The sequence below is a fragment of the Jejudonia soesokkakensis genome, assembly GCF_042664795.1.
Taxonomy (GTDB): domain Bacteria; phylum Bacteroidota; class Bacteroidia; order Flavobacteriales; family Flavobacteriaceae; genus Jejudonia; species Jejudonia soesokkakensis.
Window position 1 is genome coordinate 230,686 of record NZ_JBHTBN010000002.1, and the last position, 215,340, is coordinate 446,025.

At 35.8% G+C, this 215,340-nt stretch carries 213 protein-coding genes and 2 other RNA genes (1 of these 215 only partly in view); 116 read left to right on the top strand and 99 right to left on the bottom strand.

Translation table 11 applies throughout. The features are described from left to right. The 11 genes from ACFQO1_RS05670 to ACFQO1_RS05720 all read left to right on the top strand — a co-directional run. Positions 1 to 60: the end of a DUF1328 family protein gene (locus tag ACFQO1_RS05670; RefSeq protein WP_116693629.1), read on the top strand. 102 nt of this gene lie to the left of the window's left edge; 60 of the gene's 162 nt are visible here — the last part of the coding sequence; its start codon lies beyond the left edge, outside the window; its stop codon occupies positions 58 to 60. A gap of 39 nt (positions 61 to 99) precedes the next feature. Further along, positions 100 to 579: a lipocalin family protein gene (locus tag ACFQO1_RS05675; RefSeq protein WP_380217013.1), complete on the top strand. Its 480-nt coding sequence runs from the start codon at positions 100 to 102 to the stop codon at positions 577 to 579. Then, a complete protein-coding gene (locus ACFQO1_RS05680) occupies positions 579 to 1,292 on the top strand; it encodes a YiaD family glycine zipper/OmpA-like lipoprotein (protein ID WP_380217014.1) in 714 nt (237 codons plus the stop codon). The genes ACFQO1_RS05675 and ACFQO1_RS05680 overlap by 1 nt, the downstream gene beginning before the upstream one ends. Positions 1,293 to 1,375: 83 nt before the next feature. Then, positions 1,376 to 2,497, top strand: a complete 1,122-nt coding sequence (locus tag ACFQO1_RS05685; protein WP_380217015.1) for an NAD(P)/FAD-dependent oxidoreductase — start codon at positions 1,376 to 1,378, stop codon at positions 2,495 to 2,497. A 44-nt stretch (positions 2,498 to 2,541) separates the two neighbouring features. Then, positions 2,542 to 3,216, top strand: a complete 675-nt coding sequence (locus ACFQO1_RS05690; protein ID WP_380217016.1) for a methyltransferase domain-containing protein — start codon at positions 2,542 to 2,544, stop codon at positions 3,214 to 3,216. 18 nt (positions 3,217 to 3,234) lie between these two features. Next, positions 3,235 to 4,287, top strand: coding sequence for a type III polyketide synthase (locus tag ACFQO1_RS05695; RefSeq protein WP_380217017.1), 1,053 nt, complete (start codon positions 3,235 to 3,237; stop codon positions 4,285 to 4,287). Positions 4,288 to 4,356: 69 nt separating this feature from the next. Further along, entirely contained in the window at positions 4,357 to 5,118 is a 762-nt protein-coding gene (locus ACFQO1_RS05700) for an SDR family oxidoreductase (protein ID WP_380217018.1), read from the top strand. A gap of 20 nt (positions 5,119 to 5,138) precedes the next feature. Further along, complete coding sequence (locus ACFQO1_RS05705) at positions 5,139 to 5,591, top strand: 3-hydroxyacyl-ACP dehydratase FabZ family protein (protein ID WP_380217019.1); 453 nt, start codon at positions 5,139 to 5,141, stop codon at positions 5,589 to 5,591. Further along, the gene (locus ACFQO1_RS05710; RefSeq protein WP_380217020.1) at positions 5,578 to 6,858 is read left to right on the top strand and encodes a beta-ketoacyl-[acyl-carrier-protein] synthase family protein; all 1,281 of its coding nucleotides are present in this window, start codon (positions 5,578 to 5,580) and stop codon (positions 6,856 to 6,858) included. The genes ACFQO1_RS05705 and ACFQO1_RS05710 overlap by 14 nt, the downstream gene beginning before the upstream one ends. After that, complete coding sequence (locus tag ACFQO1_RS05715; RefSeq protein WP_380217021.1) at positions 6,855 to 7,103, top strand: acyl carrier protein; 249 nt, start codon at positions 6,855 to 6,857, stop codon at positions 7,101 to 7,103. Before ACFQO1_RS05710 ends, ACFQO1_RS05715 begins: the two co-directional genes overlap by 4 nt. 3 nt (positions 7,104 to 7,106) lie before the next feature. Then, on the top strand, positions 7,107 to 8,336 hold the full coding sequence (locus ACFQO1_RS05720; RefSeq protein ID WP_380217022.1) for a class I SAM-dependent rRNA methyltransferase: 1,230 nt from the start codon (positions 7,107 to 7,109) through the stop codon (positions 8,334 to 8,336). Positions 8,337 to 8,382: 46 nt separating this feature from the next. Here ACFQO1_RS05720 and ACFQO1_RS05725 read toward each other — a convergent pair whose 3' ends face one another. The 3 genes from ACFQO1_RS05725 to ACFQO1_RS05735 all read right to left on the bottom strand — a co-directional run bounded on the left by ACFQO1_RS05725 (position 8,383) and on the right by ACFQO1_RS05735 (position 10,161). After that, complete coding sequence (locus ACFQO1_RS05725) at positions 8,383 to 8,811, bottom strand: arsenate reductase family protein (RefSeq protein ID WP_380217023.1); 429 nt, start codon at positions 8,809 to 8,811, stop codon at positions 8,383 to 8,385. 12 nt (positions 8,812 to 8,823) lie between these two features. Then, complete coding sequence (gene hpf / locus ACFQO1_RS05730) at positions 8,824 to 9,126, bottom strand: ribosome hibernation-promoting factor, HPF/YfiA family (RefSeq protein ID WP_380217024.1); 303 nt, start codon at positions 9,124 to 9,126, stop codon at positions 8,824 to 8,826. A 78-nt stretch (positions 9,127 to 9,204) separates the two neighbouring features. Further along, entirely contained in the window at positions 9,205 to 10,161 is a 957-nt protein-coding gene (locus ACFQO1_RS05735) for a TerC family protein (protein ID WP_380217221.1), read from the bottom strand. A 138-nt stretch (positions 10,162 to 10,299) separates the two neighbouring features. Here ACFQO1_RS05735 and ACFQO1_RS05740 point away from each other — a divergent pair, with 138 nt between their 5' ends. The 6 genes from ACFQO1_RS05740 to ACFQO1_RS05765 all read left to right on the top strand — a co-directional run bounded on the left by ACFQO1_RS05740 (position 10,300) and on the right by ACFQO1_RS05765 (position 14,458). Continuing rightward, positions 10,300 to 10,899: a nitroreductase family protein gene (locus ACFQO1_RS05740; protein WP_380217025.1), complete on the top strand. Its 600-nt coding sequence runs from the start codon at positions 10,300 to 10,302 to the stop codon at positions 10,897 to 10,899. Between the two features lie 4 nt (positions 10,900 to 10,903). Further along, the gene (locus ACFQO1_RS05745; protein ID WP_380217026.1) at positions 10,904 to 11,146 is read left to right on the top strand and encodes a hypothetical protein; all 243 of its coding nucleotides are present in this window, start codon (positions 10,904 to 10,906) and stop codon (positions 11,144 to 11,146) included. Positions 11,147 to 11,164: 18 nt separating this feature from the next. Beyond that, the gene (locus tag ACFQO1_RS05750; protein WP_380217027.1) at positions 11,165 to 12,283 is read left to right on the top strand and encodes an alkene reductase; all 1,119 of its coding nucleotides are present in this window, start codon (positions 11,165 to 11,167) and stop codon (positions 12,281 to 12,283) included. A gap of 41 nt (positions 12,284 to 12,324) precedes the next feature. Continuing rightward, on the top strand, positions 12,325 to 13,722 hold the full coding sequence (locus tag ACFQO1_RS05755) for an NAD-dependent succinate-semialdehyde dehydrogenase (protein ID WP_380217028.1): 1,398 nt from the start codon (positions 12,325 to 12,327) through the stop codon (positions 13,720 to 13,722). A 3-nt stretch (positions 13,723 to 13,725) separates the two neighbouring features. After that, positions 13,726 to 13,887 (top strand): Lacal_2735 family protein, encoded by a 162-nt coding sequence (locus tag ACFQO1_RS05760; protein ID WP_380217029.1) that lies wholly within the window; start codon positions 13,726 to 13,728, stop codon positions 13,885 to 13,887. 67 nt (positions 13,888 to 13,954) lie between these two features. Then, a complete protein-coding gene (locus ACFQO1_RS05765; RefSeq protein WP_380217030.1) occupies positions 13,955 to 14,458 on the top strand; it encodes a DUF4251 domain-containing protein in 504 nt (167 codons plus the stop codon). A 51-nt stretch (positions 14,459 to 14,509) separates the two neighbouring features. Here the strand turns inward: ACFQO1_RS05765 and ACFQO1_RS05770 are convergent, their stop codons facing one another. Continuing rightward, positions 14,510 to 15,712 carry a multidrug effflux MFS transporter gene (locus ACFQO1_RS05770; RefSeq protein WP_380217031.1) on the bottom strand — a complete coding sequence of 401 codons (1,203 nt, stop codon included), beginning with the start codon at positions 15,710 to 15,712 and terminating at the stop codon, positions 14,510 to 14,512. Between the two features lie 78 nt (positions 15,713 to 15,790). Between ACFQO1_RS05770 and ACFQO1_RS05775 the strand changes: the two genes are divergently transcribed. The 3 genes from ACFQO1_RS05775 to ACFQO1_RS05785 all read left to right on the top strand — a co-directional run bounded on the left by ACFQO1_RS05775 (position 15,791) and on the right by ACFQO1_RS05785 (position 19,133). Next, the gene (locus ACFQO1_RS05775; RefSeq protein WP_380217032.1) at positions 15,791 to 17,104 is read left to right on the top strand and encodes a DEAD/DEAH box helicase; all 1,314 of its coding nucleotides are present in this window, start codon (positions 15,791 to 15,793) and stop codon (positions 17,102 to 17,104) included. A 44-nt stretch (positions 17,105 to 17,148) separates the two neighbouring features. Then, positions 17,149 to 17,718: a hypothetical protein gene (locus ACFQO1_RS05780; RefSeq protein ID WP_380217033.1), complete on the top strand. Its 570-nt coding sequence runs from the start codon at positions 17,149 to 17,151 to the stop codon at positions 17,716 to 17,718. Positions 17,719 to 17,780: 62 nt separating this feature from the next. Continuing rightward, positions 17,781 to 19,133 (top strand): DEAD/DEAH box helicase, encoded by a 1,353-nt coding sequence (locus tag ACFQO1_RS05785; protein ID WP_380217034.1) that lies wholly within the window; start codon positions 17,781 to 17,783, stop codon positions 19,131 to 19,133. 3 nt (positions 19,134 to 19,136) lie between these two features. On the opposite strand, the gene ACFQO1_RS05790 is transcribed toward ACFQO1_RS05785, so the two are convergent. After that, complete coding sequence (locus tag ACFQO1_RS05790) at positions 19,137 to 19,703, bottom strand: YceI family protein (protein WP_380217035.1); 567 nt, start codon at positions 19,701 to 19,703, stop codon at positions 19,137 to 19,139. Positions 19,704 to 19,760: 57 nt separating this feature from the next. Here ACFQO1_RS05790 and ACFQO1_RS05795 point away from each other — a divergent pair, with 57 nt between their 5' ends. From ACFQO1_RS05795 to ACFQO1_RS05815, 5 genes are all read left to right on the top strand, one after another. Beyond that, a complete protein-coding gene (locus ACFQO1_RS05795) occupies positions 19,761 to 20,696 on the top strand; it encodes a winged helix-turn-helix domain-containing protein (protein ID WP_380217036.1) in 936 nt (311 codons plus the stop codon). Positions 20,697 to 20,793: 97 nt separating this feature from the next. Beyond that, the gene (locus ACFQO1_RS05800; RefSeq protein WP_380217037.1) at positions 20,794 to 21,330 is read left to right on the top strand and encodes a CIA30 family protein; all 537 of its coding nucleotides are present in this window, start codon (positions 20,794 to 20,796) and stop codon (positions 21,328 to 21,330) included. Positions 21,331 to 21,356: 26 nt separating this feature from the next. Further along, the gene (locus ACFQO1_RS05805; RefSeq protein WP_380217038.1) at positions 21,357 to 21,608 is read left to right on the top strand and encodes a YgjV family protein; all 252 of its coding nucleotides are present in this window, start codon (positions 21,357 to 21,359) and stop codon (positions 21,606 to 21,608) included. 81 nt (positions 21,609 to 21,689) lie between these two features. Beyond that, complete coding sequence (locus tag ACFQO1_RS05810) at positions 21,690 to 22,151, top strand: cold shock domain-containing protein (protein WP_380217039.1); 462 nt, start codon at positions 21,690 to 21,692, stop codon at positions 22,149 to 22,151. A 153-nt stretch (positions 22,152 to 22,304) separates the two neighbouring features. Next, positions 22,305 to 24,752: a DUF5916 domain-containing protein gene (locus ACFQO1_RS05815; RefSeq protein WP_380217040.1), complete on the top strand. Its 2,448-nt coding sequence runs from the start codon at positions 22,305 to 22,307 to the stop codon at positions 24,750 to 24,752. A gap of 76 nt (positions 24,753 to 24,828) precedes the next feature. On the opposite strand, the gene ACFQO1_RS05820 is transcribed toward ACFQO1_RS05815, so the two are convergent. Continuing rightward, the gene (locus tag ACFQO1_RS05820; protein WP_380217041.1) at positions 24,829 to 25,062 is read right to left on the bottom strand and encodes a YtxH domain-containing protein; all 234 of its coding nucleotides are present in this window, start codon (positions 25,060 to 25,062) and stop codon (positions 24,829 to 24,831) included. Positions 25,063 to 25,529: 467 nt separating this feature from the next. Here ACFQO1_RS05820 and ACFQO1_RS05825 point away from each other — a divergent pair, with 467 nt between their 5' ends. The 6 genes from ACFQO1_RS05825 to ACFQO1_RS05850 all read left to right on the top strand — a co-directional run bounded on the left by ACFQO1_RS05825 (position 25,530) and on the right by ACFQO1_RS05850 (position 32,762). Continuing rightward, positions 25,530 to 27,494: a tetratricopeptide repeat protein gene (locus tag ACFQO1_RS05825; protein ID WP_380217042.1), complete on the top strand. Its 1,965-nt coding sequence runs from the start codon at positions 25,530 to 25,532 to the stop codon at positions 27,492 to 27,494. Positions 27,495 to 27,508: 14 nt separating this feature from the next. Next, entirely contained in the window at positions 27,509 to 28,045 is a 537-nt protein-coding gene (locus ACFQO1_RS05830; RefSeq protein ID WP_380217043.1) for a hypothetical protein, read from the top strand. 4 nt (positions 28,046 to 28,049) lie between these two features. Continuing rightward, positions 28,050 to 30,296 (top strand): caspase family protein, encoded by a 2,247-nt coding sequence (locus ACFQO1_RS05835; protein WP_380217044.1) that lies wholly within the window; start codon positions 28,050 to 28,052, stop codon positions 30,294 to 30,296. Positions 30,297 to 30,315: 19 nt separating this feature from the next. Beyond that, entirely contained in the window at positions 30,316 to 30,543 is a 228-nt protein-coding gene (locus ACFQO1_RS05840) for a hypothetical protein (protein WP_380217045.1), read from the top strand. A 26-nt stretch (positions 30,544 to 30,569) separates the two neighbouring features. Continuing rightward, entirely contained in the window at positions 30,570 to 31,526 is a 957-nt protein-coding gene (locus ACFQO1_RS05845) for a toll/interleukin-1 receptor domain-containing protein (protein WP_380217046.1), read from the top strand. Between the two features lie 78 nt (positions 31,527 to 31,604). Then, the gene (locus ACFQO1_RS05850; protein WP_380217047.1) at positions 31,605 to 32,762 is read left to right on the top strand and encodes a toll/interleukin-1 receptor domain-containing protein; all 1,158 of its coding nucleotides are present in this window, start codon (positions 31,605 to 31,607) and stop codon (positions 32,760 to 32,762) included. Positions 32,763 to 33,198: 436 nt separating this feature from the next. On the opposite strand, the gene ACFQO1_RS05855 is transcribed toward ACFQO1_RS05850, so the two are convergent. Beyond that, positions 33,199 to 35,640 (bottom strand): eIF2A-related protein, encoded by a 2,442-nt coding sequence (locus ACFQO1_RS05855; protein ID WP_380217048.1) that lies wholly within the window; start codon positions 35,638 to 35,640, stop codon positions 33,199 to 33,201. A gap of 354 nt (positions 35,641 to 35,994) precedes the next feature. Between ACFQO1_RS05855 and ACFQO1_RS05860 the strand changes: the two genes are divergently transcribed. Beyond that, a complete protein-coding gene (locus ACFQO1_RS05860; RefSeq protein WP_380217049.1) occupies positions 35,995 to 36,606 on the top strand; it encodes a DEAD/DEAH box helicase in 612 nt (203 codons plus the stop codon). Between the two features lie 66 nt (positions 36,607 to 36,672). On the opposite strand, the gene ACFQO1_RS05865 is transcribed toward ACFQO1_RS05860, so the two are convergent. From ACFQO1_RS05865 to ACFQO1_RS05880, 4 genes are all read right to left on the bottom strand, one after another. Further along, positions 36,673 to 38,040 (bottom strand): vanadium-dependent haloperoxidase, encoded by a 1,368-nt coding sequence (locus ACFQO1_RS05865; RefSeq protein ID WP_380217050.1) that lies wholly within the window; start codon positions 38,038 to 38,040, stop codon positions 36,673 to 36,675. Positions 38,041 to 38,186: 146 nt separating this feature from the next. Then, on the bottom strand, positions 38,187 to 40,211 hold the full coding sequence (locus ACFQO1_RS05870) for a M13 family metallopeptidase (protein WP_380217051.1): 2,025 nt from the start codon (positions 40,209 to 40,211) through the stop codon (positions 38,187 to 38,189). Between the two features lie 91 nt (positions 40,212 to 40,302). Next, positions 40,303 to 41,214: an EamA family transporter gene (locus ACFQO1_RS05875; protein WP_380217052.1), complete on the bottom strand. Its 912-nt coding sequence runs from the start codon at positions 41,212 to 41,214 to the stop codon at positions 40,303 to 40,305. 75 nt (positions 41,215 to 41,289) lie between these two features. Further along, positions 41,290 to 41,751 carry a PepSY-like domain-containing protein gene (locus ACFQO1_RS05880; RefSeq protein ID WP_380217053.1) on the bottom strand — a complete coding sequence of 154 codons (462 nt, stop codon included), beginning with the start codon at positions 41,749 to 41,751 and terminating at the stop codon, positions 41,290 to 41,292. 100 nt (positions 41,752 to 41,851) lie between these two features. Here ACFQO1_RS05880 and rlmF point away from each other — a divergent pair, with 100 nt between their 5' ends. Further along, entirely contained in the window at positions 41,852 to 42,724 is an 873-nt protein-coding gene (gene rlmF / locus ACFQO1_RS05885) for a 23S rRNA (adenine(1618)-N(6))-methyltransferase RlmF (protein WP_380217054.1), read from the top strand. Here the strand turns inward: rlmF and tamL are convergent. Then, positions 42,721 to 45,018: a translocation and assembly module lipoprotein TamL gene (tamL, locus tag ACFQO1_RS05890; RefSeq protein ID WP_380217055.1), complete on the bottom strand. Its 2,298-nt coding sequence runs from the start codon at positions 45,016 to 45,018 to the stop codon at positions 42,721 to 42,723. The genes rlmF and tamL overlap by 4 nt on opposite strands. A 5-nt stretch (positions 45,019 to 45,023) precedes the next feature. Further along, the gene (locus ACFQO1_RS05895) at positions 45,024 to 50,108 is read right to left on the bottom strand and encodes a translocation/assembly module TamB domain-containing protein (RefSeq protein WP_380217056.1); all 5,085 of its coding nucleotides are present in this window, start codon (positions 50,106 to 50,108) and stop codon (positions 45,024 to 45,026) included. Positions 50,109 to 50,266: 158 nt separating this feature from the next. Between ACFQO1_RS05895 and ACFQO1_RS05900 the strand changes: the two genes are divergently transcribed. Further along, a complete protein-coding gene (locus ACFQO1_RS05900) occupies positions 50,267 to 50,971 on the top strand; it encodes a hypothetical protein (protein WP_380217057.1) in 705 nt (234 codons plus the stop codon). Here the strand turns inward: ACFQO1_RS05900 and ACFQO1_RS05905 are convergent. Further along, positions 50,966 to 51,478, bottom strand: coding sequence for a peptide-methionine (S)-S-oxide reductase (locus ACFQO1_RS05905; protein WP_380217058.1), 513 nt, complete (start codon positions 51,476 to 51,478; stop codon positions 50,966 to 50,968). The two genes, ACFQO1_RS05900 and ACFQO1_RS05905, sit on opposite strands and share 6 nt — an antisense overlap. Positions 51,479 to 52,266: 788 nt before the next feature. On the opposite strand from ACFQO1_RS05905, the gene ACFQO1_RS05910 reads away from it, so the two are divergent. Together ACFQO1_RS05910 and ACFQO1_RS05915 are read left to right on the top strand one after the other, a co-directional pair. After that, a complete protein-coding gene (locus tag ACFQO1_RS05910) occupies positions 52,267 to 53,619 on the top strand; it encodes a T9SS type A sorting domain-containing protein (RefSeq protein ID WP_380217059.1) in 1,353 nt (450 codons plus the stop codon). 129 nt (positions 53,620 to 53,748) lie between these two features. Further along, entirely contained in the window at positions 53,749 to 54,351 is a 603-nt protein-coding gene (locus ACFQO1_RS05915; RefSeq protein ID WP_380217060.1) for a glutaredoxin domain-containing protein, read from the top strand. A 124-nt stretch (positions 54,352 to 54,475) separates the two neighbouring features. Here the strand turns inward: ACFQO1_RS05915 and ACFQO1_RS05920 are convergent, their stop codons facing one another. Together ACFQO1_RS05920 and ACFQO1_RS05925 are read right to left on the bottom strand one after the other, a co-directional pair. Continuing rightward, on the bottom strand, positions 54,476 to 56,041 hold the full coding sequence (locus ACFQO1_RS05920) for a DEAD/DEAH box helicase (RefSeq protein ID WP_380217061.1): 1,566 nt from the start codon (positions 56,039 to 56,041) through the stop codon (positions 54,476 to 54,478). Positions 56,042 to 56,129: 88 nt separating this feature from the next. After that, complete coding sequence (locus ACFQO1_RS05925; protein ID WP_380217062.1) at positions 56,130 to 56,744, bottom strand: VTT domain-containing protein; 615 nt, start codon at positions 56,742 to 56,744, stop codon at positions 56,130 to 56,132. A 181-nt stretch (positions 56,745 to 56,925) separates the two neighbouring features. On the opposite strand from ACFQO1_RS05925, the gene ACFQO1_RS05930 reads away from it, so the two are divergent. Then, positions 56,926 to 58,233: a dipeptidase gene (locus tag ACFQO1_RS05930; protein ID WP_380217063.1), complete on the top strand. Its 1,308-nt coding sequence runs from the start codon at positions 56,926 to 56,928 to the stop codon at positions 58,231 to 58,233. A 95-nt stretch (positions 58,234 to 58,328) separates the two neighbouring features. Here ACFQO1_RS05930 and ACFQO1_RS05935 read toward each other — a convergent pair whose 3' ends face one another. After that, positions 58,329 to 58,583: a DUF1456 family protein gene (locus ACFQO1_RS05935; protein ID WP_380217064.1), complete on the bottom strand. Its 255-nt coding sequence runs from the start codon at positions 58,581 to 58,583 to the stop codon at positions 58,329 to 58,331. A gap of 64 nt (positions 58,584 to 58,647) precedes the next feature. On the opposite strand from ACFQO1_RS05935, the gene ACFQO1_RS05940 reads away from it, so the two are divergent. Further along, the gene (locus ACFQO1_RS05940) at positions 58,648 to 59,229 is read left to right on the top strand and encodes a pseudouridine synthase (RefSeq protein ID WP_380217065.1); all 582 of its coding nucleotides are present in this window, start codon (positions 58,648 to 58,650) and stop codon (positions 59,227 to 59,229) included. Here ACFQO1_RS05940 and ACFQO1_RS05945 read toward each other — a convergent pair. Beyond that, positions 59,216 to 59,866, bottom strand: a complete 651-nt coding sequence (locus tag ACFQO1_RS05945; protein WP_380217066.1) for a hypothetical protein — start codon at positions 59,864 to 59,866, stop codon at positions 59,216 to 59,218. The genes ACFQO1_RS05940 and ACFQO1_RS05945 overlap by 14 nt on opposite strands. A 391-nt stretch (positions 59,867 to 60,257) precedes the next feature. Here ACFQO1_RS05945 and ACFQO1_RS05950 point away from each other — a divergent pair, with 391 nt between their 5' ends. The 4 genes from ACFQO1_RS05950 (at position 60,258) to ACFQO1_RS05965 (ending at position 63,701) form a co-directional block, all read left to right on the top strand. After that, complete coding sequence (locus tag ACFQO1_RS05950) at positions 60,258 to 61,124, top strand: sigma-70 family RNA polymerase sigma factor (RefSeq protein ID WP_380217067.1); 867 nt, start codon at positions 60,258 to 60,260, stop codon at positions 61,122 to 61,124. A gap of 115 nt (positions 61,125 to 61,239) precedes the next feature. After that, positions 61,240 to 62,205: a mechanosensitive ion channel family protein gene (locus tag ACFQO1_RS05955; RefSeq protein ID WP_380217068.1), complete on the top strand. Its 966-nt coding sequence runs from the start codon at positions 61,240 to 61,242 to the stop codon at positions 62,203 to 62,205. Positions 62,206 to 62,347: 142 nt separating this feature from the next. Further along, on the top strand, positions 62,348 to 63,202 hold the full coding sequence (locus ACFQO1_RS05960) for an OmpA/MotB family protein (RefSeq protein ID WP_380217069.1): 855 nt from the start codon (positions 62,348 to 62,350) through the stop codon (positions 63,200 to 63,202). 130 nt (positions 63,203 to 63,332) lie between these two features. Then, entirely contained in the window at positions 63,333 to 63,701 is a 369-nt protein-coding gene (locus tag ACFQO1_RS05965) for a hypothetical protein (RefSeq protein WP_380217070.1), read from the top strand. On the opposite strand, the gene ACFQO1_RS05970 is transcribed toward ACFQO1_RS05965, so the two are convergent. Further along, positions 63,698 to 64,429, bottom strand: coding sequence for an SDR family oxidoreductase (locus ACFQO1_RS05970; protein ID WP_380217071.1), 732 nt, complete (start codon positions 64,427 to 64,429; stop codon positions 63,698 to 63,700). The genes ACFQO1_RS05965 and ACFQO1_RS05970 overlap by 4 nt on opposite strands. 106 nt (positions 64,430 to 64,535) lie before the next feature. On the opposite strand from ACFQO1_RS05970, the gene ACFQO1_RS05975 reads away from it, so the two are divergent. Continuing rightward, positions 64,536 to 65,153: a M15 family metallopeptidase gene (locus tag ACFQO1_RS05975; RefSeq protein ID WP_380217072.1), complete on the top strand. Its 618-nt coding sequence runs from the start codon at positions 64,536 to 64,538 to the stop codon at positions 65,151 to 65,153. Between the two features lie 8 nt (positions 65,154 to 65,161). On the opposite strand, the gene ACFQO1_RS05980 is transcribed toward ACFQO1_RS05975, so the two are convergent. Then, the gene (locus ACFQO1_RS05980) at positions 65,162 to 66,109 is read right to left on the bottom strand and encodes a mechanosensitive ion channel family protein (RefSeq protein WP_380217073.1); all 948 of its coding nucleotides are present in this window, start codon (positions 66,107 to 66,109) and stop codon (positions 65,162 to 65,164) included. A 119-nt stretch (positions 66,110 to 66,228) separates the two neighbouring features. On the opposite strand from ACFQO1_RS05980, the gene ACFQO1_RS05985 reads away from it, so the two are divergent. Beyond that, on the top strand, positions 66,229 to 66,507 hold the full coding sequence (locus ACFQO1_RS05985) for a DUF3817 domain-containing protein (protein ID WP_380217074.1): 279 nt from the start codon (positions 66,229 to 66,231) through the stop codon (positions 66,505 to 66,507). 86 nt (positions 66,508 to 66,593) lie between these two features. On the opposite strand, the gene ACFQO1_RS05990 is transcribed toward ACFQO1_RS05985, so the two are convergent. After that, positions 66,594 to 66,758, bottom strand: coding sequence for a hypothetical protein (locus tag ACFQO1_RS05990; protein ID WP_380217075.1), 165 nt, complete (start codon positions 66,756 to 66,758; stop codon positions 66,594 to 66,596). Positions 66,759 to 66,818: 60 nt separating this feature from the next. Here ACFQO1_RS05990 and ACFQO1_RS05995 point away from each other — a divergent pair, with 60 nt between their 5' ends. Both ACFQO1_RS05995 and ACFQO1_RS06000 read left to right on the top strand, forming a co-directional pair. Then, complete coding sequence (locus ACFQO1_RS05995) at positions 66,819 to 67,793, top strand: mechanosensitive ion channel family protein (protein ID WP_380217076.1); 975 nt, start codon at positions 66,819 to 66,821, stop codon at positions 67,791 to 67,793. 35 nt (positions 67,794 to 67,828) lie between these two features. Beyond that, positions 67,829 to 68,911, top strand: coding sequence for an endonuclease/exonuclease/phosphatase family protein (locus tag ACFQO1_RS06000; RefSeq protein WP_380217077.1), 1,083 nt, complete (start codon positions 67,829 to 67,831; stop codon positions 68,909 to 68,911). On the opposite strand, the gene ACFQO1_RS06005 is transcribed toward ACFQO1_RS06000, so the two are convergent. Next, positions 68,908 to 69,795: a DUF72 domain-containing protein gene (locus ACFQO1_RS06005; RefSeq protein ID WP_380217078.1), complete on the bottom strand. Its 888-nt coding sequence runs from the start codon at positions 69,793 to 69,795 to the stop codon at positions 68,908 to 68,910. The genes ACFQO1_RS06000 and ACFQO1_RS06005 overlap by 4 nt on opposite strands. A 3-nt stretch (positions 69,796 to 69,798) precedes the next feature. Further along, positions 69,799 to 71,160 (bottom strand): NAD-dependent succinate-semialdehyde dehydrogenase, encoded by a 1,362-nt coding sequence (locus ACFQO1_RS06010; RefSeq protein ID WP_380217079.1) that lies wholly within the window; start codon positions 71,158 to 71,160, stop codon positions 69,799 to 69,801. A 155-nt stretch (positions 71,161 to 71,315) separates the two neighbouring features. On the opposite strand from ACFQO1_RS06010, the gene ACFQO1_RS06015 reads away from it, so the two are divergent. After that, positions 71,316 to 71,717: a glyoxalase gene (locus ACFQO1_RS06015; RefSeq protein ID WP_380217080.1), complete on the top strand. Its 402-nt coding sequence runs from the start codon at positions 71,316 to 71,318 to the stop codon at positions 71,715 to 71,717. Here the strand turns inward: ACFQO1_RS06015 and ACFQO1_RS06020 are convergent. Further along, entirely contained in the window at positions 71,714 to 72,394 is a 681-nt protein-coding gene (locus ACFQO1_RS06020) for a DUF2461 domain-containing protein (RefSeq protein WP_380217081.1), read from the bottom strand. The genes ACFQO1_RS06015 and ACFQO1_RS06020 overlap by 4 nt on opposite strands. 73 nt (positions 72,395 to 72,467) lie before the next feature. Between ACFQO1_RS06020 and ACFQO1_RS06025 the strand changes: the two genes are divergently transcribed. Continuing rightward, positions 72,468 to 72,902: a hypothetical protein gene (locus ACFQO1_RS06025; protein WP_380217082.1), complete on the top strand. Its 435-nt coding sequence runs from the start codon at positions 72,468 to 72,470 to the stop codon at positions 72,900 to 72,902. Positions 72,903 to 73,001: 99 nt separating this feature from the next. Here the strand turns inward: ACFQO1_RS06025 and corA are convergent, their stop codons facing one another. Next, positions 73,002 to 74,093 carry a magnesium/cobalt transporter CorA gene (corA, locus tag ACFQO1_RS06030; protein WP_380217083.1) on the bottom strand — a complete coding sequence of 364 codons (1,092 nt, stop codon included), beginning with the start codon at positions 74,091 to 74,093 and terminating at the stop codon, positions 73,002 to 73,004. Between the two features lie 80 nt (positions 74,094 to 74,173). On the opposite strand from corA, the gene ACFQO1_RS06035 reads away from it, so the two are divergent. Together ACFQO1_RS06035 and ACFQO1_RS06040 are read left to right on the top strand one after the other, a co-directional pair. After that, positions 74,174 to 74,965: a LytTR family DNA-binding domain-containing protein gene (locus ACFQO1_RS06035; protein ID WP_380217084.1), complete on the top strand. Its 792-nt coding sequence runs from the start codon at positions 74,174 to 74,176 to the stop codon at positions 74,963 to 74,965. 181 nt (positions 74,966 to 75,146) lie between these two features. After that, positions 75,147 to 76,262, top strand: coding sequence for a serine hydrolase domain-containing protein (locus ACFQO1_RS06040; protein ID WP_380217085.1), 1,116 nt, complete (start codon positions 75,147 to 75,149; stop codon positions 76,260 to 76,262). 51 nt (positions 76,263 to 76,313) lie between these two features. On the opposite strand, the gene hisIE is transcribed toward ACFQO1_RS06040, so the two are convergent. From hisIE to hisG, 8 genes are read right to left on the bottom strand one after another with little or no spacing between them, the layout of a single operon-like run. Continuing rightward, positions 76,314 to 76,928, bottom strand: a complete 615-nt coding sequence (hisIE, locus tag ACFQO1_RS06045; RefSeq protein WP_380217086.1) for a bifunctional phosphoribosyl-AMP cyclohydrolase/phosphoribosyl-ATP diphosphatase HisIE — start codon at positions 76,926 to 76,928, stop codon at positions 76,314 to 76,316. A 26-nt stretch (positions 76,929 to 76,954) separates the two neighbouring features. Beyond that, entirely contained in the window at positions 76,955 to 77,710 is a 756-nt protein-coding gene (gene hisF, locus ACFQO1_RS06050; RefSeq protein ID WP_380217087.1) for an imidazole glycerol phosphate synthase subunit HisF, read from the bottom strand. Further along, positions 77,704 to 78,438, bottom strand: a complete 735-nt coding sequence (gene hisA, locus ACFQO1_RS06055; protein ID WP_380217088.1) for a 1-(5-phosphoribosyl)-5-[(5-phosphoribosylamino)methylideneamino]imidazole-4-carboxamide isomerase — start codon at positions 78,436 to 78,438, stop codon at positions 77,704 to 77,706. The genes hisF and hisA overlap by 7 nt, the downstream gene beginning before the upstream one ends. Before the next feature lie 3 nt (positions 78,439 to 78,441). Continuing rightward, positions 78,442 to 79,056, bottom strand: coding sequence for an imidazole glycerol phosphate synthase subunit HisH (gene hisH, locus ACFQO1_RS06060; protein ID WP_380217089.1), 615 nt, complete (start codon positions 79,054 to 79,056; stop codon positions 78,442 to 78,444). A 16-nt stretch (positions 79,057 to 79,072) separates the two neighbouring features. Next, a complete protein-coding gene (gene hisB / locus ACFQO1_RS06065; RefSeq protein ID WP_380217090.1) occupies positions 79,073 to 80,206 on the bottom strand; it encodes a bifunctional histidinol-phosphatase/imidazoleglycerol-phosphate dehydratase HisB in 1,134 nt (377 codons plus the stop codon). 4 nt (positions 80,207 to 80,210) lie between these two features. Then, positions 80,211 to 81,257, bottom strand: a complete 1,047-nt coding sequence (gene hisC, locus ACFQO1_RS06070) for a histidinol-phosphate transaminase (protein ID WP_380217091.1) — start codon at positions 81,255 to 81,257, stop codon at positions 80,211 to 80,213. 35 nt (positions 81,258 to 81,292) lie between these two features. Further along, a complete protein-coding gene (gene hisD / locus ACFQO1_RS06075) occupies positions 81,293 to 82,570 on the bottom strand; it encodes a histidinol dehydrogenase (protein ID WP_380217092.1) in 1,278 nt (425 codons plus the stop codon). 15 nt (positions 82,571 to 82,585) lie between these two features. Beyond that, positions 82,586 to 83,440 (bottom strand): ATP phosphoribosyltransferase, encoded by an 855-nt coding sequence (hisG, locus tag ACFQO1_RS06080; RefSeq protein ID WP_380217093.1) that lies wholly within the window; start codon positions 83,438 to 83,440, stop codon positions 82,586 to 82,588. 332 nt (positions 83,441 to 83,772) lie between these two features. Between hisG and ACFQO1_RS06085 the strand changes: the two genes are divergently transcribed. Genes ACFQO1_RS06085 through ACFQO1_RS06095 form a run of 3 tightly spaced genes read left to right on the top strand, consistent with a single transcriptional unit; the run spans position 83,773 to position 87,135 of the window. Beyond that, entirely contained in the window at positions 83,773 to 84,750 is a 978-nt protein-coding gene (locus tag ACFQO1_RS06085; protein WP_380217094.1) for an OmpA family protein, read from the top strand. Continuing rightward, positions 84,751 to 85,365: a hypothetical protein gene (locus tag ACFQO1_RS06090; RefSeq protein ID WP_380217095.1), complete on the top strand. Its 615-nt coding sequence runs from the start codon at positions 84,751 to 84,753 to the stop codon at positions 85,363 to 85,365. A 12-nt stretch (positions 85,366 to 85,377) separates the two neighbouring features. Then, entirely contained in the window at positions 85,378 to 87,135 is a 1,758-nt protein-coding gene (locus ACFQO1_RS06095; protein ID WP_380217096.1) for a sodium:solute symporter family protein, read from the top strand. A gap of 53 nt (positions 87,136 to 87,188) precedes the next feature. Here ACFQO1_RS06095 and ACFQO1_RS06100 read toward each other — a convergent pair whose 3' ends face one another. The 12 genes from ACFQO1_RS06100 to ACFQO1_RS06155 all read right to left on the bottom strand — a co-directional run bounded on the left by ACFQO1_RS06100 (position 87,189) and on the right by ACFQO1_RS06155 (position 99,183). Then, a complete protein-coding gene (locus ACFQO1_RS06100) occupies positions 87,189 to 88,004 on the bottom strand; it encodes a prohibitin family protein (protein ID WP_380217097.1) in 816 nt (271 codons plus the stop codon). Positions 88,005 to 88,021: 17 nt separating this feature from the next. Continuing rightward, the gene (locus ACFQO1_RS06105; RefSeq protein WP_380217098.1) at positions 88,022 to 90,055 is read right to left on the bottom strand and encodes a VWA domain-containing protein; all 2,034 of its coding nucleotides are present in this window, start codon (positions 90,053 to 90,055) and stop codon (positions 88,022 to 88,024) included. Between the two features lie 34 nt (positions 90,056 to 90,089). Then, entirely contained in the window at positions 90,090 to 90,836 is a 747-nt protein-coding gene (gene fabG / locus ACFQO1_RS06110; protein WP_380217099.1) for a 3-oxoacyl-[acyl-carrier-protein] reductase, read from the bottom strand. Positions 90,837 to 90,972: 136 nt separating this feature from the next. Continuing rightward, positions 90,973 to 91,845: a succinate--CoA ligase subunit alpha gene (sucD, locus tag ACFQO1_RS06115; protein ID WP_380217100.1), complete on the bottom strand. Its 873-nt coding sequence runs from the start codon at positions 91,843 to 91,845 to the stop codon at positions 90,973 to 90,975. Between the two features lie 83 nt (positions 91,846 to 91,928). Further along, positions 91,929 to 92,342 carry a nuclear transport factor 2 family protein gene (locus tag ACFQO1_RS06120; protein ID WP_380217101.1) on the bottom strand — a complete coding sequence of 138 codons (414 nt, stop codon included), beginning with the start codon at positions 92,340 to 92,342 and terminating at the stop codon, positions 91,929 to 91,931. Next, on the bottom strand, positions 92,342 to 93,277 hold the full coding sequence (locus ACFQO1_RS06125; RefSeq protein WP_380217102.1) for a UDP-3-O-(3-hydroxymyristoyl)glucosamine N-acyltransferase: 936 nt from the start codon (positions 93,275 to 93,277) through the stop codon (positions 92,342 to 92,344). The genes ACFQO1_RS06120 and ACFQO1_RS06125 overlap by 1 nt, the downstream gene beginning before the upstream one ends. Positions 93,278 to 93,286: 9 nt before the next feature. Further along, positions 93,287 to 94,051, bottom strand: a complete 765-nt coding sequence (locus ACFQO1_RS06130; RefSeq protein ID WP_380217103.1) for a class I SAM-dependent methyltransferase — start codon at positions 94,049 to 94,051, stop codon at positions 93,287 to 93,289. Between the two features lie 9 nt (positions 94,052 to 94,060). Further along, positions 94,061 to 94,627, bottom strand: coding sequence for an elongation factor P (gene efp, locus ACFQO1_RS06135; RefSeq protein ID WP_380217104.1), 567 nt, complete (start codon positions 94,625 to 94,627; stop codon positions 94,061 to 94,063). A 40-nt stretch (positions 94,628 to 94,667) separates the two neighbouring features. Next, positions 94,668 to 95,453 carry an acyl-ACP--UDP-N-acetylglucosamine O-acyltransferase gene (gene lpxA, locus ACFQO1_RS06140; RefSeq protein ID WP_380217105.1) on the bottom strand — a complete coding sequence of 262 codons (786 nt, stop codon included), beginning with the start codon at positions 95,451 to 95,453 and terminating at the stop codon, positions 94,668 to 94,670. Continuing rightward, positions 95,454 to 96,860 (bottom strand): bifunctional UDP-3-O-[3-hydroxymyristoyl] N-acetylglucosamine deacetylase/3-hydroxyacyl-ACP dehydratase, encoded by a 1,407-nt coding sequence (locus ACFQO1_RS06145; RefSeq protein WP_380217106.1) that lies wholly within the window; start codon positions 96,858 to 96,860, stop codon positions 95,454 to 95,456. Further along, positions 96,853 to 97,878, bottom strand: a complete 1,026-nt coding sequence (gene lpxD / locus ACFQO1_RS06150) for a UDP-3-O-(3-hydroxymyristoyl)glucosamine N-acyltransferase (RefSeq protein WP_380217107.1) — start codon at positions 97,876 to 97,878, stop codon at positions 96,853 to 96,855. Before lpxD ends, ACFQO1_RS06145 begins: the two co-directional genes overlap by 8 nt. 78 nt (positions 97,879 to 97,956) lie before the next feature. Then, the gene (locus ACFQO1_RS06155; RefSeq protein ID WP_380217108.1) at positions 97,957 to 99,183 is read right to left on the bottom strand and encodes an HD domain-containing protein; all 1,227 of its coding nucleotides are present in this window, start codon (positions 99,181 to 99,183) and stop codon (positions 97,957 to 97,959) included. A 105-nt stretch (positions 99,184 to 99,288) separates the two neighbouring features. Here ACFQO1_RS06155 and porX point away from each other — a divergent pair, with 105 nt between their 5' ends. From porX to ACFQO1_RS06170, 3 genes are all read left to right on the top strand, one after another. Beyond that, positions 99,289 to 100,836, top strand: coding sequence for a T9SS response regulator signal transducer PorX (gene porX, locus ACFQO1_RS06160; RefSeq protein ID WP_380217109.1), 1,548 nt, complete (start codon positions 99,289 to 99,291; stop codon positions 100,834 to 100,836). A gap of 96 nt (positions 100,837 to 100,932) precedes the next feature. Further along, complete coding sequence (tsaE, locus tag ACFQO1_RS06165) at positions 100,933 to 101,346, top strand: tRNA (adenosine(37)-N6)-threonylcarbamoyltransferase complex ATPase subunit type 1 TsaE (protein ID WP_380217110.1); 414 nt, start codon at positions 100,933 to 100,935, stop codon at positions 101,344 to 101,346. 261 nt (positions 101,347 to 101,607) lie between these two features. Continuing rightward, positions 101,608 to 102,135: a hypothetical protein gene (locus tag ACFQO1_RS06170; RefSeq protein ID WP_380217111.1), complete on the top strand. Its 528-nt coding sequence runs from the start codon at positions 101,608 to 101,610 to the stop codon at positions 102,133 to 102,135. A 137-nt stretch (positions 102,136 to 102,272) separates the two neighbouring features. On the opposite strand, the gene ACFQO1_RS06175 is transcribed toward ACFQO1_RS06170, so the two are convergent. Then, complete coding sequence (locus tag ACFQO1_RS06175; RefSeq protein WP_380217112.1) at positions 102,273 to 104,018, bottom strand: helix-turn-helix domain-containing protein; 1,746 nt, start codon at positions 104,016 to 104,018, stop codon at positions 102,273 to 102,275. A 547-nt stretch (positions 104,019 to 104,565) separates the two neighbouring features. Here ACFQO1_RS06175 and ACFQO1_RS06180 point away from each other — a divergent pair. The 6 genes from ACFQO1_RS06180 (at position 104,566) to ACFQO1_RS06205 (ending at position 109,277) form a co-directional block, all read left to right on the top strand. Further along, positions 104,566 to 105,162 carry a hypothetical protein gene (locus tag ACFQO1_RS06180; RefSeq protein WP_380217113.1) on the top strand — a complete coding sequence of 199 codons (597 nt, stop codon included), beginning with the start codon at positions 104,566 to 104,568 and terminating at the stop codon, positions 105,160 to 105,162. 66 nt (positions 105,163 to 105,228) lie between these two features. Next, positions 105,229 to 105,984 (top strand): hypothetical protein, encoded by a 756-nt coding sequence (locus ACFQO1_RS06185; protein WP_380217114.1) that lies wholly within the window; start codon positions 105,229 to 105,231, stop codon positions 105,982 to 105,984. Positions 105,985 to 106,003: 19 nt separating this feature from the next. Beyond that, positions 106,004 to 106,450, top strand: coding sequence for a hypothetical protein (locus ACFQO1_RS06190; protein WP_380217115.1), 447 nt, complete (start codon positions 106,004 to 106,006; stop codon positions 106,448 to 106,450). Between the two features lies 1 nt (position 106,451). Next, positions 106,452 to 107,615 (top strand): hypothetical protein, encoded by a 1,164-nt coding sequence (locus tag ACFQO1_RS06195; protein ID WP_380217116.1) that lies wholly within the window; start codon positions 106,452 to 106,454, stop codon positions 107,613 to 107,615. A 67-nt stretch (positions 107,616 to 107,682) separates the two neighbouring features. Then, the gene (locus ACFQO1_RS06200; protein WP_380217117.1) at positions 107,683 to 108,882 is read left to right on the top strand and encodes an alanine dehydrogenase; all 1,200 of its coding nucleotides are present in this window, start codon (positions 107,683 to 107,685) and stop codon (positions 108,880 to 108,882) included. A gap of 17 nt (positions 108,883 to 108,899) precedes the next feature. Continuing rightward, complete coding sequence (locus ACFQO1_RS06205) at positions 108,900 to 109,277, top strand: hypothetical protein (protein ID WP_380217118.1); 378 nt, start codon at positions 108,900 to 108,902, stop codon at positions 109,275 to 109,277. Here ACFQO1_RS06205 and ACFQO1_RS06210 read toward each other — a convergent pair whose 3' ends face one another. Then, complete coding sequence (locus ACFQO1_RS06210) at positions 109,278 to 110,450, bottom strand: proline dehydrogenase family protein (protein WP_380217119.1); 1,173 nt, start codon at positions 110,448 to 110,450, stop codon at positions 109,278 to 109,280. A gap of 69 nt (positions 110,451 to 110,519) precedes the next feature. On the opposite strand from ACFQO1_RS06210, the gene aroB reads away from it, so the two are divergent. Next, a complete protein-coding gene (aroB, locus tag ACFQO1_RS06215; RefSeq protein WP_380217120.1) occupies positions 110,520 to 111,587 on the top strand; it encodes a 3-dehydroquinate synthase in 1,068 nt (355 codons plus the stop codon). 63 nt (positions 111,588 to 111,650) lie between these two features. After that, entirely contained in the window at positions 111,651 to 111,944 is a 294-nt protein-coding gene (locus ACFQO1_RS06220) for a hypothetical protein (RefSeq protein WP_380217121.1), read from the top strand. Positions 111,945 to 111,992: 48 nt separating this feature from the next. On the opposite strand, the gene ACFQO1_RS06225 is transcribed toward ACFQO1_RS06220, so the two are convergent. The 5 genes from ACFQO1_RS06225 to ACFQO1_RS06245 form a co-directional block, all read right to left on the bottom strand. Beyond that, positions 111,993 to 112,541 carry a type 1 glutamine amidotransferase domain-containing protein gene (locus ACFQO1_RS06225; RefSeq protein ID WP_380217122.1) on the bottom strand — a complete coding sequence of 183 codons (549 nt, stop codon included), beginning with the start codon at positions 112,539 to 112,541 and terminating at the stop codon, positions 111,993 to 111,995. A gap of 113 nt (positions 112,542 to 112,654) precedes the next feature. Continuing rightward, positions 112,655 to 113,611, bottom strand: coding sequence for a YihY/virulence factor BrkB family protein (locus ACFQO1_RS06230; protein ID WP_380217123.1), 957 nt, complete (start codon positions 113,609 to 113,611; stop codon positions 112,655 to 112,657). Continuing rightward, positions 113,611 to 114,123 carry a DinB family protein gene (locus tag ACFQO1_RS06235; protein WP_380217124.1) on the bottom strand — a complete coding sequence of 171 codons (513 nt, stop codon included), beginning with the start codon at positions 114,121 to 114,123 and terminating at the stop codon, positions 113,611 to 113,613. Before ACFQO1_RS06235 ends, ACFQO1_RS06230 begins: the two co-directional genes overlap by 1 nt. Positions 114,124 to 114,201: 78 nt before the next feature. After that, positions 114,202 to 114,684: an Lrp/AsnC family transcriptional regulator gene (locus tag ACFQO1_RS06240; protein ID WP_380217125.1), complete on the bottom strand. Its 483-nt coding sequence runs from the start codon at positions 114,682 to 114,684 to the stop codon at positions 114,202 to 114,204. A 48-nt stretch (positions 114,685 to 114,732) separates the two neighbouring features. Continuing rightward, positions 114,733 to 115,884 carry a M14 family zinc carboxypeptidase gene (locus ACFQO1_RS06245; protein WP_380217126.1) on the bottom strand — a complete coding sequence of 384 codons (1,152 nt, stop codon included), beginning with the start codon at positions 115,882 to 115,884 and terminating at the stop codon, positions 114,733 to 114,735. Between the two features lie 291 nt (positions 115,885 to 116,175). On the opposite strand from ACFQO1_RS06245, the gene ACFQO1_RS06250 reads away from it, so the two are divergent. The 4 genes from ACFQO1_RS06250 (at position 116,176) to ACFQO1_RS06265 (ending at position 118,608) form a co-directional block, all read left to right on the top strand. After that, positions 116,176 to 116,568: a helix-turn-helix domain-containing protein gene (locus ACFQO1_RS06250; RefSeq protein WP_380217127.1), complete on the top strand. Its 393-nt coding sequence runs from the start codon at positions 116,176 to 116,178 to the stop codon at positions 116,566 to 116,568. Positions 116,569 to 116,651: 83 nt separating this feature from the next. Further along, on the top strand, positions 116,652 to 116,993 hold the full coding sequence (locus ACFQO1_RS06255; RefSeq protein WP_380217128.1) for a DNA topoisomerase IV: 342 nt from the start codon (positions 116,652 to 116,654) through the stop codon (positions 116,991 to 116,993). Between the two features lie 49 nt (positions 116,994 to 117,042). Next, complete coding sequence (locus tag ACFQO1_RS06260; protein WP_380217129.1) at positions 117,043 to 117,870, top strand: TerC family protein; 828 nt, start codon at positions 117,043 to 117,045, stop codon at positions 117,868 to 117,870. A gap of 15 nt (positions 117,871 to 117,885) precedes the next feature. Next, complete coding sequence (locus tag ACFQO1_RS06265; protein WP_380217130.1) at positions 117,886 to 118,608, top strand: DUF4328 domain-containing protein; 723 nt, start codon at positions 117,886 to 117,888, stop codon at positions 118,606 to 118,608. 30 nt (positions 118,609 to 118,638) lie between these two features. Here the strand turns inward: ACFQO1_RS06265 and ACFQO1_RS06270 are convergent, their stop codons facing one another. The 4 genes from ACFQO1_RS06270 to ACFQO1_RS06285 all read right to left on the bottom strand — a co-directional run bounded on the left by ACFQO1_RS06270 (position 118,639) and on the right by ACFQO1_RS06285 (position 125,952). Beyond that, a complete protein-coding gene (locus tag ACFQO1_RS06270) occupies positions 118,639 to 120,705 on the bottom strand; it encodes a hybrid sensor histidine kinase/response regulator (RefSeq protein WP_380217131.1) in 2,067 nt (688 codons plus the stop codon). 70 nt (positions 120,706 to 120,775) lie between these two features. Then, positions 120,776 to 121,213: a large-conductance mechanosensitive channel protein MscL gene (mscL, locus tag ACFQO1_RS06275; protein ID WP_380217132.1), complete on the bottom strand. Its 438-nt coding sequence runs from the start codon at positions 121,211 to 121,213 to the stop codon at positions 120,776 to 120,778. A gap of 43 nt (positions 121,214 to 121,256) precedes the next feature. Then, positions 121,257 to 123,998, bottom strand: a complete 2,742-nt coding sequence (locus ACFQO1_RS06280) for a DNA gyrase/topoisomerase IV subunit A (RefSeq protein WP_380217133.1) — start codon at positions 123,996 to 123,998, stop codon at positions 121,257 to 121,259. 103 nt (positions 123,999 to 124,101) lie between these two features. Continuing rightward, positions 124,102 to 125,952: a DNA topoisomerase IV subunit B gene (locus tag ACFQO1_RS06285; protein WP_380217134.1), complete on the bottom strand. Its 1,851-nt coding sequence runs from the start codon at positions 125,950 to 125,952 to the stop codon at positions 124,102 to 124,104. A gap of 198 nt (positions 125,953 to 126,150) precedes the next feature. Here ACFQO1_RS06285 and ACFQO1_RS06290 point away from each other — a divergent pair, with 198 nt between their 5' ends. Then, entirely contained in the window at positions 126,151 to 126,978 is an 828-nt protein-coding gene (locus tag ACFQO1_RS06290) for a phosphatase PAP2 family protein (RefSeq protein WP_380217135.1), read from the top strand. A gap of 83 nt (positions 126,979 to 127,061) precedes the next feature. Here ACFQO1_RS06290 and ychF read toward each other — a convergent pair whose 3' ends face one another. Next, positions 127,062 to 128,156: a redox-regulated ATPase YchF gene (gene ychF / locus ACFQO1_RS06295; RefSeq protein WP_380217136.1), complete on the bottom strand. Its 1,095-nt coding sequence runs from the start codon at positions 128,154 to 128,156 to the stop codon at positions 127,062 to 127,064. 187 nt (positions 128,157 to 128,343) lie between these two features. Between ychF and ACFQO1_RS06300 the strand changes: the two genes are divergently transcribed. After that, entirely contained in the window at positions 128,344 to 128,835 is a 492-nt protein-coding gene (locus tag ACFQO1_RS06300; protein ID WP_380217137.1) for a hypothetical protein, read from the top strand. Positions 128,836 to 128,891: 56 nt separating this feature from the next. Here ACFQO1_RS06300 and ACFQO1_RS06305 read toward each other — a convergent pair whose 3' ends face one another. Next, positions 128,892 to 129,692 (bottom strand): alpha/beta hydrolase, encoded by an 801-nt coding sequence (locus ACFQO1_RS06305; protein WP_380217138.1) that lies wholly within the window; start codon positions 129,690 to 129,692, stop codon positions 128,892 to 128,894. Beyond that, positions 129,689 to 130,549: an alpha/beta hydrolase gene (locus ACFQO1_RS06310; protein ID WP_380217139.1), complete on the bottom strand. Its 861-nt coding sequence runs from the start codon at positions 130,547 to 130,549 to the stop codon at positions 129,689 to 129,691. The genes ACFQO1_RS06305 and ACFQO1_RS06310 overlap by 4 nt, the downstream gene beginning before the upstream one ends. 186 nt (positions 130,550 to 130,735) lie before the next feature. Between ACFQO1_RS06310 and ACFQO1_RS06315 the strand changes: the two genes are divergently transcribed. Then, positions 130,736 to 131,284: a hypothetical protein gene (locus tag ACFQO1_RS06315; protein ID WP_380217140.1), complete on the top strand. Its 549-nt coding sequence runs from the start codon at positions 130,736 to 130,738 to the stop codon at positions 131,282 to 131,284. Positions 131,285 to 131,414: 130 nt separating this feature from the next. Here ACFQO1_RS06315 and ACFQO1_RS06320 read toward each other — a convergent pair whose 3' ends face one another. Then, positions 131,415 to 131,765 carry a 4Fe-4S dicluster domain-containing protein gene (locus ACFQO1_RS06320; protein WP_380217141.1) on the bottom strand — a complete coding sequence of 117 codons (351 nt, stop codon included), beginning with the start codon at positions 131,763 to 131,765 and terminating at the stop codon, positions 131,415 to 131,417. Positions 131,766 to 131,827: 62 nt separating this feature from the next. Here ACFQO1_RS06320 and ACFQO1_RS06325 point away from each other — a divergent pair, with 62 nt between their 5' ends. The 8 genes from ACFQO1_RS06325 (at position 131,828) to ACFQO1_RS06360 (ending at position 139,229) form a co-directional block, all read left to right on the top strand. Further along, entirely contained in the window at positions 131,828 to 132,874 is a 1,047-nt protein-coding gene (locus ACFQO1_RS06325; RefSeq protein ID WP_380217142.1) for an acyl-CoA reductase, read from the top strand. A 132-nt stretch (positions 132,875 to 133,006) separates the two neighbouring features. Then, the gene (serC, locus tag ACFQO1_RS06330) at positions 133,007 to 134,074 is read left to right on the top strand and encodes a 3-phosphoserine/phosphohydroxythreonine transaminase (protein WP_380217143.1); all 1,068 of its coding nucleotides are present in this window, start codon (positions 133,007 to 133,009) and stop codon (positions 134,072 to 134,074) included. 45 nt (positions 134,075 to 134,119) lie between these two features. Beyond that, positions 134,120 to 135,076 (top strand): D-2-hydroxyacid dehydrogenase, encoded by a 957-nt coding sequence (locus tag ACFQO1_RS06335; RefSeq protein WP_380217144.1) that lies wholly within the window; start codon positions 134,120 to 134,122, stop codon positions 135,074 to 135,076. A 41-nt stretch (positions 135,077 to 135,117) separates the two neighbouring features. After that, positions 135,118 to 135,765 (top strand): DUF937 domain-containing protein, encoded by a 648-nt coding sequence (locus ACFQO1_RS06340; RefSeq protein ID WP_380217145.1) that lies wholly within the window; start codon positions 135,118 to 135,120, stop codon positions 135,763 to 135,765. 117 nt (positions 135,766 to 135,882) lie between these two features. Continuing rightward, a complete protein-coding gene (locus ACFQO1_RS06345; RefSeq protein WP_380217146.1) occupies positions 135,883 to 136,302 on the top strand; it encodes a DUF6146 family protein in 420 nt (139 codons plus the stop codon). Next, positions 136,302 to 136,604 carry a DUF6787 family protein gene (locus ACFQO1_RS06350; protein WP_380217147.1) on the top strand — a complete coding sequence of 101 codons (303 nt, stop codon included), beginning with the start codon at positions 136,302 to 136,304 and terminating at the stop codon, positions 136,602 to 136,604. Before ACFQO1_RS06345 ends, ACFQO1_RS06350 begins: the two co-directional genes overlap by 1 nt. 1 nt (position 136,605) lies before the next feature. Further along, a complete protein-coding gene (locus ACFQO1_RS06355; protein ID WP_380217148.1) occupies positions 136,606 to 136,932 on the top strand; it encodes a hypothetical protein in 327 nt (108 codons plus the stop codon). Positions 136,933 to 136,970: 38 nt separating this feature from the next. Next, positions 136,971 to 139,229 (top strand): TonB-dependent receptor, encoded by a 2,259-nt coding sequence (locus ACFQO1_RS06360; RefSeq protein WP_380217149.1) that lies wholly within the window; start codon positions 136,971 to 136,973, stop codon positions 139,227 to 139,229. An 83-nt stretch (positions 139,230 to 139,312) separates the two neighbouring features. Here the strand turns inward: ACFQO1_RS06360 and ACFQO1_RS06365 are convergent, their stop codons facing one another. Beyond that, positions 139,313 to 140,848 carry an NAD(P)H-hydrate dehydratase gene (locus ACFQO1_RS06365; protein WP_380217150.1) on the bottom strand — a complete coding sequence of 512 codons (1,536 nt, stop codon included), beginning with the start codon at positions 140,846 to 140,848 and terminating at the stop codon, positions 139,313 to 139,315. Positions 140,849 to 141,137: 289 nt separating this feature from the next. On the opposite strand from ACFQO1_RS06365, the gene thrA reads away from it, so the two are divergent. The 8 genes from thrA (at position 141,138) to ACFQO1_RS06405 (ending at position 149,879) form a co-directional block, all read left to right on the top strand. Next, complete coding sequence (gene thrA, locus ACFQO1_RS06370) at positions 141,138 to 143,579, top strand: bifunctional aspartate kinase/homoserine dehydrogenase I (protein WP_380217151.1); 2,442 nt, start codon at positions 141,138 to 141,140, stop codon at positions 143,577 to 143,579. A 35-nt stretch (positions 143,580 to 143,614) separates the two neighbouring features. Next, on the top strand, positions 143,615 to 144,535 hold the full coding sequence (locus ACFQO1_RS06375) for a homoserine kinase (protein WP_380217152.1): 921 nt from the start codon (positions 143,615 to 143,617) through the stop codon (positions 144,533 to 144,535). A 28-nt stretch (positions 144,536 to 144,563) separates the two neighbouring features. Then, positions 144,564 to 145,868, top strand: a complete 1,305-nt coding sequence (gene thrC / locus ACFQO1_RS06380) for a threonine synthase (protein ID WP_380217153.1) — start codon at positions 144,564 to 144,566, stop codon at positions 145,866 to 145,868. Between the two features lie 51 nt (positions 145,869 to 145,919). Next, the gene (gene gcvT, locus ACFQO1_RS06385; RefSeq protein ID WP_380217154.1) at positions 145,920 to 147,002 is read left to right on the top strand and encodes a glycine cleavage system aminomethyltransferase GcvT; all 1,083 of its coding nucleotides are present in this window, start codon (positions 145,920 to 145,922) and stop codon (positions 147,000 to 147,002) included. 1 nt (position 147,003) lies between these two features. Beyond that, a complete protein-coding gene (locus ACFQO1_RS06390) occupies positions 147,004 to 147,918 on the top strand; it encodes a glutaminase (protein WP_380217155.1) in 915 nt (304 codons plus the stop codon). A gap of 15 nt (positions 147,919 to 147,933) precedes the next feature. Next, entirely contained in the window at positions 147,934 to 148,788 is an 855-nt protein-coding gene (locus tag ACFQO1_RS06395; protein WP_380217156.1) for a sugar nucleotide-binding protein, read from the top strand. A 3-nt stretch (positions 148,789 to 148,791) separates the two neighbouring features. Next, complete coding sequence (locus ACFQO1_RS06400; protein WP_380217157.1) at positions 148,792 to 149,073, top strand: 4a-hydroxytetrahydrobiopterin dehydratase; 282 nt, start codon at positions 148,792 to 148,794, stop codon at positions 149,071 to 149,073. An 83-nt stretch (positions 149,074 to 149,156) separates the two neighbouring features. Further along, positions 149,157 to 149,879, top strand: coding sequence for a YebC/PmpR family DNA-binding transcriptional regulator (locus tag ACFQO1_RS06405; RefSeq protein ID WP_380217158.1), 723 nt, complete (start codon positions 149,157 to 149,159; stop codon positions 149,877 to 149,879). A 75-nt stretch (positions 149,880 to 149,954) separates the two neighbouring features. Here ACFQO1_RS06405 and ACFQO1_RS06410 read toward each other — a convergent pair whose 3' ends face one another. The 6 genes from ACFQO1_RS06410 to ACFQO1_RS06435 form a co-directional block, all read right to left on the bottom strand. Then, positions 149,955 to 150,986: a hypothetical protein gene (locus tag ACFQO1_RS06410; protein ID WP_380217159.1), complete on the bottom strand. Its 1,032-nt coding sequence runs from the start codon at positions 150,984 to 150,986 to the stop codon at positions 149,955 to 149,957. 92 nt (positions 150,987 to 151,078) lie between these two features. Continuing rightward, positions 151,079 to 152,104, bottom strand: coding sequence for a hypothetical protein (locus ACFQO1_RS06415; protein ID WP_380217160.1), 1,026 nt, complete (start codon positions 152,102 to 152,104; stop codon positions 151,079 to 151,081). A 188-nt stretch (positions 152,105 to 152,292) separates the two neighbouring features. Then, positions 152,293 to 152,829: a 1-acyl-sn-glycerol-3-phosphate acyltransferase gene (locus ACFQO1_RS06420; RefSeq protein WP_380217161.1), complete on the bottom strand. Its 537-nt coding sequence runs from the start codon at positions 152,827 to 152,829 to the stop codon at positions 152,293 to 152,295. 24 nt (positions 152,830 to 152,853) lie between these two features. Further along, positions 152,854 to 154,668 (bottom strand): 3-deoxy-manno-octulosonate cytidylyltransferase, encoded by a 1,815-nt coding sequence (gene kdsB, locus ACFQO1_RS06425; protein ID WP_380217222.1) that lies wholly within the window; start codon positions 154,666 to 154,668, stop codon positions 152,854 to 152,856. 56 nt (positions 154,669 to 154,724) lie between these two features. Then, the gene (locus ACFQO1_RS06430; protein ID WP_380217162.1) at positions 154,725 to 155,303 is read right to left on the bottom strand and encodes a DUF4126 domain-containing protein; all 579 of its coding nucleotides are present in this window, start codon (positions 155,301 to 155,303) and stop codon (positions 154,725 to 154,727) included. Positions 155,304 to 155,306: 3 nt separating this feature from the next. Further along, positions 155,307 to 156,731, bottom strand: a complete 1,425-nt coding sequence (locus ACFQO1_RS06435) for an ATP-dependent DNA helicase (RefSeq protein ID WP_380217223.1) — start codon at positions 156,729 to 156,731, stop codon at positions 155,307 to 155,309. 126 nt (positions 156,732 to 156,857) lie between these two features. On the opposite strand from ACFQO1_RS06435, the gene ACFQO1_RS06440 reads away from it, so the two are divergent. From ACFQO1_RS06440 to ACFQO1_RS06455, 4 genes are read left to right on the top strand one after another with little or no spacing between them, the layout of a single operon-like run. After that, complete coding sequence (locus tag ACFQO1_RS06440) at positions 156,858 to 157,589, top strand: hypothetical protein (RefSeq protein ID WP_380217163.1); 732 nt, start codon at positions 156,858 to 156,860, stop codon at positions 157,587 to 157,589. Beyond that, positions 157,567 to 158,394, top strand: coding sequence for a DUF3822 family protein (locus tag ACFQO1_RS06445; RefSeq protein ID WP_380217164.1), 828 nt, complete (start codon positions 157,567 to 157,569; stop codon positions 158,392 to 158,394). Before ACFQO1_RS06440 ends, ACFQO1_RS06445 begins: the two co-directional genes overlap by 23 nt. Then, complete coding sequence (locus tag ACFQO1_RS06450; RefSeq protein ID WP_380217165.1) at positions 158,385 to 158,918, top strand: RsmD family RNA methyltransferase; 534 nt, start codon at positions 158,385 to 158,387, stop codon at positions 158,916 to 158,918. The genes ACFQO1_RS06445 and ACFQO1_RS06450 overlap by 10 nt, the downstream gene beginning before the upstream one ends. 11 nt (positions 158,919 to 158,929) lie before the next feature. Continuing rightward, positions 158,930 to 159,319 carry a hypothetical protein gene (locus ACFQO1_RS06455; RefSeq protein ID WP_380217166.1) on the top strand — a complete coding sequence of 130 codons (390 nt, stop codon included), beginning with the start codon at positions 158,930 to 158,932 and terminating at the stop codon, positions 159,317 to 159,319. Here ACFQO1_RS06455 and rnpB read toward each other — a convergent pair. Continuing rightward, an RNA gene (gene rnpB, locus ACFQO1_RS06460) (RNase P RNA component class A) lies at positions 159,312 to 159,644 on the bottom strand. The genes ACFQO1_RS06455 and rnpB overlap by 8 nt on opposite strands. A 93-nt stretch (positions 159,645 to 159,737) precedes the next feature. Here rnpB and ACFQO1_RS06465 point away from each other — a divergent pair. The 3 genes from ACFQO1_RS06465 (at position 159,738) to ACFQO1_RS06475 (ending at position 163,045) form a co-directional block, all read left to right on the top strand. Further along, a complete protein-coding gene (locus tag ACFQO1_RS06465; RefSeq protein WP_380217167.1) occupies positions 159,738 to 161,513 on the top strand; it encodes a DNA polymerase III subunit gamma/tau in 1,776 nt (591 codons plus the stop codon). Between the two features lie 23 nt (positions 161,514 to 161,536). Beyond that, positions 161,537 to 162,118, top strand: coding sequence for a MiaE family protein (locus ACFQO1_RS06470; RefSeq protein WP_380217224.1), 582 nt, complete (start codon positions 161,537 to 161,539; stop codon positions 162,116 to 162,118). 192 nt (positions 162,119 to 162,310) lie between these two features. Beyond that, a complete protein-coding gene (locus ACFQO1_RS06475; protein ID WP_380217168.1) occupies positions 162,311 to 163,045 on the top strand; it encodes an RluA family pseudouridine synthase in 735 nt (244 codons plus the stop codon). Here the strand turns inward: ACFQO1_RS06475 and ACFQO1_RS06480 are convergent. The 13 genes from ACFQO1_RS06480 to lon all read right to left on the bottom strand — a co-directional run bounded on the left by ACFQO1_RS06480 (position 163,031) and on the right by lon (position 178,238). Then, on the bottom strand, positions 163,031 to 163,942 hold the full coding sequence (locus ACFQO1_RS06480; protein ID WP_380217169.1) for a Ppx/GppA phosphatase family protein: 912 nt from the start codon (positions 163,940 to 163,942) through the stop codon (positions 163,031 to 163,033). The genes ACFQO1_RS06475 and ACFQO1_RS06480 overlap by 15 nt on opposite strands. A 1-nt stretch (position 163,943) precedes the next feature. Next, a complete protein-coding gene (gene ppk1 / locus ACFQO1_RS06485; protein ID WP_380217170.1) occupies positions 163,944 to 166,037 on the bottom strand; it encodes a polyphosphate kinase 1 in 2,094 nt (697 codons plus the stop codon). After that, a complete protein-coding gene (locus ACFQO1_RS06490) occupies positions 166,037 to 166,522 on the bottom strand; it encodes a SixA phosphatase family protein (RefSeq protein WP_380217171.1) in 486 nt (161 codons plus the stop codon). Before ACFQO1_RS06490 ends, ppk1 begins: the two co-directional genes overlap by 1 nt. 110 nt (positions 166,523 to 166,632) lie before the next feature. Next, on the bottom strand, positions 166,633 to 167,277 hold the full coding sequence (gene pdxH, locus ACFQO1_RS06495) for a pyridoxamine 5'-phosphate oxidase (RefSeq protein ID WP_380217172.1): 645 nt from the start codon (positions 167,275 to 167,277) through the stop codon (positions 166,633 to 166,635). A 77-nt stretch (positions 167,278 to 167,354) separates the two neighbouring features. Beyond that, the gene (locus ACFQO1_RS06500) at positions 167,355 to 168,260 is read right to left on the bottom strand and encodes a ribonuclease Z (RefSeq protein WP_380217173.1); all 906 of its coding nucleotides are present in this window, start codon (positions 168,258 to 168,260) and stop codon (positions 167,355 to 167,357) included. Positions 168,261 to 168,353: 93 nt separating this feature from the next. Then, positions 168,354 to 168,689 (bottom strand): ribonuclease Z, encoded by a 336-nt coding sequence (locus tag ACFQO1_RS06505; RefSeq protein WP_380217174.1) that lies wholly within the window; start codon positions 168,687 to 168,689, stop codon positions 168,354 to 168,356. 32 nt (positions 168,690 to 168,721) lie between these two features. Beyond that, complete coding sequence (locus ACFQO1_RS06510; protein WP_380217175.1) at positions 168,722 to 169,660, bottom strand: aspartate carbamoyltransferase catalytic subunit; 939 nt, start codon at positions 169,658 to 169,660, stop codon at positions 168,722 to 168,724. A 65-nt stretch (positions 169,661 to 169,725) separates the two neighbouring features. Next, the gene (pyrR, locus tag ACFQO1_RS06515) at positions 169,726 to 170,265 is read right to left on the bottom strand and encodes a bifunctional pyr operon transcriptional regulator/uracil phosphoribosyltransferase PyrR (protein ID WP_380217176.1); all 540 of its coding nucleotides are present in this window, start codon (positions 170,263 to 170,265) and stop codon (positions 169,726 to 169,728) included. Between the two features lie 193 nt (positions 170,266 to 170,458). After that, positions 170,459 to 171,511 carry a T9SS type A sorting domain-containing protein gene (locus tag ACFQO1_RS06520; RefSeq protein ID WP_380217177.1) on the bottom strand — a complete coding sequence of 351 codons (1,053 nt, stop codon included), beginning with the start codon at positions 171,509 to 171,511 and terminating at the stop codon, positions 170,459 to 170,461. A gap of 113 nt (positions 171,512 to 171,624) precedes the next feature. Next, positions 171,625 to 173,592: a 30S ribosomal protein S1 gene (rpsA, locus tag ACFQO1_RS06525; protein ID WP_380217178.1), complete on the bottom strand. Its 1,968-nt coding sequence runs from the start codon at positions 173,590 to 173,592 to the stop codon at positions 171,625 to 171,627. 335 nt (positions 173,593 to 173,927) lie between these two features. Next, positions 173,928 to 174,623: a (d)CMP kinase gene (gene cmk / locus ACFQO1_RS06530; RefSeq protein WP_380217225.1), complete on the bottom strand. Its 696-nt coding sequence runs from the start codon at positions 174,621 to 174,623 to the stop codon at positions 173,928 to 173,930. Next, on the bottom strand, positions 174,623 to 175,642 hold the full coding sequence (gene porQ / locus ACFQO1_RS06535; RefSeq protein ID WP_380217179.1) for a type IX secretion system protein PorQ: 1,020 nt from the start codon (positions 175,640 to 175,642) through the stop codon (positions 174,623 to 174,625). The genes cmk and porQ overlap by 1 nt, the downstream gene beginning before the upstream one ends. 145 nt (positions 175,643 to 175,787) lie before the next feature. Next, entirely contained in the window at positions 175,788 to 178,238 is a 2,451-nt protein-coding gene (gene lon, locus ACFQO1_RS06540) for an endopeptidase La (protein ID WP_380217180.1), read from the bottom strand. 263 nt (positions 178,239 to 178,501) lie between these two features. Between lon and ACFQO1_RS06545 the strand changes: the two genes are divergently transcribed. Genes ACFQO1_RS06545 through ACFQO1_RS06560 form a run of 4 tightly spaced genes read left to right on the top strand, consistent with a single transcriptional unit; the run spans position 178,502 to position 181,405 of the window. Continuing rightward, positions 178,502 to 179,053, top strand: coding sequence for an RNA polymerase sigma factor (locus ACFQO1_RS06545; RefSeq protein ID WP_380217181.1), 552 nt, complete (start codon positions 178,502 to 178,504; stop codon positions 179,051 to 179,053). Beyond that, entirely contained in the window at positions 179,050 to 179,592 is a 543-nt protein-coding gene (locus ACFQO1_RS06550) for a hypothetical protein (protein WP_380217182.1), read from the top strand. The genes ACFQO1_RS06545 and ACFQO1_RS06550 overlap by 4 nt, the downstream gene beginning before the upstream one ends. Then, on the top strand, positions 179,576 to 180,661 hold the full coding sequence (locus tag ACFQO1_RS06555; RefSeq protein ID WP_380217183.1) for a DUF4097 family beta strand repeat-containing protein: 1,086 nt from the start codon (positions 179,576 to 179,578) through the stop codon (positions 180,659 to 180,661). Before ACFQO1_RS06550 ends, ACFQO1_RS06555 begins: the two co-directional genes overlap by 17 nt. Positions 180,662 to 180,673: 12 nt before the next feature. Further along, on the top strand, positions 180,674 to 181,405 hold the full coding sequence (locus ACFQO1_RS06560) for a head GIN domain-containing protein (protein ID WP_380217184.1): 732 nt from the start codon (positions 180,674 to 180,676) through the stop codon (positions 181,403 to 181,405). Between the two features lie 75 nt (positions 181,406 to 181,480). On the opposite strand, the gene ACFQO1_RS06565 is transcribed toward ACFQO1_RS06560, so the two are convergent. The 3 genes from ACFQO1_RS06565 to ACFQO1_RS06575 form a co-directional block, all read right to left on the bottom strand. Continuing rightward, the gene (locus ACFQO1_RS06565) at positions 181,481 to 182,467 is read right to left on the bottom strand and encodes a DUF6252 domain-containing protein (RefSeq protein ID WP_380217185.1); all 987 of its coding nucleotides are present in this window, start codon (positions 182,465 to 182,467) and stop codon (positions 181,481 to 181,483) included. A gap of 48 nt (positions 182,468 to 182,515) precedes the next feature. After that, positions 182,516 to 183,901: an MFS transporter gene (locus ACFQO1_RS06570; protein WP_380217186.1), complete on the bottom strand. Its 1,386-nt coding sequence runs from the start codon at positions 183,899 to 183,901 to the stop codon at positions 182,516 to 182,518. A gap of 78 nt (positions 183,902 to 183,979) precedes the next feature. Further along, positions 183,980 to 184,801 (bottom strand): M48 family metallopeptidase, encoded by an 822-nt coding sequence (locus ACFQO1_RS06575; RefSeq protein WP_380217187.1) that lies wholly within the window; start codon positions 184,799 to 184,801, stop codon positions 183,980 to 183,982. Positions 184,802 to 184,934: 133 nt separating this feature from the next. Here ACFQO1_RS06575 and ACFQO1_RS06580 point away from each other — a divergent pair, with 133 nt between their 5' ends. From ACFQO1_RS06580 to lpdA, 4 genes are all read left to right on the top strand, one after another. Continuing rightward, a complete protein-coding gene (locus ACFQO1_RS06580; RefSeq protein WP_380217188.1) occupies positions 184,935 to 185,414 on the top strand; it encodes a collagen-like protein in 480 nt (159 codons plus the stop codon). A 122-nt stretch (positions 185,415 to 185,536) separates the two neighbouring features. Next, a complete protein-coding gene (gene msrB / locus ACFQO1_RS06585) occupies positions 185,537 to 186,016 on the top strand; it encodes a peptide-methionine (R)-S-oxide reductase MsrB (protein WP_380217189.1) in 480 nt (159 codons plus the stop codon). Further along, positions 186,013 to 186,414: a peptide-methionine (R)-S-oxide reductase MsrB gene (gene msrB / locus ACFQO1_RS06590; RefSeq protein ID WP_380217190.1), complete on the top strand. Its 402-nt coding sequence runs from the start codon at positions 186,013 to 186,015 to the stop codon at positions 186,412 to 186,414. Before msrB (ACFQO1_RS06585) ends, msrB (ACFQO1_RS06590) begins: the two co-directional genes overlap by 4 nt. A 122-nt stretch (positions 186,415 to 186,536) precedes the next feature. Then, positions 186,537 to 187,913: a dihydrolipoyl dehydrogenase gene (lpdA, locus tag ACFQO1_RS06595; RefSeq protein ID WP_380217191.1), complete on the top strand. Its 1,377-nt coding sequence runs from the start codon at positions 186,537 to 186,539 to the stop codon at positions 187,911 to 187,913. A gap of 114 nt (positions 187,914 to 188,027) precedes the next feature. On the opposite strand, the gene aroQ is transcribed toward lpdA, so the two are convergent. The 6 genes from aroQ to ACFQO1_RS06625 form a co-directional block, all read right to left on the bottom strand. Continuing rightward, complete coding sequence (aroQ, locus tag ACFQO1_RS06600) at positions 188,028 to 188,444, bottom strand: type II 3-dehydroquinate dehydratase (RefSeq protein ID WP_380217192.1); 417 nt, start codon at positions 188,442 to 188,444, stop codon at positions 188,028 to 188,030. A gap of 65 nt (positions 188,445 to 188,509) precedes the next feature. Continuing rightward, complete coding sequence (locus tag ACFQO1_RS06605) at positions 188,510 to 189,163, bottom strand: porin family protein (RefSeq protein WP_380217193.1); 654 nt, start codon at positions 189,161 to 189,163, stop codon at positions 188,510 to 188,512. 140 nt (positions 189,164 to 189,303) lie between these two features. After that, positions 189,304 to 189,876, bottom strand: coding sequence for a porin family protein (locus ACFQO1_RS06610; RefSeq protein WP_380217194.1), 573 nt, complete (start codon positions 189,874 to 189,876; stop codon positions 189,304 to 189,306). A gap of 135 nt (positions 189,877 to 190,011) precedes the next feature. Further along, the gene (locus ACFQO1_RS06615) at positions 190,012 to 190,509 is read right to left on the bottom strand and encodes an outer membrane beta-barrel protein (RefSeq protein WP_380217195.1); all 498 of its coding nucleotides are present in this window, start codon (positions 190,507 to 190,509) and stop codon (positions 190,012 to 190,014) included. A 162-nt stretch (positions 190,510 to 190,671) separates the two neighbouring features. Continuing rightward, positions 190,672 to 191,238: a porin family protein gene (locus ACFQO1_RS06620; protein ID WP_380217196.1), complete on the bottom strand. Its 567-nt coding sequence runs from the start codon at positions 191,236 to 191,238 to the stop codon at positions 190,672 to 190,674. 163 nt (positions 191,239 to 191,401) lie between these two features. Continuing rightward, positions 191,402 to 192,025 (bottom strand): porin family protein, encoded by a 624-nt coding sequence (locus ACFQO1_RS06625; protein WP_380217197.1) that lies wholly within the window; start codon positions 192,023 to 192,025, stop codon positions 191,402 to 191,404. A 122-nt stretch (positions 192,026 to 192,147) separates the two neighbouring features. Between ACFQO1_RS06625 and xerD the strand changes: the two genes are divergently transcribed. Together xerD and ACFQO1_RS06635 are read left to right on the top strand one after the other, a co-directional pair. Then, positions 192,148 to 193,047: a site-specific tyrosine recombinase XerD gene (gene xerD / locus ACFQO1_RS06630; RefSeq protein WP_380217198.1), complete on the top strand. Its 900-nt coding sequence runs from the start codon at positions 192,148 to 192,150 to the stop codon at positions 193,045 to 193,047. A 107-nt stretch (positions 193,048 to 193,154) separates the two neighbouring features. Beyond that, positions 193,155 to 194,174: an aldo/keto reductase gene (locus tag ACFQO1_RS06635; protein ID WP_380217199.1), complete on the top strand. Its 1,020-nt coding sequence runs from the start codon at positions 193,155 to 193,157 to the stop codon at positions 194,172 to 194,174. 73 nt (positions 194,175 to 194,247) lie between these two features. Here the strand turns inward: ACFQO1_RS06635 and rny are convergent, their stop codons facing one another. The 4 genes from rny to ACFQO1_RS06655 form a co-directional block, all read right to left on the bottom strand. Continuing rightward, the gene (gene rny, locus ACFQO1_RS06640) at positions 194,248 to 195,813 is read right to left on the bottom strand and encodes a ribonuclease Y (protein ID WP_380217200.1); all 1,566 of its coding nucleotides are present in this window, start codon (positions 195,811 to 195,813) and stop codon (positions 194,248 to 194,250) included. A gap of 99 nt (positions 195,814 to 195,912) precedes the next feature. Beyond that, positions 195,913 to 196,020: non-coding RNA, 6S RNA (ssrS, locus tag ACFQO1_RS06645), on the bottom strand. Between the two features lie 53 nt (positions 196,021 to 196,073). Continuing rightward, on the bottom strand, positions 196,074 to 196,364 hold the full coding sequence (locus ACFQO1_RS06650) for a cell division protein ZapA (protein ID WP_380217201.1): 291 nt from the start codon (positions 196,362 to 196,364) through the stop codon (positions 196,074 to 196,076). Between the two features lie 7 nt (positions 196,365 to 196,371). Further along, entirely contained in the window at positions 196,372 to 196,662 is a 291-nt protein-coding gene (locus ACFQO1_RS06655) for a hypothetical protein (protein WP_380217202.1), read from the bottom strand. A 142-nt stretch (positions 196,663 to 196,804) separates the two neighbouring features. Between ACFQO1_RS06655 and ACFQO1_RS06660 the strand changes: the two genes are divergently transcribed. Genes ACFQO1_RS06660 through ACFQO1_RS06670 form a run of 3 tightly spaced genes read left to right on the top strand, consistent with a single transcriptional unit; the run spans position 196,805 to position 201,862 of the window. Then, entirely contained in the window at positions 196,805 to 198,496 is a 1,692-nt protein-coding gene (locus ACFQO1_RS06660) for a M23 family metallopeptidase (protein WP_380217203.1), read from the top strand. 15 nt (positions 198,497 to 198,511) lie between these two features. Then, positions 198,512 to 200,974: a TonB-dependent receptor gene (locus ACFQO1_RS06665; RefSeq protein WP_380217204.1), complete on the top strand. Its 2,463-nt coding sequence runs from the start codon at positions 198,512 to 198,514 to the stop codon at positions 200,972 to 200,974. Between the two features lie 48 nt (positions 200,975 to 201,022). Next, complete coding sequence (locus tag ACFQO1_RS06670) at positions 201,023 to 201,862, top strand: peptidylprolyl isomerase (protein ID WP_380217205.1); 840 nt, start codon at positions 201,023 to 201,025, stop codon at positions 201,860 to 201,862. A 6-nt stretch (positions 201,863 to 201,868) separates the two neighbouring features. On the opposite strand, the gene ACFQO1_RS06675 is transcribed toward ACFQO1_RS06670, so the two are convergent. Continuing rightward, complete coding sequence (locus tag ACFQO1_RS06675) at positions 201,869 to 203,017, bottom strand: cysteine desulfurase family protein (protein WP_380217206.1); 1,149 nt, start codon at positions 203,015 to 203,017, stop codon at positions 201,869 to 201,871. An 85-nt stretch (positions 203,018 to 203,102) separates the two neighbouring features. Here ACFQO1_RS06675 and ACFQO1_RS06680 point away from each other — a divergent pair, with 85 nt between their 5' ends. Continuing rightward, a complete protein-coding gene (locus tag ACFQO1_RS06680) occupies positions 203,103 to 203,969 on the top strand; it encodes a hypothetical protein (protein WP_380217207.1) in 867 nt (288 codons plus the stop codon). Between the two features lie 4 nt (positions 203,970 to 203,973). On the opposite strand, the gene ACFQO1_RS06685 is transcribed toward ACFQO1_RS06680, so the two are convergent. Next, positions 203,974 to 204,522, bottom strand: coding sequence for a Smr/MutS family protein (locus ACFQO1_RS06685; protein WP_380217208.1), 549 nt, complete (start codon positions 204,520 to 204,522; stop codon positions 203,974 to 203,976). Positions 204,523 to 204,699: 177 nt separating this feature from the next. On the opposite strand from ACFQO1_RS06685, the gene ACFQO1_RS06690 reads away from it, so the two are divergent. The 3 genes from ACFQO1_RS06690 to ACFQO1_RS06700 are packed head-to-tail and all read left to right on the top strand — an operon-like array spanning position 204,700 to position 207,279. Continuing rightward, positions 204,700 to 206,613 carry a T9SS type A sorting domain-containing protein gene (locus tag ACFQO1_RS06690; protein ID WP_380217209.1) on the top strand — a complete coding sequence of 638 codons (1,914 nt, stop codon included), beginning with the start codon at positions 204,700 to 204,702 and terminating at the stop codon, positions 206,611 to 206,613. A gap of 47 nt (positions 206,614 to 206,660) precedes the next feature. Further along, positions 206,661 to 206,918: a DUF2752 domain-containing protein gene (locus ACFQO1_RS06695; protein ID WP_380217226.1), complete on the top strand. Its 258-nt coding sequence runs from the start codon at positions 206,661 to 206,663 to the stop codon at positions 206,916 to 206,918. Between the two features lie 40 nt (positions 206,919 to 206,958). Further along, entirely contained in the window at positions 206,959 to 207,279 is a 321-nt protein-coding gene (locus ACFQO1_RS06700) for a CCC motif membrane protein (RefSeq protein ID WP_380217210.1), read from the top strand. Positions 207,280 to 207,345: 66 nt separating this feature from the next. On the opposite strand, the gene rocD is transcribed toward ACFQO1_RS06700, so the two are convergent. Continuing rightward, entirely contained in the window at positions 207,346 to 208,623 is a 1,278-nt protein-coding gene (rocD, locus tag ACFQO1_RS06705) for an ornithine--oxo-acid transaminase (RefSeq protein ID WP_380217211.1), read from the bottom strand. Positions 208,624 to 208,764: 141 nt separating this feature from the next. On the opposite strand from rocD, the gene rlmD reads away from it, so the two are divergent. Genes rlmD through ACFQO1_RS06720 form a run of 3 tightly spaced genes read left to right on the top strand, consistent with a single transcriptional unit; the run spans position 208,765 to position 211,339 of the window. Then, positions 208,765 to 210,177: a 23S rRNA (uracil(1939)-C(5))-methyltransferase RlmD gene (gene rlmD, locus ACFQO1_RS06710; protein WP_380217212.1), complete on the top strand. Its 1,413-nt coding sequence runs from the start codon at positions 208,765 to 208,767 to the stop codon at positions 210,175 to 210,177. A gap of 15 nt (positions 210,178 to 210,192) precedes the next feature. Beyond that, a complete protein-coding gene (locus ACFQO1_RS06715; protein WP_380217213.1) occupies positions 210,193 to 210,678 on the top strand; it encodes a DUF6452 family protein in 486 nt (161 codons plus the stop codon). Further along, positions 210,644 to 211,339, top strand: coding sequence for a DUF6048 family protein (locus ACFQO1_RS06720; RefSeq protein WP_380217214.1), 696 nt, complete (start codon positions 210,644 to 210,646; stop codon positions 211,337 to 211,339). Before ACFQO1_RS06715 ends, ACFQO1_RS06720 begins: the two co-directional genes overlap by 35 nt. A 35-nt stretch (positions 211,340 to 211,374) precedes the next feature. Here ACFQO1_RS06720 and ACFQO1_RS06725 read toward each other — a convergent pair whose 3' ends face one another. Continuing rightward, entirely contained in the window at positions 211,375 to 212,532 is a 1,158-nt protein-coding gene (locus ACFQO1_RS06725) for a THUMP domain-containing class I SAM-dependent RNA methyltransferase (protein WP_380217215.1), read from the bottom strand. 91 nt (positions 212,533 to 212,623) lie between these two features. On the opposite strand from ACFQO1_RS06725, the gene ACFQO1_RS06730 reads away from it, so the two are divergent. Then, entirely contained in the window at positions 212,624 to 213,355 is a 732-nt protein-coding gene (locus tag ACFQO1_RS06730) for a class I SAM-dependent methyltransferase (RefSeq protein WP_380217216.1), read from the top strand. 80 nt (positions 213,356 to 213,435) lie between these two features. Next, positions 213,436 to 214,023, top strand: a complete 588-nt coding sequence (locus ACFQO1_RS06735) for a ZIP family metal transporter (RefSeq protein WP_380217217.1) — start codon at positions 213,436 to 213,438, stop codon at positions 214,021 to 214,023. Here ACFQO1_RS06735 and trhA read toward each other — a convergent pair. Beyond that, positions 214,020 to 214,646 (bottom strand): PAQR family membrane homeostasis protein TrhA, encoded by a 627-nt coding sequence (gene trhA, locus ACFQO1_RS06740; protein ID WP_380217218.1) that lies wholly within the window; start codon positions 214,644 to 214,646, stop codon positions 214,020 to 214,022. The two genes, ACFQO1_RS06735 and trhA, sit on opposite strands and share 4 nt — an antisense overlap. Positions 214,647 to 215,340: the final 694 nt, after the last annotated feature.

A 215,340-nucleotide genomic window follows, 5' to 3' on the forward strand; every position in this document is an offset into this window, starting at 1 on the left:
TTTTGGATCTTTTTAGTCTTATTAGTACTCTCATTACTTTCAAGACTTTTCAGAAGATAATTTATAATAAACCTAACTTTTTTTAAAAACGTAAACAACATGAAGAAAATACTTCTATTAACAGTGGTGGCTGCACTCGCTTTTGCGTGCGGAACACCTAAGACTGTACAGGAATCGCGAAAGGTAATCAAGGGAAATTGGATGTTAGACAACATCACTTATAACCAATCAGGTACATTTAACGTAAAGCTATTAGATGATACTAGTAAAGAATGCTTTGAAGGTACAACATGGAGATTTATTCCTAATAACAATACGGGAGTTTATACTGTGAACAATAGTGATTGTCCAACAGGAGATCGGTACTTTATTTTTGCAATTCAAGAAATAAATCAGACAACTGGTCTTTATGACTTTTTATTAAAGCCTACCGATTCTAAAGGTAAATCTGAAGAAAAATTAGGCTTTAGAATGCGTCTATCTCAACTGAATGAAAATTCAATGCAATGGGAACAGACCGTAACTCTTGAAGGAAAACCTTTCAAAATTAAAATGAACTTTTCTAAATTAACTGAATAATGAAAAATATAATAAAACAAATATCGATAGTAGCTTTTGCTGCAGTATTAGCCATTAGTTTCACAAGTTGTGAAGCCACACGTAACGCCAATAATAAACAAAAAGGTGCCGTAATAGGTGCTGCCAGTGGTGCCATTCTTGGTGCTGTAATTGGTAATAATGTTGGTAAAGGTGGAAATGGAGAACTTGGAGCTGTAATTGGTGGTGTCGTAGGTGGTACTGCTGGAGTCCTTATTGGTAACAAAATGGACAAGCAAGCTCAAAAAATTGAAACTGAAATTCCAGGAGCTCAGGTAGAACGTGTGGATGACGGAATTGTAGTTACATTTGATGAAAATAGTGGTGTGTATTTTGACACTGCAAAATATAACCTTAATGCAGCTTCTATGGCTACATTAGATAAACTCACAGGTGTACTACGCGAATATCCAGACACCAATGTGCTAGTAGTAGGACATACCGACAGTGTTGGTTCAGACGAATCGAATATGTTATTGTCACAACGTAGAGCTCAATCTGTAACTACCTATTTTACAACAACAAAAGGGTTAAATAGTGGTCGTTTTACGACCAACTGGTACGGAGAATCTGCTCCTGTAGGAGATAATTCAACTGCCGAAGGTAGAGCGCAAAATAGACGTGTGAATGTGGTAATCGTTCCAAATGAAAAAATGATATCTGATGCTGAAAAAGAAGCAAACGGAGGTCAATAATTTAGAATACCAATAAATTTAAAATCCCGAAGCAATTTTGTTTCGGGATTTTTTTTATTCTGAAGATTTAATCCGTTCTTTAAATGGTGAGTGAAATTGCAGAATTTGATATACTAATTATAGGGGGCGGACTCGCAGGTCTCACCTGCGCATTACATCTTTCCAAGTCTACTAACAAAAGGATTGCTCTTATTGAAAAGTATTCGTATCCGCATCATAAGGTTTGTGGCGAATATATTTCTAATGAAGTTATTTTATATTTAAATAATCTTGGTATTGATCCTATAGCAGAAGGCGCAAAGAACATTACCAATTTTGAACTTAGTACGGTAAATGGAAAAAAATTAAAAACAAAGTTACCGTTGGGAGGCTTCGGAATGAGCAGATATGCCATAGATGATTTGCTGTACCGTGAAGTAAGGAAAACAACACATATGATTTTTGATACAGTCACAACTGTTGAATTTTCTTCGGAAAGATTTACCGTTCACACACAATTAAAATCTGTATATAAAGCTACCTATATTGTAGGAGCTTTCGGCAAACGATCTAATTTGGATGTTTTTTTAAACCGAAAATTTATACAGAAAAAAACTCCTTGGATGGCTGTCAAAGCACATTATGAATATAATTTCCCTGAAGATACTGTAGCACTCCATAACTTTAAAGGAGGGTATTGCGGGCTTTCTAAAATCGAAAGTGGTTGGGTCAATGCATGTTACTTAGCTACAGTTTCATCATTTAAAAAATATAAATCTATTGAAACTTTTCAGAAGAAAAGACTTTCAGAAAATAAACACTTAAAGCATTTTTTTGAAACCGCCATATTGAAGTTTGAAAAACCACTTACCATTAGTCAAATTAGTTTTGAAGAAAAAGAACCTGTAGAAAACCATATTTTTATGGTAGGCGATAGTGCCGGTTTAATTCATCCCCTTTGTGGCAATGGTATGGCTATGGCAATCCATAGTGCCAAGTTATTTTCAGAATTATTTATTCAAAATAAGCAGGGTCGAGCCACTCTCGAAGAAACCTATGCAAACGCATGGAACAATACATTTTCAGGTCGGCTAAAAGCGGGAAGGCGAATTCAAAAATTATTATTAAATCCATATTCGAGTGCGATTAGTTATAGAGTAATACGTCTATTCCCATCACTTATTCCTTGGATCATTCAAAAAACACACGGGAGCCCCATACAATGAAGGTAAAATTTACTAATAGATTTCGTTCAACACAACCTGAGATTATGGATAATTTTATGTTGTCTGGTAACGAGTTAGACTTGCTTCTCAATGATTTGAAAACAGTAAACAGCTATTTAGGCGGACGGGCATTAACTCTTAATGCTCTTAAAAAATTATTAACCCAATGCAATCGTAAAACAGAGATTACTATTATGGATATTGGCTGTGGAGATGGAGAAATGTTGCGATTGTGTGCAGAATATGGCCAGCAAAAAGGATTTATATTTAAGCTAATTGGAGTAGATGCAAATCAAAATATTATTACCATTGCCCAAGAAAAATCCAGTGCGTATAAAAATATTGAGTATTACTGTTGTGAAGTTTCTTCAAAACAATTTGAGAATTTAGAATTTGATATTGCTCTTTGTACCTTATTTCTGCATCACATCCCAGAATCTCAAATACCTCTATTATTAAAGAAAATTTGCAGTCAGTCGAAAGTAGGTGTTATTATTAACGACTTACATCGCTCGTGGTTTGCATTTCAATTGTTTAAGGTGTTTAGCTTCTTTTTTATTAGAACAAAGATCGCCAAACATGATGGACTTGTATCTGTTGCTAGAGCTTTTAAAAGAAAAGATTTAGAAGATCAGCAAGACCGTATAAAAGGTGTAACTTCAACAATGCAATGGAAATGGGCCTTTAGATGGCAATGGATCCTTCAGAAAACTAACTAGTACACGTAAAATAGCTTTATGAGCGTAAGAATAAAAACAGTAGCAAAACAACTTCCAAAATATACTAGACATATTAATGAAATCATGCCTTTTGTGGAAGCATGGCTCGAAGGACAAGAAGATAGATTTAAACGTAAAGTGCTAAAGATCTTTGAGGGAGCAGGAGTGGATAGGCGCTATTCTATCATGGATGCGCATGAAGTTTTTATGGACTATTCATTAGAAGAGCGTAACGAAATTTATCGAAAAGAAGTCATTAAACTTGGTAAGCAAAGTCTGGAAAAAGCAGTAGCTAAAACCCAATGGAAGCCTACAGATCTCGATTTTATTATTACCGTAAGTTGTACCGGCATCATGATTCCTTCAGTAGATGCCTACCTTATTAATGAGCTTGGGTTACGACAAGATATAGTTCGATTACCTGTAACCGAAATGGGTTGCGCTGCAGGTGTTTCAGGAATTATTTATGCCTATAATTTTTTAAAAGCGAACCCTGGAAAACGAGCTGCAGTTATTGCGCTCGAATCTCCAACGGCAACGTTTCAGTTACACGACTATAGTATGGTTAACATTGTAAGTGCTGCGATTTTTGGAGATGGTGCCGCTTGTACACTTCTTTCATCGCATGAAGAAGACGATGGCCCTAAGATAGTAGACGAAGCCATGTATCACTTTTACGATGCAACGCATATGATGGGTTTTAAACTGGTTAATACTGGACTTCAAATGATTTTAGATAAAAGTGTGCCTGAGAAGATTGCAGCGCATTTTCCAGAAATTGTTAATCCGTTTCTGGAGCGAAATGGAAAAACAATCGACGATATTGATCATCTTATTTTTCACCCCGGTGGAAAAAAAATAGTGCAAACGGTGGAGCAACTCTTTGGCAGTAAAGGGAAGAATATTGACGATACTAAAGAAGTATTGCGATTGTATGGCAACATGAGTAGTGCTACAGTGTTGTATGTTTTAGAGCGATTTATGGATAAAAAACCTAAGAAAGGTGACTTAGGTTTAATGCTGAGCTTCGGACCTGGATTTTCAGCACAGCGTATCTTATTAGAATGGTAATTAATACGCTTAAATAGCCGTTGTTTTCTTCGGAAATGTCTAATTTTATCAAAAATCTTTTACAGTAATTTGAAACCATACGCATTAATTTTAGGAGGAAGTAGCGGACTAGGACTAGCAACAGCTCACAAACTGGCAGCCCATAATTTTAATATTTGTATCGTTCACCGTGACCGAAAGAGCAGTCTACCGAAATTGGCCGAAGAAGTAAAAAAAATGAAAGCTCATGGAGTTGAAGTATATACATTTAACAAAGATGCAATGTCTTCGGAAACTTATGCCGAAGTAGTAGCTTCGTTACCCGATCAAAGTGTTTCTGTATTAATTCATAGTGTTGCCAAAGGGAGTTTAAAACCCATGCATACACAGCAAGGTCCCGAACTCTCAAAACAGGATTTTGATTTGACCATTCATAGTATGGCAACCAGTTGGTACGAATGGACAAAACTCTTACTGAAGCAAAACAAATTTAGTCAAGATGTAAGAAATATCGCGTTTACCAGTGAGGGGAATACAAAAGTATGGCCGGGTTATGGAGCAGTTTCCGCAGCAAAAGTAACTTTGGAAGCTTTAATGAGAAACATGGCGGTAGAACTTGCTTCTGTTGGAATTAAAAGTAACTGCATACAAGCTGGAACAACACAGACGGCTTCGTTTGCTATGATTCCAGGAAGTGATCAACTTGCAGATGCCGCAGCTCAAAGAAATCCGTTTCAGCGTATGACAACGCCCCAAGATGTTGCTAATGTTGTATATTTATTAACTCGTGAAGAAGCAAAATGGATCAACGGGGTGATCTTAAAAGTAGATGGAGGCGAGAGCCTTAGATAAAAAAAATTAAGAATTATTAAGTGAGCGATTACAGTCACATACTTTCAAAATTACCGTATACCAAACCCTTCCTCTTTGTGGATCATATTGATTCCCTTTCCGAAGCAGGAATCACGGGAAGGTATCAATTTAAGAAAGACGAATTTTTTTACGAAGGACATTTTAAAGATAACCCAATTACACCTGGTGTGATAATTACCGAGTGTATGGCTCAAATCGGACTCGTGTGTTTGGGAATGTCCCTACTAAAAGAAGACGAGTTGCAAGGTGCTCAGGTAGCACTCACGACTACCAACATGGAGTTTCTGGCACCTGTATTCCCAAATGAAAAAGTAACCGTTGTTTCAGAAAAGGTGTACTTTCGATTTCATAAATTAAAATGCAACGTGAAAATGATCAATGAGAAAGGTATTGTTGTTTGTAAAGGAATCATCACCGGAATGTTAGTACCCGCAACATATGAAAAGAAATAGAGTAGTAGTAACAGGTCTTGGAGTGGTAGCACCTAATGGTGTTTCAGTTTCAGAATTTAACGAAGCCATTCAACAAGGAAAGTCTGGAATCGAATACTTTCCACACCTTAAAGAACTAAATTTTTCCTGTTGCATAGGTGGAATCCCAAAAATTTCCGAAGAAAAAAAACGAGACTATTTTACAGAATTACAACTTCGTAATTTTAACAGTTCTGGGATATTGTATGGCGTCATTGCAGCCATGGACGCCATATATGATGCTGGGATCACAATTGATGAAACAAATCCAGAACCCAACTGGGATCTAGGAATTGTATTTGGCACCGGAAGCAGTGGAGTTGATAAATTCAAAGAAGCTATTTATAAACTGGATGCCGGAAAAGTAAGACGTTTGGGAAGTACAGCCGTGGTGCAGACCATGATGAGCGGTGTCACAGCCTACCTAACAGGAATGACAGGGGCTGGCAATATGGTTACTACAAATTCGACTGCATGTGCAACAGGAACCGAAGCTATTTTAATAGGCCATGAGCGTATTGCCAGTGGAAAAGCGACTCAAATGCTTTGCGGAAGCACGAATGACTCTGGAGAGCTTATCTGGGGTGGATTTGATGCATTAAAAGTTATTACTTACAAACATAACGATTCACCTACTGAAGGCTCACGACCTATGAGTGAAACAGCTAGCGGATTTGTTCCAGGGAGTGGGGCAGGAGCTTTGTTTTTAGAATCACTGGAAAGCGCTCAAAAAAGAGGGGCAAAAATATATGCCGAAGTGTTAGGAGGCTCGGTCAATAGTGGGGGACAACGTGGCGAGGGAAGTATGACCGCCCCCAATAGTATTGCCGTGCAGCGCTGTATTACAGATGCATTGAAAGATTCTGGTGTTGAAGGAAAAGATATTGACTATATAAATGGGCATTTAACCGCGACACTTAAAGATCCGCTTGAAATTAAAAACTGGTGTGACGCCTTAGGGAGAACTGGTTCAGATTTTCCTTATATTAATTCTTTAAAATCGATGATAGGTCATAGTCTGGCTGCCAGCGGAAGTATTGAAGCCGTTTCAACCATATTACAACTACATCATGGCTATGTGTTTCCAAGTATTAACAGTGAGGATTTACATCCTGAGATTGCACAAATGATTGCTCCTGAAAAAATTCCGCAGAAAAAGATAGCTGCGAACTTAAATATTGTCGCAAAAGCGAGTTTTGGTTTTGGTGATGTCAATGCGTGTGTTATCTTTGGCAAAAACATAAGATGACAACCGAAGCCATATACGCAAAATTGCTACCTATTGTAAAGACGTATCTTCCCGAAGATGTAGTTGTAGAAGACATTAAACCTGAAAGTGACCTTACCGAAGATCTTAACATCAATTCAGTGAATTTGGTGGATATCGTATTGGATGTAGAAGATGCTTTTGATATCGAATTGGAAAATGATGATATTGAAACTCTCCGTACGGTTAATGATGCCATTGCCATTATTAAAACAAAAGTATCCTAAGTTGTGTTTCACACTGCTTTTCCTGAGATCCAACCACAAATTCTTGCTGTAAAAGTAACTGCCAATGGCGAACGTTTGGTACGTCAACACCATCCCTGGATTTTTTCTGAAAGTATTACTAAAATCAATAAGGACGGACATGCGGGAGATATCGCTATCATCTTCAGCCATTCAAAAAATAGACCTATAGGTGTTGGTTTGTACGATCCACAAAGTGACATTCGAATTAAGATGCTTCATTTTGGTAGCGGCGCAACCCTTAATGCTGAATTCTTTTCTGAAAAAATAACGCATGCCTACAAGCTTCGGTTAAAATTATTAGAAACTGAAACAAATAGTTACCGCCTGCTTTTTGGTGAGAACGATGGATTTCCAGGCTTTATAGTTGATGTCTATGCACAGGTGATGGTGGTAAAATTGTATTCTGAAATATGGTTGCCCTATTTTGAAACTATCCTGAAGGAATTACTAGCTACTACTAAAGCCGAAACAGTAGTATTACGTCTTAGCAGAAAGTTACAGGAATCAAAAAAAGTAAGCGCTCTACAATTACATGACGGACAAATACTCTTTGGTATTTTAAAGGATGAAAATGTATTATTTGTTGAACACGGGATCAATTTTGCTGCTAATGTCATTCAGGGTCATAAAACTGGCTATTTTCTGGATCATCGTGAAAACAGAAGAAGAGTTGGTATACTATCAAGAAATAAAACTGTTTTAGATGTATTTAGCTATGCGGGTGGGTTTTCGGTGCATGCGTTAGCGAATGGAGCTACAGAAGTGACTAGTGTCGATATAAGCAAGCAAGCGTTGGAAGTAGCTTCAGAAAATGCGACATTAAATATTAACTCAGGGAAGCATCTTACACTTTGTGGTGATGCATTTGTTATTTTACAGGAATTGATTTCAGAAGGAAAACAATACGATGTGGTTGTTATTGATCCTCCCAGTTTTGCAAAAAACAAGAAAGAAATAAAAATAGCATTAAAAAAATATGCGCAACTTGCTAGGTTGGGGATTGACTTAACAAAAAAAAGAGGAAAGTTGATCCTTGCTTCTTGTAGTTCTAGAGTGGTTGCTGAAGATTTTTTTAAGATCAATAGCGAGGCATTAAAAAGTCAGAAGCGACGATTTGAAGTTCAATTAAAAACCCAACATGATATTGACCATCCTGTTACGTTCCCTGAAGGAGCCTATCTTAAAACAGCTTATTATAAACTCCTAGACTAAAAAAGCCGATGTAAAAAATCGGCTTCCAATTTCTAAAGTATATAGTTTATTTACCTTCAGGTTTAATCACAGGTTTTTCTGTATGCACTGTTTTTTCTAGCCCTGCAGAATCGACACCAAAAAAGGCGATAACATCTGTAGGATTTTGAATCTGCATCGTTTTGGTACCATTGATAGCGATGGGATTGGACAATACTTCATTGTCATTCTGAAGAATTTTTAACCAGTCATCTGTGCTAAACTCGCTAGTATCATCTGCTTTAACCATTCGTTTGTCAACCAAATCACCTACTTTCTTACCCAAAGCTTCTGCCAATTCTGCCCAAACCGTATCTGCAACTTTAGTTTCTGCAATATTAATTGCTAGCAGATTATTTCTAACAGGTGTTAAGTAGGAAAGCGTATGCTTTCCCAAGCGGGTATTACTACTATAAATTAAAGTATATTGTTTATCGTCTCTGGCAAGTACGCTCATTGGTTTCATCTATTAGTACGTTTGCATTTTACTTTTTTTCTTCTGAAGCTGTCTTTCAACTTCACCAGCAGCCTCGGCTAATGCAGATTCTAAGGACCCATTATTAGCTTCTGCGAATATAGTGCTCTTAGGAATGTTTATTCTAATTTCACAGATCATTCCTGTTTCTGGAGAACTTGTATTTTCTTTTTTAAAATATACATCTGAGTTCACAATAAAATCAAACTTATTTTCAAGTTTATTTAATTTTTCGGTTGCTAAAGCTTCTAATCTAGGGCTTGCAGAAATGTCTTTGTATTCGAAGTTAATATTCATAATTATCGTATTTGGAATTGAATCTTAAATATACGCAGCTTAGCTTGGCTTACCAAAAATTTAATACATCTTTATGACCTACACGATGGTTTCCTCTTTATCTGTCACTGGAATATAAATAGAAGCAAGAACTCCACCTGCCAAAGCGATAAAAATAACACTTAGCGAAAGCCATTCAGGGATTTCTACGTGATGCGAAATAAGCATCTTAACACCAACAAAACTTAGAATAATTACTAAGCTATAATTAATGTATCTAAATTTCTTCAGCATTCTGGAAATTAAAAAATACATGGAGCGTAACCCTAAAATAGCCAATATATTAGAAGTGAAAACTATAAAGGGATCTGCAGTAATTGCCAAGATGGCGGGAATACTATCTAATGCAAAAAGGATATCCGTAAGTTCGATAATCAATAATGCAAGAAATAATGGAGTCGCTGCACGAATTCCCATTCTACGTATAAAAAATTTGTCCCCTTCGATTTTATGAGTGACAGGAAAAAGTTTCCGAAGCCATTTATATACTTTAGATTTTTTTGGATCGAAATCGGTATCGGAAGAAGTCAGCATTTTATAGGCTGTATATAACAAGAAAACCCCAAAAACATAAATAATCCAATCAAACTTATTAATTAGGGTTACCCCAAATAAAATCATTAAAGCTCTAAAGATAATTGCCCCTAAAATTCCCCAAAACAGAACTCTATGTTGGTACTTATCTGGAATATTAAAAGATGAAAAGATTACCGCTATGACAAAGACATTGTCAATACTTAAGGATAATTCAATTAAATATCCAGTAATGTATTTTAAAACAGCAGATTGTGCAGTAAGATTTGTAGGATTTTCTACTAACCCTTGGCTAAATAACCAATAAACTACACCTGAAAAACTAAGTGCTACACTCACCCAAACTGCTGTCCAGATGGATGCTTCTTTTGTCTTTATTACATGTGCTTTCTTATTAAATACCCCTAAGTCTAACGCCAAGAATAAAATGATAACCGCTATAAAAATTCCCCAGACCCACATAGTTTTTTGAGCAAATGTACTCGACAGCATACAAATTATTCTAAGTAAAAAGTTAAATCCTTCAAATTCCGTTAATTCTTTTATAAAGATTATTAAACAGAATGGTTTTGACCGTACCTTTAAGAAAAAGCTATAATTATGATTACTGAAAAAATAAAAAAACAGACTCCAACCGAATATGAAATTCATCCTCTTGTAAAAGAGCGCTGGAGCCCGAGAGCATTCTCTTCTAAGATAATAACCGATACAGACATCCATCAATTATTGGAAGCTGGAAGATGGGCCCCAAGCTCAAATAATCTTCAGCCATGGCGAATTATTTGGGGATTGGAAGGAACAGAAACATATAATAGAATATTTGATTGTCTCGTAGAATTTAATCAAGGCTGGGCAAAAGGTGCTCCTGCGTTAATGCTCGGTGCGATTAAAAAAGATATGAAAGATGGAAAAGAGAATTTCCATGCCTTACACGATTTAGGATTATTTATGGGTAATGTGTTGACACAAGCACAATCCATGAATATTGCTCTCCATCAAATGGCGGGAATTGATTACGAAAAAGCAGCGAAAGAGTTTGGGTTTCCAGATAATTACCATGTTGCGACTGCTACTGCTATAGGATACTATGGCGGAAATCCCGCGAGTCTCCCTTCAGATCTGCAAGAACAAGAAACAAAAGAAAAAAGAGAACGCAAATCTCAAAACGAATTTGCTTTTAATGGAAACTTTAAAAAATAAAATCATGAGCACAGAACAAAACAAAAAAGACCATGCCGATTTTCAATCGGATTACAATCAGTCTAAAAATTTTACAAAAACAGCAAAAGCTGAAGACCTTAAGCCTACAGGCAAAGGAAAAGTTAAATTATCTTCAGATGCTTCTTTAAATGAAAGTGACAAAAAGAAGATTTCAGATGCCATGGATAAAATGCGTCGCGGATTGGAAAACACAGACGAAAGAATTTCACAAAAAGAAGAAGAGTAAACCAACAATTTAAAAACTATGAAAGAGCAACCATTATTACAACCCTTACAATTAGGAGAACTTGAATTACCTAACCGTGTCGTCATGGCACCAATGACCAGAAGTAGAGCAAAAAATAAAGATTCAGCCCCTACCGAAGATCTTCACGTACCCTACTATACGCAAAGAGCAACGGCCGGACTTATTATTACAGAAGGTTCACAAGTTTCAAAAAGAGCCGTTGGATATGTATATACTGCAGGAATCCATTCAAAAGCACAGATAGAAGGCTGGAAAAAAGTGACAAAATCGGTGCATGATGCCGGAGGTAGAATTTTTATTCAGTTATGGCACGTAGGTCGAATTTCACATCCCGATTTCCACGATGGGGAATTGCCTTGGGCACCTTCAGCAATTAATCCTGAAGAAAAAGTATTTACCCCAGACGGTCAAAAAGAGACTGTGACTCCAAAAGAAATGACTCAAGAGGATATCGAAATTACTAAACAGGAGTTTGTCCAGGCGACCAAGAATGCGGTCGAAGCGGGGTTTGATGGTGTTGAGATTCATTCTTCTAATGGCTATTTATTTCACCAATTCTTTAGTTCTTTCAGCAATAAAAGAAAAGATTCGTATGGTGGAAGCGAAGAAAACAGAGCACGTTTCTTTTTTGAAACACTTGATGCTATGAAAGAAGTTATCCCAGAACATAAGATTGGTGCAAGATTTAATCCTTCCCTTCATGGTACCTTCGGAATGGAAGTAGTAAAGGATACCATCCCAACATTCGACTATATAATTAAAAAATTAAGTGACGACTATAATCTAGCGTATATACATTTATCTGAACCCTTTACAGATGTAAGTAACGTCCCGTATGCAGTTTGCGACATTGCAAAGCGATACCGACCTATGTGCAAAGGAAATCTTATGATCAACACTGGTTTTACTCAATCTACAGGTAATAAAGTAATTCGCGACGGTGATGCCGATTTGGTAGCGTTTGCAAAATTATATGTTTCCAATCCAGATCTTGTAGGTCGTTTTAGAGAAGAAGCAGACACGAGTGGGTGGGATAAAGATACTTTCTATACCCAAGGTAAAGAAGGCTATATCGATTATGAAGCCGAAACACGGGATTTAATTCCTTCGGAATAATTAAAACTAATTTAAAAATCATCCGCATAGCGGACAAACATATGAAAAATAGAACAATAATGGGCGGATTTAGAACCATCAATCCAGCTACCGAAAAAGTAATTAAAGAATATACATATATGACAGATGACGAGGCTTCTGAAGCTATCGAAAAATGTCATAAAGCGTTTATAAAATGGAAAACAAAATCGCTTACTCAACGTGGAAAAGTGATTAAGGCCATTGGGGAAAAATTAATGGAACGCCGCGAAGAGTTTGCAAAACTGATGACTCAGGAAATGGGAAAAGTGATCAAACACGGCTTTCAAGAAGTCAAATTGTGCGCTGGCTTATGTGAGTATACCGCAGAACAAGGTGCTAAAGAGTTAGAGGATGAAGAACGTGAGTTGCCAGAAGGAGGGAAGGGTATCATTACCTATGCTCCAATAGGGGTAGTCTATGGAATCCAACCCTGGAATTTTCCCTGTTACCAAGCAATTCGATATGCGATTGCTAATTTAATGGCAGGTAATGGAGTGTTATTAAAACATGCCGAAAATTGTACGGGTTCTGGTCTATTTCTGAAAGAGGTATTTGAAGAAGCAGGATTGCCCAAAGATTTGTTTACAGTGTTAATCATCGACCACGAACAATCGAATACTGTCATAGAAAATGAATTCGTGAGAGGCGTAACCCTAACAGGAAGTGCTGAAGCCGGTAAAGTAGTCGCTCAAAAAGCAGCGAGTGTTTTAAAGAAAACGGTTCTCGAATTAGGAAGTAACGATGCTTATTTAGTCTTAGATGATGCAGATATAGCGTTAGCTGCAGAAACCTGTGTGCAGGGTCGAATTTACAATAATGGTGAAACCTGTGTGGCTGCAAAACGTTTTGTGGTGGTGGAAAGTGTGTACGATAAATTTAAAAAGGCTTTTGTGAAGGGAATGAAAGGTGTTGAAACAGGAGATCCAACAAAAAGAGAAACTGGATTAGGACCCATGGCAAGAGAAGACTTGCGTGAAAAGTTACACAATCAAGTTGAGAAAAGTGTAGAAAATGGAGCTGAAATTTTAACAGGAGGGAAACTACCTAAAGGAAAAGGATTTTTCTACCCAGCCACTGTCTTAGCTAATGTAAAACCTGGTCAGCCAGCTTACGATGAAGAATTGTTTGGACCAGTAGCTTCACTAATTAAAGCAAAAGATAATACCGATGCCATGCGCATAGCCAATGATAGCCGATTTGGATTGGGTGGCGGGATTTTCAGTAAAAATGAAAAGAAAGCGATAGAATTGGCACAGCAGCACTTTGATACTGGAATGGTCTTTATCAATAGCTTTGGACTTGCACAGCCTAATATGCCCTTTGGAGGCGTTAAAGATAGTGGCTACGGAAGAGAACATGGAGGTTTTGGTATTAAGGAATTTGTTAATGTAAAAGCAGTCATGTCATTAAATTCATAAGTTATGTTTGGACTATTTAAAAAGAAAACAGAAAAGGAAAAACTTCAGGAACAATATGAGGCATTGATGAAAGAGTCTTTCAAATTATCCTCTGTTAATCGATCCAAAAGCGATGCGAAATTAGCGGAAGCAGATAATATTATGAAAAAAATAGAGCAGCTTTAAAACAGTGACACCTGTTGGTTACTATATTGGAATGAATTTTGGTAATTCATTTTACAAAAATGGAATCATGAAAAATTTATTGACACTTCTAATACTCGTGTTATCATTGGTAAGTTGCACGAGTATTTCTACTACAACAACTGAAACTACCCTAGAGAGTTTTGAAGACTTGCAGCAATTTGTTCAAACTAAAAACTTTGAATTTGAAGCAGACTGGGCGTTACCTTTAGGTGGTAATCGTATAAATTTAATAAGCAACCCCAATTACTTAAGACTTAGAGGTGACAGCATAAGTACCTATCTACCGTACTTCGGTGTAAGAAGAAGTGGTTTTTCAAATACGTCGAATACTGGAATTCAAATCGAAGGTGTATATACAGATCTTAAGATAAAAGATGAGCCCAGCAAAAATAAAATTGAGCTTAATTTTGATGTTAAAGATGAAAGCGAATTCTATTCTGTTCACATGATAATTTATGGAAATGGTAGAACTTCTGTTTCTTTTAATAGTATCCATCGGGATTATATTCAGTATGAAGGTAATATTGAAAGATATCTAGACAATAAATAATCTAAAGAGCCTTTCTTATTAAAATTAGTCATACAGCCTAGGCTAGTTGTTTTATGCTGAAACTTCAGATTTTCTAATATATATAAGTATAAATAGTGAGATCCCTGCGCACACCGAAAAACCAATAAATAGCGGCAAGGTGCTTTTTTCAACAAATCTTCCAATTAAGGTACTAATAGGAACTGCCATTAATGTAGATACCAAGCCCGTGATCGCAGCTGCAATTCCAGCAATATGTCCTACAGGTTGCATTGCCAGAGCACGTAAGTTTCCGAAGAGAAAACCAATACAGAAAAACTGAAGCGCAAAAAATCCTAATAAAATTTCTACGGGCGGATGAGGAGTATTGTGAAATAATACAAGATAGACCAGCGAAACTAAAAAGAATCCAATAAGGGCAATAGTAACCATTTTTTTCATTCCGAATCGAACCACCAAACTTCCATTGAGAAATATAGCGATCCCAATAGCAATCGCTAAGCCCGCGAATATAAAAGGGAATTCTTCTTCAAGATTATACATGTTCTCAAAGATTTGCTGGGAAGCACTCAGATACACTAAAAATGAACCTACTACAAATCCGGAGATTACCGTATAGCCAACAGTTTCTTTATAGCGAACTGTTTCACGAAAGCCATGTAAAATTCGGTTGATTGAAAATGGAATTTTATTTGCTTCGGAAAGAGTTTCCCGCTGTCGCAACCAAAACCAGGCTGCAACCGCCAAACTAATTACGATTTGCACATAAAAAATACCTTCCCAATTGTAGGCATCCAGAATAAACTTTCCCATAGCAGGTGCTACGATAGGAATAAGGAGAAATACTACGGTAACAAAGGATATGATACGTGCCATATAATCGCCTTCATAGAGGTCCCGAATAATCGCAATGCAAATAGTACGTGGCGCAGAAAGTCCGATACCTTGTAATATGCGCCCTGCAATCATTACTTCTAAGCTTTCAGCAGAAATACATATAAAACTGGCGATTATAAACACAACAAAACCAATATACACAGAAGGCTTCCTTCCGGTAGCGTCAGAAAGGGGTCCAAACAGTAATGGGCCAATACCTAACCCTAAAAAGATCATGGTGATAAGTAACTGATTGTCGGCTGGAGTCGCTGTTTGAATGTGTAAGCCTATTACATCCAAAGCAGGTAATAATGCGTCGATAGAAAGCGCTGTAACTGACATTAATGCTGCCATAAGCGCAATGAACTCTAACTGTGATGTGCTATTATTTATTTTCACGAGGCAAAAGTACTTCTTTAAAAAGCGTAGAAGCAATAAAAGTGTCTTTACCTTTGTATAAAAGTATAGCGAATAGTTATGAGTGAGGTTAAGAATAGAAAAGAGTTATTAGATAAGCTTGGTATATCACAGCTTAACGAAATGCAAGCCAAAGTAATTCCAATACTAGAAAAAAATGCAAATACGATTCTAATTTCTCCCACAGGCTCTGGAAAAACAGTGGCATTTTTATTACCACTACTAGAATCATTGGATGCAGAATTAGACGAAGTACAGGCATTGATTTTAGTTCCTTCCCGAGAACTTGCCATACAAGTAGAAACCGTAGCGAGAACAATGGGCTCAGGTTTAAAAATAAATGCTGTGTATGGTGGGAGATCCATTCAGAAGGATAAAAATGAATTACAACATCTGCCAGCCATTCTTATAGGAACCCCTGGACGAATAGGCGATCATTTGCGTCATGAAAGAGTACATACAGAAACAATTCATACGATTGTTTTTGATGAATTTGATAAGTCTCTAGAGGTAGGTTTTGAGAAACAAATGCGTGAAATACTCTCTTATTTACCTGCTTTAGATAAAAGAGTGTTAACTTCTGCAACTCAAGGTATTGACATTCCAAAATTTGTAGGAGTCGAAGATGCCAAAACGCTGGATTTTACATCTTCTGAAAACAAAGACCGACTTAGTCTTTTTAAGGTGACTTCGGCTCAAAAAGATAAATTAGATAAATTAGTACAATTGATTCATCATGTGGGCAATGCACCCGGAATTATTTTTTGCAACTATAAAGACAGTATTAGTTTTGTAAGTGATCATTTGTATGAAAATGGTATTGACCACGGAATGTTTCACGGAGATATGGAACAGCGTGATAGGGAAGAGGCATTAATTATGTTTAGAAATGGCACCATTGACCTGCTGCTTGCTACAGATCTCGCTGCCCGCGGAATTGACATTCCGGAGATACAATTCATTATTCACTACCAGTTGCCACACTCATTGGAAGAATTTACCCATCGTAATGGACGCACGGCTCGTGTGAACAAAAAGGGGAGTGCCTATGTACTTCAATGGAAAGAAGAAACGCTTCGTGACTTTATGCCAACTTTAGCAGAAGCAGAAATTGAAGAAGCAACCTATCGGCAGAAAGCTGCCTGGGAAACTATCTTTATTACTGGTGGCAGAAAGGATAAAATATCCAAGGGGGATATTGCCGGACTTTTCTTTAAAGAAGGCGGACTTAACAAAGGGGATCTTGGACTTATCGAATTGAAACAAAATTGTGCGTATGTAGGAGTAAAAGCTTCAGTAGCACAAGCGACAGCCGCTAAATTAAATAATAGCAGACTAAAAAAATCCAAGGTACGAATCTATCTGTTAGAATAAATGTTTGAGTAATAGATGTATCTTTCCGTAAAAAAAGTGTTACTATGGCTTCAAAATTTACTTTCGTGTGTATTCTGTTGTTTGTAATTACAAATGGTTTTTCTCAAGAAGAAAGTCCTTCCCAATTATTCTGGCAGGCACTTCAAAATCATTGTGGTGTAGCTTATGAAGGTACTTTAATTACTCCCAAAGAGGATGATGCGTTTGGTGGAAAGAAATTAGTAATGCATGTTCGATCGTGTAGTGATACTGAAATTAAAATTCCTTTTTTTGTTGGAGAAGATAAGTCACGAACCTGGATATTAACCTACAAAGAGGATCATATCACCTTAAAACATGATCACAGACATACCGATGGCTCCGAAGATGATATAACGTATTATGGCGGAACATCTACAAATGTTGGGAAAGCTGGGATACAGTTTTTTCCAGCAGATGCACATACCCAACAAATGCTACCTGCAGCAGCGACCAATGTTTGGTGGATTACTATAGATGAAACCACATTTACCTACAACCTTAAAAGATTAGGCACAGATCGGCTTTTCACAGTTTCTATGGATCTAACTATGCCTATCGAAACGCCAGCTGCTCCTTGGGGCTGGAAAGATTAATTGTAAGCAGCTGGTTTTTTTGCACTGTTTTATTGGCGTACTTTTGCAGCAAAACTATTTTCATGTCCTCTTTTGATGATTTTAAAATTTCTAAGCAACTCCGTTACGGAATTGATGATTTAGGATACAGCAATCCTACTCCTATTCAGGAACAGGCATTTCCTGTGGTGATGTCTGGGAAAGATGTGATTGGTATCGCACAGACAGGTACAGGAAAAACGTTTGCCTACATGTTACCTATTCTTCAGGATCTTACATTTTCGAAACAAAAGCATCCGCGGGTGTTGTTACTGGTACCAACACGTGAACTGGTAGTACAGGTTGTGGAGGAAATTGAAAAATTCAGTAAATACCTATCCAATAGAGTCGTGGGTGTGTATGGGGGAACAAACATTAATAACCAAAAATCTCAGCTAGCATTGGGGCAGGATATAGTTGTGGCTACGCCGGGACGGCTCTACGATCTGGTGTTATGTAGAGCCATGCAATTAAAATCAATTAAGAAATTGGTTATTGATGAAGTAGATGTGATGTTGGATCTGGGCTTCAGATTTCAACTGACCAACATATTTGATTTGCTTCCAAAGAATCGACAGAATATTATGTTCTCGGCAACTATGACCGATGCTATTGAGGAATTGATCGTTCAGTTTTTTACAGGTGTTGAAAAGATTTCTGTGGCGGTTAGCGGAACACCTTTAGAAAATATTTCGCAGACCAGTTATGCGGTACCTAATTTTTTTACCAAAGTCAACGTAGTGGTTGAGCTTTTAAAAGATGCTGAAGAATTTAAGAAAGTTCTCATCTTTGTAGGTAATAAGAAACGTGCTGATCTATTATTTTCTGAATTGGAGGAGTTTTTTTCCGAAGAGATTTGCGTGATCCATTCTAATAAAACGCAGAATTACAGACTGCGTTCCATTAGGCAATTTGATGAAGGTAAAAACCGTATTTTGGTTACAACTGACGTAATGGCAAGAGGTCTGGATCTCGATAAGATTTCTCATGTTATCAATTTTGACACTCCTACATTTCCCGAAAACTACATGCATCGTATTGGTAGAACGGGTCGTGCTGAAGAAAAAGGGAAAAGCATCTTGTTGTATACTGAAGATGAAAATGTCCACAAGCTTTCTATTGAAAAACTTATGGACATGCAGATTGATGAACGACCTTTACCTGAAAGCGTTGCAATTGCGACAAAACTCTCTCCCGAAGAACAGCCTTTTGTAGCCGAACCTAACAATCCGCATAAGCAGATTTCCGAAGAACGAGGTGATAGCTTTCATGAAAAATCTAAAAAAAACAGTAAAATCAACCAGGGTGGTTCTTATAAGCGCATCATTAAAAAGAAATACAAAAAACCAAAAACCAAGGGTGATAAGAATTACAACAAACGAAATAAGCGCAAATAGTTTTTATTTTAAAGTAAGTGTTACTTCAAATCCGATACCGTCACTTATAGCTCCATCTTGTAAGCTACTGCTGTGATTTACTCCCCAACGTTTTCTGTCTATTTTAAATCGCGTTGTCATTTGCTCTTTTTTATAATCTACTTCTGCCTGAAAAGAGATCGGATTTGTAATCCCTTTTATAGTTAAATCTGCATATACTTTCATGTGAGTTTCATCGTGGTAATCGACAGCTGTTATGACCAATGCAGATTCAGGAAACATAGCTACCTGAAAAAAGTCAGCATTTTTTAAATGAGTATCAAGTCCGTCCCGCCCTTTTTTATCTTCTATATCCAAACTCCGTAGCGAGTTCATATCAATGATAAAGACACCTCCAGAAATCACATCCCCTGATTTTACAAAGTACCCTTCTTTAAAATCAACTATGCCATGATGCCCTCCAAAATGAAAGGTATACTCTCCAGACCATTTTATTGTACTTTTGTTTAAATCAATTGGTAATTGTTGTTGTGCATGACTATACAGTATTGTCATTAATGCCACTCCCAGAAATACGATTCTTTTTTTCATGTGTGTAGTAGTTTAAATTAAATTATAATTCAAAACTAGTGGGAGCATATCTGGAAAGTGTCAAAAGAATGTAAAAGAAGTGTCAACGGTTGTGAAAAGTCACCAAATTGCCAGTTATTTGTAGGTATGTTTCAGAAAAAAAAGTACTATTATTTTTTAGTTCTCTTCGGAATTATCTTTTCCTTATGCACCGCTTGCGGGAAAAATAAAGAGAAAGAGGAATTTTCGCAACGAGTAAAAGTTGCTTTACGAAGTGTAGGCAATGATGTATTGTTATCTCAGGAAGATTCAACCTCTCTGGTGATGCCAGTTCTAAAAACTTCTGAAAATACTTATGAATTATCTTTTGAAAAGCCGCTCTCCTTTGATCCGGGAAATTTAAATGCCTCTGTAGCTACTAATTTTGAAAAGGCAGGACTTCCAAAAAATTATCTGGTAGAAGTAATTCAGTGTAATGATAAGGAAATTGGGTATAGCTTTGAAATGCAGTATGATGTTAGAAACAGTCTGGTGCCTTGTGGCGGACGATTATTACCAGAGCGCTGCTATACTATAGAAGTGAAGTTTACAGCACTACGGCAAGACGCTTCAGAGAATACGATGTTTTTTTATGTATTGGTATTTATGGTAATTGCATTTCTAGTATTTGTGTTTTACAGTAGATACTATGCTTACAAACATTCAGATGAAAGAACTGTGGCTACAGCATTGGGAAGCTTTCGATTTTATCCTGAGCAACACAAACTTGTTATAGAAGCGCAGGAAATTCCGTTATCAAGTAAAGAATGTGAATTATTGACCATTCTTTCAGCAAAAACCAATCAGGTTGTAACGCGGGAAGAGCTTACCAAGAAAATTTGGGAAGATAATGGTGTGGTAGTAGGCAGAAGCCTGGATACGTATATTTCTAAACTTCGGAAAAAACTTCAGAAAGATTCCACCATAAAGCTTACCAATGTACATGGAGTAGGGTATAAGCTAGAAATTTTATAGGCTGTTCATTATATTTCTAACCGCTTTTTAAAAACATAAGCTTACATTAATTCGACTATTTGTTTAAGGCAAAACATTTATCTTTAAACAAAAAGGGATGATTTCTTACATTTTAATTTTTTACAGTTTATTTATGATTCAAGACAATTCTAATCTAATTTTTGAAGCTTCCAATAAAGAAGATATTTCAAAATGGTACGTTGTTGACGATGGTGTTATGGGTGGTGTATCTGAAGGAACCATTACTATGAATACTTCTAAAAATCTCTTATTTACAGGGCAGGTTCGTTTGGAAAACAATGGCGGATTTTCATCTATACGGTATAATTTTGAAACAAAGCAGGTAAAACAATATCAATACGTTGTTCTTAGGCTAAAGGGAGATGGTAAAGAATATCAATTTAGAATCAAAGAAGACAGGCAGCAACGTTATTCTTATATCCAATCTTTTAAAACTTCTGGTGAATGGCAAACCATTAAATTGCCTTTGGATGAGTTTTATGCTGGCTTTAGAGGGAATAAATTAAAAATCCCTAATTACGCTGGTTTAGAAATGGATGAGATTGCTATTCTAATCGGGAATAAAAGAAAAGAATCATTTAGCTTAGAAATAGATAAAATCTACTTAGAATAAATATCTTCGCAGCTTAATATTATTGTATGGAATTTGATACTACCGAATTAATTGGATACGTCGCTAGTGGCGTTGTCCTTCTTTCCTTTTTTATGAAAGATATACGAGTTCTTCGTATGGTAAACTCTGTAGGATGTAGCTTTTTTGTATTATATGGAGTGTTGCTAGGGAGTATTCCTATTATTATTACAAACGTTGCCATTCTACTCGTAAACTTTTACTATTTGTTTCTCAAAAAAAATGAGGTGCAAATCGTTGATGAAAAGATTACAAAATAGTGGCAATTTTAATACATAAGTCATTACCTTAATTAAAAGTTTTAATGTATATTATAAAAAAAATTAATAGTAAATAAATAGATGGCAAAATCACAGCAGAGCTTCAGTAAAAATGAAAAAGAAAAAAAGCGCTTACAGAAGCGTGAGGAAAAGCGTAAAAAGATGGAAGAACGCAAAGCTCGCAAAAAAGAATTAGATAGTAGTGGGATAGATCTAGTATATGTTGACCATATGGGGAATCTGGTAGATGAACCACCAGACCCTTCAGATAAGATTGAAATTGACGCCGAAGATATCGTACTTGGAATCCCTAAAAAAGAGGATACAGACGAAGATCCATTTAATCCTGTACGAGAAGGAACTGTAAACTTTTACGACTCTTCAAAAGGCTTCGGATTTATCATTGACGCAGAAAATAATGAGAAATACTTTACCCATGTAAGTGGTATCATAGATGATATCGTTGAAGGTAATCGCGTATCTTTTGAACTTGAAAAGGGACAACGTGGAATGAATGCCGTTAAAGTAAAATTGGTTAAATAACTCCTGACCGATCCTTTTATAGATTTTTTATTTAGTGAAATTTTCAGAGTGAAAATATGATTTTGATATTTTTTTCGTTTGAATAGAAAGACATACTGTAACAATAGCCTCATCAGCTAGTCTTTACAATAACAATCAAACCAATCAATCAAAATGAAACAATCACTTCTAGCTATCTGTATGGTAGCATTTTGCTTTATTTCCAAAGCACAAGAAAAAAAACAACTTCACATTCAACGCACAGATAATGCTCCAAAGATCGATGGTATCTTAGATGATTCGGTTTGGAGCACTGCTGAAAAAGCTCAGGATTTTATACAATTTCGCCCTACACCGGGAGTAAAAGATTCCGAAGAAAATAAGACAGTGGTTCAAATGACGTATGATGATACTGCATTATATATTGCTGCTTATCTATACGACGATCCGTCAAAAATTGCAAAACAACTTTCTAGTAGGGATAATTTTGGGAACGCAGATTTTTTCGGAATTATCCTTAACCCAAATAATGATGCCCAAAACGACACCGAATTTTTTTTATTTGCTTCAGGAACACAAGCAGATGCCATTGCTAATCCAACAGTAGGAGAGGACTTTGGGTGGAATTCGGTTTGGGATAGTGCGGTGAGTATTAACGAGGACGGTTGGTCATTGGAGATGAAAATTCCGTATCGCTGTTTGCGTTTTGATAATACCAATCTGGAAACCTGGGGCGTACAGTTCCACAGACGTTTCCGAAGAGATGAATCGCAATATGTATGGAATGAAATTGATATTTCTAAAGGGCTTATTGGCCAATATCACGGGGAACTAAAAGGGCTTACTAACCTAGAGCCTCCTACACGATTGGCTTTTTATCCGTTTGTTTCGACCGTACAGAATAACTTTGAAGGGGTGTACGAATCAAATTTTAATGCTGGACTGGATGTAAAGTTTGGTATTACTGAAAACTTTACGCTGGATGCTACCCTAATTCCAGATTTCTCACAGGCGGGATTTGACAACGTTTCTTTAAATCTAGGCCCCTTCGAGCAAACCTTTTCTGAAAGACGTCAATTTTTTACCGAAGGAGTTGACCTTTTTAATAAAGCCAATTTATTTTTTAGCAGGAGGGTAGGGAGTGCTCCAATTACAGATCCGGTAACCTCTGCCAATGAAGAAGTAGTAGATTTTCCCGAATCTGTAAAAGTGCTTAATGCAATTAAAGTATCTGGTAGAACGCAAAATGGCCTCGGGTTAGGGTTCTTTAATTCTTTTACCGAAAAAGCTGAAGCAATTATAGAACAGATCGATACTGGCGAGCGTAGGAGGGAAGTGGTAGAGCCATTTACCAATTATAATATCGTGGTAGTAGACCAACAGTTTAATGGAAATTCTTCTATTGGATTGATCAATACCAACGTGACACGGGAAGGTCATTTTAGAGATGCCAATGTGACGGCATTGTCTGCCAATATTATGAATAAGCGTAACACTTATGCGATACGGAGTGATGTTAAAATGAGCAATCTCAACCTTATGACTGGAAACGAAACTGGCTTCAGTACGTTCTTTGCAGCCCGAAAAGCACACGGAAATTTCAGGTATAGTTTTGATCATAGCTATGCAGATACCGAGTTTGATCCCAATGATCTTGGGTTACAATTTAGAAATAATTATAATAACTTCGGAATAGATATCAATTACAGAACTTTTGAGCCTTCTGGAAAATGGAATCGATACTTTGCTAACTTTTATGTGAATTATACACGTTTAGCAGATCCAAGTACTTTTACGGGCTTCGGACTAGGAGTGAGTGCAAACGGACAAACAACCAAGCTAAGCAATATGGGATTTAATCTCAATTTAAATCCTGGCCGGCAGTTTGATTATTTTGAGCCCAGAAGAGCAGGAAGTTTCTTTATTACTGAAAACCGAGCCAATATAAACGGCTGGTGGAATTCTAATGATAATAAAAAACTTGCTTTAAGTGCCAATGCAGGCGTTGAAACCTTATTTGAAGAAGGTCGGGATTATGTTAATTACTGGCTTGGCTTTGGGCCTAGATATCGATTTAATGATAAATTTATTGTTTCTTATTTTGTATATAGAGAATATTATACTGGAGATCGCGGATATGTGACACAAGTTGAAGATGATGTTATTTTTGGAGATCGACATAGAGAGGAGATTGAGCAAACAATGAGTGCGAGTTATAATTTTAATCCCAGAAATACATTGTCATTAACCCTTCGTAATTACTGGGCTGTGGTTGAGTATGACAGGCAACTTTTTAGTTTGCAAGAAAACGGTAGAGTAACAAATACTACTGGATACACGACTTCAAACATAGGCTATGATCCCAATGTAAATTTTACCACTTGGAATTTTGATCTAAGTTATTCTTGGCAGTTTGCTCCCGGAAGTTTTTTAACAGCTTTGTATCGAAATCAGTTATTTAATTTTGATTCAGCAGCCAGAGACTCATACGCTGAAAGTTTAGGAACATTATTTGACCAGCCAATTAATCATACACTCTCTGTAAAATTACAGTATTTTCTGGATTACAACCAGATACCAGCATTATTACAAGGAAATAAAAAAGGGAAGAATAAAGTGTAAAATAGGATCGTTTAAAGATATAGAAAATATAAAACCCACCAATTGGTGGGTTTTATCATTAAATAGCATAGGGGGACTATGCTACTCTGTCAGCCTTTTTAGAAGCCATTTCTTTAACACGATTGTATTTTTCGGTCAATGTTTCTTCCACATCTGTAACACCTTCTTTAATTTTTTTACCTGCGTCGTTGATTTTTGCATGTAATTTATCTTTGTCTTCCTGTGGCATTGTTTTGTATTTCCAGAATGCGAATGCACCTGCTGCAACACCTAATAATGCTAATATTCCGCCTGCTTGTTTAGTTTTCATATTTTTTTGTTTTTAGATTAATAATTAACTCTAATGATAATATCAATTTATGAACCAATTCACAAGCTGTCAGCTAACTTTAATAAAAGTTTGTGACTATAGCCTAGTCTTTGTTATAGAAAATAAAAAATGATTCCTTATAATAGCAATTAGAACGATAATTTATAATGTAAAACCCCCTCACGAAATATAACATGAGGGGGTTTTTGTTTGTCAATTTTTTAAACGTACATCACTAGGGTTTAATTTTATTCCCTGGTTTTGTGATTGGAACTTTTTTAGCAGGTGCTTTTTTTTGTTCCTCTTTCTTTTTTGGTTCTTGTTTTTTGTCAGCCATGTTGATTTGTTTTAAGTTAGAATTATCTTTAAAGATAGGAAAAAAAATAATTCAAAAGATTAAAATCTATCGATTAAATAAAATATAATCTATTTTATTTGAGTAACTTAGTCGTATCTAACCAAGTCTCATGCAGATTAAAACTTTCATTAAACAGTGTCGTGAACACGATTTGTTTAAAATGCTTTCCATTTACATTGTTTCTGCTTGGGTAATTCTTCAGGTGTTGTCTGTAACTTGGCAACCTTTGGGTTTACCTCAAAAATCTGTCACGTTTCTTATCATTATATTATTAGTTGGTCTTCCAATCTATTTGTTTGTTTTATGGAAATATAAAATTGTGCCTTTAGAAAAGGAGCGACTTGAAATTGAAGCTAATGATGATACCAATGAGAAGCCCCAAATAAAAAGAAGTTTTAAGAAATACTATATGATAGCTTCTGTTTTTATAACGACGCTTTGTGCCTTTGCTATTTTCTTTATTGTCGATATTAACTTTCTAAACAATACTGTACAAATAAAATATTCGGAAACAGATAGAATTGCGGTTTTAAAGTTTGGAAACAATACAGGAGACCTAAAGTATGACGATGTGGGGAAAATGGCTTCAGATTGGATCATGCATGGAATTACCGAAAATAATTTAGGCCAGGTGATATCTCCAGATGTCATTACTCAGTATAATACCATGTTTAGCGATGAAACAAATTCCAATTCCGAAGGAAATTTTATCAAGCAATACTTGAAACCAGCAAAGATCATTACAGGAAATTACTACCTTAAAAATGATAAATTGGTTTTTCAAGCAACATTGATTAATGGAAAAACAGATAAAACCATATATTCCTTCAAACCAGAAAATTGCTCAGATAATAATCCACTAGAGTGTATTGAGAAATTAGAGGCTGCTATTTCTGGATTCTTCGCCACCGAAGGAAAAAAGAAATTGATGCTTCAAGAGAGTCCGCCTAACTATGAAGCATATCGATTAGTGCTTGAATCAAATTATGTTGAATACGATGAAAACTATTTACATCTACTCGAAAAGGCCATTACCATAGATCCAAATTATTTTGAACCCAAAGTACTGCGTGTCGCCTACCACTATAATATGGGTAATTACTTTGTAGCAGATAGCTTACTAAAAGATTTAAAGCCAGCCAGCAATCGTAATAACCGACAAATTAATTTATTAAACATGTATGAGGCGCTCTTAAGGGGGGATAATAAAAAAGTATATCAAGCCAATTTTAATGAGTTTGAGTATGCACCCTATGATCTTGCTAGTAATGCCACTACTATGATTGTGGCCTTGCAATTTGTAAATAAAGTAAATGAGATCGATAGTATTTATAATATTGTACGAAGTGACAGTCTTAATCTTCAGAATTGTTATGATTGTATTGACAGAATTTACACAAAATCGTATGCAGATATAGCGCTCAAAAAATACAAGGAAACCATTCAAAGACTACAGTTGGCTATGGATGTAAATAATTCGGTTCTGCTGAAAAAAGCTTATATACCTGCATTAATAAGAAGTGGAGATAATGATTTAGTAAAAAATTTTCTAGCAAAAATAGCCCTTACCGAAGATGAAATATTGTACAGCGAACTTTTGATGGGTACTGGTTTAGAATACCTTCTATTAAACAAACCTGAGATGGCTACACTTTATTTTAAAGAAATACTCCATTTTGAAAATAATGAACAAACTGCATTTGCTGAATTATATATGGGAAATTATAGTGCTTCGGAAATTGCACTCGACACCCTTCTTAATCGTGATCCTACTAATCCCAAGATACATGCCTCTTTGGCTATTTCAAAGTTTAAAAATGAGAAGCAATCTGAAGCCACCGCTATAATTCAAAATCTTGAAAAACTGAAAGAACCTTATCAATTTGGAGCTGTAGACTATGCACTTGCTCAATATTATGCTGTCATTGAAGATGAGAAAAAAATGTATTATCACTTGTTAAAAGCAGTCGCGGCTGGGCACAGATACAAACCACACACATTTCAGAATGATGTTTTTTTTAAAAAATATAAAGACACTAAAAAGTTCAATCAAATTATGACCTTCTGGCATTAATAATTTAAAAATTTATGAAAGCAATACTCATAGAAGTAGACACCTTAGAACTACTTATTAAATTAATAGATTCGTTAATATGGCCAATAACATTGTTTGGTATTATCTTTCTTTTTAGAAAAAATTTCAGAGATGCTTTTAGCCGTTTAGGAAGCCTTAAAGCAGATGCTTCTGGTTTTGCCATTACATTTGACAAACAGATTGAGAAAACAAAAGAATTGTTTGACAAGCTAAAGCCAGGGCCTACTACAAAAAGCTCCACTAATATTAAAACGTATGTAAATCAAACAGACTCTCCTTACAAGCAAATTTTGGAGATTAGAAGTAATATTATCAATTATTTAAAATTAAAATCTGATGAAGCAGGCATCGTAACCGATTCGTATGCACCCATGGCACTCACAAATCGCTTGCAGGAAGTAGGAGCTATTTCATCATCACAGTCAACTATGATTCAGGCCATGTTAAAGATCACAAACGAAGCCGATGCCAGCGCAACAGTTTCTCAGGCAAATGAGATTAATTCCCTCTTTCAGAAAATAGAAATCTAATAGCATGGAAAACGGAAAATTAGATAATGCCTTTGCTTTAATTATTGGAGTTGGTAAAGATTTGCCCTCTACTATTCTGGATGCCACAGACATTAAAGAATTACTTGTAAGTCCAGATCATGCGGGATATACCCCCAAAAACATTAGGTTGTTAACAGATAAAAAAGCAACCCGACAAAACATCTTAAAAGCTTTTGACTGGTTGATTGAAAAAACGAATGAAGATTCTTCGGTATTCTTGTATTATTCGGGTCATGGGGGGAATTATTCTGATAATGATTTTCTAAAAAAAGAAAATTGGAAACCCGAAGAAGAAAATCGGCAGTACTTTCACTTATGTCCCTATGATTATGATGAGGAAAATTATGAAGCTACTTGGATCAAAGCCGAAGAAGTAAAAGCTAAAATTAGCGAATTAAAATCGCGCAGATTGATCTTCTTCTTGGATTGTTGCCATGCGGCCGGAATTACTCAGAATGTAGCCTCCCAATCCTCTACAAGGAAATTTGGACAGGAAATTGAAGCAGATGGACTCGCACAACATTTGGATAATGGTCGCGGCATGTCTATTGTTTCTTCCTGCAGAGAAGATCAGCTTTCGGTTATTTTCCCAGATGACAGAAACAGTCTGTATACAAAATGCATGCTCGAGGTATTAAAAGGGAATGGGAAAACGGATACTGAAGATCCTTTTATTCGTATTTCAGAAGTTGTACGCTATATTTTTAAAAAGGTACCAGAACACTGGCCTGAACAAAATCCATATGCGAACTTACAGATCTATGATGATTTTGCAGTAAGTAAAATAGCAAAAAATCTATTTGAAAAGCAAACAGAAAAAGTTGAAAGTAATACTTCCGAAGAAACAAAACAAAGTATTAAAAAGGAGGTAGTTATAAATTTTAGAAAGACAGACAATGCAAATAATATTGTGTTGTTTGTACACGGATTCTCAGGACAAGCGGCATCAACTTTTGGGAACATTCCAAACCTCCTTATGGAAGTAGAAAAGATGGATGGGTGGGATATGTTACCCGTAGGGTTTTCAGAAAATGTAAATCCCGAGATGGGACATAACGTCTGGGCATCGTTAACAGATCTTTCAATCAATGCGAGCTATTTGGCTACTTCGATTAAACATAACTTTGCTCAGTACAAACGCATAGCCATTGTTGCTCACAGTTTGGGTGGTTTAGTAGCACAACAGGCGCTTTTAAAATTAAAAGATGCAGAGTTAAAAAAAATTAGCCATGTTATGTTCTTTGCGACACCAAGCGCAGGTATTTCTGAAAGAGGGCTGAAAGAGTTAAATCAGGTTGGATTACATGAACTTTCTCAAAACAGTTTTTATATCACGAACCTTCGTAAACAATGGAATGACAAATTTAAGGATCACTATCCGTTTTCATTTCAGACTATCGCCGCTACCAAAGATAGCTTTGTTCCCATTATTTCCAGTCTTGGTCCATTTTCAGAAAAATACCATGCAGTCATCGAAGGAGACCATTTTGGGATCGTTTCAACAGACGACAAGGACAGCGATACATTTAAGTTAATACTTAATAGACTTACGTACAATAAGTTCTATTCGCAGTTTTCTTCTTCCGAAGAAATAAATATAGCGCTCGGAAATTATGATGAAGTAATAAAAACGTTGTTGCCAAATATTCATACAATTGATGCGAAGGGGTTAGAGCAATTAATCTTTGCTTTGGAAGGAGCAGATAGGGCAGAGGAGGCACTTGAAATTATAAAAAATAATCCATTAGCTCAAGATAACTCAAACCTAATGGGAATTATTGGTGGCCGATTTAAACGTAATTACCTCACCACATTTGCTTCGGAAGACGGAGCGCATGCATTTGATTATTATTCCATGGGATTAACCATCGCAGAAAGCAAAAACGATAGCCGGCAAATTTATTATCTCGCAATTAATTTGGCATTTCTAAGTGTGCTTTGCAAAAATGACCTTGAACTCATGACTTCCTATGCACAAAAAGCATTAAATGCATTAGCAAAAGACCCATTTAATAGCGTATGGAAGTTAGCAACCTTAGGAGAGGCAAATCTGTATTTGGGTGAATTTGAAACGTCTAAAACGCATTATGAAGCGGCAGCAAAAATGAGTGGTCTTCGTGAAAAATTATCTATATACACTAATGCATATAATGCATATACGACTTTAATGAGTACCGATAATGAAGAGGATGATTTTATTAAATTCCTGAAAAACAAATTTTTATCGTAAATTAATCCTAAATTTAACCATGCTGAGATTTGATCAAAATACACTTCCCCAATTAGAATTTCAGACTGCGGTGAAAAGACCTATTCCAATACGATGCGCACAAATACCTGAACCTTTTGAAGTAAAGACACTGGAAGGAATCATGAAAGGAAAAGCAGGAGACTGGCTCATGATAGGAATAGATGGGGAAAAATATGTGTGCGATCAAGATATTTTTAAGCGTAGCTATCAACTAAAAAAGAACTAAACTAAACCAACGTTAAACTAACCATTATGAGTCAAAAAAAATTATTTATAAGCTATTCCAGACGCGACACAGAGTATGTCTCGACTTTAGTGGAAGCCCTTCGGAAACAAGGATTTGAAGTATGGTTTGATAAAAACATACGAACTGGAACCGATTGGGACAGTACTATAGAGGAGGAGTTAAAGAAAGCCGATGCGATCGTTTTGGTGCTTTCAAAAACATCTGTGGAATCTGATAATGTAAAGGATGAGATGTCCTTCGGAATTGGAATGGACAAACCAGTCATACCTATAAAAATAGAGGAGTGTGATGTTCCTATGCGTTTGGCGCGAAAACAATTTGTTGATTTTACAACTATGGGCCATGAAGAAGGGTTTGAGCGCTTGGTGAACGACCTGCATATCGGATTAAAAGAAGCGGAAACTGCAGTTCCAAAAGGAACCTTTAAACCCCCTAAACAAAAAAAGGCGAACCCTATTAAGAATTATATAATGGGAGGAGTTGGTGCTGTCGTACTTATCCTAATTTTGGTAATGGTTCTTGGCGGTGAAGATGCAGAGGCTGATACAACATCCAATGCCGAGTGGCAAACTGCCATCAATAGTAATACTGTAAATAGTTATTTAAATTATATATACCAAAAAGGTCCTTTAGATCCAAAATACAAATCGGCACAGGATAGCATTGATGTACTTATGGAGTATGAAGGCATGGTTATTTACGGCGATTTGAATAGTCGGTATTTTGTTAAGAATTTGTATACCGACATGAATGGTGATCTTGTATATGAGCAAGATGATGAACAGATACCAAAAAAAGGGGATATTATAACTGCATTGACGCCTTCGCAAATATATAATTATGAAACAATGGAACCTATGGAGGGTCTTCTGCTTGAGCCTGGTGTAAAAGCTAAAGTAATAAGTGTGAGGGAAGACGATCAAGGCAACGTATTGGCAATTCTTAATTTTCCCGATAATTAGAAAAACGTCTTACTCCTTGACAATTAGATACCAAACGAAAAACCTACGGTGTACTACTAACAAAAACCGAGCATACAGATGAGCACAAATACTATATTTTTTAGCTACTCCCGAGATAATTCAGAGTTTGTACTGCAGCTAGCCAAAGAATTAAGAGAGTCTGGAGCAACGGTCTGGCTTGACCAATTGGATATAAAACCTGGGTCGCATTGGGACAAATCAATTGAAACAGCTTTAGAAGAATCGCCAACACTGGTAGTCGTGCTCTCAAAAGCGTCTGTGGCTTCACATAATGTAATGGACGAAGTATCGTATGCGCTAGAAGAAGGAAAGACGGTTGTACCAGTATTATATGAAGCCTGTGAAATTCCTTTTCGGTTACGAAGATTACAATTTGCAGACTTTACAAGTTCTCACGAAAAAGGAATGGCCACCTTACGTACTGCACTTCAGAATGACTCAACGAGTGTTTATGAACGTACGCAGCCAAAGCCAACTGCAGCGAATACAGCAGAGGAGGGGTCTAGTTTTAAAAAAACAAAACAACACGCTACTGACTCAAAAAGTATACATTCATCAGGCAAGTCGAAAAAGCCCATTATATATGCTGTGGTTGCATTGGTTGCCATCGTTGCTATCTATGGAATTTATTCGGCAGTGGCAGGAGGAGAAAAGGATATGATGGCCTTGTGCAAAGCAGATTGGCAGGAATTAGAAACTACTATGACGGAGGGGAAAGAAATTAACGAATTGGCCGCATTACGAAAACATATTGAGCTGTATGCACCTTGTCCACATGAAGATGAAGCCATGGATCGCATATCATTTCTGAATGAAATGGGTGCCGATCTAAACAATTCAACCATAGTGGTAGAAAAAGATGCTACCGATGAGTCGATTACTACAATACCAAGCAGCAAAACTACTAGTGATACGCAAAACCAACCTATAAAAATTAGTGAAAAAGAAGAACTCACAGGACTCACGGTAAAGCAGGTCTCTTATGATACTGGGAACTTTGAGGAAAAATCGGCAAAACTTTGGATAGAAAAGAATAACGATGGTGAAAGACGGTTTACAGTATTAAAGCGTACTAAAAATGCAGTATATCTGGGAGAAGGTCCTGATGTAAGGATCACTTTAGATATAGAAAACGCTGTAATACTATATTCAGATGCAGAAACAGAGCCCATCACACTTTACTATATAACGAGTACTTCTACAACAAATAATTAAATAGGTATTTGCTATACTTTTATTTGAAGCTTCTAATTTTCTAGAATCATTTTACTATAAAAATATTTAGATAATTTCAATAAATAGGGAAGTATTAAAGACTATGATTTTAATAAAAGAGAACCAGTTGTCAAACTATTCTATTTTACATAATATAAATTATAGTACAAATGTATTGTTGTTAATAAAAGTGACTTATCCATTTGATAGCTATAATGTAGTATTATGTAAAATATCCCAGAAGCATTTGTTTTCATAAGAATAATTAGAACTTGGGTCATTAAACTAATAAGCGGTTTGCTTCGCAGCGTTTATTTAAAACATTATGTATCTATAATTAGCCGTTATGTAAAATAGCCGCTACCAAGCGCTCGATTGTTTTATAAAATCAAATTGTTTTCGTTCGTGCCTCACTCATTGGAAGTAATTTTTTAAACTAATCAATATTATATTTCTTTTTCTGCTCATCAGATAACGGTAACTGTTCCCATGGCGCTAAACGGTCACTTTTCAAAAACTCTTGTAATGGAGTTACCTTCCATAATCGTGCTGTTTTATAATCAGAAACTGTAAATACCTTGGTTCCATCAGGAGAAAATGCAACAGCACTGACCCAATCTAAATGATACATGCTTTTTTCAATTTGGTTGCCTTTAAGATCCCATAATCGAGCGGTTCGATCATCTCCGCCTGTCAATAGAGTTAATCCATCAGGAGAAAAGGCAACAGCATTGACCAAGTAATCTTGAGAAGGTCCAGTATGCTTAATGAATTTTCCAATTTGATTGCCTTCAGCACTCCATAATCTGGCCGTATTATTTTCTGCTTTCAAGACACTAGTTCCATCAGGAGAGAAAGCAATAGTGTTTGACATAGGTGTACTCACTTGCTTTATGTCTTTTCTAATTAGGTTACCTAAAAGATCCCAGAATCGCATAGTATTATCATTTGTGCCAGTCAATATTTTAGTGCCATCAGCTGAAAAAGCAATAGTATTGACATCGGATGGATGCTTCATATCCTTACTAATTTGGTTACCCGAGAGCTCCCATAATTGTACTGTATTATTCTTTAAGCTTGTTAAAATAGTAGTTCCATCAGGAGAAAAGACGATAAAATTTATGTCGCTTGAAAATTTAAAAGTGTCTCCAATTTGATTACTCAAATCCCATAAACGGGCAGTGTGATCTCTTAAACCTAAAAAAACGCTAGTGCCATCAGGAGAATAACTAAGTGCATCAATTGCACTTGCATGTTGCATATCTTCTCCTAATTGTCTTCCATATAGGTCAAATAATCGTGTAGTATAATCTGTTGAACCTGTTAAAATGGTATTTCCGTCTGGTGAAAAAATAGCGGTATTAACAAGACTTGAATGTTCAATTACCGTAGCAATTTGTTGGTCTTTCAAATACCATAATCGGACCTTATTATCTTCTGCGCTAGTCAAAAAAGTTTTACCATTAGGAGAAAAGGCAACTGCGGTAATCCCTATTGATGAAACACGGTAATTTCCAAAGGGATGTGTTATGGTTTTTCCAATTTGATTACCTTCAATATCCCACAATCGTGCATTATTATCTCTTGAGCCCGTTAAAATTTTAGTTCCATCTGGTGAAAAGGCAACAGCTTTGACCATGCTAGAATGCTTCATGGTTTTCCCAATTTGATTGCTCTGCAGATCCCATAATTTCGTCGAGTTATCTCTCGAACCTGTTAGGATTTTAGTTCCATCTGGGGAAAAAGCAACTGCATAAATAGCATCCAAATGTGTTATATTTTTTCCAATTTGGTTTCCCTGAAGATCCCATAATCGCGCGGTATGATCCCATGAGCCTGTTAAAATTTTTGTTCCATCAGGAGAAAAGGCAACCGCGTTGATCCTTCCAGAGTGTTTCATATCTTTCCCAATTTGATTTCCCTTGAGATCCCATAATCGTGCGGTGTTATCCCCTGAACCTGTTAAAATAGTAGTCCCGTCTGGAGAAAAAGCTACAGCCTTAACCACATCAGAGTGCTTTATAATAGTTTTGTATAAAACATTTTCACTATAAATTTTATAGGCATCAGACAAAATAAGGGTGTCTTTAGATTTTGATAAGGTTATAGCGCGACCGGCCAAGTGTAATGCTAGTGTTGCATCATTTTCAACTTCCTTATTGGCAGCAATCATAAAAAAATTTGCCTGAGCTCGATCTTTTTCTTCAATGGCTAATTTAGTTTGGAGATTTGCATCATAGGTCTTATAGATGGAAAGGCCTAATAACATAATCAAAATAGCTATCGCTGCATTTCGAAGACGTAACATTTTTTTATGTGTTCTTACTTCATCACTTGCCAAATCTTTTGGCGCCTTACCATGCAAATGTGCCGCTAGCTTTAAAACCTCTTTTTTAAATATTGGATTTTTAAGTGAAATATCATGCTGCGTTTTAGAAGCTCTAAGGTCAACATAAAAAGGCTCTGTTTTAAAATTGTCTTCGAGGCATTTAGGCAAAGAATTAACTTCGGGATTTCGAAATGTATTCAAATTAGTATTCCAAGTAATTTCTCCATCAGTTAATGCAATTAGCAGCGTATGCAGAGACTTATGTTTCAGCCAATATTCAATTTCCTTTTGTACCCATTTAGAATTGGAGGACTCTGGGGAAGCCATATAGATCAAATACTCAGACTCGTCTAAAGCATTAACTATATTTTCCCATAAATGCGGAGAAGCAGATAAGCTAGCTTCATCTCTAAAAATATTCAAGTTTCGTACCTTATACCATGGCTTGGCGAATTTTTCAAGAGCAGATTGCAAGGCCGGAGCCAATTTGCCATCTGCAGCGTGCGAATAAGAAATAAAGGCATTAAACATAGAAGTAAATGTAGTCAAAATATACTTTTAAGTACATAACTAATACATAATCAGTATGCTTGCCTCCTATGCTTCGGCTTCGCTTAGTACAGGCTATTCCAAAAAATAAAAGGCTTTAGGTAGTAAAACTTTAATGATAAATATCTTCTTATTATTTGCTTTGTTTTATAGCAAAGTAAGCCTGCGATAACCTCAATTTATCTATTGATAATCAATAACTTATGTGGAATATTGCCACCTGCAATATCTTCTACTTATTTGTGATAGGGTTCATCAATTTTTTACTGAAGAGTGACTACTTTTCAATCAGCATTATAAGCAAAGAAACTTCTTTAAACCATTTATAAAAAATATAGCATGTATCTTTACCGCATGCCATTTAAAAAACTACATCCACAGCTACAAGAAAAGTTAGCATCATTTCAAATTGAGTCCCCTACTCCACTACAATGCAAGAGCATTCCTGTGATAAAAAGTGGAATAAACGTTTTTTGTACAGCACCTAAAGACAGCGGAAAAACAACTACACTTATCCTTACTACGCTTAACAGATTAAAATTTGAAGCCGTTGGTAATGCTCCCAGAGCAGTTGTACTCGCTCAGGATAAGGAAAGAGCGATCGAATTGTATGTGGCTTTTTTAGCCTATACGCAACATACACCTTTACGCGTTTATGTTGGACACGAACAACTTCATGTAGATATACAAAAATCTGAAATCTTTATGGGCATCGATATTCTTATCTCTACACCCAAATCAATGAATACCCTTTTTTTAATGAATGGCGTGAGCATTTCCGAATTAAAGATCTTTAGTGTTGATGATGCCGAATTCTTGGTAAAGCAATCGGCTTATGCAGCTATGTTATCAATAACACAGAGTATTAAAAAATGTCAATATGTGCTGTATGCAGAAAAAATGCATCCAATGCTTAGACGCTTTGAAGATCATTTTATGGAATACTCAAAGAAAATTAGATTATAGTCTTTAACCGTTCATAAAAAAACCTGTCTAACAGACAGGTTTTTAGATAGGCTATTAAAAAATATTTTAGTTATTCAGATCAAAATCAATGACTGCATCAGATATTTCATATCCAAGACGATATCCTTCTGTACAATCCATTCGCATATGAACACCCAAAGGAATTCTGGAATACGCATTTTCTTGTGCCATGGACGAAAGAGAATTATATTCTCTTGGTGTTCCGCCAAATTCGGTTCTTCCCTCATGGGTACGATCTGTAAAGTTGATAGTGTCTCCAAATTCATTAATAAATATACCTGCGGCTGCCGAAGCAAAGGTAGAATGACCTGATGGATACCCTGGAAAGGAAGGATTAGGCCAATAAATAAATCTGTACAGGTTTGTTTCAAAATCTGGATCAATATGTTCTTGAATATACACACTTGGACGCATCACCATGTATTCATATTTGTCTGCCCATGCAGAGACTGCAGCATCATTTAATGAAAATCCTAATCGTAAAAACATGGCTAAAGTTCGCTCGTAACTTAAATCATTTTGTACTACCAATTGATTTGCAATCGAAATCATACGCCCTGGAGGACTCATCATCATTCCTTCTACATCATCAGACCAAAATTCTGCAATCCATAAATCATCATTAAGTTCAAGTTTGGCTTCATTATTCACTAAATAGACTTCATTCATTTCTGCATAATAATCACTTGTAGGGTCTGTACTATATGTTAAATTAGGGGCAACACTCGTGGTTTGATCTGAAGATATCACAAACGTTCGTACTTCCCCCCAATATGGAAATAACGCACGTTCAGGATCTGCACTAAAAGTCCAATAGCCTGGTCCTACCGGCGGTACATAACTTATAGGTTGTGGATCATGAATCTGTTGTTCTGCAGCAATATCTGTTTGACTATACGCTATCACTTGATTAGCAACATAGGTTCCCCAAGCAATGGAATTGGTAATTTCTGAGTTACTTAATCCTAAAGAAAGGTCAGCTTCCATCGTAGCCTTAAGCTGTCCTATTTTTGCATCTGTCGCTGCATCTACATTCAGCATAAAATGATCCATTGTAACTGCATACGTGGTGCTTAAAGCCAAATTTAAATCTACATTTGCTGCTCTCTGATTTGCATCAACGGTAAAATTTTCTAGCCTGTTTTGATTTGAAGTATAGCCATCCATATCTGCCAAAGCAGTTTCATAACCAGCTAAATGAATATAGGCTAAAGCTCTTGCAGTAGAAGTTGGGCGCATGCCATACGCATGACGATCTACTTCTAACCAGAGATCATTCCAGTCTTTAATAAGATCAATAGTTAAAGTAGCGTCTGCAACTGTGTCATCAATATTGTCATCGTTAGAACAGGATTGAAGTACTAATACTGCTAACACTGTAATTAACAGTGTTTTACTATTAAAAAATTTCATGATGTTATATCTATTTCATTATGTATTATCAGCAAAAATAGATTTTTTTTTGGAAAAATTTAACATTTAATAAGCAAAATACCAGGATGCCCCTAAACTTTCAGTTTAATGCATATTCAAAATTAATTTCTTTAAATACTAAGAGATTACCAGATCTTTATACGCTCCTCCTCTTTTCTATAATTGGTCTGCCCCTCCTCTACTTCAAAAGCAGTATAAAAAGGTGTGAAATTCATTAAAGGACCGTTGACACGCCAAATAGGTGGCGAATGAGAATCGGTGGCTACATAGTTGCGGAGGTATTCATCACGTGTTTTTACTCTCCAAATACGTGCTATAGATAGGAAAAAACGTTGATCTGGTGTAAATCCGCCAATGGGTTCTCCGTTTTTACCCTGCTCGGTTCTTTTAAAAGCATCATACGCAATGGCAATTCCTCCATTATCTGCTGTATTCTCTCCTACTGTCAATGCGCCTTTTAAAGGAACACTATCCAATACTGTAAAGCCACTATATTGATCAACGATCTGCTGTGTCTTTTCCTTAAATTTTGTATAGTCCTCTTCGGTCCACCAATTAGATACATTTCCATCTTTGTCATATTGAGCGCCTTGGTCATCAAAAGCATGAGTATACTCATGTCCTATCACCATTCCGATGCCTCCATAATTTACCGCATCATCTGCATACAGATCAAAATAAGGCTCCTGAAGAATTCCTGCTGGAAATACAATTTCGTTTAGCGATGGGTTGTAATAGGCGGTCACCGTTGAAGGTGTTGTATGCCATTCGTCCCTATTAGGTGCTTTATTTAATTGTGCCAGTTCATATTGATAATCATCTTCTCGTAATGCTACAACATTTTCAAAAAATTTATTTCGGTCAATTGTTACATCATATTCACGCCATACATCTGGATATCCAATTTTCTTCTTAATTGCAAATAGCTTTTCTTTTGCTTTTACTTTTGTGCTATCGCTCATCCAATCCAGCTGTTCGATACGTGTTTCTAATGTTTTCTGAAAGTTATTGACTAGTTCCAAAGCACGCTCTTTAGCGTCTTCATTAAAGTAGCGTTTTACGTAGAGTTGCCCTAAAGCAAATCCCATCTGCTGATCTACACGACGAGTCATCAACTTAGCTCGAGGTTGCTGCTCAGACTGTCCTGAAACTACTTTCGAATAGGCAAAGGCGGCATCTTGAAAAGGCGTGCTTAAAATTCCATCATGAGACGCAATTGAATGTGCTTTTAAATACAATCTCCAATCTTCGACAGGAACAGAAAGCAGCATATTGTTTAGTTTTTCATAATACGCTGGCTGGGCAATATTCACCGAATCAACTTCAGCTCCTAATCTGTATAATAGTGTTTTCCAGCTAATATTTGGCTGACTCAAATTAATTTCTGAAGTTACCATTTTATGATAATTTTCCTTAACAATTCTGCGCTCGATTCGCGTTTTATGAGCTTCCGCAAGTTGTTTTTCAATTGCGTAAACTGTAGCAGCCTTTTGTTGCGCATTCTCTTCTCCAACCAATTCAAGAAGAGTCGCTAGGTAGGTTTTATAAGCCTCTTGAATTTCTACCACGGAAGGACTTTCTCCAAAATAATAATCACGATCGGGTAATCCTAAACCTGTCTGACTAAAATGAAGAATATTGAGTTTACTGTTTTTCTGATCAGGTGAAATATAAGGGCGAATCAAAGAATAATCTCCTACTTTGATCTGTTCTGCAACAAACTGCATGACAGCAGGAAAATCGTTAATGGCTTCAATACGATCAAGAATAGGTTGTATAGGCGTGATCCCTCTTTCATTAATTTGAACGGTATCCATTCCTGAAGCATAAAAATCACCTACTTGTTGTTCGATACTTCCTTTTTCGTAGTCCCCTTCGGAAACTTCTTCGAGAATGTTTTTTAATAATTCTTGCTGCGGAATGTTTAGAAAACGGTAGGCCCCTACTCCAACTTGATCCTCTGCAATAACAGCATTATCCATCCATTGTTTATTGACATGGTCAAAGAAATTATCTCCTGGTTGAATTGAGTCTGTAATTCCGTCAAATACAACGGGACCTCTTTGAGCAGTGTCTTCAACTGAAGGTTTTTCTTCTTTACAGGAAATAAAAAAGCAAGTGATTAGCGATAGGTAGAGTAATTTTTTCATTGGTTATGAAGTTATATTTTCTCAAAGATACATATTATTTGTTTTGGAAATATCGCTGAAAAGCACGAAGTATACTAACTACTACAGATCACTAGCTTCTGAAAGTCCTCACTTTGCTTTCTCGCTTTGCGCTGTTAATAAAATAAACTCCCAATAACAAAATTCCTGCTGCTATGATGGACTGAAGCGAAAGATTTTCATTTAATACTAACCACCCTAGCAATACGGCAATGATTGGATTGATATAGGCAGACGTTGCCACTTTTTCGGTAGAAACCTGCTTAAGTAAATAATTGAAGGAAGTAAAGGCGGCAATACTACCAAAGAGAATCAAGCCAATAATTGCCCAAATAACGGTAGGGCTCCATTCGGTTGGAGCAATCCACTGTTCGCCAAACAACACACTTGAAATACCTAGCATGATTCCTCCAAAAAACATCTGATACCCCGTTGCAATAAAAAAGTTTTTAGGCAACGTAGCTTTGGCTACAAAAAGACTCCCGGCACTCCAGCTAAGAACACAGGTAAAAATCATCAAGATCCAGAAAATTCTACCATCATCTGTTGTCATTGCCTTTTGACCTACCAATAGGATGATACCTGTAATGCCTAAAATAACACCAATAACCGATTTTAATTTGATTTTCTTACCATAAAGAATTCGCATTAAAATTAAAATGACGATGGGCTGTGTAGAAGCTTCCAAAGCAGCAAATCCACTATCTACGTGCTTTAAAGACCACACCATTACACCATTGCCATATCCTAAAAATAAGAATCCTGCGATTAAGGAATTGACAAACTGTTGCTGGTTAATCTTTAATGAATATCCTAACATTTTAGCAATGATAAATATGAGTACTCCTGCAATTACAAATCGGATACTTGACAACATTAAAGGTGGCAATTCCTGTACCGAAATTTTATTCAATAAATAAGTGGAACCCCAGAAAACGTATATTGAAAAAAAGGAAAGTACTAAAAGAAGTGTCTTTTTTTGCATTCAGGTCTGGTTAGGCTACGGGTACTAGTTGACGAATGTACACCAAATAGAATCCTAATAATAAAAAAACTAGTATTAATTTAGTTCAGAACCATCGGCTCTAAATTCTACATCTTTATTCTTCCCTTTCTGCTTAAACTCAACGTCATAAAACTCACCTTTAGTTGCAGACGTTACGTGTTCTACTTCGGTGATTTTTAAATCCCCATAGTTCTTTTTTATCGCAGTTTTGATCGCATCTGGAAGATTCTCTTTTTTGATCGAATTTTCAGTTTCTATCCAGCTACCATCGCTCGCATAATCTGCTCTGTATTTTTCACCATCAATTTTAAAATGGGATTCCCAGTTTCCATGGGCGTCAATAGCCCAATCAGGATCGTTTTCACCAGGATATTTCTCTACAAATGCTTTTTGTACAGCTTTTGGAACTTCAGAAACCGTTGTTTTTTCAGAATCATTTTTATGGTTACTATTTTCTTGACAACTACTTATGGCCACTGTGCATAACATCACAAGAATCACTCCTATATTTTTCATACTACAATTTTAAGAAGATAAAATTACCTATACCTAGTAGAATTCAATGTTCTATTTGTTTAATATTAACACTATCTTCGTTAGCTTAAATGAAAAGCTTTTGCATCCTAACAATATTCATCGTGATTCCTACCATTTTAAAGCGCTTATAAAAACACACCAACCTTTGTCTGCCTACGTTTTTATAAATGATCATGGAACCGAAACCATCGATTTTAGTACCCCAGAAGCTGTATACAATTTAAACAAGGCGCTCCTAAAGCATCATTATAAAGTTACCGACTGGAATATCCCAGCACATTACCTCTGTCCTCCTATTCCAGGTCGTGTAGACTACCTGCACTACATCAAGGATTTACTTTCTGAAACTGCTTCGGAAACAGTTAAGGGACTTGACATTGGTACAGGAGCGAATGCTATATATTGCTTGCTAGGCGCACAGGCATTCAATTGGAAGATGGTGGGATGCGATATTGACATCAATGCTGTCGCTTCAGCAATTGAAAATGTAAATGCTACTGAAGGACTTTCAGAAAAGATAGAGATTCGTCATCAAAATGACAATGCCCATATTTTTAAAGGAATTATAAAACCCGACGAATATTTTGATTTTACAGTCTGCAATCCACCTTTTTACCCTTCCGAAGAAGCGGCTACCAAAGAAACACTGCGCAAACTCCGAAATCTTTCCGAAGACAAAATCGCATTTAAAACCAAGAAAGATGTATTGTTAAATTTTGGAGGGCAATCCCATGAATTGTGGTGTAATGGCGGAGAAGCGTTATTTATAAAACGGATGATCAAACAATCTGTATCTTATAAAAATCAAGTGGGAATTTTTACGACTTTAGTGTCAAATGCTTCTAATTTAAACAAACTATATAAGCAACTAGACAAATTAAAAGCGACCCATCAAACCATTAAAATGAGTATTGGTAATAAAATTAGTCACTTGTTGGTCTGGAACTATTAAAACGGATAGCCAATCGCAAAATTGAGCACAGGCTCACTTACTTTAAAATCAAATCGTTCCCCCTCGGGTTCTCCGGGGTCATGGAAAGGAGCAGCCAGATCAAACCGAATGACAAAGCCCTGTACATCGACACGAATTCCAAATCCGGTTCCCATACCTAACTCATTAAAGATATCTCCTGTAAATTTTCCGCCTGGTAAGGCTTCATTTTCTTTAGACAACCAGATATTACCAGCATCTGCAAACACAGCTCCTTTCACAAATCCGAAAATTGGGAACCGATATTCAATGTTGGCTTCCAAGCGTATATTTCCTGTCTGATCGAAAAAAGAGCCATTTACAGATTCTGCATCGTTTGGAAACGTGCCCGGTCCTAAGGAGCGAATTCGAAATGCGCGAACACTATAAGGTCCACCACTAAAATATTGTTTGATATAAGGCAACACGTCTGAGTTTCCGTAGGCATAGCCATAGCCAGCAAATAAGCGAGTTGCAATTTTTTGTTCCTTCCCAAAATTAAAATGATACCGAATATCGGCATCTACTTTTGCATATTGAGCATATTCGGTTCCTAAAAAAGTCTTAGGCTCGCCAGGTGTTTCTTCTTGAGACAGTAAACTAATAGAATTTCCTGCTACGTCCAGTGTTCCGTTAAAATAGATTTGATGGGTTTTTTGTGTATCAACCATTCCGTTGTAAATAAACAAATAAGTCAAACCCGAAATAAACTGTTGTTCAAAACTACGCGCCAAAAATGGATTATCGTCCAGAATAGCTTGAAACTCTGGAGTCGTATTTGTTAGCCGGGTATAATTAATCGAAATAGGATTAATCTCATGAGTAATATATCTGTTGGCATTCCAGACATAACCAAATTTAGCGGTTCCAGATAGTAATGTATAGAGTTTACTTCGACTCAAATATTCTACTCCAAGTCCTGTAATTGTTTTTGGAATGCTATATTCAAAAAAGTCTTCATTAATTTTGAAGGGTGAGATAACCCGCGGAAAAATAAGTTCCGATTTTAAGCCCAACTCAATACTCGTCAAGCCCGATTGATCACCGCCACTAGAAAGTTGCACTTCATATCCTGCACTGGCTGTAATATTGAGTGTTTCACCTCCTTTAAAAAGATTTCGGTTAGAAAAAGTAAGACCTAGTGCAGGCCCCGCAAAATTATTTGATTTTGAAACAGCTTGTAATTCAGCTCTAATGGCACGTTTATTTAAAGGTGATAGATAAATATTGGCCTCCAGAATTCCTAAACTGTCTGTTAAAGTACTGTCTTTTTCAACATATTGAATGTTCACAAACTTATAAGCTCCAATAGTTGATAATCTTCGGGAAGTATTTCTAGAATCTGTGGGACTGTATAATGCTCCCTCTTTAATGGTAATAAAAGGATCAAGAAATTTAGGTTTAAAAAATTCCTCGCCTTGTCTTATATAGTTCTTATTCTCAAAACGGAGGGTGTCGGTTTGTAAAGAGTCAGTTTTGAGATCATAATTAGGATACACATTTATTTTTGAGACTTTATAAGGAACAATTCCTTTGGTAGGAATGTCTTTTTTTAATTTTAAAAACAAATCAAATCTCTTGTTATCATACTGATTGGTATCGGTTTCAAAGATGAGAAAACTAGGATTAAAGTTATAGTAGCCTTTATTTTTTACTTCGGAATCAATTCGTTCTCTTTCTAATTTTAAATTAGAAAGATCAAATCGGAATCCATCCATTAATTTAGTGTTAGCAACGCTTTCCTGAAGCGTTCCATATAAAGGTTGCGGCACACTGTCTAATTGGTATGTCTCCTGTCTGTAAGGCTCTGAAACCTTTACCGTATACTTAATAAAGGCTGTTTTCTTTACCGTATCATTTACAAATCGTGAAGAAGCAGTACTGTAGAAGAAACCGCGATTATCCAATCGGTTAAGTAATAATTTCTCAATCTCGTACTTTTCTATGTCGCTTTTATAAATGGGTTCTTCTCCAAACTGCTTGTACAGCCATTTATTTAAAAAGCCTGGTGTAGAATCCTGCACTTTATAGTAATAATAAAGGCCAGGGTAACCTCCTAAAAATTTAGAATTGGCTTCGGGCAACAATACCTTTTCCAAAGCTGCTTTTAATTGGGCTTTGTCTTTTACAATAGAATCGGTTTGCGATTCTACAGTCACATCATAGCCTGTAAACAGTAATTCATCTTCAGGAATAAAACGGTTTACAGAGCAAGCCTGCAATATAACTGCAAAGGCTAAAAGCACATAGATTTTATAGGTCGTAGTTGGTTTCAAAAAGTTTATTCATTTTTATTATCTGTATCTGTACCATCTCCTTCATTTTCTTCTTCCGCTTTTTTCTCGGCTTCTTTTGCTGCTTTTGCCGCTTCTTTTTCTTCTTCGGTTCGTTTGCTCAAAATGGCTTTCCAGAGCTCATCAAACTTATTGAACTCTTGTGTAAAAATAAGCGCAATTCCGCTTACGACCGTTTGTCCATCAATCACATTTTCGAACTCATTTCTTCGGAAACCTTTTAATCGGTAGCGGCCATTTTCAGTAAGAATATATTCTAAACTTACATTTCCAATCAACGCAGTATTTTCTCCCGATGCACTGCTCCCTTGAATATCTACTTCGCTACCCACGCGTACAATCAATCTGTCATTAAATAATTTTTTCTGAGCTGCAATATCCAGTTGGGTTCGTTCCTGCGGACTATCACCCTGATAATCGGTATAACTATCAAGGCCAAAATCAAGTTCTACACCTGTATCTCCCAGTAATTTATCTGAAAATACATTGAGTTGATCCGACAAAGCATCATTGATATTATCTCTGGCAATCGCTGCTGCCCCTCCTCTACTACCGTCGCTTCCAGGTTCTGGATAAAAGCGATTGAGTACTAATAATGAAAATACTTGTTTGTTTAATTCTGCTTCTTGCGAATTTAGTTGTTGTACACGACCGTAAACTTGTCCGCCAATCGCTCCCTGTTCATCTTCAGGCATATCTAAGCTGAAAGAAATTTTAGGTTGTAATAATTCGCCATCCACATTAAGATACACATAAAACGGAAGTACTTGACGAAATCTGGTTTTAATGGCTGGGTCAGATCCAGAAGTCACAGACGCCATTAATGGAGAGGCCGAAGCTTCTACATCGTATATTGCTCTCACATCCAATTTCGCATCAAACGGATCACCTGCCCAAGAAACACGGCTTCCTGGAGCTAAGGTAAACTTTCGGTTGACGAGATTGTATAAATTCATTTCATAATGCCCGCCTGCAACATCATAGACACCAGAAAGTGTCATTCGGCCATTCGGTTTCATTTTAAAATTAAAATCTCCCTCTCCATACACCTGAAAATTATCTCCGGTTTGTTCATCAATAATGATCTTGACTTTTGCGTCTTTCCCAACGTTTACTAAAGCCGAAATATCAAATCCTGTAATGGTTCCTGTTTCTTCTTCAGTTCGAGTTAAAATGGCATCTGGATTTTCTCTGTTGACAAAAACAACCACACCGTCTCTACTTTCAAAATTTGCGGTGGCTGTAGGCATTATATAGGTTATATCTGTGTTGCTATTGACAGAGGCTGTCATATTTACTACCGGAATTTGTAAATCTCCTGTGATTGCTGCGTCGGCATCAAAACTTGCGGTTCCGTATAAAAAGTCATTATCATCTTCAGAAGCATTTAACACTTGAAAATCATCTGCCTTTAGCTGTAGATCAAAAGTAGGATTAATGAAGGTTTCGGTTCCTATAGTGCCGCTAGCAACAAAAGTGTTTCCGTTAGCATCCCGAATAGTAAAACCATTCATTGCTACTCCTGCATTGTCAATGTTAAGTGTTTCGTTTTGTAGTGTAAAAGGAGCATTCAGTTTTACAATGGTCAAATCGGCATTTGTAAAGGTAAGATTCCCATCATAGTTAGGTGCCGTTGGTGTACCGCTTACTTTAAAGCTTCCTTTAAAACTTCCATCAGCATCTTTAATTTCACCTAAAGTAAACCCTTCTAAGGCTTTCATGTTAAATCGATTGATCATTACATTAAGATCGAGATTGGCTTCATTATTGACAGAAACATAATCCCCTCGTACCTCTAAATCTACCTCGCCTCCCTTGACAGCGGCATTAAAGTCATAACTGTTTCCGCCGTGCGATTTTGCATCGACACTCATCGTTCCTAAGGGTACTTCAAGAACATTAAAACTACGTACATCAAGGTCTGCTAAAATTCCAGTATTTCCAAAAACATCTTCTATGACGAGGCGACCGTTCATATTTCCGCTGGCGAATTCGGTTTCGGGGTTTAAATAATTTAAAAATTCACTAAGTTCAAAGTTTTCAAAATCGATTCCAACATGATCTTTTTCGATAGGAAGATTATCACTAAAAACAACCGATTGATTCCCACGACTGAACCTAAAGTTATTAAAATTAATTTTATTTTCAGTTAGGATAAGTTCGTTATCGGCAGGCGTTTGCCATGCATTCTTCTGAATAATTAAACTATCTGGCACCACATGAAAAACTAAGCGTTCTCGTTTTCCAGTAATCTGAGTTCTAATCTGAATTAATTTCTCATCATCTTGATAGGCGATAAAGTCGAGATCTAACTCATTATTATTTTGATTTCCTTCAATCTTTGTGCGCTGAATATTTAAAGGGCCTGCCGTAATTTCTTTAAAGCCTAAATCGAATACAAATTTATCTTTATCGGTATCCATAGAAAAAGACAGACTATCTATTTCGTTTCCAGCATAGTTAATATGAGGCGCTGTAACATTAGCTTTTAGTTTTCGTGCCTTCTCGTCAAAGTCGGCAGCAATAGTTACCGTATCCAGGTCCTGCATATTGACAAGAAATACTTCATTGAGGATAGGTGCTTGGCGAACTTTTCCTTTAAGACTAAGTTTTACTGGATTTACGATACTATCTGGAACTTCGGTATCCCGATAAAAATAACTAAATACATGTCGTTGGAGCGATTTTGAAAAAGTAACAGGATCTGTGTTTGACTCAAGCTCCAGATGCAATAATTTATTATCCAGCCAGATAGAGGTGGTATCCTTTCTAACATGTGCTGTTGCCGTCACCCCTCCTACCAAATACGTTTTATCATCATATACCACCACACCGTCACCCATAGTAGAAATCACATCGTAGCTTTCTAGATTTCCGTTAAAGTCAGCATCTAGTTTAAACCCTGTACGCACATCTCGTTGCATAAGCCCCAATGCCTGTAGATCTGCACCAATTAAGTTAAGACTCACATTTGCCTGCGTAGCAATAGAATCTAAAATAACATCGGCTGCAAGGTCCAGATTGATATTATTGTCTTTATATTTTGAAAGAATTTTTCCTTCTCCATTTTTAAAAGTTCCGTTGATGGTAAGGTCTTCAATAGTGTACGCTGGCAATGTAAAGCTTGAGATATTCGCTTCCATCGTAGCATCGAGCGTATTGATAGTGCTTCCACTTCCTGAAGCTTCTACAGTAAGACTTATAGGACCTAATTGATCATTTGCCAGTAATTGTTCCAAATGGTATTTTTCAATACTAAGATTTCCATCAAACGCTATGTTTGAATCATTTTTAAAAGATCCTTGTACCGTTGCAACTCCTTGGGTAGTCGTCAATCTGGCATCTGTGATAATATTTGTCGGACTTCCCGAAATTGTTCCTGTCAGCTTTATATCCTGCGGAAGGTTGACACCCAATTCTTTTTCATCGACAAAAAGCAGTAAGTCTTTCTTTTTCGTTTCAGCTAAAAAACGGGAAAAGTTAAACTGAAGATTGTCCGGATTAGTAGCATTTTTAAGTGTTCCATTGGCCGAAATCCAAGTGTTTCCCCAATATACATTAGCTTTATCTATATTAATGTCTGAAAGATAGCCGTTCGCATTGAGATTTCCGGTCACATATTTTCTTCTCAGGGTTTTTAAGTAGTTATTTTTTCTTAATTCTGGCTGAAACTGAAATACTTCCTTCATATCCACTTGAAACTCTGGAACAATCACTTTCACTAACGATTTTTCTGGGGCCTCTATTAAAGCTGAAAGTTCCGAGTATTGTAACGTGGCAAGTCCGCGAATTCTATTCTCATTGACCTGAAGCACCAAATCTTCGATTGACAAATCGGTGTCGGTTGCGTTAAAATCTACTGCCAATTCCTTCAGAGTAAAGCCAGAGGCTTCTTTAAATGTTCCCTTTTCAATAGTAAATCCTGCTTGTTTATCTTTTAAAAAGATATTATTTCCTTTTAGATGTAGGTCTTTCAGAAATAAAGCATTCGGATTAAAAACTCCAGCTACGGGTTGCTCATTGCGCACCTGATAACTAATGTCATTATTACTTAGATCAAGATTGTCGATTGCTATTAAAAAATTTGGCCACTCAAAAGCTGCGATATCCTGTTTAGCTTCTTCGACTACCTCTTTTGCAGTTTCGGTAATTTCGTTTTCTTCCGTTTCGGTTTTAATTCTAATGATCGAATTCTTCAGAATAAAATCTCCAATATCGATATCGTTGTTGGCTAAATCAGCTCTATTGACTTCAGCAAAAAGTTGTACAATTCCCAATTCTGCTGCTATACCGTCGCCGGGAGATGCATAATTGAGCATAGAATTAGTAACTGTGAGGTCGTCTATGGCTAAATACGGAAGCGGTGCTGGTGGTGCATTTGGATCAACAGGAACAGGGTTTTGAATGTATTTAATAGTAGCATCGGCTAGATTTCCTTGAGAGGCTTCAAACTTGAAATTTTCTAGATCGGTCGTTTTCATATCCAACGCTAATTCACCCACCATAAAACGACTTTCAATTCCTAATACGGCATCATTATAAGTGACATCAATCTCTTTTAGATGTAGGTCTCCCAAAATGATATTCAGTGGCGCAGCGGTAGTATCTGTAGTAACGGGTGTAGAGTCTGTGGTTCCAAAAGCATCTAATAAGAATTGGAAGTTATACCCTTCGATGGAATCGGTACGTGTGATAGTAGCTTTTACCCCTTCCCAGTCAAGTGCCTCTACTCCTATCCCATTGCCTCTAATGATTGGCAAAAGTGGAATGTCTGCTTCAAGATAGCGGGAATAGATAAGCGTGTCCCCTTTTTTATCTTCAAGGTACAGGCCTTTCAGCAAAATATCTCCATCAAAAGTGACAAAGAGCTTTTCAATTTCAACTTTGGTATTTGTTTTATTGGAAACGTATTTTGTTGCTTTATCCACAATAATTCCCTGTCCCCATTCACTTCGAATAAACAATACAAGAAGTAATAGAAATATTAAAATACCAAGCATCACTCTCGCAATTCTACGGAGCCACCTGAATTTCTTTTGCTTCTTATTTTGTTCTTTTTTTTCTTTCTTCAAAGCCTACTTACATTCTTCTCTTTCTCTTTTAGCAAAGAGCATGCAAAATATTGTTTTCTGAGCAATTAAAAGTTACAGAAAACATAACATTTAAGAAAATATTTAGCAAAATCAATTTATGGGTATCTAATTTTGAAAGGAATTAAAAAACAAACATCTTGAAATCTAAGATTGAAATAATAAAACAGCAATACAAAACTATTGAAAGAATACCTGATAGCTGGAAACCTACAGACTTTACCGCAGTATTAAAACTTCTAGAATACGACGATGTCGCTACTTTAGCTGAAAATGAACTGGAAGAAATGACCATTTTGGCGCTATCTGACCTAGAACCACATGAAGCGGCAGAACTTCTAATGCAATATATCTTTAGTAAAGATGAGCTCAATAAAGGGCAAATTCAGAATATGGGCAATGAAATGCAAACCGAAAAAGCCTGGGAAGAATATGCCGGAATCGAATTGCATAAACAGTTTTTTATCGTGGGTGATTTGCTTTATAAAACCTTTGGTGGCGGTACTTTTCCACATCCCGAAGCTGTAGAGTTGACTGTACAGTTAACCTTTGCAAACGAGCATGCCGTACAAGAATTTAAAAAATCTGAACCTTCTAATATTTTAAAAGTTATTGCGCTTGGGTTACCAGAAACTGTTGTCCTTAATCGATTGTATAAGGAACACTTACAGGAAGAGGAAATGGAGGAAGCATCTCACATTTTATGGCAAACACAGCTCGAATCTGATGGAGGATTAACTTTAACGTATCGAATCATTAGTTCAGAATACTGGGTTGAAGCTTTTAAATACACAGACCCCTATACGGTTAATTATGCTACTGGAGATGCTACATTTTCTCTATAAGTGAGCGAGTTTAGCTGTCTCGGTTTTTTCTGAAAAGTTAGCAAGGAGTAGTTTTAATTTCGGATTGATAAACTGCCTACAAAAAGGTTTCTCGGGATTATTAAAATAGTAGTTAGTAATTTGTGTTCTTGAAGGTTTAAACTCATTGAAAAATAGAACTTTTGTGATGAGTTTATCTTTGAAATCTGATTGTAGTTCACTTAGCAATTGTTGGCATTCTTTTTTCTGTTCTTCTGAAAATACATAGATAGCAGACCTATATTTTTCTCTCATAGAATGGTTTGAAGTACTTTTATGTGTGTGTAAATGAATTTCTATTAACGCCTGAAGCGAATTTTGTTTCGTAAAAAAATGTACAATAACCGCTTCAGAAAAACTAGCATTCTCCTCTTTGGAAGCGACATAACCCTGTTCAACTTTTACGACTCCCTTGAGGGATTGAAAAACAGCTTCAGTACACCAGTGACAGCCTCCACCTAAGGCGATTTTTTGAGTTTCAGAAATCATACAATGGGTTTGAAATTTGTGAGGAAATGAATTACTTTCTCATGTGGCATCTCACAGGGCTTTACTAAGTCTGAAGTTGAAGTACTATAGTAATTAAAGCTTATAAAATTAGTACCCGCCAACTCTTTAGCAAATATTTTAATACTATTCCCGCTATTGAAATCTCCCCGGGTAATGCCGTATTTTTTATTCTTATATATGCCTTCCGAATAGCCTAAAGGTATTTGTCGAATCCTTGAAGTTAAACTGATTGTTTTTATTTGTAACGTATTTCCTTTTTTTATAGACGTCATATAAAATGGTAACTAACATTTAAAAATGACCGAAAGGTTTATTGATTCAGCAAATTTATTTAAAGAATTTTTGACACTGAAAATTAGTTAGTTACAAGGATACACAAATCAAGTTTTAATATTTGGCACGCTCATTGGTTTTTAAAAGAAACGAATACTAATTTAAAACTTTCTATTATGAAAAATCTAAAAAAACTTTGGAACAAAAGGTTTAAAAATTTCAACACAAAATTAGAGGAGTTTGCAAAAGCGAGTAGTTATGCAATCCACAGATAGTGTTTCTATTTTTATATCCGTTTAAAAATCCCTTGCTGTACTTAGTGAGGGATTTTTTGTATACAGAATTAACTGTATATTTATGTATATATAATTAATAACCAAATAACTTTATAACATGAAAAAGACTTTTAGTCCCCAATTACTCTTTGTAATAGCTTTTGAAGACGGCAGTACAGAACAGCAAGTAATACAAAAAGGAAATAACTAAAAATCAGAATGAAGAAATATTGTATACTATTGATATTTTTAGGATCCAATTTTTTATCTATTGCTCAATTTAGTAATATTAAGTTGGTAGGAAATGAAAATATTTCAACTCCTCGTTTTATACAAACTGGAGATATGGATAATGATGGAGATATTGATGTCATAGCTCCTTCTTTTGATAGAATCGTAGTTTTTAGTAATGATGAAAATGGTAGTTTTGGTTTTCCAACAATAATAATTGATGAATTAGGTGTTACACAAACTCATTTTGTTTCAGATCTTAACGGTGATGGTTTTTTGGATGTATTAGGAACAGACTTTGACGTTGCTATGGAAAATTTTTGGGTGTCTAACAATGGTGATGGTACTTACGGAGATAAAATGACTATCTATACTGGTGCTCGACCCTACCATATTTTTGCAGTTGATATTGACAACGATGGTGATAATGATGTACTTACCAATTCTGGAGCACAACAAGAACTACGACTTTTTAAAAACACAGACGGCTTAGGTACCTTTGATTCGGGTGCTAATGTAAATGTAGGACATACCAATGGGCGCTCTACAGGAGCTGCAGATTTTGATGGTGATGGCGATATGGATCTAGCCAGCTCGGGTTCTGGAGGAACACAATTAACGTGGTTTGAAAATCTAGAGGGTTTAGGCAACAGCTGGGGCATTCATGAAATACAACTGGAAGGGAATGGTGTACGATCTATTTATGTGGTTGACATGGATGGTGATGGTGATGCAGATATTTTAAAAGGAGTATATATTGGCAATCTTGCCTGGCATGAAAACATAGACGGTCTAGGCACCTTTAGTGCGGAAAAAGTTATTGCTCCAGCCCTAGATTTTATGGCTTCGGTCTTTGCTGCAGATCTTGATAATGATGGTGATATGGATGTCATGTCCACACATGATACAAATGCATCTTGGTGGGAAAACTTAGATGGACAAGGCACTTTTGGAAGTCAACAGGACTTTTATACTGAGTTTAATTTTGCAATTGCCATAGAAGCTGCAGATCTGGATAATGATGGTGATAACGATGTGGTCGTCGCCTCACAAAATGATAATGCAGTCTATTGGTTTGAGAATTTTAGCATTTTAAGTTCACCAGAGCAATTTATTGAGTTGATAGAAGTTTACCCCAATCCAGTGGGTGATACGCTATATTTCACATCCAGTAAAGTTGGAAAATATGATGTGACTATTACAGATGCTTTGGGAAGGACATTAGTTTCAGAAAAGAACAGTCCTGGCAGTATCAATATTGCTCATCTTAGCAGTGGGACACTTTTTATAACAATTAGTGATGGGAAGTATTCCACAATTAAAAAAGCCATCAAACTATAATTCAAAACTTATTTTTAAATCCCTTACTAGAAATAGTGAGGGATTTTTAATGTTTTAGAACTTTCAGAAGAAATAACCCGAACCATTTTAAATAAAATTTCTATTTTCGTGCCAACTAAAAATAAACCTATGTTTAAAAAAATACTCTTTAGCATTACCATCGCTTTCATTTCATTTAGTGCAATTGCACAACTTAAAGACATTAAAATTGAGGAAGAGCGAAAAGCAAATCGTATTTTTTTATACGCCTTAAATGAAAACCTGGTGGATCTTGATGTTTCCATTGAAGTTGAAGGTACTGGTATAAGAACTAGAGCTGGTAAACCCAGACTTACAAGAGTTCCTGCTACCTCAAAGGTAAATATTACCTCTATTATTGTTGAAAGAGATAAAACACCTGTATACACTTACAAACTTACTGTCAATGAAGAACTTTCAAAAAGAGTGATCAAAGCGGAAGCAACACCCATAAAAATAGATTTTGAAAAACCTGTCACGATCTATACCACAAAAGCTTGCACTAGCTGTGACTCACTAGTCGCTCAATTGGATGCTAGCCCTTATCGATATGCCTTACATAATCTTGAAGAAAAACCTGAAATGCGTGCGCAGATAAAAGCTGCTTTACCATCATTAGATGCTGTTACTTCTGCTGTGGTGAGTATCAAAGGGGTACTATATACAAAGATCGAAACCTTAAATCAATTACTAGAAAAAATAAATGCTGAATAGTTTTCTTGCTACAATAGGACCCTGGCAGCTTTTGCTAATTGCAGGAATGCTGCTATTAGTGGTAGGCATTCCAGCTATCGGACTCTATTTTTTTCTGAAAAACAGAAAGAAAGACTAATAAACTTTACTCCTCTTCTGGTGGTGGATGCCCATGGATTTGCTCATAGATAGTATCGAAATTCTCTCTCAAAAAACTGCGAAGTTTTAATCTGTAATCATCTTTTAACCAGGCTACAAAATTGTGAGTGCTTTTTGAGATACATTTTGTATACCGCTCTATACGATGATCAATATCATCTCCCAATTCTTTTGCTAAGATCAATGCATCAAAGACATCTTCACTGTTTTCAGTACAAATTTTGGCATGTTGCTCTATCGAACGTTCTAAGATCACTTTGGTAGACTCTCCATCCTTTACCGATTGTATGTAGGCTTTTTTAATGTCAAAGTAGACATTTTCAGAATTTGCAAATTGAGCTCGAAGCTCGTCTGGCATCTCGTAGGTAAAGTTTTCTTCAATCGACTCATCGTCGATTAAATGATCAACAAAGTAAGAAGGCGATCTAAAAATACGTTGCCAGTCTAAGTCCTCACCCCAAGGTCCAAAACGGTAGAAATTGTTCCCTAAATCAATAACGTTAAATGTACTTTTATTTGGAAGTACACGAGAACCTCTACCAATCATTTGGTAATACAGAGTTAAAGATCGTGTTGCTCTATTCAATATAATACTCTCAACCGTCGGTTCATCAAAACCTGTGGTCAATATACTCACAGAAGTTAATATCGCATCTGGAGTTTCTTTAAACCATTTCAGGATTGCTTTACGCTGCTTCTTAGTTGCGGTGTTATCCAAATGCATAATTGGATATCCTTCTCTTCGGAACGTGTCGTACACGTATAAAGATGTGTTTATCCCATTATTAAATATCAATGTTTTAGTGCCTTTACAACGTTCTTCATACGCCTGAAGCAACCTGCTAAGCATGTCTGCTCCTGTATACAAATCATCTGAAGATTGGACTGTATAATCACCATTAGAGCCAACCACAAGATTGGTAAGGCCTACATTATAAGAGTATGGAATGGCTTCAGAAAGAAATCCATTTTCAATAAGATCTGGAATACTTTCCCCAACAATCAATTCGTCATAATTATCCTTCATAGGAAGTTCAATATTAGAACTCAACGGTGTTGCTGTAACCCCTAAGATAAATGACTTTTCAAAATATTTAAATAGCTTCGTAAAAGAGTTGTAGTGTGCTTCATCAATAATAACCAGTCCAACATCTGAAATATCCAACTTATCATCACGTAAACGATTGTTTAATGTCTCCACCATTGCCACAAAACAAGCATATTCTTTTTGATCTTCAAGATTTGCTTTGCTACTTACAATTTTATTCTTTACGCCAAACTCTGTTAGCATCGCGGCAGTTTGCTTACACAACTCAATACGGTGCGTCATCACCAATACCTTTTTATTGTGATTTTTAAGATACTGTCTAACGATTTCAGAAAAGATAACCGTTTTTCCACCACCTGTTGGTAATTGATACAACAAATGATGATCTTCGGGTGCTTCTTCAAAACTGGTAAAAATCTTATCAATAGCTCCTTTCTGGTAACTATAGAGATCTTTATCTGTTTGTCTTTCTTGTAGGGCTAGCTCTTGAGCAGATGTTGACATGTTGACGTTTTTCCTTTTTTGAGATTTGCAAAAATACCCCCAATTAAAGGTTTATACAATAAATTTGATAAAAAAAGAGTAAGACTTATTAAACTAGGCTAAAAATAGCAATGGCGTACAGATAGAAACGTAAAAAACGTAACAATCCGAAGAGTAAGAAATTTTTAAAAGGATAATCAATAGTACCCGCTGCCATGCTCGTCATTGAATACGGGATTGGCAATAGCGCTCCAACGATGATCATAAAACCGCCCCATTTACGAACGTTTCTAAGGTGTTTTTTCATTTTCACTTCCATATACTCATATACAGAAGGAATCTTTAAGATCCATTTTCCTATAAAGTAAGAAACAACTCCACCTAAATAGGATAACAATGCTAATAATGATAAAAATACGATAGGGTTTACGGTCTTATCTGCCCAGGCGATAAAAATTTCTGGCGGGATAAGTCCTAATAAAGATTCAGAAAGAAAAAACACTCCTAAAATATGTAAGGGTGCATAGGTATTTGTGATGTGCGTAAACAAATCAGTAAAATCGATTACGTACCGATCGAGTAAAAATAAAGCTACTACAAAAAATAGAATCGTAGGTACCGCTTTTTTTAGACTGGCTCCCACAAATGTGTAAAAACCAGTTAAGCTATAGTACTTATGCATACGCTTAAATCTATTTTCTCGTGCTTTTTTTGATTTCTTCATAGTTCATATTCAGTCGCTATGACTGTTTTCTTCTTTTTTATTGCCTCGAAAGAATCGGGCTGCAAATATACATCTTTCTAACTCTTTCTAAATGCAATTAGTATACCATTAACGTACAATTATTTAAATAATGTGCTCCTGTCATTTTTTATATCTTTACAACAAACCAATCCATTGTATTATGAAGCTTCTCACTACAACTATTCTTATTATAATTACACTTTTATTTACTGCTTGTAAATCTGAAACTAAACAAGAATCAATGTCAGAAGATCAATTACTTGCTAAAGCAAAAAAGATTCACAAACGTGTAATCACATTGGACACACACTGTGATATTAATATAAAGAATTTTACAGATACTATTAATTATACCCAGGATCTTGACAACCAAGTGACATTACCTAAAATGAAAGCTGGAGGACTCGATGTCGCATGGTTTATCGTTTACACAGGTCAAGATACGTTATCAGAAAGTGGATTTGAAAAAGCGTATGACAATGCAACTTCAAAGTTTGAGGCGATCGAAAGGCTGGTTACAGAATATGCTCCTACCGAAATCGAACTTGCAGTGACATCTGCAGATGTAAAACGCATTGTAAATTCAGGAAAGAAAGTAGCAATGATTGGAATTGAAAATGGCTATCCTATAGGGAATGATATTGCCAATGTGGAGAAATTTTATAATATGGGTGCGCGTTATATGTCTTTGGCACACAATGGACACAGTCAGTTAAGCGATAGCAACACAGGTGAAGAAGACAATGTATGGCTCCACAATGGCTTAAGTGAGTTAGGAAAGGAAGTGGTTGCCGAAATGAACCGCGTAGGCATGATGATCGATATTTCACACCCTTCAAAAGAGGCAATTCGTCAAATGATTGAATTATCGAAAGCTCCCGTAATAGCGTCACACTCTTCAGCAAGAGCTTTGTGTGATCACAGTAGAAATTTGGATGATGAGCAATTAAAATGGGTTAAAGAAAATGGCGGAGTGGTACAAACAGTGGCTTTTAAAAGTTATTTAAATACTGAAAAGTATGAGGCTCGAAATGAAAAACTAAGAGAAATTGAAAAAACCGTATTAGATTCTTTAGGAGTGACTTGGATGGAAAGGAAAGAAATTAATAATCTTCCTAGCGAAGAAAGGGATGCCTACATCGCTAAATACATCGAGATGAAAGGGATTGTAGAGAATAAAAGCAAAACTATGGAAGACCTCCCTCCTGCTGTAAATGTGGCTGATTTTGTAGATCATATTGATTATTTGGTAGATGCGATTGGTATTGAACATGTTGGAATAAGCAGCGATTTTGATGGTGGTGGTGGAATTGAAGGATGGAGCGATGCAAGTGAAACAGAAAATGTCACCATAGAACTCGTAAAACGCGGCTATACCGAAGAAGAAATCTCACAGCTCTGGAGTGGAAATTTATTACGTGTGCTAGACGAAGTTCAGAATGTTGCAGCAGAGATGAAAAAATCTTGATATATAGTATGTAGGATTGTTGGAAAGTTGGATTACTAGTTATTAATAAAACGATGCTATGTAATTTAAATTTATTTTCTTCTAGCTTCTAGCTTCTAGCTTTCGGCTTCAGGTTTTTTCTTTGGTGGCATGGGACCCCGAAGATGAATAATTAATCCGTTGAGGAAATTCCGAAGAAATTGATCTCCACATTCCATGTATTTTTCATGGTTCGGATTTCGATAAATGGCGCCAATTTCACTTTTGGTCACTTTAAAATCAACAAGCGCACAAATCGCTACAATATCGTTGTCTCTTAATTTATGAGCAACGCGTAATTTTTTCATGATATCGTTATTAGTAAGTGCCATAGTTTTTTCTGAAAGGATAAAGGTACTATAAAATGCCGATTTTAGTTACTTTCGTTACCTAGAAATGGATACACACCACTATTTTAAACTTTATAAGCCCTATGGGTATATTAGCCAGTTTATTACAAATGACAAACATGCTAGAAGAAAAAAATTTCTAGGAACCTTGTATGATTTCCCAGAAGGAACCATGGCCGTAGGAAGATTAGACGAAAACAGCGAAGGGCTGTTGCTGTTAACGACAGACGGGGGTTTTAGTCATAACATTTCAAAAGGTAAAAAAGTTGAGAAAGAGTATTATGTACAAGTGGATGGAATGATTACATCTGATGCAATCAAAATGTTACAACAAGGCTTGGAAATTAGTATTAACGGAAAAAACTACCAAACAAAGCCCTGCAAAGCAACGATGATAGAAACACCTAGCATACCTCCTACTTCGCAGCGTATTCGAGATGACAGACACGGTCCTACTTCGTGGATAGCTTTAATTTTAAAAGAAGGGAAATTCAGGCAAGTTCGAAAAATGACAGCTGCGGTGGGATTCCCAACCTTGCGACTGGTTCGAGTACGGATAGGGAGTTACACGATAGAAAATATGGAGTGTGGCTCGGTTAAAAAAATAACACCCACTAATTTTTTATAATTACAAAAGTCGCTTTTTTACCAGTAAGCAAGTTCCATTCTTTTGCTGAGATCAACAAATCATTGTCATCATAAATATGAAGTTCTGCAGTGTTAGGACCAGAAGAACCCTGATTTAAAGCAATAAACTCAACCTTATTAACTCCTTGCTGAAGCGGTAAATCGAAGCCTTGAAAGCTTCCGTAGAGCTGAATATTTGCACGAACAATATCATTGTTTACTCGTACTTGAATTCGATCTCCGTCTACAAACTCATGATCACGATAGACTACATTTACCGTACTTGCCGTAGTTAACACATCCCCTAAATTTTGATCACTGCCATATTCTTCCAGAATCTCTTTATCTCTAGTAAAAAACTTTGGAGCATTATTGGTTTTGTAATCCTGAAGTCCGTCTCCTTTAGTAATATCAAGTTTTGTCTTATTGACCCCCAAATCTGAATTAATTGTTGATTTGATTGGGATTTTTGGAGTAGATAGTCCAGGCGCTTTGGATGCCGGTAATTCAAATCCGGAAGGAGTTTCGTCCACTTTTTCAACCACTTCAATCTTTACATTTGATGTAGGTTTTTCCTGAGCAATAAGAAACGTGTGAGAAAATATTCCGAAGGAAAGAATAAAAAAGAGTGATTTCATTTGCATACATTTATGTGTCGTCATAGTTATCAAGAATTACACCAAAATCAACTTATTTGATTTTGTTTTTCATTCTACGGTATAGTATGTAAAGAATGACAACAATAATGGGTAAAATTATATAGATGGTTATATCTACCCAACTAGACAAATCTATTGGAGTATTGTTTTCTGGTCCAGGTACATCTTGTGGTAATTGTACCATCACTAAACCAATTAATACCTCTTGTAACATCACCATAGCTATTTAATTTATGCTCTACCGCTTCAAAAACGTGAAATTTATAAAAATTAGCCTATAAAAAGTCACAAAATGTGTTAATAATTTGGAAAATCCAGTTCTTTGACTTACTATGGGATGTTATTTTAATTTAAATCACTTTCAGAATATATGAGACAACTCAAGATCACCAAGCAGGTTACAAATAGAGAGACAAAATCTCTTAATAGTTATTTACAAGATGTTAGTAAGATTGATATGATTACGGCCGAAGAAGAGGTTGAATTAGCACAGCGAATTAGGGAAGGTGATCAAAGAGCGTTAGATAAATTAACACGCTCAAATTTACGATTTGTAATTTCGGTTGCAAAACAATATCAAAATCAAGGGTTGCGTTTACCAGATTTAATTAATGAAGGAAATGTAGGTCTTGTTAAAGCTGCAAAACGTTTTGATGAAACGAGAGGTTTTAAATTTATCTCTTATGCAGTATGGTGGATTAGACAATCGATCCTTCAGGCAATTGCAGAACAATCACGTGTGGTAAGACTTCCATTAAATAAGATTGGCGATATTAACAAAATTCGTAAAGCATCTATTCATTTAGAGCAGGTTCACCAACGCAAACCTTCTGCCGAAGAAATTGCTAAGGAATTGGATATGTCAATACGGAAGGTAAAGACATCACTTAAAAACTCTAACAGAAGTTTATCAATGGACGCTCCTTTTCAGGAAGGAGAAAATGATAACAACTTATATGATGTTATTAGTTCTGGTGAAACACCCAACCCTGATAAAAGTTTAATTCACGAATCTTTAAAAATAGAAATTGACAGAGCATTGGAAACCTTATCTCCTAGAGAAGGTGATGTGGTACGACTTAACTTTGGTTTAAGTGGACAACCAGCAATGACCCTTCAGGAAATTGGAGATACATTCGATTTAAGTAGAGAGCGTGTACGACAAATTAGAGAAAAAGCGATTCGTAGACTTCGTCACGAATCCAAAAGTCATATTTTGATGAAATATTTAGGATAAGATTTATTTTCCCCATTAAAGGCGGATGCACTGGTTGTATCCGCTTTTTTTTTATGAAATCTTTAAAAGAGATTTCTTCTTCTATAATTTATATTTGTAAAAACACTATATATTCATGCAAGATACCTCTACTACTCAAGAAACCCTCGAAAATTCAACAGAAGCAGTTCAAGAATCAGCCAAGGATATGGCAGAAACATTTTCTGTCGACGATGCTGTATCTGGACTGTGGGACAAACTTGGAGGCTGGTTAGATGCAATCATCTTAAAACTTCCTAACTTTCTAATTGCCATTCTTGTAATGGTTCTGTTCTTCTTTATTGCCAAAGGAATGCGAAAGTTCCTCCGTAAAATAGTCATGCGCAAAGTAAAAGAAGAATCTGTTAAGCAGATGATCGGGCAAATTGCCTTTGCGGTAACTTTACTCATCGGGTTTTTTATTGCACTAGGAGTGATGGAACTTGACAAAGTGTTAACTTCTGTTTTGGCTGGTGCTGGTGTTGTAGGTTTAGCTATTGGCTTAGCTTTACAAGGTACTTTAAGTAATACTGTTTCTGGTTTTATTCTTTCATTTCTGCCTAAGATTAGTTTAGGAGACTGGATTGAAACCAATGATGAAATAGGTTTTGTAACAGAAATTAATTTACGAAACGTAACAATAAAACGTCCAGATAACAATTATACGATCATTCCAAACTCCACTTTTATAGATAATCCTTTTACCAATTTTTCTATTTCTGAAAGATCTAGAATCATAGTAAATTGTGGGGTTGGTTATGAAAGCGATTTGCAAATGGTAGAAGACCTTACAGTTAAAGTGTTGGGTGAAGCCTTTCCGCAGCAAGGAAATGAAGAGATTGAATTTTTCTACAAAGAGTTTGGAGACAGTTCAATTAATTTCATGGTTCGTTTCTGGGCAGACCAGGTAAATGGAAAAGAAAAATGGGCATTACAACATAAAGCCATTAAATTGATTAAATCTAACTTTGATGCAAAAGACATTAATATCCCATTCCCTATTCGTACACTGGACTTCGGAAAAAACAACCTTTCCATCAACCCAAGAGAGGATCAAGAATAATTACTTTAAACTTTAAAAATTTTAAAAAGCTTCCGTTCCTATCGGAAGCTTTTTTCATTTAACAAGAGTATAACACTCGTTAACGAATAATTTGGACACTAAGCTGGTTATCTATACTTACAAACCTAAAAACATATTTAATATGAAAAATGTAATCGGGCTATCCCTACTAGCCTTAACTATCGTAACCAGCTCATGTGTTTCAAAAAAGAAATACGTAGAATTAGAAGGACAGTACAATGACACACGTACTACCCTTCAAAAAACACAAGTTGAAAAAGAAGCTATAGAAGCAAAATATGCTGCTATTGAAGAACGTGTAGCCAACTACAACCAAAAAATTCAATCACTATCCACAACCAACAGTGAGTTAAAACTAAACAGTCTTCAAAAATATGACAACGTAGTTTTATCGAATAAGGATAAGGAGCAAATGAAAAAAGCTTTGGCTAATGTAAATCAGCAAGAATTAGCAGCAGCCAAAACCCTTCAGGATTCAATGAATTTAATTGTATCCTACAATTTGAAAAAAAATCTGGACAATACTTTAATTGCCGATGGCGAAGAGGATGACATTCAGGTTGACATTGACAACACTGTAGTAATGATCACAATTTCAGATAAATTATTATTTAATTCTGGTAGTTATAGAGTAAACCCAAAAGCAAATAATTTACTAGAACGCCTTGCCAATGTAATTAATAGCGAACCTGCTTTAGAAGTGATGGTTGAAGGGCATACCGATGCACAAACTGTTAAGAATGGAGCTTCAGTAAAAGATAACTGGGATCTTAGTGTAGAGCGTTCCACTGCTGTTATTAGAACGCTTCAAGATAAATACGGCGTATCTCCAGAGAAATTAATCGCTGCTGGAAGAAGTAGTTATCATCCATTAACAGAAAATGATACTAAAGAAGGACGTGCCGTAAATAGAAGAACACGTATTGTAATTCTTCCAAACCTTGATAAATTTTTGGCGTTGCTTTCTGCCAACTAAATTGAAAGTAAACAACTATGTGTTAAAGCATCCTCGAATTGAGGATGCTTTTTTTTATAAAATATTTTAAGTTGTGTTGGACATAACAAAAAATAACCTATATTTATATTAACATAAAATTAAGATATTCATGCTTCTAAAAGAGTACGTTTCTAACAATTCAAAAATTTCAATCTTTGAGAAGTATGCTATATTTAGTGTTGCAAAAGGAAGAAAATTAGACCAAACTGTAGCCAATGAAATACGCACGGCACTAAAAATTCATTACCCGAGATCACCTTTTGTAATCATTAGAGAAGAGCTTCATGAGCTGGAAGTTGATTTTTCAGTCTACAAAAAAAGAGCAATGAGGAATCTAAAAGGCTTAGCTATAGTATCTTCAAATGAAGCAGTACGAAAAAGAGCGATTGAAGAACAATCACTCTTTGACGATAGTTTTGCTTTTTTCACCTCTATTGATGATGCCAAAAGCTGGGCAGATACTTTCGTATTTATTTAATTCTTAGCGCTTGGAGGAACCGTAGGTCGTACTTCAATTTTACTTGGCAACGTTCTAGGATGCATTTTTAAAAGATCAACAACTAATTCTCCTATATCTTCAATTTGAATTTTCCACGCTCCTTTATCACTTGGTTCATTCCCATTAAAATGGGTAGAAACACTACCAGGCATAATGGTACTTACCTTAACATTATATTTTCGTAAATCCAGCATTGCCGCTTGAGTAAATCCGGTTACTCCAAATTTACTCGCGTTGTAGGCGCTACCACCTTCAAAGAAATTAGTGCCTGCTAGGCTTGAAATAGAAATATAATAGCCTTGAGATTTTATGATTTCATCGACGGTTGCTTTTAACGTAAAAAATGCTCCCGACAGATTGGTTTCAATCGTTTCATTCCATTGTTCAACAGTTAAATCTGTTACAGAACCAAAATGCCCCAAACCAGCATTGGCTATAACGATATCCAATTTACCAAATTCTTCTATTACTTTTTTTACCGCTTTTTTCTGACTCAATATACTACGCACATCTGCTTCTAATCCAATGGCATGAGCACTGTCATTTCCAAATTCATTCAATTTTTTAGCAGCTTCTGCAGCTGCTTCGCAGGTTCTACTTGTAATAGCTACATGAATTCCCTGTGTTAGTAAACTTTGTGCAATTCCATAACCTATTCCTTTTGTTCCTCCGGTAATGAGTGCTACTTTTCCTCTTAAATCTTTCATATTATTGCTCCTACTGAGCGTTTTAAATTTATTCAACTTGCTTTCTTTCAAAGTTACAAACTCCCCTACCCCTTTGTTATTAAAGATTCCTTAAATTTGATACCTTATGAAAATTTTAATCATTGTTTTTATTTCACTTTTTTTGCTGAATGTCACTTCTGAAAAAGAGCAGCCACCATTAGTAAATATGGCCGAACGTTCTACTGAATTCGCCTATGAAATTCGGTACGCAACCGATGCTAATTTTATTGGTGAGATTTTATATGATTGTTCTATTTGTATGCTTCAGCCGGAAGTTGCTGAAGCTGTTCTACAAGCCAATCAGTACTTCTGTGAACTAGGCTATAAAATAAAATTCTATGATTGTTATCGCCCGTTAGACGTTCAGAAGAAAATGTGGGCCAAAGTACCACGCCCAACTTATGTTGCGAATCCCTACGGAAAGGGAAGCATCCACAATCGAGGTGCTGCTGTCGATATTACGTTAGTTACCCTGGAAGGATGTTTTGTAGATATGGGAAGTGACTATGATTTTTTTGGAATCGAATCGCATATAGACAATTATAACTTTTCTGAAGCTATTCTTAACAATCGAAAAATCTTACGAGAAGGAATGCAAAAACATGGTTTCCAAACTGTTCGCACTGAATGGTGGCATTATAGTTTTAAAAGAAATTGGAGTTTCCCAGTTATGAATGATCCCTTGCCCTGTGAGGGCTCGTAAGACCTAAACTATTTTTTATGGGTTGCTTGCTCTAATTTGTCCAACTCTCTATCTTTTGGATCTTTTTTCAATTTTAAAGGCAAGTCTTCTTGTCCGCCATAGAGTTTAATTTCAGTAATATTACCTGGCAAAATGAGTTTAGCTTCTATTAAAGCTTCAATTACTTTTTTGATGACAATACCTCGCAACACTCTGGATGCTACACGATAATCAATGGTATGGACCCAAAAGAATACCTTTAAGTTAATAGTACTAGGAGATAATTCATCTTCTATGACAAAGTTTTGATGATCTTCATCCTGCACAATTCCTTCGTGAGAGTTAAGCACATCATAGATAATTTGTTTTGCTTTTTCTATGTTGTCCTCATATCCTATCCCAACCACAAAATCATTTCTGAAAAATCCGTCGGCCGTATAATTTTCCACGGGTTTTGTGAGTACATCTGCATTAGGGATAAAAATATCCCGTCCATCACTGGTTTTTATATGCGTGTATCTAAAATTAAGAGCTTTGACTTTTCCGAAGAGCTCCCCTATTTTAATGGTATCATTAACATTAAAAGGCCTGTTGAACGCTAAAATAATTCCTGCCAAGAAGTTTTTCCCAATATCTTGAAAAGCAAATCCCAGAATAATGGCTGCCCCACCAGCAGCAGTAAGAATTCCAGTCGCAATACCACTGAGTCCAGCAACTTGCAAGGCGATCATGATGGCAATAAGTGACAAAACGATCTTAATCGCCTGCGCCAGAAAACGTGCCATTAGAGGATCTTCAGCTCTATGAAGAATTCTCTTTTTATAGATGTTTGTAATGAGCTGCGCGAATAAAATTCCTAAGACAATAATTAAAACCCCCAGAGCGATTCTAGGAAGAATGTCCAAAAATTTATCGTAATAATTTTCAGCCGAAGTAATAATTTTTTCTGTCGGGCTTTCTTGAAGTAGATTCATCATAGTAAAAGTACCTAAAGATACTTGTATTGTTTCTCATTCAGAAGCCATACCGCCATAAATTATTCTTAAAATTTAGTCAGCTGCCCTACTTCACGTATCTTTGCACAAAATTTTTAGCTGTGAGTAAAACCATCAAAACTTTTAAGATCATAAGCATGTTAGAGGCGATTTCATTCCTAGTTTTATTAGGTATCGCAATGCCTCTTAAATACATTTGGGATTCTCCACAAATGGTTCAGATAGTGGGAATGGCACACGGTGTATTGTTCCTTTTATACATTGCAATGGCAGTATATGTTTCACAACTTCTCAACTGGTCTGTCAAGACATTATTTATTGTAGTGTTGTGTTCCATTATTCCATTTGGACCTTTTTATGTAGAACGTAAATACCTCTAATGGATCAGGACACCCTTATATATTATAGTTGCTATTTGCAAGAGTATTTCATTACTAATGGAATGAAAGAACCCCTGGCAATCTTATTAAACACTTTGCTCAATTGTATTATCGTTACTATCATTGCGGTCCTCCTTGATATTATAACCCGAAAAGTAATCGTCCAGCTTTTCAAGGCTTTCAGCAATAAAACTAAAAGCACCTATGATGACCATTTGGTAGTAAGTAATTTTCCAAGATTTGTTGCTCATTTTTTACCATTAACATTTGTATGGTACTTAATTCCCATTATTTTTCTTGAATACCCATTTTTGGAGAAAATATTCCTGCAACTCATTGATATTTACGGTGTAGTACTGGCAATTCTTGTGTTTAGAAGTATCCTACGTTCTACAAAAAATTATCTAGAACATAAAGAGGATTACGCAGACAAGCCCTTACAGAGCTATGTACAGGTATTAATGATCTTTGCTTGGGGGGTTGCCATTTTCATTATAATTAATGCACTTACAGGATATTCTATAAAAAGTCTGACTACACTTGGAGCGGCTTCAGCTATTTTACTTCTTATTTTTAAGGACACTATTTTAGGTTTTGTAGCAAGTATTCAGGTTTCAGTAAATGATATTGTACGAATTGGCGATTGGATTACCTTTAGCAAATTTGGAGCCGATGGGTATGTAACCGAAATTAATCTTGCAACTGTTCGTGTTCAAAATTTTGATAATACCTATACCACTATTCCTACCTATAGTTTGATTGCAGATAGTTTTCAGAACTGGCGTGGAATGCAGGAAAGTGAGGGACGTCGTATCAAAAGATCTATTTTTATAAAACAGAATTCTGTTCGATTCCTCACTGCCGAGGATATTCAGAACTTCAAAAATATTCAATTAATTGCACCGTATATTGAGCATCGTGAAAGGGATGTGGCCAAGTTTAACCGTCAAATTGAAGCTGATAAAAGTTTATTATTAAACGGAAAGAACCAAACTAATTTAGGCGTTTTCAGAAAGTATGCAGATGCTTTTTTACATGAAAACCCCGCAATCAATAAGGAGCTTTTTTTAATGGTGCGTCATTTAGCACCTACCGATAAGGGGATTCCAATTGAGATTTTTTGCTTTAGTCATGATAAGAATTGGGAAAACTACGAGCATATACAGGCAGATATCTTTGATCATTTAATTGCAGCGGTGCCCTACTTTGGTCTCGAAATTTTTGAAACACCTTCTGGGCATGACTTGGAAAAAGTAATGAGGAAAAGTACATCAGATTTAAATTAAGCATTGTATATTGTAGTAACCTAACAATATCCCTCATGAAACTTAAAACAGCACTCCAGATTTTTGGAGGAATCTCTGTACTTTTAACTTTATTTCGTTTTATTTCTGCAGATTATTGGTGGGTTCGCATTTTTGATTTTCCTCACGTCCAATTAACAGTTTTATCTGTTATTGCCTTTCTAGTATATTTTTTCAAATTTGATTTTAAATGGCGTAACGACTACATTTTTGCTGGTGTTTTACTAATTTGTATGATCTATCAATTTAGCAGGATTTATATTTATACTCCTATAGCTCCTACTGAAATTGCAGATTCCGAAATACATACTCCAGATAAGCAACTCAGTTTTTTTACCGCCAACGTACTTCAAAAAAATAAAAAGCATGAATTGTTATTGGCTGAAATGCAGACATATGATGCCGATATTTTAATTTTTACTGAAACTGACGAAACCTGGAAAAATGCGATTACTAAGGCTTTGCCTTCAGCATACACTTATAAAGTAGAAGCCCCTTTACCAAATACCTATGGGATGTTGGTTTATTCAAAATTGGAATTAATAAATCCTGAAGTCAAGTTTCAAGTAGATGATAGTATTCCTTCGGTACATACTAAAGTAAGACTTCGATCTGGAGATGTGGTTCAATTATATAGTATTCATCCTACACCTCCCATGCCGCAACACAATCCAATGTCTACCGAAAGAGATAAAGAAATGATGCTCACAGCCGAAGAAGCGTTACATTCTGATATTCCAGTATTAACCGTTGGTGATTTTAATGATGTTGCCTGGTCTCAAACAACAAGATTGTTTCAGCGTATTAGTGGTTTATTAGATCCGAGAAAAGGTAGGGGTTTGTATAATACTTTTAATGCAAAAAATTGGTTGATGCGTTGGCCCCTAGATCATGTCTTTGTAGGACCCGAATTTAGGCTGGTAACCTTGAAAAAAGGAGACGATATAAATTCAGATCACTTTCCCATGTATGTAAAGCTCAGTTTTGAGCCTGAAATAGCTGCAGTACAAAAGCTAAAACCGCCTACCAAACAGGAAATTGAAGATGCCGAAGAACAGATGAATGGCAAAGCGAATATTGAAATTAGAATGAATAATTAGAATAAATTCCCAGGTTTGTCCATTTTTGGAATTGTTAGATCTGTACCAAAACGATCATTAGCTTTTTTAATAAAATGAGCTGCTAACAATGGAGAAGCTTTCTCCAAATTTTGATGTATAAAAAAGTATATGTTTTGTAAACCCTGGGCTATCCAATCTTCCAGCCTATCAATCCAATCATCCAATCTGTCATAATCACTTTTATGATTGGCACCGTTGTAGCGTATGAAAGCAGTTTCGGTGGTCATGCGCATATGTAATAAATCCCTTCTACCTGCTGTGTCCACAATGATATTAGTCACATGATGTGTCTCTAAAATTTCGTACAGTTCTTGTGCAATCCTTGTGTCTGAAAACCAATCGGTATGCCGAAACTCAATTGCAATCCTAATATCTTTTGGCAATGCTTCAAAAAAAGGTACTAATCGATCCATATTCTTAGGCCCAAAATTGTTATGCAATTGCAAAAACGGCATTTGTAATTTCTCCTTTAAATTGGACGCGGCGAGAATGTATTCATTTAAATAAAATTCAAAATCGCTTAAGCGTTTCCAATGGCTTACTCCTTGGAACATCTTCGGAAAGAAACGAAAATCAGAGGGTGTTTTTTCATACCAACCTGCAAATACATCTGGAGGAAAAATTCGATAAAAGGTTGCATTTAGTTCAATACTGTTGAATTGTGTTGCATAGTAAATAAGTTCATCTTTGGTTCCGCGAGGATAAAAACCTTTTAAATCTGCTTTATTCCATTTAGCACATCCAACATATAAATTAGGAACGGAAGGCGGATCGAAAACAGAAAGTACTTTTTTGGTATCAGGATGATCTGGTGGTAATGTGAAATCAATTTCGCTAGGATTCTCTACTTTTCCAAAATTCATACTTTAGTTGTTTATATAGATGGTTTTCCTGTTTAAAAACTCCCGTATGCCGTGGGAGCTTAACTCTCTGCCGTATCCACTTTCCTTAACCCCACCAAAAGGTAAGCGGGGATCGCTTTTAACCAGTTCATTTATAAAAACAGCACCTTCATCAAAACGATACGCAAGTTTTTCTGCCGCTTCAATATCTTGAGTAAAGACAGACACTCCCAATCCGAATTTCGAGTTATTCGAGAGTTCGATAGCTTCATCAATAGATTTAAACGTAGTGATAGACAAGGCTGGTCCAAAAGTTTCTTCATTAAAAACTGGCATTTCTTGAGTCACTTCTGAAAGCACTGTAGGTTCAAAATAGGCTCCCTGTCTATTTCCTCCTATTAAGAGTTTTGCACCTTTTTTAACAGATTTTCTGACTTGCTTTTCAAGTTCTTCAGCAAGATCTTGTCTAGCTAAAGTCCCTATAAAAGTATCTTTATCGGTGGGATCTCCGCTTTTAAGTTCTCTTACTTTCAGTAGTAATTTATCAATAAATTCTGAAGAAATTTCTTCAGCAAGCAATAAGCGTTTTCCTGCAATACAACTTTGACCCGTATTCTGAAAACGTGCTTGGACACATGTTTCAACGGTTGTATCCATGTCACAATCTTTTAAAACTACGAGTGCATTATTACCACCCAGTTCTAGCACGGTTTTTTTAATGTGTTTTCCAGCAGTTTGAGCAACGGCGGCACCAGCAGGTCCACTTCCCGTTAAAGTAACGGCTTTGATTACAGGGTTTGAAACAATATCTTCAATTGCATCACTTCCTACCAGCAAAGTGGTAAAGCAGTAATCTGGAAAACCAGCCCGCTTAAATACTTTTTCGATATTTAAAGCACTGCCAAACACATTGGAAGCATGTTTTAGAACACCAATATTCCCTGCCATTAAAGCGGGTGCAGCAAAACGGAACACCTGCCAAAAAGGATAATTCCATGGCATAACAGCAAGTACTACTCCAATAGGCTCATACTTAGTATAACTTTTATGAGCATCGGTCTTAATAAGCTCGTCTGCCATATGGTTCTCGGCTTCATTTGCGTAGTATTCACAGACCCAAGCGCATTTTTCAACCTCGGCAATAGATTGTGAGATGGGTTTGCCAATTTCCAACGTTATCTTTTCGGCATATTCCTGAGTATTCTTTTTTAATTCGGAAGCTGCTGCCAACATCAATTTTTTCCGTTCAGAAAAACTAGTTTCTCTCCAAGTGTAAAAACGTTTGTCTGCTTTTTTGAGAATTTCAGCAATTTCTTTTTTGGTATGTGTTTTGAAGCTCTCAATTTCACGGTTGGTATAAGGATTTATGGAGGTTGTTTTAGACATACATTTTTATTTTAAAAGTACACAAACCCTTATAAATGCTAGATAGGATTAAGATGATTTTAACGCCTCGATTTGTTGAAAAGGAGTTTATAACTTCATGATAATCTTCAAGAATTACCATCTGAATTTTATACATTTATTAAAACAAAGTTCTTATGAAAACCCGAGATGCCTACTTACTTGAAATTCGACCCGAAATTTCGTCCGCCAGAATATTGCCGGGAATGAGTGCAGATGAAAAGTTTCAGAATGAAACGCTACGCCCTATTGCAAAACTTCAGAATGAATTATTAGTAGCTGTTTTTAGAAATTATATTCAGAAAATGAAAAATGTTTTTCATACGCTCACAATTGATCAGCGGTTGAATTATATTGAAAATGCCATTCAGAAAAACACAAAATTTCGCAATTCATTAAAAGGAATTATTATAGGTCAATTTACGCTACAAGAATATGAAACGTATATTCAGAATTCATCTGCACTCAATAAACGAATGATGAACATTGTTAAAGAACGACTTCAAAGTCATGTGCAGTTATTTGATATGGTTGCCTAATCGATCAACGACACTCCGTTAAGATCTGTCGTTAAGACTACGCTCATATAAGTAAAAAATGGATGAAGTAATTCGTAATGATATATTAGTTTTTCTTTAAAATCTACTGCAAACACTTCTTCATCTGTAAAGGGATGCTGCACAAAGTAGCTTTTTAAACGAATAAGATCAATATTGGGGTCATCCTTACTGAAACCTTTAGGAGCAGTTTTTACCGTATATTCCTGATTAAAACCACCGAACGCTTTTTTAAAGTCTTTTTGCTTCAAGATTTCACGTATTTCTGAAGCATCCATCTCAAATTCTTTTCGAATTCGTAACAGATCTGAAGGTTCTGGTCCAAAAAACCCACCTGCCAAAAAAGAATTTCCTGGTTCTAAACGGAGGTAATATCCACCACGACGTTGGGCTCCTGCCCTGCTCCAACTAACACTACGGTGAGAGTTATAAGGAGTTTTATCTTTTGAAAACCTGATGTCTCTATGAATTCTAAAGATCTTCTGCTTTGCGATTTCATCTGTTTTATTCAAACCATTTTCGACTTCGGCATAGAACTTTTTAAGCACTTTTTCGTTTGCCAGATATTCCTTTTTATGATCTTGCATCCAATCACGATGATTGTTTTGTTTTAATTTTTTTAGAAATTCAAAAGAGGATTGTGGAATGACTACACTCATAGTTTTGATTTAGAATATAAAGATACCCTAAAAATTAGTACATTTATATCTTAACAACCTTAAACCAAAAGTTATGACTACAACAAACAAACCAGGCTCAGGCTTCTGGATCATTGCCGTTATTGCCTTATTATGGAATCTAATCGGTATATTTTTCTGGGCTTCAGAAAACTTTTTAATGACAGACGAAATTAAAGCAACTTTACCCGCAGAACAGGTAGAAATGATGAATAATGCCCCTAGCTGGGGTATCTGGGTATATGCAATTGCCGTCTTTGGTGGAACTTTAGCAAGTGTATTATTACTAATGCGCAAAAAACTGGCCGTACCCTTGTTTTTAATATCTCTAATCGCAATATTAATACAAATGGGGTATTGGATCTTTGGAATGGATTCTGTTGGCGTATTAGGGCCACAATCGCTTATTATGCCACTTATAGTAATAACTATTGCTATCTTTTTATACTTTTATAGTAAGGGAGCAGCAAAAAATGGATGGCTTAGCTAAGTATCATTTTTCAGCTACCATTTAATACAAAAAAGTCTTTCTAAATTTAGAAAGACTTTTTGTTTTACTGGAAATTGTGACTCCAAGCTATCTACTGAACTATAACCATTTCTTTCTTTTGAAATAGTACAGTAATCCGAAGAACACTAGTATCATTGCTCCCCATAGCACAAAATACCCGTACTTATATTGAAGTTCTGGAATGTACTCGAAATTCATTCCGTAGATACCTGCCATAAATGTCAACGGAATAAAAATAGAAGCCATGATGGTTAATACCTTCATTACTTCATTCATTTTATTACTAATAGTTGTCATGTACATGTCCATTAATCCCCAGATCATTTCACGATAAATATCGACACTTTCAGAGACCTGAATAATATGATCATAGAGATCGCGAATATAGTTTTGAGTTCTACTTTCGATTAGTTCTGTATCTGTTTTTTCTAACCTGTTAATTACTTCCCGTAACGGAACTACCGCCCTTCGTATTCGAAGAATTTCCTTTTTAAGCACTTGTATGTCCTGTGTAATATCATCTTCTACTTTATCTTCAAAAAGTTGATCTTCAATATATTCTATCTTCCCACTTAAAGTTTCAATAACACTAAAATAATTATCTACTATAGCATCAAGAAGTGCAAACATCAAATAATCGGCGCCGGTATTTCGAACCCTCCCTTTTGCATTTTCTAATCGGTCTCTTAATCCGTCCCACACATCACCATCTGCTTCCTGAAAAGTCGTCACGTAATCTTTTCCAACCACCATACTTACGTGCTCATTTATAAAATCTCCTTCGTCTGTATAGTGTAACATCTTAAAAACAATAAAGAGATACTCTTCATATTCGTCCATTTTTGGACGCTGATTCGTAGTTACTATATCTTCCTGAATAAGCGGATGTAAATTATAATATTCACCAAGCCGTTCTATTTCTTTAGTATTGTTAAGACCATTAATATTGATCCACGTAATATGTTTGGAGGATTCAAAGCCAAAAGCATCTTCAATATTTTCAGAATCAACTCTACTATAATGATCCTTGTTATAATCTATAATTTCTACCTTAGTAGAAATGTTAGCTTTTTTTCCGGTGTAGGTAACCGTTCCGGGAGCTTCATTATGAATAATAGCCCTTTTAATTATAGGAATTTTGAGCCTTCTTTTCTTTTTTCTTGCAGTCATACTTTTAAAATGAATTTTAAAGATAGGAAAACTAAACTATTTTTATATTTTTAAATTTTTAGTTCAATAAAATATTCTCCTTGTTTAAAAAAACCTACCCTTTTGATCCTGAATTTCGACATCATGTATTGATATCACTCGGATTAGCATTTTGGATTTTTTTATTTTTAGCTTTAACAGAACCTCTTGATACCAATCAATTTAATTTTAAAGAAAAATTGCTTTTCCTGCCCTTTTATGGATTAGCTGGTGCAATAGCCTATTTAGGTAGTCTAACGTTACAAAATTATATTTATAAAGTAAACAAGAGAAACTGGACTGCCTGGAGTGAACTTCTATTTTTTATTTTACTTTTTTTATTTGGATTCCTACTTTCTAGAGGTATCTATTTATATATAATCGTTTATGGAGAACAGAACCCTTATACTTTATCCTATTTCTTATTTAGCATCTATCTTCCAGCCATTGCTACCATACTGCCAATCCTAGCAATAGGGCGATGGGCGTTTGGGAGGTATTTTGAAAAAAAATTAGAAGACCAAAAAATAGAAATTGAAGGTGAAGGAACATACGAAGGCTTGCGGTTACATTTCACCGATCTTATTTATGTAAAAGCTGACGATAACTATGTAGAGGTAACTTATTCAAATGGTAATAATCTAAAAAAACAATTAATAAGAAATACTTTATCTAAAGTAGAATCTGTTGTGCCCGAATTATTGAGAACCCATCGATCCTACATTATAAATCCACATCATTTTGTACAATGGAAAATGGTTTCAGGAAAATTACATTTAATACTTACTTCGGAAACTGAAATACCAGTATCTAAAACCTATGCTGAAAATGTAAAATCGATTTTAAGCTTGTAGATTTTTTACCACACTTAAAATGTATTTAGCCCCTCTTAAAGTTAAGACGTTTTATTTTACCACACAGAGGAGTAATTTCGCCCCAATCAACCCTATTTACTAGTCGTATCAGTTTACCAATTGTATGTTTGTTGTAATAAAAATGTATCACTTCTGAAGCTTCAGAAATAAACTTAAAGTCATGAAACCACAAACTATCCTTATTGCTTTTCTAATTGTTATTAGTTTTTCATCTTGTAAAATAGGTCGATTTGCCTATTATAATTATGCTAATATTACCGATCATAAAATATTTCCAAATCGAATAATTGAAAAACCTGAAAATTCTTTTCAGTTTCAAAAATCTTCAAAACAATTTATTCAGGATTCGCTAACATTAACTGTCAATGGAGTAAAAGAGAAAATTACATTTGAGGACTACCTCATATCTAACAAAACAGTTGCTTACATAATTATCCAGAATGATTCTATTAAATATGAAAATTATTTCAATTCGTACGAAGAAAGTTCGATTGTTAATTCATTTTCAATAGGAAAATCTATTCTTTCTATTCTTATAGGGTGTGCTTTAGATGACGGACAGATAAAATCTATCCAAGAGCCAATCACAAATTACCTTCCACAGTTAAAAGACGAGCGCTTCAAAGAGGTAACGATTGAACATCTTTTAAATATGACTTCTGGTATTAATTTTAAAGAAAGTTATACGAATCCATTTGGAGACGCTGCAACCTTTTATTATGGAACAAATTTAAACAAAGCGATAAATAATATGGAAATTGCATATACTCCTGGAACTAGATTTAAATACAGTAGTGGTGACAGTCAGGTACTCGGATTAGTATTAGATGCTGCTCTTGGTAAGAAAACAATCTCTACCTATCTGGAAGAAAAAATCTGGAAACCCTTAGGGATGGAGTATGATGCCAGTTGGAGTTTAGACCGTAAAAAAGAAGGCGTAGAAAAGACTTTTTGCTGTGTCAATGCGAGAGCTCGTGATTTTGCAAAACTAGGACGTTTATACCTTAATAAAGGAAACTGGAATGGAAAACAAATAGTATCGAAAGAATGGGTAGAGAATTCGACAAAAATAGACACGACAGGAGCCAGTGTAGCCTATTACCAACACCAGTGGTGGATCAATCAGAAAGATAATTCGTTTGAAGCAGAAGGCATCTTAGGACAACATATCTATGTAAATCCAAGTAAAAAAGTTATCATTGTCCGCCTAGGTGAAAAAGTAGGTAAAACAGGAAACTGGACGAGTATAGCGCAGGGAATTACTGCAAAATTATAATTATACTAAGCGGAAAACCATAAGTTTATAATTTTCCGCTTAGTTGATTTTTTATTCGTTTCTATCGAACTTATGACGTGATTGCAAGGTTTTTTCAACATCTCTCAAATGAAACCCTTTTGCTTGCAATAGCACCATAAAATGAAATAGCAAATCGGCACTTTCACTTAAAAAATCAAGGTCATTTTCATCCTTCGCCTCTATCACCACTTCTACTGCTTCTTCGCCTACTTTTTGTGCAATTTTATTTATTCCTTTTCTGAACAGGGAAGCAACATAACTATTTTGTTGTTCTTTGTCATTTTTACGGTCTTCAATGACTTCTTCCAGATACGAAAGAAATCCAAAATTGGAAACATTCTTTTCACCCCAACAGGTATCTGTTCCTTTGTGACAAACAGGTCCTTCTGGATCTGCCATAATCAAAAGTGTGTCATTATCACAATCTAATTTGACATCAACTATATTTAAAAAATTATCACTCTCTTCTCCTTTTGTCCAAAGTCTATTTTTGCTTCGGCTAAAAAAAGTTACCTTTTTCTCTTTTTCAGTTTTACTGAAAGCCTCCTGATTCATAAAACCCAGCATCAATACATTTTTTGTGATGCTGTCCTGAATAATTGCAGGTACTAATCCGTTTTCGTATTTATCAAAATTAATCTCCATGTTTTCTCTATTTAATTTTTTATAATTTAGTTTCTTACTGATATTCCTTTTTCTGAAAGTGTTTTTTTTAATGCTGAAATTTCTATCTCTTTAAAGTGAAACACACTCGCAGCCAAAGCGGCATCTGCTTTCCCTTTACTGAATGTATCCACAAAATGCTGCATATTTCCTGCACCACCCGAAGCGATTACTGGAATATTAATACTTTCTGAAAGTTTGGCAAGCGCTTCATTGGCAAATCCGTCCTTGGTCCCATCATTGTCCATAGAAGTAAATAAAATCTCTCCAGCACCTCGCTCTGAAACTTCCATTGCCCAATCAAACAAGTTTAATTGGGTGGGCACTTTCCCGCCCATCAAATGGACGACCCATTCTCCATGAAGGTTTTTAGCATCAATGGCGACAACGATGCACTGACTCCCAAATTTTGCTACCAATTCATTAATCAGCTCTGGCCGTTTAATGGCTGCCGAATTGATAGAGACTTTGTCGGCTCCATTCTGAAGTAATACATCCACATCCTCAACACTTGAAATTCCGCCACCCACTGTAAATGGAATATTGATGGCTTCAGCTACATTCAATACTAAATTTGCTAGGGTTTTTCGACGTTCTTCAGTCGCTGAAATATCCAAAAACACCAATTCATCGGCTCCATTTTCAGAATATAGCTTTGCCAGCTCCACAGGATCGCCCGCATCTCTTAAGTTAACAAAGTTGACACCTTTTACAGTGCGCCCGTTTTTAATATCCAAGCAGGGAATAATTCTTTTTGTTAGCATTTGTTATTGAGTATAAATTTTTCTAATTGTTTTAAACTGATTCTATTTTCATAGATCGCCTTCCCGATAATGGTGCCTTCGCAGCCTATTTCAGCTAATTTGGGCAGTTCCTCAAATGTTGAAATGCCACCAGAAGCTATTAACTTTATATTTTGCTGACTTTCAGAAATGATTTTTTTATACAGATCAAAGCTAGGGCCCTGTAACATTCCGTCTTTACTAATATCTGTACAGATTACATATTCAATTCCTTTTAACAAGTATGATTTAATAAAAGGGATCAACTCTTCGGTACTTTCTTCCTGCCAGCCACTCACAGCTACTTTTTCATCTAATACGTCAGCTCCTAAAATAATTTTATCTGAACCATAACTTTCTATCCAGGCAATAAAAGTTTCTCTATCCTTAACTGCAATGCTTCCTCCTGTGATCTGAGTAGCTCCACTATCAAAAGCAATTCGTAAATCATCATCGGTTTTTAATCCGCCACCAAAGTCAATTTGTAGGCTGGTTTGAGAAGCAATCTGCTCCAACACTTTATGATTTACAATATGTTTACTTTTTGCTCCGTCAAGATCTACCAAATGTAGAAATTGAATGCCGTGTGCTTCAAACTGTTTGGCAACCTCTAACGGATGCTCATTGTAGATTTTTTTAGTGCTGTAATCGCCTTTACGTAAGCGAACACATTTTCCGTCGATAATGTCTATGGCTGGAATAATTCTCAAAATTTATGATTTAGTAGGTTCGTTTAGGTTTAAAAAATTTTTCAATACTACTTCTCCTGTCGCACTGCTTTTTTCTGGATGAAATTGAACTCCATAAAAGTTATCTTTTTTCAACGCTGCAGAATAAGATATCCCATAGGTCGTTGTTGCGATAGTTTCAGTACAGCTAGGCGCATAATAACTATGAACGGTATACATATAGGAAGCTTCAGCAATAGTAGAAAACAACTTAGTTTTTAAGTTTTCAATGGTATTCCAACCAATTTGAGGGACTTTCTTTTCCGAAGAAAACTTTACTACATCCACATTAAAAATGCCTAGCCCTTTAGTGTTTCCCTCTTTCGAAGAAGTACACATTAGCTGCATTCCCAGACATATTCCTAAAACTGGCTGTGTTAAGGAAGGAATCACCTTGTCCAGACCCGTACTTCTTAGTTTTTGCATCGCACTACTTGCTTCTCCCACACCAGGAAAAATCACCTTATTAGCACTCCTAATCACACTTTCATCCTCACTCAAAATTCCTTCGTAGCCCAACCGTTTTAAGGCAAACTGAATGCTTTTAATATTTCCTGCGCCGTAATTTATAATTACAATATTTTGCTTTTCTATTTTCAAATCTCGTATTTCTAATTTAAAGAACTCCTTTTGTACTTGGCAATACCATCTTTTCAGTATCCCGTTTCACCGCCATCTTGATCGCTTTTGCAAACGCTTTAAATATAGCTTCAATCTTATGGTGTTCGTTTGTGCCTTCTGCTTTAATATTCAGATTTGCTTTGGCACCATCTGTAAAGCTTTTAAAGAAATGGAAAAACATTTCGGTAGGCATTTGCCCAATCATTTCGCGTTTAAATTCTGCTTCCCACACCAACCAGTTTCGACCGCCAAAATCAATCGCGGCCTGTGCCAGACAATCATCCATGGGCAAACAAAAGCCATAGCGTTCCATACCTAGTTTATTTCCTAGAGCTTTTTGAAAGACTTCTCCTAGCGCAATGGCGGTATCTTCAATGGTATGGTGTTCATCTACTTCCAGATCACCTTTTACCTGTATTTCCAGATCCATTTGACCATGACGGGCCAACTGATCCAACATGTGGTCAAAAAAAGCAATTCCCGTATCGATGGTGCTCTTTCCAGTGCCATCTAGATTTAATTTGATAGCAATGTCTGTTTCATTAGTTTTTCTGCGTATGTCACTGGTCCTGTCTTTCAGCTTTAAAAACTCATAGATCTGCTGCCAGTCATTGGTCTCTTTTGCAATATAAGTGTCCAGCTCTTCTCTCTTTACTGTAATTTCTGAAGTGCCTAAATTAGTATCATCATTGATAAAAATTCCTTTAGCTCCTAGATTTTTAGCGAGTTCCATATCGGTAAGTCGATCGCCTATCACAAAACTATTTTTGAGATCATAAGCTTCAGAAAAATAATCGGTCAATAAACCTGTTCCAGGTTTCCTAGTATTTGTATTTTCATGTGGAAAAGTTCGATCCAGAAATACTTTGTCAAAAACGACCCCTTCATTTTCAAAAGAGGTTAGTATAAAATTGTGTACCGGCCAGAACGTTTCTTCGGGAAATAATTCGGTTCCCAATCCATCCTGATTGGTAATCATCACCAGCTCGTAATCCAACTCCGAAGCAATTTTACCTAAATAAGTAAATGCTTTTGGATAAAAGATCATTTTTTCGAAAGCATCGATCTGCTCGTCTACGGTTTCTTTAATAATCGTTCCGTCTCTGTCTATAAATAATACTTTTTTCATAGGGTTAAATTATCTTTTGTAGTGATTTGATTAATTTTTTATTTTCTGCGGAAGTACCAATTGTCAATCGCAAGGTGTTTTCGCATAAAGGCTGATTGCTTCGGTTTCGTACAACAATCCCTTGTTTAAGTAGTTGGGTATATCTTTTTGTTGCGTCATCGACTTTTACCAATATAAAATTAGCTTCGGAAGGATAGATTTTTTCTATAAATGGGATTTCAAGTAATTGTTTAGATACGCTCGTTTTTTCTTCTAAGATATGTTCTACTTCGTTTGAAACATCTTCAATATTCACTAATCTTTCAAAAGCGCGTTGCTGCGTTAATTCGTTAATATTATAGGGTGGCTTGATTTTATTCAAAAGTGCAATTATCTCTTCTGAAGCATAACATATTCCTAATCTAATTCCTGCCATACCATATGCTTTTGAGAGTGTCTGAGTAATAACGAGATTGTGGTATTTTTTTAATTTGTTTAACCAACTGTCCGTTTCAGAAAAATCGATGTATGCTTCATCGATTACAACCAAGCCATTAAATTCTTCTAACAATCGAAGTATTGATGCTTCAGAAAAAGTATTTCCTGTAGGGTTATTTGGTGAACATAGAAACAACAACTTTGATTTCTCATCCTGAATTTTCAGAATTTCTAAAACCTTAGGTTCAAAATTAGTGCTCAGTAACACCTCTCTATTCTCAATTGCATTAATATCTGCCAGCACCTTATACATTCCATAGGTTGGCGGCAAGGTGATTACATTATCTACATTAGGTTCACAAAAGGCTCTAAACAAAAGATCTAACACTTCATCACTTCCGTTTCCTAGAAGAATTTTTGATGCTGTTATTCCTTTCTGAGCGGCTAATAATGACTTGACATCGCGTTGTTGCGGGTCTGGATATCGATTTACATCGGTCGAAAACGGATTTTCATTCGCATCGAGAAATACCATATCCAATTCAAAATCTGTAAATTCGTCTCGAGCACTACTGTAGGGTTGTAATTGAGCGATACTTGTTCGTGCTAAATTATGTACTTCATTTTTTTTCATAAGTATTACCTGCGAAAGCAGGGCCTTTTTAACATTTAGTCAATTTTCTTTAAGCGAAGTGTTACAGCATTTTTATGGGCCTGTAATCCTTCTGCTTCAGCCATAATTTCAATCGCTGTACCTATCTTTTTAATTCCTTCTTTTGATATTTTCTGAAAGGTCATACTTTTCATAAAACTGTCGAGATTTACACCACTGTATTGCTTTGCATAACCGTTTGTTGGTAATGTATGGTTTGTTCCTGAAGCGTAATCCCCGGCACTTTCAGGTGTGTAATTTCCAATAAATACAGAACCAGCATTCTGAATATTTTCTATAAAAAAGTGTTCATTTTTGGAGACAACAATAAAGTGTTCTGGGGCATATTGATTTATCAATTGTAATGCTATTTCTTCTGAAGCTACCAAGAGTAACTTTGAGTTTTTAATGGCTTCTGAAGCAATTTCTTTCCGCGGTAATTGTTCTAGTTGAGCAGCAACTTCGCTTTCAACCTCATTAAGTAGTTTTATAGAGGTCGTCACCAAGATCACCTGACTATCAGTTCCATGTTCTGCCTGACTCAACAAATCGCTTGCTACAAAGGCTGCATTTGCAGTATCATCACCAAAGACTAGCAATTCGCTGGGGCCAGCAGGCATATCAATAGCCACACCATAATTAGTTGCCAATTGCTTGGCAACGGTCACAAACTGGTTTCCTGGACCAAAAATCTTATATACTTGTGGAATAGTTGAAGTTCCAAATGTCATCGCTGCAATCGCTTGAATCCCTCCTACTTTATAAATCTTGGAAACCCCGCAAAGCCTTGCTGTATATAAGATGGCAGGATGAATATTTCCGTTTTTATCAGGTGGAGAACACAACACGATTTCCTTACACCCTGCTAATTGTGCTGGCACAGCCAACATCAAAATAGTAGAAAATAAAGGTGCCGAGCCGCCAGGAATGTACAACCCAACTTTTTGAATGGGTCTTTTTTCTTGCCAGCATTGCACACCTGGCATGGTTTCGATTGAAATCGTTTCCGTTTTTTGAGCGGTATGAAATTTCTCAATATTTCTCTTTGCAAGTGCAATTGAGTCTGCTAATTCTTTTGAAACTGAGGCCGAATTGTATTCAGCTTCAGAAACCTGAAGCGTATCAAGGGTCATTCCATCAAATAGATTGGTATATTTTTTAACCGCAGCATCTCCTTTTTTAGCTACTTCAGAAAAAATCTCTTTCACCGTCGCTTCAATGTCGGAAACTGTTTGAGTGGGACGATTTAAAATTTCTGTCCAGGTAGAACTTTCAGGATATTGTATCTTTTTCATTTTATTATTTTCAGATTATAATACCATTTTCTCAATAGGACATACCAGAATGCCTTCGGCGCCAGCTTCTTTAAGCTTATCGATAATGTCCCAGAATTCCTCCTGATCGATCACCGAGTGGATACTACTCCACCCTTCTTGAGCTAATGGTAAAATTGTGGGGCTTTTCATACCAGGGAGAATAGTAGTGATCTGCTCTAATTTTTCATTAGGCGCATTAAGTAAGACATATTTGGAGTCTCTTCCCTTTAAAACAGACTGTATTCTAAAACGTAATTTTTCAAGGATGGTATTTCTTTCCGAAGAGATTGTTGGCGAAACAGCCAATACTGCTTCACTTTTCATCATTACTTCTACTTCTTTCAGGTTGTTTTTAAATAGGGTGCTACCACTACTCACAATATCACAAATGGCATCTGCAAGCCCTATGTTAGGCGCTATTTCAACACTTCCATTAATAATATGCAAGTCGGCAGAAATACCTTTTGAAGCCAAATAATTTTTTGTGGTTTCAGGATACGAAGTCGCAATACGTTTCCCATTTAGGTCGTTAATCGTAGTGTATTTTTCAGATTTAGGGATAGCCAATGAAACTCTGCATTTTGAAAAACCCAATTTTTCTGCAATACTAATTCCGTTTCCTTTTTCTACCAGAACATTTTCTCCAATGATGGCACAATCTACTACGCCATCTTTTAAATACTGCGGAATGTCCCCATTTCTCAAATAATAAATTTCCATTGGAAAATTTTTGGCTTCGGCTTTTAATTGATCACGCCCATTATCGATAGAAATCCCACAATCTTTAAGAAGTCCTAAGGAGTCTTCGTTTAATCTTCCAGATTTCTGTACTGCAATTTTTAATTTCATTTGTGGTTTTAAATTTTAAAAAGTATTTTCTTTATTTGGTTTTCGTTTTGGTCTAAATACAAAAAACCCGCTTGATTGCTCAAACGGGTTTAAAATATATGGTGTAAATTACATCAATATCCTTTTACCTCGCAGGAGCGTGGAAAAAAATATGGTGGTGATGTAAAATAGTTCTGTTCATAATTGAGCTTCAAATGTACTACAAAAAATGTTTACTACTCTGTTTAAAACATATTAAATAAATGTTAAGTAAAACAAACTATTTTATTTAGATTTGATAGAATAGAGCAGCTTATAATTAACAAAAACATTTAGAGGCATTTAGAGTCACAATGAAGCATTTTTTAATTTCTTTTTTAGTATTCATTGTATGGGCATTTTTTGGATTGTGGATTTATTCTGTGTTACAGTCTGAAAATTCTTTGGCTAAAACTTCCATCACAGCTTCAGAAAATGCACTGAATGAAAAAAAATATGACTCTCTCCCTTTGTATGAATCTAAAGTAGACACTGATACAATTACTACAAAAATTAGCACGACAGATAACTCCCTCGCAGCTACTACTGCCAAAGGATTTACAGCAACTTTAAAGAACGGCGAAACTCTTTTTTCTTTTAAGGAAGGGATTCAAATTAAAAAGGATTCAAAATTGATAACTATTCCGCCATCAAATGCGAACTATTTACCTTTTGTAAAACAATATCTGGAGATGAACGCCGATAAACAAGTTGAAATAATATCGCTTTATTCCCCTTCGGAAAGTTTTGAAACTCCTAATCATGGGTATCAGCGGGGAAACATGCTAAAAAATCTTATGATTAAAGGTGGTATTCCTTCTGAACGGATTTCAGTAAAGTCAAGTATCAAAGATATTTCTTTTTCTCCTGAAGGTGTTGCAGACAATGGAATTCAGCTTCAGTTTAAAGATTATGATCCCAGTGCGGCTGTTTTGGATAAAGAGGCTATACCCGAAAACATTACAGTGTATCCACGATATTCTGGGAATCAGGTATTGGTAAATCAGCGATTAAAAGATCTAACCACAAACGTTCAGCAGCTTATGAATTTAGATCCCGATCTAAAACTAACTGTTATAGGTCATACAGGGAATGGTGGTAATGCAAATGATAATTATGACATTGCGTTAGCACATGCTAGACAGGTACGTTGGTATTTAGTAGAAAAAGGTGGAATAGACAGAAACAGAATCCAAGCAATATCTGAAGGTGAAGCCAAGGGAATCTATTCTAATAATACAGAGCGCGGCCGTAGATTGAATCAGCGGATTGAAATAAAATTCAGAAAATAAATGGAAAGTCTAACCAACTTCATAGAAAATATTGAACAATACCTAGGGATTGCGCTACTTATGTTTAGCACTTTCCTAGTAGGGTATTTTTTAGCATATCGTTTTGCAGAAGGAAAAAGCGAAAAACTGATCAAACGATTAAAAAAGGAAGTAAATACACTTCAGAGTAAAAGATCGGTAAGTGATATAGAAACCATTTTTACAGAAATAAAACCAAAAATTGTAGAAGTTGTAAAACAGCAAGCACAGGAGAATGAACATAAAGAAACTGTTTCAGAAAAAGAAATAAAACCACCTTCTATCCCAGAGAAAGCTCGTACTACTTATATAACCTACAATGCAACTTCACAACAGGAAGATACAGAAGAAAATGAATTAGACTTCGATAGTTTTGGTTATGCAGATAGTGATACTAAGGATGATCTTACTCAAATTCATGGAATTGGACCATATATTGAACGCAAACTAAATGAAATTGGGATATATAATTATGACCAGATTAGTAGATTAAAACCCCATGATATCATCGTAATTACCGAATTGATCGATTTCTTCCCAGGGCGTATTGAACGTGATAATTGGGTAGCACAGGCAGAAAGTCTTAAAGTATTTTAAAAACAACTAAGTATGAAACTGGCAACCCTAGACTGGATTCTTATTCTATCCTTTTTTGCGCTCTTTTTATTGATAGGAATCATTGTTGCCCGAAGATCTGGAAAAAACACACAAGAGTTTTTTCTTTCAGGTCGAAATATGCCTTGGTGGCTTTTGGGTATTTCTATGGTGGCTACCACTTTTTCTGCAGACACACCCAATCTTGTTACAGACATTGTACGACAAAATGGAATCTCAGGAAACTGGGTTTGGTGGACCTTTTTAATCACAGGAATGCTCACTGTTTTTGTGTATGCAAAATTATGGCGACGCTCTAAGGTGCTTACCGATTTGCAATTTTATGAATTACGGTATAGCGGTAAAGAAGCTGCATTTCTAAGAGGGTTTAGAGCCTTATATTTAGGAGTTTTTTTTAATGTGATGATCATGGCTTCGGTCTGTCTAGCAGCCATTAAGATTGGTGGCATCATGTTCGGGTTAGCTCCTTGGGAGTGTGTGTTATATGCTTCAATTATTACCGTAGCTTATAGTTCATTAGGAGGGTTGCGAGGAGTCATTTTTACAGATTTTCTTCAATTTATCATTGCGATGATTGGATCTGTTTGGGCAGCATATTATATAGTATCGATGCCAGAAATTGGCGGATTAGAAAACTTACTGGCGCACGAAAATGTTTCAGATAAATTAAATTTTTTACCCGATTTTAATGATACTAAATCACTATTGGTTTTATTAATCATTCCTATTGCTGTACAATGGTGGAGCGTTTGGTATCCTGGTGCTGAGCCAGGTGGTGGTGGGTACATTGCTCAGCGAATGCTGAGTGCTAAAGATGAAAAAAATGCAATTGGCGCTACCCTACTATTTAATGTGGCACACTATGCGCTGCGACCTTGGCCATGGATTATTATTGCATTGGCTTCTTTAGTGTTGTACCCGCAATTATCTGATATCGGGAATGAGTTTCCAAATGCAGTGCTAGGACATGATCTTGGCTATCCAGCGATGCTTACTAATCTTCCGGCAGGATTGTTAGGTCTAGTAGTTGCTTCCTTGATTGCAGCATTTATGAGTACTATTTCTACTCATTTAAACTGGGGCTCGTCTTATATCTCATTAGATTTCTATAAACGTTTTGTAAAGCCTGAAGCTTCAGAAAAAGAATTGGTTTCTATTGGACGTATCTCAACCATTGTATTAATGGCATTCTCTGCGTTACTCGCCTTAGCATTAAGTAGTGCGTTAAGTACGTTTGCCATTTTATTGCAGATAGGTGCAGGTACTGGATTAATATTTATACTAAGATGGTTTTGGTGGCGTGTCAATGCGTATAGTGAAATTACAGGAATGATCGTCTCCTTCATTGTGGCACTGTTCTTTGAATTTACAAATTTAGGGTTAGAAGACTATGAGAAACTTATCTACGGAGTTGCCATTACTACCATAAGCTGGCTCGCAGTCACCTTTTTGACTAGACCAACAGAGACAAAGACTTTGGCTAATTTTTACAATTCTGTAACTCCCTACGGAAAAGGCTGGAGTACCTTCAAAAAAGTTGCACAAGAACATCATATTTCTCTAAAGAAAACCCATGATCGCTTTACCATTGACTTTGCATCGATGTTACTTGGGATTGTATTTGTGTATTCATCTTTATTTGCCACAGGCTATGTAATCTACGGAAATATTCTTGGTGCTGTAGTTTTAATTACTATAGCTATACTTTCAGCAGTTGTGATATTTATTTTGTGGGATAAAAAGAAGGCATAAAAAAAATCGCTCTTTTAAAAGAACGATTTTTACTTTTTAAGCTAGATTACTATTTAATTATTTCCCAGAATAAGAGGCATTCCAGATTCTCCAGAGCCAATAACAATTACTTTAGTATTAGGTGATTCTGAAAGTTTGATAGTGGCATCTATTCCTTTATCTTGAAGTATTTTATCAGTTAAAGAAGCGCTTAAAATTCTGTTTGATTCGGCTTTTCCTTCCGCTTCAATAATCACTTTTTCTGCTTCTTTTGATGCCGTTACTAATCTAAATTCATACTCTAATGATTCTTGTTCCTGCTTCAGTTTACGTTCAATAGCATCTTTAATAGTTCTTGGCAGCGTCACATCACGTACGAGTACTTCATTTAATTGCACATATTGCTTATCTAGGATCTTTTTGGTTTCAGCAAAAATTTCATCCTGTATTACATCACGCTTGCTACTATACAATTGCTCTGGTGTATATCGCCCTACCACACTTCTGGCAGCACTACGAATGGCTGGCTGAATGACTCTACCTAGGTAATTCTCTCCCAACGATTGGTGTAAATTTCCCAGATCTGAATAAACTGGCTCATACCAAGCTGAAGCATCGATCTGAATTTCTAATCCGTTGGAGGATAGTACTTTCATTTGTTCGAATAATTCCTGCTGGCGTACTTCGTACACAAATACATCGTTCCAGGGTGCAATTAAATGAAATCCTTCTCCTAATGGCGCTTCATCTGTGACAACTCCCCCGCTAAAAGTTTTGTATAAAACGCCTGCTTCACCAGATGAGATAGTTACGGCAGATTTTGCCAGTACGATAATTAAAATGATTGCAACAACTATGACGGGAATTGCAATTTTTGGTAATTTTTCCATGATAATTTTAGTTTAAGTTATATAAGTCCGTTGTATTTTCTAATAAACCACTCGGCAGCCAATGCTGCAACAATGATTGCTAACAAGTATTTCCAGTCGATTAATGGAACAATTTTTTGTTCACTTTTTTGAATAGATTGATAATTTGTGTCTGATAATAAGGTACGAATAAGTTCTGGATATTCTGATAAAAAGTAGGACTTTCCACCGCTATTAGTCGCAAGCCTACGAAGTTTTGTTACATTGGCATTTCCAAACTGTTGTTCAACATTATAATCAAGAATAGTAAAGCTTCCGCTACGTGACACATTTTCATTGGCTACTGAAACTGTATATCTGTATTCACCTGCATTTAATGAGTTTAAGTCTACTTCGTAAAAATTATCTTTCAGCAATAAAGGAAAAACTATTCGCTCATTGGTTTCCTCATTACTAATTGTAATATTTATAGATGCTCGAGGATCAAAAACAAAATTCTGATCAAAATACTGTGCAGAAAGACGGATTTGATTGTTATTATAGTAAAAAGTCTCGCTACTTACTTCCAACCTGCTTCTTCGCTTATTTGAAGCCAGATATTGTATTAGCTTTCCAGTAAATTCATCAAATTTCTCAAAACTTTTCGTGTCTCTATAGGATTGTGCACGCCATTTCCAAATTCCTTCTCCGTCCCAAATAGCATCGCGTTTTCCATTTAACTCACTCGTGGCAAGCATTGGGCTTCCGCTATCAAACCCATCTATGTTTTGCTGTAATAAAGTCTCATGAGGAACGGTGATTTCGAGCGCACCAAAATTAGTTTGTAAGGGCGGAAAGTCATCAAATCCGATATCCTCCACCGCAAACGTTCCATAATTCGAATTTATAGTAGCTGAAGCGTCTTCTGTTTGATTGGTCACATCTTTTCTAAAACTTTCCTGTACTGAATTTAAAAAACTCCAATCGGTACTCGCACCTCCAAAAGTAAGTGTGTTCTTTTTTAGCTTATCTATTTCTGAAAATACTGCGGCAAAACTTCGGTCTGGCTGAAACAAAACAATTAACTGATAGTCATTTAAAACCGAAACGGCTTCAGTTGGCTTTTTAACCGTATATGTGCGTTGCTCATTAGAAGTAATAGATTTTTTTAAAGCACCTAGATCCGGATGAATAATGTTACTCACAACGAGCACATTGGTCGCCTGGTCAATCACTTCCACAGCAAAACGTTTGCTATTATTTACTGTGTTTTTTTCATCTTCAATAGGTAAAATTTGCGCTGTATATTGCTGCAATCCAACGCTAGAAGCAGGCAATGTTAGTGAAATAGTTTTTGTATTGTCTGTTTCTGAAAGGGTTACTGTTTCACGAAAAACAGTGTTCGCTCCCTGCTGAATTAAAAATTGTGATGAGATACTTCCAGTACCGTTATACACAACAATAGCTTCCACCGGAAACTTATTTTTTAAGAACGCATATCTGTTGGAATTTAGCTGCTCAATTTTAAGATCAGTATATTGTATCGAATCACCAACTATAAGCGGATAGATCGCATTTTTATTTGCTACAGAAGAAAATTCGTAATCGCTTCCTAATGTTTGATTTCCATCTGTGACTAAAACTGTTGGTGCAAGTTCACTCCTGAATAATTTATCGGTTTGTGAAAGTGCATAGGCAATATTGGTGTTTTTTTCAGTGAATGACAATGAATCTAGCGCTCCAAAATCACTTCCGAAGCTAAAGAAATTAACGTCAAATTTTTCATTGAGATCTTCATTCTCTTTAAGTGCCTGTGCTAATGATTGTACATTATCGTTTCCTCTTAATTCTGCAATGGAGCTTGAATTATCGAGCAGGATAGGAAGCTTAGGTTTTTCAACAGTGTACGTATTGCTTTTAAATTTTGGGTTTATGATAAGTACTAAAATTGAAAACAAAGTTATAAATCGAAGTGCTCCAAAAACCCACCTTAAATTACCTGTATAGCGTGTTTTATATCCATACATAAAAATAGCTACTGCCAGAGAAACAAAGGCGGCAATACATATATAAAGTATAGTTTCTGCGGTCATTAAGTCGTTACGAAGTCAAAATTTATTGAATGGTTTATGTTAACATTCCACCATCAACGTGTAGCGTTTGTCCGGTCACATAAGAAGACAAATCACTTGCAAGAAAGACACATGCATTGGCAATATCTTCGGGAGTCCCTCCTCTTTTTAACGGGATTGCATTTCTCCATGATGCTACGGTGGCTTCGTCTAGTTTACCTGTCATTTCAGTTTCTATAAAACCAGGTGCAATCGCATTACAACGAATATCGCGGGAACCTAATTCTAATGCAACAGATTTTGTAAAGCCAATGATTCCGGCCTTAGAAGCAGCATAATTAGTCTGACCCGCATTTCCCTTCACTCCTACTACAGAGCTCATATTAATAATTGAACCCTTGCGTTGTTTTAACATAGGTTTCATTACTGCCTTGGTCATATTAAAAACCGATTTTAAGTTCACTTCCACCACCTTATCAAAATCTTCTTCGCCCATTCGCATTAAAAGATTGTCTTTTGTAATCCCGGCATTATTTATGACAACATCGATACTCCCAAAATCTTCCAGAACATCTTTTGCCAGTTGTTGTGCCTGTTCATAATCTGCAGCATCACTTTGGTATGCTTTTGCTTTAACTCCCTGTTTAGAAACTTCATCTGCTAATGCATTAGCAGCCTCTGAAGAAGAATTATAGGTAAACGCTACATTAGCCCCATGTTGTGCAAACACTTCAACAATTCCTTTTCCAATACCTCGGCTTCCGCCAGTAATAATCACTGTTTTATCTTGTAATAATTTCATAATAATGCCCGCTAAGGCGGGAAATTTTAGTTGAACAAATGAATTACATCTCAAATTTGACCAAATTGAGATTCATTCAAATATAAAAAAAGCCCTGCTATTTACAGGGCTTATCTTTTAATTTCTTCGGAAGGATTTATCCTAAAACTTCGGCTACTTTTTTTCCTATTTCGGCAGGTGAGTCAACTACATGAATTCCGCAATCACGCATGATCTTTTTCTTAGCCTGTGCGGTATCGTCACTTCCTCCAACAATCGCTCCTGCATGACCCATAGTGCGTCCTGCTGGTGCGGTTTCTCCTGCGATAAAACCGATGATAGGTTTTTTACTTCCACTATTCTTATACCAATTAGCAGCATCTGCTTCTAGTTGCCCGCCAATCTCACCAATCATTACAACAGCATCTGTCTCATCATCATTGATTAAGAGCTCTACGGCTTCTTTAGTAGTTGTTCCAATTATTGGATCACCCCCAATACCAATTGCTGTGGTAATTCCTAATCCTTGCTTTACTACCTGATCTGCAGCTTCATATGTAAGTGTTCCAGATTTTGAAACAACACCTACTCGTCCTTTTTTAAATACAAATCCTGGCATGATGCCTACTTTTGCTTCCCCTGGAGTAATGACACCCGGACAGTTAGGGCCTACCAAACGACAATCTTTATCTTTAATATAGTCTGCAGCTTTAATCATATCTGCTACGGGAATACCTTCAGTAATGGTAATAATCACTTTAATTCCTGCATTTGCAGCCTCCATAATGGCATCTGCAGCAAATGCTGGCGGCACAAAAATAATTGTAACATCAGCTCCAGTTTTCTCAACAGCTTCAGCAACCGTATTAAAAACGGGTTTGTCTAAATGTGACTGTCCGCCTTTACCTGGGGTCACCCCTCCTACAACATTGGTTCCGTATTCAATCATTTGTCCGGCGTGAAAAGTACCTTCACTCCCTGTAAAACCCTGTACAATTATCTTTGAATCCTTGTTTACTAAAACGCTCATGGAATTATTCTATATTTTATTAAAATTTATTTGCTGATTTTGTGGTGCAAAAGTAAGTGTTTTGCTTCGGTTACTAAAGAAATTTAGACTTTAACCTTGTGATATGATTTATTGGTATCATCTATAGACATAACTGGCTGACTTATTTGATGCCCTCTAATAAATTTTCCATCTTTGACTTCCCAGATACAGATAAAATGTGCAATACCGAGTTCTTCATCAGGGTTTTCTATGGTGTGTACATAATACTTATATCGTATTGTCACAAAATTACCATCTTCTAATATATGGCTCACTTCTGCTCTAATATCATAATAAGTCCTTCTAATTTCTTCAAAGAATACATTTAAATCATCATAGTGAAGTATTGATAACCCTTCTGTACTATTCCATATAAGTTCAATATCCTTATGGAAATAACTCTCTAAAATTGACTCGTCTTTTAATATTGCTGAAAGATAAAACTCCTTTACAACGTCTTTTGCACTTTTACTCATTATAATTTATCTAATTTTTCTATTATATCCGGAATCAAACGAATGGATGCCAGCTCTTTATATTTTTTCCTGAAATCATCTGCAGGAGTTCCAAAGTAGGATTTATGCCCTTGAAGTGATTTACTTACACCACTCTGAGCCGAAATTACAGCTTTTTCTCCAATTGTCACCCCACTTGTAATACCAACTTGTCCCCAAATGGTTACAAAATCCTCTATAAGAACACAACCTGCAATACCAACTTGTGAAGCAATTAAACATCTTTTACCAATAATTGTATCATGGCCTACATGCACTTGGTTATCAAGTTTGGAGCCCTCACCTATCGTTGTAGATGCAGTTACTCCTTTGTCTATCGTGCATAGCGCTCCTATATCCACATTATCGTGTACCACTACATTTCCAGCACTTAGAAGTTTATCATACTTTTCTGGTCTGTTTTTGTAATAAAAAGCATCTGCCCCTAAGACAGTTCCAGCATGAATAGTGACTCCGTTTCCAATTTTCGTGTTATCATAAATACTAACATTAGAATGGATGATACATTCATCACCAATCGTTACGTTATTGCCAATAAAAACGTTGGGCTGTATGACTGTATGCTTACCTATTACTGCAGAATCTGCTATTACTGCTCTGGCAGCAATAAAGGGATTAAAATGATTGGTCAACTTATTAAAGTCTCTAAAAGGATCATCTGAAATTAATAGCGCTTTACCTTCTGGACATTCTACTTCTTTATTTATAAGCACGATAGTTGCTGCAGATTGCAATGCCTTATCATAATACTTAGGGTGATCTACAAAGACAATATCACCTGGTTGCACTACATGAATTTCATTCATTCCAAGGACAGGAAAATAAGCATCTCCTTTGAAATCACAGTCTAAAATTTCCGCGATTTGTTGTAGGTTTTGTGGGGTGGAAAATTTCATACGTTAAATCTACCGTTTTTTTCCATAAATAATAACCCGAGCGAACAAAAAATGTAGGAAAGGAACTTTAGATAGCATAACATCTAACGAATATCCAAGTTTGTTAATCCAGTTATCATAGTTTTTATCCCCATAAATCTTTAACGCGATAAAGCCAGTGAATACGCTAAAAAAGTCGAAAAAATGATGTTGAAAAGTAAACTTTTCTCTAATAAGTTTAAAGTCTGAGGCTACCAAGGCATGTTCATCTGGAGTACGTTCTTTTGGATGCAACTTTCTGTAAATCTTATAGATAGGATTCATGTTTAGGGGCTCCGTAAACATAATAACACCTTCAGGTCTTAACACTCGATGGATGTGCCCAATAGATTTTTCTATATCGAGATGATGCAAAATAGCGCCTCCATAAACCGCATCAAAGCTCTCATCTGCAAAAGAGAGCTCGTTGGCGTCCATGAGATGAAATTCAGTTTTGAATGCTACTTCGGAAGCATTTTTACTGCCTTCATTAAGCTGTCCTTGAGAAATATTGATACAAGTGAGTTTCTTCGGATTTGCTTTTCCTTTAATCCACTGCAGCCAGGAATGAGATCCAATTTCAAGAACTTCTTTATCCTCAAACGTTGCTACAATTGATTGAATGATCTTAGCTTCCCGTTGATAAGAATAGAAAAAGGCATGCCGACGTAGCTTTTTGATCTTGGTGCGATCTAGTTTTCCTTCGTCCCAGTATTCTGCTTCAGTTTTTGCAATTTCGGCGTTGGTCTTTTTCATTAAAGACAGTTATTCTTTAATCCGTTCTTGGTATTGTCCTTTTTCGGTATCAATTCTAATTTTATCGCCTTCATTAATAAATAAAGGAACATTCACTTCGGCTCCTGTTTCCATAACAGCAGGCTTTGTTGCATTTGTTGCTGTATTCCCTTTGACTCCAGGTTCTGTAGATGTTACTTTCAAAATAACATGTGCTGGCATCTCTACGGAAAGTGGAGTGTTATTTTCAGTATTTATAAGGACCGTTACAACCTCTCCCTCTTTCATTAATTCTGGTGTGTCTAAAGCCTCTTTAAGAAGTCTTATTTGAGTATAATCTTCGGTATTCATAAAATGATACCACTCTCCTTCGTTATACAAAAACTGAAACTTATGGGTTTCAACACGAACATCATCTATTTTATGACCTGCAGAAAATGTATTGTCAATTACTTTTCCCGTAGTGACGCTTTTTAGCTTCGTTCTTACAAATGCAGGCCCTTTACCAGGTTTCACGTGTAAAAACTCAATTATTTTATAAATATCATTGTTATAATGAATGCACAATCCTTTTCGTATGTCTGAACTTGTTGCCATAGTGTTGTCCAGATGAAACCACCTGGATTATTTAAATTAGTTAATTATTGCTGAAGTATCCTTTCATGATACCTCGCTTTGAATTTTTTATAAACTGCAGAATTTCATCACGCTCTGGAGTGGCCTCCATTTCTGCTTCTATGATCTCTGCAGCTTGAGTATTATTATAATTTTTTTGATATAATATCCTGAATATATTCTGAATCTCTCTAATTTTTTCTGGAGTAAAACCTCTTCTTCGCAATCCAATTGAATTTATCCCTACATATGATAAAGGTTCACGAGCGGCTTTCACATAAGGAGGAACGTCTTTTCTAACCAAAGAACCTCCCGTAACAAACGCATGATTACCAATCATACAAAATTGATGTACCGCTGTCATTCCTGCCAACACTACATAATCTCCAACAGTTATGTGTCCTGCTAATGTACTATTGTTAGAAAAAATACAGTGATCGCCTACAATACAATCGTGTGCAATATGACAATACGCCATGATCCAACAATTTTTACCAATAACGGTTTTTCCTTTGTCTGCCGTCCCTCTGTTTATAGTTACATACTCTCTAATAGTAGTCCCGTCACCAATTTCGGCAGTGGTTTCTTCATCATTAAACTTAAGATCCTGAGGAATAGCAGATATTACAGCACCAGGAAAAATATTACAATTCTTTCCAATACGAGCACCTTCCATAATCGTAACATTTGAACCAATCCAAGTTCCTTCACCAATCACAACATTACTATGAATGGTTGTGAAAGGCTCTATTACTACATTTTTAGCAATTTTAGCGCCCGGATGGACGTAAGCAAGTGGCTGATTCATTTATACGTTTTTAGTTTTTACAATTTGAGCCATAAGCTCCGCTTCAGTAACCAATTTATTATTGGCGTATGCTTTTCCTTCCATATGCACTATCCCTCGTCGAATAGGAGTAATTAGTTTTAGATCGAAAAATAGCGTGTCACCAGGATTAACCTGTTGCTTAAACTTTACATTATCGATCTTCATAAAAAATGTTAGATAGTTTTCGGGATCTGGAACAGTACTTAAGGCTAAAATACCTCCTGCCTGAGCCATTGCTTCTACGATAAGAACACCAGGCATTACTGGTGCACCAGGAAAGTGACCAACAAAAAACGGCTCGTTCATGGTAACATTTTTTAAGCCTACTACATGCGAGTCGCTTAATTCTAATATTTTATCTACTAACAAGAATGGAGGTCTATGTGGTAGCATCTCCATTATAGCATTTACATCCTTTACAGGAGTTGCAGTGGCATCAAACTGCGGAATTTTATTCCGACTTTCCAGCTTTATTTGCTTCGAAAGTTTCTTTGCAAATTGAGTATTTACAAAGTGTCCAGGCTTGTTGGCGATAACTTTTCCGCGAATGCGGGTTCCAATCAAAGCTAAATCTCCTATTACATCTAATAACTTGTGTCTCGCAGCTTCATTAGGGTAATGTAAGGTCAGGTTATCCAGAATTCCGTTTGGTTTTACTGAAATTTCATCCTTTCCAAAAGCTACTCTCAGCTTATCCATCGTAGCTGCTGAAAGTTCTTTATCTACATATACAATCGCATTATTTAAATCACCACCTTTAATAAGACCATGTTCCAATAACATTTCAATTTCATGCAAAAAACTGAAGGTTCTTGCATCTGCGATGTTATTTTTAAATTCTGAAAGTGAATCAATTGATGCATTTTGGGTACCTAACACTTTGGTGCCAAAATCTACCATTGTAGTGACTTGATAAGTTTCACTTGGCAATATGGTTATTTCACTCCCAGAAGCTTCATCTTTATAGGTAATGACTTCTTTAACAATATATTCTTTGCGTTCTGCTTCCTGTTCGGTAATTCCTGCCTTCTCAATAGCTTCTACAAAAAACTTAGAAGAACCATCCATTATTGGAGGTTCTGAAGCATTTAATTCGATAAGGCAATTATCAACTTCCATTCCAACCAGCGCTGCTAAAACATGCTCTGAGGTCTGAATTTTAACACCGTCTTTTTCAAGATTAGTTCCACGTTGTGTATTGACCACATAATTTGCATCTGCCTCAATTATAGGAGTATCTTCCAAGTCTACTCTCTTAAACGCATACCCATGATTTTCTGGTGCAGGTTTAAATACAATCGTAACTTCCTTACCTGTATGTAGTCCTACGCCTGTTAAAGAGACATCTTTTGCTAAGGTGCGCTGTTTACAAATGCTTTCACTCATTCTTATTATTTTTTTCAAAGGTATTAAATCGGTTTATAATCTTTGGCAAGTTCTTAAAATGAACATAACTCTTATTATAATCTGAATATCCAATTGCTGGAGATCCCTGTAATGCTTCCCCATCCTTTACATTTCTACCTATTCCGCTTTGCGCCTGTATACGCACTTTATTCCCAATGGTTAGATGACCCGCAATACCAACCTGGCCACCAATCATACAGTTCTCACCAATTTTAGAAGAACCAGCAATTCCTGTCTGTGCAGCAATCACCGTATTTTTACCTATTTCAACATTATGCGCAATCTGTATTTGATTGTCAAGCTTTACTCCCTTTCTAATAATCGTAGAACCTAAGGTAGCTCTATCGATTGTTGTTGCTGCACCAATATCAACGTAGTCTTCAATAATAACATTTCCGGTTTGTGGTACTTTACTAAACTCCCCTTTTTCATTAGGTGTAAACCCAAAACCATCTGCTCCTATAATTACTCCGCTATTGATAACACAGTTATTTCCAATGACAGTTTCAGAATAAATTTTAGCCCCAGCGAAAACAACAACATTATCTCCAATAGTAACATTATCACCTATATATACATTAGGATATATTTTTGCGTTAGCACCAATCTTAACATTTTCTCCCAGATAAGTAAAAGCACCTAAATAAATCGTTTCTCCATAGGATGCACTTTCAGAAATAAAAACAGGTTGTTCGATTCCTGTTTTATTCATTTTCACCTGATTATAATATTCAAGTAATTTTGAAAAAGCCTCATACGCATTTTCAACACGAATAAGGGTAGTCGTAATTGGATTTTCAGCAGTAAAATCGCTATTTACAATAGTTATTGATGCTTTGGTATTGTAGATATAATGGGTGTATTTTGGGTTGGCAAGAAAAGTTAAACTACCTTTTGTACCTTCTTCAATTTTTGCAAGTTTTGAAACCGCTACTGTTTCATCCCCGTCCACTTCACCTTCTAATATACCTGCGATTTGGGCTGCTGTAAATTTCATTTAAAGTTGATTAATTAAGCCATTAGAATTTGAACATCTAATAACATTACACGCAAAAATAACTAAAAAAAGGACATATTAAATTGACTTAGGGTAACAGAGGTAATATTTGGTCACTTCTTTAGAGAGCGCTTTTAGATTTAACTGGTCGCTCGCCTTGGCTACATCTACTATTTTCCCTGTCTTAGTTATTAAATTAATTGTGTCAATGTCCATCTTGTAGGCCTGATTTGAAATACTTCCCGTAAACACAAAATAGGCAGCTTCGTGTTTTGTTAATGTATATTTTTTCTGAAGAATTTCCATTTTAGCTGAAACTCTATCGGCATTTATAGGCTTTTTCTTAAATTTAATCTTTAGCAATTGTCGGTTTAATAACATATCTGAAAGATGGTGAAGCACAAAATCTTCAGAAGTATTCCAGGTTTTCATTGCCATAACTATATCGTAATCGTCTAATTTTGCAAAGTTATCTAATGCAAGTTCATCAAAATTTTCTTCAGAAATAGAATGTCTAATAAAGAATGACAACGCATCATTTGAAATTTTCAACTTTCCGCAGGCATATAATTCTTTTGCACGCTTAAGTAATCTAATGAGTAACTGCTCTGCGACGATACCTGTTTTGTGCAAATAGACCTGCCAATACATTAATCGCCTTGCGACAATAAATTTCTCTACCGAATAAATTCCCTTCTCCTCTACTACCAGCTTATCTTCATGAACATTTAGCATTGTAATAAGTCGCTCGCTATTTACAGAACCTTCGCTTACTCCCGTATAAAAACTATCACGCCGAAGATAATCAAGACGATCCATATCTAGCTGACTCGATATGAGCTGATGCAGGAATTTTCGGTCATATTCATTTTTAAAAATAGCGATTGCAAGCGTTAATCTGTTGTTAAACTTTGTGTTTAAAGCCTCCATAAATTTTAGAGAAATCTGCTCGTGGCTTATCCCATTTACAATACTATGTTCCATTGCGTGAGAAAAAGGACCATGTCCAATATCGTGTAAAAGGATAGCAATGTAGAGGGCTTCTGCTTCTGCTTCAGAAATTACAACTCCTTTAAAGCGTAGTACTTGCACAGCTTTTTGCATTAAAAACATGGCACCCAAAGCGTGATGGAAACGAGTATGATGCGCACCAGGATATACTAGATACGACATTCCCATTTGGCTTATGCGTCGCAATCTTTGGAAGTAAGGTTCTTCAATTAACTTAAAAATGAGCGTTCCAGGAACAGTAATAAAACCATAGATAGGATCGTTTATAATTTTGAGCTTGTTACTGGTTTTCAAACTTTAACTTTAAATTAGTAGTGATGCGGAAAAAATTAACTGACTTCGGAATTAATTTTGATATAAGTAATTCTGAAAAATAATTTCACCAACAAATATACATATATGAACGATATCAAAGTACTTTGGGTAGATGACGAAATAGATTTATTAAAGCCACACATCATTTTTCTTGAGAAAAAGAATTATAAAGTGACGACTGCTAAAAGTGGTACCGAAGCACTTGAGGAAATTCGTGACCAGAATTTTGATATTGTATTTCTAGATGAGAACATGCCAGGGCTTACTGGACTTGAAACGCTAGCTGAGATTAAAGAATATGAAGCGACGCTTCCTGTGGTCATGATCACGAAGAGTGAAGAGGAATATATTATGGAAGAAGCAATTGGTTCTAAGATTGCAGATTATCTAATAAAGCCTGTAAATCCCAATCAGATACTATTAAGTCTTAAAAAAAATCTAGATCATTCTCGATTAGTTTCAGAAAAGACAACGAGTAGTTATCAGCAGGAATTTAGAAAAATTGCTATGGATATGTCGATGATCAATACTTACGAAGGTTGGGTTGATCTCTATCAGAAACTAGTGTATTGGGAATTAGAACTTGAAGGAATTGAAGATACAGGAATGTTTGAGATTTTAGAATCCCAGAAAACTGAAGCTAATATTCAGTTTTGTAAGTTTATAGATAAAAATTATCCATCTTGGTTCGAGGATTATGAAGCGCCTACGATGTCTCACACCTTATTTAAAAATAAAGTGGTGCCACAATTACAAAAAGGGACACCAACACTAATGGTAGTAATAGATAATTTGAGGTATGATCAATGGAAAGCTTTTGAGCCTATAGTCACTAATCTGTACAAAAAATCAAAGGAAGAGTTGTTTTGCAGCATTCTTCCCACAGCTACTCAATATGCAAGGAACGCCATTTTTTCAGGTTTAATGCCAAGCGAAATGGAAAAAAAGCATCCCGATTATTGGTTAAATGATACCGAGGACGGCGGAAAGAATTTATATGAAGATAAATTTCTGGAAGCACAATTAAAAAGACTTGGAATCGATTTAAATTGGAGCTATACTAAGATATCCAGTCTAAAGCAGGGAAAACGAATGTCGGATAATTTTAGACAACATAAAGATGAAGATCTAACTGTGATAGTTTATAATTTTGTAGACATGCTTTCTCATTCTAAAACAGAAATGGAAGTGATTAAGGAATTAGCTTCAACAGATAAATCCTATCGCTCGTTGACTCAAAGCTGGTTTAAAAACTCTCCTTTAATGGATATTATTCAGCAAGCAGCGCATTTAGGTTTTAAGTTAATTATCACTACAGATCACGGAACAATCAATGTAAAAAATCCTTCTAAAGTTATTGGAGATAAAAACACAAGTCTAAATTTACGTTACAAAACGGGTAAAAGTTTGACGTATGAAGACAAAGACGTACTAGCAGCCAAAGATCCAAAGAGTATTCATCTACCCTCAATTAACATGAGTAGTTCTTTCATTTTTGCCAAAGGAGATTTGTTTTTTGCTTACCCAAATAACTATAATCATTATGTTAGCTATTATAGAAACACCTACCAGCATGGAGGTGTTTCGCTAGAAGAAATGATCATTCCATTTGCTGTTCTTGACCCTAAATAACTATTTTTTGTAGGATTTTACTTATTTTATTGCTGTTTATCGAATATTTTTGTAAATAATCGTGATAATAGTCTATATTTGGTTTTTTTAAAATCAATGACAGTGACCTATAAAATAGAACATCTACCAGAAGTTGCGGAACAACTTTTAGCAGCTAACAAAAACAAAAACATATTGTTTTATGGTGAGATGGGTGTAGGTAAAACCACTTTAATAAAGGAAGTTGCAAAATCATTAGGAGTGCTAGATACTATTAGCAGTCCAACTTTTTCAATAGTTAATGAATATGCATTACCCGAAGGTAAATTGTTTCACTTCGATTTCTATAGAATAGAGGACGAAGAAGAAGCAATGGATATTGGTGTAGAAGAATACTTTAGCTCAGGACATTGGAATTTTATAGAATGGCCAGACCATATTGCAACATTATTACCAGATACATATACCAAAGTGACTTTGGTTAAAAATCACAATGGAACAAGAACTTTAAATGTATTGCCAGTGAACTAGATTGCAACAACTACATACTTTTTTTTCATATTCCTTATTATAAAGACCCCAAATCGCTCTATTGTAAGCAAGTTTTATATTGCCAAAAGCAAAACTCACTAAGATACGGTGAAGATAATCAGGAAACTTGTGTTTTTTCGTGCTAGGTTTGTACTATTAACCTCACAAAAACTACTATTATGAAAATGACAAAGTACTTAGCAATCGTTGCAATTTTTGGCGCCGGATTATTTATTTCTTGCACTCCAGAAAGCATCGAAGATGGACAAACAGAACAACAAGTTGACAAAACCCTTAAACCGCCAATCAGAGGATAAGAAGGCATTATTTATAGGTGGAGTTATTGTTTTTTTAATAGCAATTTCTCCATTATTATTTTATTTATATGAAAGTTTCCCAGAGACTCAAATTTGGGAAACTTCATTATTTTCTTATACAACTTCTTTTCCTGATTGGAATTCATATGCTTGGTATTTAACAGGTAAAATAATTCCTCTCTATTTACTTTTATTATGGTTTTTTACCTGTAAGCATTGGTGGTATTGGGTCCTTTTAATACCAATATCTATGTTTGCTTTTCAACTTTGGGGTCTTATTGTACAAAGTAATCAAATTGACGAGAATGAATTAGCCTACGTATTACCTATAATGGCTGTAGTAATTCCAGGAGTTTTTTTAATTAGAGCCAAATTATTTAATAAAGTTAGAGGAAATAATCTAAGAGAATTTGAGGAAGAATTGATGATCAAAAAAAGTTTTTGGCAGCAATTAAGAGATTTATTTAGATAAATTATATACATATATTAAATGTTTCTCTCCCTAATTGAATATAATAGCATCCTAGTCATCTCTCAAGTACTTATAAGCTTAGGGATTCTTATTGCTATTTATTTTTTATATAAAATATTTAAAAAAAAGAAATAGCTTTATGAGGCATCTTTTTCTAAATTTTTAATATAATACGAAGGATAAAACCCTACTTCTTTATAAAATGCTTTTGAAAATGATTCTGGGGTTTTAAACCCGCATTCATTTGCAATCGCTTTTACCGAGTATTTTCTAAAAATAGCATTGTTTTTTAATTCTTCTAATGCAAATTTTATCCGTAAGTCATTTAAATATTGTGAAAAGTTCTTTTCAATCTTTAAATTTATTACCCGTGATAGGTAATTCTGATTGGTATTAAATTTTTTTGCCAAGCTGTGTAAATTGACTGTATCTGATAAAAATTGCTTTTTTGCTTCAAAGCTTTCTAACTTTGCAAGTATTTCTGAAACTATTTCAGGTGAAATTTCATTTAATGCTGCCTCTTTAGCTTGTAAACTATTTTCATTCACAAGAATTGCCGAATTTTTCAAAATAAGAGATTCATACCTTTTCTTATACACTTTTTGCCTGTTGAAATAGTAAAAGAGAAACAAAACGGACATCATTAAAATACATGAAATCACCCAAATCGTTTTAGTTCTAATTTGATTTCTTATGGTCAATCCTGAAACTAATATATCCTTCTCTTCTAAAAGCCTTGGAATATCAAATCTTTTAAGCATGTTTGGATCATAATATTTATATTTAATAATGAAAGAACTATCAATTTTTCTTAATCTATTTAAGTAATTAATCTGTTTTAGGTAGTCTTTATTTATAGCTGCAATTTTAAGTAATTCTTCAAATACTAGCCTATCGTCTGGATGAAATTCATATTCAAATATTTTTGATAATGAATCGCATTTTTCTAAATATTTAATTCCACTATTTACATTATTAAGTCTTAGTTCTGAGAGACCTAATATACTATTAAGGATAAATAGATCATTTTTTGAAAGATCATTAATATGACTATTTGATAAAATACTGTCAGATAAAAAAATAGCCTCCTTATAATTTTTCTCATGATATCTTGTTTCCAATGTGTACTTTAATAATGATAACTCATATTGTAGTTTATCCTTATTATTATATTTTCTTAATAATTCTTTTTCTTTCTTTAAATATTTATTAACAGAATCAAATTCTCTCAAGCTTAAGTATATAAATGAAAATGTTGTATAAGAATTAATTTGATTAATTAATTTTAATTCATCAATACTTATGCTTGAATTATTTCTTGTTGTAATTTTTAAGTTTTGATAGTATTCTTCTGTATTGATTAAACTATCTCTTTTTAATTGTAATTTTAAAGCTTCATTTTTATCACCCCATAATGTCTTTCCTATAATTAATTGATGAAGTATCCACGCCTGCTGTATTTGATTATTATTTTCATAAGCTAGATCATAGCATTTTAAATAGTTATTCATTTCATTTTCAACATCATTCATAACTCCATAAAATGCACCTTTTAACATATAACCTAACGCCGGGTAGGTAATATGATTCATGTTTTCTGTTAATGAAATAACACTATCGGCAAACTGAATATTTTTTTCTGGATGAAAAATACGTGCTAAACGGTCGTATCCTCGAGCCATTTTGATTGTATCCCCTTCTGCTCTGCCCCTATCTAAATATACCCGTGCAACTATTTCTGCTTGTATAGAATCATGAGACACCTCATTAAAATAATCGAGCAATGCTTCATCTTCATAAGTTTCCAATTGAGCCTTCGAACTATTTTGAGCAATTCCAGTAAAGGCACAAAAAAGAATTACTATGAATGCATTAATCGTCATAACTATTTGTTTACTAAGTAAATCTAAAAAAAAAGTGTCGGTTATTTACAAAAATGGAGCTATTGCCCATAAAGGGATAATAACTTTAGCATAAACAACTGATTTTTAAAATATTAAGTCGTTTATAGTTTTCCAATAATTTATGAATTACGACCGTTAATTCTTAAATATCGATCCTATACACTTGCTTTTAAAGGAAATCTGTATCACATTTGGAGAAGATAAACCAAGTAAGAGGCTTCCATCAAATAAGTTAACTGGGGAGTTAGTTTGCAAAGAGGAAGCCTGCTTGGTTTTGATTTATTAATATAAAATCGAAAAAAGTGACACAGACTTAACAAACTAAAAAAGAGAAAGCCTCTACCAGGTAGAAGCTCTCACCGTTTCTTGTAAAACGAAATAAACTTAATAGTTTATCTTACACAAATATACAAATTATTTAAAAAGAGACAACTGCGGTTTATTTTAAGAGTGTAAAGCTTTCCACACTTTAAAAAGCCGCGGAAACCGAAAAGCGAACGAGTAGGAATTTTTTAAATTATGTATTATGAAAAAACTAAAATTAATCACCCTTATAATTTTATTATGTATAGGGTTTCAAGTAACAGCTCAGAATAAGACATCCAGTTCAAATTGGACTAAAGAAGAAGTTAAACAAGAACTAATCGACGGATTTGCCCAATTTGTAGAGTCAGTTCGACCGTTTTATGCAAAAGGAGACACTTATAGCCAGTTTTTAAATAAAGTGTTCTATGGAAATAATACAAATATCACTAAGCCCATTCCAATATTACCCCCTGCAGGAGATGGTATGCTACACAAAGCTTATGAATATTTAAGTAAGGGCTATAATCAAATAGAGATAGTTAAGCTAGGTGATTATGAGACAATGGGTAATGCGGTACTTTTTTATAATGAGGAACAGAAAAAGGCAGGAAAAAATGCGAATAGAACAGATCTTGAAGCTAAACTTTTCGGAGGAAATTCAACTGTATTGGAATCAAATCCTTTGCTTGCAGAGCGAGGAAGATGCAGATGGTGGCAGCTAAGTTGCCATCTGAGTGAAATTTTTGGTGATGATGGAGGCGCTACGATTACGAATGGAATTATACAATTAATTTTAACAATTCTAGGATTAGGTTAATAATTTTTGTTTCCGCATTAGTAAATAGCTTATGCGGAAGCATTTTTCAAAATAAATTTTTTATATATGAAACCTTACTATATTCTCTCATTATTACTAGCTTTATTTTTTTCAAGTTGCCGTATCCCACTTGTCAATATGACTCTTCAAAAATTAGGCATTTTTGAAGATGAAGTAAAATTAATTAAACTTAAAAAAGATAATAACGAAATAGCATTTATTCCTATCCATCATGCAGGAACTAGAGAGTTTTACAATGATGTTACTAAAAAAATTGATTCATTGGAAGCAATAGGATATTTCATGTATTGGGAAAAGATTAAGTCAAAAAAAATGGATAGTACCAAAGCTGATACAGTATCTAGGAAATTAAGAAAAATCACAGGTATTTATACATTTGGCAATGATTTTGTTAGCGTTTTAGATACTTTAACAAAAAATAAGTTGCATAAACTAAAAAAACAACTAATCAATCAGCCATCATATTGGGACCTTGGAATTGATAGTTTAAATAGTAAAAACGCAGATGCAACTGTTGAACAAATTTTAGAGTTTCACGATGAAAAATATGGTAAAGTGGTTTTAGAACCTTGTGACTTTGAAACCAAAATTACTGAGAAAAGTTCTTGTCAAAACTTAGAAAATCACAAAGATATCAGTGATGATATAATAATAAATTTTAGAAATCAAATAGTATTAGAAGAACTTGACAAGGAAATCAAAAATAAGATTGCGATTGTTTATGGACGTGGTCATCTCGAAGGGATTAAAAAAGGACTTATAGAAAGAGGCTACATACAAGTAGCACCACTCCCCGACTAATATAAAAATAGTGTATATTATGAAAATAGGTATCACCTTACTAATAGGGTGCCTGGCACCGCTTTGCCTGGCTCAAGCTGATTTCGACACAGAAAATGAGGTCTATGCTACCATCAATTTTAATGGAAGACATTGTCGTGGAGATCGAGGTATCTGCAGTGTTATTGTCGAAAATAAAGCAAGCAACGCAAATTCAATCATCGCAGTAGTTAACGATTCCAAAATTGAACTTCTAATTCTAAAAGATGCTTTAGAGACTTCAGAATTTAGTAAAATATGTGGCATTGAGGCCGAAGAAATTTCAGATAAAAAAGCACTCTATTTTATAATGGAAGAGCCATTTATGCTTCCAGAAAATTTAATTTCGACCTTGCACTTAAATCCCCAAAAAAGAACTATTCAGAATAAAGAATATGCCATCTCGGTTTCGGAAGAATATTTTATCATAACCTTAAATCTTCAGTAAAATGATCATCTCCTCTCGACTATATATGCTTGCTTTTCTGTTATTTTCGGTTATTACCTGTCATGCTACCCATAAAAACAACTACGAAATAGATCAGCTTTTGTCTGAATGGATTCGAGAAACCAATGATATTAAGGATTCATACAACCACTTAAATAATCCTATTTATTTTCGGTTAACAGCCATTTCTAATGAGTTATTAGTAAAAGAAGCTACAGTTGAAAAGAAGATAAGCTTACTGATTGAAAAAGACCTCCTGAAAGAACAATTACAACAAAATAAAATTTCAGAAATAAACGATATTAGCAAAATTAGATATCTAAAAGGACTCCAAATTATTAAAATTCTCTACGGAAAAACCCTCGCCTTGGATCATCATTTTGCTACAGTAAGTACCCTCAACGAAATTAATAAGATATCAAACCCTAATAACTATCAGGAATTCTCAAATATTAAAGAATTTATCGCAAAGAAAAGTGAAAAAAAACAAGGTTTTGATCTTTCAGAAATATTGGGCACAAATATCTATACTTCAATTATACATTCGTTTGTTTCATTATTCACCAATTCAGCCGCAACTAAGCAAGAAAAAGACTCAAGCATCCGGAATATAGAATGTATTCTCGACTTTACACTCCGTATGCATAATGATTTGAATACTATCTATTTCGAAACTGTTTTTTTAAAGAAAAGCAATGAGAACATGATGCAGGAAATTGAAAAATTATTTACCGATTACACAAAACCTATCGATTATAAAAAATCATTAAAGGACTGTAGAGACATGGATGACTGGGATGCTGTGCGTGACCAGTTAAACAGCTATCTCGAGAAAATGGAAGCTGCTATCTCTTCAAAACCTTCCGATTCTAAAGTTCAAAGAATGCGTATCGATCTTGAATTTCCTATAGATAGATTGCTTCAGTACATTACCCAATACAATGCTTTTATTGATCAGGGCTCTAAATTTTATGAAAAGTTTGGCATCATGCTAGACAGCTATGAAAATGAGCAACAATGCTCCTCAAAAATTCCTCCAGAATACAATACATTAAAAAAAGGTGTTACAATTGCTATCGAAAAATTTAATACAGCTTACAAGCCAGTTGAGATCAATGGAAGTAAAATGAAAGAGGTACTCTATGGTATTAATGAATACGAGTAAACCGCTTACTATTGCTATTCTGTGTTTCAAAATATTTACGTAACTTGGTACAACCAACCGAGTACACATGAGCAAACCTTCATCACCTTTTACCAAAGAACAATTACTCCCACAGGAAGAAAAATTGGAGATCGCCAGACAAAAAGGAGAACTTTATATTGGAATTCCTAAAGAAATATATTTTCAAGAAAAACGAATTTGTTTAACACCCGATGCTGTGGGTGCCATCGTTGCCAATGGCCACCGTGTTTTAATTGAATGTGGCGCAGGTGAAGAAGCTGGATTTTTAGACAGGGACTTTAGTGAAGCAGGGGCACAATTAACTAAGGATACTAAAAAGGTATTTGGTTGCCCTATGGTTTTAAAAGTAGAGCCTCCTACGTTAGAAGAATTAGAATATATCAACCCAAAGACTGTATTGATTTCTGCCCTTCAACTTAAAACTCGGCAGAAAAAATATTTTCAGGCACTTGCAAAGAAAAAAATTACAGCAGTAGCTTTCGAATTTATTAAAGATGAAGACAATACCTATCCTGCCGTTAAAGCGCTAAGTGAGATTGCTGGAACGGCCTCCGTATTAATAGCATCTGAACTTATGGTCAATGCAAAAAAAGGTAATGGCCTGCTCTTCGGAAACATTAGCGGCGTGCCTCCTGTAGAGGTTGTAGTAATTGGCGCTGGAACAGTTGGACAATTTGCAGTTCGCTCTGCTATTGGCCTAGGGGCTAATGTAAAAGTTTTTGATAGCTCTATTACCAAATTAAGGAGGTTACAGTCTGACGTAGGTCAAACCCTCTACACTTCTACCATTCAGCCTAAAAATCTCACAAAAGCATTACGACGTTGCGACGTAGCCATTGGTGCCATTAGAGGAAACGATCGCTCCCCTATTGTAGTTACCGAAGACATGGTTGAAAAGATGAAAAAAGGAGCAGTGATTATTGATGTTAGTGTAGATATGGGTGGCTGTTTTGAAACCACCGAAATGACCACACACGATAGTCCTATACAAATTAAACACGATGTAATTCATTACGGTGTGCCCAATATTCCTGCCCGCTATCCAAAAACAGCATCTATAAGCATTAGTAACATATTCACTCCCTATCTGTTACAGATTGCAGAAAGTGGAGGGCTTGAACAAGCCATTCGATTTGACAATGGTTTAAAAAATGGTTTGTATTTTTACCGCGGAATTTTAACCAATAAATCGATTAGTGATTGGTTTGATATGTCGTATAGTGACATCAACTTACTTATCTTTTAATTTCTGAAAAAGAATTTATGAAAGTAGCACAACGAATTGCCTGGTACCTTGGCGGATTTGGTATTGGTCTTCTAATTTTATTTTTTTTTCTCGGCGGAAAAAAAACCTCCTGTGACTATGGTCCAAATGACAGAGTATTAAAAAATATAAGAATTAAAGACAGAGTCTTATCTGAAGCGGCTTTGGTATCACTTAAGTCAAAACAACTAGATACTTCAGCTATTTCAACACTTCTTTACGATGGCACCGTTGATTTTGGAGAAAGTATTACAAATCTTGATTCGTGCAACGTGTATATTATTAACGGAGAAGTTTCAGAAAAAAAATTACAATTAAAAATTCAGAATTGCACTAATAGAGCAACGGTCCTATCTTTAAAAGAAGTTACTAACTAATTATAATTTTCTTCTTGCTCTTTCTTTTTTCAGTAAGGTAAGCTCACGACTCGTCTGCCCAGCTACCGATGTGTTTTCTTCGGCACGTCTAATTAAATAGGGCATCACATCCTTTACAGGGCCAAAAGGAATGTATTTAGCCACATTATACCCTTCATTTGCCATATTGTAGCTTATGTGATCACTCATCCCGTAAAGCTGTCCAAACCATACTCTAGAATCGTTTTTAAACAATCCTTTGGCATCCATAACCTCCATGGCCAAATAACTACTAGCTTCATTGTGAGTTCCTAAAAACAATGAAATATCCTGTAAATTATCTAGTATGTATTGCATTACCTCATTAAAGTTGGCATCGGTCGCTTGCTTGCTTGCACAAATAGGAGTTGGATATCCTTTCTCTTTAGCGCGATCATTTTCCTTTTCCATATAGGCTCCTCGCACCACTTTAAAACCAAGTTTGTATCCGCCAGCTTTAGCCTTAGCATGTTGTTCCTTTAAATAATCGAGTCGGTCCCAACGATAACATTGCAGGGTATTAAATACGATAGGTTTATCGGTATTATAAGCAGCCATCATCTCTTCACATAGGTCATCTGCAGCATCCTGCATCCAAGATTCTTCGGCATCTATCAAAACAGCGATGTCACATTTCTTTGCTGCACTACAAATATCTGTGTAGCGCCCAATAATTCGCTCCCATTGCCCTAGTTCATCTTCAGTAAGTTCTTTATTTTCTGAAACTTTTTGAAAAATTTTAAATCGTCCAAAACCTGTTGGTTTGAATACCGAAAAAGGCATGGCTGGTTTTTTTTCGGCAAAATGAGTAAGCTCCAAAACTTTAGCCAATGTAGCATCAAACTGAGTCACTTCTTCTGAGCCTTCGACCGAATAGTCTAAAACGGACGCAACACCCGCTTCATATAAACTGTCAACTGTTGGCATACAATCTTGTTCGCTTACGCCTCCACAAAAATGATCAAAAACGGTTGAGCGTATTAACCCTTCTACTGGTAAATGCAAATTAAGGGCAAACTTAGTCGCAGCTGTTCCTATTCGAACCAAAGGCTCATTGGCAATCATCTTAAACAAAAAATAAGCCCGCTCTAGTTCAGAATCAGTTTTCAACTTAAAAGCAACTTCTGTATTATCAAAAAGTGAATTTGACACCATAATTAAAAAATGAATACAAATATAGTTAGATTTGAGCTTTCATAAACAACGCAAATAACATTCGGCCCTATGATGGAAATTAAAAAAGAGCGAGGTGCAGTTTACTGTAATGAAGAAGCATGGAAACATCTTAAAAGCAAGCTAGTTAGCCTTCACCCCTCTAAATTATTTATTCTAGTCAATACCCATACAGCCCGTTTTTGTTTACCTGTTTTTTTAGAATTAAGTGAAATTACAAGCTATGAAGTTCTTACCATCGAGGCTGGAGAAAAGTATAAAAACATTACCAGTTGTGTTGACTTGTGGCATTTACTTTCAGAAAAAGGGGCTGACAGAAAAAGTGTTTTAATTAACTTAGGTGGCGGGGTGGTTACAGATCTTGGCGGATTTGTCGCCTCCACATTTAAACGAGGAATTGAGTTCATTAATATTCCTACTTCTTTGCTGGCAATGGTAGATGCTTCTGTGGGTGGAAAAAATGGTGTAGATCTGGGAACACTAAAAAACCAAATTGGTGTAATAAAAGAACCGCTGCAGGTAATTGTAGACACTAATTTTTTAAAGACGCTACCCAAAAATGAAGTAGTTTCGGGGTACGCCGAGATGCTTAAACACGGATTAATTCATTCTGAAGATTATTGGAATGATGTTCAAAAATTTGATATAAAGAATCCTGCTTCAGAAGAGAATTTGATTTGGAAATCAATTCTTATAAAAAATGAAGTGGTTACTGAAGATCCTTTTGAACAGAACCGAAGGAAAACCCTTAATTATGGTCATACCTTAGGACATGCAATTGAGTCCTATTGTCTGGCTTCAGAAACAAAAAAAACACTCTTGCATGGAGAAGCAATTGCCATAGGAATAATCTTAGCGACCTTTCTCTCAACAGAATTACTAAACTTTCCGAAGCAAAAATGCCAGCATATAGCCAATGTAATTCTTTCACATTATCCCAAAGTGGAGTTTACTGAAACCACAATTAACGACTGTATAGAATTACTTAAATACGACAAGAAAAATCAGCACGGGAAAGTACTATTTGTGTTACTAAATGATATTGGAAAACATGAAATAAATTGTGAAGTTCCTAATGATTTAATTTACAAGGCATTTTCATATTATAAAAATCTGTAAAAGTTATTTGATTGTTTTTATATTTTAGTAGTTTTAAAACCGCAAAACAACGTGCCCAAACCTATGAAAAGAATTATAGTTGACTATAAAAAATTAACTCCAGAAATCCTGTCAATGTTGGTTGACAAATATCCTGATGGATACGACGATGATCAAGTGATTCGATTTAAGAATGCACAAAACGAAACTGTAGAAGCGGTTGAAGTGCGTACTGATGACACAATTTACCTGGTTAAGGTGAGTTCCAGACTAGAAAACAGTATGGCCAATTTTGATGAAGATGATTATGAAAATGATGAGTACAGTGATCCTATTGTAGAAATAGCAGATAGAAAAATAGCTGACGAGGAAGAATAAAAAAAAGCTCCACAATGGAGCTTTTTTAATTTATTGACTACAATACGACTATGCGTGTTGTAATTCGTGCTTACCTTCTTTAATTTCTTCGATTAATTTTTTGTTGAAAGCAGGTAAGTCATTTGGATTTCTACTAGTTACAAATCCTTCATCTACAACCACTTCTTCATCTACCCAATTAGCTCCAGCGTTTACTAGGTCATCTTTAATAGAATTAAATGAAGTCATTTTTCGACCTTCTACTACTCCAGCAGAAATTAATGTCCAAGGGGCATGACAAATAGCTGCCACTGGCTTTTTTTGTTTAAAGAAGTCTCTCACAAAAAGTAAAGCATCTTCATTTCTTCTCAATGTATCGGGGTTAATTACACCACCAGGTAGCATCAACGCATTGTATTGATTCGCACTTACATTGTTAAGGGTTTTATCTACTTTGTATGAAGAACTCCAATTTCCATCTGCCCACGATTTAATTTCGCCTTCGGTATCACTTACAATATCTACTGTAAAACCTTCGGCTTCCATAGCCTCTTTGGGAGATTTTAATTCTGATTCTTCAAATCCGTTGGTTGCTAATATTGCTATTCTCTTTTTCATAATCTTTCGTCTTTTTTAATTAATAATTCTTTTATATAAAAGTACGGCGATTACATGCATACTGCAAGTTTGCAGTACTAAACCTATGCTAAAGTGTGTTAAGAAGTCTTAATTTAAGCTTCAGAATTTTTCTTCAGCTTCTTAGCAATTTTCTTATCGTTTTCGAGCTTTTCTTTATATGCTCTTAATTCGACAAGTTCTTGTTCATACGAAAGCGTTGCATTGTCTGCAGGTTCGACATTAATATCTCTATACAATGCCCATTGCACCGTAAATTCGGCTCCAAAAAATAAAATAAGACATGAATAATACACCCAGAGGAGTATCAACACAACACTTCCAGCTGCACCATATACCGAAGTTGGGTTTGAAGCACTAAAATAGTATCCCAAAAGGTATTTCCCTACTAAAAACAATAGAGAAGTTATAACAGCTCCAATAATAGAAGTTTTCCACTTAATTTTGATATCTGGCAGCATAGTAAATATGGTGGTAAAAAGAGCTGCTATAAATACTTCTGAAAGTATAAAGTTAGCGACAGCCAATAGCACCGAAGAAATTTCGGAATAAAAAGTAGCGACATAAGAGACAAATGCATCAATTGCTGAAGATACCACCAGTGAAATAAGTAATAAGAATCCAATAACCAATATGAGCCCAAAGGACCATGCACGGCGCTTCAACGTATCTTTAAAGTTATTCTGTTTTGAACGAACGCTCCAGATATCATTCAAAGCACGTTGTAATTGATAAAAAACTCCAGTGGCACCAAATAGTAACATCCCAATTCCTAGAACAACCGTAATCCAGGTACTCTCTTCAATAGCAGCATTGGCAATCATGGTTTCAATGGCTTGTGCGCCTTCGGTTCCTATTAGCGAATCAATTTCGGTTGTTATTTTACCCTGAACAGCTTCTCTTCCTAAAAATGTACCTGCAATATACATCGTGATCATTAAAAGAGAGGGTAATGAAAATAGAGCGTAATAAGCGATAATCGCACTTTTGGCCCAGGGTTCATTTTTATCCCAACTTAGATAGGTGTCTCTGACAAGGGTAAAAAATTTCATTATAAATATCTTTCATTTATAATCTGGCAATGATGCTTTTCGTGACCACAAAGTATATATCCGCATGCACGTACAGAGATATCACTTCCACTTGCTTTTCCTATGCGTAGTAAAGTTTCAGAAGAAAAACTTTTAAATAAAGTGATTGAAGCTTTTCTCACAGCTATATAATCTTCTAAAAGTGATTCTCTAGTAAACTGATTTGCCTGTACAGTTTCAGCAAACTCATCCTGATCAAAACCTTTTAGATCTGTGTGTATAGCACGAGCGATAAATAAAGCCCGATAACTAAACACCCGTTCAGTATCAATAAGATGTTGTAAAATCTCTTTTGGAGTCCATTTACCTGGCGCGTATGTATATTCTAATTTGTCTTTATTAAGTGAGTGAAAAAAGGCAACTGTTGTGTCAAGGCTATTCGATAATAATTCTAGCAAGGGCGCATCTTTTACTGGCATTACATATGGCGAATAGTATGCATTGTATTCATTTGCTTTAAGCGTATTTGACATAACATCTAAATTTTAAATTCTAAATATAAAAAAACCCCTTACCGAAATAGCAAAGGGTTTATATGTTTATTATAACTTTTAATGAATTTCTTTAAAAATAGAATGCATAAGTCTTTTTTTATCGTTGATGCTCTCTTCTAGGGATATCATGGTTTCTGTTCGGGTTACACCTTCAATATCATCTATCTCATAAATAATGTCTTTGGCATGGCTTGTATTCTTTGCCCTAATCTTACAAAAGATATTAAATTTACCAGTAGTAACATGAGCTACAGTAACATAAGGAATTTCATTAATTCGTTCTAAAACAAATTGAGTCTGGGAGGTCTTGTTTAAAAAAATACCTACGTATGCGATAAACGAATACCCTAACTTTTTATAATCCAATCGTAATGAGGATCCAGTTATGATTCCAGCTTCTTCCATTTTCTTTACGCGAACATGCACTGTACCAGCAGATATTTGTAGTTTTTTTGCTATATCTGTAAAAGCGGTTCGGGTATTCTCGATTAACATGTCGAGGATTTGATGATCTGTATCGTCTAATTTAAATTTTGCCATAGAATAAAAATATATCTGCAAAAATAAAAGGTTTTTAATCGTTTGCCTCTATTTTATTGTAAAATAATCATTAATAGTGTCAGTATCGTCATTTATTTTCAACAACTCCTGGCCTATTTGTAAATTTTTATGCGAATTTAATAAAATAGATTTTCCTTTCAAATCCTGTTCTACATGACCATAAATATCTGAGAGATCTCCAATAAAATCTATGACCGGCACAAACTGTATTGCTCCCTTTATCAACTGTTCTGAATATTGAATAGCAACATCGGTCACTCCAATGTTAGTTGCTACGTTAACATTACGAAGTATGATGTCTTTAAAATTCTTTTGGTTTTGTGGGATTTTCAGATAGTCTGAAACATCATATTGTGTATCTAAAGCGGGAATTATATCAAACAAAGCCAAAAGCGCATAGAATATATACTCTCTTGTTTTTTCACGTTGGTAATCGTCAGGAAAATGGCCCGCCTCAAAAAGAATGGTTGGCACCTCTTTTTTCTGAAAGGTATCCCCTACACAATTTACATTGAAAGTATCGTCATATCTTCCCACCTGACCTGGAATATGTTGCTGTAACATTGCGTTCATTTTAGCGATGAGTTGCATACTCTCTATTCTAGCTATAGTTATAGAACGCTTCTTATTGGCAGCAGGCGAAAGAAATGATATGGTAGCAGGTTTTTTAGTGCTTAATCCGTAGATCGTTCGTTGATCGTGTAAATTCAAACATAAATCAGGTTTGACACTATCAAACACAGATCGAAGCAACATACTTTCCCGTTGTGATAATTCTAATGCATCTCTGTTTAAGTCAAACATGTTAGCGTTTTCCCTAGTATACGCTGCAGCTCCGTCAGGATTTAGCATTGGCAGCACATAAAATGTATACTGTTGCTTAAAAGCGTCTACTTGAGGTTGAAAACTCGATTGTTTAGATAAAAATGCGAAGAAATCAAAAATTGCTTTGGTAGTTGTCGATTCATTGCCATGCATTTGAGACCATGCCAATACAACTTTTTTACCATGACCAATTTTAATTAAAGGGATTTTTTGTTCCTTTTCTGAGTATCCTGCTACTACAGTTTTGAATACATTTTTATAGGATTCTAATACAGGTTGAATATGTTCTAAAGTCACATACCTACCCAAAATTGCAGCTTCGAAATTGTGCTTATACCAGTCTATATAATTCATATGAAATCTCTCTGTTTACAAAAGTAAACATATACTTGTTTACAAGTGTAAACACAAATAAGAATGATTTCTGTGTATTCTTGTAAACAAAAGTAGCTTCCGGAACATGCTAAAATCTTCAAATTAATTAACGCTAGCTAATCTAGATCTATATATTTATATTTCAGTATATTAAGATTTATTATCGAAAGTATCAATTTATATAAAAAAGTAGTGTTTACAACTTTATTTCGCTACTATAATACAATAGTTTACATTTGTAACTTACATTTAAGCACCTAAATTGTTACAATGGTAAACAGTGCCGATTTTACAAAAAGACTTGAAAAAATACTCGATTTTTACGGGTTATCTGCTACTGCTTTTTCTGAAGAAATTGATTTTAACCGCTCAACGATTTCTCACCTCCTATCGGGTCGAAACAAACCTAGTTTAGAATTCGTGATGAAGGTGGTTCAAAAATTTGAAGAGGTAAATTTATATTGGTTATTGAATGGAAAAGGAACGTTTCCGTCAGAAAGCAACAATGAAGTAATTGTAAATAAAGAAACTCCTCCTATACTTTCAGAAAAAAAGAAACTAGAGACACCTCTTGATAAAACCCCAAATGCTTCAGAAGCTAATAAAATTGAAAAAATTATCATTTTCTATAAAGATGGTAGTTTTAAAGCTTACGAAAATTAGCGTAGTTTCCTAAATTTTTCAGAAATTCGCAGAAAATTGCAAGCATGCGCTTTAGTGTACTATTTCTACTTTTTTTATTAAACATGGGCTGTTATACACCTGAACGCAATTGTGAGAACTTTAAAACTGGAACATTTGAATTTGAGGCAGTTGTAGGGACAGAAGTACTTACCACTAGATTTAAACGTAATGACTCTATCGAAATAGATTATTTTAGAGGAAAAGCAGACACCTCTTCTATACGATGGATTAACAACTGTGAATACATCGTACGAAAATTGCATCCTAAAAATATGGCCGAAGAACAAGCAATCCATATGAAAATTCTAACCACCGATGGAAATAGCTATTTATTTGAATATAATGTCGTAGGGGAAAGTAGAAAAGAACGAGGGACAGCTATTAAAGTGAGTAGTTTACCCTAAGTTTTTACATAAGGAATTATTAACCAGAATAACCAATAAATAAACTATCATGTTCGAAATCTTAACTTCTCCAGATGCGCTAGTTGCTTTATTAACATTAACGTTTCTAGAAATTGTACTGGGAATAGACAACATTATTTTTATATCGCTAGCAGCCAGTAAACTCCCAAAAGAACACCAGAAAAAAGCTACTAATATTGGTCTTTTTATGGCTATGATTATACGAGTCGTATTATTATTTGGTATCTCTTGGCTTGTCGCCATGGAAGCACCTTTCTGGCATATCAATTTATCATGGATCAATGCCGGCATCAGCGGACAGGGGATTATTTTAATTATTGGCGGATTATTTTTATTGTATAAGAGCACGAGTGAAATCCATGAAAAAGTGGAAGACAAAGGGCATGATGAACGTATTGTTAAAAAGCAACGAGCTACCACCCTAACAAAAGCAATTATCCAAATTTGTTTAATTAATATTGTATTCTCTTTTGATTCTATTTTGACAGCAATCGGGATGACCAACGGAATAGGTGATAATCCTACCGATGCCCTAGTAATTATGGTAATTGCTGTGGTAGTATCAGTATTGATTATGATGATTTTTGCCAATCCGGTAGGGAGATTCGTCAACAAACACCCTACGGTTCAACTACTTGGACTTTCCTTCTTGATTCTTATTGGATTTATGTTGATTGCTGAGGGTGCTCATCTATCTCACCTTGAGATCTTTGGATCTTCGGTAGGAACCATACCAAAAGGGTATTTATATTTTACCATTGCATTCTCATTATTTATAGAATTTATAAATATGAAATACCGAAAAAAAACATCCGATATTGTTTCTACACTTCCGGAAGAAAACATCAAAGACTAAACACATACATACATTATGTCGCAACTACATCCCAATACCGAAAGGGGGAAAACAGCAGTAATACTCCTTTGGGTAATGGCAGCACTCGAATTGGCAACTTTTATTTCTGAAGCCATGCAGTATTTTATGATTCAGGAATATTTTGAAACGGGAGAAATTAGTGATGCCACAGCCGATTCCAACGACATGCGACAGGCCTTAATCTATATTTTATATCTGGCTGGATTCATTATTTGTGTAATCACCTTTATAAGCTGGTTTCGAAGGGCCTATTACAATTTGGGGTTACGTATGAAAAAATCCAAAACAGATGGCTGGGCAGCTGGAGCCTGGTTTGTTCCTATTCTTAATCTTTTCTGGCCCTACCAAATCATGGTAGAATTGTATGAAAAAACTATTCAATATATTAACAGTAAGCATCCTGAAAGTTATACCTATTCTGCAAAAACAACCGTCTTTGTTGGTTGGTGGTGGGCATTTTGGATCTTAAATAATATCATGGGGCAAGTAGTCTCAAGGGTGACTATAGCTGCTGAAACAATAGAAGATCTAAGCTTAGATAGTCAATTAAGTATGGTAAATGCAGTATTGGGGATTGTAGCAGCACTTTTTGCCATAAAAGTGGTTACTGACTATATGAAACTTGAAAAAGTATACTTTAAAGTTGCTCACGAGCCTGAGCGTTCAAAAGAAATTCCAACCACTTCTGCACCTGAAGAAGATAGTTTACTGTCATAATTTACTGGATGTTAATTTAAATAAGAACTTTTAAGAAGCGTATATATTTTGATAGGCTTCTTTGGTTTTGTTTAGCTTATTAAGTGTTTGAAAAAGCATTTCTTTATCAATAGGCTTAGTTAAGTATTCATTCATTCCTGAAAGTTTTCCTTTTCTGATGGACTCTACAGTAACATCTGCAGATAATCCTATGACCTTACTCAACGGACTTATTTGCAATAATTTTTCGGTAGTTTCAAAACCATCCATGTCTGGCATATGAATATCCATAAAAACCACGTCATAATTTATGTATTTTGATTTTGAAAGCGCCTCATTACCACTTCCCACACTATCTGCATGTATCCCAGCCTGTTGTAAGATATTGAATAAAATCATTCGGTTAATTCGGTTGTCATCTACAATAAGGCAATTAAGGTCTGATAAATCTCTGATTTCACTCGTGATTTTTGCTTCAGTTTCCGAAGCAATGCTAAGTGGGAGACGAATACTAAAAGTGCTGCCTACATGATTTTTACTTCTTACTTTAATTGTTCCTCCAAGCAATTGCACCAACTCATTAGTTATGGCTAGTCCGAGCCCTCCTCCAACATGACTTTTCCTGGTACCATTTTCAACTTGAACAAATCGATTAAAAATTTCATTGATTTTATTTTCGGGTATTCCAACACCTGTATCACTTATTTCAACATCAATAACTAATGTATCATCTACTACTTTTTCTGTATAAGCAACACTAATAGAACCTTTAGGTGTAAATTTTATCGCATTGGTTAAAATGTTAGTAAAGATTTGATCAAATTTTGAGCTGTCTGATCGTACAGAACTATTTGAAAGAGTTTGAATGGAGGTATTTAAATGGAGCTTATTCTCCGCTATTTGCGTTTCATAAGTAGCAATGACATTTTTCAAATTTTCGGAAGGTGAAAATACTTGATTGTAAATTTCTACTTCACCAGATTCAATTTTATTAATGTCCAAAATATCATTCACAAGCCCTAATAAGTTTTGTGCAGAGTTTTTCATTAATTTTAAATACAAACGCTCATTTCGAAGTAAATTTTTAGACCCTAAAATATCAACAAAGCCGAGTATTGCATTCAGAGGAGTTCGTATTTCATGACTCATGTTGGAGATAAAATCTGATTTGTAAAGGGAAGCTTCCTGTGCCGCTAACTTTTGTTCTTCAAGCTCTTTATTTAATTGGGTAAGTGTAGCATTAATTTCAAGTTGTTGGTTTGTTCGATGTCTCCATCTTAAAAAATAAACAATCAAGAAACCTACGATGATCGATATTAAAATACCATAACTTAGTGCAGTTTTTTGAATAATGTCACGTTCGGTATATAAAGCGCTGTCTCCAAAAACTAACTGAAAACTCCATGTTTTATTTGACTCGGGATTAGGTTGTAGGCTACTCGTAAACTCACTCCTTTCAGCAAAAGACTCCTTATCAATAGTTCCAGAAGAATAAAATGGTTCCCCTTCTTCGTCAATTAATTGAATGGTGAAGTTTTTAAAGTTTTTGCTTAGTTCATTAAACTGAGATTCGAAGTCCATTCCTGCCGTTACCGTTCCGTAGAATTCATCTTCTATAAATATGGGAACATCTACTAAAAACGCATTTCCTTTTTGAGTAAGATGTACCCAGGATGTCATGTTGGATTTTCTATTCAGGCTATTGGTCATCCAATCATCATAACGGTATTCAATTGGTTTTATATCCAGCAAATAAGCCGCTCTGTTTTCTGAAAGTGGATGAACTTCACGAATAATACCATCATGATCGATCCATTCTATAAACTGAATGGCTGGATGTTGGTCCATAATACGTGTCGCATCACTTTCAAAATATTCCATAAATTCACTATTACTCTCCTCAATTCTATCTTTAAGATTTTCTAGAGAAATAATATTGTCATGAACAGTTCTTTCAAAATCCTGAACTGTCACATTCCCAACAGTCTGTATATGACTTGAGATTTCTTGATCAAGTTTCTTTTTTGCTTGTAAATAGAAGAATATACAGCAGAGTGATAAAAAAGTAGAAACGCAAATTGCGATCCAATAGGTACGTTTTGGGGCGGTACGTATCATGGAATTAGTTTCCTTTTATAAAAATTAAATAGGTTTAAAGAAAATTCGTACAATTATACAAACATATTTACTATTCTGAAGCATTTTTTCGAATAATTGTATTCTGCTCTTCCAAAAGGCGTTCAATGTTAGAGAGCAGTTCTATATTTTTTGGTGTTTCGACTTCTTTGTTCTTGGGATCTTCCGCTTTTTTCTTAAAGCGATTGATGAACTTAATAACCACAAAAATTGTGAGTGCTATAATCAAAAAATCGATTAATACTTCAATTAATTCCCCATATCCAATAGCAACTTCAGAAACCTCCTCGCCCACTGCCTCTCTTAGCACATACTTACGTTCTGCTAGATTAACATCATCGGTTAGTAAGGACAATGGCGGCATTACTACTTTTTTCACCAATGTATTGACGACAGCATTAAACGCAGTACCAATGATGATACCTACCGCCATGTCGATCATATTGCCTTTTATGGCAAAATCCTTAAATTCTTGTATAAAACTTTTCATCTTACTTTTCTGTAGAAGCGTACCTATTTTATTTGATTAGCGATTAAAATAAAGACGACTGACCCGTATCATCTACTGGAGGTTCTTCATTGTTAATATTTTTATTAGTTTCATTTTCTTCGGAAGGTTTCTCAATAGATGTTTCATTGTCAGCATCGATTTCCTCTTCCTCTATGACTTCCATATCCTCTGCCTCTACTTTCTTAGGCTCCTCGTATGGCAATGGGGAAAGTGCATTGATCTCAAGCACTTTGTCTTTTGTCAATTGATTTCCCATAGCTGTTATCCCTTTTATCGAAATAAAATCCTCCAGACTCAATTCTACATTGTCTTTTCGGTCTTTGCCACGTTCCTTGACAAACACTATTTCTGCTACTGGACGATGTGAAGTAAATATGCGCTCCAAATATGATTTTGGATGGTCTGTTATAATCGATTCAATTTTATCAGGGTTATCGATTAGGAACCGTTTGACATAATACAGTTCTTTTTCTCCTTCCCAATAGATCGCAGACAAAGGTTTTTTAGGGTTCCATTTTTCTAGCACGATCATATCTTCGTCAAACCGCAAAGTCATTTCAGGAATTACCGTTTTGACTTCACCTTTTTGGTTTACGATTAGAAGTCTGTCTTCGGAAGTAAATTCACCTAACAACTCACCTCTTGCATCTACATTTAAGCGTTGAACCGTCTCATCAAACCAAATTTTTCGAGGCTTTAAGGTAGAAAGTCCTTTTTCTTTAAGCTCTATACGCTTTACAGAATACTTTGTTACTATATTCCCTTTAGAGCCTCGACCTTTGACTAAAATATCTGAAAAATCCAGATCAAACTTTAATTTTTTAATACTTCCTGTTTGTCTTAAAAAAACAGTCACAACTTCTGCTTCTCCATTTGGGTTTGCTGTAAAATACACTACTTTAGAACCTTTAGTTCCTGCAGTTAAATTGTATTCTTTATCACGTGTCATAGAAGTTACCGAAAAGCGTTTTACATAGGTGGCACCTTTGGGACCATCTTTGTAAATCATATTATAGATGGTTCTCTTATCCTTCTTTTTAAAAACAGCTACATGTAAAATTCCTTTCCCTACAAATGTTTTACTATCTACCTTAGAAACCATCATGGTTCCATCTTCTGTGAAAACAATTATATCGTCGATATCGCTACAATCCGTGACATATTCATCTCTTTTAAGGCTCGTCCCTATAAATCCTTCTTCCCTATTTACATAAAGCTTTGTATTTCTAATCACAACTTTGGTAGCTTCAATATCATCAAAAATTCTAATTTCAGACTTGCGCTCCTTCCCTTCTCCGTATTCTTTTTTCAATCGTTTAAAATAGTCGATGGCATATTCTATAAGATGTTCCAAATGATGTTTTACCTGTGCTATCTGGTCTTCCAGCGAATCTATCTTTTGCTGTGCTTTATCAATATCAAATTTTGAGATCCGTTTGATCCTTATTTCAGTAAGCCGAACAATATCTTCTTCCGTTATTTTACGCTTTAAATGTTTTATATGTGGTTGTAATCCTTTATCAATGGCTTGAATTACACCCTCCCAGGTTTCTTCTTCTTCAATATCCCGATAGATTCGGTTTTCAATGAAAATACGTTCCAGCGAAGCAAAATGCCATTGTTCTTCTAACTCTCCCAGTTGGATTTCAAGTTCGCTTTTTAATAACTCGACGGTTCTTTCCGTAGAGCGTCTAAGCATTTCAGAAACTCCAATAAACAGTGGTTTGTTATCTTCAATTACACAACCTAAAGGTGAGATAGAGGTTTCACAATTGGTAAAGGCGTACAATGCATCTATGGTTTTATCTGGTGAAATTCCGCTGGGAATATGCACCAAGATTTCAACCTCAGCCGCTGTGTTGTCTTCAATCTTTTTTATTTTAATTTTTCCTTTATCGTTCGCTTTTAATATCGAATCAATTAAAGAGGTCGTGGTAGTTCCAAAAGGAACTTCGGTGATGACCAGAGTTGACTTATCTTGCTGACTAATACGCGCGCGGCTTCGTATTTTCCCACCACGCAAACCATCGTTATAATCTGAAACATCTACAAAACCTCCCGTAGGGAAATCAGGTACCAGAGTAAATCGCTTGCCTTGCAAGTGCTTAACAGAAGCGTCTATCAGTTCAATAAAATTATGCGGCATTACCTTAGTAGATAAACCTACCGCAATCCCTTCAGCACCCTGAGCAAGCAGCATTGGAAACATCACTGGAAGATTGATAGGTTCCTTTCGGCGCCCGTCATAAGATGCTTGCCAACTCGTAATTTTCGGATTATAGACTACATCTAATGCAAACTTAGAGAGACGAGCTTCGATATATCTTGAGGCTGCAGCACGATCACCTGTCAAAATATTTCCCCAGTTTCCTTGTGTATCGATTAACAGATCCTTTTGACCAATTTGCACCATAGCATCTGCAATACTCGCATCTCCGTGCGGATGGTATTGCATAGTATGTCCTACAATGTTGGCGACTTTATTATATCGGCCGTCATCAAGATCCTTCATCGAATGCATGATACGACGCTGTACAGGCTTAAAACCGTCTTCAATCGCAGGGACTGCACGCTCTAAAATTACATAACTAGCATAATCGAGAAACCAGTCACGATACATCCCAGAAACACGTGTAATCGTTTCGGTTTCCTCAATTTCTTCTTCGGGTACTAAGTTACCATCGCCATCTGCTTCGAGTTTTTCAAAGTTGATGTCTTCTGGTTTAAGTTCTTCTTCGTTATTGTTATCGAGTTCGTCACTCATATGCTAAAAATCTTTCTTTTCTTTTAAATTGTCACTTATAAACGGTCATTCCATGCAGATTCACAGAGAAAATTTACAATCAGACATGGTCATCAAAAACTGTTTATTCTTCTACGGTATCCAATTCTACTTTTAGGTTTTCAATAATAAACTCCTGTCGATCTGGTGTGTTTTTTCCCATGTAGAATTTGAGTAATTCTTCTATGCTCATATTTTTATCCAACATAACGGGATCCAATCGGATATCCTCCCCTATAAAATGTACAAACTCATCTGGAGAGATCTCACCTAATCCTTTAAATCGGGTGATTTCAGGTTTCGGTTTTAGTTCCTCTAACGCATTTTTTCGCTCTTCTTCCGAATAGCAATAAATGGTTTTCTTTTTGTTTCGTACACGAAATAACGGGGTTTGTAAAATATACAAATGTCCTTCCTTGATCAATTCAGGAAAGAACTGAAGGAAAAATGTGATCAATAGTAACCGGATGTGCATACCATCGACATCGGCATCTGTCGCAATGACAATATTATTATAACGCAAATCCTCGAGTGATTCCTCAATATTTAAGGCCGCTTGCAGTAAATTAAATTCCTCATTTTCATACACAATCTTTTTAGACAGTCCGTAACTATTTAAAGGTTTCCCCTTTAAACTAAATACCGCTTGTGTATTCACATCCCGACTTTTGGTAATGCTTCCGCTTGCACTATCACCCTCGGTAATAAATAACGTACTTTCAAGATTACGTTCTTTTTTAGTATCTCCTAAGTGTACCCTGCAATCTCGTAATTTCTTATTATGTAAATTTGCTTTCTTGGCTCGGTCTTTTGCCAGTTTTCTAATTCCTGAAAGTTCTTTACGTTCCCGCTCAGCCTGCATAATTTTGCGTTGTAATTTTTCGGCAACTTCAGGATTTTTATGCAAATAATTATCCAAATATTTCTTTACAAAGTCATTGATATAGGTTCGCACCGTGGGCAAATCGCCTCCCATGTCTGTAGAACCTAGTTTTGTTTTCGTCTGACTTTCAAACACAGGTTCCATTACTTTGATACTAATGGCAGATACAACAGATTTTCGAATGTCACTTGCATCGTAATTCTTTCCGAAGTGCTCCCTAACTGTTTTCACCAGACTTTCTCTAAAAGCTGCCTGATGCGTACCCCCCTGAGTGGTATTCTGTCCATTTACAAAACTATGATACTCTTCGCTGTATTGAGTTTTACTATGCGTGAGGGCAACCTCAATGTCTTCACCACGTAAATGAATAATTGGATATAGCATATCTTCTTTACTCATGTTGTCCTGCAACAGATCTTTTAATCCATTCTCACTAAAAAACTTCTCACCATTAAAATCTATCGTCAGTCCCGGATTCAGATATACGTAGTTACGGAGCATTTTTTCAACATACTCGTTTCGGTATTTGAAATTTTTAAAAATACTCTCATCCGGAATAAACGTAACTTTGGTTCCTTTACGTTTTGAACTTTCTTCTACGGAAGCATCCTCTATCAATTCTCCCAATTCAAAGCGAGCCGCTTTATGCTTTCCTTCTCGTACCGACTCTACGGTAAATGATGCCGATAACGCATTGACTGCCTTCGTACCTACCCCATTTAGTCCTACCGATTTCTTAAAAGCGCGGCTATCGTATTTTCCACCTGTATTCATTTTGGATACTACGTCAACTACTTTTCCTAGTGGAATTCCGCGGCCGTAGTCACGTACTTTGACTTCCTTATCTTTAATTCTAATTTCAATGGTTTTCCCAGCGCCCATGACAAACTCATCAATACAGTTGTCAATGACCTCTTTAAGAAGAATATAGATCCCATCATCTGGCGAAGAACCATCACCTAATTTACCGATATACATTCCTGGTCGCATGCGAATATGCTCTTTCCAATCGAGCGAACGTATGTTATCTTCGGTATATTTTGTTTCTGCCATAAAATCTCGTGAATAAGCGTTAAATATAGGGGTTCGACGTAAAATCTGAAACCGCAATGACTGAAAGTAATTAACAATTTCAGAACCTAATTGTTAGTAATTTTTTCTGAATGACTTTTCAGTATAATATGATAAAATTTATTTAATAAAAAGTTAATCTGTGCTTCTAAACTGAACGATAATGATAGATTTGCTGCTATGACAAAAATTACAACCTTAGCGTTAGCTATAGTTTTTTCTATAGCAATGCACGCACAAAAGAGCCAGTCTCCCTACGAATGGGATTGGACCAAAGATGGAATATGGACGGGTGCTGCCTTGGGTGGGACCGTTGGCGGATTTCTTTTAATCCAGAATAAAGACGATTTGACGGAAGCCGAATTTGCTGCAGAAATTGCCAATCAAGATAACATCAATTTTATAGATAAATGGGCCGTTGGAAATCATTCTGAAAGTGCTAATATGGTAAGTGATATTCCATTTTTTTTATCTTTTGCTGCACCTATCGGACTATTATTTGATGATGAAACCAACGACCACACTGCTCAAGTACTTGGCTTATACTTAGAAAGCATGGCCACGACTGGAGCCATGTACACTATCACTGCCGGTTTGGTTAATAGATCGAGACCTTATGTATATGATGATAGTGGGGATACGACTCTTCGAAGAAGAATGAGTAGCAACGGACAACGCTCGTTTTATTCAGGTCACGTAGCAGCTACCGCAACCGCAACATTTTTTACCGCTAAAGTATTGACCGATTTTAACCCTGAAATGAAAGGTCAAGCGCTTGTTTGGACTGGAGCAGCCGTCATTCCAGCCGCAGTAGGTTATTTTAGAATTCAAGGCGGACAGCACTTCCTAACCGATGTATTATTAGGGTATGGACTAGGAGCCGTTACTGGATATTTGGTTCCCGAACTTCACAAAACCGAAAATACTAATGTATCACTATATCCAACAGGAGGGATAAATCTTGTAGGTGATGAATATAAAGCAATGGCAGTGCGGTATACTTTTTAGTTGATAAGTGATAGTTGAAAATATAAAAACCTCGAAATCTAAGTAGATTTCGAGGTTTTTTATTACCAAACGTCTAAGACTATTTACACATTAAATCTAAAGTGCATTACATCTCCATCTTTGACAATATATTCCTTGCCTTCTACCCCTAGCTTTCCTGCTTCACGTACTTTGGCCTCGCTTCCGTAGCTCACAAAATCATCATATTTTATGACCTCGGCTCTAATAAATCCTTTCTCAAAATCGGTATGGATAACACCTGCAGCTTGAGGAGCAGTCGCCCCAACAGGAATGGTCCAGGCACGAACTTCTTTGGCTCCAGCTGTAAAATAGGTTTGAAGATTTAATAACTTATAAGCACCTCTTATCAACTTTGCAGAACCTGGTTCTTCCAATCCTAAATCTTCTAAGAACATCTGTCGTTCTTCAAAAGTCTCCAGTTCTGTAATATCTGCTTCGGTACCTACAGCAAGCACAATCACTTCTGCATTTTCTTCGGCTACCGCTTTTTTAACTTTGTCTACATATTCATTTCCGCTAGCTGCAGCATCTTCATCGACATTGCACACATACATCACAGGTTTGTCTGTAATAAACTGCATCTGGTTGATGTATTCTTCTCTTTCAGCAGCTGTCAACTCAATTGCCCTTACAGAAATCCCTGCTTCTAGACCTTTCTTCACTTTTTGTAGTGCGGCTTCTTCTTTCGTGGCTTCCTTATTCCCTGTACGTGCAGCTCTCTTAACTTTTTCCAGCTTTTTATCGGTTGTTTCAAGATCTTTTAACTGTAATTCAATATCAATGGTTTCTTTATCACGTACTGGGTCCACACTCCCATCCACATGTACAATATTATCGTTATCAAAACAACGTAACACATGTAAAATCGCATCGGTTTCACGGATGTTTCCTAAAAACTGATTTCCGAGACCTTCCCCTTTACTTGCTCCTTTTACCAACCCTGCAATATCAACAATCTCCACGGTTGCTGGCAGTACACGTTCTGGATTAACTAATTCTTCCAGTTTGACGATACGATTATCTGGTACATTGACCACACCTACATTGGGTTCTATAGTACAAAATGGGAAATTTGCACTTTGTGCTTTTGCATTTGATAAACAATTAAAAAGTGTTGATTTCCCTACATTTGGTAATCCTACAATACCTGCTTTCATTCTTTACATTTTTAACCGAAAAAACCTTCAGTTTACGAATGTGCAAATATACATGTTCACTCTTATTTGAATGATTATGTATTCAGATTTTTTTAGAGAAAAATAAGAAAACATTAGACTTCTGTTGGCGATTAATTAACGAACTGATCTTTACATTTGGGTAAATAAACAACTTAAAACAAAAGTCATGAAAAAAATAGTGATAACATGCTTAGCTTCCGTACTTGTAATGATGGGAGTACATGCACAGGAAAACAAAACCGTTGAAAAAGAAACTACGGTTAAAAAAGTAAGAGTAAGTGATACAAAAGTTGAAACTAAAGTGGTTGCTGAAACCGAAACCGAAAGTGGAGTGATTAAGGTGGAAGGAACAAGCAAACAAGACCAAGGTTCTCAAGAAATTAAAATGAAAGACAAGGACATTAAAGTTCTTTCAGACGATATTAGTATTGATGAACGTAATAGAATGAGAATGGAAGCCATTAAGCAAAAGCAACAAATGGAGCTTCAAGCCTCTATTGCTGCTCAAAAGGCATTGGTTGAAAAAGAACGTAAAATGTTAGAAGAAAAGAAAATGCAAATGATGAAAGATCTGGAGGCAAGAAGAGCCGCACTAACAGCTAGACCAAAAGGAATGGCTAAATTACAAAGAGATCCAGATGGTGATGGTATAGAATAATGAGTGACATTTTAAGTAACACTAGAGCCCATTATACATTTAGTATAGTGGGTTTTTTATTTTAATGCTTTTTGAATTGCTTTTCCATAAGCGCTAAATTCAATGAGATTTTTATGTTCTCCACCCGTTATAGTAATAAATGTTAGTTGTTCTTTGGGGATTTCTTCTGAAAGTTTTTTTCCTAATTCATAAGGCACAACACTATCGCTGGTGCCATGAATAATTGTTATCGGGCACTTTACTTTTTTAATCAACTCATCTGAAGGAAACTTATAACGCATCAAAAAGTTGAGTGGCAAATTAAAAAATCGTTTTTGAGCAACACTCGTCAGATTATTAAAAGGAGTTTCGAGTAGCAATTGCTTTGGGGTATTTTTTGAAGCGACAAATGTCGCCAATGCTGTGCCTAGCGACCTCCCATATACTATGATATTATCTTCTGAAAAGTGTTTTTTTGCATAATCGTAAAATAGCTGAGAGTCTTCGTATAATAAAGCTTCAGAAAGGGTTCCAGTACTTTTACCAAATGTTCGGTAATCCATGACAATAACATCGTATTCAAATTTTGTAAAATAACTCGCAATAGCTCCCCAGCGCTCTAAACTTCCTGCATTACCATGAAAATATAAGATAAGCCCTTTAGGATTTTTAGTTGTAAAATGTAGCGCATTTAATGTAGCGCCATCGGTCGTGATTAGGTTAAATTCAGTAAAGGGAGTGTCAAAATTATAGACATAATTTTCAGAAAGCTGAGTAGGTAAAAATATTAATTTTTCTTGCATATTGTAAAGTAACAATAGTAATACCATGCAGCTTGCCACAAAAACTACTAGGATTTTAATAGTCTTTTTAATCATTTTTTGGAACTGTGCTTTACACCAATGCTGGTAGTCGATAGGTCTATGTGCTTCTTATTTTCAGTTATTATCTGTTCCATTACTTCATGATAGGCCTCAAAGGTATTTAAATTCTTATGTCCGCCTCCAATAATCGGATACAAACGAGTTAAATTGGGTTTGATCTGTGATAATTTAACACTGCTTTTAAAAGGAATCAGTTTATCGTTAGTCCCGTGAATAATATGCACAGGACAATTAACATACTGAAGCCACTTAAACGTAGGCATAGGATATTTTAAAATAACAGATAAAGGCATAAAGGGCATATAGCGACCCGTTACTTTTGTTAAGCTATAATAAGGCGCATCTAAAATCAATAGTTTAGGATGATTCATGGAAGCAAGTTTTGTAGCAAATCCAGAACCCAAGGAACGACCGTAAAGGATGATGTATTTTTCCTGTACACGCTCTCTTATTTTGTTATATACGTATTGAAGGTCATGTTTAATATTTTTTTGAGACCTTTTCCCTATGCTTTTACCAAATCCTCTGTAATCTACCATAATGACATCGTATCCAAGTCTGGTAAAATCTACAGCAAACTTGCCCCACCCTTTAATACTCTTTGAGTTGCCCTTAAGATATAACACAACTCCTTTTGGATTTTTGGTTTTAAAATGAAGTCCATTGATAATGGCACCATCTCTTGCTTCAAGATTGTATTCCTCTACTACCTGATTTTCATATAAAAACTGAAAATCCTTAGGGAGTTTCTCTGGCTTAAATAAAAAGTAATCCTGAAGATAAAACAATAAAACACTTATCACTATATATATAGCAAGGACCCAGAGTACAATATGTAACCAATATGGCATTGCTCTAAAGTACTAATTTTATATTATATAATTAATATTTCGAATGTTACGAGATTTTCAGATTTAAGAGATTTTAAGAAAATTAGCAGGTAATGCTTCTAATTTTAATAAAGCCTTATCGTTGCATTCTTACTTCTTAACAATTATGTGATGTACATTTACAATCATAATAACCTAAAAACAAAAATGATGAAACGTTTATTAATGATTTGTGTATTAGCTGTTACGACTATTGGTTTTGCACAAGAAAAGAAAAAAGTTACTACTAAAACTTCGACTACGGTTAGAGATAGCGGAGGTGAAGAAACAGTTACAAAATCGACAGTAAAAACTGAAACTCAAGATATCAGACTTACTAATTTTGACGGGAAACACAACTTTAATACAGTGATGACCCCTACCAAAATTAACACAGATGTTGACTATGAGATTAAAGGATCCACGTATAGATTTATGCCATTAGATAATGGATATTACACAATTAATAATATGACCACTAAAAAACCTTATGCAAGGTTATATCCTACATCACAAGCAGGTTACTATATTTATACACAAGACAATAACAGTTCATTTGGATATTTTAATGAAGATGGAGATTTTGTCGTAGAAAGTTATGATCCAGATGGTGATGGTGTAGCGAATTACATTTACAAAATAAAAATGTCTGATGATATGAAAAAGAAGCAGATGATGAAAGAAAAAGAAATGAAAATGAAGAATGATAAAATGTAATTCTTTTAACCTACTAAAAAGTAGGTTTCCAGAGATATCTTTATCCCCGCCTCTAAGGGTTTAGGTAACCTACTATCAAATAAAAGACCCGCAAATTGCGGGTCTTTTTAATAGTATGAATGTTCACAAATTAGTCTTTATGCATAAAAGCTTGTTTTCCCAATAAAACTTCTTCACTTTCCACATGATCGTCATCGGGCACACAGCAATCTACAGGACATACTGCTGCACATTGAGGTTCTTCATGAAATCCTTTACATTCGGTACATTTATCGGGAACGATATAATAAATCTCATCACTTATAGGCTCTTGAGTTTCATTTGCATCTACTTCTTTTCCGCTAGGCAACACTACATTGCCCTCTAGGTCTGTTCCATCAGCATACCGCCAGTCATCTGCTCCTTCATAAATTGCTGTATTAGGACATTCGGGTTCACAAGCTCCGCAATTAATACATTCATCTGTTATTATGATCGCCATAGTCTTTCTTTTTTTAACTTTGCGCAAATTTAATGCCTAGAAAGGGCAACTCCAAACATCCAATGGATTTACAACAAAGAATTAACGCATTTGTACAATTAGGTACATTTTTAAGGGAAATATCTTCGGAAAGTATCTCAAAAACCTCCAGTTCTAAATTTCACAACCAGATTCCACAAATATTACAAGCCGCACAAAATAATAATAGGTGGTTTACTGAAACTAATATAAAATTCGCTTTCGCTTCTTGGGGGCATGCATTAACCGAAACAACTATTAATTCCTGGCTATCTTCCTATTCCATAACCCAGAAAATACCGAATACGATTGCGATTATCATGGCGGGAAACATTCCGTTGGTTGGATTTCATGATTTCTTATCAGTGCTGATGTCGGGGAATAAGGTTTTGGCAAAACTTTCGTCAAATGATAACATACTCCTTCCATTCTTAGTATCCTTTTTAGTCGAACAGCATTCAGACTTTAAAGAATCCATTCAGTTAACAGAAAAAAAGGTAACTAATTTTGATGCTGTGATCGCTACAGGAAGTGACAATACGGCGCGTTATTTTGAATATTACTTCGGAAAATATCCACATATCATTCGCAAAAACCGAAATTCGGTAGCTGTATTGACAGGTAAAGAAACCGAAGAGCAACTGCTATCGCTAAGTGACGATATCTTTCAATATTTCGGGCTTGGCTGTCGTAATGTATCTAAACTGTTTATCCCAAAAGAGTATGATTTCCACCCATTCTTTGAAGCGATGTTTAACAAAAAAGAGTATATCAATAATCATAAATACATCAATAACTACGACTACAATAAGGCAGTCTATCTAATGAGCAATATAAAATTACTGGATAATGAATTTTTATTATTGAAACAAGATTCTGGGTACTCCTCTCCTATTTCAGTAGTTTTTTATGAAACGTACGAAGACCTTTCTGAGCTACAAACAAAATTTTCCGAAGACAAAGACCGCATACAGGCAATTGTTGGTAATTCAGGAATAGCAGGTGAAATTCCTTTTGGCAAAGCGCAGCAACCAACTCTTTGGGACTATGCAGATGGGGTGGATACAATGAAGTTTTTAGTAGAACTTTAAATTAATTTCTACCATACTTAAGTGGATGAAAAGATCATATCACATTCTGTTGAAATCCCTTTAATAAGTTAATAGTTGTTTAACGCTATTCCACACTAATTTTAAGATATTTGCATTCCAAACATAACTTCTATGAAAAAGCACAATTTTAGCGCGGGTCCTTGTATTTTACCACAATCTGTATTAGAAAAAGCTTCCGAAGCGGTAAAGAATTTTAACGGACTAGACCTATCACTCATCGAAATTTCACACCGAAGTAAGCCATTTGTAGATGTTATGGAACGTGCACAAGAATTGGCTTTAAAACATCTCAATCTTCAAGATAAAGGATATAAAGCTTTATTCTTACAAGGTGGTGCCAGTTTAGAATTCTTAATGGTTGCCTATAATTTATTAGAGAAAAAAGCAGCATATCTAAACACTGGAACTTGGTCTAGCAAGGCGATTAAAGAAGCAAGATTATTTGGAGAAATAGTTGAAGTAGCCTCTTCTAAAGATCAAAATTTCAATTATATACCCAAAAATTATGCAATTCCTTCAGACATAGACTACTTCCACTGCACCAGTAACAATACCATCTTTGGGACACAGATGCAAAACTTCCCAGAAGTTTCTGTTCCTATGGTGTGTGATATGAGCAGTGATATCTTTTCAAGGGTGCTTGATTTTAGCAAATTTGATTTAATCTATGCCGGCGCTCAAAAAAACATGGGTCCTGCTGGTACAACCTTAGTAGTTGTAAAAGAGGAAATTCTTGGGAAAGTTTCTCGAACGATTCCTTCGATGTTAGATTACAAAGTACATATCTCAAAAGACAGTATGTTTAACACACCTGCAGTTTTTCCTGTCTATGTATCAATGTTAACATTGGACTGGTTACAAGAACTTGGAGGAGTGGCAAATATTGAAAAACACAATACTAAGAAAGCAGAAATGATGTATGGTGAAATTGATCGCAACCCCTTTTTCAAAGGCTTTGTAACCAATAAGGAGGATCGTTCAAAAATGAATGCAACATTTAATCTATTAGATACTAGCTTAGAAGAAAGATTTAATACTATGTGCAGAGAAGCAGGCATTAATGGCCTTAACGGACACAGAAGTGTGGGTGGCTATAGAGCATCCATGTATAACGCATTGCCACTTGAAAGTGTAAAGGTTTTAGTAGATGTCATGCAAACGCTTGAAAAACAAGCTTAAAATAAGTAATTAATTAAAAGGTTACCCGCCTTCGCGGGCATAGGAATGAAAGTATTAGCAAACGACGGAATATCAAAAAGCGGAATTCACACCCTAGAAAAAGCTGGGTTTACAGTTATCACAACTCACGTAGCGCAAGAACAATTACAAAACTATATCAATGAACATCAAATTGATGTCATCCTTGTTCGTAGTGCTACCAACGTTCGTAAAGATCTTATTGATAACTGCCCTAGTCTTAAAATAATTGGCCGTGGTGGCGTTGGGATGGATAATATTGATGTTGACTATGCGAGAAGCAAAGGGTTAAACGTTATAAATACACCCGCAGCTTCATCTTCTTCAGTTGCAGAGCTTGTATTTGCACACCTCTTTGGAGGAGTTCGGTATTTATACGATTCAAACAGGGAGATGCCATTAGAAGGTGATTCACGTTTTAAAGATTTAAAGAAAAATTACGCTAAGGGACTAGAATTAAGAGGAAAAACGATTGGTATTATTGGTTTTGGACGTATTGGTCGTGAAGTTGCTAAAATTGCACTAGGCTGCGGAATGAAAGTTATTGCAAGTGATAGCCATGTTGGAGAAGCTGATATTACACTTGATTTTTACGACGGACAGCAAGTAACTTTAAAAATTAAAACCGAACCCGTTTCAGAATTAATTAAACACAGTGATTTTATTACACTTCATGTTCCTGCACAAAAAGATTATGTGATTGGGAAAGAACAGATCGCTCAAATGAAAGATGGCGCTGCCATTATTAATGCGGCAAGAGGTGGTGTTATAGATGAAGTTGCGTTAGTGGAAGCACTCGATAGTGGAAAATTATCTTTCGCAGGATTAGATACCTTTGAAGAAGAGCCTACACCAGCAATTAAAGTCCTAATGAATTCTAAAATATCTTTAACACCTCATATTGGAGCTGCAACAAATGAAGCTCAGGACAGAATTGGAACAGAACTAGCCGAACAAATTATTGCAATCTTGGAAAAAGTCTAATATTGCACTATCTTTCAGAAAATCAACTTAATTAAAATATAATGGCAGGAATTTTAGATTTATTGAACAGTGACATAGGAAGACAAATTATTGGTGGCGTAAGTCAAGAAACCAAACAGCCCGCAGACAAAACGGCTCAGGTTGTTTCAATGGCACTTCCCCTTTTAATGGGAGCAATGAAACGCAATGCAGCTACTCCGGAAGGCGCACAAGGGTTATTAGGCGCTTTGAATAACAGCAAACACGATGGAAGTATGTTGGATAATTTGAGCGGACTTTTTGGTGGCGGTGTAAATGAAGAAGTGAAACAAGACGGCTTAGGTATTTTGGGACATGTACTTGGAGGGTCTCAAAATAATGTAGTTAGCGCTTTATCAAATAAATCTGGTGTAGATACCGACTCGGTGATGAAAATACTTACCGTCATAGCTCCCATTGTATTACAATATTTAGGAAAGCAAAAAAGAAATCAGCAAGTTGAAACTCCTTCTGGTCTTGAAGGTTTACTTGGCGGAATGTTAGGTGGTGAAAGAAAGACACAAGCTAAACAACAATCGTTAATTGAAAGTTTGTTGGATGGGGATGGCGACGGAAGCATCGTGGATGATATTGCAGGCATGGTGTTAAGCGGCGGAAAGAAAAAAGGTGGTATTGGCGGGATGCTGGGCGGACTTTTCGGCGGAAGGTAATAGGTATACATTTTAAAAACGAACGCTTCAGAAATTATCTGAAGCGTTTTTTTGTTAATCCTATTCAAAATATTCTTTTACAGCATACATTTTCAGTATTTTTATAAAAAATTAGTTATGAAATATCTTCTTGCAATTACGATACTTGCTTTTACTATCTTAGCTTGTGAGTCAAACAAAACCATAGTTAAGAATTCTTCAAACGATAGCTCTACAATGGGAGATACCATTCGTATCGCAAATGATAGCTTAGACTATGAGATATTGATATTTGAACCAGGCTTTAATTCTTTCTTGCTTACACAACAGCCAAGAGGGTATTACGGATTAAATTTTCTTGAAAATAGAAATACATTATGGACCTCTATTTACAATCAGAGAGTTCGTACTATACAATCGTATAATAGAAATTTATACCAACAAGAGATAAATTATGAGCCTCATATCAGATATGGTTACGAAGTAAACTATCTTCTGTATAATTACTTTTTATTTTTTCAGCAGGAATACAAACAAAACTTTCCAGGATCTCGCTAATGGAGAAATTAAAGAAACGTTGGAATATTACAAACAACTGGCAACTTATTGTGATTCTTGTGGTTTTTGCAATCACTGGAAGTACTTCTGCAAAATTTGCAGCACCAGCAACAGATGCCATTGGCATGACTAGAGAAATGGGTTGGTACCTATATTGGCCTACGCGTATTCTAATCATATTTCCGCTCTATCAGGTTTTATTGGTATTTTTTGGATGGCTTTTTGGAGAATACCATTTTTTTTGGAACTTTGAAAAAAAGATGCTTCGGCATCTCGGACTTTCATTTATAGTAAAAGAGTAAATTGAAACTAACACAGCAAATAACACTTTTTAGTACCACATTACTTCTTTGTAGTGTACTGTTATTACCTTCACTTGCTCAGTTCGCTCATATATTTGAAGGGCACGATCACAAACCATGTAAAGAACTTACGACTCATTTACATGAAAAGAAATTTGAATGTGATATTCATTTCTTTCATTTTTCTCAGTTAGATTTTTCAATTGAAACGTATAGTATTACTTCAATTTCTGAAGCTACCCAACAGCTCGTTGATTTCTACACGGCTTCAGATAAAAACAAATTACACTACCATACCACATCCCGTGGTCCTCCTGCCCTTTCTTAAATTTTAAAAACTTTTTTACACTATTAAATTTAAGAATAATGAAAACATATATTTTAGTGTTTCTGTTCGTTTGCGCGATAACAGGAACCACTGCTCAGAACATAATATCTGGCACCATAACATCGGCAACAGACTCACAACCTATTGTTGCAAACATTTATTTTCCACAACTTGAAAAAGGAACAATTTCTTCTGTAGACGGAAATTTCAGGATTACTAATATCCCAGACGGAACGTTTACTATCGTTTATTCGGCACTAGGATTTGCGAGCTTTTCTGAAAGAATTAATTTTTCTGAAAATGCTTCCGTAGAAAAAAACATAATACTTTCAGAAAGTGCCGTAGAAATGGAAGAAGTGATCGTTTCCACTCCCTTCCACAAGTTACAACGCGACAATGTCATGAAAGTTGAACGCATCTCTACAGATGATCTTTCAAAACAAGGCACCGTGACGCTCGCTGAAGGTATTACCAATATTGCTGGGGTAAGTTCTATTAGTACCGGAGTGGGAATTGGAAAACCTGTAATTCGCGGACTAAGTGCCAATAGGGTGCTTACCTACACTCAAGGAGTCCGACTTGAGAATCAGCAATTTGGTGATGAACACGGATTAGGAGTCAATGAAGCAGGAATTGAGAGCGTGGAAGTCATTAAAGGCCCAGCATCGCTGCTTTATGGAAGTGATGCATTAGGAGGTGTTTTATATTTAAATCCAGAAAACTTCGCTCCCGAAAATTCTGTGGAAGGTGATGTCAATAGCAGTTATTATTCAAATACTTTAGGATTTTCAAATAATGTAGGTGCGAGGGCATCTTCAGAAAACTGGAAATTCTTAACACGGGCTGCCTACGTTACTCATAGCGATTATGAAACTGGTGAGGGTGAAAATGTGACCAATTCCAGATTTAACGAATTTGATCTTAAAGCAGGTACCCGTTTTCAGACCGAAAAATTAAAATCAACATTGCGATATAATTACAACCGAAGTAATATTGGGATCCCCGAAGAAATTGGTGAACAATCTAATAACAAACAACCCTTATTTCCCTTTCAGGAAATTGACAACCATGTAATTAGCTGGGAAAATAATTTTTATTTTACCAATTCATCGCTGGATATTAAAACTGGGTATACCATCAATACTCGTAAGGAATTTGAATTGGAAGAGGAAGAAGAAAGACCTGCTATAGCGCTGTTAAACGATGAAGGAATTCCTCCTGCTCTAGAGATGCGTCTAAAAACTCTAAGCTACGATGTAAAGTACAATTTGCCTCAAATAGGTAATTTTGAAACTATTGTAGGAATTCAGGGAATTTATCAAACCAATGAAAATTCGGGTGAAGAAATATTAATACCAGATGCGACAACGACCGATTTCGGAATATTAGCTACGACGCATTATCATCTAGAAACTTTAGATATACAAGCAGGTATTAGGTACGATATTCGAAGTATTGAAAGTGATGAAGCCAGAGATCCTATGGATTCTGAATTTATCCCTGCACTTGACAGAAACTTCAATAGCTTTAATGCTGCTTTTGGAGTTAAAAAGGATTTGACTAAAGCCCTTGTCGCAAGAGTAAATCTTGCCAGCGGATTTAGAGCTCCAAATCTTGCCGAGCTTACTTCAAACGGAGTACATGAAGGAACCAATCGTTATGAAATTGGAAATCCGGATCTGGAAAATGAACAAAATTTTCAGGCAGATGTTTCGCTCGAATTTAGAAATGAACATTTTGAACTATTTGCCAACGGATTTTACAATAGCATTAGCAACTACATTTTTATCACTCCAAATGGAGAAATAATTGATGACAACAATGTATTTGACTACGTTCAGGATGATGCACGCTTATATGGTGGGGAGTTAGGGTTGCACATTCACCCACACCCACTCGACTGGTTACACATTGAAAGTAGTTTTGAAAATGTTCGCGGAACATTAAAAGCAGACGATAGTAATTTACCGCTTATTCCAGCCAATACTCTGAGAAATACACTTCGGGTAGAATTTAATCAATATAAAAGGCTAAAAGACATTTATAGCTTTATTGGGTTGGAAAGTACGTTCCAGCAAAATGACAATAGTCCTTTTGAAACTCCAACCGATGGATATAGTCTGTTAAGTGCAGGAGTTGGAGGTACATTTGATTTTGAAAAGACTGCGTTAACCCTTCGTGTGTCAGGAAATAATTTAACAGATAAAACCTATGTTTCGCATCTTTCTAGACTAAAACAGGATGGTATTCCTAATATTGGACGCAATATAGTTTTAAATGCTAGAGTAGCTTTTTAAAAATAAGGATGCAGTGAATCCAATGCCACGAGTACACCCTGTTACTAATCTTTGTGTATTCGTGGCTTTAAAAAATATTCTTGTCACTGTTGTTGAGGCTCCTGCTCTGGCTGAGCAAAAAGATCCAGGTAGGCATCTCCTATATACTCAATAATATCACTAGCAATTAACGCTTCAAATCCTTTGGTCTCTGCCACCATATTTCCAGCGCGACCGTGCAAATAGGTTCCAAAAAGTGTGGCTAGTAAGGCATCATATCCTTGCGCTACCAAACCTGTGATCATTCCTGTTAAGACATCACCACTGCCACCTGTAGCCATTCCTGGGTTTCCAGTATTATTAATGTATAATTGCTTTCCTACAACCGCAATAGAATGCGCGCCTTTAATCAAAACAATTACTTCTTTTTCTTCGGAAAATTTCTTGGTCTTTTCCAGTTTATCATAATCATCGGTCCAGTCACCTATCAATCGCTTTAATTCTCCAGGATGCGGTGTTAAAATTGAATTCTTCGGAAGCACTTTCATTACAGATTCATTTTCAGCAATACAATTCAATGCATCGGCATCTATCACAAAGGGTACTTTTGTTTCAGAAAACAATTTTTTTAAAGCAGTAACTGTTTCCTTTTTTGTACCTATTCCTGGTCCTACTCCAATTACTGAAGGCTCAAAATCGTAGGAAATATCTGTTATAAGATCATCCTCTGTATCGGTTAGTACCATGACTTCAGGAATAGAAGCTTGCAATACTTCGTATCCACACTCGGGCACAAAAGCAGTAACCAAGCCAGCCCCGCTTCTCAATGCTGCTCTGGCACTTAAAACAGATGCTCCTATCTTTCCGTAGCTTCCCGCAACGATAAGTGCATGCCCATACATTCCTTTATGACTAAATTTTTCGCGTTGCTTATAAAATTGTTGTACTTCCTGTTTTGAGATCAGTTGGGCAATCGATTCCGTTTTCTGGAGATACTCTGCATCCAACCCAATATCGATTACTTCATAGTAGGGAACAAATTTTCCGGTTTCAGGAAGAAAGAAAGCGAGTTTCGGACTTTGAAACGTCAATGTATGATTCGCTTTTATAACCGCTTCAGCATCCTCTAACGCCTGATCGGGATACAATCCGCTGGGAATATCAATAGACAGCTTAAAAGATTTCTGTTCATTTAAATACTGTATCAATTTTTTGACCCAGCCTTCTGGTGGTCGGTTCAAACCAATTCCGAAGAGCGCATCAATTAGAATATCTTCAGGGTTGATCTCTGGGAAATCTTCAGCAGACATCATTAACTTAGGCCATTTTTTAGTACTACTTTTTACTCGATCATAATTAATAAGAAAACATTTCGAGCGTTTATCGGTAAAATTTGCGACATACATCTCCACATTATAACCTGCTTCCATCAACTTTCTACCTACAACCAGCCCATCACCGCCATTATTTCCAATTCCGCAGAATATATGAATCGGTACTTGAGCACCCTGCATTCGTTGGTGTAACCAGTTAAAAATTTGGGTACCGGCATGCTCCATGAGCTCAAGCTGAGTAATATTATGTTTTTTAGTAGTCGCCTCATCGGCTTTGTGTAATTGTGCTGCAGAAAATATTTTCATATGTATTATCCACGAACGTGGGTATCTCTTTATTTTGTTGTTATTAGATTTTAGTGAAATTAATATTTCACATTTGTATTGCCGTTTTCAGTAAAAATAATACATTTGGTATAGATACGATATGAAACATCTTTCAATTCATACCACTTTCAATTTTGTAACTCCTTTAACGGGAACTACAGTTACAACTACAACCCCTTTGGGGTAAGCGACTTATATAGTATCTGATCTTATTTTTCTTTTTTTATAAAAGAAATACCTTCATTTTTGTACCCTTAAAATGTATCGCATGCTTGTTTTAAAATTTGGTGGAACTTCGGTAGGAAGCTCTGAAAATATTCATAAAGTTATTAAAATCGTTTCTGAAATTTCAAAAAAGGACAGAACCGTAGTAGTTGTATCTGCGTATGGAGGGGTAACAGATCTATTGTTGAAAGCAGGAATGTTAGCTTCAGAGAAAGATGATTCTTTCAGAAATGTCCTTGATGAAATCAACGAAAGACATCAAAATTCGATTTTGGATCTAAAAATCAACAATCCTGAAGTTATTGAAAAAGTAAATGCACATCTTCATACCCTAGAAGAACTGTTGAAAGGAATTTACTATATCAATGAACTTTCGAGCACTACAATTGACAAATTAAGTGCCTATGGCGAATTACTGTCGTCATTGCTTATTACCGAAGCCTTTAACGTGAACGGAAGGTTCGCTGTGCATAAAAATGCAACTGAACTTATAAAGACTACCAAAACATCAGGAAAACATCAGGTTGATTTTGCGATCACCACTAAAGAAATTAACTATCATTTTCAGAATTCGACTGCTGCAATCACCATTGTTCCCGGATTTATTGCTTCAAACAATTCAAATGAAATCACAACGCTGGGTCGTGGTGGTTCCGATTTTTCAGCTGCCATAATCGCAGCAGCCTTGCAAGCAAAAGAATTACAGATCTGGACCGATGTAAGCGGTATGTATACGGCTAATCCTAAATTAGTAAAACAAGCCAGACCTATACAATCAATATCCTATCAAGAAGCTATGGAATTGTCTCATTTTGGTGCCAAGGTGCTCTACCCTCCTACTATTTTACCTGTGATGGAAAAATGTATTCCCATAGTAATAAAAAACACTTCAAAACCAGAAGATGTAGGCACACATATCGCTTCAGAAAGTAGCGGTCAAAATCCTATTAAAGGATTAAGTCATATCGGCGACATTGCACTGTTGACCTTAGAAGGCAGTGGCATGGTTGGTATACCAGGAATTTCCAGACGGTTGTTTGAAACGTTATCAAATCGTGGCATTAATATTATTATGATCACACAAGCCTCTAGTGAACACAGCATCTGCCTGGGAATTTCAGAACCTGACGCTGATCTGGCCAAACAACTTGTGGATCTTGAATTTGAAAACGAAATAGCACTACATAAAATTGATCCGTTAACCATTGAAAAAGACCTAGCTATTATTGCCTTGGTTGGGGAAAGCATGAAAAATCATCAAGGCATTAGCGGAAAGATGTTTCAGACCCTCGGAAAGAATAATGTAAATATTAGAGCTATTGCACAAGGAGCTAGTGAAAAGAATATTTCGGCAGTGATTAAAAAAGACGATGTAAAAAAAGCACTGAATGTATTACACGAACGCTTTTTTGAAGATCAGCGAAAACAGTTAAATCTATTTATAGCAGGCGTTGGAAATGTAGGTAGCAAACTACTAGAACAAATAAAGCAACAGAAATCGTATTTAAAAGAAAAACTAAATATCAATCTTCGGGTTGTTGGAATCACAAACTCTCGAAAAATGCTTTTTTCTGAAGACGGCATTTCCCTAAAAAACTGGCAGGAATCCTTAGCACAATCTGAAGAAACTGCAGATATGGAGCAATTTATCGAGCGTACTAAAAAACTAAATATGCGTAACAGTATTTTTGTGGATATAACAGCGAGTGATCTGGTAGCAAAAAGGTATGCCTCCTTTTTAAAAAGTAGTATTGCGGTAGTAGCCTGTAATAAAATTGCCTGCTCTGCAAATTTTGAAAGTTACCAAGAATTGAAGCAATTGGCTACAAAATACAATGCGCCATTCTTATTTGAAACCAATGTAGGTGCGGGCTTACCCATCATCGACACCTTAAATAATCTAATAGCTTCCGGAGACGAAATTTTAAAAATTCAGGCAGTTCTTTCAGGAAGTCTTAATTTTGTATTCAATAATTTTAGTAAAGGCGAAAGTTTTCATGATGTAGTAAAACAAGCTCAGGCTGAAGGCTATACAGAGCCCGATCCGCGTATTGATTTAAGCGGTGTGGATGTTGCCAGAAAAATCTTAATCCTTGCTCGTGAGAGTGGTCTTATCCTCGAATTGGACGATGTAATCAATCGTCCATTTTTAACTGAAAAGAACTTACAAAGTACTGATGTTGCACACTTTTACAATACACTTATAGAAGACGACGAGCACTTTCAGCAGTTAGTGGAAAAAGCTGAAGCCCAACATTCGCAATTGAAATATGTCGCGCAACTCATTGATGGGAAACCAAGCGTAGGACTGGAGATCATTCCGCAAGGGCATCCTTTTTACAATTTGGAAGGAAAAGATAATATTGTTGTTTTTTATACCAAACGGTATCCTGAGCAACCACTCATAGTAAAAGGGGCCGGTGCTGGTGGTGATGTTACGGCTTCTGGATTATTTAGTGATATTATAAGAATGAGAACATACTAAATTGTTGATTGTTGATTGTTGATTAAAAAAAAACGATGAAAGAAATTACTGTTTTTGCTCCTGCCACCGTAGCCAATGTTAGCTGCGGATTTGATGTATTGGGATTTGCTATCGACGGAATTGGAGACACCATGACATTAAAAAAAGTTTCAGAGAAAGGGATTACAATTATAGCTATAGAAGGTGCAGATTTGTCTCTTGAAACAAAAAAAAATGTGGCGGGCGTTGCTGGATTGGCTATGCTTGAAGCTCTAAATGCAGATTTCGGATTTGAAATTTCAATTAAAAAAGGAATACCCTTAGGCAGCGGAATTGGCGGAAGTGCTGCCAGTGCTGCTGCAGTTGTTTTTGGTATCAACCAGTTTTTAGACGAACCTTTATCCCTTCAGGAATTAGCCTATTTTGGAATGAAGGGGGAAGCAGTTGCCAGTGGAAATGAGCATGCTGATAATGTGGCTCCTTCCCTGTTTGGCGGATTTACATTAATCCCAGGCTATGATCCCTTTGAAGTGATCTCATTGCCAGTTCCAAGTGAATTATATGTGACAATCATTCATCCACATATTGAAATTAAAACAAAAGAAGCTCGAGAAATTCTTCCGAAGTATGTATCGCTAAAAGATGCAATCACACAAAGCGGTAATTTGGCGGGATTAATTTCAGGTTTGTATACAGATAACTACGAATTAATCTCACGGAGTGTAAGAGATGTGCTAATTGAACCTCACAGAAAACAATTATTACCCCATTTTGACTCGGTCAAAGAACTAGCACTAACTAATGGCGCACTGGCATTTGGAATTAGCGGTTCAGGGCCGTCCATGTTTGCATTATGTCGTGGAGAACTCAAAGCGCTAGAACTAGAACAGCACTTAACGCAATTCTATCAACGCAAAGGATTAGAAATTGATGGTTATGTGAGTAAAGTCAGTCGCAATGGAAGCCGGATTCTTTGAATAATATGCACGTTTTTAATCTCAATGTATGAACTATTACTCTCTTAACCGTAAAGCTCCAAACGTTTCTTTTAAAGAAGCTGTTATCAAAGGAATTGCACCAGATAAAGGGCTTTATTTTCCAGAAACAATTACAAAGTTACCTCCTGATTTTTTTAGTAGTCTGAAAGATTTTTCGAAAGAGGATATTGCGTTTCAGCTTATGGAACAATTTGTTGGAAACGATATTGATCTAATATCGCTCGAACGAATCATTCAAGAAACAGTTTCATTTGACTTTCCGTTGGTGCAACTTACAGATCAAATAAGCACTTTAGAACTGTTTCACGGTCCTACCATGGCATTTAAAGATGTGGGTGCCCGTTTTATGGCAAGATGTCTAGGTCACTTTGCTGAAAATGACAACACGTCTCAGGAAGTCACCGTATTGGTTGCAACCAGTGGAGATACTGGAGGAGCAGTTGCCAGCGGATTTCTAGGCGTAGAAGGAGTAAACGTAGTAATTCTCTACCCTAGCGGAAAGGTAAGTGATATCCAGGAAAAACAATTAACAACACTAGGACAGAATATTACAGCGCTGGAAGTTGAAGGAACTTTTGATGACTGCCAGGCAATTGTAAAAAATGCTTTTGTAGATGAGACTATAACTGGAAAAATACAACTTACCTCTGCTAACTCTATCAATGTTGCAAGATGGTTGCCACAGTCCTTTTACTTTGCATACGCTTACAAGCAAATAGAGAATATAGAGAAATCCTTAGTGTTTTCGGTACCTAGCGGAAACTTCGGAAACATCTGTGCAGGAATGATCGCGTACAAACTAGGAATGCCAGTTTCGCAGTTTGTAGCCTCTGTAAACAGCAATGATGTAGTGCCTCGCTTTCTGGTGAACGGACAGTACGAACCAAAAAGATCTGTCGCAACCATTAGTAATGCAATGGATGTAGGTGATCCAAGCAATTTTATACGTATTAGAGAATTATTCAATCAGGATACTTCAAAGCTTAGAGAATTAGTAAGCTCGTACTCTTTTACAGATGCACAAACAAAAACGGCGATGAAGCATCTTTTTACGCATCATGATTATATTGCAGATCCGCACGGAGCTGTAGGATATCTGGGGCTTCAGGAGTATTTAAAATACAATACCGAAGCACAAGGAATTTTTTTAGAAACCGCACACCCCATAAAATTTTTGGAGGTAGTAGAAGAAACTATTCAGCAGAAAGTTGCCATTCCAGCACACATTCAGCAACTAATAAAAAAGAAAAAGGTAGCGATTCCCATCAAAAATTATGAGGAATTTAAGGCGTATATGTTACAATCCAAATAGGGAGTTGGTATATTTGTTCCTCAAAATAGTCCAGCATAAACTAATAATAACATGAAAGACACAGCACTTACTAAAATACACGAATCTCTAGGAGCCAAGATGGTTCCATTTGCAGGATATAACATGCCCGTTTCATACGAAGGTGTAAACGCAGAACATGAAACGGTTCGCAAGGCAGTTGGTGTTTTCGATGTTTCACATATGGGTGAATTTTTGATTACAGGTCCAAAAGCGTTGGATCTTATTCAAAAAGTTTCCAGCAACGACGCTTCAAAATTGGTGGATGGCCAGGCGCAATACAGTTGTTTGCCAAATGATGAGGGTGGCATAGTGGACGATCTTATTATTTACAGACTGGAGGCTGAGAAATATTTACTCGTTGTAAATGCATCTAATATCGAGAAAGACTGGAACTGGATCAATTTGCAAAATACAATGAAAGCAGAAATCCGTGATCTTTCTGAAGAATACTCACTACTCGCGATTCAGGGTCCAAAGGCTGTGGAAGCTATGCAGTCCCTAACTTCGGAAGATTTATCGGCTATTAAATTTTATACGTTTAAGGTTTCAGACTTTGCTGGCATTCCGCATGTGATCATTAGTGCAACAGGATATACAGGAAGCGGCGGATTTGAAATTTACTGTAAAAACAGTGAGGTAGAACAGGTTTGGAAGCATGTTTTTGAAGCTGGAAAAGATTTTGGAATAAAACCTATAGGATTGGCTGCACGTGATACATTGCGCCTTGAAATGGGGTATTGTCTCTACGGAAACGATATCAATGAAAATACATCTCCGCTGGAAGCCGGATTGGGTTGGGTCACAAAGTTTACAAAGGATTTTGTGAATTCTGAAAACTTAAAGAAACAAAAGGAAGCAGGAGTCACCAGAAAATTAATCGGATTTGAATTGATTGACCGAGGAATCCCTAGGCAGGGCTATGAGATCATGGATGGTGATGGGAATCAGATAGGTATAGTTACAAGCGGAACGATGGGTCCTTCAGTAAATAAAGGGATAGGTTTAGGGTACGTGACTGTTGAAAACAGTAAACCCGATACTGAAATTTTTATTCAGATACGTAAAAATGCCGTTGCTGCCAAAGTTGTAAAAACACCATTTTACAAAGGCTAATATGGTAGAGTATCAGCAAATTTTAAATACCATTTATGAGCGCTTACGTGTTGTTAAAAATAAAGGAGAAGTCGCACATTATATTTCAGAACTAGCGACAGTAGATCCTACTAATTTTGGCATCTATCTCAACAGGATAAAAGGAGACAATTTCTGTGTAGGAAACTGGGATATTCCTTTTTCTATACAAAGTATCTCAAAAGTATTAAGTTTTGCCAAGGCATTTTCACTTCAAAAAAACAAGGTTTTTAACCGGTTGGATGTAGAACCTTCAGGAAATCCTTTTAATCATATGGCATTATTGGAGTTGGAAAATGGAATCCCAAGGAATCCCTTTATCAATTCTGGTGCGATTGTCATTGCAGATATTTTAGTTTCAGAATTAGAGAATCCAAAACAAGATTTTTTAAACTATGTTAGAGATATTACCAATGATCCCACCATTGATTTTGATGTAAAAGTGGCAGTTTCCGAAGCAGAAACAGGGTATAATAACTATGCTGCAGCAAATTTGTTAAAGTCCTTCGGGAATTTACAAAATGATGTCGAAGAGGTGCTCGATTTTTATTTTCATCAATGTGCTATCGCGATGAATTGTAAGCAATTGAGTGATGCTTTTTATTTATTTGCTAACCGCGGAAAATGCATGCGTGGCATTGCTCACTTAACAACAAATCAAGTAAAACGGATTAACGCAATCATGCTTACGTGTGGTTTCTACGATGAAGCAGGAGAGTTCGCTTTTGAAGTAGGGCTTCCCGGAAAAAGTGGTGTAGGTGGAGGAATTGTGGCTTTATTACCTAATGAATTTACCATTACCTGCTGGTCTCCAGGCTTGAACGAAAAAGGGAATTCATTATTGGGAATGCAGGCATTAGAACTATTTACCACCGAAACTAAACAATCTATCTTTTAAGACGTTTGCATGTATATGAGTAATCCCCAACATAACAACAGAATTTTAATTTTTGGTGCCAGCGGATTTATTGGCAATACAGTTTACAAGGAACTTCTGCCCTATTTTAATGTCTTTGGCACCTATTGCAATGCAAAAGGATTTGAGAACAATCAGGTGTTTTTTAACTATGATGTAGAAAAAGATCATATGTATGAATTATTGAATGCGGTTCAGCCTGGAGTAATCATTTCCTGTCTACGTGGCGATTTTAAAGCACAATATAAAGCCCATGAAGAATTAAAAAGCTACGTGGCCACCCATGATTGCAAGTTGTTATTTTTATCATCAGACTGTGTATTTGATGGAAAATTTGAATTTCCATCCTATGAGCATGATTTGGTTAAAGCTGAAAGTAGTTATGGAAGGTATAAAATTTCTGTAGAGAGAATGCTACAGGAAATCCCTTCGGAAAAGTTTGTCATCTTGAGGTTGCCAGTGGTACTAGGAGTAAATGCTCCAAAAATTGAGCAATTAAAACAAGCTGCAATGCACCATGCGGCCTTTGAAGTGTATCCTAATTTAATAATTAGTGTCACACTGGCCGATAAAATCGCACAACAGGTTCATTATATTATCAATAAAAAGTTGCAGGGTATTTTTCATCTCGCTTCGGAAGATGTTGTGCATCATGCAGATATTTTTCAGGAAATAGCTTCGAAATTAGGAGATAAAAGCCCTATTTTTAAAAATGTTTACGGGAGAAATGATGATACTTACCTGGCAATACTTCCTAAAAAAAATACATTGCCAAAAACCTATCGTATCACTGTTGAGGAAGTAATTGAGGCCTGTACCTTAAAAGAAGAAATTTATACATTAAAAAACTAAGTTATGAAACCATTATCTGAAAATGAAATCCACGAAAAATTAAAAGATTGTCCTAATTGGGAATATTTTGAAAATGCTATCCATACCACGTTAGAGTTTGAAGATTTTAAAGATTGCTTTGCCATTATGACACGCATAGCCTTTGAAGCTGAAGAAATGCAGCATCACCCTGACTGGACAAACATCTACAATAGGCTAGCAATAGCTTTAAATACGCATGATGCAGAGGGTGTGACCGAAAAAGATTTTAAATTGGCAAAGATCATTGATGGTTTAGTAGGATAAGTGTTGCCAAATCGTACAATTTTATATTTTTGCATTTATAATTAACTAGATTCCCACTTTAGGGAAAGAAATATACATTTTTAATGGGAAGAGCTTTCGAATTTAGAAAAGCACGTAAAATGAAGCGTTGGTCTGCTATGTCCAAAGCTTTTACACGTATAGGTAAAGATATTGTTATGGCGGTAAAAGAAGGAGGGCCAGATCCAGATTCGAACTCCCGCCTACGTGCCGTGATACAAAATGCAAAGGCTGTCAATATGCCTAAAGACAATGTCGAACGTGCAATTAAAAGAGCTAGCGATAAAAGCCAAGGAGATTACAAGGAAGTAATTTTTGAGGGATATGCACAGCACGGTATAGCCGTATTAATTGAAACCGCAACCGATAATAACACACGAACTGTTGCAAATGTTAGGGCGGCATTTAATAAAACCGACGGAAGTCTTGGCACATCAGGATCTGTAGTTTTTATGTTTGATCATGTCTGTAATTTTCGTGTCAAAGCAGATGGTTTAGACCTTGAGGAGTTAGAACTAGAACTAATTGATTTTGGTGTGGAAGAAATTTTTGAGGATGAAGATGGTGTGTTGATCTATGCTCCTTTCGAAAGCTTCGGAAACATCCAGAACTTTTTAGAAGAAAGAAATATCGAAATTCTATCTTCTGGTTTTGAAAGAATTCCGCAGGTAACCAAGAAATTAAATGCTGAAGAGACTGCAGATGTAGAAAAACTTTTGGAAAAGTTGGAAGAAGATGATGATGTACAAAATGTATATCATACCATGGAAGAAGCTTCCGAAGAATAAAAAAATCTTAAATCTGTTACAAAAAAAGCCCTGAAGTAACTTCAGGGCTTTTTTTTTTATGGAATTAAATATTTATTAATTTACATTTTCAAAATGAAGTGAGGAAGCGCCCGGTAAATTTCCAGAAAATGAAGCAGATAAATTTCCACCAGTTCCTATATTATCAAATAATAATACTCTCCCACCATTGTTTGCTCTTTCAGCAATAAAAACAGTTCCTGAATCAGAATCATATGCAACTGAAACTGGATTTCCTAATCTTGTAAAAGTACCTGATACTCTAACCTGGCTAGAAATAGCAAGTGTTTCGCCAGAATTTGTTGAATTATACTTAGTGAGAAAATCACTTATCACATGAAAGCCACCATCTGTATTTGAATCTGCGTCACCGATGTCTGTTGCTACAAGTGTAGTGCCGTCATAGACAATCCCATGAGTTCTTGTAATTCCTCCAAGAGTGATTCTTTTTGTAGGAGCTACCACAGCATCTGTGGTGTTATTTCCAATAAAATTACTGAAAGATGCTATATCTCCAGTTTTGTCTACAACTACAAATAAATCATCTCCAATAAAATCAATACCCCAAACCGCAAAATCTACCGTTATTGTGTTTCTCAATGTGTAAGTTGAACCGGATTTATTAAAAATAAAAAATCTTCCACCTTCTGTCATTGGGTCATTGTCAAAATCTGCATTATCTGACACAACGACAAAATTACCATTTACTGCAATATCTCTTGGACTTTCTAGAACTGATGCACTTGAAAAGTCTGGTGTAATTGCATCTCCATTATTTGCCTGAGATATATTATTGTATGAATTAATAGTTCCGTCTGTTCTTGAGACTTGGGTCAATTGATCCTGAGCCGCATCATAGAATATACCTTCTGCATCATTCGATTGAGTTACTAAAGTTCTGGCGAAAATACCAGCGCCATTCGTAAAATCATAGCTCGTAACATTTCCATTGGTATTGTTAGAGATATACAAATTAGCAATAATAGTAGCGTTAATTGTATCATCCGTGCTCACAGAATTGTCATCAAGACATGAACTTACTAAAAAGCTAAGCGCAATGATAAAAAAGACGTTTTTAAAAATTTTCATAAAGTGTTTTTGTTTTGATTATTACATTTTTATAGCAAAAAACATACCACAGCTAGGCCATGATATGCTTTTTGTCCTTTTTAATTTATAACTTATTCTTTAGCGAGATATAAGGATGATGCACCACTTAAAGTAGCATTCATCATAGGTCCAATATTTCCACCAGCTTCAAAGTTTGTATATGATACAACTCTTCCTCCACCATTAGCTCTTTCTGCTATATACACAATTTGGTTTTCAGCATCATATTCGGCTGCAACTGGATTACCAAGCAATGTTAATGCACCAGAAACCCTTGTTTGATCAGCTACTGCGAGAGTCCCTCCATTTGCAACTGCATCAAATTTTGATTGGAAGTTTGTAATCACATGAAAGCCTCCGTCTGTATCAGAATCTGCATCACCAATGTCTGTCAATACCATGGTACCTCCATCAAAAGCAATACCATGAGTTCTTGTAATACCTTCTACTGTTATACGCTTTGAAGCTTCAACAGTTGCATTTGTAGTATTTGAAGATGCAAAATTTGTAAATACTGCTATGTCTGAAGTAGTATCGACTACAGCAAACAAATCATTTCCAACAAATTCAATTCCCCAAACTTTAAAATTTACAGTAACAATGTTTCGAAGGTTAAAATTATTTCCTGTTTTAGTATATACAAAAAGCCTTCCATCTGCAGTGACTGGATTCCCATCTGCATCTGAATTATCTGCAACTACATAAATGTTTGAACTTACTGCTATATCTCTAGGGCTAATAAGATCTGCACTACTAGAAGCGCTTACTGTAATGGTTGCACCATTTTCTGTAATAGAAGCATCTGCATAAGTATTTAATTGTAATAAAGATCTTGATGCCTGTGTTACTTGATCGGTTGTAGCATCGTAATAAATCCCTTCAGAATTAAGAGATAGAGTCAATAATGTATTTGAATCAAATGAACTATCATCATTTACATCATAACGTGTAACGTTTCCGTCTGAATTATTAGAAGCATATAATCTTGACTCAAGATTTGCTTCATCCCCAGTGCCATTTCCATTATCATCACTGCTACAAGCTATGGCGAAAATTGAAAATAGGGCACTCAATGTTAAAATTTTTACTGTTTTCATAATTATTTAGATTTGTTTCTACATAAGTACGAAGGTTTATAAATTTTAGTATTTAAAGCTATCATTATTAACTGCAATTTAACACCGCATATTTGATTTACAGATACTTAAAAAATAATATACAACTCATATTTAACAACCTATTATTATAAAAAAGTGTCAAGAAAATAGTAAAAAGAACTAAAAATTTAGGAATAACGATCTACTCTGCCTTTAACTCCTACATAATAGGTTTTGAGAATTTGAGTATCAGCTTCAATATCTCCCGTTGGGTAAAAGGGAGGATTTATTTTTACAGTTTTTGTAGCGTAATCGAAGGCAACTGGAAAAATAGGTACTTGTGCTTGTTGAGCAATGTAATAATACCCCGTTTTCCACACAGTTACTTTTTTACGGGTACCCTCAGGAGCTAATGTAAGCCTAAATTCTTTTTTATTCCTGAAGATTTCTGCGATAGCCTCTACTTTATTTTGACCAGGAGTTCGATCTAAAGATGCACCGCCCATCCATTTAAAATACCAGCCAAAGGGCCATGAAAACAATTCTTTTTTTGCCACAAAATTGATTTCAACTCCTAACAATTTCCTCGTAAATACTCCAATATAGAAATCATGCCAACTCGTATGTGGGACCACAATAATTACGGCTTTTTTTATAGTTGGATCCATTTCACCTTCTATTTTCCACTCTAATATGTTATTGAAAATAAATTTCGAAAGACCCATGTGTTACTTAGCTATCGAGTGATTTTACATTTTTAGATATAAACTACGCAATTTTTCGCGAGTCATAATGGATTCCCAGTTTTCTCCTAATGCATTTTCCCACAATGGAACCAAACTTAATGCAATATCAATCATAGTGTTCATCTGTGTATCTGTAAGGTCTTTGCATAATCCCTTCGGAATATCTATCTGATGCTCACTTACCATTTTCTTGAAAAGAATTACATCTTCAGGGTAGAATTCATCCAAGTGGTCAAATACAATACAGTTTCCAATCCCATGTTTTGTTCCTAAAACATAGGATAAACCATAACTCATCGCATGAGCTACCCCTACCTGTGAATATGCAATACTCATCCCTCCATGCCAAGAAGCCATCATTAATTTCCCTCTTGAATCCTCGGGAGTTATTTCCTTACCTAAAAAAATCTCCATACAAAGGTCGTATGCTTTTTCACCATAGCTCTGACTAAAGGCATTCAGAAAAGTTCCGTTAAGTGATTCTACGCAATGGATAAAACAATCCATTCCTGTATAAAACCATTGGTTTCGAGGAACATCTTTAGTTAGATCCGGATCCAAAATTACTTGATCAAAAGGTGTAAAATCACTGTTTATGCCTAATTTTTTTATAGGTCCGGTCAACACTGTTGTCCTGGAAACTTCGGCTCCTGTCCCAGAAATTGTTGGAATTCCTACATGATACACCGCTTTATTCTTTACAAGATCCCAACCCTGGTAATCTGCAGCGCTTCCCTTGTTTGTCAACATAATGGAAACTGCTTTGGCAAGATCGAGAATGGTACCTCCTCCAATACCTATGATACCAGAAGGCTTATAGTTAAATTCAGACTTGATATCTTTTACAATTTGATCTACCTGTTCGGTTTTAGGTTCTTCATCTGCCGATACAAATAGTAATTTATCATTAAATCGAAGTGTGATTCTATCAACTAAATCCTTATTTCCTTTAAAGACATCATCAACTAAAAATATAAAAGGAGCTTTATCTTTTCGCTGAGGAGCAATAATAGAAGATAGTTGATCAAAGCTTCCCTGTCCAAATACTACTTTTGGCACCATTGGGAAGTTTCTGAATTTATTGTTTACCGTATGCTTGTTTTCTTCTTTTAAGGCTTTATTTGCTCTTACCAAATCCTCGGGAGTGTCAATTTCTATACCCTGAACATTGGTTACTGCCATCTTAATGTTTTTTCCATATTCGAGATAGCGAATACATTCAATTTTTTCGGCAGCCTCTAAGGTTCGCATAGGTAATTTGTAAAAATCTAGCAAAGCTTGTTTTCTAAAAGCATAAATTCCTTTATGCTTATAATATTGCACTGCTGCATTTTTATCTCGAGGATACGGAATTGGAGAGCGTGAAAAATATTGAGCAAAATTATCTTTATCAACAATAACCTTGACGCAATTAGGATCACTTATCTCTTTCCAGTCATTTATTTCGGTCATTAAGGATGCAAGATCTATTTTTTTTGCATCTTCTCCTTTAAACAATTTTAATACCTGTTCCAATCCTTCTTTACTCGTAAAAGGTTCATCTCCCTGAACATTTACCACTATATCCACGTCCATGTGTTCTACAGCTTCAGCTATACGATCACTTCCAGATTCGTGTTCTTTTATACTCATGATGGCTTTGCCACCATGAAGTTCTATTTCGTCATAAATAATCTGACTGTCGGTAACTACATATACTTCATCAAAGAGACTGGTCTCTTTGGTCGCTTCATACGTTCGCACAATCACAGGCTTGCCGCCTAAATCTTGCATTAGTTTTCCTGGAAATCGAGAGGCACCATAACGTGCCGGAATCATTGCTATTATCTTCAAAATGGTATGTTAGTGTCTAAAGGGTTTCAAAAATAGAAAGATTATGCACGTAGACGTGGTTTTTTCCGAAGCTTTTTAAATAAATTTAAAATTAGAACAAAAAGTAAGACTACAAGGATAAAAGCAACAACCGGTATAAAAATAGCCGCTATGCTTAATACTGTAGAGCCACCAGTTTCTACGGTAGCTACCACAGGATTTGCCACCCCACCTGTAGTTGCTGTAGATGTTAAGCGTAATGCAGAAGCACTCCCTTTTACAGCTGCAGCCGTGCCACCACCAGCAATTATAGCTAATGCCCAGGTTATAATGGGGTCTATATCTGCCATTGTGGCAACCATTACTGCTGTTCCTGCAATGGCTGCTAATGGGATAGCGATTGTATCCAAAGCATTATCTACCCACGGAATATAATATCCTCCAATTTCTATAAGGGTAGCCACCCCCATCGTTATTACTGCGATTAAGCTGCCTGCCCATTGCCAGCTTTCATCTAATGGAATTACTTCAAAATAACCAGCTAAGCTTACCATCAGTAAGGGTAGAAATACTCTAAAACCTACTGCTGCTGCAAGACCAATGCCTAAAAAAATACTGACTATAATATCAAATGTCTCCATGCGCTACGAATCTACAAAAAAGTCATTTTTAAAACCGATTAAATATAATCTTTCTTTCGCCCGTGTCATTGCTGTATACAGCCATCGTAAGTATTCTTTATCAATTCCATTTGGTAAATAAGGCTGCTCTACAAATACCGTATTCCACTGCCCTCCTTGAGACTTGTGACAGGTTATAGCATAAGAGAATTTGACTTGTAATGCATTAAAGAATTTATTCTTTTTTACTGAAAGGAACCGCTTGTAATTAGATTTTTCGTTTGCATAGTCTTTCATAACTTCTTGGTATAATTTATTGGAGTCCTCATAGGATAATGAGGGAGTTTCAGAAGTAAGTGTATCTAATAATAACACAGTCTCAAAAGGATGCATCTTAGGATAATCGACCATTTGTACCTTCACTTCTGCAAACTTAAATCCATAGAGTTCTTTAAAACTGAAAATCTCCAGCACTTCAACGATATCTCCATTGGCAATAAAACCTGCTTCACTTTCCGAAGAAATCCAAAAATAATTATTTTTTACTGTCATTAAATAATCCCCTGCACTAAGTTCTTCTTCCTGAAACAAAATTCTGCTTCGAATACTTTGGTTGTAAAGATTAGCACGCTTATTTGAACGCACAATAATTACACTTTCTTCATTACCAGCATTGCTATAGCAATCACTAATAGCATCCATGATTTCTTGTCCGTCTGCAGGTCTAACGACATCTTCAAAGTCTGCTGTTAATTTAAAATCTTCATAAAATCCATTTTCAAGTCGCTCTCTTAGCAAGGTAGCATTTGCCAAAATCCCACTATTTGTCTGTTGCCGAACAACTTCGTCAAGCTCTATTCCTATTACAGTTTTGTTATACTGATTTTCAAGTGTTCTTGGGTCAAGAGCAGGGCTTATATCCAATTTAATAGGTGGTAGCTGCGCTGTATCGCCAATAAGTAACAACTTACAATTGTAACCACTATAAATATAATCCATCAAATCATCCAACAAAGAGCCGTTTTCAAAGAGTTTTGCGTCTTGATTAATATCTGGAATCATAGAGGCTTCGTCTACAATGAAGATACAATTGCGATGTTTATTTTTCTGAAGCGTAAAAGAAACCCCTCCTCCTTTTTTACTTTTTGGATAGTAAATTTTTTTATGGATGGTAAATGCCTCCTGATTGGAATAATTGCTAATTACCTTTGCGGCTCTGCCTGTTGGAGCCAATAAAACCGAGGATTGTTTTGCTTTCCAGAGGTTTTTGACCAGCGTACCCACAATGGTGGTCTTTCCAGTTCCTGCATATCCTTTGAGCAAAAACACCTCATTTTTAGCTCCTTCAATCACAAATTTTGACAGTAATTGCAATGCAACATCCTGTTTTGCAGTAGTAGTATGCAAAAAATCTGTTTTTAATAATCCATAAAACCTCGAAACGTCCATCGTATCATTTACCTGTTGGGCGTTAAATATAGCCATGATTTTTTCGGAATATACTTTTACGAACAAAAAAAAATTGTAGATTTGCGATAGACCTTATAAACATAAAGTAACCTTCATTTTAAAATTATGATCTTATTAATAATTGGAATTGTTCTTTGTATTCTGCTAGTATTCCTGATTGAAAAATTTGTCCCTAAAAAATTCAATAAGTTTATCTCATTGATTCTATGGATTTTAATTGCATTTTTAGGATATAAATTATACGACTCTGTTATTGGACCCGTAAAATTTAATGAACAGAAAGAGATTCGATACGCTAAGGTGATTAAAAACCTTAAGGACATCAAAGCAGGAGAACTTGCTTACAATGAGATCAATGGAAAGTTTACAAAAAATTTCGACAGTCTTGTCCGTTTTATAGATACGGCTCAATTTGCAATTGTTCAAAGGCGTGATAGTAGCTATGCAGATGTTGAAAAAAATAAGGCATACGGAATTGACTCTGGTTATTTTATAGATGTGATCGTCACAGATACTTTAGGATTTACTTCTGTAAGAGACTCTTTATATGATGGAACAGATCGGTACAAAACTATGATGAATGTTCCTGGAACTGATCAGCAATTTGAATTGAACGCTGGATCCATCGAAAAAAATAATGTAACTTATTCTGTCTTTGAAGCCAAAGTTGCGAAGGATGTTGTTCTTAAAGGAATGGATAAAGATCTTATTTTACAGGAAAAACAAGTAGTTTCGGTTGACGGTGTAAATGGTGCCTACATTAAAGTTGGTTCTATGGACGAAATTAATACAAGTGGAAACTGGCCAAAGATATATGACGCCAAAGAAGAAAAATAATACAATCCATCATACAAATCAAAGTCTGTCCGTTCATGTTTCATTGACCGGACTTTCTTTTTTAATTACTTCGGAAGCTACTTCCGAAACGTTGCATTTTTCAGAAATAAATTTCATCACTCCAGCAACACCCGAAGAATTATTACTGGAGATAGAAAAGGCATTGACGAGCAAGGAAGATTTGCAAACAAACTTTGAAAATATCAATGTGGTATATGCAACAGACTTATATACCATAGTCCCAGAATCCTTATTTGATGAAAATAAAGCAAGTGAATACTTAAAGTTTAACGCAAAGATCCTTGCCAATGATTTTATTGCTTCAGATGTCGTAAAGGACCATCCAATGGTCGTGGTATATGTTCCTTTTATAAATATTAATAATTTCTTTTTTGATCGCTTCGGAAGCTTTACCTATTACCATGCTGTTACAATACTGTTGGAAAAAATACTCCATAGTGAAGAACAGGGAATAAATCCCAAAATGTATATTAACGTAAATAAAGAACATGTAGACTGCATAATAGTTGATGGTAATTCTCTACAATTATGTAATACCTACAATTTTAAAACGCCCGAAGATTTTATCTACTATATACTTTTTGCTTTTGAGCAATTAAAATTAAATCCCGAAACAACACAAACCATTGTAATGGGAGCTATAAATTTTGAAGACGATACCTATGCCATGTTATATACCTACATAAGGCATATTTCTTTATTTGAGGATGCTACAGGGATTTCAATAGATTCTGAAGCCAACCACCAACATATCATTCTAAAATCTTTGGCTTCATGCGAATAATTTCTGGATCACATAAAGGGAGACGATTATCTGCTCCAAAAAATTTGCCTGTACGCCCTACCACCGATTTTGCAAAAGAGGGATTGTTCAATATCCTTCGAAATCAGTTCAATTTTTCTGAAATAAACGTATTAGACCTTTTTGCAGGTACAGGAAACATTAGTTTTGAGTTCGCTTCCAGAGGAGTAACTGAGATAACAAGTGTTGATTCATACTATGGTTGTGTGCAGTATATATCTAAAATAGCCGAAGAGTTTGAGTTTCCTATTCAGGTTATAAAAGCCACTACTGAAAAGTTTTTAACGAATTCAAATGGCAAGTATTCAATTATTTTTGCAGATCCGCCTTATAATTTTGAAGTAGAGGACTTAAGCAAAATTGTTTCTACTATTTTTGAAAATAATTTGCTAAAGGAGGAGGGAATTATTATCATTGAACACGCCAAACACAGAGATTTATCACAAATTTCTCATTTTAAGCATCTAAGAAAGTATGGTGGTTCTGTGTTTAGTTTTTTTGACTAACAAAAGCTATTATGACCTCACCTACCCCTAGAATTCTTGATTTAGACTTTGTCTATATCGAACTCTACGATAATTATATGATTTCTACCATCCGTGAGGGTGTCGTGTTCGATAAAGAACACCTGGAACGCTTCTACACAATATTTGACACTTATTATGCAAATAAACCGGTAGCATACATTTCGAATAGAGAATATGACTATACCGTTGACCCCACATGTTATATTCAAGGTTCAGAATACAAAAACCTAGTAGCCATGGCGATTTGGTGCCACAATGAAGCTAGTTACAATACTGCAAAGTTCGAAAAGAACTTTTACTCACGCCCTTTTGACATATTCTATAATCTTGAAGATGCAAAAGAATGGATTTTTGAAATTCTAAATCAAAATAAAAAATAGCAGACCTGTAAGCCGGGTTCTGTCTGTAAACAAATGTTACAGCCTTATCATTTATCTGGACGTTTAATTACTTAAACGCTCTATCTGCCTACCCTCCAGCAATGGGCGGGAACCCTTACATACTGGTATACATGGCATTTCACCGCATAGAGTTTACCTGGTTTCACTACAGCATTACCTGTACATTCTTTCTGTTGCACTAGTCCTCTCCAGATAATATAGTCTGGATGACGGCTGTTAGCCGCTATGCCTCCCTATGGTGCCCGGACTTTCCTCCACAGACAAGAGTGTTAACTCTGTCTGCGACGATAAGGCGGTCTGCTACTGCAAAAGTAGACCAATGTTAATAAATACCACAAATTGTGAGTATGTATTTTTTACTAAACAGACCTACATCCGTATATTTGTTTACTACGCTATGGAACATTTTATCGTATCGGCCAGAAAATACAGACCTACCGTTTTTAAAGACGTTGTGGGACAGCAGGCGATTACAAATACATTAGAAAATGCCATAGAAAATAATCATTTAGCGCAGGCTTTGCTTTTTACTGGTCCAAGAGGTGTAGGAAAAACAACCTGTGCACGGATACTGGCTAAAAAAATTAATCAGGATGGTACCGAAAAAGCCGATGAGGATTTTGCTTTTAATATTTTCGAATTAGATGCAGCTTCAAATAACTCGGTAGATGATATTCGGAATTTAATTGATCAGGTACGTATTCCACCTCAGGTAGGCCAATACAAAGTTTATATTATTGATGAGGTGCATATGTTATCTTCCGCAGCATTTAATGCATTCCTTAAAACGTTGGAAGAGCCTCCAAAACATGCTATATTTATATTAGCTACTACCGAAAAACATAAAATAATCCCAACGATTCTATCTCGTTGCCAGATCTTCGATTTCAAAAGAATTACGGTACAGGATATAAAAGGGCATCTTGTAGAAGTTGCCAAATCTGAAGGTATAGAAGCCGAAGATGATGCCCTACACGTAATCGCTCAAAAAGCCGATGGCGCTCTTCGTGATGCACTTTCTATTTTTGATCGTGTGGTGAGTTTTAGTGGAAACATAATGACCCGCGAGGCAGTTACCGAAAATTTAAATGTCCTAGATTATACCTATTACTTTACGATCACAGATTTATTACTTGAGAATAATATTCCAAGAGTATTGGTGGCCTATAACGAAATTCTTTCCAAAGGTTTTGACGGACATCATTTTATCATGGGACTTGCTTCTCATTTTAGAGATTTGTTGGTTTGCAAAAATCAGGAAACCATTGAGTTGTTAGAGGTTGGTGAACAGGTAAAGACGTTATATTTTGAACAATCTCAAAAAACAGATCCTGACTTTTTAATTGAAGCAATCGATATTGCTAATGGTTGTGATTTAAAATATAAAACCAGCCGTAATCAGCGGTTACTCGTTGAACTTTGTTTACTGCAATTGGCATCCCTCACTGCCAAAGGCGAAAAAAAAAACTTTAACGTAAACCAAAAGCGGTTTGTACTCCCTCCCTCCCATTTTAAAGATGTTGTAGTTTCTCCTTCAAAAAAGAGTATCGCATCAGCTTCGGAAAAAGAAGTTGTTTCAGTAAAGACCGAAATTATTGAAGAAAATAAAGTTACAAAAGAGCCTACAGCAGCTACCTTACAACCTTCTGCTGAAGCTACTCCCGTCAAAGAACGAGTGATAGAACGTCCGCAAATTCTGGCAGAACGCAATGCAGAAAAAGTTTCGGCGCTTTCTTTAAAAAGTATTCAGAAAAAACAACAACTCAAAAAAGAACGAGTTGCCAATCAGCCAGATGAAAAAGACTTACCTAAGGAAGAATTTTCAGAAAAAGAAATGGTGGCTACCTGGAATCAATTTTCAAAAAAAGTGGAAGAAGAAGGGAAATACAACCTCCTCTCCCATCTTACTATGGGCATTCCCAAACTTGAAGGAACCTTAATTCACCTAGAATTTCCTAATGATACGATTAAAGTAGAAGTCGAGCGTGAAAAATATGAATTACTTGGGTTTCTTCGAAAAGAATTAAACAATTATGACATCGATCTGTCCATTGAAGTGAATGAAACTTCGGCTAAGCGATATGCCTATACTGCACGGGAAAAATATGAGAAACTTAGGGAGAAAAATCCAATGCTGGATAAATTGAGAGAAGATTTTGATTTGGACCTGTAATGAAAGAACATAACTCTATACAAATGCTGGGCTTAAAATTACCTACAGATCCGCGGTGGGTAAATATCGTAGAAATGAATATTGAGGAAATACTCACAGATCATGCCTATTGTGAGCAAAAGGCCGCGTCTACAGCAATATCGCTAATCGTTTCTTTTCCCGAGTATACTGAGCTCATCCAAGAGATGGTGTTATTGGTAAAAGAAGAGATTAGTCATTTTAAAATGGTACACGACAAGATCATTGAAAGAGGTTGGGTAATGGGTCGTGACCGCAAAGATGACTATGTTATCGCTATTACAAAGTTTTTTCCAAAAGGAGGAAGTCGCACCACACAATTAGTACATAGATTATTATATGCTGCTTTGATTGAAGCAAGAAGCTGTGAGCGTTTTCGATTGCTTTCTGAAGAATTGGAAGATAAAGAACTAGCGACCTTTTATCGAAATCTAATGGTAAGCGAGGCCAATCATTATACTATGTTCTTAGGCTTTGCAAGACAGTATGGCGACCGAAAGGAAGTAGATAAAAAATGGCAGCAATTGCTCGATTTTGAGGCAGAAGTGATGAAAAACTTGAGCACAGGTGAGAGCATTCATGGGTAGAATTGTTATGCGCAACATGGGTGAGACCTCTAAAACACTCAAATTATCAGCAAAAAATTATATCATACCGCTCTAAATCAATCAAAACCAATTCGCTTACAAGAATACGGCATTGGTATTTTCCCAACCATTTCAACCAAATCGGCTTTAAAGAAAGCGATCAAAAAAGGGCTTATTACTATAGATGAAACTTTGGCCTCTACGGCGACCTATATATATGGCGGAGAGCAACTAATATTTACTCCAGAAGTTTCAGAAAATAATGCTATCATAGTTGAAATAAAGATTGACGTTCTTTTTGAAGATGATTTTCTTGCCATAGTAAACAAACCTGCAGGATTATTGGTAAGTGGAAATAAACACAAAACTCTGGTCAATGTGTTACCACAATTTCTATCCCTTTCTTCTGAAAGTGATGCACTCACAACTCCGCAGCCTGCTCACAGATTGGATTTTGCAACTCATGGCCTCGTGGTGGTTGCCAAAACAAAAAGTACACTTGTAACGCTTCAGAAAGCATTTAAAGAAAAGAAGATCTCTAAAACATACTATGCAATAACGATTCATAAGCTTCCACCTGATGGAACGATTACGACTTCAGTTGATGGAAAACCTTCAGAAACCAGTTATAAAGTAGTACAATCGGTGGCTTCAAAACGGTTTGAAACATTACATTTAGTACAGCTTTTTCCGAAGACAGGAAGAAGGCATCAGCTGCGAAAACATTTACAAGGAATAGGGTCGCCAATTTTAGGAGATAAACTTTATTGTAAACCCAAAGATATTTTAAAAGGCAAAGGATTGTATTTACAGGCAACAGCAATAAAATTTGAACATCCCGTTACTTCTGAAACGGTACAAGTTTCGATTCCGCTTCCGAAGAAATTCTTAAAAATTTTCCCAGAAACAATTCTATTGAACCTCTAATTCCTGTGCTTTCTTTTCGTTATACAGGCTTTTTACAATTCCATCTGCCAGTCCAATTTTGGGAACAAACATATTTTTTGCTTTGGCCCATTTCATGGCAGAAAGATAAATGCGTGTCGCAGGAATAATAACATCGGCACGGTCTGGATTCATCTGCAGTTCAAAGATCCGCTCATGGTAGGTATAGGACTTTACTTTTTCGAAAAAATTTGTCATGTAAAAATAACTCAAGGGTTTGCCTACTTTTGTTCCGCTATAGCGGTAAATACTATTAATATTTCCTCCAGAACCTATACAATCTACTTTTTCATATTGTGCGGTATTTTCTTTGATCCAATCACGAACTTCGTCCCAGATACTCTCACGCACCATATCATTAATAATACGAACTGTTCCTAATTGAAATGATCTTGAAACCACAGTTTTCCCATTGGCAAATACTGTAAGTTCGGTACTTCCACCACCAACATCTACATATAGAAAAACTTTATTGTCACTTATTAAATCTTTTAAGTCGGTTGAAGCAATGATTGCCGCTTCGTCGTTACCATCAATAATATTAATATTGATTTCTGTTTCATCTAATAGTTTCTTTGCGATTTGCTTTCCGTTTTTAGCCTCTCGCATTGCTGATGTAGCGCATGCTCTATAAGCAACAACTTTGTGATTTTTCATTAATAGTCTAAAAGCATGCATTGCATCGACCATACGAAGATAATTTTCCTGAGAAATATTTTCTTGTAAAAAAACATCGGCTCCCAAACGAATAGGCACACGAACTAAGGACGTTTTTTTAAACTGTGTTTCATAACCCTCTTTCTCTAAAACCGTTGCAATGAGAAGTCGTATGGCATTAGAGCCAATATCAATTGCAGCATATTTGTCAATTTTTAGCAAACTATTCTTCTAATTTATCTTTAAAATAATCGTACATCTTAAACTGTGAACGTACTTTTTCTTTTTTATTCTTACGGTAACGGTTTGATTGATTTTCAGAAATGATACGCGCCTTTACATTATCATTCCAAGAGATATCGAACGTATCTAAAATGGTTTGCTTAATATCTTCATCATAAATAGGACAAGAAATTTCTACCCTATTGTCTAGATTTCTCCCCATAAAATCTGCAGAAGAAATATACATCTTAGGATCTCCCGCATTTTCAAAAATAAACAAACGCGGATGTTCTAGAAACTTGTCGATCACACTAATCACTTCTATATTTTCGCTCATTCCCTTAATTCCAGGTACCAAACAACAAATTCCCCGAACAATTAGCTTAATCTTTACTCCTGCCCTACTTGCAGCATAAAGTTTATCAATCATTTTAAGATCGGAAAGACTATTGAGTTTTAATTTAATTCCGCTAGCACGACCGTTAATATTGTTAATAATTTCGGTATCAATAAGCTGATATATTGAATTTCTCGTATAATGAGGAGAAACGATTAAATGACGGTATTTTTTAATCTTATAGTTAACTTCAAAAAAATCAAATACCTTATTAATCTCTTTACAGATTTTTTGATCGCTCGTAAAAAGTGTATAATCTGTGTAAATTCTAGCAGTTGATTCATTAAAATTTCCGGTACTAATAAATGCATAGCGCTTCAGTTTATCCTTTTCATTTCTTTCAATAAGACACGCTTTACAATGCACTTTTAACCCAGATACACCAAAAATAAGTTTGACACCCTCACTTTGCATTTGTTCTGCATACTGAATGTTCGCTTCTTCATCAAACCGAGCTTGTAACTCGATTTGGACAGTAACTTCCTTACCGTTTTTAACAGCATTGATTAACGAACTCGCAATGTGTGAAATTTCAGCAAGTCGATAAATGGTTATTTTAATTGAAGTAACATTAGGATCGAGAGCTGCTTCTCTTAAAAACTTAACTACATATGAAAATGTCTGATACGGAGCGTATAGTAAATAATCCTTTTCAGCAATTTTATCAAAGAGACTCCCCTGTAAGCTCAATCCTTTAATGGGTAAGGGCTGAATTTTTTTATATTGGAGATCATTTCGTCCCAAACTTGGAAAACTCATATAATCACGCCGGTTATGATACCGTCCGCCAGGAATGATACTATCGGTATTGTCGATATTCATTTTCTTCATCAAAAACTCCAAGGTTTTTTTATCTATCTTTTTATCATAGACAAAACGCACTGGATCACCAGCACTTCGGTTTTTGACACTTTTCGATATTTTATCGATAAAACTTTTACTCAAATCACTTTCAATATCCAACTCGGCATCACGTGTAATTTTAATCATGTTTGCCGAAATCTTATCATACTTGAAGATGCTAAAAATATTATGTAAGCAATGACGAATTAGGTCATCTAGTATAATGATATATTGCTTCTCGCCATCGGCAGGGAGTACCACAAAACGCTCAATACTTTTTGGAATTTCAATAAGCGCATAATTTGTTTTGGTTTTAAAAATATCATCATCTTTAGACATTTCCATTTTAACAGCCAGATAGGCTGCACTGTCTTTTAACGACGGAAACGCTTCCAGTTCCCCAATCATAATGGTAACTAAAGCCGGACTTACTTTTTGTATAAAATAATCTGAAATAAAGGCGCTTTGCGCTTCCGAAACTTCAGTTTCATTAATGATGTAGATATTTTCTTTTTCAAGCTCCTGCTCAATATCTTTTAAAATATCAAGACTTGCTTTCTGATGTTCAATGACCGTATTGGTAATTTTTTCCATCAGTTCGGTAGCCGAAATTCCTCCTAAAAAGCTTCTTCCTCCCTTGCCAGCTTCAGCAATGCGTTTAATAGTAGCATAACGCACTTTAAAAAATTCATCCAAATTATTTGAGAAGATTCCTAAAAAACGGAGTCTGTCAATTAAAGGAGTCGTGGTATCTTTCGCTTCTTGAAGTACGCGTGCATTAAATTGCAACCAACTGAGTTCTCGATTATAATACGTATTTTCTGCAATAGAATGTTTTGAAGAAGCTGCTGTCATTATTTTAAATCTCTGGGAAATAAGGTTCGTGCTGTTTTTCCAGTAGTAATATTGCTCCAGCTATCAGTTTCAAATTCCAGCATGACAAAACCACAGGTAGGTACATTTTCAATATAGGAGTTTCCCAGCATATTTGCAACAGAAGTAAATGCATGATTATGGCCAACGATCATTACCCTGTCTAAGGTATCGTCCAGATTTTTAATGATTTTCATTACATTTTGTCCGCTAAAGTCATACAAATCATGATTTGTAGAGAAGTCATCTTCAGAAATTCCAAATGTCTTTTTAAAATAGGTAGCAGTCGTCAATGCCCGAACCGCATCACTACTTATCATTTTTTGAGGAGCTGGAACTTCGGTTGCTATTTTTTCTGAAACTAACGTTGCATCATTTTCCCCTCTTTTCTTTAAAGGGCGCTGGTGATCTATCACATCATGCTTCCATGAGGATTTTGCATGACGTACCATATAAAGTGTTTTCATCGTGTTGGATGTGTTTTTTTTTGTTTCTTTCTTTTCTTCGGAAAGGTATAACCTGTCAATAGACATACTCTTATTGTTCGTATTTTAAATATTCTGGATTTTTTCTTTTACTACGGTTGTACTCTACGTACATTCCAGTCTTCTCCATTTTTTCGATAGACAATTCTATCATGCAATCTACTTCTTCTGCCCTGCCAAAATTCAAACTCCACTGGAAAGATTTTGTAACCTCCCCAATTTTCTGGCTTCGGAATGGCTTCCCCTTCATATTTTTGCTCTAATGCTAAAAGTCGCTCTTCGAGCGTGGCTCTATCTTTAATTTCCTCTGATTGGTTTGAAACTAAAGCTCCTAACTGACTTTTCCTAGGGCGTTGTCTAAAGTAATTTACAGCTTTTTCTTCTGAAACTTTAGATGCAATTCCCTTAATGATAATTTGTTGTTCTAATGCTGGCCAGAAAAAGGAGATACAAACATTTGGATTAAAGGCTATGGATTGTCCTTTTTCGCTTTTATAATTCGTATAGAAAATATAACCTTCATCGTCATACTCTTTTAATAATACCACTCTTCCACGTGGAAAACCTTCAGCATCTACTGTGCTTAGAGTCATCGCATTGATTTCATCTACTGTGTTGCTCTTTTCAGCTTCAGAAAACCAATTCTCAAATTGATCAAACGGACTTTTCGCAACACTTTCAATCGTCAATTCTCCTTTTTCATACGATTTACGGTAGTTATGTAGATTAGTATTCATGCAACGATTTCATTTCAGTAAAAATACAAAGAAACTCAAAGAAGCAAGAAGGGGAATATTTAAATTTGGGTTAAATCTTATATATCTATGACCTTCCCATCCTGAGCGAGTATAACATTCTCAAAAATCTCTTGGGCTTCATTTTTAAATGCATCAAGATTAGGATATCGCCCTGAGTAATGACCTAGAATAAGTTGATCTACGTTTGCCTTTTTTGCAATAGCAGCAGCCTCTTTGGCAGTACTATGTTTTGTTTTTTCTGCTAGGTCATAATGCAATTCGAGAAAAGTAGCTTCGTGATACAGTGCTGTAGCATTTTTAATTTGTGGGATAATTTCAGGAAAGTAAGCCGTATCACTACAATAGGCATAGCTTTTGGGCGGATCTGGATTAAAAGTAATCTCTGTATTAGGCACTAAATTTCCATTAGCATCGGGTGCATCAAAACCTTGCTTAATTTTATTGTAATAGCTTAAATCTACGCCTCGGTCTCTTGCCGCATCGATATTTAGTTTACGTTCTCCAGGTTTTTCAGTAAATAAAAAACCATTTGTATATACTCTGTGATCTAACGGAATGGTCGTTACTGAAACTTTATCATCTTCAAAAATGACTTGTGGCTCTTTGTTTTCTAGTTCATGAAAGTACAAGCCATAATTGGTATAACTTTTCCCCAACTTTAACTGAAGCAACACAGCTTCCTTAATGCCTTTTGGTCCGTAAATATGTAAATCGGCCTCACGCCCCAATAATCTGAATGTAGAAATAAGTCCTACCAATCCAAAAAAGTGATCTCCATGCAGATGTGAAATAAATACATGCTTAAGACGGGAAAACTTGACTTTAAATCGGCGTAGTTGAACCTGAGTACCCTCGGCACAATCGATCAAAAATAAGTGCCCTTTTACTTCTAAAACTTGTGAAGTCGGGTTTGCATCCCAGCGGGGCGTAGCAGAATGACAACCAAGTATTGTAAGCTTCATTTTAATACAGTATTCGGTATTCCATCGCAATTTTAGAATTTTTTATTGATAAAAAATTCCTATTATTGAAAAAGCTACCTATTTTGATTTCGTTTAAAATCCTAAATCCCGTTCGATGTCTTCCATCTCAACGACATCTTCAGCTTCTTGAAGGGTAGGCACTACCACCATTTCCATAGGAATATCATCTATGGGTACCGATTGATTTACAATAACAAATGAATGTTTTGTTTTACGATGAATGTTAGACACTTTAAGGTATAACAATAAAGTTTCTAAGTCCATGTCTTTGTAGTTAAGTAAATTAAGTACTACATTCTGACCTTTAAATTTTTTTGGGATTTGATACTCTAAAAAAGAGGCAAATTCTTTTGGATTGGTATATTCGTCAGCTAAAATGACAAGGTTTTCTTTATTCTCTATTTTCATGGAACTGCCCTTGAAATCGGGTAATTAATTCATTATTCTATATTTCTATTTATTTTGGAAGCTAGCAAATACAATACTGCCATACGAATAGCAACACCATTTTGCACTTGATCTAATATGATAGCTTGAGAACTGTCTGCCACATCACTTGTAATTTCGACACCACGGTTAATAGGTCCAGGGTGCATTACAACGATCTCTTTGGAAAGTGAATCCAGCAACTTTTTGTTAACTCCATATTGCTGAGTGTATTCGCGTGTTGTAGGAAAGTAACTAATGTCCATACGTTCATTTTGTACTCTCAGCATGTTTGCCACATCACACCATTCTAGAGCTTTTCGCAAATTGGATTCATATCCTACCCCCAACGACTCTATATGCTTGGGAATTAACGTTTTTGGCCCACATACTTTTACTTCTGCACCTAACTTCTGAAGCGCAAATATATTTGACAATGCAACACGAGAATGTAAAATATCTCCCACAATGACTACTTTTTTTCCTGAAACTTCACCCAGTCGTTCCCGAATAGAATAGGTATCCAGTAAAGCCTGCGTAGGATGTTCATGGGCACCATCTCCTGCATTTATAATACTCGCTTTGATATGTTTGGAAAGAAAAACTCCTGCTCCCGGATTAGGGTGTCGCATCACCACCATATCTACTTTCATAGATAAAATGTTATTAACAGTATCTATTAAAGTTTCTCCCTTTTTTACCGAAGAAGATGCTGCAGAAAAGTTAATCACATCTGCAGAAAGTCGCTTTTCGGCAAGTTCAAAAGACAACCGTGTTCGGGTGCTATTCTCAAAAAAAAGATTGGCTATCGTAATATCTCGAAGCGAAGGAACTTTTTTAATTGGGCGATTGATCACTTCTTTAAAATGATCTGCTGTTTCGAAGATGAGTTGAATATCATCTTCGGTGATGTATTTAATTCCCAATAAGTGGTTGACACTTAGTTCGCTCATAATAGGTTTTCAGTTTACAGTCGCAGTTTACAGTGCTGAATACTGCTACTGTCAATTGTATACTTTTAATTTTTTACTAAATACACGGCATCTTCTCCTTCATTTTCCTTCCAGCAAACCTTCACTTTTTCACCTCCAATAGCATCGACCTGCCTTCCTCTATAATCTGGTTGAATAGGCAAATGCCTGCTAAAACGTCTATCTATTAAAGTTAATAATTCTATCTCTAATGGTCTTCCAAAGCTTTGAATCGCTGTTAAGGCGCTTCGTATGCTTCTGCCTGTATATAACACATCATCAATAAAAATGACTTTTTTATCCTCAACAATAAAATCGATTTTAGTTGTACTCGCTTCTAATGGTTTTCCGCTTCGCCTGAAGTCATCTCGATAAAATGTAATATCTAAGTATCCTAACTGAATATTCTTGATTTTATATTCAGTTTCAAGCATGTGTTTGATCCGTTCTGCTAAAAAAACACCTCTGGGTTGAATACCCACAAGTACTGTATTTTCGAAAGTATCGTGATTTTCAATCAATTGACAAGCCAGACGATGAAGTGCTATTTGTACTTCTTTTGCGTTAAGTAACACCTTTTGGCTCATGGAAGAAATCTGAATTAGTATTCAGAATGCAAATTTAAAGGAATTATTTCTAATTATTCCAATTGAGAATGATTATTAGAACGATTGGAAGGATAATAAGTTACCTAAATCATACGCCAAAAATTTGACATGGCCTATCCTGCCAATAACTAAGTTATATTTTGTGTTTGTTTCTATGATAAGGTGAGCTCCGTTAATTTTTAATGAATTTTAAAACAATCCCATCTTCCAATTCTAGAAAATAAAGTCCGCTAAGCAAGGAGGTTGTATCTATTTTAATATTTTTTGAGAGATAGCCCGAATAAACTTTCATTCCAATTGCCGAAAATATATAGTATTTCGTTGGCCTTTTAAGCCCGCTTACTGTTATATAATCATCTGCAGGGTTTGGATAAATAGTAAAGGTAGACGATTTTTCAAAGGAATTAACAGATAGCGGTTCTACAACAAATTTTGAAATTCTATTTCCTAGAAATTCAGAAAAATATAGTTCGCCTTGGTTAAAAGCCATTCCTTCTGGATTCACAAGATCTTCAACCACTACAATTGGCGTAGGATTTGTGTCTTCTGGATCAATTTTTATAATTCTTGCCATTGTGCTTTCCCCGATATAGAGCTCATCGTCAAAAATAGCCAAAGATCGCGGAGAAGCAACTCCTGTAATAATCTCTGTCAAAACAGGATTGGGTACGGTAACATCTATCTTACTTACTTTTTGCCCACTTTCGCCAATATACAATGTGTTTTCATGGACAAACAGTGACTCCGGATTACTGCTTAAATTCACGACATCTATGGCCGATGGGTTTGGAACTGTGACATCTATTTTAACTATTTTATCATTGCCGGTGTCTCCGAAAAACAAAAAGTCTCCACTCGCAGTCAATCCACTTGGTACGATACCGCTAAAAACTTCAACTACTGAGGGATTCGTTGCGGTAATGTCAAATTTTGAAATTCTGCCATTCGCTGAAAAAAACCATTCGGCAATATATAGATCATCGCCAATCAGGGCTAGTTCCCTAGGCTCATTCAAACCGTCGATCACGATAGATGGCATGGCATTCGGATCGGAAATATCAATTTTTGAAATTCTACCAGGCCCACTTTCGGCTATATACAATTCATTTCCGTGAAGCAACAGTCCTTTAGGGTTGATCACCTCGGTGGTTACTTCAACAACTTGTGCAGAAACACCTGCAAAACACAATAGAAGGACGAGTGTTAAAAAGTAATAATATTTCATAAAGAAATGGTTTTGTTTTCCAGTACATTGAAATAATTAAAAAATGTCATCAATTAAAATAAAAAAGCCTCTCCATTACTGAAGAGGCTTTACTTTATGATACTCTAGAAAAATTACTTCTTCCCGTCCATTTTGTCTTTCAATTCTTGAAGCTTAGAGTTTGCATCCCCTAACGTAGGTTTTGCTTCCTCAGCTTGTTGTTCTGCTTTCTTAGCAGCTTGCTTAACAATCTTAGCTTCTTCTTCTTTATGAATTGTCATGTGAGATGCAACCACCTTCTTGAATTCTTTATTAAACTCAATAATTTGGAATTCTGCTTCTTCACCTTTCTTAAGGTCAGATCCGTCTTCTTTTTCTAAGTGACGCTTAGGAACGAATGCAGAAATATCTTCATTAAAGTTAATAATAGCACCTTTGTCTACCATCTCATCGATTGCAGCTGTATGCTTAGAACCTACTTTAAATTCAGCTTCATACTTATCCCAAGGGTTGTCTTCTGTTTGCTTATGACCTAAACTAAGTTTACGTCCTTCCACGTCCAACTCAAGAACTACCACGTCAAGCTTGTCTCCAATGTTTGTAAATTCACTTGGATGCTTCACTTTCTTAGTCCAAGATAGATCACTTATGTAGATAAGTCCGTCGATACCTTCTTCTAATTCTACGAATACTCCAAAATTTGTGAAGTTACGTACAATCCCTGTGTGACGAGAACCTACTGGATATTTCTTCGTGATATCTGTCCATGGGTCTGGCGTTAATTGCTTAATACCAAGACTCATTTTACGTTCTTCTCTATCAAGAGTTAATACCTGAGCTTCTACTTCGTCACCCACTTTTACAAAATCCTGTGCACTACGTAAGTGTGTAGACCAAGACATTTCGCTTACGTGAATAAGACCTTCAACTCCTTCATTAACTTCGATAAATGCTCCGTAATCTGCAATCACAACAACTTTACCTTTTACATTGTCTCCAACTTTAAGCTCGTCTCCAAGAGCATCCCAAGGATGTGCGCTCAATTGCTTAAGACCTAATTGTATACGTGTTTTATCCTCATCAAAGTCAAGGATTACCACATTTAATTTCTGATCAAGTTCTACAATCTCATTAGGGTGATTAATTCGAGACCAAGAAAGGTCTGTAATGTGTACTAATCCATCTACCCCACCAAGATCTACAAAGACACCATAAGAAGTAATATTTTTTACGATACCTTCTAATACTTGTCCTTTTTCTAATTGACCAATGATTTCTTTTTTCTGCTCTTCGATGTCTGCTTCAATAAGCGCTTTATGAGAAACTACAACGTTTTTAAATTCGTGGTTGATCTTCACAACTTTGAATTCCATTGTTTTTCCAACATACACATCATAGTCACGAATAGGCTTCACATCAATCTGTGAACCTGGCAAGAAAGCTTCAATACCAAATACATCTACAATCATACCCCCTTTAGTTCTGCATTTTACAAAACCATTGACGATAGTTCCTTCATCGTGTGCTTTATTAACACGATCCCAAGCCATGATTGTTCTTGCCTTACGGTGAGAAAGAATTAATTGACCTGTACTGTCTTCACGCACATCGATTAATACTTCTACTTTATCTCCTTCCTTAAGGTCTGGATTGTAACGAAATTCGTTAAGAGAGATTACCCCTTCAGACTTTGCATTGATGTCGATAATGGCATCACGATCTGTAATATTAATTACCGTACCTTCTACCACCTCATCATCTAAGGTATCTACAAAATTTTCGGCAACTAATTTTTCAAACTCTTCTAACTTACCGTCATCAATCGGGTCAATACCTTCTTGATAGTTGTGCCAGTTAAAATCTGCAAGAAATTTGTCTGGGTTACTTTCTTTTAAAGAAACTTCTTTTGGAGCTTCTTCTTTTTTAGGAGCCTCTTCAGTTGTTGCTCCTACTTTTGCTTCAGCCACCTCGGCAATGTCTTCAGCTTTTACAGCTTTTTTCTTGCGGGTTGGTTTTTTTGCGTCTTTCACCGCAGTTGAAGTTTCTACTTTTTTTTCTGCTGCCTTTTCGGTCGCAGCTTCTTTGTTTGCTTTTTCAGCCATGTAGTAATATAAGTGTTCTTATTTTTCCGAAGAAATTACTAAAACACTCTGTTTGTATTCTGCTTTGTTACAAGAAGTTAGCGCGACTATCCCACAGAAGGGTTTGTTTACATTATTTTTTTTATTTCCTTTTATTCTTGACTCGTCGCTAAAAGGGTTGCAAAAGTAGTGCTTTTCTTGTGATAATCAAAGAGTTTATCAATTTTTAGAAGTGCTATTGTAGATTTTAGATTATTAGTAAGACTGAATTAAAAGAATAAAATTGAAAAAAAATACTTTAAATGCTGAATAACAGACCTTTTAGCATTTCATTCCTGATAACTATTTACTGATAATTAGATCCGCCCAGCAATTCTATCTTTTGCCAGCTGAAGAATTATATGAAACTGATCTTCTAAATTCATTTCGCTATTGTCAATCTCAATGGCTCCCTTTGCTTTTCTCAAAGGAGAGTCTTCTCGGGTTGAATCAATATGATCTCTTTCCTTTACATTATCCAATACGTCTTGAAATGCAACTTGATCTCCCCTTTGTATCAGTTCATTGAATCTGCGTTTTGCGCGTTCTTCGGCCGAAGCATTTAAAAAAATCTTCAATTCAGCATCAGGAAAAACAACCGTGCCAATGTCACGTCCGTCCATTACCACGCCTTTCCCTTTGCCCATTTCCTTTTGTTGCTCTACCAATTTCCTGCGAACTTCGGGTATCGTTGCCACAGGACTTACAAATGTTGAAACTTCCAGTGTGCGAATTTCTTTTTCAACATTTTCGCCATTGAGATATACTTCCGCTTTGCTAAAAACATCGGGTTTTTTAAATGAAAGTGTAATGTTGGGTAAGGCGGCAATCAGTTTATCTGAATCAAAAGAGGCTTCAGAAATAAAGCCGTGGCGCATGGCGTATAAAGTAACTGCTCTATACATAGCTCCAGTATCGACGTAGATGTATTCAAGCCAGTCTGCCAGTTGTTTGGCTATAGTACTTTTCCCAGTTGATGAAAAGCCATCTATGGCAATTGTAATTTTTTTTATCACTGAAGGTTGATATTTAATCCTAAATAGCCAGAAGATGCAGCTGTGCTATATCTGGCATAGGTATAACTAAATCGCAATTTACCTAATCTAAGTGAAAATCCAGCACTTAATCCGGCAAAGGCTCTTCGCTCTAAAATTCTCAACTCTTCTGCTCTTCTAAGATTATAGCCAAGCCTAAGGTTAAATCCGCCCTCTGGAAATATCTCCACACCCACAATCATATGCCGAAATGCATTGTCTATAAAATTAATTTTTTCTCCCTGTGTATTTCCTTCTAGGTCACTTTGTTCTCTGTTAGGGTTTGAAAATGCAACATTCCACTGTTGCATGTTTTCTAGTGTAAAGTGCCACCGTATGGGAATGTTCTGTAAATTTTGAGAGATCCCAAAAATAAGTTCGAAAGGCAAAGGCTCGTAGATCTCATTATACGGAGTAATTTGTGTTCCCAGATTTCGGGCAACTCCCGTAATGTGTAACCCCCAATCTTCATAATAATAAAACACGCCAATGTCGGTTGCAATTCCAAAAGACGAATACTGTTCTAATTTTGAGGAGATAAATTTAATGTTCGCTCCAATGTGGAAGTTCGTAAAAGCAATATTTCGGGCATGTCCAAAAGAGAGGGCTACTTCTCCTCCACTAAAGCTACTCGTTGGGTTTCCCTGTTCATCATAGCCGTCAAAGTTTCCGTAGTTAATATAAGTAATACCTGTATGCAAGACTTGTGTCCTACGATCCCATAAATACGCATAAGATGCAGTGCCATAGTTGACATCTCCTAAATAGTTGGTATAATTAATAGACAATTGGTTGTCCATCTCTGGATTGATACTTGCCGGGTTAAACAAAGCCTGTGTTGGGTCGTAATCATAGTTCGTAATCACCTTGCCTCCTAATGCTGCCTGTCTGGGATTATTCACCAAATTGAGAAACTGATATGTAGAACGCCCTCCCACTTGCGAATAAGCAGTAGCTACGAATAAACAGGCTAAGAAAATTAAAACCTTTTGGCGCATGAAGTATATAACCGTTCTAGGAAACTAAACGACTGCAATATTACTTTATTTTAAAGAGGGATGAAAGAGTTTTCAGAATTTAATGCTTTATAAAAAAATCTCCCTAATGGAAAACCAAGAGGGAGATTTTAAAAGAATCCTATGTTTAAAGTTTTTTTGCGTTTTTAACTTTTTCTTTTGTCAAAGCAAGTTCTAATACATCACTCATATCCTTTACATAATGAAACGTAAGTCCTTTTAAATATTCGGGGTTGATTTCATCAATGTCTCGCTTATTATCTGCACACAACAAAATTTCTTTAATCCGTGCTCGTTTTGCAGCCAAAATCTTTTCTTTAATTCCTCCTACAGGCAATACTTTACCACGTAAGGTAATTTCGCCCGTCATTGCGATACTCTTTTTTACTTTTCGCTGTGTAAATAGAGAAACCAAGGATGTCAACATGGTGATTCCTGCACTTGGTCCGTCTTTTGGAGTGGCCCCTTCAGGCACATGGACATGAACATTGTACTTTTCAAAAATCTCTGGAGTAAGCCCCAGCTTATCTGCATTAGATTTGATGTATTCTAGGGCTATAGTTGCCGACTCTTTCATGACTTTACCCAAGTTTCCTGTCATAGTCAAGGTTCCTTTCCCTTTTGAGAGAATGGATTCAATAAATAAAATATCTCCTCCTACCCGTGTCCAGGCTAAGCCTGTTACGACTCCTGCTACTTCATTATTTTCGTATTTATTACGTTCTAATTTTGGTGCTTTTAATGCTTCTACAATAGTATCGTTGGTCACTTTCTTATCGTATGGCTCGTCCATAGCAATTTTTGTCGCTGCGTACCGTACCATTTTAGCAATTTGCTTTTCAAGTCCGCGAACACCACTCTCACGTGTATATCCTTCTACAATTTTTTCCAATTGTGGTTTGGCAATGGTAAGATCGTTTTTTGATAATCCGTGTTCTTTTAATTGCTTCGGAAGCAAATGCTGCTTTGCAATCTCAACTTTCTCTTCAATGGTATATCCAGATACATTAATGATTTCCATACGATCTCGCAGTGCTGGCTGAATGGTATCTAAACGATTAGATGTTGCAATAAACATCACTTTTGAAAGGTCGTATCCTAATTCGAGGAAATTATCATAAAACGCACTGTTCTGTTCTGGATCTAACACTTCGAGCATCGCAGATGATGGGTCACCCTGACTACCGACACTTAGCTTGTCAATTTCATCTAACACAAAAACAGGATTGCTTGTTCCCGCCTTTTTTAAGCTTTTGATAATACGCCCAGGCATTGCACCAATATACGTTTTTCGGTGCCCACGAATTTCAGACTCATCACGTAAGCCCCCTAAGGACATACGTACATATTCTCTTCCTAAAGCTTCAGCGACAGATTTCCCTAAAGAAGTTTTACCAACTCCTGGAGGTCCATACAAGCAAAGAATTGGAGATTTCATATCATTCCGAAGTTTTAAAACAGCCAGATATTCTATAATACGCTGTTTAACATCGTCCAGACCATAATGATCCCGATCGAGAATTTTTCGGGCACGCTTTAAATCAAACTTATCTTTACTAAATTCTTCCCATGGTAAATCTAGTACAAGCTCTAAATAGTTACGCTGAATGCTAAACTCAGCGACCTGCGGATTCATACGTTGTAGCTTCGAAAGTTCTTTATCAAAATGCGTTTGAACTTCTTTACTCCACTTCTTTGTTTTAGATCGTGAACGCATTTCTTCGATTTCGGCATCTGAAGATTTTCCGCCCAGCTCCTCTTGGATTGTTTTTAATTGCTGATTTAAAAAATACTCCCGCTGTTGCTGGTTGATATCACTTTGTACTTTAGACTGAATGTCATTGCGAAGTGATAATTTTTGAACCTCAATATGCATAAAACGCAAGGTTTCTAATGCCCGTTCTTTGAGGTCATTTATTTCGAGAATTTTTTGCTTTTCGGCAACCGTAACATTTAAATTACTGGATACAAAATTGATCAAAAATGAGTTGCTCTCAATATTCTTTATGGCAAAAGATGCCTCACTTGGAATGTTAGGACTGTCTTTAATAATTTTTAGAGCAAGTTCACGAATGGATTTAATAATTTCATTAAACTCTTCATTCTCTTTGGCAGGCCTAGCTTCAGAAACAGATCTAACACGAGCTGTCAAATACGGTTCTGAAGTAAGTACCTCTGCCACTTCAAAGCGTTTTTTCCCTTGAATGATGACAGTAGTATTTCCGTCAGGCATTTTTAAAACCCGTAGAATTTTGGCTACAGTTCCAACCGTATTAATATCTTCTACGCCGGGTTCTTCTTTGCCTTCATCTTTTTGAGAAACCACTCCAATCACTTTATTTCCTTGATTGGTTTCATTAATAAGTTTTATTGATTTATCGCGACCTGCTGTAATGGGAACCACTACACCTGGAAACAATACGGTGTTTCGTAAGGGAAGGATTGGTAAAATTTCTGGAAGTTCTTCCCGTTCCATTGCATCTTCATCTTCTGCAGACATTAATGGAATTAAATCTGCTTCGTCCTTAAGATCTTGTAGTGACAAACTGTCTAATACTTTTACTTTATGATGTGCCATATATAATTGTAAGACATTGTGTCACCAAAAGTAGGCAACACCCTGCTTGTTGTATATTAAAATTTTTATAATTATTTCTGAAAATCAATTGATTAAACCACTTTCAGAAGTCTTTCAGCACATATAATTCAATAGTTGTGCCAGCAAATCCCTTTAATACCATAGTCTGGTTGAAGGTCTTTCAGAAAAAATAAAATTTTACTCCCAACTGTAACAATTTGAAAGATGCAATATCTTTATAATAACCAATCAAATTAAAAAGAGTGTCCCTCAAGCAACTTGATATTACAAAATTACTCTCGCTTTGTGGCAAAGGCAATCAATTAGCCCAGTTAGAGGTGTATAATAGATATGAAAAAGCGATGTATAACGTAGCATTCAGAATTGTAAAAGATACCGCAGAAGCCGAAGACGTCATGCAAGAATCATTTATCGCAGCATTTTCTAAACTGAAAAGTTTTAAAGGAGATGCCACTTTTGGAGCCTGGTTAAAGCGTATTGTAGTAAATAATAGTATTTCTCAATATAAAAAATCCAGCAGGTTTGTGTGTTACAATGACGAATTGCAAAAAGAAGAAGCTGTGGAAATGGAAGGAGTTTCCGAAGAAAATTACTCTTACATAAAACATACACAATTGATTGAAGGCATGGAAACCTTAAAAGCAAGTTACCGGCAGGCATTATCGCTTCATTACATAGAGGGGTATGATTATGAAGAGATTTGTGAAATATTAAACATAAGCTATGGCAATTGCAGAACCTTGATCTCTAGGGCCAAAGATAGTTTACGAAAAAAATTAGCAGTAGCATCATGAAAAAAGATTTAGACACCATATTTAAAGAACTGGAAGGCAGTTTTGATGTACACGAAACTCCTTCAGGTCACCAGAGTAGATTTCTCGAAAAATTAAGTACTTCGCAAGAAGATACAAAAAAAGGAATCTCCTGGTGGAAATCCCTTTCAATAGCTGCCACCATCGCACTATTGTTTGCGGTAGGGTATTCGCAATTACGACCTAACGCACAAAAAGCGGATCTGGCGAGTGTTTCTTCAGAAATGAAACAAACACAGTCCTTTTTTACTGGAACAATTGCTGAAGAACTCAAAACCCTTAAAAGTTTTGAAGCGCCTGAAACCAAAAAGCTGGTGGACGACGCTATGCAACAAATAGCCATCTTGGAACAGGAGTACGAGACTTTAAAAGTAGATCTCGTAGAAAGCGGAAACGACAAACGTGTCATTTACGCAATGATTACCAATTTTAAAAACAGAATAGACTTGCTTCAACAAGTCATTCAGACCATTGAAACAATAACAAACTTTAAATCAAATGAAAATGAAATTACTATATAAAACTATATTACTCGTTCTGTTGTTGCCAACAATAACATTGGCTAATGATACTAATCCAAAGTGGAAACACAACAAGGAAAAAACGATAAAAAAAGAATTCAACGTCAATAAAGATGCAGGTCTTCGAGTAGATAATAGCTATGGAAACATAGACATTATTACATGGAGTGAAAATCGCACCGTCATTGAAGTTACAATTAAAGCCAGTGGAAATGACGAAGAAGCCGTACAAGAAAAACTAGAAATGACAACAGTAGAATTTACTGCCAATGGAAGTCTTGTTACTGCGAAGACCAAATTTGGCGAAAAAAGCGGAACATCTTGGAATTTATGGGGAAAGAAAAATTCTATTTCTATCGAGGTAAATTATAAGATAAAACTTCCCGTAACGAACACCGTTGATCTTGACAATTCGTATGGAAGCATAAGCATTAATAAATTAGAAGGAAATGCAAAAATTAATTGTGATTATGGTCAATTAATTATTGGTGAATTACTTGCAGAAAACAATTATATAAATTTTGATTATACAGACAAATCGACCATTCGATATATGAAAAGTGGAAAAATTGATGCTGATTATTCAGCTTTCACTTTAGATGAGACCGAAAGACTAGAGCTCGTAGCAGATTATACGCAATCACAAATTTTGAAGGTAGGAGATTTAAATTTTAATTGTGACTATGGAAAAATAAGTATTGGTGATTCTGGAGATATCCTAGGTCGTGGTGACTACTTAAATACATCGATTGGAGCTGTTAGTGGCAATCTTAATTTGAATACCGACTACGGAAGCGTTAAAGTTGATAAACTTTTAAAAAGTGCTAAGAATGTTACGATTTCGTCAGATTATACAGGCGTAAAACTCGGAATTGAAAATGGATACAATTTTGACTTTGCAATGACATTATCCTACGCAGATCTCAGCGGAAAGGACCTTGTAACGATCACAAATTCAGATAAAGGCTACACCAATAAAAAATACCTGGGATACCACGGAAGCAAAAATTCTGGAAATAAAATGAACATAAACTCAAGTTATGGAGGAATCACATTAACCAAAAATTAAAAACCGACAACCATGAAAAAAATAATTTTAATAATTACAGCATTTATTTGCATGATAGGATCGTCAACAGTCCATGCACAATGGGGAAAAGATAAAAGAATCACTGGCGATGGCAATATTACCACTAAAACTATCGAAACTGAAGCATATGATATTGTTTCTACAGTAGGTTCTATGAAGTTTGTTTTGGTACAAGGTGCCGAAGGAAAAATAACAGTGACTACAGATAAAAATTTACAGGAATATGTAAAAATTAAATCAGGGGGTGGTGTTCTTACTGTAACTTTGGAAAATTACATCAATTACACCTCTAAGCATGGCATTGTGATCACCATTCCTGTTCAGGAAATTTCTGAAGCCTCTCTAACAGGCTCAGGAGATTTAATAGGGAAAGATACATTTTCAGCTAAAGAATTTACGACAAAATTAACGGGCTCAGGAGATATTACATTAAAAGTCAATGCCGAAAGAGTCTATAGTCAATTGACAGGGTCTGGTGACATCACTATTACTGGTTCTACCAAGTCGTTTGAAGGAAAAGTAAAAGGAAGTGGAGATCTTTTTGCAACAGACCTAACTTCCGATTCAACTGATATTACAGTTCATGGATCAGGCGATGCCGAAGTAAATGCAACACGTAATTTAAAAGCCCGAATCACAGGTTCTGGAGGCATAATATATAGTGGCAAACCAGTAACGAAAGATACTGATGTATCGGGGTCTGGGACCATTCGGTCTTTTTAGGAGGTCTTCATCAATCGATATAAAAAAAGCATCTCATTTTTATGAGATGCTTTTTTTAAAAGTCTATGTTTTAAGTTAAGGCATAGGATCTTCCTCAAGATAATCTACAGTAATAAATCCGTTTGAAATTTCCACAATAGTAGGGTCTGTTTCAAGAGGGTCTGTAGCTGTAAATTCAAAACTAGCTACTAGCTCCCCTGTTTCTAAATCTAAAGTAGTTATAGTAATGGTTCCTGGATTGGAAGATAAGCTAGTTTCGCTTGGCCCAGCTTTGTAAATACCAATTAATTCGGTTCCATCAGAGATCTGAACCATCTCAAAGGTTCCTACTCCAATAGCTTCAGGAATATCTAAACGAACTGTAGCTCCAGTTGAACTTGTTGCCAGAATTTTTATGACTGGAACATCTGCAATTACAACTCTGTCCACATCCAATTCTATAATGTCAAAATTATTTGTATTTACATCACATCCAAAATTATCACTTGGCATTCCAGTTCCTTCTTCAATAGTAAAAGGAATTTCGGCAAAAGAACCATTTGAAATTTCAATAGTTTCTGAAAGGACATTGCCATCATCGTCAACCATGGGATCTCCATTGTCATCTAATAAGGGACGAGCTGCAGTAAAATCGAATGTTCCTGATACCAACTGAGCATCTGTATCAAATAATGAGATATTTAAAGTCCCTGAACCACCTAAAGAAACAGCGGTAGTAAATGGCACAGGATCTCCAGATGCTATATATACTGCTCCGTTTATTGAAGCCCCCCCTTGTGTAAGATTAAATCCTCCCAAGCCTCCATCTGCAACCTGCATAGCGATAGATTCTCCCTCTGTGTTTTGTCCGGAAATCACGAAGCGACCATCAGAGAAAAAAGTAGCCGAAATAGTTTCAGCAAAAAAATCTACCTCACCAGTCATACAAACAAATTCTCCAGGTTCTGCTTCCACAACGACTTCAGTAATAAAAGTACCTTCTAAAGGTTCATTATCACAAGCAGTAAAAAACACTAAAGACACAAAAAGAAGGGGTAATAAGAGTAGTTTATTAATTTTCATAGGTTAAGATTTGTATGCTACTTAAACGCAAACTTAATTAAAAATTGTTTATGTAGTGGTATTTTTTGGCACTCTGAAAAGAAGGAAAACTCCAATAGCAAAGAAAAGCACCAAGAAAAGGATAGAATTTCGCATGCTTCCAGTTACCTGATCAATAATACCATATAATAGCATTCCAACAACGATCCCTATTTTTTCGGCAACATCATAAAAACTAAAATAGGAAGTAGTATCTTTTGTTTGAGGCAAGAATTTTGAATAGGTGGATCGAGACAAAGATTGAATACCACCCATGACCAATCCAACGAATCCCGCAGTTATATAAAATTGTATAGGAGCCGAAATGAAATAGGCTACAACACAAATAATTACCCAAACCAAATTTATTACAATTAGAGTAGGTATGTTACCAAATTTTGAAGATGCTCTGGAGGTTAAAACCGCTCCTACAACTGCCACTAACTGTATGATCAAAATACTTACTATAAGACCTAAAGTTTTTTCATCGTCACCTCCCCAGCCTATTTCCTGTTCTCCAAAATAGGTTGCTACAAGCATGACTGTTTGTACTGCCATACTGTATACAAAAAATGCTGCCAAATATCTTTTTAATTTAATATTTTCTGAAAGAGAATTATAAACACTTTTCAATTCTTTAAAACCATTAAAAAGTACTTTAGTCGTTACTTTATGAGTTGTTTTGTATCCCTTCGGAAGAAAATAAAATGAATACTGAGCAAAACCAATCCACCAAATACCCACGGTAATAAAACTAACCTGCATGGCTTTAATTGAAGCTGCTCCCTTTGCTGTTTCCATAGCAGTGGCTATTTCGGCATCTGTTCCTGTGTCTGCTATAGATTGCGGAATACTAATATCAAAGCCAAACACTCCTGGAAACATCACCATGGCTAAATTGAGAATTAAAAGGATAACACTTCCAATATATCCAAGCGAATATCCTTTTGCACTAATACGATCCTGCTGTTCTTTATGAGCAATATCTGGTAAATACGAATTGTAGAAAACCAGACTTCCCCAAAAGCCAATCAAACCAAAAAAATAAGAAAGTAAACTTATATAGATATTTTCTAAACTAAAGAAATACAATGCAATACAAGACAATCCACCTAAATAACAGAAGAATTTCATAAAGTTCTTCTTATTACCTACATAATCTGCTACCCCCGAAAGTAATGGAGACATTATAGCGACACATAAAAAAGCTGCCGCAGTGGTATAGGTTATTAAAGGTGTACTTCGAATGGCTCCTCCAAAAACAGTTACAGTCTCTACATTTGCTCTTGAAAATAGCGTACCGTAGAATATGGGGAAAACTGCAGAAGCAATGACCAAACTATACACCGAATTAGCCCAGTCATAAAATGCCCATGCATTTAATAATTTTTTACTTCCTTTTGCTAGATCTGCCATAAACTAAATGAATATCGAGAATTAAAAAAGCCACCCTAAGGTGGCTTCTAAATTAAACATTTATATGGTAACGACTTATTATTTTCTAAAAGTTGTAACTCCAAATTTTCTGGCCTCTGCTTTCGCTTCTGGCGCCCATTGTCTAATGTTTGCAATACGAGTATCGCTAGAAGGGTGTGTGCTCAAAAATTCTGGTGGGGCTCCGCCTCCTGCATTGGCTTTCATACGTTGCCATAATTCTGCACCTACTATAGGATCATAACCGGCAATCGCCATAAGTGTTAATCCAATTCTGTCTGCTTCGGTCTCATTACTTCTACTAAAAGGTAACATCACTCCTACTTGAGTGCCTATACCATACGCCGAATTAAATATTTGTTGGGTTTCAGGGTTTTTACTTAAGGCTACATTTCCTGCAACTGCACCAATCTGTTGTAACTGGGCTGCACTCATACGTTGTTGACCATGATTTGCTAAAGCATGAGCTACTTCATGTCCCATAATTGCAGCGACACCTGCTTCATCTTGTGCGATAGGCATAATACCAGTATAAAAAACAATTTTTCCGCCAGGCATACACCATGCATTAACGGCTGGATCTTCCACAAGATTATACTCCCATCGATAATCTTGTAAATAGCCTGCATATCCATTAGCAGTTAAATAACGCTCAGAAGCAGTAGCGATCTTCTGACCTACATTTTGTATCATTTGTGACTGGGAAGTACCCTTTACCACTTTATTTTCAGAAAGGAATTGATCATATTGCTGAAACGCCATCGGGAGAATTTGTGAATTAGGTACTAATGCCAACGTTTTTTTTCCTGTGAAAGGATTTGTAGTACATGCAAATGCAACAACAGCAATAGCGATTAGGGAAAGTATTTTTGAATATTTCATAATTGTTAGATTTTTTATTACTCTATAAAATTAAGGATTCCTGTGTTAGATTTTATTAAAATTAAGCTAAAACAAATAAGCCACTAAAAAAAATGGAACAGCTTTTGATTACTACACTAAAAAATATAATATCATGAAAAAAATATTCTTAGCACTTACAGTAATTACAGGTATAACACTCTCTTCTTGTGGAGATGAAATTATTGAAAACAATAATTTCTTTTTAGGTCAGACTTTTGAAGTTACAACTACTCTTGATTTAAATCAAGATAATATTTACGATAGCGGAATTATTCCAATCCCAGGAAATGTCGAGGTTTTCGAATCTGATGCTATTTTGGCTTATCGCTTAGAGGAGGTTGTCAATGGAACAGACGTGTGGAGTCAATTGCCACAAAATTTCTTTTTACAAAATGGCGATATCATTCAATATGTGTTTAATCATACCTTTGTTGATCTACAGGTCTTGATCGATGGAAACTACGACCCAATTGCTTTATCTACAGGATTTACAGACAATCAGACATTTCGTTTTGTCGTGGTGCCTTCAGAATTTGCAAACGCCAACCTTACCATGGATCAGGCAATTGAACAATTCAATCTTGAGTTCTAAAACTTTAAGGAATTTTTAAGGATCTCTTCCGTAAGGAACTAGTAAATTCAACTACTAAGCGGTGGTTAGAAAACTATTTTTTTACGGAAGTTTTCTTTTACCTAACATTTAAAAATTATACTATGAAACAAATAATCTTATTATTCGCAGCAATGCTTCTTTTTAGCTGCAAGTCACCTGCTCAAGACTCAAAAAAAGAGGAATTTGCGGTTGTTAAAACGGAAGCAGAATGGAAAGAACAACTCACCCCAGAACAATTTTATATTCTTCGCGAAGCTGGTACCGAAAGACCCTTTTCAAGTCCTTTACTCAACATTAAAAAAGAAGGCACATATGTTTGCGCAGCCTGTAGCACACCTCTTTTTAAAAGCGAACACAAATTTGACAGTGGTACTGGTTGGCCAAGTTTTGACCGCGAAATTGAAGGCAATGTAGCTTTTTCTACCGATTATAACATAGGTATAGCCCGCACCGAGGAGCATTGTGCTACTTGTGGTGGACATCTAGGTCATGTTTTTAATGATGGACCTCAAGAGACTACTGGAAAAAGGCATTGTATTAACGGGGATGCTTTAAAGTTTGTAGCAGAAAACGAAGAATGATGATTAGTAAATATCCTATACAAAAAACAGAAGAAGAGTGGCGTAAAGAATTAGGTAATGAGCGGTATAGAATTTTACGTGAAAAAGGAACCGAACGTCCTTTTACCGGAAAATATAATCTTACTGCCGAAGATGGCACCTATAAATGCGGCGCCTGTAATACTCCATTGTTTGAAAGTGATAGTAAATTTGATAGCGGATGTGGTTGGCCCAGTTTTGACGAGAGCATAGAAGGCTCGGTAGAATATGTTCAAGACAAAACGTTAGGAATAATTAGAACTGAAATTCTCTGCGCAAATTGTGGAAGTCATTTGGGACATGTTTTTAATGATGGGCCTACTCAAACAGGACAACGGTATTGTGTCAATTCGTTATCAATCGATTTTGATAAAAAATAAATCGGTTTAAATTTCAGATATTAAATTCCAAATTTCAAATTCAAGAAATTTGGAATTTCTTTTTTAGTGCTTGTAGAATACATTTCGTAATTTTGTGACACATATAATTTGAAATAAATACAATGAGTAAATACGACATCATAGTTTTAGGTAGTGGTCCAGGAGGATATGTTACAGCAATAAGAGCTTCACAATTAGGCTTTAAAACAGCAGTTATAGAAAAAGAAAGTTTAGGGGGCGTTTGTCTTAATTGGGGATGTATTCCAACCAAAGCATTGCTTAAAAGTGCCCAGGTTTTTGAGTATTTAAAACATGCTGAAGATTACGGATTAACACTGAAAGATGCTGATAAGGATTTTACGAAAGTAGTTGATCGTAGCCGAGGTGTCGCCGATGGAATGAGTAAAGGTGTTCAATTTTTGATGAAGAAAAACAAAATTGATGTAATTGAGGGCTTCGGAAAGTTAAAACCAGGTAAGAAAGTCGATGTTGATGGAAAAGAATATGCTGCAGATCACATCATCATTGCAACAGGAGCTCGTTCAAGAGAATTACCTAACCTTCCGCAGGACGGAAAAAAAGTAATAGGATATCGTGAAGCAATGACTCTAAAAAAACAACCAAAGTCTATGATAGTTGTTGGTAGTGGTGCCATTGGAGTGGAGTTTGCGCATTTTTATAACGCTATGGGAACCGAGGTGACCATTGTTGAGTTTTTACCAACCTTAGTACCGCTTGAAGATGATGATGTTTCAAAACAATTTGAACGTTCGTTTAAGAAAGCGGGCATCAATGTCATGACAAATGCTTCCGTAGAAAAAGTAGATACCTCAGGCAAAACAGTAAAAGCGACTGTAAAAACTAAAAAAGGGGAAGAAACTATTGAAGCTGAGGTAGTACTTTCAGCAGTAGGTATTTCAAGTAACCTTCAAAATATAGGGTTAGAAGATGTTGGTATCGTGGTAGATCGTGATAAGATTATGGTGAATGACTGGTATCAGACTAACATTCCAGGATATTACGCCATTGGTGATATAGTACCTGGACCTGCGTTGGCACATGTTGCTTCAGCCGAAGGTATTACCTGTGTTGAAAAAATTGCAGGTATGCATGTAGAAGCTATTGACTACGGAAACATTCCAGGGTGTACCTATGCAACTCCTGAAATTGCCAGTGTAGGGATGACCGAAAAGCAAGCAAAAGAGGCCGGATATGATCTGAAGGTTGGTAAATTTCCGTTTTCAGCCAGTGGAAAAGCGAGCGCTGCTGGAACAAAAGACGGATTTGTAAAAGTAATCTTTGATGCTAAATACGGTGAATGGTTAGGATGTCATATGATTGGCGCCGGCGTAACCGATATGATTGCTGAAGCTGTTTTAGGACGTAAATTAGAGACTACAGGACATGAAGTATTAAAAGCGATACACCCACACCCTACGATGAGCGAAGCGGTTATGGAAGCTGTAGCCGATGCGTATGGAGAGGTGATACACTTATAGACGTGAGACGCCTGTCTGCCAGAGGCACGACAGGCAGGTGAGACTTTAAATAAAATTAAAAAAGTTCCAAATTCAAATTGAGTTTGGAACTTTTTTTGTTTGATTTGGTCTAATCTATTTTAAAAAACTCTGTACGGCCAAATCATAGCTCTGCAATCCAAAACCAAGGATAACTCCTTTTGCATTGGGAGAAATATAAGAATGATGACGAAACTCTTCTCTTGCAAATGTATTAGAAATGTGAACTTCAACCACAGGTGTTTTTATTGCTTTTACTGCATCACCAATACCTACAGAAGTATGTGTGTAAGCGGCAGCATTTAAAATGATCCCATCATACTCAAACCCTACTTCCTGAAGTTTGGAAATAAGTTCTCCTTCAATATTTGATTGGTAATGGGATAACTCCAAATCCTGATATTTAAACTGAAGCGTACTAAAGTAATTTTGAAAAGTTTCTGACCCATAAATTTCTGGCTCCCGTGTTCCCAATAAGTTAATATTTGGACCGTTAATGATGATGATTTTCATACGTCAAATATAATCATAAAAAAACGGAAGCAATTTAGCTTCCGTCTCATTAAATATAATACGTACTAATTAAAAAAATATCCTGCAGAGATACTAAAAACAGCATTTTTAGCTTCAAAAGCATCATCCTTTGGAATATTGTTAAGGCCTAAAGCATATCGTGCCTGAAAAAAAACTCCCATTGGTAATTTATATTGAGTTCCTAACAAAGCACTAAAAGATGTTCCGCTGGTTTGATCTTTTAAATCAACTTCATTCCCTCCAAAATCTGCTTTACTACTTACATTAAAAGCAATTTCTGGTCCAGCCTGTATGCTGAGTGCATCAATTATTTTATAATCTACTAATAAAGGTATATTGATATAGCCCAGTATTACTCCATCATTACTTGCGGCAGCTACACGTCCAATTTGATTAGTATTTGCTCTTTCTAAAACAATGGTTTGTGTATTAGGGTTTAGGTCTCCATTGTTTTCATCCTCAATAGAATATCCCTGACCAGAATATAAAAGCTCAGCCTGAAATCCAAGTTTTTCATCAAACGGAATATGTAAAACACCTCCAAAATTAAAACTTGTTCTTGTTTCTAGGTCTTCTGCATCGTCCCCTCTGGCTGAGGCAAAATTAAGTCCAGCTTTTGCACCAAAATGAAATTCTTGAGCGTTAGTAACGATGACACTAAATAATGCGATTGTACTACATAAAAATAATTTTTTCATGATTCTAAATGTTTGGTTAATAGTATGGATTGTTTTTTCAACCCTGGCTAACCATCGGAAATCATTTAAAATGTCATCAAAACAAAAAAACGGAAGCTAATTGCTTCCGTTTCAAAATTCACACTAACGTTTATTCTTTATTAAAAAAACCAGCCAATCGAAACACTAATAACAGAATTTTTAGCATCTACGCTCTCCCCTTCTATATCTTCAAAAACATTGTTAAGCCCTGCAACATATCTAGCCTGAAAGAAAAGGCCCATAGGCAATCGATATTGAGCACCAATGCCCATTCCTAAATCTAAGCCTTCAACATTGTCAAGATCTTCCTCATTCTCTGTTTCATCATCCTTAATAATACTGTTTATATTAATACCAACTTGAGGTCCTCCCTGCAAACTTAATCCTTCAGCGATTGTAAAGTCAGCCATAACTGGAATGGTGAGATAATCTAAAAAAACAGTGATATCATTTTCATCACTTTTAAAACCTTGCCTAGAATAAACTAATTCAGGCTGAACAGCTAATAATTCTGTAATTCCAATATTTGCAATTCCTCCAATATTAATAGTTGTTTGACCCTCTATATCGTCTGCATCATCACCCTGTAACGATGCAAAATTAACTCCAGCTTTTGCACCAAAGCTAATCTGTGCTTGAGAGGTAATACATCCTAATACTATAAATATACTTAGTAAAAATAATTTTCTCATGATTTGTTTTGTTTAGTTAATAATATCGGCCTTCTAACTAGCCATGATTAATCATCGGTACGAATTCGAAATGTCATCATGAAAAATAAAAAAAGGAAGTCTATTGACTTCCTTTTTAAACTTATAGGTGTTCTTTTAATCAATTCCAATTTCTACACCTGCAGAAATGATATCCCATCCCCCTTGATCAACAGTTATTCCTCTAAATGCAACAACTATATCAATTGATTCGCTTACGCCATATTGTGCTCGAGGCGAATAATAAAAACCGCCATCTTCAACCTCTCCTATTCCTATAGCATAGCCTACATCTGCACCTAATGTAAAACTTGTAGCTACCTCAAAACGCCCGGAAGCTGCAATAGGTACGAATTGGATATCTTCTATATCAAATTCTTCTCCACCTGCTTCAATAGTGTCTCCAAAACTGTGTGAATATCCAACTGTACCACCAACATCAAGTTTATCTGTAATTTCTAATAAATAACCTAAATCGACAGCAATAGCAAAAGTGGCTAAATCACCAGCGTCTCCAATAGGTATACCACCGCTAAGGCCAGCTCTAAATTGACCTTGTGCAAACATGGTTGTACTTCCAAATAACACTAAAATTAATAATCCTAAATTTTTCATGGGTTTTATTGTATTGGTTAATAGTGTGAATTTCTTAAATATCTAATTACCAATCAATAAGACATTTGCCCTATTATTAACAAAATTATAAACAATTGAATTTCAACTAAATAAAAAAGGGAAGCTTTTAGGCTTCCCTTTTTTATTTAGTTTAGTTTTGTTTTAGTCAAAAAACCAACCTACTGATACACTTACAACAGAGTTAGAAGCATCAACATCTTCGATAATATCTGTAAATCCTATCATATAACGTGCCTGGAAAAATAATCCTAAAGTTGGTAATTTATATTGAGCTCCAATACCCGTAGCTATATCTAATGATTCAATTCCATCATCATCTTCATCAATGTCATCACCATCCACTTTAAATTTACTTCCTACTTTAATACCTACTTGAGGTCCGCCTTGTAAACTTAATCCCTCGGCAATGGTAAAATCTGCCATGATAGGAATATTTAAATAGCTAATACTTTGTTCTACATCTGCCTCATCATCAAAAGAAAACCCTTGAGCAGAATAAACTACTTCTGGTTGAATGGCAAACCATTCGTTAATACCAATATTAGCAAGTGCTCCCACATGAAAATCTGTGCGACCGTCAACATCATTAACATCACTCCCAGTAATTGATGCAAAATTTGCACCGGCTTTTGCCCCGAACATCACCTGTGCTTGTGTAGTGGTGAATCCGAATACTGCCATTGCAGTAAATAAAAATAATTTTTTCATAATTGTTGTTTTTGTTTGTTAATTAATCACGAAACTATTATTTATAATGAAAATTTTTGTTAATTATTTCATAATACTAATTAAATAGGTCTAATTTTCCTGCTTAATTTCTAATAAAAAAAGAGCGCTAAAAAGCGCTCTTTTTACTAATTTATATACGTCATTAAAATTTAAAACCTAAGGATAGAGATAGATTTGAATTGGTAAGATCATCCCCAAAGGCTCCTTCATCATCATCTTTAGTGATATTAGTCAATCCAATAATATATCTTGCCTGTAAAAACAGCCCATTATTTAGTTGGTAGGCTAATCCGCCTCCAGCTCCAAAATCAAATCCAGAAACACTATCTTTAATATCTTGAGTTCCTTCTATTCCGCCATCATCTTCACCTGTTACTTCTATTTCCTGTTCAGCTTTTGCTCTAAAGCCCAATTCAGGTCCAAACTCAAGACTTAAGGCGTCTGTAAAATAATATTTCCCCATGATTGGCACTGTAATATAATCTAACCTTAACTTACTTTCTATTTCGCCATCAAAAAAGTCTGACTTTGACTGCAATCCCTTTTGAGAATACAAAATCTCTGGTTGAATCGCCCATTTTTCATTAAAAGGTATTTCTGCCAAAACACCTAAATGAAACCCTGTGCGGCCGTCTGCATCTTCCACATCATCTCCCGTTAATTTGGCAAAGTTCACCCCTGCTTTTGCTCCTAATTTAACTTCCTGTGCCTGTATAGTAGTAACTCCAATTACGGTTACTACGGCAATCATTATTAATTTTTTCATGTTTTTTTTAATTTTTGTTAATTAATACCACGAAACTACAGTGGAAGATTCATAACTTTTACTAATAAGTTGCTAATACTATCTTAATTTAATTCTGATATTATTCCACTATTTTTGAACTCATGAAATGGCACCAAGCACTTATAGATTATAAGAATTACTTACGGATAGAGCGTGGGCTTTCAGAAAATTCTATTACAAATTATAGTTTGGATATTAAAAAATTGCAACAATGGCTAAATGAAAATACTATAGATGAAACACCCATTTCAATTTCTGAAGATACAATACAGCAATTTATATATCATGTTGCAAAACTGGTGAATCCTGCTTCTCAAAGCCGTATTATTTCAGGATTACGCGGATTTTTTAACTATCTAATTTTTGAAGAGTACAGAAAAACCAATCCGTTAGAACTAATTGAAAGTCCCAAAACAGCACGAAAGCTACCCGATACACTTTCAGAAAAAGAAATAGACTTGCTTATCAGGTCTATAGATCTTAGTACTCCACAAGGTGAAAGAAATCGAGCTATAATTGAAACACTATATGGATGTGGTCTAAGAGTTTCAGAAGTTATTAATTTAAAAATTTCAGATCTCTTTTTTGAAGAAGGTTTTATAAAAGTGACTGGAAAAGGGGATAAACAACGTTTTGTACCCATTGGAAATCTCACAAAAAAATACATAAACATCTACAGAAAAGAGATTAGAAATCACCAGGAGATTTTTCCGCAGGCAAAAGATACGTTATTCTTAAACCGAAGGGGCAAAGGACTTACGAGAGCTATGATCTTCACTATTGTAAAAAATCTCACTGAAATAGCAGGAATCAAAAAAACGATTAGTCCACATACTTTTCGGCATTCTTTTGCTACGCATTTACTTGAAAATGGAGCCAATCTTAGGGCCATTCAGCAAATGTTAGGACATGAAAGCATAACGACTACAGAGATTTACACTCATCTTGATAAAAGTCATCTTACCGAGGTGATAAACAGATTTCATCCTAGAAAAGATTAAAAAATTATTAAAGAGGTCATTGTATGGGTTAAATAAAAGCTAAACCTTATTATCTCTTCGGAAAGAACATCTTGTCTTTGTATCTTTAAGTAAAACTAGATAGAACTATGAAAACACTAAAATTTGACAATAATGATACCATGCATGCTATTGGTTTAGGAACATGGAAAGCTAAGGGAAACGAAGTTAAAAACGCTGTAAAGTCGGCATTAAAATCTGGAGTACGTCACATAGATACAGCCGCAGTGTACGGAAATGAAGAAGAGATTGGCGATGCTTTAGCAGAAGTTTTTGCTGAAGGAAACATTAAGCGAGAAGAAGTTTTTGTCACTTCAAAATTATGGAACAATGCCCATAGAGAAAGTCATGTAATTCCTGCACTTCAAGACAGTCTTAAAAAATTAAAATTAGAGTATTTAGATTTATATTTAATTCATTGGCCAGTGGCTTTTAGGCCAGAAGTTGATTATCCTACCAATGCTTCAGATTACCTTTCATTAGAAGAAGTTCCTATTATTGAAACTTGGAAAGAAATGGAAAAAGCAAAAGAGCAACGTTTGACCCGACATATAGGAGTGTCAAATTTCAGTAAAGAAAAATTGAAAGATCTAGTTTCAAAAGCCAAACACAAACCAGAAATGAATCAAGTAGAATTACATCCATTACTTCAGCAAAATGAATTACTTGAATACTGTAATAGTCAAGGCATTAAAATGACTGCCTATTCACCTTTAGGTTCTGGAGACAGGTCAGATGATATGAAAGGGAAAGATGAACCCAATCTTTTAGAACTGGATGAGATAAAAAATATTGCAAGAAAGCATAATGCTTCTGTAGGACAAGTGTTAATAAACTGGCATGCAAAACGTGGTACGGCTGTGATCCCAAAATCTACTAGTGAAGAGCACATAGAAGAGAATTTTAAGGCAGCAAATGTGGATTTAGATGATGATGACATGAAGGAAATAGCAAAATTAGATCGTCATTATAGATTTATTACTGGGAAATTTTTTGAAGAGCCCAGCAAAGGATATAATGATATTTACGATGAAAAAAATGCCATTGTAGATCCTGTTTTTAAGGTAGTAAACAAGGGTATTGATAAACTCGGGAACATTTTAAACTAACAATACATCTTTAAAAAAAAAGCAACTTCAAGAAAAGTTGCTTTTTTTTTATTTAATACTAATTAAGATATGATTACTTCGCGATATTCACAGCTCTGGTCTCTCGTATAACGGTTACTTTCACCTGACCAGGATAGGTCATGTCTGTTTGGATTTTCTGAGAGATCTCAAAAGATAACTGTGCCGCTTTCTCATCACTTACCTTTTCACTTTCTACCATTACACGTAATTCACGTCCTGCCTGGATAGCATACGCTTTATTTACTCCTCCAAACCCAAAGGCAATATCCTCAAGGTCTTTTAATCGCTGTATATAGCTATCTAGTACTTGTCTTCTCGCACCTGGTCTTGCTCCACTTATCGCATCACAAACCTGAACTATGGGTGACAATAAGCTTGTCATTTCAATTTCGTCATGGTGAGCACCAATCGCATTACACACCTCAGGTTTTTCACCATACTTCTCTGCCCATTGCATCCCAAGGATGGCGTGCGGCACTTCAGTTTCGGTTTCTGGAACTTTACCAATATCGTGTAAAAGTCCTGCTCGTTTCGCTAGTTTCGGATTAAGACCCAACTCAGCTGCCATTACACCACATAATTTTGCTACTTCCCGTGAGTGGTGCAACAGATTTTGTCCATACGAAGATCGGTATTTCATTCGCCCTACAGCTTTAATCAATTCTGGACTTAAACCATGAATCCCTAAATCAATCACTGTACGTTTTCCAACTTCTATAATTTCTTCTTCAATTTGCTTTGACGTCTTTTTAACCACCTCTTCAATACGAGCTGGGTGAATACGACCGTCGGTCACTAATTTGTGCAACGATAACCTTGCCACTTCTCGTCGAACCGAATCAAAACACGAAAGAATAATTGCTTCTGGTGTATCATCCACGATGATTTCTACACCTGTTGCAGCTTCAATTGCACGAATATTTCGTCCTTCGCGACCAATGATTCGACCTTTCACATCATCACTTTCTAGATTGAATACAGACACACAGTTTTCAATAGCTTCTTCGGTACCAATACGCTGAATGGTATTGATAATAATCTTCTTAGCTTCTTGTTGGGCAGTCATTTTAGCTTCTTCGACAGAATTCTGGATAAACGCCATGGCATTCGTCTTAGCCTCTTCTTTAAGGCTTTCCATAAGTTGACCTTTAGCATCTTCAGCAGAAAGACTAGAAATTACTTCCAATTGTTCAATCTGACTACGATGTAATTTATCTACTTCATTTTGTTTCTTTTCAAGATAGTCAAGTCGTTCATCGTAATCTTTTTTCTTTTTTTCGATATCACTATTGAGCTTCTTTGTCTTAGCTAATTCGCTAGAAACCAATGATTCTTTATCGCGAGTGCGCTTTTCTGCATCTGATATCTTTTTGTCACGATTTAAAATTACTTTTTCATGCTCGGCTTTAAGTTCGAGAAACTTTTCTTTAGCCTGAAGCATCTTATCTTTTTTAAGTGTTTCTCCTTCTGCTTTGGCCTCTTTTAAAATAGAAGAAGCACTCTTTTTTGCATTTTTTACAAGTTGTGAGGCATTGCTTTTTTCTAGCAATTTCGCAATCACAAAACCTACAATAATACCTGCGACAGCAGCTATGATGATGGTAATTATAGTGTCCATTTTTTGGTTATTTAAGTGTCGCTTTCCTTTCAATTTTCAGCATATGGAAAGCTAATTATAGTGCATAAAAAAGCCTACACCAATATTATGAAATTGTGTAAACTCCTTAAAGAAAAGTTTAGGGCTAACAAGCTGGTCAAGAATCCGCTCAAAGACGGCCCGCTTTTACAACTTTAACTCACCCTTTTTAAAGAATTCGTGTTGAGTTTACCAAATTTTATATTAATGTAGGCAGTAACCTGTAATATATAATAAGAACGTTATGATAAATGATCCTGTAATAGTTTATTTAACGCTTCTAATCGCGTTTCAGTATCTACAGTATCGTTTGTTTTATCAATATCTTTTTGTTCTACCTGAGCCGCAAACTGTAACGCGCACATAGCTAAAACGTCCTGTTTGTCTCTCACAGCATAACTTTTTTCAAATCGCTTGATCATCGCCTCAATCTTCTTGGCAGCTAACCGTAAACCTTCTTCCTGAGAAGGGTTAATGGTTAAAGGATATACCCTGTCTGCAATCGATAATTTGATTTTTAATTGATTTGACATATTTGTTTTATTCGGAAAGCTGGGTAATACATTGGTCAATTTCCCGAACTAAAGCATTTATTTTGAGCTTTGTATCTCGTTTATGTGTGTCACTGCCAAGCATTGAATTTGCTAACTGTAACGAACTACATTTTGATCGTAATTCGGCTATTTCTGCATTAGAACTTGCTTCTTTTTCTTTCATTTCTGAAAGTGAAGCCGCCAATCTTTCGTTTTCCTGTCCTAACTTTTTATAGTTATGAAGTAACTTGCTAATCCTATTCTCTAGTGAATCAACAATTTCTGAAAGCTGGCTCATTCAATTCTAATTTCAATACTCATTACACAAAGTTAACACACCGTTTTAAATAAGCCAACTGTTTTATCTTAATTTTTCGTAATATTGATGTTTAGTAACAATAAAACAGGCGAACTCCCTTTATATATACTACTTACTTTTTATGAAAATTACATTATTACTTATTGCTACACTGTTTCTGGGAGTAACAGTACAAGCTCAACAAGACGTTCCACAAAATTACTTTAGTGATCCATTAAAAATTCCAATTATTCTGTCGGGTAGTTTTGGTGAATTGCGAAGCAACCACTTTCACAGCGGACTCGATATCAAAACACAACAAAGAGAAGGAATTCCTATTTACGCGCCAGCAGATGGATTTGTAAACCGTATTAAAGTGGCCCATTATGGCTACGGGAAGGCTCTTTATATTAAGCATCCCAATGGATATAGTACTGTATATGCACACCTTCAGAATTATGCAGGAGCTATTCAAGAATTTGTAAAAGATGCTCAATATGCCAAAGAATCATTCGAAATCGAACTATTTCCTGAAGCCAACCAACTTTCAGTAAAAAAAGGAGATCTCATTGGGTATACCGGTAATAGTGGTAGCAGTGGCGGACCTCATTTACATTATGAAATACGAGATGCGGCCTCGCGACCTATGAACCCTATGCTCTTTGGCGTTGAAGTTCCTGATACAAAAAAACCGCTGGTGAATGGTGTATTTGCCTATCCAATTTCGGATGACGCACAGATAAATCAGTCGCAAAATCCTGTTAAGCTTCGGTTGATCCTACAACAAGACGGGTCGTATAAAGCTGAAGGTATCCATGCCTTCGGAAAAATAGGTTTTGGTGTGAACACCAGTGACCAACAAAATGGTGCTTCTAATAAAAATGGCGCCTATCAAATCAAAACAACAGTCAATGGCACTGAAAATTTTAGGGTAGATTTTCAAAAATTCAGCTTTGCTGAAACACGGTACTTAAACAGGTATATTGATTATGATTATTTTGAAACAAACCGCAGTCGCATTCAGAAACTGTATAGACAATCAAATAATCCGTTAAGTGTGATTACTCAGGAAATCGATAACGGCTATGTGACCGTAACCGAAGGTTTAAATACGAATTATACCATAGAAATCAAAGACTTTAAAGGGAATACCTCGAAAATTGTAGTTCCTATTGAAGGTAAAAAAGAAGAAATTCTGGATCCCAAAAACGTAAATACAACAGACGATTATATTTATGCCAACCAGGCGACATCCATCACAAAAGGAAAATTTAGCATCTATATCCCTAGCGATGCATTATACGAAGACACCTATCTAGATATTGAAGTTAACGGGGATACACTTCATTTTCATAAAGACGTCATACCTATTCATAAAAATATTACCATTACGGTAGATGCCTCTAATTATGCTTCCGAAGATATGGATCATTTGTATTTGGGACGTTTAAATTACAGAGGAGACCCATATTATAATACAACTTACCGGAAAGGAGATAAACTTTCGGCTAGAACAAGAACCTTTGGTTCTTATGTATTGGTTTCAGATACTACGCCACCTACCATAAGGCCTGTAAATTTTGACGATAATAAATGGATTAGTAATAATGAGACGCTTAAAGTAAAGATTGAAGATGATTTAAGCGGTATTAGTAGTTATAGAGCGACGGTGAATGGAAAATTTATATTGATGGAATATAATTACAAAACCGACGTTTTAATCTATGATTTTGATGACGAAGTGATTTCTGCTTCAGAAAATAATTTGAAAGTAATCGTGGTAGATAATGTAGGAAATAGTGCTACATTTGAAGCAACATTTTTCAGAAAATAATAAGACCTATTGCTCTTGAAAACTACAATCTTACCTTTTTTACTCTTACTCCTATTTACATCCACCGCTTTAATTGCTCAGCAAGCCACCCTTCGTGGAATCGTTTTTGACGAAGCGAATAATCCGCTGCCAGGCGCCAATATTCTTGTAAATGGCGGAGGCACCCAGACTAATATCAACGGATTTTACTTACTTGAAATTCCTGCAAATCAAGATGTGAAAGTTACCTATTCGTACGTAGGTCAAAAAAATGTTGTGATTACTGTTAATCTGGATGAAAATGAAGATTTTGAATTTAATCCGGTTTTAAAAACAGATATTGAACAAATTGAAGCAGTCATTATCACTGGGCGTGAAAATAAACGAGCAGAAGGTGTTTTAAGCTTAACTCCAGAAACCATACGGAAAATTCCAGGAGCCAATGCTGGGGTAGAAAACTTATTAAAATCGTTACCAGGTGTTAGTGGTAATAATGAATTAAGTACTCAATATGCAGTGCGTGGTGGAAATTATGATGAAAACCTGGTGTATGTAAATGAAATTGAAGTCTATCGCCCATTTTTAATACGAAGCGGTCAGCAGGAAGGGCTAAGTTTTGTAAACAGTGATTTAACAGCAAATGTTGATTTCTCTGCAGGTGGATTTCAAGCCAAATATGGTGACAAATTATCTTCTGTGTTAGATATAACCTATCGCCGACCTACCAATTTTGGAGCATCACTAGACATGAGTTTATTGGGTGCCAGTGCTGCTGTTGAAGGACTTTCAAAAGACGGAAGACTTTCTGGCATTGTGGGACTACGCTATCGTGACAACAGCTTATTTGTAGATGCCAAACAGACTGAGACGAATTACCGACCCACGTTTGCAGATGCACAAACGTATTTAACCTATAAATTCAATAATAAATTTGAATTAGGTTTTCTTGGAAATGTTTCTATCAATAATTACAGCTACGAGCCGCAGACCCGCCAAACAAATTTTGGTACGTTAGCTGATCCTATTGCACTTCTTGTGTTTTACGAGGGGCAAGAAGAAGACCGCTATGATACCTACTTTGGAGCTTTAAAAGGAACCTATGTAGTTTCAGATACGTTTACAGCCAAGTTAATTACGTCTCTATACCATACGCAAGAACAAGAATATTTTGATATCCTTGCACAGTATCGTTTAGGACAAGTAAATAGTGACATTGGAAGTGAGGATCTAGGTGAAGTTGAATTTAGCGAAGGTATTGGTTCTCAATTGACGCATGCCCGTAACAACCTTGATGCGTTGATTTTAAATGTTGAACACAAAGGAAATATTGAAATAAATGATAACAGTTTTGAATACGGAATTAAATATACCCGTGAAGATATTAGAGATAGGGTTCAAGAGTATGAGGTTATTGATTCAGCTGGATTTTCAATCAACCCACCCCTTCCCGACTTTGCTACCAATCAGCCGTACGACCCAGATACAACCCCAATAACTCCTTTTACGAATATTAGAGCTACCAACGATGTACAAATTAATCGTATTTCTGGATATGCTCAATGGAGTCGAAGAACCGAATGGGGAACCAATGATGTTTGGTTAAATGCTGGGGTTCGTGCACACAACTGGACTGTAAGTGGAAAAAATATTGAAAGCACTACGCAGACGGTTTTTAGTCCGCGTGCACAAATTGCCATAAAACCAAAATGGGAGATGGACATGCTCTTCAGATTATCGGGAGGAGTATACCATCAACCACCATTTTATCGTGAATTAAGAGATTCTACAGGTGCTGTACGTCCCGAAGTAAAAGCACAGCAATCCGTTCACATTGTGATAGGAAATGATTATAGTTTTGATCTATGGGAACGTCCTTTTACTTTGAATTCTGAAATATATTATAAGAATTTAACCGATGTCAACCCGTATACTCTAGAAAATGTACGTATTCGATATCGTGCCAGAAACAATGCAGTCGCCTATGCTTACGGGCTTGATTTACGATTGGCAGGAGAATTTGTACCAGGAACCGAAAGCTGGGTAAGCTTTGGGTACTTAAAAACAAAGGAAAACATTGAAGACAGAGGTTATATCTTTAGACCTACAGATCAACGATTAAAGTTTGGCGTGTTGTTTCAAGATTACGTAAAAGTTATTCCCGATTTAAAAATGTACTTGAATTTGACATACAACACTGGACTGCCAGGAGGTTCACCTAGTTATGCCGATCCGTATGATTTTCAAACACGCTTACCAGATTATAAGCGAGCCGATTTAGGAGTTTCGTATGTGATTGTAGATGAAAACAAATTACGTGACAATGGTTTTTTAAAACCTTTTAAAGAATTGACTATTGGCGCAGAGATCTTCAATATTTTTGATGTGCGAAACTCAATCACAAACACATTTGTGAGAGATGTATATACTAAAGTGCAATACTCGATTCCTAACTTCCTAACACCTCGAATTTTTAACGTTCGGGCTACTATGAAGTTTTAAATCTTTCCGAAGAAAAATAGATATACGTAAAATTTGTTACTTTTAGGTATGAAAAAAACATACCTATTCCTAATATTGACACTTTGTTTCCTTGCCTGTAAGCAATCACCAAAAGATAAAGCAGAAGATTCAGTTTCCGAAGAAAAACCTATAGCTATAGAGATGGTTACCACCAAAGGAACCATAGTTTTGAAGTTGTACAACGAAACCCCTTTGCATCGGGATAACTTTGTAAGATTGGTAAATGAAAAGGCTTTTGACAACTTGTTATTTCATAGAGTAATTGAAAATTTTATGGTACAGGCGGGAGATCCAGACAGTCGTAATGCCAAACTTACAGATACATTGGGGGTTGGCGATTTACCTTATAAGATAGATGCCGAAATTAACACCCCTTATTTTCATAAGAAAGGAACTTTGGGAGCGGCGCGGGATGGAAACGTAGCAAGGGCTTCTAGTGCCATGCAATTTTATATTGTTCAGGGAAAGGTGCAGAATGACAGTCTTTTATCTGTTGCTGAAGGAAGAATAAATGGTTGGCTGGCAGAACATTATTTTAAAAACGACACTGTAAACAAATCACTTGTAGAGGCTTTGCAAAAAGCTGAAAGTGCAGATGATTTTAAAACCTATACAGCCCTTACCGATACCATTATGAGGAAATCAAAATCTTATACTGATTTTGAAAAGTATACAATTCCTGAAGCACATAGAGAAGTGTATAAAACCATAGGTGGCACGCCCCATTTAGACCAGAATTATACGGTTTTTGGTGAAGTTGTAGATGGGCTGGAGGTGATTGATGCAATCGCAAAAGTCGAAACCAATAATCTAGATCGCCCTTTGGACGATGTGCGAATAATTTCTGTAAGGATACTGGAAAACTGAAAGAACTCAGTCTTTCATAAATTCTGAAAGCGTTTCGATAACATAATCGATTTCGTCTTTTGTGTTAAAGCTCGAAAATGAAAATCGCAATGAAGGCTTTTTTAGATCTTCTTCTGAAAGTATTGCGTTTAAAACATGAGAGCCGTTCGTGCTTCCGCTTTGACAGGCACTCCCTTTAGAACAAGCTATGCCTTTGAGATCCATTTGAAACAACAACATTAACGCTTTTTCGGCAGACATAGGGAGACACACATTTAAAAGTGTGTACGTGCTTCGTTTATCGTCGTCACAACTTCCGTTAAATTTTACCCCAGGTATTTTTTCTATTAGTTGTTCTTTAAAGTAATTTTTTAAACCTTTTATGTAAGCTCTTTCTTCCTCGAGTTTTGCGTACGAAATCTTTAATGCTTCAGCCATTCCTGCAATGGCGTAGGTAGCTTCAGTTCCAGCTCTAAGTCCGCGCTCCTGTGCCCCTCCAAAAATAAGTGGCTTACATCCTGTGTTTTTTCTTATAAACGCAAAACCTGCACCCTTTGGACCATGAAATTTATGTGCTGCGACTGCTGCAAAATCAACGGGGATGTCGGCTAGGTCCAGTTCAAAATGGCCAACAGATTGTACCGTGTCGCTATGTAATAAGGCATCGTATTTTTTGCAAAGAATTGCGCAACGCTTTAAATCGAGTACATTCCCAATTTCATTATTTACATGCATCAAACTCACTAAGGTTTTAGCTTCAGAATTTTTTAAAAGTTTTTCGAAGTTTTCATAATCTATATGTCCACAATCATCAAGTTTGACATATTCGACAGTAACGCCATGCTTTTCGGCCATCTCATTAACCATATATAGGACCGCATGATGCTCAATTTTACTGGTTATAATTCTGGTAACACCTAGGTCTCTAACAGCACTGTTTATAATAAGATTATCAGCCTCTGTACCACCCGAAGTAAAAATAATCTCGGCAGCAGAAACATTTAAAAGTTTTGCAATTTCTTTACGCGCGTTTTCAATTAAAGACTTTGAAGACCTTCCGTAGGCGTGCGTAGAAGAAGGGTTACCGTATTCGGTTTTTAAGACTTCAGTAATACAATTAATTACTTCCGGACGTAATTGTGTCGTGGCGGCGCTATCAAAATATACTTTTTTCATTGTCACAAAAATACATATTAAAATAAATTTTAGACGTTTCAATTATAAAGAATTGTGTTACTTTGTATTTCCAGCTTTCTGTGTTATGAGAAGACTATTTTTTTCAATTATTTCCTTGACTATATTTTTACAATCCTGTGACGATGGTGATCTTATTGTGACTTCTTTTGATTTTGAGGATGCGAATCTTCAGTTTTGCGGTGAGTCCAGTGCGTACGTTTTTTTTAAGATAAATACAGGTGCTCAAGAAAGTATTTCGGTACAGTTACCCATAGCTACTGAGGATTTCATAGTCGAAGGAATGATGAGTTTTCAGATAAACAACACAACAAATACAGTAGATTATAGACGTTTTAATGATGCTATTACAGCGTCTTATTTTTGCAATAATATTCCGCCAACGTCTCCTGAAACTATTTCAGAATATTTAAGTACTTCGGGCGAAGCAATTGTAAGTATAGAAGTGGAATTAGATGATAATGATACCGTCGCATTTGAAGATGAATTTGAGGGAGATACAGATGAGGATGGTATTCCAGATTTTTATGATTTTGATGATGATGGAGATAATGTCCCAACAGCAGTTGAGGTGGGTATTGATCCTGAAAACCCATTAGATACCGATATGGATGGTACTCCAAACTACTTGGACATCGATGATGATAATGATGGTGTTTTAACTATCAATGAAGACAGTAATAGCGATCTTGATCCTACCAACGATATCACAGACCCTACCGTGGGACCAGATTATTTAAACGATGCTGTGACGGTAACTACAACTGTTTCTGAATATCGTGAACACATCTATAGTTTGGCCAGTACGTTAAGTTTATTTATTTCAGATCTTGTATTAACAGGTGAAGGAGAGCAAATTACTCAGGAAAGTCTTGATCTTGGTGAGATTTCAAATATTGTAACAACCCCAATTCCTGTCACTCCAGAATTTTGAGAAATTAGTTGGGTTTATTTTGAAAGATATAAATTTCGGTAGCTCCGCGACCATATTTCTTATAGTCGGCATCATTATAGGTTATGTTATCATATCTCCTAAAAAGATATTCTAATTCAGCTCTAAGAACACCTTCTCCTACTCCATGAATAAAAACAACACGCTGAATTTTCTTTGAAATGGCAAAGTCTATTTGTCTTTTTGCTGTATCGACCTGAAGGCTTAATTTATCATGAGGATGCATTCCTTTCTCATTAGCAGTAAGTTGATGGATATGAAGATCCACTTCCATAGGAGGTAATTTTCGGTCTTTAGGCTTAATTCTAGTTGATTTTGGCTTCTTTTTGATTTGTTTTTCTGAAATAATAGTTTTTATGTTAGAAGGAGTCATGTCTCTTTTTGTGATGGAATCATCAATGATAACTAATTCGTTTTCAGCATAGGTAAGTTCAAATCCATCTTCAGTTTCAATAGTAATAGTTCCCAAATCTATAGCAATCACAGTACCTGAAAGCACTTCGTCTAATACAGACACCATATCTCCAATTTTCATATAAAATTTAAATTTAAGTTAAATTATGTGCAAATCTAGCAATAATCAACTGTTAACAAGATGTGTCGTTCATCGAATTTTGGAGAAAATAATACCTCTATATCGATTTTATTTCTATTTTTAACACCTAAACTATAGTATTAAAACCCAAATCGATACTATTAAAATTACATAATTATGAAAAACCTACTACTACTTTTAACTCTTATTATTGGTAGTTCTGCCCTTGCTCAATCAGATTTATTTGTAAGACCTACTCCTAGTGGAGGAGATAATTACATCTATGTTAAAGATCAAATCTTGTATGTTGAAGATGATATAAACCTTCAAAAAAATAACACTACTGCAACAGAAGCCAGTATTTATTTGCGTGACCGTGGACAATTAATCCAAGGCACTAATTCAGCTAATACAGGGACAGGATTCTTATCAGTATATCAAGATAGTTATTCAGATTCATTTGATTATAATTATTGGGCCTCTCCAGTTGGAAATCCAGCAACATTGGGAGGTGGAGCTGTTTCTGGTAATAAACGATATGGTATAAAAAGTCTCAAAGACTCTATTGGAGCTACAAATTATAGAGAAAATTTATTAACGGCTGGATATAATGGGGCAGGATCAGGATTAGGAAGCAATATTCAACTTAGTATTTCCCATCGTTGGGTATACAAATATGAAAATGACGCTACAGGATGGTCACGAATATTTGCTGCAGATAATATTTCTGCAGGATATGGTTTTACAATGAAGGGAACTAATGTTACCACTCATAGTAATCAATATCAGGATCCAAACAATCAGCGTTATGATTTTAGAGGAAGACCAAATAATGGGGATATTGTAGTTCCGATGACTGCGGATGGTTTTGTTCTTTCCGGAAATCCATATCCATCAGCACTGGATTTAGTAGCGTTTTACAATGATAATCCAGATTTAAATAGTATTATTTTCTGGGATGAAGACAGGACAATTAACTCACATTTCTACAGAGACAATCAAGGAGGTTATGGATCTTGGACTGTAAATGGCACCAATCCTGGTGGTATTTACACCGTTCCTACCTTTATGAACCATGACAATTCTGGTAACCCAACTACCCCCACTGGTGATGTAGGGCAAAGTTATAATAGAAGTGTTTCCCCAATTGGACAAGGATTTTTTTTAGTAGGGGAACCTGGAATTTCTGGCTCAGTCCCTATTACATATTCTAACAATCACAGAGTATATGTTAAAGAAGATTCTGATCACACATCTTCAACCAATCCATCTATTTTTCACAGGCCTGGTCAAACTAATGGTAATAATCAAAATAATGAGGTAGGAACTAGACCTGAAACAACTACCAGAGGTTCTATATTCCGTTTTTATACCGTATTTGGTGAATCTCACTTTAGAGATATGATTCTTTTTTTAAATGACGATACCACAGATGGTCATGATAGAGGGTATGATGTTTATCACCCTTCAGATGGCGGTGGTACGGATGCATCAATGCCTATTACTGCCTCAGACGGAGTTGAACGCCAATATGTAATGCAAGGTGTTTCTTTTAAAGTAGAAGATCGAAGGAAAATGATTCCATTGACTATAAAAGTTTCAGGTCAGAATTATAGGGTTAAGATACAAGGTGTAGAAGAAGTTAATCTACCTGGTAATGTTTATTTTTATGATAGCCAAACTAATAATATTCAATTAATTTCTGGAGGAGATTTTGGCGGGTTAATGCTCTCTCCTGGAACTTATAAAAATAGATTTTATATTGTATTTACTATGTCGAAAGGACGTAGTTCTAAACCAGATTTTGGTATCGAAGAAGCTATTACAGAGATTACTACGCTAAAACAACATGTAAATTTCTTTCAAAACAACAGAGTTTCTCAATTAGAAGTTACTAATCCTGATAGACTTAACATAGCTGCAGCCAATATCTATGATATGGGCGGAAAATTAGTAGTTAGTCAGAATAATATTGGTGAAGAAAGTAAATTTAACATCCCAACATCAAACCTAAGTGATGGTGTGTACCTTATAAAATTAACTACTGCAGAAAATGTAATTATTGATTACAAAATAACAGTAACAAATTAATAGTAACTTCTATGGTAGAAGGTCTTGAAGAATTTATGCTACCCTGCATGAATAAAAAAATCTTTGGGATAGAATGTTTAGGCTGCGGACTGCAAAGGTCCGTAGCTTTTTTATTTCAGGGAGAATTTTATCTTGCCTATAAAATGTATCCGGCTATATATAGTATCATAGTACTTCTTCTTTTTATACTACTAGACCTATTCTTTAAATTTAGGCTTGGATATAAAATTAAGTTGGGACTTATATTTCTTACTTCAATTATAATAGTAGTGAGTTATTTTATTAAAATGAATAGCTATTATTAATTATTATTATATTTATCCTTAATCTCTTAAAAAATTAAAAATGGAACAACAAAAACTACCCAACTCTACTCTTATTCTCATTTTTGGAATCGTCTCAATTGTACTATGTTGCTGCTACGGTGTAGGAGTCATATTTGGTATCATCGCTCTAGTAATGGCTGGAAAAGCCACAAAAGTATATAAGGAAAATCCTGAACTATATACAGGGTATAAAAATGTAACTACAGGAAAAATACTTTCTTATATTGGAATTGCATTGGGCGCAGTATTCCTTGGATATGTAATTTATATGTATGCCACTTACGGAATAGAAGGAATGCAACAAATGAATGAAGAAAGAATGCGAGAATTAGGTTTTTAAATAAATTATATACTATAAAAAAAGCGGCTTGAAAGCCGCTTTTTTATTTGATATTTTTTGCAAAAACTACTCAAATTCTTTCAGCGTTTTGATGATTATTGAAATACAGTCTCTCAATTCAGCTTCTGTCATCACAAGAGGCGGCGCAAAACGAATAATATTTCCATGAGTAGGTTTTGCTAATAATCCATTATCTCTCAAGCGTAAGCAAATATTCCAGGCTGTATCACTTTCTTCCGAATCATTAATAACAATTGCATTTAACAATCCTTTCCCTCTTACAAGGGTTACAGTGTCGGTTGTTGCAATGTATCTATTTAATTCTTCACGGAAAATGTTTCCTAACCTATATGCATTTTCAGCTAAATGTTCTTCAGAAACCACATCTAGGGCCGCCATAGCAACAGCTGCTGCAATAGGGTTCCCGCCAAAAGTAGAGCCATGAGTTCCAGGCTCGATCACACTCATAATTTCATTGTTCGCCAATACTGCCGAAACAGGATACGCTCCACCGCTTAAGGCTTTTCCTAAGATCAATACATCAGGTTTTACATCTGGCGTCCCATTACAGTCTTTATTTTCACAAGAACAATTCCCGCAAGTAGCTAGTAATCTTCCGGTTCTTGCAATACCTGTTTGTACTTCATCAGCTATAAAAAGTACATTATGCTTCTCACATAATGCTTTTGCTTCTTTTAAATAATTTTCTGAAGGAACATAAACTCCCGCTTCTCCTTGAATAGGCTCTACTAAAAATCCAGCTACATTTTTATTATTTTCCAGGACTTCTTTAAGTGCTTCTATATTATCATATTCAATTTTAATAAAGCCCTTGGTAAAAGGCCCAAAATGTTTTCGTGCTACAGGATCATTAGAAAATGAGATGATGGTTGTCGTTCTTCCGTGGAAATTATTCTCACAGACTATGATTTCTGCTTCATTGACATCAATCCCCTTCTTTTCATACGCCCATTTTCTACAAATCTTTAAAGCGGTTTCCACCGCTTCAGCACCCGTATTCATAGGAAGTAATTTATCAAAGTTGAAATAGTCACTGGCGTATTTTTCATACTTTCCTAACATATCATTATAAAATGCACGTGAAGTCAATGATAGGGTTCGGGCTTGATTAGTCATCGCATCTACGATCTTAGGATGGCAATGCCCCTGATTTACGGCAGAATATGCCGAAAGAAAATCATAATACTTTTTTCCTTCTACATCCCAAACATAAACTCCTTCTCCTTTACTCAATACTACGGGTAAGGGGTGATAATTATGAGCTCCATGCTTGTTTTCTAAATCAATGGCTTTTTGTGAGGCCGTTTTTTCTAACACTGACATTCTTTTGAAAATTTAAATTAGATATGACTATTCCTGCTTGTGGAGAGAAATCATCCGTAGGTGGTAAAATTACAAATTTAAAGCTACAATTTTAAGTGTTCTGCACTATTTAAACGTTCATTTTATCCTATTTTTGCGCACATGGGAAGAAAACGAACACATAGAGTGGTTCTGGAAAATTTAGAGGTGATTGATGCTGGTGCCAAAGGGAAAGCGGTCGCAAGAGCTTCAGATGGACGAGTAGTATTTATAAATAATGCCGTGCCAGGAGATATCGCAACCGTGCAGACTACAAAAAAACGCAAGGCATATTATGAAGGTACCGCTATTTCGTTCTCAAAACTTTCAGAAAAAAGAGTGGCACCAGCGTGTGAACATTTTGGAACCTGTGGGGGTTGTAAATGGCAGCATTTAGGATATGAGCATCAACTTTATTACAAGCAAAAAGAAGTTGAACAAAACTTACAACGGTTAGGTAAAATAGAACTTCCTAAAGTGTCTCCAATTTTAGGTAGTGCAGAGCAATACTTCTATAGAAATAAAATGGAGTTCTCTTTTAGTGATAACAAATGGCTAACTCTTGAGCAGATAAAAAGTGATAAAATCATTGAAAATCGAAATGCCTTAGGTTTTCACATTCCTGGAATGTGGGATAAAATCCTTGATTTAAATAAATGTCATCTGCAACAAGATCCCAGTAATGCGATAAGAGATTTTGTAAAGACTAAAGCCGAAGAATTAAATCTTTCATTTTTTAATACACGAAAACAAGAAGGATTTTTGCGAACACTCATGATTCGTACATCAACTACAGGAGAAGTGATGGTGTTACTACAGTTTTTTCATGAAGACGAAAAAAACAGAACGAAATTACTCAATGCTATTTCTGAAGAATTTCCTGAAATCACAAGCCTTTTATACGTGATCAATAGTAAAGGAAACGATACCATTTACGATCAGGATGTCATTTGTTCCCACGGAAGAGACCACATTTACGAAGAAATGGAAGGCTTAAAATTTAAAATAAACGCCAAGTCTTTTTATCAGACCAACAGTGAACAAGCCTACGAACTATATAAAGTAACCCGTGATTTCGCGGGATTAACGGGTACTGAATTGGTGTATGACTTATATACAGGTACTGGAACCATTGCTCAATTTGTAGCAAAAGAAGCAAAACATGTTATAGGAGTCGAAGCTGTACCCGATGCCATAGAGGCTGCCAAGGAAAACGCGCAATTAAATGGCATAGAGAACGTTGAATTCTATGTGGGAGATATGAAGAAAGTATTCAATGAACAATTTATAACCAAGCATGGCGTGCCAGATGTTGTCATTACAGATCCTCCAAGGGATGGAATGCATCAGGATGTAGTACAACAACTAGTAAACATCTCAGCTCCTAAGATTGTATACGTTAGTTGCAATAGTGCCACTCAGGCAAGAGATTTAGCATTATTGGATTCAATGTATAAAGTAACAAAAGTGCAGGCAGTGGATATGTTTCCACAGACGCATCATGTAGAAAATGTTGTACTTTTGGAAAAACGATAGGTTCAGAAAAAATCAATGGTTAGAAAATTTATAGTATTCACTTTTATTCTCGCTACTTTTTTAGGATGTAGCAAAGATGATATCTGTGCAGAAGATACTCCTACTACTCCACTCCTAATCATCACATTTAATGACATTGCTAATCCTACGGCACGTAAAACTGTTCCTGGATTGGTTATTCGTACTACAGATGTAAATCAAACAGTAGTTATAAGTAGTGCTTCAGACTCCATTGCATTGCCACTACGAACCGGAGCCAATTCAACACGATATGAATTTATAATGAATAATGGAACCACAGATCAAATTTCAGATGCATACACCTTTGCGTATTTGAGAAATGATGTCTATGTTAATAGAGCCTGTGGCTTTAAAACAACCTATACAAATCTTTCAGTAACCGAAAGTGATACAGGTACTCCAGACTGGATCTTAAATCTTACTATTAATAATGAAACTGTCGAAAATGAGACTGCAGCACACCTTACTTTTTTTCATTAGTGTGTTCTGCATTTCTATGTCTGCAATGGCACAGGAAACAGTAGCAGATACACTTTCACAAAAAACCAAATACGGATTACGACTTGGCGTAGATATATCAAAACCCATCAGATCTTTATTACAGGACGATTATACAGGTTTTGAAATTTTGGGAGATTTTCGATTTTCTGAAAAATTCTATGCAGCTGCCGAAATTGGAAACGAACAACGTGACTTTTTTGAACCTAACTTAAATGCGATAACTTCTGGTAGCTATGCTAAAATTGGGGTCGATTATAACGCATACAATAACTGGTTTGGACTAAACAATGCAATATTTACTGGACTTCGCTACGGATTTGCAACTTTTAAACAGGAACTTGTGGCATACACTATTTATACCGATAATCAAGTGCTACCCCCTTCTGTGAGAGTGGTAAACACAGAATTTAACGGACTTACAGCCCATTGGGCAGAGTTAATTGTAGGGATTAAGACCGAAGTAGTAAACAATCTGTATCTTTCTGTGAATGTTCAGCTAAAAAGAAAAATTTCCGAAGACAAACCCGAAAATTTCGATAATCTATACATTCCGGGCTTTAACGCTACTAACGATTTTAGTGAGTTTGGAGCTGGCTATGGATACTCCATTTCGTATTTAATTCCGTTGTTTCAGAAGTAAAAACATATTAAGTTTTACTTAATACTGCCTACTGATTACTGTTTACTGAATTTCCTACTACCTTCATACATTTCATAGCGCACAAGCTTACTTTCAAGTTTTCCATTGTACAGCTTGATCTTTTTTGAAGGACGCAATCCTACATATTTTAACGCTTCCATATTAGAAGTGATCATCCAGGCTTGAGTACCAGGATATTCACGCTTCAAGGTATTACCAATGTTCCCATAAAACTTTTCAATATCATTTACTGAAATACGTTCATCGTAGGGCGGATTAAACACCATCCACAAAGGACGATCGGTTTCTTTAGAAGATTCAAAAAAGTCTTGCTCTTTTAATTCTATAAATTCTGAAAGATTTGCACTTTTAATATTCTCTTTTGCTTTCCGAAGCGTAAATGCATCGATATCGCTTCCGTAGATTTTAAAATGAAAATCCTTAACTTTCTTTAAGGCTGCCTCTTCGATCACTTCATACAGATCCACATCAAAATCGGGCCAGGTTTCAAATCCGAATTCTTTTCTGTTTAAGTTTGGCGGAATGTTACAGGCAATCATAGCGGCTTCAGTCAAGATAGTACCACTACCACACATAGGATCCATAAAATCACACTGTCCGCTCCATCCTGTAAGCATAATCATCCCAGCCGCTAATACTTCGTTAATTGGAGCTATCGTATTTTCAACTTTATATCCACGTTTGTGGAGTGATTGACCCGAACTGTCTAATGAAACTGTGCATATGTTTCTGTCAATGTGAATATTAATCCGTAAGGTTGGGTGATCCAAATCAACATCGGGTCGAATTCCTTCTTTATCTCGAAAACGGTCTACTATCGCATCTTTAGTCTTTAAGGCAATATATTGTGAATGTGTAAACTGTATTGAAAAAACGGTAGCATCCACTGCGAGGCTTCCGTTTGCCTGCATGTAATTTTCCCACGGGATGTCATAAATTCTTTTATACAAATCTTCTTCTGTAAAAACATTAAATCCCGTAATTGGTTTCAAGACTTTTATTGCCGTTCTCGAACAAAGATTTACTTTATACATAAATCCTGTATCCCCTTTAAAAGCAACATTTCGCACCCCTATTTCTATATCGGAAGCACCTAACTGCCTAAGCTCATTCGCTAATAATTCTTCAAGACCATACAGGGTCTTCGCCAACATTCTAAAATTTTTTTCCATCGCTAACTCCACAAGGGTGGAGAACTTTTTAAAGTTATCATCCTAATTAGAGAACAAAAATACAGTATTTTCGCACTGTAAATCAGACTTGATGCAAAAAGAAAAAGAAATGTGGTATGCTGAATGGTTTAACACACCATATTATCATATTTTATATAAGGATAGAGATTATCAAGAGGCGGGTGCTTTTATGCAACGGCTCACATCTTTCTTACAATTACAAAAAGGAGACACTATTCTAGATCTGGCCTGCGGAAAGGGTCGCCATTCAAAATTTTTAAATACTTTAGGTTTTAATGTTACTGGTGTGGATCTTTCGCCAGCGAGTATTGCCTTTGCCAAACAATTTGAAAATGAAACTTTATCTTTTAAAGAGCACGATATGTGTATCCCACTTGCTGAAAGGTTTGACGCTGTTTTCAACCTATTTACAAGCTTTGGATATTTTGAAACAGAAAATGACAACATTAGAACTATTAAAGCCATCAAAGAAGAATTGAAGCCTGGCGGATATGGAGTGATTGATTTTTTAAATTCGCATTATGTTGCTACACATTTGGTGGAAAGCGAAATAAAGGTCGTTGACGGAATTACATTTCATATTGAAAGAAAAATTAAAAATAATTATATCTTAAAACATATTTCGTTTTCGCACCAAGGCACTGATTATAATTTTACAGAAAAAGTAAAGGCTCTTACTTTAGTTGATTTTAAAAGTTATTTTAAAAAGGCTGGCGTAACGCTGCATCATTGTTTTGGAGATTATACTTTGTCTCCATTTCATAAAGAAACTTCACAACGATTAATCCTTATCTTTGGCTAATGGTTTATGCATTTTTATTCTTAGCAGTTGCATTTGGTTATGGTGTAGCCTTACTACTAAAAAAGAAAGAGATAAAACAAATGTCGCTTTATCTCGCTTTTAGTGGTGCATTTTTACTGGCGATTACCGTTTTTGAATTACTTCCAGAAGTTTTTGAAAACCCAAGTAAATCGGTTGGAGTTTGGATTATGGTCGGGATTGTACTTCAAATTTGTCTTGAATTTTTCTCAAAAGGAGCTGAGCACGGACACGTTCACATACACAATGAAACCAAAGATTTTCCCTGGCTACTATTTATAAGTCTCTCAATTCATGCGCTTTTAGAAGGGTTCCCCATTTCTGAAACAAATAATTTATTGGTAGGTGTTATCATCCATAAAATTCCGGTTGCCATCATTTTATCACTTTTTTTTATAAAAGCAAACTATTCAAAAACCACCACACTACTCTTTTTGTTTTTATTCGCATTAATGACCCCCTTAGGAAATTACCTAATGGCTAGCCTACCTGAGTTAAATAGTTATAAAACTGAGATTAGTGCTGTTGTAATAGGTATCTTTTTACATGTTTCCACTACGATTCTTTTTGAAAGTTCAAAAAATCACAGTTTTAATCTTTCAAAAATGACAGCTGTCATTTTAGCGATCATATTTGCATATTTCCTTTAAATCACTGAAAATAAAATAAATAGGTAATGTAAAATACTTCCTATAAGCACAAAAAAGTGCCAAATGACATGGTTGTATTTCATTTTATTAAATACGTAAAAGAAAATTCCTAGGGTATACGCTGCCCCACCCCCCATTAATAAGTAGAGACCCGTTGAGTCTACGGCAGCTTTTAATGCAGAAAAGTCAAAGACGATCAACCAACCCATTACAAGATACAATAGCAGTGAAATAACTTCAAACCGACCCGTAAAGAAAATTTTTAAAATAGTTCCCAATGCTGCAATTCCCCAAACAATCCAAAATAACAGCCATCCATTGCTTTCAGAGAGTGTAATAAGTACCACGGGTGAATATGTTCCAGCAATTAATAGGTAAATACTTATATGATCTAATTTTCTATAGAATATTTTTCTATTTTCATCTTTTTCAAAATGATACCGAGTAGATGCGAAATAAAGAGTTGCCAATGAGAGTCCATACAAGGTAACTCCTAAAATTCCCTGAAAACTGTCATATTTATGAAAAATGAGTAATAATACAAAACCAATCACACTTAATATAAAGCCTATAGCGTGAGTAGCTACATTGTAAAATTCTTCCTTTTCGCTCTGTATTCTCATGATGCAAAAATACAGTAGTTATAACAAGTATACTCTGAATTTTATTTTTTAATTTTTAAGGGCACCTCCCGCTCTTTAGCGGGACCGCACTATTCGCTGTAGTTTTGCCTCGATAAGTTGCTCGGCAAAAGCTGTCGCTGCTACTGGCCTGCCTTTGGCAGGTCGCTGGTGCAGTATCTACTCATTATTGAATAAGGTTATAAAAAAAAAGTATTGATATTTAGCTGGGTATTGCGCTTAAAAAAGGGACAGTCATTTCTAAATCTTCCTTATAAAAAAGCGGCGACGCTACATTGATTTGTTTTAGTAGCATATAGTAGAAGTAGGATTGGCTATTTGAAACGCACAGCGCAGTAAAAATGTAATTTTTCAGTGTACACTTTTTTGCTGTACTATCTACCACGCTCAATATAAAAGAACAGATTATTTCAGTTTACTGCATAAAAAAAGACCCAATCAACTAAATGATTGGGTCTTATAAGAAGGCGCCGAATCTACGCTGACCAGTGTAGTATTGCAATTTAGAATTCAGCTATATTACTTTAAACGTACAGCATAGTAAAAATATAATTTTTCAGTGTACACTTTTTTGCTGTGCTATCCAACGCGCTTAGTGTAGAAGAGCAGGTCATGTCACTTTACTACAAAAAAAAGACCCAATCATTTAAATGATTGGGTCTTATAAGAAGGCGGC

Excerpts from the sequence above, each read along its gene's own strand:
- ACFQO1_RS05675 (WP_380217013.1), top strand. The coding sequence starts at position 100 with ATGAAGAAAATACTTCTATTAACAGTGGTGGCTGCACTCGCTTTTGCG.
- ACFQO1_RS05680 (WP_380217014.1), top strand. The coding sequence starts at position 579 with ATGAAAAATATAATAAAACAAATATCGATAGTAGCTTTTGCTGCAGTA.
- ACFQO1_RS05685 (WP_380217015.1), top strand. The coding sequence starts at position 1,376 with ATGGTGAGTGAAATTGCAGAATTTGATATACTAATTATAGGGGGCGGA.
- ACFQO1_RS05690 (WP_380217016.1), top strand. The coding sequence starts at position 2,542 with ATGGATAATTTTATGTTGTCTGGTAACGAGTTAGACTTGCTTCTCAAT.
- ACFQO1_RS05695 (WP_380217017.1), top strand. The coding sequence starts at position 3,235 with ATGAGCGTAAGAATAAAAACAGTAGCAAAACAACTTCCAAAATATACT.
- ACFQO1_RS05710 (WP_380217020.1), top strand. The coding sequence starts at position 5,578 with ATGAAAAGAAATAGAGTAGTAGTAACAGGTCTTGGAGTGGTAGCACCT.
- ACFQO1_RS05715 (WP_380217021.1), top strand. The coding sequence starts at position 6,855 with ATGACAACCGAAGCCATATACGCAAAATTGCTACCTATTGTAAAGACG.
- ACFQO1_RS05725 (WP_380217023.1), bottom strand. The coding sequence starts at position 8,811 with ATGAGCGTACTTGCCAGAGACGATAAACAATATACTTTAATTTATAGT.
- hpf (WP_380217024.1), bottom strand. The coding sequence starts at position 9,126 with ATGAATATTAACTTCGAATACAAAGACATTTCTGCAAGCCCTAGATTA.
- ACFQO1_RS05735 (WP_380217221.1), bottom strand. The coding sequence starts at position 10,161 with ATGTGGGTCTGGGGAATTTTTATAGCGGTTATCATTTTATTCTTGGCG.
- ACFQO1_RS05740 (WP_380217025.1), top strand. The coding sequence starts at position 10,300 with ATGATTACTGAAAAAATAAAAAAACAGACTCCAACCGAATATGAAATT.
- ACFQO1_RS05745 (WP_380217026.1), top strand. The coding sequence starts at position 10,904 with ATGAGCACAGAACAAAACAAAAAAGACCATGCCGATTTTCAATCGGAT.
- ACFQO1_RS05750 (WP_380217027.1), top strand. The coding sequence starts at position 11,165 with ATGAAAGAGCAACCATTATTACAACCCTTACAATTAGGAGAACTTGAA.
- ACFQO1_RS05755 (WP_380217028.1), top strand. The coding sequence starts at position 12,325 with ATGAAAAATAGAACAATAATGGGCGGATTTAGAACCATCAATCCAGCT.
- ACFQO1_RS05760 (WP_380217029.1), top strand. The coding sequence starts at position 13,726 with ATGTTTGGACTATTTAAAAAGAAAACAGAAAAGGAAAAACTTCAGGAA.
- ACFQO1_RS05765 (WP_380217030.1), top strand. The coding sequence starts at position 13,955 with ATGAAAAATTTATTGACACTTCTAATACTCGTGTTATCATTGGTAAGT.
- ACFQO1_RS05775 (WP_380217032.1), top strand. The coding sequence starts at position 15,791 with ATGAGTGAGGTTAAGAATAGAAAAGAGTTATTAGATAAGCTTGGTATA.
- ACFQO1_RS05780 (WP_380217033.1), top strand. The coding sequence starts at position 17,149 with ATGGCTTCAAAATTTACTTTCGTGTGTATTCTGTTGTTTGTAATTACA.
- ACFQO1_RS05785 (WP_380217034.1), top strand. The coding sequence starts at position 17,781 with ATGTCCTCTTTTGATGATTTTAAAATTTCTAAGCAACTCCGTTACGGA.
- ACFQO1_RS05790 (WP_380217035.1), bottom strand. The coding sequence starts at position 19,703 with ATGAAAAAAAGAATCGTATTTCTGGGAGTGGCATTAATGACAATACTG.
- ACFQO1_RS05800 (WP_380217037.1), top strand. The coding sequence starts at position 20,794 with ATGATTTCTTACATTTTAATTTTTTACAGTTTATTTATGATTCAAGAC.
- ACFQO1_RS05805 (WP_380217038.1), top strand. The coding sequence starts at position 21,357 with ATGGAATTTGATACTACCGAATTAATTGGATACGTCGCTAGTGGCGTT.
- ACFQO1_RS05810 (WP_380217039.1), top strand. The coding sequence starts at position 21,690 with ATGGCAAAATCACAGCAGAGCTTCAGTAAAAATGAAAAAGAAAAAAAG.
- ACFQO1_RS05815 (WP_380217040.1), top strand. The coding sequence starts at position 22,305 with ATGAAACAATCACTTCTAGCTATCTGTATGGTAGCATTTTGCTTTATT.
- ACFQO1_RS05820 (WP_380217041.1), bottom strand. The coding sequence starts at position 25,062 with ATGAAAACTAAACAAGCAGGCGGAATATTAGCATTATTAGGTGTTGCA.
- ACFQO1_RS05825 (WP_380217042.1), top strand. The coding sequence starts at position 25,530 with ATGCAGATTAAAACTTTCATTAAACAGTGTCGTGAACACGATTTGTTT.
- ACFQO1_RS05830 (WP_380217043.1), top strand. The coding sequence starts at position 27,509 with ATGAAAGCAATACTCATAGAAGTAGACACCTTAGAACTACTTATTAAA.
- ACFQO1_RS05835 (WP_380217044.1), top strand. The coding sequence starts at position 28,050 with ATGGAAAACGGAAAATTAGATAATGCCTTTGCTTTAATTATTGGAGTT.
- ACFQO1_RS05840 (WP_380217045.1), top strand. The coding sequence starts at position 30,316 with ATGCTGAGATTTGATCAAAATACACTTCCCCAATTAGAATTTCAGACT.
- ACFQO1_RS05845 (WP_380217046.1), top strand. The coding sequence starts at position 30,570 with ATGAGTCAAAAAAAATTATTTATAAGCTATTCCAGACGCGACACAGAG.
- ACFQO1_RS05850 (WP_380217047.1), top strand. The coding sequence starts at position 31,605 with ATGAGCACAAATACTATATTTTTTAGCTACTCCCGAGATAATTCAGAG.
- ACFQO1_RS05860 (WP_380217049.1), top strand. The coding sequence starts at position 35,995 with ATGCCATTTAAAAAACTACATCCACAGCTACAAGAAAAGTTAGCATCA.
- ACFQO1_RS05865 (WP_380217050.1), bottom strand. The coding sequence starts at position 38,040 with ATGAAATTTTTTAATAGTAAAACACTGTTAATTACAGTGTTAGCAGTA.
- ACFQO1_RS05870 (WP_380217051.1), bottom strand. The coding sequence starts at position 40,211 with ATGAAAAAATTACTCTACCTATCGCTAATCACTTGCTTTTTTATTTCC.
- ACFQO1_RS05875 (WP_380217052.1), bottom strand. The coding sequence starts at position 41,214 with ATGCAAAAAAAGACACTTCTTTTAGTACTTTCCTTTTTTTCAATATAC.
- ACFQO1_RS05880 (WP_380217053.1), bottom strand. The coding sequence starts at position 41,751 with ATGAAAAATATAGGAGTGATTCTTGTGATGTTATGCACAGTGGCCATA.
- ACFQO1_RS05905 (WP_380217058.1), bottom strand. The coding sequence starts at position 51,478 with ATGATTTCTGAAACTCAAAAAATCGCCTTAGGTGGAGGCTGTCACTGG.
- ACFQO1_RS05910 (WP_380217059.1), top strand. The coding sequence starts at position 52,267 with ATGAAGAAATATTGTATACTATTGATATTTTTAGGATCCAATTTTTTA.
- ACFQO1_RS05915 (WP_380217060.1), top strand. The coding sequence starts at position 53,749 with ATGTTTAAAAAAATACTCTTTAGCATTACCATCGCTTTCATTTCATTT.
- ACFQO1_RS05920 (WP_380217061.1), bottom strand. The coding sequence starts at position 56,041 with ATGTCAACATCTGCTCAAGAGCTAGCCCTACAAGAAAGACAAACAGAT.
- ACFQO1_RS05925 (WP_380217062.1), bottom strand. The coding sequence starts at position 56,744 with ATGAAGAAATCAAAAAAAGCACGAGAAAATAGATTTAAGCGTATGCAT.
- ACFQO1_RS05930 (WP_380217063.1), top strand. The coding sequence starts at position 56,926 with ATGAAGCTTCTCACTACAACTATTCTTATTATAATTACACTTTTATTT.
- ACFQO1_RS05935 (WP_380217064.1), bottom strand. The coding sequence starts at position 58,583 with ATGGCACTTACTAATAACGATATCATGAAAAAATTACGCGTTGCTCAT.
- ACFQO1_RS05940 (WP_380217065.1), top strand. The coding sequence starts at position 58,648 with ATGGATACACACCACTATTTTAAACTTTATAAGCCCTATGGGTATATT.
- ACFQO1_RS05945 (WP_380217066.1), bottom strand. The coding sequence starts at position 59,866 with ATGAAATCACTCTTTTTTATTCTTTCCTTCGGAATATTTTCTCACACG.
- ACFQO1_RS05950 (WP_380217067.1), top strand. The coding sequence starts at position 60,258 with ATGAGACAACTCAAGATCACCAAGCAGGTTACAAATAGAGAGACAAAA.
- ACFQO1_RS05955 (WP_380217068.1), top strand. The coding sequence starts at position 61,240 with ATGCAAGATACCTCTACTACTCAAGAAACCCTCGAAAATTCAACAGAA.
- ACFQO1_RS05960 (WP_380217069.1), top strand. The coding sequence starts at position 62,348 with ATGAAAAATGTAATCGGGCTATCCCTACTAGCCTTAACTATCGTAACC.
- ACFQO1_RS05965 (WP_380217070.1), top strand. The coding sequence starts at position 63,333 with ATGCTTCTAAAAGAGTACGTTTCTAACAATTCAAAAATTTCAATCTTT.
- ACFQO1_RS05970 (WP_380217071.1), bottom strand. The coding sequence starts at position 64,429 with ATGAAAGATTTAAGAGGAAAAGTAGCACTCATTACCGGAGGAACAAAA.
- ACFQO1_RS05975 (WP_380217072.1), top strand. The coding sequence starts at position 64,536 with ATGAAAATTTTAATCATTGTTTTTATTTCACTTTTTTTGCTGAATGTC.
- ACFQO1_RS05980 (WP_380217073.1), bottom strand. The coding sequence starts at position 66,109 with ATGATGAATCTACTTCAAGAAAGCCCGACAGAAAAAATTATTACTTCG.
- ACFQO1_RS05990 (WP_380217075.1), bottom strand. The coding sequence starts at position 66,758 with ATGAGCAACAAATCTTGGAAAATTACTTACTACCAAATGGTCATCATA.
- ACFQO1_RS06000 (WP_380217077.1), top strand. The coding sequence starts at position 67,829 with ATGAAACTTAAAACAGCACTCCAGATTTTTGGAGGAATCTCTGTACTT.
- ACFQO1_RS06005 (WP_380217078.1), bottom strand. The coding sequence starts at position 69,795 with ATGAATTTTGGAAAAGTAGAGAATCCTAGCGAAATTGATTTCACATTA.
- ACFQO1_RS06010 (WP_380217079.1), bottom strand. The coding sequence starts at position 71,160 with ATGTCTAAAACAACCTCCATAAATCCTTATACCAACCGTGAAATTGAG.
- ACFQO1_RS06015 (WP_380217080.1), top strand. The coding sequence starts at position 71,316 with ATGAAAACCCGAGATGCCTACTTACTTGAAATTCGACCCGAAATTTCG.
- ACFQO1_RS06020 (WP_380217081.1), bottom strand. The coding sequence starts at position 72,394 with ATGAGTGTAGTCATTCCACAATCCTCTTTTGAATTTCTAAAAAAATTA.
- ACFQO1_RS06025 (WP_380217082.1), top strand. The coding sequence starts at position 72,468 with ATGACTACAACAAACAAACCAGGCTCAGGCTTCTGGATCATTGCCGTT.
- corA (WP_380217083.1), bottom strand. The coding sequence starts at position 74,093 with ATGACTGCAAGAAAAAAGAAAAGAAGGCTCAAAATTCCTATAATTAAA.
- ACFQO1_RS06040 (WP_380217085.1), top strand. The coding sequence starts at position 75,147 with ATGAAACCACAAACTATCCTTATTGCTTTTCTAATTGTTATTAGTTTT.
- hisIE (WP_380217086.1), bottom strand. The coding sequence starts at position 76,928 with ATGGAGATTAATTTTGATAAATACGAAAACGGATTAGTACCTGCAATT.
- hisF (WP_380217087.1), bottom strand. The coding sequence starts at position 77,710 with ATGCTAACAAAAAGAATTATTCCCTGCTTGGATATTAAAAACGGGCGC.
- hisB (WP_380217090.1), bottom strand. The coding sequence starts at position 80,206 with ATGAAAAAAGTATTATTTATAGACAGAGACGGAACGATTATTAAAGAA.
- hisC (WP_380217091.1), bottom strand. The coding sequence starts at position 81,257 with ATGAAAAAAAATGAAGTACATAATTTAGCACGAACAAGTATCGCTCAA.
- hisD (WP_380217092.1), bottom strand. The coding sequence starts at position 82,570 with ATGAAAAAGATACAATATCCTGAAAGTTCTACCTGGACAGAAATTTTA.
- hisG (WP_380217093.1), bottom strand. The coding sequence starts at position 83,440 with ATGAAATTAAAAATTGCAGTACAGAAATCTGGAAGATTAAACGAAGAC.
- ACFQO1_RS06085 (WP_380217094.1), top strand. The coding sequence starts at position 83,773 with ATGAAGCATTTTTTAATTTCTTTTTTAGTATTCATTGTATGGGCATTT.
- ACFQO1_RS06090 (WP_380217095.1), top strand. The coding sequence starts at position 84,751 with ATGGAAAGTCTAACCAACTTCATAGAAAATATTGAACAATACCTAGGG.
- ACFQO1_RS06095 (WP_380217096.1), top strand. The coding sequence starts at position 85,378 with ATGAAACTGGCAACCCTAGACTGGATTCTTATTCTATCCTTTTTTGCG.
- ACFQO1_RS06100 (WP_380217097.1), bottom strand. The coding sequence starts at position 88,004 with ATGGAAAAATTACCAAAAATTGCAATTCCCGTCATAGTTGTTGCAATC.
- ACFQO1_RS06105 (WP_380217098.1), bottom strand. The coding sequence starts at position 90,055 with ATGACCGCAGAAACTATACTTTATATATGTATTGCCGCCTTTGTTTCT.
- fabG (WP_380217099.1), bottom strand. The coding sequence starts at position 90,836 with ATGAAATTATTACAAGATAAAACAGTGATTATTACTGGCGGAAGCCGA.
- sucD (WP_380217100.1), bottom strand. The coding sequence starts at position 91,845 with ATGAGCGTTTTAGTAAACAAGGATTCAAAGATAATTGTACAGGGTTTT.
- ACFQO1_RS06120 (WP_380217101.1), bottom strand. The coding sequence starts at position 92,342 with ATGAGTAAAAGTGCAAAAGACGTTGTAAAGGAGTTTTATCTTTCAGCA.
- ACFQO1_RS06125 (WP_380217102.1), bottom strand. The coding sequence starts at position 93,277 with ATGAAATTTTCCACCCCACAAAACCTACAACAAATCGCGGAAATTTTA.
- ACFQO1_RS06130 (WP_380217103.1), bottom strand. The coding sequence starts at position 94,051 with ATGAAAAAGACCAACGCCGAAATTGCAAAAACTGAAGCAGAATACTGG.
- efp (WP_380217104.1), bottom strand. The coding sequence starts at position 94,627 with ATGGCAACAAGTTCAGACATACGAAAAGGATTGTGCATTCATTATAAC.
- lpxA (WP_380217105.1), bottom strand. The coding sequence starts at position 95,453 with ATGAATCAGCCACTTGCTTACGTCCATCCGGGCGCTAAAATTGCTAAA.
- ACFQO1_RS06145 (WP_380217106.1), bottom strand. The coding sequence starts at position 96,860 with ATGAGTGAAAGCATTTGTAAACAGCGCACCTTAGCAAAAGATGTCTCT.
- lpxD (WP_380217107.1), bottom strand. The coding sequence starts at position 97,878 with ATGAAATTTACAGCAGCCCAAATCGCAGGTATATTAGAAGGTGAAGTG.
- porX (WP_380217109.1), top strand. The coding sequence starts at position 99,289 with ATGAACGATATCAAAGTACTTTGGGTAGATGACGAAATAGATTTATTA.
- tsaE (WP_380217110.1), top strand. The coding sequence starts at position 100,933 with ATGACAGTGACCTATAAAATAGAACATCTACCAGAAGTTGCGGAACAA.
- ACFQO1_RS06170 (WP_380217111.1), top strand. The coding sequence starts at position 101,608 with ATGGACAAACAGAACAACAAGTTGACAAAACCCTTAAACCGCCAATCA.
- ACFQO1_RS06175 (WP_380217112.1), bottom strand. The coding sequence starts at position 104,018 with ATGACGATTAATGCATTCATAGTAATTCTTTTTTGTGCCTTTACTGGA.
- ACFQO1_RS06180 (WP_380217113.1), top strand. The coding sequence starts at position 104,566 with ATGAAAAAACTAAAATTAATCACCCTTATAATTTTATTATGTATAGGG.
- ACFQO1_RS06185 (WP_380217114.1), top strand. The coding sequence starts at position 105,229 with ATGAAACCTTACTATATTCTCTCATTATTACTAGCTTTATTTTTTTCA.
- ACFQO1_RS06190 (WP_380217115.1), top strand. The coding sequence starts at position 106,004 with ATGAAAATAGGTATCACCTTACTAATAGGGTGCCTGGCACCGCTTTGC.
- ACFQO1_RS06195 (WP_380217116.1), top strand. The coding sequence starts at position 106,452 with ATGATCATCTCCTCTCGACTATATATGCTTGCTTTTCTGTTATTTTCG.
- ACFQO1_RS06200 (WP_380217117.1), top strand. The coding sequence starts at position 107,683 with ATGAGCAAACCTTCATCACCTTTTACCAAAGAACAATTACTCCCACAG.
- ACFQO1_RS06205 (WP_380217118.1), top strand. The coding sequence starts at position 108,900 with ATGAAAGTAGCACAACGAATTGCCTGGTACCTTGGCGGATTTGGTATT.
- ACFQO1_RS06210 (WP_380217119.1), bottom strand. The coding sequence starts at position 110,450 with ATGGTGTCAAATTCACTTTTTGATAATACAGAAGTTGCTTTTAAGTTG.
- aroB (WP_380217120.1), top strand. The coding sequence starts at position 110,520 with ATGATGGAAATTAAAAAAGAGCGAGGTGCAGTTTACTGTAATGAAGAA.
- ACFQO1_RS06220 (WP_380217121.1), top strand. The coding sequence starts at position 111,651 with ATGAAAAGAATTATAGTTGACTATAAAAAATTAACTCCAGAAATCCTG.
- ACFQO1_RS06225 (WP_380217122.1), bottom strand. The coding sequence starts at position 112,541 with ATGAAAAAGAGAATAGCAATATTAGCAACCAACGGATTTGAAGAATCA.
- ACFQO1_RS06230 (WP_380217123.1), bottom strand. The coding sequence starts at position 113,611 with ATGAAATTTTTTACCCTTGTCAGAGACACCTATCTAAGTTGGGATAAA.
- ACFQO1_RS06235 (WP_380217124.1), bottom strand. The coding sequence starts at position 114,123 with ATGTCAAATACGCTTAAAGCAAATGAATACAATGCATACTATTCGCCA.
- ACFQO1_RS06240 (WP_380217125.1), bottom strand. The coding sequence starts at position 114,684 with ATGGCAAAATTTAAATTAGACGATACAGATCATCAAATCCTCGACATG.
- ACFQO1_RS06245 (WP_380217126.1), bottom strand. The coding sequence starts at position 115,884 with ATGAATTATATAGACTGGTATAAGCACAATTTCGAAGCTGCAATTTTG.
- ACFQO1_RS06250 (WP_380217127.1), top strand. The coding sequence starts at position 116,176 with ATGGTAAACAGTGCCGATTTTACAAAAAGACTTGAAAAAATACTCGAT.
- ACFQO1_RS06255 (WP_380217128.1), top strand. The coding sequence starts at position 116,652 with ATGGGCTGTTATACACCTGAACGCAATTGTGAGAACTTTAAAACTGGA.
- ACFQO1_RS06260 (WP_380217129.1), top strand. The coding sequence starts at position 117,043 with ATGTTCGAAATCTTAACTTCTCCAGATGCGCTAGTTGCTTTATTAACA.
- ACFQO1_RS06265 (WP_380217130.1), top strand. The coding sequence starts at position 117,886 with ATGTCGCAACTACATCCCAATACCGAAAGGGGGAAAACAGCAGTAATA.
- ACFQO1_RS06270 (WP_380217131.1), bottom strand. The coding sequence starts at position 120,705 with ATGATACGTACCGCCCCAAAACGTACCTATTGGATCGCAATTTGCGTT.
- mscL (WP_380217132.1), bottom strand. The coding sequence starts at position 121,213 with ATGAAAAGTTTTATACAAGAATTTAAGGATTTTGCCATAAAAGGCAAT.
- ACFQO1_RS06280 (WP_380217133.1), bottom strand. The coding sequence starts at position 123,998 with ATGAGTGACGAACTCGATAACAATAACGAAGAAGAACTTAAACCAGAA.
- ACFQO1_RS06285 (WP_380217134.1), bottom strand. The coding sequence starts at position 125,952 with ATGGCAGAAACAAAATATACCGAAGATAACATACGTTCGCTCGATTGG.
- ACFQO1_RS06290 (WP_380217135.1), top strand. The coding sequence starts at position 126,151 with ATGACAAAAATTACAACCTTAGCGTTAGCTATAGTTTTTTCTATAGCA.
- ychF (WP_380217136.1), bottom strand. The coding sequence starts at position 128,156 with ATGAAAGCAGGTATTGTAGGATTACCAAATGTAGGGAAATCAACACTT.
- ACFQO1_RS06300 (WP_380217137.1), top strand. The coding sequence starts at position 128,344 with ATGAAAAAAATAGTGATAACATGCTTAGCTTCCGTACTTGTAATGATG.
- ACFQO1_RS06305 (WP_380217138.1), bottom strand. The coding sequence starts at position 129,692 with ATGATTAAAAAGACTATTAAAATCCTAGTAGTTTTTGTGGCAAGCTGC.
- ACFQO1_RS06310 (WP_380217139.1), bottom strand. The coding sequence starts at position 130,549 with ATGCCATATTGGTTACATATTGTACTCTGGGTCCTTGCTATATATATA.
- ACFQO1_RS06315 (WP_380217140.1), top strand. The coding sequence starts at position 130,736 with ATGATGAAACGTTTATTAATGATTTGTGTATTAGCTGTTACGACTATT.
- ACFQO1_RS06320 (WP_380217141.1), bottom strand. The coding sequence starts at position 131,765 with ATGGCGATCATAATAACAGATGAATGTATTAATTGCGGAGCTTGTGAA.
- ACFQO1_RS06325 (WP_380217142.1), top strand. The coding sequence starts at position 131,828 with ATGGATTTACAACAAAGAATTAACGCATTTGTACAATTAGGTACATTT.
- serC (WP_380217143.1), top strand. The coding sequence starts at position 133,007 with ATGAAAAAGCACAATTTTAGCGCGGGTCCTTGTATTTTACCACAATCT.
- ACFQO1_RS06335 (WP_380217144.1), top strand. The coding sequence starts at position 134,120 with ATGAAAGTATTAGCAAACGACGGAATATCAAAAAGCGGAATTCACACC.
- ACFQO1_RS06340 (WP_380217145.1), top strand. The coding sequence starts at position 135,118 with ATGGCAGGAATTTTAGATTTATTGAACAGTGACATAGGAAGACAAATT.
- ACFQO1_RS06345 (WP_380217146.1), top strand. The coding sequence starts at position 135,883 with ATGAAATATCTTCTTGCAATTACGATACTTGCTTTTACTATCTTAGCT.
- ACFQO1_RS06350 (WP_380217147.1), top strand. The coding sequence starts at position 136,302 with ATGGAGAAATTAAAGAAACGTTGGAATATTACAAACAACTGGCAACTT.
- ACFQO1_RS06360 (WP_380217149.1), top strand. The coding sequence starts at position 136,971 with ATGAAAACATATATTTTAGTGTTTCTGTTCGTTTGCGCGATAACAGGA.
- ACFQO1_RS06365 (WP_380217150.1), bottom strand. The coding sequence starts at position 140,848 with ATGAAAATATTTTCTGCAGCACAATTACACAAAGCCGATGAGGCGACT.
- thrA (WP_380217151.1), top strand. The coding sequence starts at position 141,138 with ATGCTTGTTTTAAAATTTGGTGGAACTTCGGTAGGAAGCTCTGAAAAT.
- ACFQO1_RS06375 (WP_380217152.1), top strand. The coding sequence starts at position 143,615 with ATGAAAGAAATTACTGTTTTTGCTCCTGCCACCGTAGCCAATGTTAGC.
- thrC (WP_380217153.1), top strand. The coding sequence starts at position 144,564 with ATGAACTATTACTCTCTTAACCGTAAAGCTCCAAACGTTTCTTTTAAA.
- gcvT (WP_380217154.1), top strand. The coding sequence starts at position 145,920 with ATGAAAGACACAGCACTTACTAAAATACACGAATCTCTAGGAGCCAAG.
- ACFQO1_RS06390 (WP_380217155.1), top strand. The coding sequence starts at position 147,004 with ATGGTAGAGTATCAGCAAATTTTAAATACCATTTATGAGCGCTTACGT.
- ACFQO1_RS06395 (WP_380217156.1), top strand. The coding sequence starts at position 147,934 with ATGAGTAATCCCCAACATAACAACAGAATTTTAATTTTTGGTGCCAGC.
- ACFQO1_RS06400 (WP_380217157.1), top strand. The coding sequence starts at position 148,792 with ATGAAACCATTATCTGAAAATGAAATCCACGAAAAATTAAAAGATTGT.
- ACFQO1_RS06405 (WP_380217158.1), top strand. The coding sequence starts at position 149,157 with ATGGGAAGAGCTTTCGAATTTAGAAAAGCACGTAAAATGAAGCGTTGG.
- ACFQO1_RS06410 (WP_380217159.1), bottom strand. The coding sequence starts at position 150,986 with ATGAAAATTTTTAAAAACGTCTTTTTTATCATTGCGCTTAGCTTTTTA.
- ACFQO1_RS06415 (WP_380217160.1), bottom strand. The coding sequence starts at position 152,104 with ATGAAAACAGTAAAAATTTTAACATTGAGTGCCCTATTTTCAATTTTC.
- ACFQO1_RS06420 (WP_380217161.1), bottom strand. The coding sequence starts at position 152,829 with ATGGGTCTTTCGAAATTTATTTTCAATAACATATTAGAGTGGAAAATA.
- kdsB (WP_380217222.1), bottom strand. The coding sequence starts at position 154,668 with ATGATTCCGGCACGTTATGGTGCCTCTCGATTTCCAGGAAAACTAATG.
- ACFQO1_RS06430 (WP_380217162.1), bottom strand. The coding sequence starts at position 155,303 with ATGGAGACATTTGATATTATAGTCAGTATTTTTTTAGGCATTGGTCTT.
- ACFQO1_RS06435 (WP_380217223.1), bottom strand. The coding sequence starts at position 156,731 with ATGGACGTTTCGAGGTTTTATGGATTATTAAAAACAGATTTTTTGCAT.
- ACFQO1_RS06440 (WP_380217163.1), top strand. The coding sequence starts at position 156,858 with ATGATCTTATTAATAATTGGAATTGTTCTTTGTATTCTGCTAGTATTC.
- ACFQO1_RS06445 (WP_380217164.1), top strand. The coding sequence starts at position 157,567 with ATGACGCCAAAGAAGAAAAATAATACAATCCATCATACAAATCAAAGT.
- ACFQO1_RS06450 (WP_380217165.1), top strand. The coding sequence starts at position 158,385 with ATGCGAATAATTTCTGGATCACATAAAGGGAGACGATTATCTGCTCCA.
- ACFQO1_RS06455 (WP_380217166.1), top strand. The coding sequence starts at position 158,930 with ATGACCTCACCTACCCCTAGAATTCTTGATTTAGACTTTGTCTATATC.
- ACFQO1_RS06465 (WP_380217167.1), top strand. The coding sequence starts at position 159,738 with ATGGAACATTTTATCGTATCGGCCAGAAAATACAGACCTACCGTTTTT.
- ACFQO1_RS06470 (WP_380217224.1), top strand. The coding sequence starts at position 161,537 with ATGCTGGGCTTAAAATTACCTACAGATCCGCGGTGGGTAAATATCGTA.
- ppk1 (WP_380217170.1), bottom strand. The coding sequence starts at position 166,037 with ATGACAGCAGCTTCTTCAAAACATTCTATTGCAGAAAATACGTATTAT.
- ACFQO1_RS06490 (WP_380217171.1), bottom strand. The coding sequence starts at position 166,522 with ATGAAAACACTTTATATGGTACGTCATGCAAAATCCTCATGGAAGCAT.
- pdxH (WP_380217172.1), bottom strand. The coding sequence starts at position 167,277 with ATGAATACTAATCTACATAACTACCGTAAATCGTATGAAAAAGGAGAA.
- ACFQO1_RS06500 (WP_380217173.1), bottom strand. The coding sequence starts at position 168,260 with ATGAAGCTTACAATACTTGGTTGTCATTCTGCTACGCCCCGCTGGGAT.
- ACFQO1_RS06505 (WP_380217174.1), bottom strand. The coding sequence starts at position 168,689 with ATGAAAATAGAGAATAAAGAAAACCTTGTCATTTTAGCTGACGAATAT.
- ACFQO1_RS06510 (WP_380217175.1), bottom strand. The coding sequence starts at position 169,660 with ATGAGCGAACTAAGTGTCAACCACTTATTGGGAATTAAATACATCACC.
- pyrR (WP_380217176.1), bottom strand. The coding sequence starts at position 170,265 with ATGAGCCAAAAGGTGTTACTTAACGCAAAAGAAGTACAAATAGCACTT.
- ACFQO1_RS06520 (WP_380217177.1), bottom strand. The coding sequence starts at position 171,511 with ATGAAATATTATTACTTTTTAACACTCGTCCTTCTATTGTGTTTTGCA.
- rpsA (WP_380217178.1), bottom strand. The coding sequence starts at position 173,592 with ATGGCTGAAAAAGCAAACAAAGAAGCTGCGACCGAAAAGGCAGCAGAA.
- porQ (WP_380217179.1), bottom strand. The coding sequence starts at position 175,642 with ATGCGCCAAAAGGTTTTAATTTTCTTAGCCTGTTTATTCGTAGCTACT.
- lon (WP_380217180.1), bottom strand. The coding sequence starts at position 178,238 with ATGGCACATCATAAAGTAAAAGTATTAGACAGTTTGTCACTACAAGAT.
- ACFQO1_RS06550 (WP_380217182.1), top strand. The coding sequence starts at position 179,050 with ATGAAAAAAGATTTAGACACCATATTTAAAGAACTGGAAGGCAGTTTT.
- ACFQO1_RS06555 (WP_380217183.1), top strand. The coding sequence starts at position 179,576 with ATGAAATTACTATATAAAACTATATTACTCGTTCTGTTGTTGCCAACA.
- ACFQO1_RS06560 (WP_380217184.1), top strand. The coding sequence starts at position 180,674 with ATGAAAAAAATAATTTTAATAATTACAGCATTTATTTGCATGATAGGA.
- ACFQO1_RS06565 (WP_380217185.1), bottom strand. The coding sequence starts at position 182,467 with ATGAAAATTAATAAACTACTCTTATTACCCCTTCTTTTTGTGTCTTTA.
- ACFQO1_RS06570 (WP_380217186.1), bottom strand. The coding sequence starts at position 183,901 with ATGGCAGATCTAGCAAAAGGAAGTAAAAAATTATTAAATGCATGGGCA.
- ACFQO1_RS06575 (WP_380217187.1), bottom strand. The coding sequence starts at position 184,801 with ATGAAATATTCAAAAATACTTTCCCTAATCGCTATTGCTGTTGTTGCA.
- ACFQO1_RS06580 (WP_380217188.1), top strand. The coding sequence starts at position 184,935 with ATGAAAAAAATATTCTTAGCACTTACAGTAATTACAGGTATAACACTC.
- msrB (WP_380217189.1), top strand. The coding sequence starts at position 185,537 with ATGAAACAAATAATCTTATTATTCGCAGCAATGCTTCTTTTTAGCTGC.
- msrB (WP_380217190.1), top strand. The coding sequence starts at position 186,013 with ATGATGATTAGTAAATATCCTATACAAAAAACAGAAGAAGAGTGGCGT.
- lpdA (WP_380217191.1), top strand. The coding sequence starts at position 186,537 with ATGAGTAAATACGACATCATAGTTTTAGGTAGTGGTCCAGGAGGATAT.
- aroQ (WP_380217192.1), bottom strand. The coding sequence starts at position 188,444 with ATGAAAATCATCATCATTAACGGTCCAAATATTAACTTATTGGGAACA.
- ACFQO1_RS06605 (WP_380217193.1), bottom strand. The coding sequence starts at position 189,163 with ATGAAAAAATTATTTTTATGTAGTACAATCGCATTATTTAGTGTCATC.
- ACFQO1_RS06610 (WP_380217194.1), bottom strand. The coding sequence starts at position 189,876 with ATGAGAAAATTATTTTTACTAAGTATATTTATAGTATTAGGATGTATT.
- ACFQO1_RS06615 (WP_380217195.1), bottom strand. The coding sequence starts at position 190,509 with ATGAAAAATTTAGGATTATTAATTTTAGTGTTATTTGGAAGTACAACC.
- ACFQO1_RS06620 (WP_380217196.1), bottom strand. The coding sequence starts at position 191,238 with ATGAAAAAATTATTTTTATTTACTGCAATGGCAGTATTCGGATTCACC.
- ACFQO1_RS06625 (WP_380217197.1), bottom strand. The coding sequence starts at position 192,025 with ATGAAAAAATTAATAATGATTGCCGTAGTAACCGTAATTGGAGTTACT.
- xerD (WP_380217198.1), top strand. The coding sequence starts at position 192,148 with ATGAAATGGCACCAAGCACTTATAGATTATAAGAATTACTTACGGATA.
- ACFQO1_RS06635 (WP_380217199.1), top strand. The coding sequence starts at position 193,155 with ATGAAAACACTAAAATTTGACAATAATGATACCATGCATGCTATTGGT.
- rny (WP_380217200.1), bottom strand. The coding sequence starts at position 195,813 with ATGGACACTATAATTACCATCATCATAGCTGCTGTCGCAGGTATTATT.
- ACFQO1_RS06650 (WP_380217201.1), bottom strand. The coding sequence starts at position 196,364 with ATGTCAAATCAATTAAAAATCAAATTATCGATTGCAGACAGGGTATAT.
- ACFQO1_RS06655 (WP_380217202.1), bottom strand. The coding sequence starts at position 196,662 with ATGAGCCAGCTTTCAGAAATTGTTGATTCACTAGAGAATAGGATTAGC.
- ACFQO1_RS06660 (WP_380217203.1), top strand. The coding sequence starts at position 196,805 with ATGAAAATTACATTATTACTTATTGCTACACTGTTTCTGGGAGTAACA.
- ACFQO1_RS06670 (WP_380217205.1), top strand. The coding sequence starts at position 201,023 with ATGAAAAAAACATACCTATTCCTAATATTGACACTTTGTTTCCTTGCC.
- ACFQO1_RS06675 (WP_380217206.1), bottom strand. The coding sequence starts at position 203,017 with ATGAAAAAAGTATATTTTGATAGCGCCGCCACGACACAATTACGTCCG.
- ACFQO1_RS06680 (WP_380217207.1), top strand. The coding sequence starts at position 203,103 with ATGAGAAGACTATTTTTTTCAATTATTTCCTTGACTATATTTTTACAA.
- ACFQO1_RS06685 (WP_380217208.1), bottom strand. The coding sequence starts at position 204,522 with ATGAAAATTGGAGATATGGTGTCTGTATTAGACGAAGTGCTTTCAGGT.
- ACFQO1_RS06690 (WP_380217209.1), top strand. The coding sequence starts at position 204,700 with ATGAAAAACCTACTACTACTTTTAACTCTTATTATTGGTAGTTCTGCC.
- ACFQO1_RS06695 (WP_380217226.1), top strand. The coding sequence starts at position 206,661 with ATGAATAAAAAAATCTTTGGGATAGAATGTTTAGGCTGCGGACTGCAA.
- ACFQO1_RS06700 (WP_380217210.1), top strand. The coding sequence starts at position 206,959 with ATGGAACAACAAAAACTACCCAACTCTACTCTTATTCTCATTTTTGGA.
- rocD (WP_380217211.1), bottom strand. The coding sequence starts at position 208,623 with ATGTCAGTGTTAGAAAAAACGGCCTCACAAAAAGCCATTGATTTAGAA.
- rlmD (WP_380217212.1), top strand. The coding sequence starts at position 208,765 with ATGGGAAGAAAACGAACACATAGAGTGGTTCTGGAAAATTTAGAGGTG.
- ACFQO1_RS06715 (WP_380217213.1), top strand. The coding sequence starts at position 210,193 with ATGGTTAGAAAATTTATAGTATTCACTTTTATTCTCGCTACTTTTTTA.
- ACFQO1_RS06720 (WP_380217214.1), top strand. The coding sequence starts at position 210,644 with ATGAGACTGCAGCACACCTTACTTTTTTTCATTAGTGTGTTCTGCATT.
- ACFQO1_RS06725 (WP_380217215.1), bottom strand. The coding sequence starts at position 212,532 with ATGGAAAAAAATTTTAGAATGTTGGCGAAGACCCTGTATGGTCTTGAA.
- ACFQO1_RS06730 (WP_380217216.1), top strand. The coding sequence starts at position 212,624 with ATGCAAAAAGAAAAAGAAATGTGGTATGCTGAATGGTTTAACACACCA.
- ACFQO1_RS06735 (WP_380217217.1), top strand. The coding sequence starts at position 213,436 with ATGTCGCTTTATCTCGCTTTTAGTGGTGCATTTTTACTGGCGATTACC.
- trhA (WP_380217218.1), bottom strand. The coding sequence starts at position 214,646 with ATGAGAATACAGAGCGAAAAGGAAGAATTTTACAATGTAGCTACTCAC.